We start from the raw sequence: 230,686 nt of genomic DNA, 5'->3' as shown, positions 1-230,686 counted from the left end.
ACGCATTCGTTCCAGTTCAACCAGATCGAAGGACTTGTCATCGGACCCAACATCCGCATGAGCGATCTCAAAGGCACGCTGCTTCAATTCGTTCAGCTGATGTTCGGCAAACAAGCGCAAATCCGTCTTCGTCCGAGCTTCTTCCCGTTCACGGAGCCAAGCGCAGAGGTTGACGTAACTTGCGTACAGTGCGGCGGCCATGGCTGCCGGATGTGTAAGCAAACCGGCTGGCTCGAGATTTTGGGCTGCGGCATGGTTCACCCGCGCGTGCTTGAGATGGGCGGCTACGATCCGAATGAAGTGAGCGGCTTCGCATTCGGCATGGGCGTAGAACGTATTGCGCTGCTGAAATACGGCATTGACGACATCCGTCATTTTTATACGAACGATCTGCGCTTCCTGAGCCAGTTTGTCCGAATGTGAGAAGGAGGCAATAACGATGAACGTATCTTATAAATGGTTGAGCGAATATATCGAGTTAAACGGCTATACCGGCGATCAGCTGGCAGAGCTTATGACAAGCGGAGGCATTGAAATCGATGTCGTCGAATCCCGCAACAAAGGTGTTACAGGCGTAGTTGTCGGTCATGTGCTGACACGCGAGAAACATCCCGATGCGGATAAACTGAGCGTTTGTACGCTTGACGTGGGCGGACCGGAAGTACTGCAAATCGTGTGCGGCGCCAAGAACGTAGCTGCAGGACAGCTGGTTCCGGTTGCGACAATCGGCGCAGTATTGCTGGGGGATTTTGCGATTAAACGGGCAAAGCTGCGCGGCGTAGAATCCCAAGGCATGATCTGTTCCGCGAAGGAGCTTGGTCTTAACGAGAAGCTTCTGCCTAAAGAACAGCAAGAAGGGATCCTTGTCCTGCCGGAAGGCACGCCGATCGGCGCATCGATTCTGGATGTGCTCGGTATCGACGATGAGGTGCTGGAGCTTGATTTGACGCCAAACCGTTCGGATTGCCTGAGCATGCTTGGCGTTGCCTATGAAATCGGTGCATTGACAGGCCGCAGCGTGAAGCTGCCGGACAATCACGTGAACGATTCGGTGGAGCAAGCTTCCGCCCATGTATCGGTTCGCATCGAAGCGAAGGAACAATGCTCGCACTACTCGGCGCGTTATATTAAAGGCGTTCAAATCGGCCCTTCGCCGCAGTGGATGCAGAATCGTCTGATGGCTGCCGGCATTCGTCCGATCAGCAACGTAGTCGATATCACGAACTTTGTCATGCTGGAGTACGGCCAACCGCTGCACGCTTTCGACGCGGATAAAGTCGAAGGCGGACGCATTGTTGTCCGTATGGCCAACGAAGGCGAAGTGTTGACTACGCTTGATGGTCAGGACCGCAAGCTGGAGCCGCATATGCTGGTCATCACGAACGGTCAAGAGCCGCTGGCCCTTGCAGGCGTTATGGGCGGCGCAAACTCGGAAGTAACCGCTTCGACGGTAAATATTTTGCTGGAATCGGCTCGTTTCGATGGCGGAACGATTCGCAAAACCTCGCGTCAAGTCGGCTTGCGTTCGGAATCGAGCGTTCGTTTCGAGAAAGGCGTTGACCCGGCTCGTGTTGTACCTGCGCTGGATCGCGCTGCTTCGCTAATGGCGAAATATGCAAGCGGCCACGTGCTTGAAGGCATCGTGGAAGAGCTGACCGAACAACCGAAAGAAGCCGTAATCAGCGTATCGATCGACAAAATCAACCGTTACCTCGGGACAGAGCTCGCGAAGCTCGAAATCGAAACGATTTTCGGCCGTCTGCAATTCCCGTTTGAATTGTCGACTGATGGGGTATTTACTGTAAGTGTTCCATCCAGACGCGGCGACATTACACGCGATGTGGATTTGATTGAAGAGGTTGCGCGGTTGTTCGGTTATGACAATATCCCGACGACGGCAATCGAAGGCGCTGCAACGCCGGGAGCATTGACGAAGCCGCAGGCGATTCGCCGCGAGCTGCGCAAACGTCTGACGGATGCCGGCCTTCACGAGGTAATCAGCTACTCCTTCACTCATCCGGATCGCACGAAGCTGTTCCCGGCTCTGGCCGGAGCGGATTTGTTCCCTGTTCGACTCGCGCTTCCAATGAGCGAGGACCGCAGTGTACTGCGTACCAGCCTGCTTCCGCAATTGCTGGAAACAGCCGCGTACAACCGCAATCGTAAAAACGACGACGTAGCGATTTTTGAGATCGGCAGCGTCTTCCATACGGATGAAGAGGCACTTACTCGTTTGCCTCATGAGAAGCACCGTCTTGCCGTTCTGCTTACCGGCAACAAGAATGTAACGGAGTGGAACCGTAAAGCGGAAGCTTACGATTTCTACGATCTGAAAGGCATTCTCGAAACGCTCGCGGAAGTGCTTGGCGTTAGCGGCTCCATTAGCTATGAAGCCGCTCACCCGGAGCATATGCACCCGGGCCGTACGGCAGCGGTTGTATTCCAAAGCGAGCGCGGTGCGCAAACCATTGGCTACTTGGGCCAATTGCACCCGACTACTCAGATCGATCATGATCTGGCGGATACGTATGTTCTCGAAATCGAGCTGGCGCCGCTTTACGCTGCGGCTGATTTTGACATCGTATATAAGGCGTTGCCTCGTTATCCGGCTATGGAACGTGATATCGCAGTTGTGCTCAGCCGGGATGTGGCAGCAGGCAAGTTGATCGATGCCGTTCAAGAGACAGCCGGCGCATTGCTGGAGTCGGTTCGCATCTTTGATATCTTTACCGGAGAGAAGCTTGGCGCTGATAAAAAGAGCGTCGCCCTATCACTCGTCTACCGTCATGCAGAGCGTACTTTGACGGATGAAGAAGTAACGGAGCGTCATGCAGAGGTTGTAACAAAATTGGAACAATCTTTTGCAGCGGAATTGCGTAAATAGGCAGGAGTTGACCTTTGCCGCATCGAATTAGTTCCTTGCGAACAAATCTCGGTGCGGCTTTATTCTATTTTGCCGGATTATCGGCATGGAGAAGCATGTACAGTAAGGCTTGCCCGGAATGCTTTAGAAGTGGAAGAAGGCAACGATTGTCGCATTGAACTCATTTTTCACCCTTGAACCTATAGGAGGACATGCCCTCATGAACGCTGCCGATCGGACACGTGTAACTGTTGATATATATGGAAATCAGTTTAAATTAACCGGTCACAATAACCCCGACTATATCAAGCGCATTGCCGCGCTTGTTGACGAGAATATGAATAAGCTGGCGAAGGGGTATCCGCGACTGGATATGCCTAAGATCGCTATGCTTGCCGCAGTACATATGGCTGAAGATGTGTTTAGATTGCGTGTCGAAAATGAGCGGATGCACGAGACCGAGGAGCGCCGCAAAGCGGCTGTAGCGGAGCTGGAGCAGGTGAAGCTGATTGTGGACACGCTGCACGGCCAGCTCGAGGCTGAACGCGTGAGCGCGGAAGCGGCACTGGCGAGTGCGGAGGCGGCGCTAGTCGCGGAGCGGTCGAATGCGAAAGCGGCGCTTGCTGCGGCGCAGGCAAGTGCGGAAGCGACGCTGGCTGCGGAGCGGTCGAGTGCGGAAGCGACGCTGGCTGCGGAGCGGTCGAATGCGGAAGCGGTGCTTGCTGCGGAGCGATTGAGAGCGGAGGAAGCGCTGTTCGCGGAGCTGGAGAGATCGGAGGCGGCGCTGGCCGCGGAGCGGGAGGAAGCGGAAGCGGCGATTGAAGATGCGCGCGAGGAGCTGGAGCGGACAAGCGCGATGCTGCAAGGGCGCTTGGAGCAAGCGGTTGGCGCAGCGGAAGCGAAGCTGGCGAGCGAGCAGGAGGCCGCGCTTGCGGAGCAACTGCGCGTACAGGCGGAGCGCGAGATCGAGCAAGAGGGTTCGCGAGCAGAGATCGAGCGATTGAAAGCGGAGCTTGCGCGTGAGCAAGCGGAAGCGCGGGCTGAGCTTGAGCGGTTAAGAGCGGAGCTGATCGCGGAACGTGAGGAAGCACAAGAGACAGCGCGTTTAGAGCTGGCTCTGTTGCAAGAAGAACGCGCGAACGAGAATGCTGCAGCCCAAGCGGAACTGGCTCGAGTACAGCAGGAGCTGAATGCGAAGCTGGAAAGCGAGCAAATCGCAGCCCAAGCGGAACTGGCTCGAGTACAGCAGGAACTGAATGCGAAGCTGGAAAGCGAGCAAATAGCTTCCAATGAGCAGCTCGAGCGAACAAAAGCAGAGCTTCTGGCAGAGATATCATTCGAGCAGGAAGCAGCGCAAGTGGAACTTGCGCGTGTGAGTGCGGAGTGGGCGGCGAAACTAACAAGCGAACTGGAATCAGCTCGTGCTGCGTTTACGCAGGCGAGAACAGAGCTGGAAGCGAAACATGCAAGTGAATTGGATGCTTCGCAAGCAGAGCTTGAGCGGGTATGGGTGGAGTTGACTGCTGAACGTGAAAGTGAGCAGTCCGCTTCGCAAGCAGAGCTGGAGCGTGTACGCACGGAGTTCGTCGCGGAACTGGAAGAGGTAAGAGAAGCTTCGCGTAAAGCACTCGAGCAATTGCAGGAAGAGTTCGATCGCGAGCAAGAAGCGGCCCATGAAGAGCTGGAGCTGGTTAGCTCGACCCTGCAAGGCCGGATGGAGCAAACGATTCAAGCGGCTGAAGAGAAGCTGGCCAGCGAGCGCGAGGCCGCGGAAGCGAATCTGCAAGCTGAACGTGAAGCGGCAGCGGCTAAGCTGTCAAGAGAACTCGAAGCTATGGAAGCTAAGCTGGTTAGCGAACTCGAAGCAATGGAAGCGAAGCTGGCAATTGAACGCGAGGCCGCGGAAGCGAATCTGCAGGCTGAACGTGAAGCGGCAGCGGCAAAACTGGCCAGCGAGCTTGAAGCGATGGAAGCAGTGCTGACCAGTGAGCTCGAAACAGTGGAGGCGAAGCTGGCAAGCGAACGTGCAGCCGCAGAAGCGCAGCTGCATGCTGAACGTGAAGAAGCCGCAGTTAAGCTGGCTAGCGAACTTGAAGCTGTGGAAGCGCAGCTGGCTAGCGAGCGCGCAGCCGCAGAAGTTCAACTGCATGCCGAACGTGAAGCAGCCGTTGCCAAGCTGACAGGCGAGCTCGAAGCAGTGGAAGCGCAGCTGGCAAGTGAACGCGAAGCCGCTGAAGCTAAGCTTACACAGCTGCGCGACGCTCATCGCGCAGAGCTTGAGGAGCTGCAGCTGACGCTGGAGCTGGAAGTGGAATCGCAGTCGCTTGCAGTTATTGAGGCGCGCGAGGAGCTGGAGCGCACGAAATTCGCAATGGAAGCGCAGCTGGAGCAAGTGCGTGAAGCTGCGCAAGCAGAGCTTGCTCAGGAGCGAGAATATACAGCAGTCGAACTGAAGCAGCTGCATGCGATCCATCAAGAAGAGCTGCAGAAGGAACGGTCACTGCAGGAAGCAACCGCGGAAGCGGCAGCCGGGCAGCTGGAAGAGACGAGATTGGAGATGCAATCTCGGATCGAGCAGGTGCGTATCGCAGCCGAGGCGGATGTGGAACGGATTCGCCAGGTAGCTCGCGAGCGTTTAGAACGGATGCGAGGCGAGGCCGAGCGCGCTGCGGAGCATGCCGCTATCGCCGAGGCGAAGCTGGCACAGCAAAGCCAAGCTGCTCTCGAAGAGCTCCAACAGGTGCAAACGGATGCAGCTGCCCTACTTGAGCGGGAGCAAGCAGCAGCAGCCGCATTGCTGGAGCAGGAGCGGGCGACCGCGCAATTCCTGCTTGATCAGGCGCTACAAGAAGGCGAAGCGGAAGCAGCTTCCATTACAGCCGCCTACAAGCGGGAGCTTGAAGCCAGCCGTGCGGAAGCCGAAAGCCGTTATCTCACGCTCACTGCGGAGCAACAGAACCGCGAGAACGCCTGGCAGCAAGAGCGCGATCAGCTCGCTGCGCAGCTTGATGAAATGCGCAAGGAACTGCGTGCCATGCAAGATCAGCTTGCCGAGGAACAAGAGAAGGCTGAGCTGCTCGAGCTGGAAGCGGCAGAAGAGGGCGAGGCACTTCGTTCCAAGGTGGCACGTCTTGAACAGGAACTGCGTGAACATGAGAGCAGAGCGGAACAAGCGGAGCAATGGCTCGCCGATCAGGAACAGAAGGAAAACCGTCGCAGCGCGGCCATTCAGCAGCAAGAAGAGCAGCTGAATGAACTGCGCGGCGAGTTGAAGGCAGCGCAGAAGGCAGTGGAAGAAAGCCAGCTGGGACAGTTGATGCTTGAAGAACAGCATGAGCGCATTATGCGCGAAGCGAAACAGCTTGAGGAGCGGAACGAACAGCTGGCAGATCGTTTGCGAGCGGCAGAAGATCGCGCGGCTGACTTGATGCGCGAGGCGCGGCAGCAAATGGCCGAAGCGGAACGGATCGCGGACGAAGCCCACGTGAAGCTGATGGATCAAGTGCATGCAGCGGACTCGGAGATTACGCTGGCCAAGCAGCAAGCTGCGGCGCATGCCGAAGCGGAAGCAGGCTTGCTGGAGCAGCTCCTCTTGAGCGAGGAAGAAGCGGAGAAAGCGAAGGCGCAAGCCAAGCAGATCAGCTTAAGACTCGAAGAGCTGGAAGCCTCACTTGTCTCAGTCAACGAGCTGCGAGCAACCCATGATCAGCTTCAAATCGAACATGGCAAGCTCAAGATTGAATACTCGAAGCTTCAGACGGAGTACAATGAATGGATTGAGCTTCTCGCTGACAGCTAGTCGAATAGAGAAGAGGGCTGTGCGGTACGCCGGTTTCGATATCGAAACTCGCGTGCAGCACAGCCCTCTTTTCATTTAATAAGCAACAATGGCCCCTGTCGTCCCATCGGATGGCAACGCCGCCAAACGAAGCAAATCACCGGTCACTTGATGAGGATCCTTGCCGGTAGCATGCATCTCGGAACGGATCGTCCCGGGATTAAAAGCATTCACGAGAATGCCGTATTCATGCTCCTCGTCCGCCGTTGTCCGTGTGAGCGACTCCAAGCCTGCCTTGGACGCGCTGTAAGCGGCATATCCGCCGGCTCCGTTAGACGCCAATCCAGAAGTGATATTAATGATACGACCATATCGTGCTTCTCGCATGGAAGGCAGCACGGCATTGGTCATGAGAAAAGGTCCTGTTAGGTTTATGCTGATTTGAGTGGCCCATTCCTCGGAAGTAAGTTCAATGACACGTCCGGGCTCAAATGCGGCAGCATTATTAATGAGGATATCTACGCGACCGTATGCGGCTATCGCTTGAGTGACAGCAGCCTGTACAGCCTCGTCGCTTGCAATATCGCAGGCGATAACCAGAGCATTGCTGCCCGGACGGACTTCCTCGATGAGAGCCGCTGTTTCATCCAGCTTCCCTTGGCGCCGACCCAGGAGTACGACTTGAGCGCCATCACGCGCAAAATCGATCGCTGTCGCTCGGCCAAGACCTGTGCCCGCACCTGTTATCATTACTACTCGTCCATCCACTGTACTCATGTAGTCCACCCTCTTCGTTATCGTTGCAAACATCGTAGCAAACAACATAAGTCGGTGGAATAGCGGAGCTATAAGTCTTTCTTATACGATGCTGCCAGTGAAATGGATATATGTCGTTGAGTCGCTCCAAAAACGACCTTCATCAGGATTCCTGATGGACTGTATTAAATATCGGAATATAAAATAACCCGTCCAGAACATGCTGAACGGGTTATTGCTATTCATGCGAAAAGCTGAGCACGCTGGTCTACTCGACGACAATTTTGGCAATCATTTTGGAATGGCCCGTGCCGCACATAATATCGCAATGGAATTCGTATTCCCCTGCATCATTAAGCGTGACGACTTTCGGTTTGCCGCTGTTAACCGTAAGGTTCAGGTCAGGTGCTTCCATGTTATGAACGCCGTCTTCGGATTCCAGCGTAATTTCAGTCGGTTCACCTTTCTTGATCTTGTAAACCGGCTGATCGAACTCGAACCGCGATGCTTTGATTACGATGCTTGCAGAAGCAGCTGTGCCGGTTTCTTCCACGCCGGAACCTGCATTGTTAGTGTCGGAACTTTTCGAACCGCATGCGGCTAAGACAAGTACGGCTGCAACAAGCACAAAGGACATGAGCAGTAATTTTTTCACTAGAGAACGCTCCTTCATGAATCGGATAGTTATGAACTCCTCTAGTATACCGTTACCGGAATAAAATTACTGTGACGATCTGTTGAATGCTTTTCTGCTGCTGCTTAGTGATCTCGTCCAGCTTCATACGGCGTGCTGACAGGAATAAACAAGTCGATGATCCCAATCACGAGCGCGGCCAGAATAGCTCCCAGCCACGTGACGGAAACGCCGCCAACAATGAACTGCGCCACCCAGATGACCAAGGCGCTGCACAAGAAGCCGACAATGCCTCGACCAAACGGCGAGACGCGTTTGCCGAAGATACCTTCGATGATCCAACCTAATGCCGCGATGACAAGCGCCAGGAAGAGCGCGCTCCAGAAACCGCCGACGCTAAATTGAGGTACAATATAGCCGACAATCATTAACACGATCGCTGATACAATGAATCTGACCACGTGACCCAGGAAATGCATAGTGAAAAACCTCCTACAAAGTTTTTTGACAAAAGCCTCCTGACCACACTTGAGCGCGATTTTGGCGCATGGATCAAAAGCATTGGCCAGTGTTCGGAGAAGCTTACCTTCTCGTGTACAAGTATTGTTTCCTTTTTTGCTTCTGCCATTCATGGAAGCGCAGGATCGTGGCATACACCGCGTTGTTCGGCTATAATAGGAAACGAGAGGGGTGTTCTCGCTTGGACAACAAAATATTACAAACACTGGATTATGCCAAAATTGTATATAAATTAGGACAGCATGCCGCAACCGCGCTTGGAAAATCAGTCGTGGAGGCGCTTCATCCGAGCTCCGACTTAGAAGATGTGAAGCATGCGCTGCAAGTGACGGATGAAGCTTACAAAGCGGATCGTCTCAAAGGAAGCGCTCCTTTCGGAGGCATTGCCGACATCAAACCTTCGCTTCTTCGCTCACGGATCGGCGGTACGCTGAATCCGGCGGAGCTGCTCGAAATCGCGGAGACGGTAAGAGGCTCGCGCCGTCTGAAGCGGCATATTCAAGCTTTGCATGATGATCATCCGATCCCGCTGCTTGCCGCTACGGCTGAACAGCTAACGGAACATAAAGCACTGGAAGATGCCATCTTGCAGTGCATTGACGATCAAGCTGAAGTGATGGACAGCGCGAGTCCGGAGCTGGCATCCATTCGCAGAGAGCTTCGCAGCGGTGAAGGACGCGTGAGGGAGAAGCTTGAAAGCATGATTCGCTCGTCATCTGTACAGAAGATGCTGCAGGAATCGATCATTACAATCCGTAATGACCGTTACGTTATTCCCGTCAAACAAGAATACCGCGGCAGCTTCGGCGGCATTATTCACGATCAATCCGGTTCCGGGGCAACGTTGTTTATTGAGCCGGAAGCGATCGTTGTGCTTAACAACAAGCTGCGTGAGCTGCGTTTGGCCGAAGAGCGCGAAATTGAGAAAATCCTTCAGAAATTAACGGCGTTGACGGCTGAATACGCCGACGATTTGCTGCTTGATTTGGACCTGTTAGGTCTCCTTGATTTTGCTTTTGCCAAAGCACGACTTGCCCACTTGATGGGGGCTACGCTGCCTCGGATGAATGATCGGGGCTACTTCAAGCTGCGCCGCGGCCGCCACCCGCTGATTGATCGCGAGCATGTCGTTCCGATCGATGTAGAACTTGGCAATGATTACACGACGATCATCGTAACCGGTCCGAATACAGGCGGTAAGACGGTGTCGTTGAAAACAATCGGCCTGCTCAGCCTGATGGCGATGTCCGGCTTGTTTGTGCCGGCTGAAGACGGCAGTCAGCTATGCGTGTTTGACGCGCTGTACGCGGATATCGGGGATGAACAAAGCATCGAGCAAAATCTGAGTACGTTCTCCAGTCATCTCACGAATATCATCCGCATTCTAAAAAACATGACGCCGAAAAGTCTTGTCCTGCTCGACGAGCTTGGCGCAGGTACCGATCCCGCGGAAGGCTCGGCGCTGGCTATCGCTATCCTGGAGCACATGCATAAGCTCGGCTGCCGTATCGTGGCAACGACGCACTACAGCGAATTGAAAGCCTATGCTTATAATCGCAAAGGCGTCATCAATGCAAGCATGGAATTCGATATTGCGACGCTCAGCCCGACTTATCGCTTGCTGATCGGGGTTCCGGGACGAAGCAATGCTTTTGCAATTGCCGAGCGTCTTGGCCTGCAGCGCGGCATCATCGATCATGCGCGCGGCGAGGTCAGCGAAGAAGATATACGTGTTGAAACGATGATTGCTTCATTAGAAGAGAATCGTATCGGCGCCGAAGCAGAGCGTAATACGGCCGAGGCCCTTCGCAAAGAGCTAGAGATGGAACGCGCTCGCCACGAGAGTGAACGTCAGAAGTTCGACGAGCAGCGCGAGAAGCTGCTGGCGAAGGCGCAAGACGAAGCGCGTGAAGTGATGTTGAAGGCGAAACGCGAAGCAGAGCAAATCATTGCCGATCTGCGCAAATTAGCGCAGGAGGAAGGCGCTGCGGTTAAGGATCATAAACTGACCGAAGCTCGCCGTAAGCTTGATGAAGCAACACCTGAGAAGAGCAAGTCGGCGAAAGGCCAACAGACCAAAGTGAACAAGCCGCAGCGGATTGAAAGCGGCGATGAGGTTACGGTCTACAGTCTGGGCCAGCGCGGTCACGTCGTGGAAGTTAACGGCAACGAAGCGCTTGTGCAGCTCGGCATCCTTAAGATGAAAGTAGCGTTAAGCGACTTGGAGCTTATGAAGCGGGCGGAATCCGGCAAGACGCAGCAGCCTAAGATTGCCGCGAGTCTCAAGCGGACGCGCGATGAGAATGTTCGCTCCGAGCTTGATTTGCGCGGTGCGAATTTGGAAGAAGCCATGCTCGAGGTTGACCGCTTCCTCGATGAATCGTTTTTGGCCGGATTCGGACAGGTGTACATTATTCATGGTAACGGAACGGGTATCTTGCGTTCGGGAATCAGCGACTTCCTTCGCAGACATAAGCATGTGAAGAGCTATCGCCTTGGTAAATACGGTGAAGGCGGCTCTGGCGTGACGGTAGCGGAACTTAAGTAAAGCGGGTGGGACTTCGAGATGGAACAAGAAATCGACGAATTGCTCAGCAATCATTTTGCAGCCTCGCTTGCTTATGTTTCGGTGACGGTGCTGGCTCTGCTTGTTTTCCTCTATTTCTTTGAATTTGTTACTCGCTATAAATGCTGGCAAGAAATTAAACGCGGCAATCTTGCAGTGGCGATGGCGACAGGGGGCAAAATCTTCGGGATATGCAACCTGTTCCGCTTCTCCATTGAAGCCAATGAAGGCGTATATCATAGCTTGGTGTGGGCGACGTATGGGTTCGCTCTGCTGATTGCCGCTTATTTATTATTTGAATTTCTGACTCCTGTTTTTCGTATTGATGAAGAAATCGAGAAGGACAATCGGGCGGTTGGTTTCATTGCCATGATTATTTCGGTCTCGCTTTCTTACGTTATTGGTGCCACGGTTGCTTAACAAGGAGCAGGATTATCTGGATCGAAAACGATAAAGCACTCGGAGGCTCGACCGATGAAATATTTATGGGGAACTTTATTTGCATTAGCGGCGTTATTTGTTATTTTTGGCGTCTTTTATCTACTCCAATAATCGTGAAATAGAAAGAAGGAATCGGCATGAACGATAAACATGATGAGCAGCCAATATGTCCATGGTGCCACACTGAAATTGTATGGGACGAAGAGATCGGCCCGGAGCGTAATTGTCCACACTGCGATAATGAATTGTCAGGTTACCGGACGCTGACGCTTGGCGGGGCAGAGCCGGACGACGAACTGGACGATGAGATCGAAGGGGAATCGGATTTGGAAGATGACACCTGGGATGAAGATGAAACCCGTGACCTGTCTGATCTAAGGCCGTATAACCGCGACCAGCTTGCGCTGGAAGAAACGATGGCGCGTATTCTGGATGAACAGCTGGAAGCGCCGGAATGTCCGTCCTGCCGGGAGTTCATGCTTGAGGCCGGCACTCAGATTATTACGCAAGAGCAATTTAAGCCAAGAACGCCTGCGGCGCTGGGAGAAACGATCGTTTCGACACCGTTCCAGCTGCAGCTCTATGTATGCCCGTCTTGCTTCCATACGCAGAATCGGCTTTCGGTACAAGATCAAGAGCGTTTGGTTCAACTGCTGACCAAAGCCGTCGATCTGGAAGACTAGAACGACATGGCAGCAACTAATGGAAACTTCTTGTAATTCAGCCTTTTTCGGCATGTTAGGTCTCTAATGGGGGCAACTTACGCCTAGAAAGCTGCAGCTTCATGCAGCAGGCGGGAGGGATTCTGTTGGAGCAAGGCAAACATACCGTGCAATCACGCTGGTTCGCGGGAAAATCCCGGGAGAAGCTGAGGACTGTGTCGGGCGGTGGCAGCAACCGTGATTATAGCAGCAGCGCATTGGACAGCCAAGCGATTTTACTGCTCGCCGTTCAGGCGCTGCTTGGCACAGCGAATGCGTTATCCGGTACGTTTCTGCCGGTTTATCTATGGAAAGCAAGTCAATCCTTTGCTTTGATCGGCTGGTTTAATTTTACGCAGTTTATTGTAAGCGGACTGACGTTCTGGCTGGCCGGCAAATGGGTGAAGGAGCATAACAAAATGAACAGCCTCCGGCTCGGCGTCGCGCTGTCCGGGGTTTTCTATTTTGTCGTATTAATGCTGGGGAAGTCTGCAATATCGTATGTCGTCCCGCTGGGCGTGTTAATCGGCATCGGGAATGGCTGCTTCTGGCTGGCCTTTAATGTTGTCTACTTCGAAATTACGGAGCCTGGCAATCGGGACCGATTCAATGGTTGGGCAGGCTTACTTGGCTCAGGTGCCGGCATCATTGCGCCGTGGATTTCGGGCTGGCTGATTACGACTAACAGCGGGGAACGGGGCTACAGCATTATTTTCACCGTATCCTCGATTATCTTCGCCGTTGCGGTTGTACTTAGCTTCTGGCTGAAGAAACGTGAGACCAGTGGGAAATATGAATGGTTCCAAGGACTGCGAGTGCTCAAGGAGCGAGGTAATCCTTGGCGTTATGCGGTTCCCTCGATTGTTTCGCAAGGAGTGCGCGAAGGCGTATTCATGTTCTTGATTGGCCTGCTTGTCTACATCGCTACCAAGAATGAAGGGAAACTCGGCAACTTCTCGCTGATTACTTCTCTCGTTGCCTTAGTGAGCTTCTGGCTGATCGGGCGTATGATGAAGCCGAATCGAAGAAGCATGGCGATGCTAATCGGAGCTGTAGCCATTACAGCGGTAGTTGGCGTGCTTTTCTGGCCGATCAGTTATCGAACGCTGCTCCTTTTCGGTTTAGGTACAGCGCTGTTCATGCCGCTTTACATTATCCCGATGACCTCGGCTGTTTTTGACCTCATTGGCAGTGACGAGGACAGCGCGCGGCAGCGGGAGGAGTATGTCATTCTTCGTGAGGCCGGTTTAACCGTTGGCCGGATCATCGGAGTAACCTCTTATTTGCTTATCTTACCGTATATAAACCGTTCCCCTTATATTGTTCCAACACTAATGCTGATCGTAGGTGCCTTTCCGGTTGTGGGCTGGTGGCTGATGCGTTCTGTGCTGAGGAGGGTGAACGCCAATCATGAGCGAGCCTCTTCGCGAGGCTGACAATGGAAGGTAGTGCTGTGTATGCCCCGTATTGTAAATAATGTGACTGAGCTGATTGGCAGCACGCCGGTCGTTGCGCTCCGCAGGCTGAAGGAGCCGGGAGCAGCGGAAGTGCTGGTGAAGCTGGAGCGGTTCAATCCGAGCGGAAGCGTGAAGGATCGAGCGGCTTTTGCGCTGATCGAAGCGGGAGAAGCGAACGGCATTTTAAAGCCCGGTGCCACGATTATCGAGCCGACCAGCGGAAATACCGGTATCGGGCTCGCTATGAATGCAGCGGCGCGAGGCTATAAGCTGATTCTCGTCATGCCGGATAATATGACGAAGGAACGCATCGGCCTGCTGAAGGCCTATGGCGCCGAGGTTGTCCTAACGCCGGCAGCAGAACGTATGCCGGGTGCGATCAAACGAGCATTCGAGCTGCAGGCAGAACGGCCGGGAAGCTATATTCCCAATCAGTTCGAGAATCCGGCCAATCCGGCGATTCATCGCGCCACCACCGCTCAGGAAATCATCCGCCAAACCGATGGACGTCTCGACGTTTTCGTTGCAACGGCGGGAACCGGCGGCACGATTACGGGAACCGGGGAGGCGCTGAAAGCTGCGATTCCGGGGCTTTATATAGCCGTAGTGGAACCGCTCGGGTCGCCCGTACTGTCGGGCGGCAAGCCGGGGCCGCATAAGCTTGTCGGCACCAGCCCTGGATTTGTGCCGGCCATTCTGAATACATCCATCTATGATAAAATCGTTCAGGTGTCCGATGAGGACGCCATCGGGACGATGCGTCTGCTGGCCCGACAAGAAGGGCTGCTCCTGGGTCCTTCCTCGGGAGCTGCCGTCTGGACGGCAATGGCGGAGGCCCGCCGAATCGGAGATGGCGGGCGTGTACTTTGCATCGCCCCGGACAGCGGCGAACGATACTTAAGTATGGGATTGTTCTAGAAGCAGCATGTTGCATTCGAGGCGACGCATCGTTCGAATGCAAGTCAATCTGTCAGCAGAATGATCGCGTTCGGATAACGTAAACGAACATTCAGCTTAATCCACCCAATTATTAAGCTCATCCTGCACAATGGCCCTGCGTTCTTCGATATAGCTGATAAACAATTGCGGCTCATCATCGAAAGCGTATAAGGGCCATTTTCGCGTGAAATCATCTCGAATGGCGGGTCTTAAATTCTCGTACATGTCGGCGATAATCGGTTCAATGGTTTTGACCGTAAATTTGCTGGCGAGTAAATTGGTTAGAATTTTACGGTAGATTTGTCTGTGCGATTTGTAAGACAATACCTTCTTCGTCAGCGTATTATATCCTCTAACGTCCACTAAGTCGCTGCCGCACAGTCTCCCGTAGCAGTTGCGGCCCCATGTCCCCTCATAATCCCACGGAATGATGCGGTACTTGCCGGTTTTCGTATGCTCATAGAGAGCGTAGTTCTGATCAAACCCGTCATAATTGCCCGTTAACACGGCACCGGCCAGCCACTTCAAATATAAGTAGATATCAAGCCGATACGCCAGATAGCTCTTCAAAGAGCTGTTCGCGGGGTTGTTGATCCGTTTCACGAACTTTACCAGCTTCGTCTTCGTTTCATCGGAGCCTTTCATCACGCGGTAGCCGTCGAAGAGCGATTCTTTCAGCTCACCGGTTTCCGAATCGTAGAGGCCGAAGTTCGCTTTATCGTTGACCGCGTAGATGAGGGCTTGCGAGCCGATGTTTCTTCTTCGAAAGAACGTATCATCCACCGATTCGATTTCTAAATAAACGCCGTGCGGGTAGCCGTTCCATTCCAGCCACATATGTCTGGTTCTTGGCGATGGCACGTTGATCATATTGAAGAAATGGAACGAGAGCGCATTACGGATCATGGAAGGATCGTCGAACTCTGCATTCCAGTGCAGGATTTGATTATCGCCATAACGGATTTCATAGGATTTCTTCGGATAATTGCGAGTATGGCCGCCGCGGAACCGCAGCTGCGCATCTATCGTCTTTCCGTTCATCTCCAGCTTGACGGGAGCAAACTCATTGCTCCATACGTTGGATTCGAGCCGCTGCAAGTCCTCGTTGTTTATCGTTATTTTTCGAGTAGGCAGTCCTTCCCCGGACATTAGACCATCTCCTTAGGCAAAAGATAAAGCCTATCGCATTCGATAGGCTTCAGCTTATTTACACTATGCGGGTAGATGTCTATTGGTCACAGATTATCTGCCGCGGGAGCCGTTGGAACCGCGCGAGCCGTGAGAGCCGCCGGTACCGCGGGAACCTTGGGAACCGCGGGAGCCTTGGGAGCCGCCGGTACCGCGGGAGCCTTGGGAACCGCGCGAGCCTTGGGAGCCGCCGGTACCGCGGGAGCCTTGGGAACCGCGCGAGCCTTGGGAGCCGCCGGTACCGCGGGAACCTTGGGAACCGCCAGTGCCACGGGAGCCTTGGGAACCGTTCGAGTTACGCGAGCTGGCTGCTACCGGGCCAAGCAGCAACGCGTAAGAATAACCCCAAGAGCCGTTTGTATCTTGGGTTGGCTCAACGCCGGGCCAACCGCATGATCCGTTGGAGCCTTGAGTACCGCCGGTACCGCGCGAACCGTTAGTACCGCGAGATCCCTGAGTACCGCCGGTACCTTGGGAGCCATGAGAACCTTTAGAGCCACGAGATCCTTGCGTACCGCCGGTACCTTGGGAGCCATGAGAACCTTTAGAGCCACGAGATCCCTGCGTACCGCCGGTACCTTGGGAGCCATGAGAACCTTTAGAGCCACGAGATCCCTGCGTACCGCCGGTACCTTGGGAGCCATGAGAACCTTTAGAGCCACGAGATCCTTGCGTACCGCCGGTGCCTTGGGAGCCACGAGTGCCGTTGCTTTTATTTTTGTTGTTGGACAATTGTAAATTCATCTCCTTTTAATAGATTCTATACAAGCTATGTAGCGAATCTAGTAATCGCACTGGGTCATATGCTTAATCTTATAGAAAATAGATATCAATCTAGTACCGCTCACATATGGGATACATATAAATACATTATAAATTGTCTCCCATGATAGATTTCACCGGGGCAAGTAATGGAGGGATGAATGTCGAAGCGAGATGGATGAACCGGTATTTTGGTAGTCGTGATCGTAACGTATTTGCGCCGGTGGTCTACGTGGTACAGGTCAAAATCTATTAATTACGGAGGGATTTTGGTATGGATGTCAGAAACAATGCAGTCAGCTACAAACCGTTTGGAGCGCTAGCGAACCAAGGGGCAGGAACAAACTCATGCTGCAACAACAACAAAAGTCACAAAAGCCACAAGAGTCACAAAAGTCATCATTCGGGAGGTCACAATTTCTTGGAATCTCAAGTAGGTATGGTGGTTCGCATCAACCGCGGCGGACCTGAGTCGTTAGAAGGAAGAATGCTCGCTGTAAAACCAGGTTATCTTGTTGTAAAAACTAAAGAAGGTGTCGTATACGTTAACTCTTCCCACGTGAAAAGCGTAACGGATCTTCCTGGTCAAACTAGCCGTTTCTCGCATGCGAAATTTGTTGAAGCTGATAGCTTTCCAGGCGTACTGCGCAACTTGACTCGTAAATTCGTGCAAATCAACTGGGGTGGCCCTGAGCGCATCGAAGGTTTCGTAGCAGGCGTTGGCAACGAAGCATTGCTGCTCGTAGTCGGACCTGAATTGGTTCAAATCCCGCTCTACCACATCAAAACAGTTAAAACTGCAGGCGCATATGCAAGCGGCGGCAGCAGAGGCAGCAAAGGCAGCAATGGCAGTAAAGGCAGCAGCGGCAGCAGCGGCGGCAGCGGTGGAACTGGCGGCAGCGGCGGCAGCGGCGGAACTGGCGGTAGCGGTGGAAGCGGCGGCAGCGGCGGCAGCGGCGGTAATCGTTCCGGACGCAACAACGCAACGAAGAAAACGAATAAAAAAGGAAACAAAAAAACCGGCTACTATGGTGGTAAATAAGGCTGATTGCAAGCCGGGGCTAACGAAGTCTGCCAGCCCCGGCAGCAGCCTTGCTTTACCTCTCATCGACATGCAGCACTAGACTTACGCATGCCATTCATCTGTTCATCTATCTATCTTTATGCACACTCTATCGGGGCTGCTGTATCTTAATTACCGCACACAAATACCTAGACGTATCTCGACCTATCGCACGGTTTAAGTCTACGAGACACGTCGGCAGCAGAGAACGTATCTATGTACTAACTGATTAAGCCTGCAGCATGAAATGGCATTGTTACACGAATCAATTGTCGAATGGCAGCTGGTAACGATTTGGCATTAAGGTTGTCGTCGCAGCCCGGGCTGGGTTCTTCTTACGGATCCGGCCTAGGGGTGCCGATCGAATGGATGTCTGCAGCCGGTGTTTAGTACGGCCGAAGTTCGTGAGATTTGGCAGCGAAGACTCCCCGGAATATCCTCTTGTTTGCGTTCGGTATGGATAGGTTGTGGACGGCTTACAGCGATCATACTCCCGAACATGTGGAAGAATCCGCCTTCTGTTACGTTGTCATCCCGGCAGGACTGCTTGCCAGTCTACTCTGTCTATATGCATGAACGCAATTAATAGGATGAAAGGAGGTCGATTTTCATGAAACATCGTCACCCTTTATTAGACCGTTATGTCGAGCTTGATATTTCGGGAAAAACAATTCCTATTCGCGGCAAATTGATTGATATAGGTCAAGATATTCTCGTGCTTCATAACGGTACGCAATTTCTCTATGTTCCTTTAATCCATTTGCAGCAGCTCCGTCTTGCCAAAAGTGAGGCTCAAGAAATAGACGTGCCGGAATTACCTTTCGAACCGCAAAATGATCCCATCTCCTATCGCAAAGTGCTGATGAATGCCAAAGGGATGTTCTCCGAGCTCTATATCACCGGCAATCAATCCATCCATGGCTATCTCACGAGCGTGATGAATGATTTCTTCGTCTTTTATTCACCGGTCTACCATTCCGTCATTATTTCACTGCATCATCTCAAATATTTAATTCCTTACAATCCTAACGTGACACCGTACACTTTAACTCCGGAGCAGTTTCCGCTAAAACCATCACCTATTACACTTGCGCGCACCTTTGATCAGCAGCTGAGAAAACTCATAGGTGAATTCGTTATACTGGATCTCGGCGAGAATCCGAACAAGATCGGTGTCCTCAAAGGCCTCGACCAAAATATGATCGAACTATCGACAGCGGGCGGGAATGCGGTATATTTGCACTTCGATCACGTAAAGACAGTCCATCTTCCTTAACAAGAACCGTCACCGGCTTCTTCCCCGCATGCGGAGAGGCCGGCTACATAAGAAATACCGATTGCGGGAATGGTAATCAAGTAATGAATGAAATGGAAATACAGGAGGGACACAATGCTACAACCGATAACTGCCAAAGAAATGGAGTATGTGGTGGATTCGTTGTCAAACGAAGATTTGCTCATCAAACAAAATGCGGTCATGGCTGCTTCGGCTACTACGCCTGCATTAAAGCAAGCGAGTATGCAAATGATTCAAACTCACCAGCAGCATACCCAGATGCTGCTTCAAGCGCTCAGCCAGCACCAGCCACTGTCGCCGACCCAGCCACAGAATTAACTTTTCAGGAGGAACAGCATGTTTCAACAACAAGGACAAGCCCAGCCGATATTGTCAGACGAAGACCTGGCCTACACGGTCTTAGCAGATCTCAAGCGTGTTGTTCGCGAGTATGCAACAGCAGCCACCGAATCAAGCTGTCAAGAAATTCGTCAGCTGTTCACCAATCTAATGAACAGTACGCTGCAGATGCAGGGACATCTCTATAAAATAATGGAGCAAAACAATATGTACAGCGCCTCATCAGCCGCGCTGCGCCAAGAGATAGATAAACAGCTGAAGCAAAATCAACAAACCGCGCAGAAGACGCAGCAGTTCCTGCAGCAATTGAATTTGGGGTATGGCGGTTACCGCAGCGCTCCGGTTTACGGACAGTACCATCCGCCTCAGCCCGCCCATCAAAGCCAAACGCCGGTAAACTCCAACTCGTATTATATGTAAACCAAGCACCACAATAGCTGTCCAATCCAAGAGCTGCCGCGAAATGCGACAGCTCTTGCATTATTTTCCGGTTGACGGCCAGAAACGTTGTCCAAAGCAGGCGGGCTGCCGCGCTTTTCTGCTTTGCAGGATGCTTGGATTCGTTGTAATATAGTCTTTATAGCTATTTCACATCGCGGGCTTGTAAGCTTTGCGGGACGATTTGAAGAATCAGGAGGGTTTGACGATGAATGAACGGAAAATGCAAATACTTGAACTGCTGAAAGAAGATGCAAGACGCAGCGCGGAACTGATCGCGACAATGCTGGACGCGCCAGCGGCGGAGGTGAAGCAAGCGATTGCGGAGATGGAGCAGGATCACGTCATCGTCAAATATGCGACCGTTGTCAATTGGAGCAAGGTTGAAGATGAGAAAGTAACCGCACTTATTGAAGTCCAAATTACGCCAGAGCGCGGCCGCGGGTTTGAAGGCATTGCGGAACGCATTTATTTATATCCGGAAGTGAAATCGGTTTATCTCATGTCGGGTGCCTATGATCTGCTCGTTGAGGTGCAAGGGAAAACGCTTAAAGACGTTGCTTCCTTCGTATCCAATAAGCTGTCTCCGATCGATGCCGTACTTTCCACCAAGACCTTTTTTATACTTAAAAAATATAAGCAAGACGGCATTATATTCGAAGAGCATGAGGACGACCACCGTCTTCTCGTCTCGCCGTAAAGGGTGATTGCTTATGATAAAAGATGAAGAGAAGCAAAGCGGCACGCTGACGCGCCGCACGTCGATGGCAGATTACTTGTCTCCGCAAGTTAGAGGAATCAAACCTTCCGGTATTCGTCGGTTTTTTGACTTAGCAAGCGGTCGTAAAGATATTATTACACTTGGTGTCGGCGAGCCTGATTTTGTAACGCCGTGGCATGTGCGCGAAGCATGCGTCTATGCGCTTGAAATGGGCAAGACACAATATACCTCGAATGCGGGAACACCTGAGCTTCGTGAAGAGATCGGGATCTACATGGACCGGGAATTCGATGTGGCTTATAATCCGGCGAACGAGATTCTCGTAACCGTCGGCGGCAGCGAAGCGATCGACTTGGCACTGCGTGCCTTGATTTCGCCGGGCGACGAAATCCTGGTTCCTGAACCTTGTTACATTTCCTACTCTCCGATTACCGCGCTGAGCGGCGGGGTGCCTGTCGGGGTAGAAACCTTTGCGAAGGATCAATTCAAGCTGACAGCTGAATCGCTCAAAGCAGCGATAACACCTCGTTCGAAAGTGCTCATTCTCTGTTATCCAAGCAATCCGACAGGCGGTATTATGACGTATGAGGATTGGCTGCCGATTGCTAAAGTCGTGGAGGAGAACGATCTTATCGTCATTTCCGATGAGATTTATGCAGAGCTTACGTATGGCTCGAAGCATGTCAGCTTCCCTTCGATGCCGGGCATGAAGGATCGCACCATTCTGGTGAGCGGCTTCTCGAAGTCGTTTGCGATGACGGGCTGGCGGATCGGTTATGCTTGCGGTCACAGCGAGCTCATCTCGGCAATGCTGAAGATTCATCAATACACGGTCATGTGCGCATCGAACATGTCTCAGGTGGCTGCTCTTGAAGCGCTGCGTAACGGCATGGATGAAAAGAATCGTATGGTGGAATCTTACAACCAACGTCGTCGGCTCGTCGTGCAAGGATTCCGTGATATTGGATTGCAATGCCATGAGCCGCAAGGCGCTTTCTATGCATTCCCATCCATTGCCGGACTTGGCTTAACCTCAGAGGAATTTGCCACGGGATTGCTGAACGATCAGAAAGTTGCTGCAGTGCCCGGTGATGTATTCGGACTTGGCGGAGAAGGTCATCTGCGCTGCTCCTATGCGACTTCCGTGAATCAAATTACGGAAGCGATTGAGCGGATTGGCAATTACGTGAGGAAACTTAAGGGAAATTAAAATAGGTATACTCATTTTTGTCAGACTTTGTTATAATTTAATAAAACTTTATAAACGCATTGCACAAGCGTCGTTAAGTTTTGTTGAGTGATGACAGGAGGGATGGCCATGACTTGTGCGAAAACGGGTCTTAAGCTTTTGTCCTCATCATCTATACGCCGATTGGAAGACGAAATATATGCGCTGCGCATGAAGATGGAACAGTCTTATGTCGAAGAAGCGACATTCGGCTCTGAGAAAGTGATCGACTTAAGCCGCCGTCTGGATAAGAAGATAAATGAATATATGCAATTTCGAAGAAGCTGGGCGCAGCAGTCGTAAAGACTCGTGCCGATGATTCTTCACCTGAGAAGGGGTCCTTAACAGGACTTCTTTTCTTTTTTGCAACTTGAAGAGGAGTTTAGAATTACCATGAAATCACCTGCCAACTTACGAATATTCAATTTTTTGTATTTTGCATTGCTGGCGATGTTTATTTCGTTTCTGCCTGTCTATCTGGATGCTCAGGGACTTACCGCAACGAAGATCGGATTTATTATTGGCACCGGCGGCTTTGTTTCGCTCTTCGCTTCTCCGCTCTGGGGGATGATTAGCGATCGGAGCAAAACCATTCGAAAAGTATTGCTGGTGCTGATTTTCTGTTCCACTATAGTTGGGTACATGCTCTATGCCTCGGGCAGCTTTATTCTGCTTGTTGTCTTTACGATGCTGCTCTATTTCTTCCTACTGTCGATGGATCCACTAACGGAAAGCTTGAATTTCCAGACGGCCGAAGCCAGAGGCGTCAGCTATGGTTCGATCCGGACGTTCGGCGCATTGGGTTATGCGGTGATGTCGCTGGCTGTTGGGTATGTGATGAAGTATTTCGGTGTTGACGGCATGGCTCCGCTCTTCGCTGTCATCGGGGTAATCAGCTTCATCGTATGCTTCACGCTAGCGGATGCACCTGCTGCCGGCAAACCGGTTAAGCTCAAGAAGCTCGGTCAATTTCTAACGCATCGCGAAACGCTGATGTTCCTCATCCTGATCTTCATTGCGGCTGTCCCATCGCGGATCAATGATACTTACCTTGGTGTCTACCTGCGTGAGCTGGGCGGCGGCCCGGAGCTGATCGGACAAGCATGGTTCCTTGCGGCAGGGACCGAAATTCTTGTGTTTGCGCTAAGCTTCTGGTGGATGCGCAAGGGCAGGGAGCTGGCGCTGATCGCCTTCGCCAGCCTATTCTACTTCGTGCGTTTCTTCCTCTCGGCTTGGATTACCGATCCGCACTTGCTGGCTTACTTGCAAGTGCTGCAGATCTTCACGTTCCCGATTTTCTATACAGCGGCCATTCAATATCTGTACCGCATCGTTCCCGAGGAGTGGCGCGCAACAGGCCAAACCGTACTGGCGCTGCTGTTCTTCGGAGTATCCGGCATCGTCGCATCTTACGCAGGCGGATGGCTGTATGAGTCGGTAACCGGTCATACCTATTATTTGATCATAGCGGGCCTGTCATTCTGCGCTTTGCTGTTCAGCCTCGTTCTTCTTTCTATCTATGGGAAGAAGGAACATGGCGGCAGACAGGGAATCCCCGCCAGTTCAGCGGAATGATGTCTGCTGTGCGGGCATATGTGCTATAGTGGAGCTAAATGTGCTGAACGGAAGAGTCTTGTGCCGAGCACGGTAGCGGAGCGGGCGGAATCGTTGTGCAGAAGCGTCAGCGTTCGCCTTTGTCAGCCGGATTTCTACCGATAGATCAGTCATATAATCAAAGAAATCTGGGGGACAACAGCGATCGGAACAATGATCCGCACGCGCACGACTGAGCTTATAGGCACTTCGCATCAATTTGGATGGATGAGAAAAGGATGGTGGTGAGCACCTTGAAACTATATACACGTACCGGAGATAGCGGAGATACATCGGTCAAAGGCGGCCGTGTTCGCAAGGATGACAGCCGGGTTGAAGCTTATGGCACGGTTGACGAACTGAACAGCTTTGTCGGTCAGGCGGCTGCGATTGCCGTTCGTGATGGCTTGAGCGAGCTCGCCGCGGAGCTGACGGAAATCCAGCAGGAGCTGTTTGATTGCGGCTCGGACCTGGCTTTCGCCGACCCGAGCGGGCGCGATCTGAAGCTGACCGACGCTTCGGCTCTCCGATTGGAGAGCTGGATCGATGTGCATACGGCGGCTTCGCCGGAGATTAAGCGATTTATTTTGCCCGGTGGCAGTGAGGTGTCTGCTATGCTTCATGTGTGCAGAACGGTATGCCGAAGAGCGGAACGGCGCATCGTGACCTTGGCTGCAGAAGTGCCGGTGCACCCGCCGGTGAGTACGTATATGAACCGGTTGTCCGACTATTTCTTCGCGGCCGCACGATTCGCGAATGTGAAACTCGGCATACCGGATACCGAATATATTAGGAGCGCGGACGTGTTTCGCACAAAGAGCAATGACTAATTCCGTTTATTATGAACCACTCACCATAGTTATCGAAGAAGAGGACAATGGAAAGATCGTCCGCAAAGTACTGGAGCGCCGTCTTGGCGTTTCTCGTAAACTGCTGTCGCGCCTGAAACAGACCGATCATGGAATCATGATTAACGGAGAACGCGTCTATACGAATGACCGTGTGGCCAGCGGTGACTTATTAGAGCTTCGAATGGAGCAAGAAGAGTCGAATGATATTTTGCCGCAGCCGATGGAGCTCGATATTGTCTATGAGGATCGGGACTTGCTGATCGTGAATAAGCCTCCCGGCATTGTGGTTCATCCCACTCAGGGGCATTACACCGGAACGCTTGCCAACGGGGTTGTCTATCATTGGAAGCAGCTCGGGGAGCGGGTGCGGTTTCGCCCGATTCATCGGTTGGATGAGGAAACATCAGGTCTTGTCGCGATTGCGAAGACCCCTTATATTCACCAGCAGCTCTCCGATCAGCTTCAGGCAGGCGAAGTGGATAAACGGTATCGAACTTATGTGTACGGCAGTCCGGCAGAGGCAGCGGGAACGGTAAATGAACCGATTGACCGGGATACGGGCAATCCTCATTTGCGCGTCGTAACGCCCGATGGCTATGATTCGATCACGCATTACGAGGTGGAGTCGGTCTACGGCAACGCTGCGGCAACGAAGCTGAATATTAAGCTGGAAACAGGCCGCACGCATCAAATTCGGGTGCATATGAAACATCTCGGCTGCCCGCTGCTTGGGGACAAGCTGTATGGCTATGCAGGCGAAGGCAAGGATGCTGAGGCTCCTGAGGTGTCGGCTTCACTGGAAGCCTTATTGCAGCGGCAAGCGCTGCATGCTGCGATATTGTCGTTTACGCATCCGATTACGAAGGAGCGAATGACGTTCGAGGCGGCATTGCCGGAGGATTTGCGGCAGCTGGAGGCCGAACTGCGGAAGCTTTAATTACGAAATTATGAAATGGACTGGAGATAGAGGTAAGCCATGAAGAAACTGACAATCTACGAATATCCGAAATGCGGCACCTGCCGCAGTGCAATTAAGACGCTCAAAGCAATGGGCTATGAGCTGGAAACACATAACGTGTTTGAGACTGCGCCTTCCGTAGAGACGCTCCAAACGCTTATTGCCAATAGCGGTTTGGAAGTGAAGAAGTTCTTTAATACTTCGGGCGAGGTGTATAAGGAGCTGGGTTTAAAAGATAAGCTGCCGGGGATGACGGAGCAGGAGAAAATCGAGCTTCTCGCCTCGAACGGCAGATTGATAAAGCGGCCGGTCGTTACGAATGGCAGCACGGTAACGGTAGGCTTCAAGGATGAGGAATACGATCGGGTTTGGGGCAACTAGCGCAGAAGCTAAGGAGGTACTCGTCAGGTGACAACTACGAAAGAATGGCGTGCGGATCGATTGTCGGAGCTTGGCTCGTCTATATTCGCCGAGGTAGCAGAGTGGAAGCGAGAGGCCATGCGCCTTGGGATGAATGTCATTGACCTTAGCATCGGCAGCCCGGATTTGCCGCCTTCGCTGCCCATTCGGCAAGCATTAAGCGAAGCCGTACTGCGCGACGATGTTTATGGCTATCCGGGCTCCAAGGGGAGCGTAAGATTTCTGCGTCAGGCCGCCGATTGGCTCGCGTATCGTTTCGGCATCGAGGTTGATCCGGAGCATGAGCTGCTCTCATTAATGGGGTCGCAGGATGGACTGGGACATTTGGCTTTATCGCTTTGCAATCCGGGCGATATTGCGCTGGTTCCCGATCCGGGTTATCCGGTCTATATGGCGGGTCTCGCGGTGGCGGGCGTGGAACCTTACCATATGCCCTTGCTCGCAGAAAATCAGTTTCTGCCTGATTTCGACGCGATCCCCGAAGAAGTATGGCAGAGAGCCAAGTTTATGCTGCTCAATTATCCGAGCAATCCGGTATCGGCGGTTGCGGATATTCCATTCTTCGAGCAAGCTGTTGCGTATGCCAAGCGCCACGGCGTATTGATCGTGCATGATTTGGCATATTCGGAGATGGCTTTTGACGGGTACAGACCTCCTAGTATTTTGCAAGTCTCAAAGGCAAGTGAAGTAGCGGTAGAGTTTCATTCGCTATCGAAGAGTTTCAATATGGCAGGCTGCAGAATCGGCTTTCTGGCAGGGAATCGGAAGGCGATAGCTGCGCTGCGCGAGCTGAAAGCGAATATCGATTATGGCGTATTTCTGCCTGTTCAAGAAGCGGGCATTGTTGCTTTGCAGCAGGATATGCTGGGGGATCAACCATCTGTAGGAGCTCTCTATGAGACGAGGCGTGACCGATTCATTGAAGCGCTTCGAGAGCAGGGTTGGGAGATTGCATCGCCGAAAGCGACGATGTTTATTTGGGCGAAGCTGCCTCCTATGCAGTGGCAATTGTCAGAGTCTTGGACATCGCGTCGCATTTCCCGGGAAATGCTCGAACGCACCGGAGTTGCTGTTATTCCGGGAGATGCCTTCGGCGAACAAGGGGAAGGTTATGTCCGCATTGCTTTAGTAGAGAAGGAAGAGCGACTTATTGAGGCCGCTGAGCGAATCGGGAGATTCATCAGAGGCGAGTAGATGAAATTGGGGAGAGATATGGGGATGCAAGAAACGAACAACCGGAGAGTGCTGCTCGTTGACGGAATGGCGATCTTGTTTAGAGCTTTCTATGCCACGTCTTACACGGGCTATATTCGTAAAACCAGTGCCGGCTTGCCAACAAATGCGGTATATGGCTTTATTCAATATTTCTTTGATGCGATCAATACGTTTAAACCGACGCATGTTATTTGTTGTTGGGATATGGGCAGCAAGACGTTCCGTACCGAACAGTTTGCTGACTACAAGGGAAATCGGGGCGAGGCGCCGCTAGAACTTATTCCTCAATTTGATTTGGTAAAAGAAGTCGTAGAGCAAATGGGCATTCAGAACGTCGGTGTCGTCGGCTTTGAAGCGGATGATTGCATCGGTACGTTAGCGACACAGCTGAGCGGAGAGGCGGAAGTTTATGTCCTGACCGGTGACCACGATATGCTGCAGCTGGTAAGTGAAACGGTGAAAGTAGTCATCATGAAGAAGGGCAAACTGAACTACGCAGTCTACGATTTGGCTTTGCTTCTGGAAGAGAAGCAGCTTTCGCCAAGCCAGGTTATTGACCTGAAGGGCTTCATGGGCGACACAAGCGACAATTACCCCGGCGTTAAAGGCATTGGCGAGAAAACAGCGCTCAAGCTGATACTTGAATATCAATCGATTGAAGGCGTTCTGCTCAACCTTGATAAGCTGCCAAAAGGGGTGCGGAGCAAAATCGAAGCCGATCTCGACATGCTTCACCTGTCACGAGACTTGGCGACAATTCGCTTGAACGCGCCGGTTCGCTGCGACCTGTCAGCTTGTACTTGGCAGATCCAAGTGGAAGCTGCAACACGCAAGTTTGAAGAGCTTGAGTTTGGCGGTCTGGTTAAACTATTAGAGGGTCATCCGACCTTTAATTTGGATTTATTTTCGGTATAGCTATCACTAGAGAAGCCGCGGAGCGTCAGGAATTTGGACGCTGCGCGGCTTTTTTGCGCGCAAACGGAATGGAAATGCCTGCTTGACAGACAAAAATCTCCCATGCTAGTCTGTAACCGCTACCAACATGGGGGCACTCTGGTATACGGAAGGGGACGAAGGAACAAAGAGAGTGGATCTGTTTATCAGCTTTACGTAGGATCATCGAGGTCGAAAGGGTGAGGTATTCATGCTGCAGCAATCGGTAAGATTGACGGAAAACTGGAAGCTGTTATTTGATTTTGACCATCGCTACGATAGTGCTGCTGAGGCGCTTGGAGCAGGCGAATGGCAGGAAGCGCAAGTGCCCGGCTGTTGGGATGTGCTGACGGATAACAAGCTGTCGGACGGAGCCGTGTGGTATAAGCTGTCGTTTGAGGCGCCTGCCGGCTGGCAGGGACAACGGACGGCTTTTGACTTTGAAGGTGTGAATTACTTCTGTGAGCTATGGCTGAATGGGCAACGGATCGGAGAACATGAAGGCGGATGGAGCGGCTTTCGCATTGAACCGGGTAAAGCATTAAACGTTGGCGGAACGAATGAGCTGGTACTCCGCGTTTACAAGCAAGGCGATAAGTATCCGCTGCGGCAATGTTTGGCCGGTTTTCTGCCGGATGTAGGCGTCATCTTCGGCGGGATATGGAAGCCGGTTCAATTGGGCATGGTACCGGAAGGCGAGCTTGCGGACGTGTTCGTTCAAACGCCGCCGGGTACGGAAGCTGTTACCGTCAGCTATCGCTTGGAAGGCGTTTCCTCCGAGGGTGCATGGACGATTCATGCCGTTCTTCATGCGCCGGACGGATCGATCTCCACCGAGGTTACGCTGCCGGTATCCGTCGCAGCGGGTAACATCGGCGCCGTGGAGATTCCGGCCGGAGCGAACATCAAGCTATGGTCGCCGGAAAGCCCGGACCTGTACAAGCTTGCTTTAACGCTCGAGCGGAACGGGCAAGCGGTAGATCATTATGAGCATCGATTCGGAATGAAGCACTGGTCCATTGCAGGCGAACAGCTGCTGTTAAACGGTCAGCGCATTCATCTGAGAGGGATTTTGCATTGGGGCTGGTATGGCGATCTGGTCGCACCGATACCGGATCGTGAAGCGATCCGCACGGAATTGCTTCGTCTTAAAGATGGCGGCTTTAACATGGTGAAGCATTGCTTATACGTACCGGTCCGCGATTATTTCGAGCTTGCCGATGAGCTTGGTTTCGTCATTTGGCAGGAGCTGCCGATGTGGCTGCCGGAGGTGAACGAAGAATTCAAAGCTCGTGCGTTCTCGCAGTATGAGGCGATCATTAAGGAGATTCGCAGCTACACCTCGATTGGCGTTTGGACACTTGGCTGTGAGCTGAATCATGAGGCGGACGCCGAGTTTCTGAAAGACTTGTACGAGCAGGCGAAGCGGCTGACGGGCGGGGCAATCATACGCGACAACAGCGGTTCAGGCGAATGCTACGGAGGGTTGCTGAAGGAATATGCCGATTTCTACGACTATCACTTCTATACGGACGTTCACTTCTACCCGGATTTGCTAAGCCGGTTCGCGTCGCCTTGGCGGGAGAAGAAGCCGTGGGTCTTCGGGGAATTTTGCGATTACGATGAATTCAGGCCGCTTGCACAAGTGATCGAACAAAAAGGGGAAAGGCCATGGTGGCTGAAATCGGATCCTACCGTCAACCCTGTAGCACGAGACGCGCGCTGGCAATATCACCGCCAGGATGAGAAATTAGCGCTGCTTCCACTGCCGTTTACGGAAGAAGAGCTGACGGCAAATGCACGCGAGAGCGCATATGTATACCGCAAATCCGTGCTCGAGCAAGTTCGTGCGTATCCGCACATCAATGGTTACACGCTGACGTCCATTCAGGATTCCGGTCTCGCATCAAGCGCCGTGTTCGATGATTTTGGCGAGTGGAAGCAGCCTCCGGAGCGTTTCCGGCAAATTAATGGCGCCACTATGATCACGGTCACCTGGGATGCCCGGAGAAATTGGATCAACGGCGGCGATCGTTTGACGACGTGGGACCCGAACAATTACGCCCCCGGCGAGGCGGTCAGACCTCATTTAGCGGTATCGCATTATGGTGCGGATTCGATTCGTGCGGCAACGCTGCGCTGGAAATGGACGATTGACGGACAAGCTGCAAACGAAGGTGCACGTGAGGTCGAAGGGCTTCAAGTTGGGGACTTCAAGGAAGTGGCTGTGGCAGAGTGGACCTTTCCCGAAACGCGAATCCCTATTCAAGTTCTGCTGCAAGTAGAGTTGGAGTCGGAAGGACGAATTGTCGCAACCAACTCGTGGCCGATCTGGGTACTGCCGAAGTCAGCGCGATCCGAGAACGAGTTTGCCGCAATTGCAGTCGATGACGCTAACGGAATGTTCCATAGCTGGGCAAGTCAGCATCCGGGCATTCGCGCATGGTCCGAAAGCGGCGAGAACAATACCGATCATGTCCAAGTGCTGCTTACGACAAGATGGACGGAGAAAATGGAGCGTTTCGTCGAGGCAGGAGGCAAGGCGCTGTATATCGAGCGAGGATACGGACCGCTTGCCGTTAAGCGCGCGCCGTTCTGGCGGGAATCGCTGCAGCTGTTTCATAAACATGCCATTATGAACGATTTCCCGCATCAGGATCATACCTCTATGCTGTTGTTTGGACTCGCGACCGATTTGGTGCTCGATCGTTTGAAGCTTGGCGAGCATAAACCAATTATGGACCGTTTGGACGCCAGAATATTTGAGCTTGACCGTTATATGATCGAGGAGCGTATTGGAGAAGGCGCTCGAATTGCGACTACATTGCGTTTGGAAGGCGGTCTCGGCAGCCAGCCTGACGGTCTTGAACGTAATCCGGCGGCAGTCTGCTTACTCGATAGCATCTTGAATTATCTGCTTTCGATGAACGAATAATCGCAATAGGAGGGCATCAGCATGGAAGGACATGGAAGGTTTACGGCAATCGGTCGCCGGTTCGGTATCGGCATTGTCGGCCTCGGCGAAGGCAAAGGACTCGTAAAGGGATTGGCCGGTCATCCGGAGCTGGAGGTAGTCGCAGTATGTGATTCGAACGAACAGCTTGCAGAATCAATCGCACGCCAATATGCCGTTCCTCACTTTTACAGTTCGCTTGAAGCTATGCTGGCTCGAGAGGATATTGATTTCGTCGCGATTTATACGCCGGATCAAATGCATTTCACGCATATTCGCCAATCGTTCGAAGCGGGCAAACATGTGCTTTGCACGAAACCGCTCGTCAATTCGCTCGACGAAGCGAGAGAGGTGCTTGCTTATGTGCGGTCCAATCCGCAGGGCCAGCTTATGGTCGGACAAAGCTCGCGTTTCTTCGGTCCGATGCAGCATCAGCGCGAGGCATTCGAGGCTGGCAAGCTTGGAACGCTGAGCTTCGCGGAAACGCAGTATGTACACGATATGCGCTGGTTTTACAACGAACGGGCTTGGGCGCGTGAAGGCGGCTTTGACCTTCTCTTCGCTTGCTGCTCGCATCCGGTTGACCTCATCCGCTGGTACATGGGTGACGTGGAAGAGGTCTCAGCCTATAGCAGTCAATCGGACATTGCGATTGCAAACGGGTTTGACGGCCATGACACGTTCGTCATTAATTTGAAATTCGTAAACGGCAAGATCGGACGCGTGCTGGGACTTTACGGCTTAGAGCACCTGCACCAGACACGTCCTTGGATCGAGGTCGCCTTGTACGGAACGAAGGGAACTTTCATCGGCAAATACCCACAGCTGGAAGCGCAGATCAAGTATGAGGGCGAGAAAGAACGGACGGAGCATTACTTCGAGGATATTTATCATTATTTTCAGTTTGAAGGCGTCAACCATCATGCCGGCGAGTTTGTTAATTACACCGAGCATTTTGCAAGGTGCTTGCATCAAGGGAAGCGAGCGATGCCGGATGCGGAGGACGGTTTCAAGACGATCGCGACGTTGGAATCCATTCGTCAATCCATTCGTACGGGCAGCCCGGTTCGAGTTGCAGGGCTGTAATCCCGCTCTTTAATTTACTTTGCAATCGATTGCAAAAAAACCGTTGCAGGAATGAATGCAATCGATTACAATAACTTCAAGAATAGGAAGTGTAAATGTTTGCAGGTGAACTTGCGAGCTTTTGCAATCGATTGCAAAGATTGGGGTAAATGGAATCCAGATGAGAGGGGTGAAGCCGGTGGTAAGCATATACGATATTGCCAAAGCGGCAGGGATGTCCGCGGCTACGGTCTCGCGGGCACTTGCTGACAATGACAAGATAAGCCGCAGCTCCCGGGATCGCATTCAGCGGATTGCCGAGGAGATGGGCTATCGTCCGAATTTGCTGGCACGTAATTTCAGACAGAAGTCCTCCTCGATGATCGGGTTGATTACGGATGACGTATCGGACGAATTGAGCGGCATGATTGCCAAAGGTGTCGAACAGGCGCTCCGTGAGAGCGGATTCAGCATGCTGGTCTGGAACGTGCATCATGATTCGGAGAATGAGCAGTCGGCTATCGATTATTTCGCGGATATGCAGATGGATGGCGTAATACTGGCGGATTCAACGCTTGATGCACTTGCCGAAGTGCCCACAACGAAGCTGCCCTTCGTCCTTATTAATCGCTACAGCAGCGCCGAAGAGCCGGTTAGCATCGTGTGTACGGATGATTTCGCAGGGGGACTTGATGCGACCGACTATTTGATCAAGTTGAACCACCGTAAGATCGCTTATATAAACGGACCAGAGGATTGGTATTCCAGTATCCGCCGATTGAATGGCTATACGGAAGCGCTGAATCAGCATCATATCCCGTTCCGCTCCGAATATGTGAAGCACGGCGATTGGTTCGAGGATAGCGGTTACCGATTGGCGCTTGAGCTGTTCCGCTCCGAAGATCCGCCGACTGCCGTATTTGCAGCGAATGACATGATGGCCATCGGCATCATCGATGCCGCAAGGGAATGCGGACTTCGCGTGCCGGAAGATGTTTCGGTCATGGGCTATGATGATCGGACGATTGCAAGGTATGCCCGGCCTCGGCTGACTACCATTTCGCTGCCGATGCTCGAAGTCGGGTTCATAGCCGGAAAAGTGCTTTGCGAGATGATCACGACAGGCCATATGCCGGAGGGAAAAACGGCGAAGCAGCTTGTGCGAGGAAACGTAATCGAGCGAGAAACGACGGCTCCTCTAAAAGGGTAGCAAGAGTCTTTCGATCGAAACGCTAGAGAGTATTCCACTCCAGAAACGGGGGGCAACTTACAAGATGACGAAAGTAGTTCAGCCATATGCTGGCATGATTATTACCGAAGACGTTGTTTTCGAGCCGGGCGAATATAGCTTTCCTAACAGCAAGGGCTTGATTATAGCAGCAAACGGGATCACGGTTGACGGCAGCGGAGCCATCATTCGCGGACGCGGCAAGATCGGCAACATCCATTCCTACGACGGTACAGGGCTTTATTCCAACGGATACGATGGCGTAACCGTCAAAGGGTTGGCACTGCACGGATTCAAGACCGGCATGAAGGTAACGAACGGATCCGGCTGGGTGATTGAGAACAATGATCTCTCCGATAATTATACCGACCCTGACTACGGGTGGGGCGACGGGGACTCTGTCGGTGCATTGATGCTGGAGCGTGTCTCGGACAGCGTCATTGCCGGAAATGCAGGCAACCGAGTGTGGAACGGCTTGGATTTAAAGTATGCCGATCGCAATCGAATTACGGGGAATAATTTCTCGCATTGCACGAATGTTTGCCTGAAGCTGTGGGGCTCGTCTAACAACGAAATTGACGGCAATGTCATGAGCTACGGAATCCGAATCGCCCCCGGCGAAGTACATGCACGGGACTCGACCTCGGTGCTGATCGAAAGCGGATCCAACGATAACCGAATTTTGAATAATGACTTTACATATGGCGGTGACGGCGTATTCATCCGTTCCTTGAACGGCTTCGTCAGCACAGGCAACTACTTCGAAGGCAATGACGCTTCCTATGCCCACAATAACGCTTGGGAAGTATGGGATCCGGGCAACGTATTCGTCCGAAACTTGGGCAATCACTCCAGCTATGGATTCTGGCTTGGCGGCTCCTGCCACGCCGTACTCATTGAGAACGAGGCTGCTTATAACGGTTTAAGGATCGCGAACGCACCGGAGAAATTCGGCAATGCAGGCATTGCGGTCGTGAATGGCTCCAGCAGCCACTTCACGATGCGGCGTAATCGGATTCACCACAATAAGAGCGTCGGCCTTGCTATCGGGTATAAAGAAGGCTACGAAGCCTGTCACTGGATTATCGAGCAGAATGAAATAACCGACAACGACGCTTATGGCATCTATATGAAACATGCGAAGCAGCTGTATATAGCCGGGAATCGAATCACCGGCAACGGCAGCGGCGACATCTATCAGGACATCAACGTGTCCGATGTGATCGTAAGTGAAGCGGAAGGCGAGCCGCCTATTGCCAAGGCAGCTCTGATAACGGATCGGCCGCGGGCCAGATATGCCGTCCAATTCGATGCCTCCGCAAGCCGGGATGCTTCCGGCGGCGACCAATTGACCTATCGCTGGGATATGGGAGACGGCACAGTAAGCGAAACCGCGAAAGTGGAGCACATCTACGAGCAGGCGGGCTTCTATCGTGTAGGCTTGACTGTCATTGGACCAAGCGGCACGGCGGATCTGGATTGGATCGATTTGAATGTGCTGCATGCAAAAGAACAAATCAAGCATCGCGTACAGGTGAACCAAGCGTTGCTGGCCGGAGTAGTTCCGAATCATTCGGCCGTCATGATGATGAACGACGATCCGACCTCCGTCGGCGATGGACAGGCTTTGCAACTGCAAGCATCCTCTTCGCTCGTGAAGCTTCAGCTCCCGGTGCCGGCCGAAATCGCCGCGCAAGCACTGACGAAGTCCAACCGCGGCGAGCTTAGCTTCTGGATCAAGTTCTCGCATGAAACCTGGGGCGGTTTTCCGTCATCGGCATTCACCGTAAGGTTGAAACAGGATGACGGCCGATACGTGCAATGGGTGTCCGCGCGCCCGCTCTTTGAATGGACGCAGATCGCTTCTGAAGCCAGAAACGGCTGGTCCAATATCCGTATCCCGCTTAGCGGCGAGCAAACGGGCTGGGTGCTAAGCGACGCCGGCAATCCCGATCGGAATGAGTTAAGCCAACTTGAGCTACAGATCGCTTCTTGCGGAGGGAACTTTACGGTTCTGTTCGACGAGATCGTGTTTGTATAAAACAGAATTTCATTATACAAGGGGAGTGAAAGTAGATGGAGAAGTGGAAAGGTTATATGTTGGCATCGGTAGTAGGGGCTGCGACGCTGCTTGCAGGCTGTGGAAGCAACAGTGCTGAGAACACAAATACGTCCGGCACAGATTCAAATGCGGCGGCAACGAATGCAAATGCAACAAATGCGGATTCGCAAGAGAAATTCGAGCTGCGTGTTTCATCCGGTGCGGCTGTAGAAGAAGCAAAAGCCGAGCAAGCAGCGATCGATGCGTTTATGAAGAAATATCCGAATATTACCGTCAAATATGAACCGATTCCAGGCGATGATGCGACGCAGAAGCTGTTGTCTTCCATCGCGGCCGGCAATGCGCCGGACGTTTTCCTGATTGACTCTGTATTACTGCCGCAATTTATCGACAATAATGCATTGCTTGACCTGGCTCCATTTACGAAAACCGATGCCGAATTCAACAAAGATGTCTGGTTCGAGAACGTGTATAATATCGGCGTTCGCGGCGACAAGCTGTACGAATTCCCGCGCGGCTTCACACCAATGGTCGTGTACTACAACAAAGAGGTATTTGATAAAGCAGGCGTGCCTTATCCGAAGGATAACTGGACCTGGCAGGACTTCCTGGATACGTCTAAGAAGCTGACTAAGGATGAAGACGGCGATGGCAAAACCGATATTTACGGGATGTCCGCTGACCCTTATTTCTACAAATCCGTTCCTTTCGTATGGCAAAACGGCTCTGACGTGCTCGATAAGGACGGTACCACTGCTGATGGGTATCTGAACAGCCCGGCTACGGTTGAAGCTTGGCAGATGTACACGGATCTCGTGAAGCAGCAAGTTTCTCCGACACCGTCGGTGAAGAAAGCGTTTGGCGATCTGTGGTTCCAATCCGGCAAAGTGGCGATGCAGATTTCCGGACACTGGACGCTTCTCGGGATCAACGACACGGTGGAATCCGGCAAATTTGATATCAGCAAGCTTGGCGTTGTCGGTTTGCCTCGCAATAAAGAGCGTGTTTCCGTAATGTACGAAGCAGGCTGGGGTGTAGCATCTTCTACGAAACATCAAGAAGCAGCTTACAAGCTTGCGAAGTTCATGTCCGAATCGGTTGAAGGCCAGAAAGGCCGCGTAGAATCCGGTCTGGAACTGTCGGCCGTGAAATCGGTGCAAGAGGAATATGCCAAAGACAAGCCGATTGAGCAAGTGTTCGTAGACGAAGTGCAATATGCGCGTCAACCATGGGGCTCGATCCATCCGAAATGGGCCGAAATCGAAACACAAATCGACAAGGCGCTGGAGCAGGTCGTCGTAAACGGCATCTCCGTGAAAGAAGCCATGGATTCAGCTGTACCGAAGATCGATGCCATCATTAAAGACGAATAACTTATAAGCTGCGCAGGTCGGGGGATTGGAGAAATTCCGCTCCCCCGATTTCTGTTATGCGGCCAAGAAGGAGGAAACAGCAGTGGAATCGGCCTCCCAATCGTACGTGGCTAAGCCAAGCTTTTGGAAGAAACTGAGAGGACATGCAGTAGGCGACGATAAGCCCATCGGTTATTTATTCATTTTGCCTGCCTTTATTCATCTCGCCGTATTTACGTTAATTCCGATTCTATTTTCTCTTTATCTGAGCTTCCATAAGTGGAGCATTCTCAAGCCGGCGAAGCCATTCGTCGGGCTCAAAAACTATATCAAGATGGCGCACGATACCGATTTCTGGCATGCGATGGTCAATACGTTTTATTTTGTATTCGGAAGCGTTCCTACGGGGATTGCGGTTTCCCTGCTCGTCGCGCTTGTGTTGAATCGTAAAATGAAGGGCGTGTATTGGTTTCGCTCGTTCTTCTTCCTGCCGGTTGTATCCTCGACGGTAGCGATCGCGATGGTATGGCAATGGATATTACAGCCGGAGTTCGGGCTGTTTAATTATTTGCTGGGCAAGGTAGGCATTGAAGGTCCCAAGTGGTTAATGGATCCCAAATGGGCGATGATCGCCGTCATTATTGTTACCGTCTGGAAAGGGATCGGCTATCAAATGATCATCTTCCTGGCCGGGCTGCAGGGCATACCGGAGCATCTGTATGAAGCGGCTCGTATTGACGGGGCGAATAAATGGCGGATCTTCTGGTCCATTACGCTTCCGCTGCTCATGCCGACGGTATTCTTCCTCACGGTTACGACCATAATCGGCTCGTTCCAGGCGTTTACGGTCATCTACATGCTGACAGAAGGCGGGCCTGTCGGCTCGACGGATGTCGTCGTCTATCATATTTATGAGCAAGCCTTCCGGGTGTTCAATATGGGGTATGCGTCCGCGCAATCATGGCTCTTGTTCTCGATTATCTTCGTCATTACGATCATTCAAGTGAAATTCATGAAGAAATTCAATTACGAGCATTAAGCCGGAAGGGAGGAAAAACCGATGGCCACGATGACAAGCACGGGCGATAGCAGCAGAAAAACAGCAAAACCGGGACAACTGTTCGCAGATATCTTCACCTATGCCGTACTGGGGATCGTCAGTCTAACGATGCTGGTACCGTTTCTGTGGATGATTTCCACGTCGCTGAAGCCGGAATATTCCGTGTTCGAATTTCCGCCAAAATTCATTCCGAGCAGCTGGCTGTTCGAGAATTACATGAGTATTTTCAAAGCGGCTCCGTTTCTGCGGTTTCTGTACAATACCGTGTTCGTGACGATGAGTGTCGTTATCGGACAGGTGATATTCTGTTCGCTCGCCGCATACGCCTTCGCAAGGCTGCCGTTTAAAGGAAGCAATGCCATCTTTGTTCTGTTCCTCGCGACCATGATGATTCCGTCGCAGGTCACGACGATCCCGACGTACGTCATGATCTATAAATTCCACTGGCTGGACACCTACGCAGCTCAGATTATTCCTTTCCTCAGCAGCGCATATGGAATCTTCCTGCTCAAGCAGTTCTTCCACAGCCTGCCCAAAGAAACCGAGGATGCGGCGCGAATCGACGGCTGCAGCGAGTTCCGGATCTACTGGAACATCATTCTTCCCTTGTCGCAGCCTGCGATTGCCACTTTATCTGTCTTTACATTCATGGGCGTCTGGACCGACTTCTTATGGCCGATGCTCGTGACGAATACGGTGGAAATGCGTACGCTCGAGGTCGGCTTGTCGGTATTCCGCAACCAATATACGACGAATTGGCCGCTTCAGATGGGCGCGTCGCTGCTAGTTATTTTTCCGGTGCTGCTCGTGTTTCTATTCACGCAGCGTTACTTTGTACAAGGGATCTCACTGACGGGGATGAAGGGCTAATCGAACAGCCGGCATGAACCGATCGCTAACCCAATCCACTACCTGAATCGAAGGAGTCGTAGCCGGTATGACACTATTGAAAGAGTTAGCGTTACCATACCAAACGTTGACAGCAATTCCGTTCACGAACGTTTCCATCGAGGATCGTTTCTGGAGCAATCGGATAAAGGCGACACAGAAATCGACGATTGCAGCCTGTCTGGCGCAGTGCGAAGCTACAGGCAGAATATCGAATTTTGCCAAAGCCGGTGGGCTTCAAGAAGGCGGGTTCGAAGGCATTTTCTATAATGATTCCGATGTCTACAAGGTGTTGGAGGGGATCGCTTATTCCCTGCTGATTGAGCCTGATGAGGAGATGGAAGCGCAAGCTGACCGGATTATCGAGCTCATCGCGGCGGCGCAGCAGGAGGATGGTTATTTACAAACCTACTTCACGCTGGCCGAGCCCGAGAAGAAATGGACGGACATGAATAAGCATGAGGAGTACTGTGCAGGTCATATGATCGAAGCAGCGATTGCTTATAAACAGGCGACAGGCAAAAGATTGTTCCTTGATGTTGCCATTCGCGTAGCGGATCATATCGATTCCTTGTTTGGTCCGGGCAAGCGCCACTGGGTGCCGGGTCACCAGGAAATCGAGCTGGCCCTTGTGAAGCTGTACGTCGAAACGGGAGAAGAACGTTACTGGAAGCTGGCTTTCTGGCTGCTGGAGGAGCGCGGTCACGGCCATGGCGTTGGCTATAGCTGGGATCGTTCGGATTGGGGCGCGGCCTATTCGCAGGACGATGTACCGGTTCGGGATATAACCAGCGTAACCGGTCATGCCGTACGTGCGATGTACATGTATGCCGGGATGACGGACGCTGCCATGCTAAACGGCGATCAAGGTTATATCGACGCGCTGGATCGGATTTGGTCTAACGTGGTCGACCGGAATATGTACATAACCGGGGGTATTGGTCCTTCTCGTCACAATGAAGGCTTCACTGCGGATTACGATTTGCCTAATGATAGCGCCTATTGCGAAACCTGCGCTTCGATCGGGATGGTGCTCTGGAATCACCGCATGAATTTGCTGCATGGCGATTCGAAATACGCGGACATCGTCGAGCGGGCCATGTACAACGGTTCGATTGCCGGCGTTTCCTTGTCCGGCGACAAGTTCTTCTATGTCAATCCGCTGGAATCGGACGGGACCCATCATCGTGTGCCATGGTATGACTGCTCTTGCTGTCCAACGCAGATTGCCCGTTTTATTCCATCCATCGGCGGTTATGTCTATGCCACCAGAGGCAATGATATCATTGTCAATCAATTCGTGGAGGGAGCCGGCCGATTAAGCTTGCAGGCTGGCGATATTACGCTGCGTCAAGTGACGGAGTATCCATGGAATGGACGCATTACGCTGCGTGTAGAAGAAGGGGAAGCAGGAGAATACGGCGTTCAATTGCGTATCCCGTCGTGGTGTAAATCCTACCGCTTGTCGGTTGGAGACCTGGAAATCGCCGATGCGCAAACGGATAAGGGCTATGTTCGTTTGCAGCGGACATGGAAGCCGGGCGATGAAATCACACTAGAGCTGACCATGCAGGTAGAGCGGGTTTACTCGCATCCGCTGGTTTTGGTCAATGAGGGGAAAGTCGCGCTTCAACGCGGACCGCTGGTGTATTGTATGGAAGAGATCGATAATGCAAAATATGACGTGTTAAATGTAACGGCTGCTACCCGGTTCCGCACCGTCTACGAGCCTGAACTGCTGCAAGGTGTCGTAGCTGTATATGCGGAGGAGCCGAGCGCTGATCAAAGGTTCAAGGCGATTCCTTACTATGCGTGGGATAATCGGGCTGCCGGACAAATGAAAGTGTGGCTGCCGGAGCAGAGAGACGAATCAAGGCTTTATCGTTCATAGTGTAGGTGAATTGAAGCAATCCTGCCGGGGCTAAGATAGCCGAGAGGGTTGCTTTTTTGCTTGCTGAATAGTGATGGTGGAATGTTTATGGTCCCCTGGTTGTTGCATAACATGCAACATTTATTGAGCAAAGCGGTTGAAAAGGTAGTGTTGTTGCGATTTATGGAACATTTGACCTTCCAACTCAACCGTATCCCCGGCCGAGAGTCTCAAATGCGAACTCTCAGCATCAAGCCCACCGGAAAAAGATGTCGAGCGTTTCAGATGCGAACTCTCAGCTTTAGATTTCAGTTTCATGCGGTCATTAGTGACCGTTAACGTCAATTCATCGTGATTTTAGTTTTCTTGCGGTCATTCGTGTCCATAAGCGAGGGAAAAGACAGAGAAAACCGTGAAGAACTCATTCTAATGGTCATGGGTGTCCATAAATATAGCGAATGTGCGTTTTTTTTGTTTTAATGGACAAGATTGACCACATGATAGATCCGATGACGCTTATGTGCAACATTTTCTTTGATTTCCGTTTACTGTTGACCACGTCTCATCTGTCTAGCGGATCGATTCAGGTACAAGGAAATTTCCGCACCAAACCAATCGGAACAAGCAGCCGAGAGTCACAAATGCGAACTCTCGGCTCCCAATTTAGCCCTGCGATGACATTGCCCGAACGGACGATATCTTGGCAAGCAGCATGAGAGGATTTGGATATTGACAGACTATCTACTAAAAGATAGAATGGATGACATGAGCTAGCGCACAACTGAACTAGCATAAAAGTTTAGAAGAGTTACTTCCGACGTTAATCCAGTGAATTGCAGGGGAAATAGAAATCATCGTAACGCGGCTCATTTATTTTTTACCATTTAATAGATAGAATTAGACAAAAGGAGATGGACAACTTCATGAAAACTTTAATTATTGTTACGCATCCGAACATAGAGTCGTCCAACTGGAACAAAGCTTGGCTGGAGGCCGTTCGAGACGAAGGAAATATTACGATTCATGAGCTTTATAAGGAATATCCTGACGAAATCATCGACGTTCCCAGAGAGCAAAGGTTGATTGAAGAGCATGACCGGATTATTTTTCAATATCCCCTATATTGGTACAGCTCGCCGCCGTTACTCAAGAAATGGTTCGATAAAGTATTGCTGTATAACTGGGCTTACGGACCCAATGCCACTAAAACGGCCGGTAAAGAAATCGGCGTAGCCATCTCGACTTACGGCACTGCAGAGTCTTTTCAGCCAACCGGGTTCAATCGCTTTACCCTGGAAGAAATACTGCGTCCGATAGAGGCGCTTACCGGGTTTATCAGTGCCACTTATCTGCCTCACTTCTCGCTCAATGATACCTCTGACGTTACGAATGAACGATTAGTTCAGAGCAGCAAAGATTACGTGAATTATCTTAAAACAGTGAAGCCGGCTGAGAAATAATCGCGACGGCGTATACAATGAAGAGCAAGCAATCTTACTTGGGTGATTTTAGCCGTAGGATTGCTTTTTTTGTTATATACAACTTCGCCATTGTGAGGTATCGTAAGTTTGAAAGGAACATAATTTGTTCTTAACAAACATCGGTATGATCGATCTGGGAGGATGAACGATGGCCAAGCTTCACTTGCTAAGCAACGCGCATTTGGATCCCGTATGGCAGTGGGAATGGGAAGAAGGGGCTGCTGCTGCAGTTTCTACGTTCCGCGCCGCCGCTGAATTTTGCAGGGAGTACGACGGCTATGTTTTCAATCATAATGAAGTTATTCTCTACAAATGGATTGAAGAGTATGTGCCTGAATTGTTCGAGGAAATTCAAGAGCTCGTGCGACTGGGCAAGTGGAACATCATGGGCGGCTGGTACCTGCAGCCGGACTGCAATATGCCGTCAGGGGAATCCATCGTGAGACAGATGCTGCATGGCAGAGTCTATTTCTCCGAGAAATTTGGAGCAAAGCCGACAACGGCGATCAACTTCGATTCGTTCGGGCATTCCCGCGGTTTAGTGCAGCTTATGCGAAAGGCAGGCTACGACTCTTATCTGTTTATGCGACCCGATGATCATACGGTTGGCCCGGAGCGCGAGTTCCGGTGGATCGGATTTGACGGCTCCGAGGTGATGGCTCACCAGACTTATTTCTATAATACCCTTATGGGCCAAGCCCGTAAGTCGATCGAGCATTGGCTTAGCAGCCACGAGGGCAAACCTCTTGGCCTTATGTTATGGGGGGTCGGCAATCATGGCGGCGGCCCATCACGTGTGGATTTAGATGAAATCGGCAAGCTGATGGAAGCGCGGAGTGATGTTCAAATCGTACATTCATCGCCGGAGCAGTATTTTGCGGAGCTGACTTCGCAGGCGGCGGATTTGCCGGGACATGCCAATGATTTGAATCCGCGTTTTGTCGGCTGTTATACCTCCATCATTCGAATCAAGCAGAAGCATCGTTTGCTCGAGAATGAGCTCTATGTAACCGAGAAAATGCTCTCTGCCGCCGCTATTGCCGGCAAACTTACTTATCCAAGAGAGGAATTGCAGCAGTCAGCCTATGATCTCCTCACTGCGCAATTTCATGATATATTGCCGGGCTCGTCGGTTCAGCCTGCTGAGGACGCATCGCTGCGTCTGCTCGGACATGGACTCGAAATTGTCTCGAGACTGAAGGCGAGAGCCTTCTTCGCACTTGCATCCGGACAACCGAAGGCAGAGGAAGGCGAATATCCGATCCTTATCTATAACCCGCATCCATTCCCGGTATCCGGCGTATTTGCTTGCGAGTTTATGCTGGCGGATCAGAACTGGAAGGACGAATTCTCGATGCCGGTTGTTTATCGGGACGGGAAGCGAATTCCTTCTCAGCCTGAGAAGGAGCACAGCAATATTAATCTGGATTGGCGCAAACGCGCTGTGTTCTATGCGGAGCTCGCGCCTTCCTCCATGAATCGGTTTGACTGTCGAATCGAGATGCTCCCGGCCAAGCCGCAGCCGCAGCTTGAGATCGATAAGCAAGCGATTCGTTTCTCGAACGGTCGTATGGAAGCGGTTATTAATACCGGTACAGGGTTGCTGGATGCATACCTCGTGGATGGTTTTTCGTATGTGAAGGAACGGGCATTCCAGCCGGTTGTTGTCGCCGATAACGAGGATCCATGGCGGATGGATACGAATCGTTTTGAGCCGGATATTGGTTCGTTTCAGCTGATGGATAAGGGAGCAGGCTCTGATTTCTCCGGATTACGTCATGCTCTGCTGCCGTCCGTTCGGGTAGTCGAAGATGGAGCTGTGCGAACCGTAGTTGAGGCTGTTCTGGCTTATCAGCATTCAAGGCTGGTGCTAACGTATAAACTCCCTAAACAGGGCAGCGAGCTCGAAGTGCATGTGCGGGTGTTCTGGAACGAGAAGGACAAGATGCTGAAGCTATCCATTCCAACGACGTTCTCGGATGCTTCTTATCTCGGTCAAACGGTGTATGGTGTACAAACGCTGGATACGACAGGGCAAGAAGCGGTGGCGCAGAAATGGACCGCTGCTCATTCGGCAGAGCAGCAGGCTGCCTTGACCTTAATTAATAACGGAACTTACGGTTCGGACTTTAAGGATGGCGCGATCCGTCCAACGCTGCTTCGCAGTCCCGGCTACACGACTCACCCGATTATGGAACGGCCGCTAATTGTACAGGACCGTTTCTCCCCGCGCATCGATCAAGGGGAACGCGAGTTTACGTATTGGCTGAACGGCGGTGCAGCGGATGAGCGCCTTAACGCCATTGACCGTGAAGCGGTACAGCGTAACGAAACCCCGTATGCGTTGTCCTTCTTCCCTTCCGGCCGCGGAGAGAAAGTGAAGCCGCTTGTAATTCTTAAGGATGAGGTCGTTCAACTGGGAGCCTTCAAGCAAATGGAACGCAGCGATGATTACGTGCTTCGCCTGTTTGAGCCAACCGGAAGTGCTCGGGAGACGGAAGTGGACATTCCGATGCTCGGCATCAGTTGCGCGGTTGCGCTTGCGCCGTTTGAGGTGAAGACCTTCCGTGTTTCCGTCCGTGAAGGAACGATTTCAGAAGCTCCCCTTATGGAAGAGGATTGAAGCTGAAAGGTGAGAAAACCCGCTAGAGAAGGAGAGTGCCTCCTTCTTTAGCGGGTTTTCTGTGGGAGAGTGATTAAGGCTCATCCATTGCATCCGGATAAACGTCCTCACCGGGGTAATCACGGTATATGCCTGCATGCAGCTCACGGTTCTCGTAATCAAATCGATTCGGCGGCCGCTGATCGACTCGCCAAGGTTTGCTCGTGCTAAGCGATTCGGACACGATCCTGGAGCCATACGGGCCATCGGGAAACTCTTGTGCGTTCATATCGTTGCGCTGAGATTCGACCGTCTTCACATCGGTATAGGGCTGACGATTTTCTTTCATAAACATGCAGATTCCTCCTGCGGCGGCTATTGGTCTATATATAAGTAAGTATAAGTGATTCTTCATACTCCGCTTATATATCGAAGTGAAGAAACTACCTTCGCCACTTGAGGCGGCGGCAGCCGTTTCTTCATGACCGTTACAGTGTACCCGAGGTTAATCCGTAAAATGCACCGTTCCCACCACAAATTCTAAAAATTGTTTAAGATCGACGGCCTCTTCTTCCGTCAATTTAAACGTAAATTCCAGGTAGCCCTCTTCGTCCAAATCGTCTTGGCCGACGATTGCGGTACGGCCGCTCTGCAGGTCTGTGATCAGCTTCTTGCCGTAGAAACGGTTGGTAGTCATAATAGCCAGATCGAACCGTTTCAGGTTCGGTGTTATAAAAGTGACGAAGCGGGTTGTCGTTTGCTCCGTCGTATCGGACATAAAATCATAATCAGGCAGCAGCATTTCGAGTTCCTCCTTTATTCTGCATCTATCATAGCATTCCTTTCTGCGACGGGGCAATCAGGCGCTCAGCCATGAATTGGAAAATTACTCTTGTCACGCATAGTTGGCTATGCTATGATGTGAGCAATCAAATCGTTGCATCGTGAGGAAGCACCTCTTTCGCCATAACTATGGCGTTAGAGGTGCTTTTTTTTTGTGTGAATTTAAGAAAGTATAAGTCTCACCTTATACCACGCTTATATTTCACCTTGCTTACGCTGCTTCGGAGTTTGATTAATCTAATCATTCGGGTGGAGGTGGGCCTGCATGCAGGTCGTATTTTTGAACACATTTGAGAAAGTAGGACAAGACAGCCGTGCCGAACAAGCGCAGCTGTCCATTTGCGAGCAGAACGGTGTATGGTCGGTTATTTGGACGGAATCGTACGTAAACGGGCTGGATGAGCAGCAAGCGGTTTGGTTCGAAGGCAGCTCGTGGGAAGAAATGATGACGGCGTTTCGCCATGGCATTGCCGTTCAGATGGGGGAAGGCTATTCGCCGTTGATTGACGGCATGCTGGAGGAACGCCGCGGTCACGACGGGCTGGGCAGTTTGTATTCGATGATCCAGTGTTATGGGGAAATGAACACCGATCCTGTTCTGTTCGAAGCGCTGCGCGAATGGCGCCGCTCGAAAGCGGTGGAGGGGAAGAAATCGGCTTATCTGATCGCATCCAACCGGATGCTCTGGATGCTCAGCAGCTTTGTGCCGCATCAGCCTGAAGAGCTGATGCAAATACCGGGATGGGGCGAGACGAAGCAGGCCGCATATGCCGAGGAAGTGCTTGCCATAACGCGGAACTTTCAGCGCGAAAGAAGTTTTCCGCTAGACTGGGTATCTACCGCAATCGATCCTAAGGTGTACATCAAATGGGTATATAAGCAGAAGGAAAATAAGTATAAATCGCAGATGGATCGCCAGCAGGAGAAGCAGAAGCTGCTTCGCGGAATAGCGGAGGGCAACTCCTTGGAAGGGCTGATCGCTCAGACCGATCTGCCTCGCAGAGACCTCATGGAACGGATCGAGAAGCTCGAGACAGAAGGGTACGATATGGAGCCGCTTATCGAGAGAGAGCTGGAGTCAATGCCGGAGTCGGAGCAGCAGCTGGTCTGGGATGCGTATATTGCCGTCGGTGACCGCTACCTGAAGCCGGTGCTGCAGCGCGTGTATGGTGAAGAAGCTGTCCAAGGCAAGGGGAAGTCGATTGATCTGATCTATGACCGGCTAAGATTGATTCGCCTGCGTTATCGCCGGATGAAGATCAATCAAGTTTCTTAACATCAAATCGTCGACCAGATCGGATCTTCGAATTGAATGGATGCCCCGCAGTCGCAAGAAAGCCCTGTTTCGTAGGAGCGGTTGCCGATCAATTGCGCGACCGCTTCGCGAAGCTGATGTTTGGAGGGGGAAGGAATTTCACTGCTGCCAAGAATCGGCTGCAGCGGGTCTTTCTCCCGAAGCCATACCAGGATGGCACTTATGACCGTTGTCGCTTCTGCCATCGCGATATCCCACAATTCCCACACGCTTTCAGTATGCAGCGTTTGCCCATCGACCGGGTCGAGCCATGGCGCATGGGACTCGTTTAATATATCCAGCTGAAGCGGATCGCGTTTATAGACGAACGGTTCGATTTTGCCAAACGTAAGCAGACGTCTGATCCCGGTAGGATCATAGAATAAGCGCTGCGCCGCAATCATGTCGCGCATCGCACCTGTCCAGTGCTCTCGGCGAATCAGCGGAGCGTGATTCGGATAATGGACAGCGGCAATCTGCTCGAACGCATCTATAACGGAAGCGGGCAGCTCCCCTCTATTGTTAATTTCGCGCCATACCTCTGTCTTCCACGTCTCCGTTCCAAGCAGCTTGCGAACAATGAGCGTATCCATAATGACTTCAAAGCGTTGATGATCCCATTTGCGAGAGCCGGAGCGGCTGAAAACATAAGGATGCATGACACGGTCCAATAAATGATGCAGCACAAAACCCAGCGTATAGACGAGCGCATCGTCTCTCGCCGCATCTGCATCTGATGTACTATCCAGCGCATCCAATAAGTCCAGAAGAACGGGGCCGCAGTGAAATTGATGCATTTCGCTCCCGAGCTGACTCATCGTTTTTCCTTTCTGCCAAGGCAGGAAGCGATGATAGAATAGAAAATCCGGGCCCTGACAGCCCATATTAAACATATATTTTCGGTGCGGCGAAGCAATCAGATGCTGTTCGCCGAGCACTTGCAGGCATTGCTGCCCGAATAGAAAATGAGTCCATACATTCGGCACGGTTATCCTCCCAAAGACTCTTGTTCGACGCATTTCTACAAATCTTTAAACTATTGCTCTAATTGAGTAGTATACTTGACCTAACAATTCTTGTATAATCATTGATAAAGACGAATGCCATCGAATCAAGTCGAAAAGGGGCGCTACCTCACGATGAAGGCTGAATATATTAATCCCTTCTTAGAGTCCGCTAAAATTGTCATCGAACAAGTCATCCAAATTCGGCCGTCCACGGGTCAACTCGGTGTGAAAGAAGTTAAATTCACTCAAGATTACATTTGGATACAAATTGGTATAAACGGTCAAATGAACGGTGATATTGTATTTGGATTAAGTGAAGAAGTAGCATTGAAAATGGTGTCGGCTATGATGGGCGGATATATCATTTCGGAAATGGATGAGATGGGCAAGAGCGCAATATCGGAGCTTGGCAACATGATTAGCGGTAATGCCAGCACGATGCTCTTCAATCAAGGCGTTCGCGTTGATATTACCCCTCCGAAGCTGGTACTTTCATCACAGGCGGCTGATTTTAAGGCTGCGAAAGCGTTAACCATTCCGCTGATTATGGATGGGATCGGAGAGCTGGACATCCAAGTACTAATTGCATCGTAACACGATTCGAGCTCCCAGTGGAGCTTTTTTTCGTGTTTAGGGCCATAAGTAGCGGTCCTATTTTGCCTATTTGTACCTGTTGCAGTAAACTGAAAGTCAGGTGATCACGATGTTGCGTGGGAAAATTGTACTTATAACCGGTGCCGCGAGCGGGATTGGCGCGGAAACGGCAAAATTGCTGGCGGCAGCCGGGGCTATTCCGATCCTTACCGGACGCAGGCTCGATAAGCTCCGGGAGGTTGCGGATGCTATCGGAGGCACGAATGGCTGCTATAAGATGGACGTAACCGACAATGATGAGGTTGAGCGCGCGGTGCAGCTCATCGCGAAGGACTTTGGCCGGATCGATATCTTGCTGAACAACGCGGGTTATGGGGTATTTGAGCTGTTCGCGGATGCTCCGATCGAGCGATTCCAAGAGATGATGGATACGAACTATATGGGCATCATCCGGTGTACCAAAGCCGTGCTGCCTATTATGCAAAAGCAAGGCGGAGGCCATATTATTAATGTGGCTTCTATGGCTGGGAAGCTTAGCACATCCAAGTCTTCGGGTTACGCGGCAACCAAACATGCCGTTCTTGGATTGACCAATGCGATGCGATCGGAATTTGCTTCGATGAATATTTATGTATCGGCGATTAATCCGGGGCCAATTGATACCCCTTTTCTACATATAGCAGACCCGCAAGGTCACTATGCGAGCAAAGTACAAGGTTTTATGCTGAAGCCGGCGCGTGTGGCGGAAGTGATCGTGCAAGTGATGAAAAGGAGAAAGCCGGAAGTGGATTTGCCGAGGTCGGCATCCATCGGCATTCGGATTTACGGATTATTTCCGCGATTGGCAGACAGGCTCGCAGGGCGCTGGCTGAATCGGAAATAGGTAGGAAGCAAGCAGATGAGGAGTTTGATGAACGTGACATGGGAAACATTGCAGCTGCGTCCGCAGCTGGTAGAAACATTGCTTTCGAATCAAATTGAGAAACCGACCCCGGTACAATCGGCAACGATTCCCGTTCTGTTGGCAGGGCATGATGTATCTGCCAAATCGCAGACGGGAACAGGGAAGACGCTGGCGTACATGCTTCCGGCGCTCCAGCGTGTGGATGTGGCCAAGCAGGATGTGCAGGTTATGGTGATCGCACCGACGCAGGAGCTGGCGATGCAGATCTTCCGGGTAGCCGAAATTTACGGAGAAGCGATCGGCGTGAAGACGCAGCAGCTCATTGGAGGCGCCTCGATGCAGCGTCAGGTCGAGAAGCTACGGCAGCATCCGCATGTTGTCGTTGGCACGCCGGGACGTATCCATGAAATCGTGAAGTCCGGCAAGCTAAAGCTGCACCATATCCGGCTCGTCATTATCGATGAAGCGGATCAAGTGTTTAATCTGGGTTCGACCGTCGAGGTGGAAACGCTGCTGCGAGGCATGGTGCGCGATCGTCAGATTGCGTTCTTCTCCGCGACAAGGCCGCAGGCGATGGTTGAAGTGGAAGCGCGCTGGATGCAGGACCCGCAGCGCGTGGATGTGACGGCAGATCAGAATGCCGGCAAGCAAGTGAAGCATTATTTTGTCGTATGTGAACGCCGCGATAAAGCCGATACCGCGAGGAAGCTCATTCGGATGCTGAAGCCGGCCTCAGCGCTGCTGTTCATCAATGAGACCGATGAAATTGCCAATTATGAAGCAAAGCTGAGCTATGAAGGGTTTAGCGTGGAGACGCTGTACGGCGATGCCGATAAACAGAAGCGCGCTTCCACGCTGGCTCGATTCCGCGAGGGCCGTCTGCAATTGCTGGTGGCCACGGATGTTGCGGCTCGCGGACTCGATATCGCGGATTTGCCGATGGTCGTGCACCTAGATCCGGCATTGGATGCGGATCATTATGTCCATCGCTCCGGCCGTACCGGCCGGATGGGCAAGCCGGGCACGGTTATCTCCATAGTGACGCGCAACCAGCTGTTCATTATGGATAAATTCCGCAAGCAGCTGGGTATTGAGCTGCAGGAGAAAACGATGTCTCACGGGAAGCTGTGGAATCCCGGTGAGGAACAGGCCGGCCGCGGAGCAGGTTTCGGCGGCGAGGCGCGAGGCGCGCGAGCGGGAGCTGGCGAAGGCGCGGGGAAAGCCGGCGTTGGCGCAGCTCGCCCGGCTCCGGCGGCCGATTCGCGGCCGGCTGCGGCGGGCGTTCGCGGCAGCGCGGAGGCAAGCGGCTCCGGCGGCGAGAGAATCGGCGCTTCGGCGGGCCGACCGCAAGCAGCTGCGAAGCCGGCATCGAAGCAGCCGGTGAAGCCGACGAAGTCGAAGCGCGACCAAGAGCGCGAGCGTAAGAACAAAGGCGCGCCGAAGTGGCTGAAAGCGAAGCGCGACGGCGAGCAGCAATAGGTTGAAGGAAGGCCGTCTCTTCAGTAGGATTGCGCTACTGTTGAGACGGCCTTTTTTTGTGTGCGCAAGGGGAATCGGATTAGCTGGACAAACGCTGCAGATCGCGGAAGCTTACAAACGATTTGCTGTTTTCGTCCCACAAGTGGAATCGAAGCGACTTCAAACTTGATCCAATCGTAATCGTTGTCGCCTTTTGCAAGGGAGGAGAGGCTTGATGGGCTTTCTCCAGGTAATAGTTCGGCACTTTCGGACTTAGATGGTGAACGTGATGGAACCCGATGTTGCCCGTCATCCATTGTAACAGCTTCGGCAGTTTGTAATAGGAGCTTCCTTCGACAGCAGCTTGGACAAAGTTCCACTCCACGTCGTTTTCGAAATAAGAATGCTCGAATTGATGTTGAACATAGAACAGCCATACGCCGAGCAAGCCGGATACGAGAAATACGGGACCTTGAATCATGACGAATGCTTGCCACCCAACCGCCCACGTCAGTAACGCGTATAGAGCAATTACGGAAGCATTAGTCAAATACGTGTTCATGCGTTCCTTGCGTTTAGCGCCTTTGCGGTTGAATCTGTATGTAAAGAGGAAAACGAAGATCGGCCCGATAACGAACGTTACGAAGGGATGCCTGTAAGCGCGGTAGGCCAGTTTTGTTCGCAGCGGAGCGGCGTTATATTCGTTTACAGTGAGTACCCACATATCGCCGGTTCCTCGCTTATCCAAGTTTCCGCTCGTGGCATGATGAATGGAGTGGCTTTGCTTCCATTGATGGTAAGGAAACAAGGTCATCACGCCTAAGACGGTGCCGAGAATATCGTTGGCTTTTCGGTTTTTAAAGAAAGATTGATGGCAGCAATCGTGAAAAATAATGAACGTTCGGACTAGAAATCCGGCAGCGACAAATGTCAGCGGAAGAGCGATCCAGTAGGATATAGAAAGGCTCACATAGGCTGCGTACCAAAGGAGAAGAAGCGGACCAATAGTATTGGCAAGCTGAATAAAGCTCGATTTAGCATGAGGTTTCTCGTATGGCGCGATCGATTGTTTCAATTGTGAGATTTTGACGTTGTTCATTATTTGCTGCCTCCTAGGTTGCGGTGAGCGGTGGTAAAGCGTTCCTGGCCCTAATCTTATTACGTAACGATTCTCGGGGAATCCGCCGCAGGTCCATTATTCACCACGACCCGGGGCGGGGACGATGTTTAGTAAGGGTTGTCACATGTATGGGAGTTAGAAGTGTGGTCGGCTGTGTGTAGGGTGACGAAGGTAAGGCGTGACTGTGAAATGAGGCGGTTGATGTGAGGGAGGGGGAATTTGGCCACAGCAATAGTGTCGGGGGGAGCTGGGGAAAAGGAATGCTGCATAACATGCAGCATTTGGTCCGAAAACGGGAGTTGAAGCGGATTATGTTGCGCAATATGCAACATTCGATTGTGTTAGGAGCTTTAAACGGTTAGTTTGGCCGATAATGTTGCCATTCGTGCAACATTATCGTGTAGGGTACCATTTAACATTGGAGAATGTTGCATATATTGCAGGATATTGAGAACACGAGGCAATATTGGCCATGGTGAGTCCGCGGCGGAGGCCGGACTAATCCAATGATGTATTCCGTCGCTGCATCGCCCGGTATTCTTGCGGCGAGACGCCTTCCTTGCCTTTGAACGTGCGGCTGAAATGCGCGCCGTCGTAGAATCCCGCGGCGTGCGCGATGGCCGTGATCGGCATCGAAGTCGTTTCGAGCAGCCGCTTGGCTTGCTCGAGGCGGATCGCATTCATATAGATGCCGATCGTGACGCCGGTCTCTTGCTTGAACAGCTGATTGAGGTAGCGCTCGTTCAGCGAGTATCGCGCTGCAATTTCGCTTAGCAGCAGGCGTTCGCCTGTATTCCCGACTCGTTCATGCAAGTCATTCATGACCGCATGAATGAGTTTGCGATGCGCGCTCTGCGAGGTTTGGGCCGCACCGTGATAAATCCGCACGAGCAGATGCAGGAAATGCTGCTTCACAAGGACCGAATCCTGCCGTCCTAAGTTCAGATCGGCCATGATCGCCTGATAATCCTGCTGCAATCCTTGAATCGCCATCGGCCGAGTGTCCAGCTTGAGTTTGGCGAACGACTCGCGGAAAGCCGTATTGATCTCCGCTTTGTCCGAGTAGAAACCGATATAATAAAGCCGAAACTGCCCGCCTGTGCAGGAGCTGTTCCGAAGCGTGTCTTGTACGGCAAGCAGGTCGCTTTGCTTCAATTGAACGGGCTGGCCGTCTTGAATGACAAGCTGGCTCCCGCCGGTCAAGTAATTGAGCTCGAACCATCGGCCGGGGCCATCCCAGCCTAAGTTCTCCCAGAACCCGCAGGAATGGATGCGAATATGGCTCCAGTTCTGATCGACCAGCTTGATCAGCGCCTCCACACCGATGCGAGGCTGATTGTCGGCATGCATGCTACCCCCTCCAATTCATCTTACAATTATACAAATGGAGAAGTAGACATACAATACATAACGAGTTTCCGACTGTATATTCTAGGTATGGATATACAAATTGATGAAGTAAAGGGGACGGCGATAGCAATGAAACCAATCACTGCGGAGCAAGCGAAGCTGGATCAACAATTTTATGAGGAAAACGGCTACTGGATCAGTCCGGTTGTCTTTGATGCGGAAGAGGTAGAAGCGCTGCGCAAAGCGCATGATCGCATTTGGAATCAAGATTTCGACGGTGACGCATTCCCGCTTACGGAATGGTTCCCGAGTGACAATCCGACCCGTCTGCGCAAGATCGACAATGCTTGGTGGATCAACGACGAGGTATACAAAACGGTAACCGCTCGTAAACTCGGCAAATTGGCGGCAAACTTGATGAATACGGACGAAGTCCGCGTCTGGTATGACCAAGCGATCTACAAGCCGGGTACGGGAAAAGGCCAAGAAACATCCGTGGGTAATGTAGGCTGGCATCAGGATTATGTGTACTGGCAATGCACCAATACGACAAACCTGGTAACGGCGTGGATTGCGCTGCAGGATACGGATCTCACCAACGGCTGCATGCAAGTTATCCCGGGTTCTCACAAATGGGGACTGCTGAATTCCGACGGCTTCTTCAACACGGAACTGGAAGCAGTGAAGAAACAAATGGAAGTCGATGAGAAGCCATGGCGCGAAGAGCCGCTTATTCTGAAAGCCGGCCAAGTCAGCTTCCACCATTCGTATACGATCCACGGATCGAGACAAAATTATTCCAACGATCCGCGCCTTAGCATCGTTGCCCATTATATCCCGCAAGGCACGGCGTATAAGAAAATCCAGAACGTCGATAACATTCGTCTGCTCGGCCCGCGTCCGAAGGAAGGCGACCTGTACGACAATCAATATTTCCCATTGGCTTACTCGGCTTCCGAAGAAAAATAAGACTGATTTTTCCGCGTCAAACCTCGGTTTTTGACGAACGGACGAACTTTATTTTGACCATGACCCCCTTAAATGTCGTGCCACTCCCCGAACGATATGAGCGAAAGTAAAAAAGCGGCACGGACCGCATTCGCGAGGAGAGTGGCAGCACCATGAAAAAAGCCATTTTGAAAAAGGCGGCAATTACATCAGTGGCGTTACTAACCCTGGCAGGTGGCGCAGGCAGCGCTTTTGCTAACGGTAACGACAAAGGACATGACGATAAAGGCAATCATCAAAGCAGCAACGGAAATAAGAAGAACGATAAACACGGCATTAACCTTCAGTTCAAGGATGAGAAAGAGCTGAAATGGGCGCTTGAGTACATTATCCGTCTGGCATCCAAAGGCGTGTTCAACGGCTATGATGACGGCACGTTCAAGCCTCAGCAGAAGATTACGCGCATCGAATCCATCGTAGCGGCTGTTCGTTTGATGGGCTTGAAAGAGCAAGCGGAATCGCAAGCTGAGATGAGCACGAAGCTGAACTTCAAAGACGCAGACTTGCTGGCCAAAAAATACCCATGGGCTGTTGGATACGTGGCTGTAGCGCTTGAGAAAGACTTGTTCAGCGAGACAGACGATTCGATTCAACCGGACAAGCCGGCAACTCGTTTGTTCGCGGCAACATTGCTTGTGAAAGCATTGGGCCTGGAAGCAGAAGCGAAAGCGAAAGTAAACTCTGAGCTTAACTTCCGCGACGAGAATAAAATTCCTGCAGGTTCCGTTGGTTATGTTCAAGTAGCCATCGAGAAAGGTCTTATCACTGGTTACGAGGATAACACTTTCCGTCCAAACCAACCGGTAACACGCGCAGAGCTTGCTGCCCTGCTTGACCGTACGGATGATCAGCTTCCGGATCAAGACGCACAAGCCATCACAGGTAAGCTGAAAGCGGATCCTGCAAGCAATGCAATCGTAGTTGTGAAACCAAACAACACCGAAGTGGCACTTGCGCTTGACCCGAACGTCTTCATTTTCCGTAATAACGTGAAGGTTGCGGTATCGGCACTGAAAGCCGGCGACGAAGTTCTTGTTCGTACGTACCAAAACAAAGTCGTGTTCATCGAAGTGACGAAGCTGGCTTCCGAGCAGCCTGCCGTTACAACTCAAGTTGGCTTGTTCAACTCCTATTCCTTGAATGCGCAAGGTAAAATCGCAACGATTTCGATCACGCGCACAGAGAACGGCACTACACAAGCGTATGTGTTTAACACGTCTCCTGACGTAGCGATCGTTGGCAACGCAGCATTGCTGGTAGCCGGTCATGCGGTTGAACTGACCGTCCTTAATAACCTCGTTTATTCCATCAAAGTACTATAATATTCGAGCACTTAGAGGGCCCCATGTCCTGCATTGCTGCAGGCATGGGGCCTTTTTGCTTGCGATTTTTCATTTCGCCGAAAATTTGGTAGTATCAGGGTGAGAATGTAGAGGTGATTGCGATGAAGCCAGTCTTAGAGGTAAAAGGGTTAACAGGCGGATACAGCCCCCGCCGGCCGGTGCTGCACGACTTGTCTTTTGAAGTTGGAGCGGGTGAAATGGTTGGACTTATCGGACTGAACGGTGCGGGCAAAAGTACGGCCATCAAGCATATTCTCGGGCTAATGCAGCCGCATAGCGGGGAGATTCGCATTAGCGGACATACGCTGGCTGAGAATTCGGAAGCGTATCGCAGCTCGCTGGCCTATGTGCCGGAATCGCCGCTGCTCTTCGATGAGCTGACGGTTGAGGAGCATTTGGCATTGACGGGCATGGCCTACAATGTGGACGAAACCTTATATAGGCAGCGGACGGAGAGTTTGCTCGATGAGTTCTATATGACGCCGAAGCGAAGCGCTTTCGCGGCCCACTTGTCCAAAGGAATGCGGCAAAAGGTCATGATCATGAATGCGCTGCTTGCCAGGCCCACGCTGTATGTCATTGATGAGCCGTTCCTAGGCCTCGATCCGCTCGGCATTCGTTCCCTGCTGGATAAACTGGTCGAGGTAACGAAAGAGGGCTCCTCCGTGTTTATGAGCTCCCATATCTTATCGACGGTAGAATCGTATTGCAGCCGGTTTATCGTGCTGCATCAAGGCGCTGTTGTTGCGCAAGGCACGCTGCAGGATGTGTGCGAAGCAGCCGGGATGCCGCGTGAGAGCAGAGCCGGTTCGCTGGAAGAAGCCTTCTACCGGCTCGTGGCAGGTGGAGGGTCTAATGGAGCGATCGGTTGATTCCTTATGGCGTACGCGTTCAAGTACATTCTGGCGAGGAGCACTGCCTTATTTTCGCTATATTGTTCAGAGCGGACTGCCGGGTGTAACGATCATGCTGCTGCTGGCCGGTTTAGCCGGATACGGGATGCTGCTGCGGAATATGCCGGCCACCTTCCCGATCACGCTTGTTGGCGCAGCCGTGCTGACGCCGTTCATTTGCTGGAGTCCGCTGCGGACATGGCTGCGCGAGGCAGATGTGGTATTTCTGGTGCCGCGTGAAGCGCAGCTGCCGTCTTATCTGCGACGGTCCTTTCGTTATAATGGCATGGGCATCCTGGCTGCGGTTCTGTTGATCTGCGGCATCTATATACCGCTTTACATTGCGGCGCATGGTCAGACAAGCAGCATAGTAATCGTAGCTGCGGCGCTGCTGTTAAAGCTGCTGCACATGGGGGCAGCTTGGCGCGAGCGCCAGCTTGTCCATGCAGGAAGCAGGCGCAGCATTCGGCTTCTCCGCTGGTCCGCAACTGCGGTAGGCGTCGCGGCGCTGCTGCATACCGAGATATGGAAGACGGCGATTTATCTCGCTGTTGTTTGTTTCCTCTTCGGGCTGCTTTACCTGCGTATGCCGCGTTATCCGATTCCGTGGCTGCTGCTTATTGAAGAAGAGAAACGCACGCGGCGCAGGTATGATGTTTTCTTCGGGGCATTCACGGATGTACCCACTGAATCGGCTGCGGTCAAGTCGCGTCCTTATGCATCGTGGATTGCCGGGCGGATACGGTACCGGAGGGAAAATGCATTTGTCTATCTGTATTCCTATACACTGATACGTACCGAACTTGGCGGCATATTGCTGCGTTTAACGGGACTCGGTGTGTTTACGGGGATGTTATCTGCCTATTCCGGCCTGTGGTCAGGCTGGGGGTCGGCCGGTGTCTGTGTTCTGTTCGTCTGGCTGAGCGGCGTTCAATTGAGCGCGCTCACGCAGGCGCACCGGCATTCGGTCTGGCGGCATGTCTATCCGCTGCCGGAGCAGACTCGCCATGATGCGGTTGTGCGCGTCGATCGTCTGGCTGCGCTTCTGTGCGCCATTATTATCTGGCTTCCGCAGATACTGCTGCTGCCCGGGTTCACGGTACAGGCGGTAACCGCACTTGTGTTGTCGCTGCTCTATGTACTGGCGCTGAGGCCGGGTAGAGTGAAGCGCAAGCTCGTGTTTGATCCGGATGAAGATTAGTTCAACATAAGAAGCAATTTTGGTCCATTATCAATAGGACTAAGGTTGCTTCTTTTTCTATGAAAATTTACGACAAATCGTCCGGAAAGCGTCGTTAAAAGGAGAGCGGTATTAGTGGCAACGCTTCATCCGGACATTCAAGCGAAATTGCAGTGCGATCATGCAAATTCTTTTCGACAACGTACATGCTTGAAGGGATTTTCGGGAAAATGACAGTTTTATGGTAGAAGAAAAAGAAACAACAATTTTTATGGACGTTCTGTGAAAAAATGGACAGAAAAGAATAAATAATGCATTCGTACATAAATTATTTTATCCATTGAAAGAATGGGGCTATTGCGGTTCGACATTTCTTCGAAGCGGCACTGTCGAATCGTAGGGCACGAATGTGCTGGAAGTAGGATTCAAACTTTATGGCTGGAAGGTATACTGAATAACGAATTGAGAGCAATTCTCGAACCTATCAAATGACCAATTAGTCCTAGTTTAATAATTTAAAGCTGGATTTTAATGCAATTTTTCATTTTCAAATATATGGAAAATTGTATATGTAAATAAGGATATATTTTATTGTTGACTCTGAACCCTGTGGCGGCATTATCGGTGGTACGTAAGCTTGATTAGAGAAGGAGAAGATGTTGTTGATGAGCAAAAAAAGAATGGTGGCTATGCTTCTTGCTGGAGGCGAAGGAAAGCGATTAGGCGTACTTACACAGGAATTGGCGAAGCCTGCAGTTCATTTCGGAGGGAAGTATAGAATCATTGACTTCACGTTAAGCAACTGTGTGCATTCAGGCATTGACACAGTTGGTGTGCTGACGCAGTATCAGCCCCTTGTATTGAATGGTTATTTGGGCAACGGCAGCCCTTGGGGGCTTGACAGACGCGATGGCGGCATGTCTATTCTTCCTCCTTATATGAAACAAAAAGGCGGTAAATGGTATAAAGGCACGGCGAATGCAATCTATCAAAATATCGGATTTATCGAACAGTATGAGCCTGAATTTGTGCTCGTCATCTCAGGCGATCATATCTATAAAATGGATTACAATCGGATGCTGGAGCAGCATGAGAAGCGTGGAGCTGATGTTACCATCGCTTGTCTTCGGGTAGATCTGAAAGAGGCGAGTCGTTTCGGCATTATGCATGTCGACGATTCAGGGGCGATTACTTCGTTCGTTGAGAAGCCGAAAGTACCTACGAGCAATCTTGCTTCAATGGGCGTTTATATATTCTCGTGGCAGGCACTGAAGCAATATTTGATTCGCGATGAAGCGAATGAACTTTCGGGTAATGATTTTGGTAAAGACGTTATTCCGGCCATGCTCGATGACGGAATGAAGATGGACGCCTATACGTTTGACGGGTATTGGAAGGATGTCGGCACGCTTGAGAGCTTATGGGAAGCGAATATGGATCTGTTAGCGAAGACGCCTTCACTTAATTTGAACGATTATCAGTGGCCGATTTATTCGGTACAGCCGAATCGTCCGGCACAGTTCATGGCAGCTGGGGCGAAAATATCGAATTCGCTGGTTACGGAAGGCTGCATTGTGGAAGGGACCGTAGTTGGTTCCGTGCTCTTCTGTGACGTTCATGTTGGGCCGGACAGCCGAATCCACAATTCGGTCATTATGCCGGGCGTGCGAATTGGCAAGGGCGCCAGCATCTATAAGGCGATCGTGGCAGAGGGAACGATTATCCCTGATGGTGCTTCGATCGGAAGCCCGGAATTCAGTGAGGTAACGGTTGTGAATCAATCTATATCGGAGGTAGAGCAGCTGTGCAAGCAAATATTCTCGGCATAATCAATCTCATCCATGAACCGGATGAAATGGGGTCTCTTACGGCGAGTCGTTGCTTAGCGTCTGTTCCTTTCGGCGGCCAATATCGGCTGATCGATTTTGCACTATCGAGTATGGCCAACTCCGGCATTACGAAGGTCGGCATATTCGCCCATACGAAATATCGCGACTTGATGGATCATCTCGGCTCGGGTCAACACTGGGATCTTCAGCAGCGGGATAGCGGGTTATCCATTATTCCGCCGTTCATTATGGAGCATGCCCATGAAACGAAACGCGGCGACCTGTACCATTTTTATCAAAACCGGGATTACTTTATGCATCATTCATGCGAATATGTTGTGATTACACGCGGTTATATGATTTGCAACGTGGATTTTAAGCCGGCACTCGCTGAGCATCAGGCGAGCGGGGCGGATATTACAATCATTTGCAAACAGATGAGTGACCTGCTGGGCGGCAAAGCAAGGAAGGTCAAAACGGATACAAGCGGCCGCATCACCGCGATCGAGAAGATGGCGGACGAAGCGGACAATGATTTGATCTCTATGGAGATGTATATCATGCGCAAGGAGCTGCTGCTTGATTTGGTCGATACCTCGCTGGCGCAAGGGCAAGATCATCTCGTGGAGCATGCCATCATGGGCGGAGTCGATGAACTGCATATTCAAAGCTATGTGCATGAAGGCTGTTTAGGCGTGGTTAATACGCTGGCCAGTTATTATGAGAACAGCATGCAGCTGCTGCGTCCCGGTATTCGAAAAGGACTGTTTGCTCAGCGGGGGAACATCCTCACGAAGCTGAATGACGAGCCGCCTGCGAGGTATGTTGAAGGCTCAAGGGCAAGCAATTCGATTATTGCGAATGGCTGTATCATTGAGGGCACTGTGATCAACAGCATTTTGTTTGAAGGGGTTCACGTGCGTAAAGGTGCGGTCATCCGCGACAGTATTGTGATGAGCAACAGTGTTATCGAGGATGAAGGATTCGTGGATCATGTGATCCTGGATAAAGAAGTCCGTATGACGTCAGCGAAGCGGTATGCCTAAGAGGGCTGGCTGGCGCTGGAATGAAATAAAGGCAGTGAGGAAAAGGTCGTTATCATGACCTTCTCTCACTGCCTTTTCTGTTTATCGTAATCGAATAGGAGCTTCTATTTATTTGCTGGCAACCGCGACATCTTGTACGGCTTTGTAAATGGTATCGAACAGCTCCTCGAGATTCTCCTCTTCAATACAAGAGAAGGCTACACGAAGGTCGGTTTCGCCAAGTGCGATTGTGCCGATTTCGTAAGCGTCGAGCAGACGAGTGCGGACGGTTTCGGCTTCTGCGTTGTTCAGCTTGAGGCACATGAAGTAACCGGAGTTGAACGGATAGTAGGACCAGACATCGCCATAGCGGCCGCTGTCGAGCAGCTCCTTCACGCGGTTGGCACGACCTTTCATAATCGCGTACTTCTCTTCCTTCTGCGGTTCGAAGTCCTTCGATTGCAGCGCGTGAAGCACGAAGGTCTGGGAAGGATGCGGGCCGCTGGAAATCGTTGCACGGATAATGCCGAGTGTCTTCTGCTCAAGCGCAGCAAGCAAGGCATCGGATGCACCTGCATACGTAATGAAACCTACGCGGAAGCCCCATACGTATTCTTCCTTCGTCGCACCGTCGACTTTGATCGGCAGCACGCGAGGGTGCAGATCGGACAATTGACCAAACAGCGATTCGTGCATGGAGCCTTCGAAGAACAGACCGAAGTAAGCATCGTCGGTTACGACTACAACGTTGATGCCGGCTTCAGCCGCATCGCGGATGGCAGCTACGATTTCAATGCCTTCCTGCGCACCCGGCGTGTAGCCCGTCGGGTTATTCGGGAAGTTAAGCACCACGATTGCTTTGCCTTTGCTCTTCTGAGCAAGCAGTGCTTCGCGAAGTCCATCGCTGTTGAAGAGGTTCTCATCGTTGTAGAGCGGATATTGGACGATTTCGGCACCCCGGCGAATACCGAAGGTCAGCTCGTAATTTTCCCAGTTCTTGTTCGGAATAATAACGGCGTCTCCCGCATCTGCGAACAGATCCGCTACAATGCTGAGGCCATGCGTCAAGGCGTTCGTTACAACAGGATTGCCGTAATTTTTATTAGCAAGCGAAGGGTTCTCCTTCAGCATTTTGCTGCGCCATGCGGCACGCAGCTCCGGCTTACCGGCCGGCGGTGCATATTCATAGAGATCCTTCGGATTATAAGCGGAGAGCGTGTCTTGAATGACCTTCAAATGCATAGGCTGGCCGTTCTCAATGGCAATACCGATTGTTGCATTGTACTTCTTCGCCTTCGCTTTTGCTTCGGCAGATTGGCTCAAAATGCCTTCCTTCGGGAAATAAATAGCTTTACCGAGTGTTGACAACATGGCGAATACATGACCATTCTCTCGCTCAATCGTCGCGTTCAATTGCTGGGCAAGTGGGTTCATCGACTTCATTCATCCTTCCGGCGTTTCATTCTCGTTTGGTTTCCATTGGAAACCGTTTAGGAGATATTATATCACTGTTTGGGAGTGGAAGGCCATGTTGCAATCACATTTTTGCAACAATTATTTCATGAGGGACGTCCATCCTGCAGGGTGTCCATATTGGCAAAGGAATCGCAGTATTGTATGATGACAACGATATTGTTTTTTGCAAACGGAGGAAGCTGAGATGCTGCACTGTGCGCCGACATCTTTTCAATTAAAACCCGCGTTAGCCAAAATCGTCTGCGAGCCGGGCTGGAAGTGGCAAAAGCGCGAAAAACCGCTGGCGAATTACGATCTTTTCTATGTATGGAGCGGGAGCGGAGAAGTGAAATTAAACGGCGTCCCCTTCTCAGTCAGTAAAGGGAGCTGCTTTCTGTTTAAGCCGGGGGATTATACGAGTGCGACTCATAACCCGCAGAAGCCGCTTGTGCTGACATATATTCATTTTGACGTTTCAGAGAATGTCGGTATCGTGCCGCAATCTTATCGGATGCTTAAGGAAACGGTAGATTTCGAGCATCTGCTGTCCCGTTATGTACGTCTGTTTCTTGTGAAAACCTTCGCTGCGGAGGAAGAGGCGCAGTTGATCTTAAAGCAGCTTATGATCTACTTGCTGCGCGAGGATCTGGAAGGTCCCGTGGAGCGGAAAGTCAGCAACCAATTGACGGAAGCCATTCATGAGGTGGCCAACTATATTCGGCAAAACCCCGGGATCGCGCATCGGGTGGAGGATTTGGCACAGCGTGCGCAGCTGTCGCCGAGATATTTTTCGATTAAGTTTAAGGAACTGATCGGCTCGTCGGTGCAGAATTATATGATTCGCACGCGCATCGATCGGGCGCAGCATTTGCTCATGCATGCCGGCATGAATGTGACGGAAGTCGCCGATGCGCTCGGGTATCGCGATATCTTCTTCTTCAGCAGGCAGTTCAAGCAGTATACAGGGAAGAGCCCATCGGAAATCCGATAGGCTCTTTTCTTATTGGCGATTTAGTCGCCCGTAGCTTGCCGTGCATGAGGGCAGTAGCGATTCATCATGGCAATCGTCTCCGCATCCATCGGCAGGTCGCGTTTCGCCAGTTGGTCTGTAATGGTTGTTTTCTCGGCTGCCTTCAGATTCTGCCCGAATTTGAACTTACCCGTCATCCGGTCAGCATCAATGCGTACGACGGCTACACCTTTCAGGCGAGGGCTGTAGTCGGGGTCGCTTGCATCGATGGTTTTGTATCCGCCTTCCGGCTGCAGCTTGCGCATTAGCGCTTCAAGAGCCGCTGCCTTCTCGATGGGATCATCGACAACGGCGGCACAGCCATCCACGCGAACCGATTTGAAAAAAGCCGTTGCCGGACAAGCCATCAACGGATCGGTGAAATACGAAGGAATGATGGCATATTCTTTGGCGACCATGAAGCTGACGCGTTCGTTGGCCTTTAATTGTGTCATCTTCTCCCCGGCTCTGCTTCCGTGAAAATAAATGCTTCCATTCACAAAGACGAAATTCAGCGGAGTCATGCTTGGCTCGCCGCTTGCCGTCACGGTCCCCAGAAATCCGAAACTCATCTCGTTTAGAAAGCTTTCGATTTCCTCGTTATTCTCTTCTTCGTTCATCGCAAATTCTTTCCTGCGCATCGTGAATCCCCCTCCATAACGTTGTACCTTGCAAAAAATTGCCCGCGCGCCGGACTTAATAGGTATGAGCATACTGCGATTATTGACAATTAAAAAGATCCAATTTAGTCTATTTTAATTAGACCAATTATTGGCCGAACAAATAGATGGGGGCTGGCAGCGATGGACATGGATTTTCGGATTCCCTATGAACGGTACTACGAGGAACTCGGGCGCAAGACAGAAGCGTTGTTCAATGCGCTGCGTGAGGGGATCATGAGCGGAACCTTGGCGGGAGGAACGCGGCTGCCATCCAGCAGGAAGCTGGCTGAGCTGTATGGCGTGTCGCGCGGCTCCGTGAATCAAGCGTATGACATGCTGGTTGCGGAAGGTTATGCGTGGGCCGAAGGCGGGAGCGGCACGTTTGTGAGCGCAGCTTCTTCCGCTGCAGCTCTTGGAGATGGTATGGCCGGAGCCGGGACGTCTGTGAGTGCGAATATCGCATTATCGGATTGGGCGGCGCAGCTGATTTCATCGAAGAGGTTGTTCACGACCATCGAGAATCACCCTGTCGCGGAGGCAGCCGGCGCGGAGGTAATCAGCTTTCGGATTGGCCATGTGGATTCGTCACAATTTCCGGTGGAGGAATGGAAAGCAGCCATGCACGCCGAGATTCGCGAGATGATGGCTGCATTCCCGGAGATAAGCAGTGAAATCGAAGGTTATCTGCCTCTGCGCGAAGCGATTGCGAAGGATCTGCGGCGGGAACGCGGAATACGCGCGGACGCTTCGCAAATCTACATTACGAACGGTTCCATGCATGCGATAGCGTTGTTGTCCATGCTGCTCGTCCGTCCCGACTCACCTGTGGTGGTGGAGAATCCGAGCTTTAATGGCATTCGCAGAGCAGTTGCCGCTGCCGGCGGTACGATTCTTACGGCGCCCGTGGACAACGAAGGCATCGTGCCGCAGAATTGGCCGTCCAAGCTGCTTGTTGTGACGCCTACCCGTCAATTTCCTACAGGAGCGGTGCTATCGGCAAAACGAAGAGTGGAGCTGCTCAAATGGGCGGGGACGCAAGGCGCCGTCATTATTGAGGATGATTACGACAGTGAGCTGCGCTGGGGAGGCAGGCCGGTAGAGCCGCTGAAGGCGCTCGATCGGGAGGAGCGTGTCGTCTACATGGGAACCTTCTCGAAGACGATGTTCGTCGAGTTGCGCATTGGCTATGTAGTGCTGCCCGCGTCCTTGGCGGAGCCGTTTCGCCTCGCCAAAGCGCTGCTGGAGCCGCATCCATCCGCGCTTGTTGAACAGCGTGCGCTTGCCCATTTTATCCTGAGCGGCTGTTATTCCCGGCATCTGCGGCGGATGAAGCGGGTCATCGGACGTCGCCTGCTTGCTTTTCGCGAGCATTTTGAGCCGCGCCTGACCAGGTGGTTCAGGTTCGTTCCCGCGGATGCTGGACTTCATGTGTATGCCGAGTGGAGGGGCGGTGGGGCAAGCTATGCCCGCCTTAAAGCTGCGTGTGAGGCGGCTGGCATACTTTGGTCTGTCGGCGACTCGTCCTGGGAAGGCGATGAGCCTTATAAATCGGTGTTGTTTGGTTTCTCGCATTTGACCGAGGAGCAGATCGCAGCCGGAGCGCAGAGAATTGAGGAGATCGCCTTGTCGCTGTAAGTTTTGTTCATGAAGCATAAAAAATGGCTGTCGAGACCTTCTCGACAGCCTGACGACAGGAACAGGTCCTGTCGCTTTGTTTCTATGAAGTGGCAAGGGTGCCAAGCTTCTCGCCCATGCGGACTTTAAGACCTGTCTTGAGATCCGGACGCGGGGTGAAGCTATCATCCTCGGTCAGCAGCACGACGGTGGAACCGAACTCGAAGTAAGCGAGATCTGCGCCTTTGTCCATTCGTTCCTGAAGGGGCAGCACATATTTGATACTGCTGACATTCATTGCGCCAACCTTAACGATGGCGGTCTCTGCATTGGCATGACGCATGTAGGTGATGAGCCTTTCATTGCGGCTCAGCACGCGGCGCATATGACGGAGGCCGAAATCGTTGACGGGATAGACTTTGCCGAGCACATGCTCGCGTTCTACAATCGTGCCTGCAATTGGCGTATGTATGCGGTGATAATCGGTTGGACTGAGGTAGAGCACCATGTAGTAGCCATTCTTGTAATTCTCCATACGGGGAGAGCGGTTGAGCAGTTCTTCGATGGTATAATCCTGACCTTTAACATTAAGGATCGTGCCTTGCTCTATCGGGCCGCAGCCTGTAATAAGTGCATCAACCGGGCTGACAAGCGCAGCTGGTTCAGCATCAATTACACGCGCGCCGGGCTTCAAGCGCCTTGTGAAAAACTCATTTAACGTAGAATAGTCATGCAGCTGTTTCTCGGCTTCCTCTATAGCGATCCCGTACATGCGGGCGAATCTTGGAATAAAGCGCCGGCTTGCGGGCGACTGTGCAAATCGACCGGTTATTCGCGAAATCCATTTGCGCGAGCTAAGCTCAGTCATGGATCGGAGCAGCCAATTGGTCATGCCGGTAGTTCACGTCCTCTCTGGAATAAACGGGGGTTTATCATGGTGGTCTTCGACTAGTTTGACATATCGCGACTCATTTATCAATAGAGTTCACTGGAAGCATGTTTAGGAGCGGGATAGGTATGCAAATACTGTCATATGAGGTGATCGTATGACAGGACTGGTGCTCGTTGGAGCGATTATTGGTGGGTTTATATTTGCTGTACTGCGGGTCAAGAACGATGTTCTTCGTAAAATCATTGATGGGCTGGCGGTCTTAGCCTATCTGGGCTTCTTCAGCGTTGCAGCGAACAGTGTGGCGCGAACACTGCTTGACGATACCGTATTCATGACGCAGGTGCATGAGGTGCTGCTGAGTCCGATTTTTCTGGTGAGCGGTGCTTATTTGGGGCCGTATGGATTATGTATGCTGCTTCAGCAGGCGTGGAGCAGACGACGTTAAGTTGGATGCAGCGGAATCGTTGGAATGGGGCCTCTGTCGGAGTCAGCGAGCGAACCTTGTACGTATGATAGGAGAAGCAAGCTGTTGAAAGAGAGGCGGGCTTCGTTCATGGCCAAAGCTAGAGCCAAAATCGCATTTGTGACACCGGGTACGTATGTGCTGCCTTCTCAGAGCAGCAGCTCCGTGGAGCGTGTTGTAGAGAAGCTTGTGCCGCTGCTTGTTCCTCGTGTGGAAGCCTGTATCTATGGGAGATCAAGCCGGACGCTGGAGAATAGGACGATGCTGGGCGGCGCGTCCGTGGTTCGATACCCGGCTCACAATAAACGGCTGTATTTGAAGCGGGTTGGGAAATCCATTCTGACTCAACAACCGGATTTGCTGCAAATCGAGAATAGGCCGCATTATGCCTTAAAGCTAAGAAGACTGCGGCCGCACAGCAAAATATGGCTGAACCTGCATTCCTCGACTTTTATCCGAAAACAGGCCATTAGCAGTGTGCTTCTTACTCGGAGTTTCCGAGCTGCTGATCGGATTATCGTGAATAGCGAGTATTTGAAAGAGGACGTTGCCGCTCGCGTGCCGGAGTGCGCGGATAAGCTGCATGTCGTTTATCCCGGCGTCGATACGGAGCGTTTTCCATCGCAGTATTCCGTGATAGGGGCTTCTCGAAGGGCTCAGTTGCGGAATGAACGCGGTTGGTCGGGCAGAAGTGTCATCGTGTTTATGGGCAGGCTGCTTGCAATCAAAGGGGTTCACCACTTGCTGAAGCTGATGCCGAAGCTTGTGCAGGAGCATCCTTCAGCACTTCTTGTTATTGTAGGCGGTGCGTTCTACGGTTCGAAGCGTACAACTGCTTATGTGAAACAACTCCGACAGCTTGGCCGGAGGCTGAAGGGTCATGTGAAATTCGTGCCTTATGTACCTTATTCCGAAGTGCCGAGCTGGTTCCTCGCCGCCGATGTCGCGGTAGTGCCGTCCGGGAAGCGGGAGGCATTCGGCCTTGTGAACGTGGAGGCAATGTCCTGCGGATTGCCCGTCGTCGCGACGCGGGCAGGCGGAATGAAGGAAATTATCGAGGATGGCGTAACCGGCTATCTCGTCAATCCGGATGATGTGGTGGATGAAATGCGGGAGCGGTTGCTGGAGCTCCTGCGCGATGATCAACTGCGTATTCGGATGGGGCGTAAGAGCCGGGAGCGGGTGGAGCAGCATTTTACGTGGCAGCACTCGGCGGAGCGCTGGTTGGAGCTGTTCCGAGATTCACAGATGGAAAGCGATGCTGAGGGGCGATCGGAGTAAATTTTAAGCAATGAGAATAAAACTGTAAAATTAAGGTTGAAAAATGTCGAACTCCCCAGTAAGATAGGAAGTAGCAAAAGATAGATTTTGGTTGGCAGCAACGAAGTATGTAGCGTACCAAAAGTATAGAGACGACATGCAGGAAGCACCTGCTTGCGGCTGATTATTCAGCTTGCGAGCAGGTGTTTTTTTGCGTAATAGGCTGGATGAAATGGTAGATAATGATAGATTTTTATCGTCGAATTAGGATGAATAGTGGTAGAATATGTTAGTTCCAATAAAGCAGCGTAGTCAAATTCAACTTAGAGGAGTGTTTGGAATGAAGATGTTTTATTCGCTCGTAGTGCTAATTATGTTGATGGTTATTTCTTTGGGCGTGATGGGGATTGTGCAGGCCAGTAATGAAAGTACGCGGATATCGCGGGAGGATAGAGCAGGACATAGCTTTGAGAGCGAATAACTGAGATTCACTAGAGCCTAAAGGAGATGTTAATAGATGAAAAAGCTAGTTGTCGTATTCGTAATGGTGTTATCGATGGTTTTGCCAATCGGTGCCGCGAGTGGAAGTGCAAAATCGGCGGTGAAGATCGTGACGCCGGACCTGCCCATTGAGGTGCTGTACAACGCCAGAAAAATAGGTTTTGATGTGCCGCCCAAAATGATAGAGGGTACAGTGGTGATTCCAGTGCGGTATGTTTCGGAGAAGCTTCAGGCGAACGTATCCGTACAAGGGAAAACGATTTACATAAGCAAAGGCGACAGAGAGATTCAACTCACAACTGGATCGAAAGCAGCGGTTATTAATGGGAAGAGCGTAACATTAGCGCAGCCGGCCATTGTTGAGAAGGGGAGGACCCTGGTGCCGATTAGGGTTGTTAGTGAGGGGCTTGGGGTTGTGGTGGAGTGGGATGCGGTTTCGCAATTCGTATGGATTGGGAATAAGGATGTTCCATTACTTAGCGATGTAGTTAAACCAGTTGATTTTAAGCTTTTTAGAGACTACTACGAAGATGCACCTGAATATCTTCTGAATGGCGGCTTTGGCACTTACACAAATGTTACTGTCGTGAGTGTTAATGATTTCCCTTTCAAAAACGGGATGAATACGTATTTCAGGTTCGATTTTGTTTATGATCAAAACAAAAAAATGTATTTTCAAACTATTAAAGAGACTGGTGCTACTTTGAATTCTAATTATTATTTTCTGAGCAAAGGTTCAAAGCCTGTTACTAGCTACGGACTAACTTATCTTACAAAGATCCCCATTAAAGGTACTCATATTTATTATAACGATACGTCAAAATTAGGTGAAAAAATAGACTTTAAAACAAGCAAAATCGATTTTATCGACCTAAGGGATGTAATTCAAATTGGTAATGGCAAAAGCAGCTCTATTCTCATCAAAAACCCTTGGAGGTAAATCGTATTGAAAAAACGTCTAAAACAAGCAATTGCATTAGTGGGGATCATTTCTCTCCTAGTGGTATTAATTCCAATCAACTTCATTCAACAAGCCTCTGCTGATAATGGTAATTCGAGTATTACGCCAGTCAGGGAGAAGGAGAGCTATCCAATCGGTAATTATCTCAATTCGAATAAACGTTATGCTGTAGGTTTTGTTTATGAAGATATCTGGTCCGACTCTACAGGTGGGAACTGGAAACCAGATGCGAAAGATGCGGTCGGAGTTACGATAACCAATTCTTACTCCTTTTCTTTTCCTGGTAGAACGGTTAAATCTGTGAATGTTACTAGATTTTCAGGATCAACCAGAGAGCAGAATTTTTTCACAGAATCTAGAGCTGGTGGATTATGGGCGACATACAGTGAGTGGGTTGGAAATAACTCGTCAAATCCAATAACTTCCTCTATGTCTCCAATGGGAACTAGCGGGGTTTCATTTTCGGTTACCTTAACTGGTGATTTAACGAGTACCGACCCGTATGATATCAAAATTCAGGATAATGTTTGTTCTAGCTGCTCAGAGAACGTGAAGGGTTACCGGTATTTTTTTCCTGTGCTGTTTACATTCGAACTTAATGGCCGTCTGGAAGTTCATCACTATACAACAGATGGCACCAATATCGACAGTTCTTTCCCTGATCAATCAACTAATTTGTCAAGCAGCTCGAACACAACCATTCCTGCAACCAATCTGGATTATTCTTATGTTGGTTACAAGAAAAGTACTGAGGCACCACCATCCGGGGGAACAATTACTGCTACCAACCCTCCGACAATCGTCTATGATGCTACCTACGATACTTATTACCTCAACCTGTATTATACAAAAAAGTCCGAAGGTCAAGGACAAGCTATCATTAAACACTATTCTACTGAAGGACAAAGTCTGGACTCCGTCTTTCATGATCGTACCGATACGCTTACCAAGAACTCGAACTATACACCAGCCCATCCAACTGCAACGGGATTTAATTTTGCAGGCTATAAGAAAACGACCGGCGGAACGGCGCCGGATCTGAATCCACCTTTCACAAGCGGCGATTATTCGATTAGTCCGTTCCTTGGCAATTTTGATACGCTCCATCTCTACTACTTCTATGATGTTGTGAGCGCCGGCAAAATCCATGTGAGGCATATGGTCCGTAACGGTCCTACTGGGGCTTATGCGCTGCAGGGGGAGGCGGAGTTGATCCCGATTACCACTCTGCCGCACTCGCGGGCTATAGGAGCTAATTCCGACTATGGCATCGTACAAGGTAGAAACACCTCCTATGTTGCTTTCTCCAACACGGTTACGTCTGGAACGAGCGTTGGTGTGTCGCTTACTGCAGCTTTACCGGAAGCGTTTGTCAGCTTCTTCTACGAGAAGCCGATCGTTCGGCCTCCAGGGGATAATCGCCCGCCGGAATTCAAAATCGGATTCGTTGATCCGAGCAATCGGAAAGTACCGCTAAATAAGGTGGTAGAAGGTAAAACGCTCGATCTCATCTATATTGATGATCCATCGGTACCTACCCCGAACGATCCGGATGGTGACCTGCTTACATTTATGGGGTTTGATTATGATGCCGGGGATGCCTTTGTCCAATCCATCCCATCCAAGAGCGTCGAATACCTGGATGGACAGCACGGTCTGCCAATGGATTCACTCGGTTACCATTTTGTCTGCGGGCAAATGAGAGATGATTATGGGGAAACGACAAAAGCTTGTACCTATATTGAGGTCGTACCGAGAAATCCGATACCCGTCATCGAGTGCCCGCCATTTGTCATTGCAAATCATCCACTGGCTGCCGGTGCGATAAACAGTACGGGGAGTAACAGTCCAATGGGCCGCGCCATTAATCACGCGAGAGACGAGTGGACCAATAAGCAGACAAGCTATACGAACCCCACTGCATCGGATATAACGATTACGGTTTCCTTGCATGTCTACGATAGTGAGGGGCTAAAGTCTCAGTCCCCGGCAACCTGCACGATCATCGTAAAACCGGATCTGCCGCCAATCGCGAAGCTTATCGTGCCGCCGCTATCGGTCCGTGGAACGCAGCTAGATATCGTCAACAAATCGACGAGCCAGGACGGCGATGCGATTACGGCCACAGCTTATAAATATAAGTATGATGCCAACAATAACGGATTTTCAGATGAGGCTTGGATGGAATCCACCGGTACGATGGCCAAAATGCAGCTTACGCCTACAAAGGTTGGCAAATACCTGTTTTATCTGAAAGTTACGGAAGAGTACGGTGCATGGGACGATACTTTATCCGATGCACAATCCACAGTGATGCTCGACGTCGTCAATAATGCGCCGGAAGTGTCATTTGAGATGGAAGGGAATAACCCGCAGCCAGACCTTGACCCCTATACGCGACTAAACCTGACTGACATGCTGAATTGGCCGATCTATGTGCCAGGCACGAATACCCTTGTAAACAATAAGAAAAACCTGTGGAGAGCTGAGGGAGCCGATCTCGTGAGCGGGGAAGGACGAAACTTCGGAAATCAAAAGGCGGATACCTACGTTTACGATGTCACTCGCTTCAGCACTCGTATGTTAAGGTGGGATGCATATCCATTACAAGACAACGGATACGGATCGAACGAATTGTCTCCTTGGCGTTCTACTTTAAAGTCCAATGTGGTAGCCAATTTGCTAGATGAAAAGAATAATATGTTGAGTTGGTATAATTATGAGTTTCCAACCATTCGGTCGTCCAAGAAGCTCATTTATTTTGATCATCATAATACAACCTATTATTACGATTATGATAGACAAATTGGGACCTACACGTACGATGACCGTATTTACGCACTTGATCCATCGAAATTATCCAATATCAATGATGTCATAGATAATGGATCAGTTAAACAAAAATATGCGAGCGGTCAGCACCCTTATCAGTTTATCCTGAAGGCAGATAAGTCCAGAACTGCAGATGTCGTGTATAATGATGTACCTTATAAGGATGTGACTTTGTCTTTATCCCAATTGGCAGATTATGAAATGTCAGATGGATATTTGTTTGTGAAGCGATATTGGAAAGGGTACGTTGGCGGTAAAACAAGGGACTTTTATGATATTGGGGTCTACGATGCCCAAACAGGTGAAGAACGTTACAGTTCATTTGATTTCCCTGAGTTTAAACAAGCCTTGTCGGATAGCGGGATATATAACGTTCCATCTATACAAATCATCAGCTCAGAGGGGCGGAATTTACTTGTAGCGAATCATAGTGATTCGTATGCGGGTTATTCCGCAACACTTAAAATCGGCGAGTCCTATCAAAGTATGTACTACTTATCGCCAGACTTTAAGTTGACGAAGATACCATCTACCTTTATTATGCCGGCACCACATTCGCAGTATTACAAGGATAGGTACGCGAGTGCAACAGAAGCAGAGAAGAAGCAATGGGGTTACGGATTTCTTGAAGAAATGAGAGATGCAACAGGTGCTATCTATCGATATGAAGCGCTAACCTATAGCGGGAGTGTCTACGAACTAAACGTAACCAAATATAATGCGGACTACTCGCTTGCTTGGAGGAGGTATATCGGAGATACATTGTCTGGCAGCAACCTGGGGATTACGAACGCGAAATCGTTCTCATCCGCCTATTATTATCCTGAAATTAAAGGCGGGTTCTTTTTTAATCCGACGAAGAAGGAGCTCTACGCAAAGGTGTATTATGATCACGTGGCTGAAGGCAATGTTTGGCCGAATACATATGAAGCTGTTTACGTGCTGAATTCCGGGACCGGAACGCTTAAGAAATTGGTTGATGCACAAGCAGGCGATGACTTAACCCTCTATCACTATGGCGATTTTGGCTATTCCGGTTCAATGACGCAGTTTTCGACCGATTTTGGAGGTAACATCATTCCGAAGGGCAGGCAATCGTTTACGATTGACGGCTATCGGACAAGTAATTCACTCGGCGACGGTTCAACATGTGATGATTATCCGTTGTATTACACCAGATTTGGTACGAATACGGTATATGATGCCACAGGTAATCCAGTGGGAAGCATTCAAAAGGGATGTAACTATTCTGATGCGGAATACGGAGAATATGTGGGAGATGGCGTCTACTTATCGCTGTCTCAGGCTGTCCCTAACTACGATGGCAACTCGAATGCCGGTACAATGCGCATGACAGTCTCTGTCGGCACGCCGACGACCAATCCGGCGGTAATCCGATCGTTCACGAACGGGCAGTTTTACTCGCCAACCTCTCAATCTGATACGGAATATAAATTCACCTTCAAGATGGATGATGTTGATTATGATCAGGAGTGGCTTGGATTCTCATTCCGCATGCAGGATCGGCAAAATGGTTACGCGCTGGAAACGGACGCTAACAAAGTCGAGCTTGCCATGTATAAGAATGGCGTTCGGACGGTGCTCCGCTCACAGAACTATTCCTTGCTTAGCCGGAAGTCGTACGCGGTCAAGCTTCAGGCCAGCGGCGAGCATATTGCGGTATTTTTAGATAATACACCGCTGTTTGAAGTGGATGACGCTACTTATTCCAGCGGGCGTTACGGGTATTTCTCGAACAAGGCATACACCACCTTCGGCACACTCGCCTATAAGCCCATCGCCACAAATGACGTATGGTCAGACCAATATGCGATTTGGGACGAAGGAGAAGCCAAGGCTCAGGTCCAGTACAACAACATTCAGTTCACCGATCCCGAGAATGATCCTGCCGCAGGAGGTCTCTACGATTGGACGGTGCAGCATACACCGCGTTTTATTCAGCACCAAGGTGCATCTGTCTTGAATAATAAGACTTTCCACAATGCGCAGCTGACCTTTGATAAGGTAGGGGACTATCTGGTGAGGCTGAAAGCGAAGGATGATCCGAATCCAAGCTATCTCTACCCGGATCATACGTTTGATTCGTATCGGAAGTCTTCGAATGAATTCACCCAGAAGATTACCGTTCATCGGCGGCCAATAGCAAATTATGCACTCGCAGTAGCATCGACAGACGGTAAAGTGATTTGGACCGATAAGAGTTATGATCCGGATCGTTACTTGAGCAGCACGGACTATTCCACGGAAGCAACCGGTATCGATTACAAAACGACTAAAGGCGTGATGGAGAAGAAGTTTTATTACATTTCGCCGAGCGGTATCTACACCGCTGCGAAGCTTGTATCGCCTCTGGAGATCGGCACTTACGAAGTCGGGATGGCCGTGCGCGACGAATACGATGCTTGGTCGGAATGGACCATCGTTGCGCTGCCGATATCCAAACCTGCTTCGCCGAACTCTCCGCCGAACCCCGGTTTCACAAGTAGTCATATCAATACCTTTCGTGGGGTAGCCGTTAACTTCGATTCGTATGCAAGCGATGCGGAGGATGGCGATCGAACGGAGCTGCTCCATGAGTATTATTTGAAGAATGTGACTACAGGCAGTGCCGAAACCTTAGTTAGCGGCTCCCGTACGAATTGGAATAAGTCGTTCAGCAGCTTAGGAACGTTCATGATTCGCCAATTGGTAGAGGATACTGCCGGAGCTGCAGCACAGTTCAGTTTGCAGGTGAACATCTTAAATCAGTTGCCTAGTGCGAATGTGGCAAATCCGACGAGCAGCGATCAGAACACGCCAACGAAGCTGGAAGACTTGCGGCCGAATTTGACTTGGACGTATTTCGATGCAGACTCCGACGGGCAAACCCAGTTTCAGATGAAGATCTACCGATATGGCGGAATATTGGTTCAAGATTCAGGAGTGATCCCAAGTTCGGGCGTAATCTGGACTCCATCGTCGAATCTTCCGGAGAAGGTCAATCTGTACGTAATGGTCCGTGTGTTCGATGGCTATGATTGGAGCACGTACAGCTCGCCTAAGTATTTCTATATCGAAACGAACAAGCCTCCTACCGGGGATTTTGACTGGCAGCCTAAACCTGTCTTTGAAGGAGACAGCATGACACTTACGCTTGTGATTGCGGATCCGGACAAGGATCATTTGGACGTACAGTACACAATAACGGATCCAGCGGGAGTTAGTCAGACGTACAATTACAACGGAGACCATCCTTACTCCACTGTAGGTCCGAGCGTCAGCGGTGTACTGCCAGGCGTTTATACCATTCAGCTTACCGTTGCCGATGGCAAAGCTCCTCCTATTATCGTCCGCAAATCTATCACCGTGCTGCCGCTGTCAGTTAGCGGGCAAGTGAAGCATACAGAGCTATGGGAGGAGCGTCGCAAGGCGAGCAATCGCGAAACCAGCGGGAATGAGAACAGTCCCCGCGCTTATTCGGTCTATTGGGCAGGGGAGAAATTCATGTTGTCCGCGACAACGACGGCTACCGGAACCGCGACGATCGCCGATCAAGTGAAGGTTACGATGAACGGGATGACGGTTACTCTTAGTCCGACCAATGCAGCAAAGACGTCTTGGACAGGGGAGATGTGGGAGGAGAGCTTCGAGGAACTGGGCGATGGGCCGCTGACATTCACGTTCAAAGCCTTCTACAATAATGGTACAGTCAAGACCGCGAATGCGACAATCACGATTGCCGGTGACGTGCAGCAAACGATAGGCGTTCATCGCGTGCAATAAGTGTAAGCATGCAGCAAGTGCTTTTATGCAATAAGTGCAAAGAATGTGGACAAGGCTGCTCCTTCATGGGAGCAGCTTTTTCGCGTGTGCCATCCACGCTGGACGACATGTGGACCCTACCCGCCAACCATGTCCCAGCGATTCTGAACAACGAATTAATCCGAACGTTATCAAGGCATTCGTGGTCGTTTACAAATAATTTGACCTTCCTTCGTGTGACCAGCCCATGGGTGAATGCATATGATACCTATGACATTGAGGTGGAAGAAGGAGAGGGCTATGGCGAAGAGCAGCAAAGGAAAAGGCCCCAAAGGGCGGAAGCCGTTATTTTATGTGGATAATCCGAACGCTTCGGAGTTGAAGTGGCTCGAAGAATTGAAGAAGAAAAAGCCGGCTTCACCGACGAAACCGGAAGAGAAAACGGTTCAAGTGAATGCAGCGACACCTGTACTGGAATCCCCAGAAGCGGATACGCTGCAAGTGGAGCCGGAACAACAGCCTCAGCAAGAGGTTGAAGTGACCATCGCGCAGGAAGCTTCGGAAACGGTGGAGCAACAAACTCCGCAGCAGGAGCTGATTGTGGCTGTCTCGGAAGAGCCGGTCGCACTAATCCCACTTACACAGACGGATGAGGAATTACAGGCATTAGCAGAGGAAATCGAGCGGCTGGCCCGCGAGAATGAAGAAGCAGAACGACTCCATATGGAGCAGATGGAAGAGCTGTTGAAACAAGAACTCTTGCGCAAAGAGGCGATTGTGGCAGAGAAACGTATGCCGGATTCACCGCTCCCTTTTATACACACCGACGACATTGCAGACAATGCGATCACTTCGCATAAATTGGCATTCGGCGCTGTTGACTCCGACCGGATTAAACAGAGCGCAGTCATTACGAACACGATTGCCGATTTCGCGGTGGAAAGTATCAAAATCGCCAATGGTGCCATCATTTCGTCCAAAATCGCATCGGAGTCCATTACGGGCGACCATTTAACGAAGAATGCCATCTCAGGCACGAAAATACGCGACCGCTCCATTACAGGCGACAAGCTGCGCGACAACAGCATTACGTCGGAGAAGCTGGCTGACCGGACAATTAGCGCCGATAAGCTCGCGGAAGGATCCATTGAAGCGAAACATTTGAAGCCGCTCATTGTGACATCGGAGCTGCTCGAGGATCAAACCATTACTTCCAGCAAAATCAAAAGTGCGGCGATCCGCACCGAAAATATTGCGAACGAAGCCATCTCAACCTCCAAGCTTGCGGAAGGCTCCATCACCCGCTCGAAGCTGCGAGACGCTTCGATCACAGGCGAGAAGATCAGCATTGGAGCAATCGACTCCTCGCATCTTCAGCCCGGTCTGCTGCTTGCGGAGCATGTGGCGCCAGGCGTTCTGCTGGGCAAACACTTGGCATTGGGCGAAATTACAGCGAACCATTTGGTTGAAGGGGCAGTCGGCACCAGAGAGCTGAAGGCCGGTTCCGTAACGTCTGAATCCATTGCACAAGGAGCTGTCAGCTCGAAGGAGCTGCAAGACGGCGCTGTGAAGTCGCAGCATATCGCTCCCGCCGAAATCGGCACGGAGCATGTGCAGGATTATTCGATCTCATCTCCCAAAATCGCAGACCTGTCGATTTCCACGATCAAACTCGTCGATCATGCGGTTACGGCATCCAAGATCGCGGATCACAGCATTACGGCCAGCAAGCTGACTGATGATGCGGTTCACGGCAAACACCTAAGCAGACTCAGCATCAGCGGCGACAAAATGTTATCCGACACGATTGAAGAACGCCATCTGGCGGAGAACTCGGTGGGTTCGAAGCAATTGATTGATGACAGCGTGGCAACCGGACATCTGACCAACGGTTCCGTAACGGATAAGAAGCTGGCGGCGCAGTCGGTGAAGCAGGTTCACGTCAGCGCAGCTGCTGTCGGTCAAGTGCAGCTGCAGGATGCATCGGTCAGCGAGCAGAAGCTCATCGATGGCAGCGTAAGCAGCGCTAAGCTCGCAGAGCTGTCTATTCAGACGAAGCATCTGGCGGATGAGTCCGTGACGTTTGACAAAATCGGCCCTGAAGCGGTTCGCGCCTTCCATCTCTCGCCGGGAACGGTAACGGAAGATGCCATCTCGCAGGAAGCGGTCTCCTCGCTGCATTTGCAGCCGGGGCTTATCGAAGCGTATCACATCAGCGAAGGCGCAATCGAAACAAACGCGATACAAGATGGTGCGGTGAAATCCATCAAGCTGGCAACCGGCTCCGTATCGGAGCGGCATTTGGCAGCGGGCTCGATTCACTCGCATCATTTGGCAGATCATATCGTCAATTCCCTCAAGCTGTCGCCGGAGAGTGTCTCGACCGATAAGCTGACGGACTGCGCGGTAACTTCAAGCAAGCTGGCTGACAGCAGCGTAACGACAGCTAAGCTGGTGAACGGTTCGGTAACAAGCGAGCAGTTGGCTTTTGGCTCCGTCACACGTAAGCATCTGGCCAAAGGCGCGATTGATACCGAGCATCTGGCGAAGGACATTATCAGCGAACGTCATCTGTCGGCAGGCGTAGTCGGCAGCGAAGCGCTGGCACAAGGGGCGGTTACGGGCGATAAGCTTGCTCTGGGCTCGATAAACGGCGGTCATCTAGGCAGCGAGTCGGTCGGCAGCAAGCACTTGGCGGAGCAATCCGTATACGGCGCGCATCTTGCACCGGAGAGCGTTCGCGATATTCATTTGAGCAATGATTCGGTTACAGCGGCGAAGCTGAGTGAAGGAAGCGTAGCGGGCTATCATTTGCAAAATGAGGCCGTAAGCTCCCGTGCCATTGAGCCTTCCGCGATTCATGGCCAGCACGTAGCGGCATCGGCGATTGATTCCAACCATATCGCAGAATCCTCGGTAGGCAGCACGCATCTGAAGATCGACAGCGTCCTGCAGCTTCATTTGTCCGAAGAATCCGTCGGCACCGATCAGCTGTGCGACGAAGCGGTAACAAGCTCGAAGCTGTCGTCGCTTTCTGTGCATGGCGATCACATCCAACTGGAGACCATTGCGGGCAAACACTTGAAGGCAGAAGCCATTCAAGGGTATCACATCCGCAAAGGGTCGATCTCCCAGGCGCATTTGGCATCGGAGTTTTATACGTTTGATAAAGCACCGGATGGCATCATCCATGGGATCAAAATCAAACGAGGCACCATCAGCAACGATACGTTGAGCGATGGAGCAGTTAGCGGCTCGAAGATTGCAAGCGGAGCGGTCGGATCGGAAGCGATCGGCACTTCGGCGGTTGGCGAAGCGCATTTGCAGCCAGGCGCGGTGACGCTTAGCAAAATTGCACCGAAATCGGTCGCAAGTGCGCATCTGACGGCAGGGGCTGTCGGAAGCGAAGCGCTCGGCGAAGGTGCAGTCATCAGCTCGAAGCTGGCAAACGGCGCAGTCGGTTCGGATGCGTTAAGCGAAGGAGCGATCGAAAGCTCGCACCTTGCAAGCGGAGCGGTTGGAACGGAAGCGCTGAGCGACAGCTCGGTTACGAGCGAAAAGCTGGCGAAAGGAGCGGTCGGTGCGAAAGCGCTGAGCGACGGAGCGGTAACAAGCGTGAAGCTTGCGTTTGGCGCAGTGAATACAGACGCGATTGGCAACAGCGTTGTGACGAGCGAGAAGCTTGCGCTCGGAGCTGTAGGATCGAAAGCTCTCGGTGACGGAGTAGTAACCAGCGCGAAATTATCGAGCGGTGCCGTCGGCACAGATGCGATCGGCGATGGCGTGGTCACAAGCGCGAAGCTCTCGAGCGGAGCGGTGAGCACGGAAGCGCTCATCGACAGCTCGGTGACGGGTGTGAAGCTGGCGAAAGGTGCGGTAGGCACGAAGGTGCTGAGTGACGGGGCGGTTACAACCGCGAAGCTGGCACTGGGAGCAGTGAGCACGGATGCGCTCAGCGATAGCTCAGTGACCGGCGAGAAGCTGGCGATCAGTGCGGTTAGCGCGAAAGCACTCAGCGACGGAGCGGTAACCAGTGCGAAGCTGGCGCTCGGCTCGGTCGGCACGGAAGCGCTGATCGATGGCTCGGTGACGAGCGAGAAGCTGGCAAGCGGAGCGGTAGACGCGGAAGCGCTTGGCGACAACGCGGTAACAAGCACGAAGCTGGCAGCCGGTGCGGTCGGCACGGATGTGCTCGCCGATAACGCGGTAACAGGTGCGAAGCTGGCAAAAGGAGCCGTTAGCGCCGAAGCGCTGGGCAACAACGCGGTAACGAGCGCGAAGCTGTCGAGCGGCTCAGTAGGTACGGAAGCACTGGGCGACAACGCGGTGACAAACGCGAAGCTGGCAAGCGACTCGGTCGGTACGGATGCGCTGATTGACGGCACAGTGACAAGTGCGAAGCTGGCAAGCGGATCAGTTGGCACGGAAGCGCTCAGCGACAGCTCGGTGACGAGAGCGAAGCTCGCAAGCGGATCAGTCGGCACGGATGCACTCGGCGATAACGCGATAACAAGCGCGAAATTGTCCGGCGGTTCGGTCGGCACGGCAGCACTCGGCGATAGCGCGGTAACAAGTGCGAAGCTGTCGAACGGAGCAGTCGGCACACAAGCGCTCAGCGACAGCGCGGTAACAAGCGCGAAGCTGGCAAGCGGAGCAGTCGACACAGAAGCGCTGAGCGACGGTTCGGTGACAAGTGAGAAGCTCTCGAGCGGCGCGGTTGGTACGGAAGCGCTGATCGACAGCGCGGTAACAAGCGCGAAGCTGGCGCTCGGATCGGTTAGCACAGCAGCACTTAGAGACAGCGCAGTCACAGGTGATAAGCTGGCAGGCGGTGCGGTAAGCACGAAAGTGCTGTGCGACGGAGCAGTAACGAGTGAGAAGCTCTCGAGCGGAGCAGTCGGCTCGGAAGCGCTTAGCGACCACGCCGTAACAAGCGTGAAACTGGCGAGTAACGCAGTAGGCACGGAAGCACTGAGCGACAGCGCGGTAACAAGTGAGAAGCTGGCAAGCGGAGCGGTCGGCACGGAAGCGATCGTCGACGCAGCCGTAACAAGCGAGAAACTAGCCGGCGGAGCAGTCGTTACGGAAACGCTCGGCGAGCATGCGGTAACAAGGGAGAAGCTGGCGCTCGGGTCGGTAAGCACGGAAGTACTCAGCGACAGCTCAGTTACGAGCACGAAACTCGCACACGGCGTAGTGAGCGAAAACCACTTGCAACATGGTGCCGTGACAGCGAACATTATTGCGCACAATGCCATAGGTTCAGCGCATTATGCCGTAGGTTCCGTAGGCAGCGAGGCAATCAGCGACGGCGCTGTCAGCGGCACGAAGCTGGCGAACGGCGCAGTCGGCGAGAACCAGCTGCAAGCCGGTTCGGTTACGCTGAGCAAGATCGCAGCTCGCTCCATTACGACCTCCCATCTCATCCCGGGCTCCATCGAAAGTGTTGCGTTGTGCAACGGTTCGGTGACGACGGAGAAGCTGGCCGTCGGCGCGGTTGGCACAGAAGCGATCGCTGAAGGGGCAATTACGGCCGATAAGCTTGCACCCGGCGTGCTTGCGCCGACTGAGCAGACATTGTCAAACGGCTGCATCGAGGAAGGCCACATTGCTCTTGGCGCAGTAAGTGCAGCTAAATTGGCGGATGGATCCGTAACAACTGAGAAGCTGGCTGAAGGCGCAGTGAACTCGGAGCAGCTGGCAGACGGCGCCGTAACAGGTGTCAAGATCGCCCTCGGCAGCATCACGGCAGCTCATTTTGCTGAAGATGCATTCCCGGTTCAGGCAGCTCCGGCTCCGGAAGCCGCTGTGGAAGGCAACCTGCTGCAAGACGGCAGCATTAGCAGCGATAAGCTGGATTTCACGCCGGTTACGACGGTCAAACGGCAAACGGCCGTTGTCCAGCAGTTCGGGCTTGCGCCGTATAGTTTCCAAGGCCAAGGCGAGCAGCTTGACATCACCATTGGCTTCGACCAGCCGTTCAGCAATGACTCCTACGTGTTCGTTGCGACCACGGATCAGCCTTCCTGCTACGCCGTCATCAAGGAAAAAATAGCTGAAGCGGTTCAACTGACAATCGTTCGGACCCGAATCAGCCCAGAGCCAATCGGTCTGGTGAACTGGATCGCAATCGGCCAATAAAATACGCGGAAATCATAGCCGGAGCCTCCTTAGGGAGCTCCGGCTATTTGGCCGTAAAAGTATATTCCAGTTGACAGCGCTCTCAATTCTCGCGTACGATGTACCTATCAGATAGGTAGCAAGGTGAAAGGGCGAACAGCGAGCGATGAAGAAAATTCAAAAAATATTAGTCCATGAACAAGTATCGCAGGAGATTCAGAACTTCATAGAAGAGAAGGAACTCTCCGAAGGAGATAAGCTACCCTCTGTAGAAGAAATGACGCAAATGTTCGGTGTCGGCCGCTCCTCACTGCGCGAAGCGCTTCGTTATTTGGAAGCCATGGATATTATCCAGGTTCACAATGGCAAAGGTATTTTTGTTAAAGACGTTAACACGTTCCGCTTTACCGGGAAAGTGAAGATCGAACGGGAGAAGAATTTTCTGCTTTCCATTCTGGAAGTGCGCAGAGCGCTGGAAGGACAGGCTGTTGCGCTGGCATCCAAACGGATTACCAGCAAAAAAATTGCCGAAGTAGAAGAGTGCCTGGAAGAATACCGCATTTTGAAAGAAGGCAATAAAGACACTTCGCAGGTCGATTTAGCCTTTCATCATCACATTATTAAAGCTGCGAATAATCCGGTTCTGGAGACCGTGCTAGATTCCATTTCAGGTTTATATGAGAAGTTTTTCAACGATCCGCTTGGCGACAAACAGCTCTTTGATGAGACGTATCCGTTTCATATTACAATGTTTAAAGGCATTGCGGAACATGATACGAGGACGGCATTGGAAGAGTTCAGTAAGCTGATGGACTGCATTGAGGAGAAAATAAAAAGCGCCAAGTAAGCGCAATTTTTTCCTTGACAACGTTTAAGCGCTTTCACTATAATCAACCTATCAGACAGGATGACTGTATGACGGTCTGACACATGAAATTAAATAGGGGGATGACATCAATGACAAGTCGCAACAAGCTTCTTACGACACTGCTTTGTGGTGTTGTATCAGTTGGTCTTTTGGCAGGATGCGGTAACAACTCGAATGATGGCACGGCTAGTAACTCAAACGCAAATGCAAACGCAGGTGCAAGTGACGAGAAAGTAAAGCTACGCATGATCGAAAGTTTAACAAGTCCGAACAGAACGAAACTGATTCAAGCTTCGATCGACAAGTTTGAAGCTGCGAATCCGAACATTGAAGTCGAATTCATTTCCCCTCCATTCGACCAAGCCGACAACAAGATCAGAACGATGCTCGGCGCCAAAGAGGATATCGACATCCTTGAGGTTCGTGACCTGAACGTTGCCGAAATGGTGAATAACGGCTTCGTTGAGCCGCTGAATGCTTACACGGATAAATGGGCTGATTTCGGAACATTGACAGCGGTATCCAAGTCCGTTGGTTCCGTAGGCGATAAATTATACTTCATTCCAAACGGTCTATACGAGAGACAATTGTTCTACCGTGCGGATTGGTTCAAAGAAATGGGCCTAACGCCGCCAAAAACATGGGATGAGCTCTACGAAACAGCGAAGAAGCTGACAGATCCCGCTAAGAACCGTTTCGGTTTCTCTTTCCGCGGAGGTTCAGGTTCGACAGGTACAACAGATGCCATGATTCAAGCTTTTAACGGTGCGAAAGTAAATGTTGAAGACTCGATGTTCACAACAGACGGCGCAACCATCTACTCGACGCCTGAAGCGAAAGCAGCAATGGAGCTTTACCTGAAGCTTTACAAGGATGCATCGCCACCGGATTCCGTTAACTGGGGCTTCCAAGAGCAAGTACAGGCGTTTACTTCCGGCGTAACGGGCATGCTGCTTCAAGATCCGGACGTTATTCAATCGCTTGCCGAGAAAATGGAAGAAGGCACATGGGCAACAGCGCCATTGCAAACAGGACCAACAGGCAAAGCATTGTTCGCAGCAGGTGGAGCAGGCTGGGGTATCGCAGCTAACTCCGAGCACAAAGAAGCAGCTTGGAAGCTGATTGAATTCTTGTCGAGCCCGGCTGAGAACACGCAATTCTCGAAAGACTTCGGACTTATTCCGGTTCATTCCAGCGCTACAGAAGATGAATTCTTCAAAACAGGCCCTTACAAAACATTGCTCGACATGTCCAACCAACCGGATACTTTCGTAAACTTCAAACCGGCATTCCAGTACGCAGGTAATGCACAATGGGGACAAGTTGCAATGGAAACTACGCAAGCGCTTCTGCTTGGTCAAGCGAATCTGGATGATACGCTGAAGAAGTGGGACAAGTATTGGGTAGACGAAAAGGCTAAAATGACAAAATAATGCTTATCAGGAGGGCGGCGACAAGCCGCCCTTACTAAATTCAAAGAGCAAGGCGGTGTCTTATGAAAAATCAACGCATCTTTATACTATCGGGGCTGCTTCCCGCTTTGTGTCTCGTGTTAGTGTTTACGTATTATCCGTTTCTTAAAGGGATTTTAATGGCTTTCCAGGATTACAAGCTGTTTGATTTACGTAATGTGCATTTCGTCGGTTTATCGAACTTCAAAGCGGCTTTCAAAGATCCAAAATTTCTGATGGCCATGAAGAACAGCGCCTACTGGGTATTCTGTTCCCTGATTTTGCAATTTATCTTAGGACTCCTTCTAGCTCTGGCGATGAAGAAACAATTCAGAGGCAGAGGGATTTATCAAGGTTTTGCTTTCTACTCCTGGGCATTATCCGGCTTCCTGATCGGCTTAATTTGGAAATGGATGTTCAACTCCCAAATCGGTGTTGTCAACGATTTGCTCCTCAAATTCGGAATTATTCATGAACGCATTGGTTTTCTATCCGATCCCAAATGGGCGATGGTATCCGTTATTGTCGCCAACGTCTGGTACGGCGTAGCTTTCTTCGCAATCATGCTGCTGGCTGCCCTGCAATCCGTTCCCGGCGAACTTTACGAAGCCGCGGATATGGACGGCGCTACCGGTATGCGGAAGCTGCTGAACGTAACTTTGCCTTACATTATGCCGACAATTATCGCGACAACGCTGCTGCGTGCGATTTGGATATTTAATGATCCGACGATTATTTACGGTTTAACCAACGGTGGTCCTGCAGGAACTACACATATTCTGTCCTCGCTTATGCTGGACAAAATTCTCTATGGCGGAGACTACGGTGCCGCATCGGCGATCGGTATTATTATGATAATTATTCTGTTGCTTTACACAATCTTCTTCCTAACAGTCACAAAGGCTGAGAAAGTAGGTGATTTCTAATGAAGCAGCGCCTTCTGAGCCTATTCCGATTCGTCTATTTATCCCTTTACTTAATCGCGATGGTTTTCCCGCTTTATTGGATCGTCATCACGTCACTCAAACCGCAGAAGGATATTTTCTCTTATCCGATTAAATATTGGCCGACTACATTCACGCTGGATAACTTTATCAATATTTTTAAAATATCCAAGTTCCATATCTACATCGGCAACAGCTTTCTGATTGCGATCTCGGCTGCATTAATCGTCTTGGTCATTGCGGTATTGAGTGCGTATGTCCTTGCCCGTTTTACCTTCAGAGGACATCGCCAAATCATGTTGGCGTTCTTCGTGACCCAGATGCTGCCCGGGTTTATCGCGCTTGCGCCGCTTTATCTGATGATGAGCCAGATGGACCTGCTCAACCACCGGATTGCGCTGGTCTTGATGTATACGGTCGGGCTAATCCCGTTCTCGACCATTATGCTGCGCGGCTTCTTCCAACGTATTCCCGGCAGTCTTGAAGAAGCGGCTATGATTGATGGCTGCTCGCGCTGGTCGGCATTGATTCGGATTATTATTCCCGTCATGCTGCCGGGGATTGCATCTACATTTATTTTCGCCTTCGTACAGAACTGGAACGAGTTGTTCCTGGCTGCTTTGTTTATTGATAACGATTCACTCAAGACGATTCCGGTCGCCATGAATTCATTTATTCTTAAATTCGACGTGGATTGGGGCTCAATGTCCGCAGGAGTGGTGTTGTCGATCATTCCAACGATTTTGATTTTCGCCTTTGCACAGCGGTTCATCGTTGAAGGTTTAACACAAGGAGCAGAAAAAGGATGAGTAAACCGGGGCAAGATGCCGTTACAGCGAGAGAAAAACAATTTACTCAAGTCTCTTACGATCAACTCGATTCGAGGCATCATGGCGCGATCCATATGCCGATTTATCAGAACAGCTTGTTTGCATTCGAGACATACGAAGAATTCGATAATGCTTTTCAAGCACTGCTCGACAATCATATCTATTCACGAGGCAACAATCCGACGGTAACGTACCTGGAGCAAAAGCTTGCGGAACTCGAAGGCGCGGACAAAGCGAAATGCTTCGCATCCGGCATGGCTGCCATTTCATCGGCCATCTTGTCTTCGGTACAGCAAGGTGATCACGTCATCTGTGTGGATCAAGCTTACGGCCCAACCAGGGAGTTTCTGGGCAGCTACATGGTGAAATTCGGCGTGGAAACGACGTTTGTGGATGGAACCTCCATTGACAGCTTCAGAGCGGCGGTTCGTCCGAATACGAAGCTGCTTTATCTGGAGAGTCCAACCTCAGGACTGTTCGAGCTGCAAAATCTGCGTGAATGCGCGGCTTATGCCAAGCTCATTGGTGCATTGACCATTATTGATAATACGTGGGCCTCACCTTGCTTCCAGAACCCCCTTGACCTCGGGGTGGATCTGGTCGTCCATTCCATTACGAAATACATTAGCGGTCATAGCGACTGTGTCGGCGGCGTCATACTTGGTTCGAATGAGCTGATCGACAAAGTCGGTTATGCCGAATATATGCTGCTTGGCGGTCTTATGACGCCGCAGACGGCTGCGCTCGTTTCCAAGGGGCTGCGCACCCTTCCGCTGCGTATGCAAAGGCACGAAGAGAGCGGATTGCTGCTGGCGGAGTATATGAGCCGCAAAGCGTATGTAAACCGCGTCAATCATCCGGGCTTGTCATCGCATCCGCAATATGAGCTGGGAAAAAGCCAGATGAAGGGCTACAGCAGCTTATTCTCCTTCGTGACGGATGAGCCGCTTGCGAAGATGAGAGCATGGGCTACCAAGCTGCAATATTTCAAGATCGCAGTCAGCTGGGGCGGTTTCGAAAGCCTCGTGACGGTGAATCCACTACCACCGGGCAGTGATGGACAATCCGCTACAGTAGTTAGACTGTATGTGGGGATGGAAGATCCGAAGGATCTGATGGCGGATATCGATCTCGCTTGGAATTCCCTATAGGCGTTGGCAATGCTGCAAAAAAGGACTGAGTATCGGAGTTTCCGATGCTCAGTCCTTTTTTACGACTTCGCCACCACAACAACCAACAACCGCACCAGCTCACGTTTCTCGCCAAAGGCGCACTGCCAACGCTACCCGCCAACCGACAAGTGCTAACCCCGCTACGAACCGCCTCAGCTCACTTGCCTCACCAAACGCGAACAAACCACTGCGGCTCTTGAGTCTCACCAATCGCCAACGATCCAGCCCGGCTCACGCGCCTGCCAATCGCCAACGATCCAAGCCGGCTCACGCGCCTCGCCAATCGCCAACGAACCAAGCCGGCTCACGCGCCTCGCCAATCGCCAACGAACCAAGCCGGCTCACGCGCCTGCCAATCGCCAACGAACTAACCCGGCTTATGCGCCTCATCAACCGCTTACGAATCACTTCGGCTCAAGCACCTCTCCTCCAACCAACCGCCCCAGCTCTCAAGTCTCGGTGACCGCAAACCAACCAACCAACCCAGCTCTCGAGTCTCACCAACCGCCAACAACCTACCCGGCTCTTAAGTCTCGCCAATCGCCAACCAACCATCCCGGCCCTCGAGTCTCGCGTCTCGCCAATCGCCAACGAGCCAACCTAGCCCCAAGTTCCGCCAACTGATAACCAACTGACCCGGCTCAAGTACATCGCCAACCGCTAACGAATTGTAGAGGTCTTATTTGAACCAATTCACGGGTTTTGAAAATCTAACGAATCGTACAGGCCTTATTTTGTGTCAGACTGCCATTTTCGGCTTAATTTACTCTAAATAAGGCTTCTACGATTCGTTAGAATTGAAAAGCGGCTGTTTTCGCTTAAATAAGACCTCCACGATTCGTTAGAACAAAATGGCGACAGCAAGGCTGTCTCGGACCTGAAGTCCGGCTAGCTAAGAGCAAACGGTTCACCAAGAGCGGTGGCTCGCCAGCATACGGCTCGCCAAGAGCGGGCGGTTCGCCAAGAGCGGGCGGTTCGCCAAGAGCGGGCGGTTCGCCAAGAGCATACGGTTCGCCAAGAGCGGCGGTTCGCCAAGAGCAATCGGCTCGCCAAGAACCGCGTACTCGCGTCAGACTATGCTGCGACTCACAGCAAAAAGGGCTATCCCGTCATCAACCGATGACTAGCGGACAGTCCCTTTTTTTTGTGCGTCTGCCTAGCGACCGATTACAGCTTGCCGATTGTGAACCGGTAATCGTAGCGTTTTCCGGAACGGCTGATGATTTTGTACCCGTAAGAAGTACGGGCAATGGTGTAGTAAATTGGCACATTGCCGTCAGGATCACCGGATAACATGGCACGGACCCGGATCCTTGTCTTCGTAATGCTCAGAATGCGCACGGATTCGACGAAGTCCGGGATGGGACCGGGATCGCCCAATATAACATAAACCCTTCCGTTATGGACGATGGACTTCAAGCTGCGCAGCTGAATGCGGCTGAAGGTTATGCCCCAATACTTGCGAAAATAAGCGTAAATTTTGGCCCTGGTACTGTAGCGTAGGGGCAGCTGGATATATTCAGTTCCGCCAACATTAATCTCTCTTCTATCAAAACTGGAGCCGTACACATCAAACCAAGCCGCTTCGGCCTTGTTTAGGAAGACACGAAGCGCTTGTCGAAGCTGTAGGCTTTCTACCATTGGCATCACCTCCTCTATGCCAACAGCATATGTAATTAGGTAGATTCAGTGACGTGAAAAACGCGAAAAATCAGCGCGGCTCCTGCCTTAACGTACAACAGCCGTTCCTCTTGCACTCTATCGTCCATAAACTAACTGGTAAAAAGACGGATATGGAGGTGAACGAGTTCATGAAGCCTAGCAGCGGAAGAGTCGTCCAGCAGATTCGGAAGCAGCCGCTCCTAAATGATAGAGTTTATGCCGGGTTATCGAAGGCAGCCGCGAGCCGCGCCAATCGCACAGTGTGGAGCGAGACCTCCGCCGCACCTCCAATCGCAGCGGCATCACCTCCAAGCCAACCGGCACCTTCCCGAAAAAGAAAACCAGCCATCGAAGCGAAATCCGTCCCGCGAGCAAGCAGGAAGGCAAGTGCGAAGAAAGCCGTGTCTAATAAACGGGCAGCGAAACAGCGGGTGATCGTTCAACATGCGGCCCCTGCGAAAGTCACGGCGTTGACGACTAAGTCCAGAATGATCGTATCCAAAGCTGCCCCGCAGAAGCAGAAACAGAAGCAGAAGCAGACTCCGGCAGTTGAAACCATCAGGGAGCAGGCATTCCGAATAACCGAGCCGCAGCCAATGCCGATTCTACAGCCACAGCCGCAACTGCACGCACACTCGCAGCCACAAACGCAATCCTATCCACCCCCACTGCCTCAACCAAAGCTCGATCCAATAGTGACGGTATCTGCAACACCGGCGAATCCGGTCGTGTCGGTCATCATCCCCGTCATGAATGAGCGTCGTACCATTGGCAAAGTGATTCAAGAAGCGAAGAAGGTACATTCCAGCGTGGAAGTGATCGTCGTCATCAACGGATCAACTGACGGCTCGGCAGCCATCGCAAGGCGCAAGGGGGCTAAAGTTATTCCGTTCGCGGAGCCGCTTGGCCATGACGTCGGACGAAGTGTCGGGGCTGCTGCCGCCAGCGGACAGGTGCTGCTCTTTCTGGACGGGGATATGATCATCAAGGCGTCGGGTCTGAAAGCCTTCGTTCAATCGGTCCTGCACGGCGGAGTGGATGTAGCGCTAAACGATTACTCCGGTCCCACGAACAAATCATCCGTCCACAGTGTCGTCCTTGCGAAGCATGCATTGAATACGATTCTGAGGCGGCCGGATTTGAAAGGCACCTCGATGACAGCCGTCCCCCATGCCATAAGCCGCGCCGCCCTAATGAGAATTGGGGCCGATGCACTCGCCATACCGCCGCTTGCGCATGCCAAGGCGGTCCAGCGCGGACTAATCGTGCAAGCAGTAAAACGCATTAATGTGGGGAAGCTCAACTTGCCCCGCAAACAGAGAGAACGGACGAATCCGCTTGAGCTGCTTATTGTAGGCGATCACTTGGAGGCCATCGATTGGCTGACGAAGCAGACCAACGATCGCGGCGGATACATGGATTTGGAGCGAAAACGTTATTTGGCGAGGTGAACGTATGCAATCCAGGAAGTCAGGCCGCTCAGGCAAAAGAGCGACTACTAGGACCCGCACGCATCGCTCGCGTGCGGCGCGAACAAATCAAGAGCGCGCTGCCGGAAGCTATACCGGCAAGCTGAGGAACGCTTTTAATGCCGGCTATGCCGAAGCTGCGCTTCTCCGTAAGAACGGGCATATCACGCAGGCCGGCACCACGGAAGCGAAGCTGCGAATGAATGAGCGTTGGACGATGCGCTGCGCAGGCCGAAACCACACCGATGCGCTGCGAGTTAAACTGCTGGCCGAAGGCAGAGCGTATGCCGACGGTTTCGCCGCCGCCCTGGATTTGCCGCGGGGCATGTGGCAGCCGATCGCAATGAGCAAGTCAGTCGCGGCCGTCGTCCTCGCCGTCCCGGGCATGAATCCGTCCGCGATCAAGCAGCTGCTGCGGCTGCCGCTGCAGGAAGTGATCGTCGTGCTGGAGGGGGGCAGCGAAGGCGAGTTTGCCGAGCTTCGCGCGGTACCGGAGATTACGATTATGCAAATCGGAGAGACGCTCGGCTCGGATGTCGGGCGGGCGATCGGAGCGCGAATGACAAGGTCCGATATTGTCCTGTTTGCTGACGGACAATCGTTAATCGCAGCAGAGCAGCTTGCGCTCATGCTCTCGATTGCTGAGACCGGCGCGGACATTGTAGTGGAGGATCAGACGCCTTCACTTGGGGTTTTCAAGACTTGGGAAGAAGCTGCGCGGGTTCGGGCGTTCATGAACTGGTCGCTCGGCCGTTCTGAGCTGCTGGCAAACTCGGTTGAACTGCTGCCGCATGCTTGGTCGCGGCATGGAATGGAAACCGTCGGCGTATCGAAGCTTGCGGTCCCGCCAATGGCGCACATGGCCGCCATTCAGCACAAGCTGTTATTCCGAAGCTGCTCGCTGAGCAAGGCGCGCAAGAACAAAACGGTCGCCAGAAGACCGGTTTCGGTAGTCTCCAAGGAGCTGTCCGTTGGCGACCACATCGAAGCACTGCAGACAGCAATGAGAGCGAAAGGTCCAAGACTGACATTTCCAGATCAGGTTCGGCGGCGTGCCGCTGCGGGAGGAACAGCTACATGAAGGGCATGACGAGCATTATTATACCGAGCTATAACGGCCTATCGCTTCTGCAGGATGCCATCGGAGCCATACGCCGGTATACCGACTCGAATGAGACGCCTTATGAAATCATTGTCGTCGACAACGGCTCTGCGGACGGCACTTGCAAATGGTGCATCCGCGAAGGGATTCCCTGCCTGTCACTGGCCAGAAACACCGGATTTCCCTTTGCCTGCAATCGTGGATTGCGTATGGCACGCGGCGAATATCTGATGCTGCTAAACAACGATGTGACCGTCTCAGCCGGATGGCTGCCTGCATTGATCAGGGCGCTGACGGCACGCGCAGATATCGGCATGGTTGGCCCGGTGACGAATTACGTCAGCGGCAGACAGCAGGTTGATTATCCGTTCAGCTCCATGGAAGAGTTCCACGGGCAAGCTGCAACAGCACTCGTGCAGGAAGCGAAGCGCAGTGAGCCCATAATGCGGCTGGTCGGCTTCTGTATGCTGTTCAAGCGTTCGCTCTATGAACGGATCGGCGAGCTTGACGAGAGGTTCACGCCGGGTCACTACGAGGACGATGATTATTGCTTCCGGGCTCGCATGCACGGGTACTGTCTGCTTATGTGCAGGGATGTGTTCGTTCATCATCGCGGGAGCGCGAGCTTCAAACGCAGCAATCCGCAGGAGGTGCAGCAGCTCGTCGAGCGCAATCGGCAGCATTTTATCTCCAAGTGGAAGGTAGACCCCGCTAAGTTCATGTATTGAGCGCAAAGGCAAAGCAAAGGAGGTTATTTATTTGAAAGCTGTTATCTTGGCCGGCGGTACGGGAACGCGCCTTATGCCGCTGACGAAGCTCTTAAACAAACATTTGCTGCCGGTCGGGAGGCTCCCGATGATTTGCTATAGCATTAACAGTCTGCAAAAAGCCGGAATTACGGACATTTTGCTCATTACAAGCCGAGCCTCTGCCGGGATGTTTACGTCTTTTCTCGGAAGCGGTGTAGAGTACGGGGTGTCGCTTACTTACCGCATCCAGGAAGAAGCCGGAGGCATTGCCCAGGCGCTTGAGCTGGCGCGCTCCTACGTAGGCGAGGATGCCAAATTTATCGTGCTGCTCGGTGACAATTTGTTCGAAGAGTCGCTGGCCCCTCATCTGGAAGCGTTCATGCTGCAGCCTGAAGGTGCGATGGTGCTGCTCAAGCAAGTGCCTGACCCCGAACGCTACGGAGTCCCGGTATTCGATGAGGATGGGCGGATTATTCACATCGATGAGAAGCCGAAGCAGCCTTTAACCGACAGCTGCGTAACCGGGATCTATATGTTTGACGGCGAGGTCTTTCATTTCATTGCGGCACAGACGCCATCGCTGCGCGGGGAACTGGAAATTACCGATGTGAACAACGTTTACGCGAGCATGGGGAAGCTGGCGCACCGGTATATTACCGGTTGGTGGACAGATGCCGGTACCTTTCAATCGCTTCTTGAGGCTTCGATAAAGTTCAGCGAGGATGATGGGCCATGAAGGTGTTGCTGCGCAAGGTGGAGGGTACCCACAAGAGCGTGATGCTCACAGGCAGCAGTCGGCAAGAGCAGGGGCAGGCCGCCGCCAAACGGAACGTGCCGGCACAGAAGCCGCAACCACAGGCGCATGCTCCTGCAGCGGCTAAGACATCGGGTGGCGTTGCGCCGTCGAAGAGTGTGAAGAAACGGGCGCTTCCGGCGGTAACCGGAGGCAGGGGCGGATCCGCAAATGCCGGGCAATCGAGAAAATCAAGCGCGAGCGGACCGAAGAAAAGGACAAGAGGGCGGAAGTCGTCCTTGGTCAAGAAGCGGGGTCGCCGCCGGAGACAGCGAGACAGCGGCGCACTACAGCCTGGCATGGAGCATGGGCAATTCCATGACAATGCATTTACGGCGGGCTATGAGCTTGGCAAGTACGAGGGAGGGGAGCTGCTGCTGGAGCAGGTGCTCCCGATGAATCTGCTTCTCCCCGAGGTACGGCTCCAAGACGTCATTGCCCTCGGTGCCGAGCATTTGCGGCCGAGATGTCTGCCTCTCATGGATGTTCACGAGGTGTATGCCGAGATGGAACAGGCCATTCATGAGCGCAGACCGTGCGCGGTCGTCAGGCTTGGTGACGGGGAACTGCTGACGCTGGCGCAAGATGCCGTCTACGACACCGCTACGATCCAGCGGGAAGGCACCTTTCTGCCTTACGCCGGCGTGAATCCGCCGGATCTGCTGGCGCGTGATCAGCTCTTGCACGCCATACGCCATGCGCATGTCGTCGGTGTGCCGCTGGCGCGCAGGAAACATTTTCACCCGCTGCTGCATCCGGTGTTTCGCGCGCATCATCTTGACCCTGCGACGCTTCGGATGACGAACTCGACGGTCAATTACGGGCTTTCCCAAACCGGTCTGCTCGGCAGCCTGCTCGCCGGCAAGCAGCTGCTCGTCATCGGCAATGCGGCTCCGGCGCTGGCGCATATGCTCTCGGAACGGGGATTCATCGTGTCGGGGCTCATCAGCCCGGTACGGGGAGTGCGCGATGTGGAACGCGTCATCTTGGAGAGCAGACATGTGGAATTTGATTTGGCGCTCGTATCCGCGGGAATTGCAGCCGTTATGATTTGCACTCGGATCGCGCACGAGCGGGGCAAGACAGCGCTTGATTTTGGCCATATGGCAGATGCCATCGTGAAGGGTCAGGTTGCGCTTACGCATTAAAGACAGGAGAGGGCAGAGCGAATGAGAAGGCAAGCGCATGGACATCGCAAGCGGAAGAAATCGACGGCGGCTACGAGTACCTCTGCGGCTCGCAAGACGAAGAAATCCAGCCGGTTTCCAATCGGAATGGAAGCCGGCTATCAGGAAGGCGTCCGCACGGGGTACTTTGGCTTCGGTACTTATTTTGAAGGCACCAGCATCATCATTCCAAGCTACAACAAAGTGGATTTCTTGAAGAAATGCATTGCCAGCATCGAGCGGCACACGGGCAGCGCCTATGAAATCATTATCGTGGACAATGCGTCAACGGACGGCACGGCTGCTTATCTGCGCGGGCTCGGCAACCGGGTGCGGTATCGGCTGCTGGAGAGCAATCGCGGGTTCGCCGGTGCGACAAATATCGGTATGATGATGGCAAAGGGCTCTTATTTGATGATGCTCAACAACGATACGATCGTGACGGAGCGTTGGCTCGATAATATGATGGCTTGCTTAAACAGTGATCCCGCAATCGGCATGGTTGGCCCCGTGACGAACTATATCAGCGGTGACCAGCGCATTGAAGTTCCCTACAAGAGCGTGAAGGGGATTGCTCCGTTCGCAAGACTATATAATATTCCAAACCCGGCTAAATGGCAGCGAACCGACCGATTAACGGGCTTCTGTCTGCTGTTTCGACGCGAGCTGTGGGATCGAACCGGCTATCTGGACGAGGGCTACCGAATCGGCAACTATGAGGATGACGATTACAATATCCGCGTTCGCTTGCAGGGGTATGGGCTCGCGATCGCGCGCGATTCGTTCATTCATCATTTCGGCAGCGTCAGCATGAAGGCGCTTGGAGAAAAGATTGTTGAGGTTAACGACCATAATCTGCAGGTATATGTGGAGAAATGGGGCAACCCTCACGATCTTGTCCATCAAGTTCAGGCTGTGCATGCTTCGTTGGATATGGCGCAAGGGGAGTCGGCTTTCTTTCCTCAATACGTCGTCGTTCGCGGTGTGTCAGGAGCGCTCTACTGGGTGGAAGGCGGGATGCGTCGTCCAATTGCAGGCCAAGTTGCCCTGCCTATTGTTCGGCTCTCGCAAGTGGATTTGCGCCGCTGGCCGATTGGGGAGAGCATTGCGGCCGAAGCGGTGGAAGCAGGCTGGCTCGGAAGAAGCCTCGATGGCTCACCGACGTTGCAAGGGGTTACGGCTGCTGGCGCGGACGGCAGCTTCTATGTGGTCGAGAACGGCGTTCGGCGCCGCGTGGCCAGCGCGAAAGCAGCAGAGGCGTGGTGCTTGCAGTGGAAGCCCGCAGGACTGGTGACGGAGGAGCAGCTCGGCATGCTGCCTGAGGGCCTGCCGATTATCGCGCCCGTTCAGGTTGCCGAACAGTTGTAGCGCCTTGGCTGTCTTGGCTGTGCCAAGCGGAGAGGGCGTCGCATATGTTAACAAAGAGACCGATTCCTGATATTGCGATGGGTAAAGGAGGGACTGCGCCTTGCAGCATATCGTAACGGAAATGATTGAGCATATGTCACATTCCCATGAGCAGCTGGCGCGCGTCTTGGAGGCGAAGCGTCATGTCGCAGTCCGGATGGCACAAATCGTGCACGCATTGCCGGACACGCACCCAAGCTTCGGCGGGGTCAGCGAGCTGATGGATAATTCCCAAGTGATGACTAGGAGTGTAGTGGCTTATTTGAACAGCATTGCAGAGCTGCAGGAGTCGCTTGCCCTGACGATTTCGGTCGTGATGAAAGAGATGGACGTCGAGGACGAAGAATAGGCGGAGGAAAGGAAGCGTGCTGGTTATGAGTCGTGAAACCGCATATATCCGAATGCTGGATGCCTCCGCTAAGCTGCAATGGAATGTGGCGATGATTCTGGAGGCAAAGGCCGTCGAAGCGGAGAAGGTTCGCGCTTGGTTGTGCAATCATATCACGCCGGACGCATTTACAGAGCATCAAGACCAATGGAAATCCTCGATGATGGTCCACGATCAGCTTGTGGAAGTGATTGACGGACTCGCGAAGCTCAATCATGGGATGACCAATGTACTGAAAGCGGCACTGCGCCAGGTGGATGATATGGGAATGGGGGCGGGACCGATGAACGGCATCGAAAATATGCTGGGCGGACCGTTCGATATGGGAGATAAACAGCGATGAATTGGAGCTTGAAGGAGCGGGAGGTACGGATTGAGCTGCTCGCGTCACTCTCCCGCAGCCAGCAAGCCGTCGCTCGCATTCTGAACAGCGTCGCCGCTGAGGCCGAGCGGGCGCCGGGGCTGGCGGAAGCCATACAGCGCAACATGAAGCGGCTCGAGGCGATGCAGCTGACGCTTACGACGATGGTAAGCGCCATGGAGAGCAGTCAAAGCCAAAGACGATGCAGAGTCAGCCGCTCTGCCAAGCCATGGCTGAGTGCAGTCGTACAGGTTGGTTCGCATCCAATACGGAAAGGTAAAGGAGGAACCGGAAAGTGATTGCAGCGGGAATAAGCGGGAAGAAAAGCAGCAAGTTGCCAATCGCACCACGGGTCACACCGAACAAGACTACAAGCAAGGCAGCAGACAGCCTGAAGAAGGCCGCCTCTACAACGAAGCGTAAACGGACAAAGTCAGGCACCGGCAAATCTTCCGTGCGCAAGCAGAAGCGCGGAAGGAAGCGGGGCTTGAGCAGTCCCGGTTATAATCGAGCTTTCGATAATGCTTACAATCAAGGCTATAATCTCGGCTTTGCCAAAGGTTTCGAGGATGGCCATCAGCTTGCCTATGAACAGCAAACCTAATGGCGATCAGCAGCTTGGAGGGAGTTCTGGCCATCATAGGAACGGGCTTGTACTCCCCTACGAATTGCTAAACGCATGGGCCGGAGCAAGCAGCGGCTCTACTTCGGATGCCCCAACGGGATAGCCGATGAGATAGCCTTGTGCACCGTCGCAGCGCTGTTCCTTCAAGAGGGCCAGCTGGGTCTCGTTCTCAACCCCTTCAGCGAGCACTTGAAGCTTGAGACTATGCGCCATGCCGATAATCGCCGTGACGATTGCCAAATCATCTTGATTGTGGTCGATGTTGCGAATGAAGCATTTGTCCATCTTAAGGGTATCAACAGGAAAAAGGCGCAGATAGCTAAGCGACGAGTACCCGGTCCCGAAATCGTCAATGGAAATGGAAACACCGAGCGCCTTCATTACGTGCAGCTTGTCTATAAGCGGGGCTTCGAAATTCGATGAAGCAACGCTTTCTGTAATTTCAAGATCAATGAGGCGCGGTTCGATCCCGGTGGAAAGCAGGATCGTCTTCAGCATCTCAATCAGGTTGTCCTGCTTGAATTGGCGCACCGATAGGTTGACGGACACCGGCAAGGGGGACAAGCCCGCTTGCTTCCAAGAATTGATTTGATCGCACACCTGCCGTATGACCCACTCGCCTATCGGAACGATAAGCCCGGTTTCTTCGGCAAGCGGTATGAATTCCGCCGGAGAAACGGCACCGAACTTCGGATGCGTCCAACGCAGGAGAGCCTCGAAGCCGCTCAAGCGGTCGGCTGACAAATCCTTCTTGCCCTGATAGACCAAATGCAGCTCGCCCTGCTGCAGCGCTTTGCGCAAGTCCTGCTCCAGCATCATTTTCCGCAAATTAACCTCGTTCATCTCCGTGCTGTAGAAGGCGTAATTATTTCTCCCCTGCCTCTTAGCCGCATACATAGCCGCATCCGCGTGAATCAGAAGCGTATCGGCATCCTGACCGTCTTTGGGATATATCGCAATCCCGATGCTCGTCGTAACGCTAATCTCTTGCCCTTTGAGGATGAAAGGCTCGGAGAGCCGTTCCAGCAGGGGCTCAATCAGAATCCCCAACGTTTCTGCGTTGCTATTCGGGAGCAGGATGACAAACTCGTCACCGGCAAGTCTGGCCGCAAAGGAGGATGGCTCCAGCGATCCCTGAAGCCGTTTCGCGAAGTTCTTAAGCAGACGGTCCCCAAGCGGATGCCCGAACGTATCGTTTATCGATTTGAACCTGTCCATATCAAGGAATAAGAGTGCAAAGCTAGCTGGCCTATGTACCGCATACCGGAGCTCTGCTTCGAGCTTCGTTATGAATTGATAGCGGTTCGGCAGGTCAGTCAATTGATCGTGATAAGCCATATAATTAATGGTTTCACGGGCGCTCTTCGTTTCCGAGATGTTACGGAAGTTCGAGAGGATGGCTGGGCGATTATTGAATAAAGTCGAAATTGAATTGGTTTCCACCTCGATCACTTCTCCATTGACCTTGTAAATACGAAGCTCCGTATAATCCAAGATGGTTTTGCCTGCAATAAGGTCGGCCGCTTTCGCGCGGATCAGGTCGTGATATTCCGGCAGAGCCAAGTCAAATACATCAACGCCGATTAATTCATCCAGGTGCTGCGCGCCGAGCATCGTCAGCCCCGATCGATTCATGTGAACAATTTTATTATCGATTTGGACGATATTGGCTTCGGGAGACAGCTCGAAAATTTGCCGGTAGCGATTCTCATTATCAAGCGCTTTCTTCTCGCTTCGCTGTGCATGCGCGATGATTCGGCGTCCGATGATGCATACGCTGACGCAAGTGATACAGCACATGGCGAACAGGGTGAACTGTACGACTCGGGAGAGCAGGTCCATTTCGAGCGTATAGGGGTTAAACAATTGATGGATGATGAGTACCACAATGCCATATCCACTTGCCAGCAGCGTCACATAGCGGTCCAGATAGATGAGGGAGAGAAGCGCGAAGAGGAAGACCACGATGCCGGAATTTGGCGTGGGTATAAACCACATGACGATGGAGCAGAGCAGGAATGAATAGGCGGAAATAATTAATTTCCCCTTCAGCGTCTTATAGGATTGCCGGTAAACGAAATAGAGCACAAGGCCAAGCGGAATGACGGAAGAGACGAATCGTGTGAAAACTTGAAAGGTTATCAGCTCAAGCGAGAGAACGGTTACATAGATAGGGAGCGAGGACAGGATAAGAAACATTAACGTGTAGGTCAGTAGTTTCGAACTAAACTGCTCGTATGAGGTTGCCAAGCCGATCACATCCTTTCTATGTCTATATTGGTATACAAAAAAACCTCGGCCCTTCAGAGCAAGATGGCGGCAATAGACCGATACGCATCTTCCCGCTTGGAGGCACCAAGGTCAGCAGATTAACTTCGGCAGTCTAGCTGTCGTATCCCATTCCTTGGTAGGATAAAAGACTTAGACCCAATGACTTTACGCCCCCTGTTTTCGAAGGGTTTGCCTATGAGAAACGATTCAAATTTGGCGAAAAATGTAGGAATATAGTTCTATTCCTATTTTCCATAATATCTCAGTCGCGTGAATGAGTCTCTGGAACCTATTTAAAAGGATAGAGTTGGTATTTATGAGCATGCACGGTGGCCGGCGTCATCAAACAAAGGACTAAAGGCGTATAAAATTAGGACTATGCTCATGGCCTTGTTCGAAAATAGACTATGGATTGACACAGATGATACACATGTCATATAGTCAAGCTAATCTAGCAGAGATGAAGGTGAATTGGTTGCCTACCTACCCGTATCACCGTATTAAGGAAGATATTCGAAAGCGCATACATATAGGCGAGTGGCAGGGATCTTCGCGATTGCCGTCCAGCCGCAATTTGGCGGAGTCCTATCAATCCAGCGTCAATACGATCGAGAAGGCGATTAAGGAGCTGTGCGGGGAAGGACTTCTCACACGGGACAACCGCCGAGGTACCTATCTCGCAGCTGGCGGGCTGAGTTCCGTGTCTCCATCGAGGAGCGGGAGCGGGCTAATCGCTGCATCCGTTATCGGCATCGGCAACCCGTTATGGGGAGCCGCCCTGCGCGGGATCGAGGAAGTGCTGCAGCCTAAAGGGTATCAGCTGATGAGCAGCAGCGATAACAGCAGCCTTGATAAGCTGGAGTCGTTCGTTGCGAGTGCGATTGCAAGGCAAGTGGAGGGGATTATTCTAAGTCCGATCCACGGGGGGCAGGACGAGCTGCGCAGTCGGCAGCTTTACGAGCGGTTATCGGCAAGCGGGATCCCGGTTATTTTCTTAGATCGGCGCGTTTGGGACAGCGATATCCCTTTTGTGACGAGCGATAACGCTTCCGGCGCTTATTCGCTCACGAAGTTGCTGCTTGCCAAGGGGCATCGACGGATTGCGTTCGTACGCAATTCGGATCTCAGCACGTTCTATGAACGGCTGCTTGGCATGAGACAAGCTTTTATTGAAGCGGGCGTTCCTTTTGAAACGGATTACGACTTGTGCATCCCGACCCGGTTCGAGAATTTCGAGTGCGAATTCGAAGGGTTTGTTTCCCGGCTTGCGAATGCGCTGGGTACGATGCGGTATACGGCTGTTTTTGCAGCGAATGATCAGATTGCCGAAGCTGCGCTCGCTGCGCTTGAGCGGCTTGGCCGGCGCGTCCCGGACGAGATGTCCCTTGTTACCTATGATGCGCAGGGGGTGAACGGGAAACTTCGACTGGATATCACAGGTGCGAACCAGCCTTTCTATGATATGGGACGCAGCGCTGCCCTTCAATTAATGCATGCGGCAGAAGGCAAGCAGCCGATCGCGGTTGCCGGACATATTTGCAAAGCGGACATTCATTACGGCAGCTCGGTTAGGGAAGCAAAGATTGAATAACAAGGGTGGTACTTGCTTATGAGCCTCATTCGTCTGTTTCAAGAGAAGAAATATTTGCTGCGCATATTCTTATGGATTACCGGCGTTATTTTGCTAATTGTCGTTTCATTCTCCGCCCTTGTCTATGTGAATGTAGAGAAGAAGGTGTTCAAGAGCGAATACGAGAACAGCCAGAAGGTACTCTCGCAGATGAAATACAACATCGATTATCTCGATACGATGATTCGCAATATTACCCTCTCCACCTATGGCAGCAATGACGTGAAGGCGCTTATGTATTTGAACGATGAGGAAACGTACGAGCATTTGAATGTCATCAATAAACTAAACGCGACGATTGTGGCGAACAATCCGTTCATTCAGTCCATCTACATCTATAACAATCATAAGAAGCTCTATTACTCGACATATGGCGATTTGTATCATAAGGACGCAGAGCTCGATAAGGTGCTGCAAAGCTATACGAACATTCCGGTGCTCCGTGCAATTGTGCGCCGCAGTGCGGAAGCCGATGACCAAGGCGCAGGAGGAGCTGCTGCGAATACGGTATTAAGCTATGTGATGTATGAGACGACGGATCGCGATAACCGCATGGATGGCGCCATCATTCTGAACATTAAGCTGGACTGGCTCGTCGATAACATTCGTGCCATTAACCGGATTGAGGCCGGCGCGCGAAGCGAGCTCTACATCCTGGACAGCGGCAATGGGCTGATGGAGACCGATCCGGGTAATCCGGTGCAAGGCTCAACCTTCGCGAATACGATCAGGCAAGCTTATGTGGACCAGGCGAGCGGCGCAGAAGCCCGGTCTGCGCAGCCGTCGGGTTTCTTCAATCGGAGCATTGGCGGCGAGAAATATATCATCTCCTTTATTCGTCTGGAGAAGACCGGCTGGACGCTGCTGGATGCGAAACCGTACAAAGAGGCATACGCGAACTTGAAGCAGCTGCTGGATACGATTCTGCTCATTACGTTGGCGATCTTTGCCGGCGCGCTGCTGCTGACCTTGTCTGTTTCAAGAGGGATTTACAAGCCGGTCAGAAGGCTGATGGAACAGACCTCCCACGGCGGCTCGGTCACTCCGGGGGCCAAGGATGAATTCTCCTATTTAACCGAGGTGTATCGGAAATCAAGAGAGCAGCTGTACGAGTACCATTTGGAGAAAAACAATAATACCGGCATTATGAAGCTTTATTTCCTCAAGCGATTGCTTGTCGACAGCTTCAGTATGAGCGGCACGGCATTCGGGGAGGCGCTTCATTCCCTCCATCCCGCGTTATCGCAGGAGAAGCCGTTTGTAATCTGCGTGCTGCGTATCGACAACTATAAACTCTTCATGACGAAGAGCTTGGTGGAGCGGGAGCTTCTGCGTTTTGCGATAGCCAATATAACGACGGAGGTCATTAGCCGTTCATTCGCACATCAAACGGTAGACATGAAGGATGATTCATTTACGATCCTGCTCAATATCGATTCTGCCTTGCAGGCTGCCTTAGTCGAGGAGCTGTTGGTGGAAGCACAGCGCTATATTAAGGAACATTACAAAATTTCCTTCTCCGTCGCCATCAGCGAGCCGATTGAGCACTATCAAGCGATCGCGGCGGCGTACAGCCATACGTTCACGAACAGCTCCTATCGTTATGTGCAAGGCCATATGGCAGTCATCACGCAAGCGGAAATCGATGAACAGACGAGCAGTATGGATATGGAGCAGGTGATGGAGCTTACGGGCAAGTTCATCGAGGTCGTCAAGAAAGGCGATCCCGTGCGATCGGAAGAGAAATTCCGCGAGCTGTTCCGGAATATCCGCAAGCTGGAGTACAGCGACATTATGCTTGCCAGCATGCAGGTCGTGCATCATTTGAAGAAGGCTGTGTACGAAATGAACCGCACGCTCAAGGAGCCGATTCATATCCATGCGAAGCTGCTGAACAGGGAGCTGTACGAGGAGGAGACGGCGGAGCAGTTCGAGGAACAGCTGCTCGAAGCGGTTCAGACGATGACTAGTGAGCGCAAATCGGCTGCTGAGCAAGGCAATCAAGTGGCGGCAGATACGATCAAAGCTTTCATCGATTCGAATTATTTTGACTCCTCCCTCTCGGCGACCGATATTTCGGGCATGATGCGGCTCTCCGCTTATAAGCTGAGCAAGATATCGAAGGAGCATTTCGGCATGTCGATACCGGAGTACATCAATCAGGTCCGGTTGACGAAAGCGGTGGAGTGGATGGAGAACTCGAAGCTGAGCATTCAAGAAATTATGCGCCGAGTGGGAATCGAGAATGAAAGCTATTTCTATAAATTGTTCAAAGCGAAGTTTGGCTTGACGCCGCGGGAGTATATTGCCGGACGAGGGAAAGGGTGAAACCATTTCCCCGCTGTCTGTGATGCTGAGAGTAGGGAAATCCTACTCTCAGAGACTAAACCATCACATTTCCCCCGGTATGGGATGCAGAGAGTCGAGAAATCCGTCTCTCAGATCCAATTCCACGTTGGCATGTTGCTGAGAGTAGGGAAATCCTACTCTCGTTGATTAAATCACCCCATTTCCCCCGGAATGGGATGCAGAGAGTCGAGAAATCCGTCTCTCAGATCCAATTCCACGTTGAAATGTTGCTGAGAGTAGGGAAATCCTACTCTCGTTGATTAAATCACCCCATTTCCCCCGGAATGGGATGCAGAGAGTCGAGAAATCCGTCTCTCAGATCCAATCCCACGTTGAAATGTTGCTGAGAGTAGGGAAATCCTACTCCCAGAGATTAACCCACCTCATTTCCCCCGCCGTTGTGGAAGTTGAGATGCAAAAGGCCGCCGATCCCAGTATCGGCGGCCTTTTTTTGTTTTTGTACAGTGGATTTTCGGCGCATTTTAATATGGTACAGTGCTTTTTTGACGCTGCAAAAATGAGCAGTTTCGCCGATGACCCATTGCGCCGTATGCTCAGAATCGTAAACAACGAAATCGCAAAACGGCACAAAGGAGGAGCACATGAGCAGAGGAATCACTTCGGCATTTAGGAAGGAATGGAAGCATTTCACGAAAGGCAGAAGCTTATTAATGATCAGCCTGCCCGCGATCATCGTCGTCTTTATTTTCTATTACCTGCCGCTCTTTGGCATCGTGATCGCATTTAAAGACATCAATTATGCCGACGGCATTTGGGGCAGCGCCTGGTCGGGCTTAAACAATTTTAAGTTCTTCTTTAACTCCCAGGATGCGCTGCGGATCACGCGTAACACGCTCCTGTTGAATGGGGTATTCATCATCGTCGGGACGATCTGCTCCGTTATTGTAGGTCTGTTGATGGCGGAAATGGGCAGAAGGCTCGTGAAAATTTTCCAAACGATCCTGTTCTTCCCTTACTTTCTCTCGTGGGTCGTCGTCGGGTTTGTCACCTACATTCTGCTTAACCCAACCTACGGCGTCATCAATAAGGCAGTGGAGCAATTCCATGGCACGGCCATTGATTGGTATGGCAATCCGTCTTATTGGCCGCTCATTCTGACGCTGACTTACCTGTGGAAGAACGTCGGCTACACCGCGATTATTTTCTTCACCGGATTGCTCGCGATTGATTCGAGTTATTATGAAGCCGCTTCGATCGACGGAGCGTCCCGCTTTCAGCAGATTCGCAACATCTCGATTCCATTAATTACGCCGCTCATCACGATGCTGACCATGTTGAACATCGGCCGTATTTTCTACTCTGACTTCGGCTTGTTCTACTTCATACCGAGGGACGCAGGGATGCTCTACTCGACCACGGATGTGATGGACACGTACGTGTATCGGTCGCTGCGCGTCGTCGGGGATCTCGGAATGGCCTCGGCAGCAAGTTTGTATCAAGCGGTTGTCGGACTCCTCTTAGTGCTGACAACGAATCTGCTCGTTCGAAAATACAGCAAGGACAACGCGTTGTTCTAATGGAGGTGAGCGCAAATGCACGCAGCTAGAGCGGGCAGGCCGGGCGGCAATCATGTACTGATCGTATTGGTTCTGACCCTGCTGTCGATTCTGATTATTTTTCCATTGCTGTACGTGGTATCGGTCTCGCTCTCCTATGACGCAGACATTGCCAGGTACGGTTACCAGCTCATTCCGAAGCGGCTGACGTTTACCGCCTACTCTTATTTGCTTCAGAATCCGAAGCTGCTGCTGCAATCGTATTTCATTACGGTGGTTGTCACGGTGGTCGGAACCGCAATCGCCCTTCTCCTTACGTCCTCGATTGCATACGTCATGACGCGTAAGGATTACAGGTACGGCAAGGCAACGACCTTCTTCGTGTTCTTCACGCTGCTCTTCAATGCGGGACTTGTTCCCTCATACATGATCATGACGAATGTGCTGCATCTGCAGGATACGATCTGGGCTTTGATTCTTCCGTATGGCGTCAGTGCTTGGTTCGCGATGCTGATGAAGGGGTTTATGCAGGGACTGCCGTTTGAAATCATCGAATCCGCGAAGATCGACGGCGCAACGGAGCCGAGCATTTTCGTGCGAATCATTCTTCCGCTATCGAAGCCGGCTCTGGCGACGATCGGGTTGTTCTACGCGCTGGCGTTCTGGAACGATTGGTGGCTGGCCATGCTCTACATTCAGAACGAGAAGCTGATCCCGCTGCAGTTCTTCTTGAACCGCATCATGACCAATATCGAGTTCCTGACTAAGAATGTGCAAGCCGGCATCAGCGTTGATCTGAGCGCGATTCCGACGGAATCATCTCGTATGGCCATTGCGATTCTCGCGGCTGGGCCGATGTTGTTCGCGTTCCCGTTCTTCCAGAAATATTTGGTCAAAGGGTTAACGGTCGGTGCAGTGAAAGGCTAAAAGCTGATGAAGGGTGCAGGCTCGGCTTGAAAAGTTGTACTGGATTATCGGTCCGTTCTCGGATGATAATAAATAGTAATCATAGGAGGGTTATTTCAATGAGAAGAAGAGGGTTCAAGTTCGTTACGGCAACACTGACAGCGGTTCTTTCCGTTAGCATGCTGCTCAGCGGCTGCGGCAACAGTAACACAGAGAACGAGGCGAACTCGTCCGCGAATACCGGAAATACCAAGGCAGAAAACACCGCAGCGGCGAACAATGCGGCGGAGAACACGGGTGCAACGGATGCATCCAAGCTCGATCCCTACGAAATTACATGGTATTTGCCGCAAAGCGTTTTCCCGGATGCAAAGCTCGTCCAGGATGAGATGAGCAAGATTACGCAGGAGAAAATCAATGCGACGCTGAACATTCAGCTTGTCGATTGGGGTACTTATGATCAGAAAATGCAGGCGATTGCCGCTTCCGGTGAGAAAGCCGATCTGATCTTCACCTCCAACTGGACGAATGATTATTTGCAAAATGTGAATAAAGGCGCTTTCCTCGACATTACGGATCTGCTTCCACAGTACGGACCGGACATTCTGAAGCAGGTGCCGGAAGCTGCATGGGATGCGGCCAAAGTGAAAGGCAAGCTTTATGCCATCATCAATACACAAGTACTGGCAAGAACACCGGGCGTCCTAATTAACAAGACGTTCCTCGATAAATATGGCTTTACAGCGGATCAATTCAAAACCCTTCAGGACTTTACACCGTTCTTCGAGAAGGTCAAAGCAGGCGAGCCGGATAAATTCCCGTTCAGCTTGAAAGGCGACACCGATGTCATGGGTAACTACGGCAGCGCGCTTGGCATTGAATATTTCTCGCAGAAAAACCCGGGCGTCGTCTATATCAACGATGACAGCACCAAAGTGGTGAACCTATATGAAACGCCTGAGTTCACGAACTTCTTGAAGCTCATGCATGAATGGTTTGATAAAGGCATCATCCGTAAAGATGCGTCCACATTGAAAGATACGAACTCCGATGAGTTGGCCGGCAAATATGTGACGTCCACATTCACCGTTATCAACCCGGATACAGCGGCTAACCAAGCGGCCAAATTCGGCGGCGGGGATGCGGCGAACGTGGCGGCTGTGGAATTCTCCAAGCCTTATATGAGCACAGGCTCCATCATTGCAACGATGACGGCAATCTCCCGTACGTCCAAGGATCCGGCCAGAGCGATGATGTTCTACAACCTGCTTTATTCCGATCCGCAGCTGTTCAATTTGATGAGCTTCGGTATCGAAGGCAAACATTATACGAAGGTCGAGGATGATCTGATTCAGAAGATCGACAATACCGGCTATTGGATGGATTCCGGCTGGGAGTACGGCAATATGTTCAACTCTTACCGCACGAGCCCGACACAGCCGAAGTGGTTCCCTGCCGGCCCGGACAAGAATGCAGCCGCGATTCCTTCCAAGCTGCTCGGCTTCTCCTTTGACCCGAGCAATGTGAAGAGCGAGCTTGCGCAAACGGCTTCCGTAGTGGATGAATTCTATGCCGGACTCATTACCGGTATTGCTGATCCGGATACGACGCTTACGAAGATGAACGAGAAGCTGAAGAAGGCGGGTTTGGATAAGATTTTGGCGGAGATGCAAACCCAGATCGATGCCTGGAAAGCATCGAAATAATTGATGGAGCCGGCGGTTCTTTCCTGAAGGGAAGGAATCGGCGGCTCTTTATTTTTCTTCGAAACGGAATGCGTAACTTTGCTGACAGCATGGAAAATCCGGCCAACTTTATGGGAAATTTACGCAGTTTAGTGTCGAAATGAGAAGGTGAATGATGAATTTTGTCGAAAATGTTATCGTGCAAATGAAGTGCTTGCTTGGGATGACTACGATTAACGGGGAGGAAACACCATGATTACCACTATCTTTAATCCTGCTATTAAACTGATGAATCGGTTGAACTACGCGCAGAAATTCATCATTATTGGCGTCGTTCTCATCATCCCTGTCGCATTATTGATGTACTTCTACATTTCGGAGAAGAAAGTCGGCATTGAATTTGGCAAGAAGGAGTTAATCGGGAATCAGTACAATGCAGGAATGAAGAACATGCTTCGGATTGCACTGAGCTTACGCGAGCAGACGACTGCCCTGCAATTAGGCGAAATCGGCAGTGAGGCGGCGCTTGCGGAGAGTCAGAACTTGATGACGATGGCGATGAAGCAGCAGCAGACGCTCGAAGACAAATATGGGTCGAAGCTGGGGACGGAAACGAGCTGGAAGAAGCTTCTGGCCGACTGGCAGAATTTCAAGAGCACCTTGCCTAAAGCGGGTGTCTTGGATGACAAGTATAAGCAATATGACGTGCTGGTACAGGATCATTTGGAGTTAATTACGCTGGTAGGCGATCATTCGAATTTGGTCTTGGACCCGGATTTGGATTCCTACTATATCATGGATATTAGCTTAGTGAAGCTTCCGTATATGACCGATTTGCTTAGCTCTTCGGCTGTCATTGCAAACCGGGCAATTTATGACGGTGTGATGTCGCAAGCGACAAAGCGGCGATTGGATCGCAATTTGACTCAAATCGAGAGCAATCTGGCGGAAATCGAGAAAAATTTGCAGACGGTTTACGCCTACAATCCCGGCTTGAGAGAGGATATGAGCCGCGTTGCAACGGAATCGGCAGCCTCTTTCAACAAATTCGTGGAGCAGATGAATGAACGGTTTATGGAGGCGGATCGGGTACCCGTAGGTGCCGGCAGTAAGGACGATCTGAGCGATGAAGCGATTTCGGCGGCTTTCTCCCTGTACGAGACCTCCTCGGCAGTGCTTGATGACTTGCTCCACAAGCGGGTGGACGGATTCACCTCCGAACGGTTGCAGAGCACGCTCTTTATTTCGCTGCTCCTGCTGCTTGCGACGTATCTGACCATCGGATTCTGTATTTCCACACGCAGCTCGCTTCGTCAGTTGGCGGATATTTCAGCTAAGGTGGCTAGAGGGGATTTGACCGTAAACAGTGAGTTTAATTCGAGGGACGAGGTTGGCCAGTTCTCCCGTTCGTTTAACGATATGGTAGCGAGCCTGCGCAGCGTCATTGCACATATGAAGGAGTCAGCGAATTCCGTTTCCGTTGCTTCCATCGATATTACGAAAAGCACGGATGAGATCGCCAGAGGCAGCAACGAACAGGCAAAATCGGCCCAATCGATTAACGAGCTGATGCAGGAGCTGTCGGTTGCAATCGATACCGTTGCCATTAGTGCCGAGGGTGCAGCGAATCTGTGCGGCGATACGCGAAATGTAGCGGAGGAGAGCGATCGAATCGTGCAGCTCTCGATTCAAAGCATGGATGTGCTCAGCGACAAAATGAGCACCTTGCAGGAAGCGTCGTCGAAGATCGGTGAAATTATCGGCGTTATTGATGAAATTGCGCAGCAAACTAATCTGCTCGCCTTGAATGCGGCGATCGAAGCAGCCAGAGCCGGAGAGAACGGTAGAGGGTTCTCCGTTGTGGCGGAGGAAGTTCGCAAGCTGGCCGAGCGCAGCAGCGAGGCAGCGAAGCAAATTACCGGCATTATCGAAGAGATGCAAACCTTCGCCTCGGAGAGCTCGCAAGCGGCGCTCGATTCGGTTCTGTTCGCGAAACAAACCGGCGAGTCCCTGGTGCACATCACGCAGAAAGTAGGCGAGGTCACATCGCAGGTTACCGATATCGCCGCTGCCAGCGAGGAGCAGTCGCGCCAAACAAGAGAAGTGCTGGAAGCCATCGAGAACATCGCGGCAGTCAGCGAAGAAGCTTCGGCCAGCTCCGAGCAGACGGCCATGAGCTCGCAAAGCCTTTCCGGTCTGTCGCAGCAGTTATCCAAGTCGGCGGCGAGGTTTACGGTTTAGGATGGAGAGTGCCAATAAAGTCCCGTGGGGGCTTTATTGGCACTTTTTTATTATGAGGGGGCTGACTGGGGCCGAAATCGTGCCGAAATGAAGCTGAGAGTTCTGAAATCGAACTCTCAGCCATCCAACTAACCTCCTTTCCTGCTGCGTCGGACGCTGAGAGTAGGGAAATCCGACTCTCAACGCCGAAACCGCGCCGAAATGAAGCTGAGAGTCGGGAAAACCGACTGTCAGCGGTCAAACTACCTCCTTTCCTGCTGCATCGGACGCTGAGAGTAGGGAAATCCGTCTCTCAACGCCGAAACCGCGCCGAAATGAAACTGAGAGTAGGAAAAACCGACTCTCACTGGTGTTTCGGCGATGGAGCGAATTCGTTGACGGTGTACCCCCATATGAGCATCTAGTCAACCCCAGAACCCCAGTCCCGTCTCCATGCCGATGGCCACTGCTCCACCGTGCATCCGTCGAAAAGGCAGCATGAAGAGGCTGACCTTTAATCATCGTGGATGATTAAGAGTCAGCCTCTTCATGCTGTTTATCTGTTACTGCCCCATAGGTCCAGCAGCTTTCTGTATGAGATGAATACGGAGTTGACCAGAGGTCACCTCAGACCATTCATCTACTGGAAGCTGCGCTTCGTGCCGTTGGTGAGGACGGGCAAGCATTTGATTTCGCTGGTCATGCTGGAGTGACAGATGGGGCAGCTGGGAAATTCGCCGAATGAGAAATCATTTCGCATCCAGCAGCTGCAGTCTTCGTTACTGCATGTCCAAATGGACGTTTGCTCTTCCGGAATCGGTTCAACCACTTTCTTTGAGAAATGAATAATCAAGCCCTCCTTCATTGTTCATGCCGTAACCTCTTTTAATATGTGACTGTACTGGCAGAAATATACTACTTTTTTCAAGACAATCTGCCTTAGGGGTCAAACGCCAATTTTGTAAGCCAAGCGGACAAGTGACCAAGAGCCTTGCCTGTCATTCGCATATATATGGAGACAGAATACTCGAAAATCAGGGGTGGAGCGCGTGCAGGCGAAGCGAAAAATTTACGCCCAAGCAGCAAGAAAAGGATTCGCCGCTGGATACGGCAATGGCCAGCGGGATGGCGCTTGCGACTTCATTTACAAGCGACTGCATCCGGCCGCAGCATTCCCCAAACGGAATGTCTGTGTGCTGTATATTCCGCAGGGTTTCGAGGCAATCGACCAGGGCATCGTTGAAGCGCTTCGCCAAACTGTGCGCGAGGTGCATGTGGCGGATGCCAAGCACATGGCGGAGCAAGCCTCCTTCATTAGGCCGGATTGGATGCTGGTGCTGAACGGCCTGCATGTGTTCCCGGACGATCATTTGCAACAGGTCGATGCGGTGCGGGCAATGGGCATTCGTACGGCCATTTGGTTCGCGGATGATCCCTATGTGACGGCAGATACGGTGACGATCGCGCCTCATTACGATGTTGTCCTTACGCATGAGCTGAGCACGGTGGAGTTGTACAGAGGACTTGGCTGCGCCGAGGTGGCTTACATGCCGCTGGCTGTCGATCCCAATTGGTTTAAGCCTATGAAAGTGGAGTCGGCACATCGCAGCGATATTTGTTTTATCGGGCAAGCATTCTGGAACCGCGTGGAGCTCTTCGATGCCATCGCTCCCTACTTGAAGAACCGCAAAGTGTTTATTGCAGGCGGCCTATGGGATAGGCTGCGCCACTATAAGCAGCTGCAGAAATTCATCCGCATGGGCTGGCTGCCGGTCGATGAATCGATCCGCTACTACAACGGCGCCAAGATTGTCATTAATTTGCACCGGACTACGGAGCGGGGCAAGGACAATAAGAACGAGCTGAACTTGCCGGGAAGATCCATTAATCCGCGCACGTATGAGATTGCGGCATGCGGGACGCTGCAGCTGACGGATGTACGGGAAGACTTGCCTAACTACTATGTGCCCGGCGTAGAACTCGACACCTTCAGCTCACCGGAGGAGCTGATTATGAAGCTGGACTACTACTTAAAACATGAAGAGCAGCGCAGGCAAATGGCGATACGAGGACTGTACCGGACCTTGAAGGACCATACCTTCGTTCAGCGTTTGCAGCGGGTTGCCGAGGTGTTGACGTGGTGATACGGAGCAGAAGAAGGCAGAGAGGAGTGAATGAAATGGCGACCAAAAGACGAAGACGCCGAATTCGCAAAGGGAAAGTGGCTCGGAGCCTTAGGGGTGAAGCGCGAGGCAGAGTAGACGGGTTCCGGCTTGGCTGGCAGCATGGCCATTGGTACGGTCAATGCGAGTCGGTCTTGCAAAATACGGCACAAACTCAGACCTTCGCGGTCAGACAGGCGCATGTGCTGTTTGTCGCGACCGGCAAAGGTTTTCCTTATTCGCCGCTTGATGAAGCGATTGCGAATGCACTTCGTGCGCAGGTGACCCAACTGACGATCACCGACACCCTGCAGCCGGTAGCAGAAATTGCAATGCGGATCAGACCGGATATTGTCATTGTCCTCGATGGTCTGCAATTCAATGTCGCGCAAGCCGATGCCATGAGGGCAGCCGGCATTCGTACCGCCATTTGGTTCACGGACGATCCGTACTACACGGACATCACCTCAGGCATTGCGCCTCATTATGATGAAATATTCACGCTGGAGCTGGTTTGCGTCGACTATTACCGCCGCTTAGGCTGTCCGAATGTCTATTATTTGCCGCTCGGAGCGGATCCGGCATCATTCAGACCGCGCAATCCCTTGAGGTCGCAGCGTCATGACATTTGCTTCATCGGCTCGGCATATTGGCGGCGCGTTGAGTTTTTTAACGAAGTGACGAAATTTCTTGCTACGAAGGATACGCATATTTCCGGCATCTGGTGGGAGCGGCTAAAGGATTTTCAACTGATGAAGAGCAAGATTGAGCTTGGCCGCTGGATGGGTCCCGATGAAACCGCAAATATGTACAACGGCGCCAAAATCGTCATCAACATGCACCGTGCCCACGATGATGAAACGTTCAACAACAACAGTGCAGGCATCGGCGCGATTTCCCCGAACCCGCGGACCTTCGAGATTTCGGCCTGTGCAGCGCTGCAGCTGACGGATGTGCGCAGCGATCTCGTATCCTTTTATACCCCCGATGTAGACATCGTCACCTACTCTTCGCCGCAAGAGTTGATAGACAAAATTCAATATTATTTGGCGCACGAGGAAGAACGGAAAGCGATCGCCATGCGCGGCATGTACCGGACGATGCGAGAGCATACGTATGGCAAAAGAATTGAGAGGCTGCTTGCGATATTGTTTCCAGGTTAAGAGGGGGACAGCTGTCCATCACAGTAAGCAGCGGAGATAGAATTGACGTTTTTTGTGCGTTTGGAAAGGTCCAAATGTCGTGCCGCGCAAGTAGCCGTCACAATATATTGTACAACTAGGGTTTTGAAAGATGCGATGAAACAGGTGGAGGGGAGTCAACCAATTGAAGCTTAGCAAACCGAAAATGCTAGTATTCTCGCATATTTGCAGCCCTCAATATGTCACAGGCGCTGAGAAACTGCTGCTGTTCATGGTCAGGGAGCTGTTGCCCTCCTTCGCCTGCACGCTCGTCGTTCCCAATGAGGGCATTATTGCCGTAAATGCCCGCAAGCTCGGAATTACGGTCATCGTGCATCAAATTCCGCTGGTCGTGCCTCTGTATCTAGGACTCTCTCATATGACCAATGAGATAGGCGCACACCAACAGGACCCGCTTTGGCTGCAGCTGATCCAGCTCATCCATCATGAACGGCCGAGTATCATCATTGCCAATACGTGCGTTCATCCGATGCCTGCAATCGCCGGCAAGATGCTGGGTATTCCGGTCGTCTGGACGGTGATGGAAGCCATTCGAGAAACGCCTCACACAGCGCTCGCAGCTTCCATAATCGAGCAGTATTCCGACTACATCGTCGGCATCTCTGAGACGACGCTGGCACCGCTTCGAACCCCTGGCATGATTCCCAAATCATCGCTGATTCCGCCTTCCTGGCACCAAAGCGAGCTGAATCCGGAGAGCTGGCAGCAGCATCGGATCAATCGGCGCAGGCAGCTGGCGATTGCGGACGAACAGCGATTGGTCGGCTACATTTCATCGTCGATCTTCGAAGCGAAGGGACTTGAACATTTCATGCAAATGGCTGTCAACTCGGCCGAGCAGCATCCGCATGCGATGTATCTTATCGTGGGCAACCCCGTGGATCAAGGCTATTTTGAAAAATGTATCGGGATTGCCAGAGACCGCGGACTAATGGAGCGATTTCGCTGGATTCGGTTCGAGGAGCAGGTAGAGACGGTGTATCCGGCCATGGATGTACTCGTTGTACCCAGTTTAACGGTGGAAGGCTTCGGCATGACGGCGCTCGAGGGCATGGTGTTCGGAAAGCCGGTCGTCGTGTACGGCTCCGGCGGACTCTCTGAAATAGGCCGAGCTACCGGAAATGAAGCCTATGTTGTGCCGATGGGGGATACGGAAGGGCTGACGCTCCGTGTGTCATCGCTGCTTGCGAATGAAGCCATGATGCAAGCGATCGGCGCACGCAATGCACAAGCCGCACATGAAGTGTACGGGGTTAACGCGTATCGAGACCGGCTGCGCAGGTTTATTGCTACGCTGGCCATTCGCGGATATTACCCGCCAACAGTGCTTAAAGGGAGTGCCCCGACGATCTACAAGTTTGACAATGGCGTTCTCCGGCCTCTTCGATCGGCGCGCTCCTTCCGCAGAGCAGGTCATCGACTGGAAGAGATTCGCGAGGTTCCGGATGTTTACATTGCCGCATGGCCGAAAGGCGCGCCGATTGGCACGGCGTACAGAAGCAGAAGAAAGGGCCGCAAACGGCTGGCCGGCCGAGCCGGGAAGATCGGGCGCCGCCGCAACGGCGTTCGAAAGCAAGGCAGCTTGAAGCGCCGAAGGCAGCCGGGGCGCCAGAGGAACCGGGCAAGAGGAGCTAAGAAGAAACGGTAGCCGCTCGCCCGAAGTTGAACGACGAAGGAGGGACGTTTCATGCGCGTTGTAACGATTTTGGGCACGCGCCCGGAAATTATACGACTGAGTCTTATCATTCAGAAGCTGGATGCGCTGGCCGAGAAGCATGTGCTCGTGCATACAAGACAGAACTTTTCGCCGTCGCTTAGCGATGTGTTCTTTCAGGAAATGGGACTCAGGCAGCCGGACTATCTGTTCACGGAGACACGGCAGACGCTCGGCGGGCAATTGTCCGTCATGTTTGCGGAGGTGGAACGCATTCTGATCGCCCATGAGCCGGATGTGGTGCTGCTGCTTGGCGATACGAACAGCGCACTCTGCGCAATCATCGCGGAACGGATGGGCATTCCGGTTGTACACATGGAAGCGGGCAACCGCTGTTACGATCTGTCGGTTCCAGAGGAGAAGAATCGCCGGATTATCGATGCCATCGCAAGTATTAACATGCCGTACACGTCGTACAGCAAGAACAACTTGCTGAGAGAAGGTTTTCCCAGCAATCGGATCGTGCTGACAGGCAATCCGATCCATGAAGTGATTGAGCACTATAAGCCGCAGATTGATGCCAGCGATGTGCTGGAACGCTTCGGTCTGCAGGCTGGCAGTTACGTGCTCGTGACAGCGCACCGCGCGGAGAACGTCGATGTGCCGGAGCGGCTGACCGGCATATTGGAGGGGCTTAATCGCGTAGCGGAGCGCTTTGACAAGCGTGTTATCTGCAGTGTTCATCCACGGACGAGATCGCGGATCGACAGCGGTTCGGTGAGCGTGGAGATGGATGAGCGGGTCGTGTTCTATGAGCCGCTGGGGTTCTTCGACTTTGTTCGGCTGGAGCAGCATGCCTTCTGCGCCATCACGGACAGCGGTACCGTGCAGGAAGAATGCTGCCTGTTCGGAGTGCCAACCATCACCATCCGGCAGACGACGGAGCGTCCGGAAACCGTTGATTGCGGCAGCAACGTGGTGTGCGGCTTAAAGGCGGAGCGAATCGAAGAGGCTGCGGTCATCATGACTTCGCTGCCTGCGGCCTGGGAGTGTCCGGACGGGTATTTGGCCAAAGATGTGTCGGATAAAGTGGTTAAATTTGTGCTTGGAGGGAAATGGAATGTTTACTAATCAGCGCATACTGGTCACCGGGGGAACAGGGTCCTGGGGCTACGAACTGATCCGCCAGCTGCTGCCTCAGCAGCCCAAACAAATTATTGTGTTTTCCCGTAACGAGTCCAGCCAGGTGGCGATGAGCCGCGCGTTTGAGGATTCGCGTCTGTCCTTCTGCATCGGAGATATTCGGGATAAAGAAGCGTTGATGCGTGCGTGCGAGCGGGTCGATTATGTGTTTCATTTGGCAGCGCTGAAGCATGTGCCCGTTTGTGAGGATCAGCCGTATGAAGCGCTCAAAACGAACGTGATCGGAACGCAGAATGTTATCGAAGCCGCAATCGCAAACGGGGTAAAACGAGTGGTCTACATTTCCACAGACAAGGCGGCGAACCCGTCGAATTTCTACGGAATGACCAAAGCGATTGGCGAGAAGCTGATCGTGTACGCGAATCTGCTGCATTCCAAGACGACATTTGTCTGCGTACGCGGCGGGAATGTACTTGGCACGAACGGAAGCGTTGTGCATCTGTTTATGAATCAGATCAGAGAAAAGGGGCAAGTGCGGATTACGGATATGAACATGACGCGTTTCTTCTTGACGCTGCAGGATGCCATCACGCTGTTGTTCAAAGCATCCGAAGAGAGCATTGGCGGGGAAATCTTCGTGATGACGATGCCAACCTGCCGGATTGTAGACTTGGCTGCCGTACTGATCGAGGATTTGGGTATTCCCGCGACGATGGTGACAACGGGGATTCGGCCAGGGGAGAAAATACATGAGATTCTGCTGACAGACCATGAAAGCACGACTACGGTCGTGTACGATGAAGAGTATTTGGTCATTCTGCCAACGCTTGATATTCCGGGGCTTCGTCAGCATTACAGCAGCTATCCGAGCGTCGATTTCGAGAGCTACAGCTCCAGCCAGTCCTTGCTGACCAAGGAAGAAATTCGTTCCATGCTGAACCGGGGCGGGTTTCTGTCATGAAGCTGCTCATTATCGGAGGAAGCGGCATGGCAGGTCATGTTCTGATTCGGTATTTTGCACAGCTGCATCCTGAAATGGATGTAGTGTACACGACTCGAGCGGCAGAGGAGGGAGCTAACGGGCTGCGCCTTGACGCCTCGGACAGTGAGGCTGTTGCTGCACTTGTGCATACCGTTCAGCCGGATGTTATCGTCAATGCGGTAGGCGTGCTGAATCAGGATGCGGAGCAGCATCCGCTTGCGGCTTATCAGGTGAATGGTTTTTTGCCTCACTGGCTGCGGCATCTGGCGGATCATCTGGACACACCCGCACGCGTCATTCATATTAGCTCGGATTGCGTGTTCAGCGGAATGAGAGGCGGTTATACGGAGCAGGATGTGCCGGACGGCACCTCCGTGTATGGGAGATCCAAGGCGCTCGGCGAAGCGCCTGGCTCCCGCCATCTCACGATTCGGACTTCCATTATTGGGCCTGAGATCAGGCCGAACGGGATCGGACTGCTCAAATGGTTTTTCGAGCAAAAGGGAACCGTCAGCGGCTATGCGAGAGTGTGGTGGAACGGGGTCACCACGCTTGAGCTGGCCAAAGCAGTGGATTATGCCATTGCAAATCCGACGATTGGGGGATTGGTTCATTTGACAGCTGCCGAAACGGTAAGCAAGCTCACGCTGCTGCATTTGATTCAATCCACTTTCCAGGTAAGCGGGATCAAAATCGTACCGGATGACCGGCTGTATATAGACCGGACGCTTGCAGCCACGCGCAGTGATTGGGGTTACCTTGCTCCCGGCTATGTACCGATGCTGGAGGAGCTTGCGAACTGGATGAATGAAGGTTGAGCCGCCCGCGCCTGCTGGTAACAGGGGCCGGCGGCTTCTGCGGCGAGCATGCATGCCGGTACTTCAGCGCGGCGGGCTGGGAGGTGACGGCGGTTGTTCGCCGTCTGCCGCAGCAAGATGCAGAAGAATGGGCGTGGCTGAACGCCGTCCATGCGACTCTGGCTTGTGATCTGGCAGCGCAATCCGAGGTGCTGGCGCTTATTGAGCAAGCCAAACCGGAATATGTGCTGCATTTGGCAGGCGCCAATGCGGTTGGTGCCTCATGGAATGACCCCGCAGCCGTGCTGCAAAGCAATGTGATGGGCACCGTACATGTGCTTGAAGGCGTGCGGCGGGCAGGGGCTCCTTGCCGGGTCGTAGTGGCCGGCTCGATGCTGCGGTTCCCGCTCGTTGCAGCGGGCCAAGGTGGTGCGGAGCGGCCGCAGCCGCAGCACCCGTACAGCTTGAGCAAGACGATGCAGGTGCTGATTGCGCAGAGCTGGACATCGCTCTACGGCATGGAGGTCGTGATCGCCGAGCCGTCGAATCTGATCGGTCCCGGCCGATCCGGCGGCTTGTGCGCACTGCTTGCGCGCTACGCGGCGAAGGCGGAGCAGGCAGCAGCGAGCGGCGCTGCAGCGCCGGCGCCGTTCCGGCTATCATCGCGCAGCGAGCTGCGCGATCTGTTGGATGTGCGCGATGCGATTCGCGCGTATGAGCTGCTGCTGCGCGCCGGAGAGAGCGGCCGCATCTACCCGGTTGCGTCCGGCGTGATGCGCACGCTCGGCGAGATCGCGGATGCCTTCGATGCGCTGGCGCGGCATCCGCTGCAGTGGGAGATTGGCGAGTCGCAAGCCGCCTCGCCGGATCCCGCGAATTGCGAAGGCGTCATCGCCCTTGGCTGGACGCCGCTTATCACGATGGAGCAGTCGCTGCGCGAAACGCTGGAGGCGGCGCGGCAGCGCTGAAGCAGCCGGAGCCGAAGCTTGAACTGAAGCTGAGGCTTAGGCTGGAGCTGGAATACAACATTAGAGAAGAAGCAGCAGGAGGCAGGTAGGATGGGAAACCCGAGGGTGAGTATCGTCATCCCCTTTTATAACGACCCCTATGTGACGGAAGCCATCGAGAGTGCACTCGCGCAGACCTATGACAATATCGAAATTATTGTCGTGGATGACGGCTCAACGAAACATGCAGAGAAGCTGCGTCCGTATGAGGGACGAATTCATTATGCCGGTAAGGTGAACGGCGGCACTGCGAGCGCGCTGAACGCGGGGTTCCGCCTTGCCAGCGGTAAATATGTGGCCTGGCTGAGCTCCGACGACCGCTTCTATCCGGACAAAATCAGACGCCAAGTCGAGGCGATGGAGGAGCAAGAAGCGCTCATCAGTCACACCGGCTTCGACATCATCGACGGCCGCGGCAAGATGACGGAGCTCGACCTCATCCCGCCGGGCTATGAGAAAGGCGCGTTCTATCGCGCGCTTCAAACGAGCAACCCCATCAACGGCTGCACGGTCATGATGAGCAAGGCGCTCTATCGGATTACCGGCCCGTTTCATGAGGGGCTGAAGTATACGCATGATCTGGATTACTGGTACCGCGTGCTGCTGACCGGTATTCCGTTTCTGCTCATCCCGGAACCGCTTAGCGCCTACCGCCGTCACGAGGAAATGGGAACCGTCCGCCACCGTGATGCGATCGCGGTAGAGGTGAAGTCAACGTTCGCCCAATACGAGAAACGTTGGCGCGCGTATATTACGCAGCTCGGCTTCGGCCCTCCTCGGAAGGCGAACACGCCGACCGCGGTCAATCGTACACGGCCGAATCAGAAGCGAAAGTCGGCTCGCGGCTAGAGCGTATCGTCCAGTGGACACTGGCAGATTCACAATCTTAATGAAACTGCCGTGATCCACACTCGTTGTGACTCAGCCGCCGCCGAATGATTCCGCAGCAGATTGGTTTTCACTCTAACGAATCCCAGAGGTCTTATTTGAGCGAAATGAAACGATTTGAAAATCTAACGAATCCTACAGGTCTTATTTCATGTTTTCATGCCTTTATTCGCTCCAATTACCCTCAATAGCGCCTCTACGATTCGTTAGAATAAATTTCGGGCTATATTTCGCTAAATAAGCCCTCTACGATTTGTTAGCGTGTTTAGTCGAAAACAGCGATGAAGCCAAAGTGGTGACGGCCCGTCGGTATTTCAACGGGCTAGTCGCTCCAGCTCGGCGTCGCCGTTCATCCTTCCACGTGTCCGAACCGAGCAAATGTTGCCGTAAATGCAACATTTGCTAGCCAAACAGGGCGTTACCGCCTCTTGCGGGGAGAAATGCTGCATACCGCGCAACATTTCTCCAAGAATGAGGGCCAAATCTAGCAAATGTTGCAGATGCAGCAACATTCTCTTCAGCAGCCCAAAAACAGAGGCAGCGATGAAGTCAGAAGCGTGACTTCCTCGCTGCCTCTGTTTTTTTGTTATAAAGGGAAAGAACTGCTGCCTATTGAAATTAGCCCAATTCTATTCATTGTGATTTCATATCTTATAGCGGTCTTCATTTCATTGGCGATATGCTTCAGTGTGTTTCTGATTTATCGCAAGAGCAAAGCTATATTCTGGTGCCAGTGTATGGTACATGTTGGTGTGACGTTGTGGCTCATTCAGCTGGTAGATCATGCTGGCGCGACAGTTGCGAGGGTTTCGAGTTAATTCTGTGCCAACTAATGTTATAATCACCTAAGACTGACGGAATCAGAAGGGTGATAGTCATGAGCGTAATACGACTGGAAAATGTAACGAAGAAATATGAAGAGACGCTGATCTTTCGCAATATTTATTTTAAAGTCGCGCAAGGAGAACGAATCGGCCTAATTGGGCGTAATGGAGCGGGGAAGTCGACGGTTTTCAAGCTTATTATGGGACAAGAGGAGCCTACATCCGGAAATGTGGAAATAGATCCGCAGGTGCGAATCGGCTACTTCTCGCAATTCTCCGAAATGCACGGCAGCTTGTCCGTTCAACAGGAGCTGGAAAATTGCTTCGAGCAGGTCGCGCTGATCGAGCGCGAGCTGCAGGAGGTCGGGGAGAAGCTTGGTTTTGTCACCGATGATGGCGAAATGGAGCGGCTGCTTGCGAGACAGGCGGAGCTGTTCGAACAAATGGAGCATCTGGACGGCTGGAATGTGTCTGTTGAAATTAACACGGTGCTGACGAAGCTTGGCTTCAACGACAGGTCGCGCCATCAGCCGGTTGATGAACTGTCCGGAGGCTGGCGCAACCGTGCGGCACTTGCCAAGATGCTCATAGAGCAGCCCGATGTCGTATTGCTCGACGAACCGACAAACTACTTGGATATAGAAGGAATTGCGTGGCTGGAACAGTGGTTGTATCGCTTCAAAGGCGCCATGATCCTCATCTCGCATGATCGGCAATTTATCGATAAAGTGGTAACGCGCATGATTGAGATCGAAAACTATCATTTTCAAGAATACGAGGGCAACTACACGGATTATATTCGCAAGAAAAAGATGCGCAAGAAGGAGCTCGACCGGCAGTTCGAGTGGGAGGAAGAGCTGCTCCTGATGGAATCCGAAGCGATCGACAGCCGGGCAAGCCGCAAATCGTCGAAGGACCGCCTCTCCCGTCAGCTTGCTGATAATAAGAAACGGATCGAGCCGCATCCGGTTAACGTGCTGATTACGGATATTTACGAGAAGCTGCGTTTCCCGGACAAGCTGTGCGAAGTGAAAAATATTGGCCAATCCTATGAGGGACGGCAAATTTTCGAGCATGTCAGCTTTGATATACAGAAAGAAGATCGGCTGGTCATCGTTGGTCCTAACGGCAGCGGGAAGTCCACGATGATTAAGGTGCTCACAGGTCAGGAGAAACCTGAATCCGGCGAGGTAACGTGGGAGAAGGGCGTCAGCTACGCGTACTTCAACCGAATGTGGGAAGAACTCGATCCGAAGGATACGGTCAGCCATGCCGTGAACACTTACGGATTGGGCTTGGATGCTCCGCGCAAGAAGGTCAACAAATTCCTCTCGATGCTGCAGTTCTCGGAGATGGATTTAAGCAAGTTCATCGGCAATCTATCCGGCGGACAGAAAGCCCGCGTCGCACTGGCCAAATGCCTACTCTCCGGAGCAGCCGTCATTATCTTGGATGAGCCGACCAACCATCTGGACCTCACGAGCATTCAGGTGATGGAACAGGCATTGATCCATTTCCCGGGGGCGGTCATAACAGTCAGCCATGACCGGTTCTTTATCGATAAGATCGGTACGAAAATGCTGACGTTCAATCCGGCGGCAGGAATCAGCGTGCAGAATCTATAACCATAGGATAGGGCCGGACACTCCATGAAGCGATTCCGGCCTTCAGCTTAAGGGGGGATCGCAACGCAATGGAATTATTCATCTCAACAGCATCGGCTCATGCAGATGACAAAAGCTATGTTAGAAACAATATGTACGCCTTTAACAGAAATCATTTTCCCGAGGAGCTAAGAAGCAGGTATCAAGAGGTGAACGTGTTCTTGAAGGATGCTGACGGTCATATCTATGGCGGCTTAGTCGGTGAGATATGCTGGAATTGGCTGGAGATCCACTACCTGTATGTGGATGAGCAGCTGCGCCATGGCGGCTACGGAACGAAACTGCTTGATGAAGCAGAGCGGATTGCGAGGGAGAAAAAGTGTGATTTCAGCAAACTGGATACACTCAGCTTCCAAGCGCTGGACTTCTATAAGAAACAAGGCTACGAAACCTATGGGGTGATCCCGAATGCCGGCGGCTTCGAGCATTATTATTTAAAGAAGGACTTAAGCTAGCTAATAGCTAAGACCCGACATACAGAAACCAAGAAGACCGGGTACTCCTTAAGAGGAGCGCCCGGTCTTCTTCTTTGTATACAGTGTCACCATCAAGCGGCTATCCCTGGCTCCGCACCAAATCGGCTGCGACATATCAGATCCTGGCGAAATTCAGCGGAAAAGCAACTTGTCCAAACCAAATCGAATATTTACCATATATATACATTATCTACACGAAAGAGGAGGTCGAAATTTGACTGACACAAACAAAATCACAATTAAAGCAAACTCGTTTGAATTAGAGGTTGCTAGATTAACGAACTTAGAACGGACGCGAAGAGGGATACCTGCATTAACGCTGAGCTCCATTCTGTTCACTGCTGCAAGAGCTAAGTCGCAAGATATGAAAAACAATAGATTGCTTAGCCATAACTCGCCCCGATATGGCATGTTCCCGGGGATACTGAAATCTTATAGAATCAATCTAAATGCATATTTAGGAGAGAATATTTATGGCACGGTGAGCGGAGCAACATCTGCGCCACAAAGGGCAGTCGCATGGTGGATGGCCAGCCCAAGGCATAGAGAGGCTATTTTGAGTCGCGATTATACTCATTTAGGTGTCGGCTATGTATCAGGGAATGGGACTTGGTGGACGCAAGAGTTTTGGGGTCCAAATAGAGGATGAATTAACGCTAGAAGTAAGACCGCGCAAGGCGGTCTCTTTTTTTGTCTTCGATAGAAAGTTAATAATTTGCTAATAACATGTTAAAAAATTGCTTAGTCCACTATGGTACCTTTAAGATGCTGGGCTTCAATTGCCCAGATTTCCTCTCGCAGTTTCAAGAAAGCGCTTCAGTTGTACAGTCATCGACATCCAGATTCATCTTGCCTAATCTCTTTGAGATGGAGGTGGTGTGGAGAAGTGTGATCGGCTTTGATGAACGTAACGAAACGTTGGCTTATGAAAACATGTGAAAAGGAGACATGCAGCGATGTTCAGAAGAAAGTTGAGGCAAGGCATCCATGGTGCCATGGCATTTGCGCTCATTGCCGGCGGTTTGCTCGTGAATGAGGGGAAGTCCGAAGCGGCCCCGATTCCCGAAACGGTTGCATACAGCGCTTTTTCCTCCTTTGGTACAACGCAAGGAGCGGGAAATTGGTTCAATATGAAGAAGACAGGAAGCACGTATTCCTATCTCAGCGTCTATGATGCGACGGCCCCGGCCAAGTGGAAGGAAACTTCCGGTTATCCGTATGTAAGGGATTCCTTCTTTCACCCGGAGAACACCTATGATGCGGTGAAGAAATGGGTTGCGCCGCAGGCAGGCAACGTTGATATTACGGGCAATGTGCTCAAAGTGAATGCCAGCAGTAACGGCGTTGTCGCTAAGATTTTCAAGAATACGACGCAGCTCTGGAGCGCTACTGTGACGCCGTCAGCCGATGTCACGCCAAGCGGGGTATCGAATATTCATGTCGAGGCTGGGGATGCGCTGTATTTTGTCATCAATGCGAATGGCAATATGAACTTTGATGAAACGAATTGGTCGCCGGTCGTGACGATGACAACGGCCATAAAGATCGAGGCGGAGAGCTATAATTCGATGTCCGGGGTAACGGCGGCAACAACGACGGATACCGGAGGCGGCCAGCAGGTTGGCGGCTTTGATACGAACGATTATATGGTGTATAACAATGTGAATTTAAGCGGCGGCTACAAGACGCTTGAAGCCCGCGTTGCGGCAATAGCGACGGGCAATAAGTTCGAGGTTCGTCTCGACAGCCTGACGGGTCCGGTAATCAGCACATTTACAGTGGCCAATACGGACAGCTGGAATACGTTCGAGACGCAAACCTGGCCGATCACGGGCTCAGCAACGGGCACGCATAATCTATACGTGAAAGGGGTTTCGGGCTCCGGCATCGCGAATATCAATTGGATCCGGTTGACGAACAACAATTCGCGCGGTGCAACGATGCCTTTTACAACCTACGAGGCGGAAAACGGCACACTTGGCGGCGGCGCGACAACGAATAATGATGCGACGATGAAGAAGGAAGCCGCTTCCGGCAAAAGCTATGTGCACCTCGATGCAACGGGCGAGTCTGTCCAGTGGACGAATGTTCGCGATGCGAATCGGATGATCTTGCGGTACAGCATTCCGCAGAATACGAGCGGGACGCTGGCTCTCTATGTCAACGGCGTGAAACGTCAAGACTTATCGCTCACCTCTACGTTCAATTATGATACGGCGCCGGGAAATTCGTATGTACGAAGCTTTGACGATAAGGATTTTACGATTGATATCAATGCCGGGGATACGATCAAGCTGCAAAAGGATTCCGGCAACGGCCTCGCTTGGTACGGGATCGATCTGATTGATCTGGAGACGGCGGCGGCTCCGATTGCGATGCCGGCGAATTATATCTCCGTCAAATCGGCGCCATACAATGCGGCCGGCAATGGGATCGCGGATGATACGGCAGCCATACAAAGCGCGGTTAACGCCGCAGCTTCGGCTGGCAAGAACGTTTGGTTCCCTCCCGGAACCTATAACCAAAGCGATAAAATCGTTGTTCCGTCAGGCGTAAGCTTGAAGGGTGCCGGCATCTGGTATTCCCATTTGCATAGCACGGTTACCAATGGAATTTGGGGCGGCGAGGTAGGATTCACGCTTAACAATAATACGACGATCTCCGATCTTCGTATCAGCAGCGTGGATACGCAGCGGGATGCGCATTATGGCATTATCGTGCTCACTAATCCGGGTACGGGTTCTAACAATGTGCTGCAAAATCTGTGGGCAGAGCATATGGGCTGCTTGGAGGGCTGGACGGATTGGTCGAACTCGACCATTCAGAATGTACGGCTTTACAATACGTACTTCGACGGGATCCATTGGGGCGATGACGGGAACGCGGGTAACATCGCGCAGAACAACTTCATGCGTGGACTTGGCGATGATGGAGTTGCGCAGGTGAACCTGATGAACTTCCCGGGCGTCGCAAACAACAACATCGCGCAGTTCAACACGATTATCGCCAGCTACTGGGGACGCGGTATGTCCGACGTTGGCGGCAACAGCTTGATCTATCGCGATAACTACATCGACAGCACGTTCAACGCAGGCATGATCGTCACGACGGAGCCGGTTGAACCGACGAAACCTTCGTATACGATCAACGGCCTCAAATTCCAACGGAATACGATTAACAAAGCGGGTCATACCGGCCACAACCATGCAGGGATTCAGTTCTGGCTCTACGTGAACCCGATGCTTAATGTGCGAATCGAGCTCAACAATATAACCAATGGTGAGACCGAAGGCATTCATATCGACAACACGTCCTATGGGGACAGCGGCGGTCGAACGCAATTCAACTTCAACGTTGCTTCCGGCAATGCGCTGGCGAACTACACGAACGCAAATCCGTTGGTCGTGCCGGTGTTAAACGGGAATACAGGGTTCTAGCAATCCGAGGACATTGCAATGATATGTAAAGCGAAGGCAGTCGATCAACACCGATCGACTGCCTTTCCTTTGCCGTTGACTATCCGAAATAAGCGGAAGCGTTCAAGTTCTCCGGACCGACGCGAGCGATTCCTTCCGAGCGAGCGATTGCGAATAACGTGTAGGGTTGCAGCCCTGATACAGGAGCAGGAATATTATAATCGGAAGCAGAGAATCCAACCGTGTGTAGGCCGGAATCGAACGAGTGCTGGGATTTGTAGATAAGCGAATCGTCGATCGTAAGACCTCGTACCATGTAAAGCTCCAGCAGGAACCCTTGCGGAAAATCCGTTGGAAGCGCGACGCCTGCCATCCCCGTCAATTGAACCCGGATAATTCCCGGGGTATTGTGTGGAATATTCAGCCCTACCTGCCCAACGATGACGGGGGTATCGAGCGGGAAAGTATCAAACTCCGTGAGAACGACGGGAATATTGCTGGATGTTCGTGCATCGATAAGTTGTCCCACAGTATCACCTATTCCTTTTATACTAAACTATGCGGCATTGCTAGAAAAGGGTCGGGACGCATGCCTGCAGGAGCGTTAAAAGGATTCATTTTATCGTTGCTCGAATATCGTTGCTCGAATATAGTTGAGATGATTATGGCGGTGATAGAATCGTAATCCTCAGAAAAGGCGGGTAACCAAACCTATGGACGACATTCGCTTCCCAATCGGACCGTTTCAAGCGGCGCCGATTGCTACGCATGAAGAACGAGCAGCCCTCATCAAGGAGATTCCCAATATTGCCAAGGCATTGAGGAAGCTGGTTCGAAGCCTCGGCTCGGAACAACTGGACATTCCATACCGCGAAGACGGCTGGTCCGCAAGGCAAATCGTGCATCATCTGGCAGACAACGATATGAATGCATATTTGAGGTTCAAGCGCGCACTAACGGAGGAAGAGCCGCTCGGCGCGACGTATCGGGAGGATTTATGGGCGGAGCTGCATGATTATAGAGAGGTGCCGATTGAGGATGCGCTAGATTTACTGGAGTTGCTGCATCGGCGGTTTATGACGTTGCTCCAAGGATTGAAACCAGAGCAATTCAGCAGAAAACTACGCACGCTGGCGCTTGGGAGCATCACGCTGGATACAGCGCTGCAGCGGTTTGTTTGGCATAACCGCCATCATGCGGCGCAGATCGAATCGCTGTGGTTCCGCTTGAGCTGGAGCGGGTCAGCCGCGATCTGTTTCAACGCATCCGGCGAGCTACTCATGGTGATGCAAGGGAAGCCGCACGAGGAGAAAAGATGGTCTGTGCCGTCAGGAGGACGGGAAACGAACGAATCTTATGAGGACTGCTGCATCCGCGAGGTTTTCGAGGAGACTGGCTATCGCATTCAATTGGGGGCACAACTCCTATTGAAACACGATAGAATCGCCTATTTCCGTGGTGAGATAGTTGGAGGCGATCGGTGTATCCAAGATCCCGACGGACTGATCTATGATATCGCTTGGAAGTCGGCAGATGAGATCAGGGAGCTGGCGTTGTCTTTTGAAGAAGATCGCGAGCTGCTTATTCGATTCATAGAGGAACGCAGCGATGCAGGAAACGAGACCTAGAAACGGACTACCCTAATATTAGGTAAATAGAATGGGAGTACACTGCGAAAACCGGGATATTTTGTTGCCGCTTTCATTCGTGTAAGGTATGCTGATAGTGGGTTGAATGCTAGCAAATGAGGGTGGAATCCTATGCCATTTTGGCAATCCGTTCGTTTCAAGATCGTATTCGGCTTTCTCCTCATGACCGCACCGATGGTGCTCTTCCTTGTCTACAATAATATCTATGCGACAAAAGTCGTGCGTGATCAAATCTCGCTGCACTACAATAATTTGATGGAGCAGCAGGTGCAAAATAACGACGCGATCCTGCAGGAAACGATGCGCTATTTGTATCGCATGCAGGGCGACCCCAACATTCAATCGCTGCAGGAGCTGTCTCTGGCCGAAGAAGACTCGGACTATACGATGGTGAAGATGGAGCTGACGAGACGGTTCCTGCTCGATACCGGCTACTACAATAAAGTGGACACGTTCTTCGTTTATTCTCGGAAGGACGACGATATGTTCTTCGCTACGCAATACAGCTTCCATTTCGCGGAAGTGCAGTCCGCCCTGCAGGACTATACCACGAAACTAGCCTCCAAGGATTTACCGGAAGAGACGCAGCGCTGGGAGCGTTTCTCCATTCCGAACGACACCAATTATCTCATCAAAACCGTCGATCTGGGCTCGGGCGTTTACATTGGCGCACTTGTGCAGGTCGATCGATTAAATGAGGTCTTAAGCAAATTTGACGTTGGACCCGACGGCGCCGCGTTCGTCGTCGATCCGGCGGGCAACCCTTTAACGAACTCCCCGTTGCCTGTAGTAAAGGAATCCATCGTGCAGATGGATATTGTGGAGATGACCAAGCAAAACAGAACGACTTGGAATCAGAATCATTTTCTCGTCATCACGCAGCCTTCGGCCATATCGGATATCCACTACATGATCGTAATTCCGGAAACGTATATTTTGAAAAACCTCCCCTATTTCCAAAAGATGCTCTATATCTGGATTCCGCTAACCGTGGCCATCGTCTTATCCTTCTATTTGCTATTCCTCCAGCGCGTCATGTTTAAGCCGCTCGTTGCGCTCGTACGGGGCATGCGGAAGCTGGGTCAAGGCCAGTTCAACGTAAGGATGCCGGTTAACACCGATAACAGTGAATTCGCCTTTATGTCAGGGACATTCAACCAGATGGCCGAGCAAATCGAGAAGCTTAAGATTGACGTCTACGAGGAGCAGATTCGTGTCCAGAAGGCGGAGTACAAGCATCTGCAGATCCAGATTAATCCTCATTTCTACATGAACAGCTTGAACATTATTTATAATTTGGCCGCTTTGAAGGATTACAAGCTGGTTCAGAAAATGAGCCTGCACCTAGCGGACTACTTCCGTTTCGTCATGCTCGGCCATCGCGCCGTAGTTTCGCTTGAAGATGAGATTCGGCATATCGAGCATTATCTGGAGATCCAGAAAATCCGCTATGTGGCGAAGCTGGAATACGAAATCCAAATGATTCCGGAGCATGCGCCGGTGCCGATTGCGCCTTTATTGCTGCAGCCTTTTGTCGAGAACTCGGTCATTCACGGGTTTAATAAGAAGGTTCAAGACGGCATGCCTTTCCGCATCGGCATTTACTCGGAGCAGGATGAAGAGGACGCGGGCAGATTTATTAAACTAACTATCATTGACAATGGTCCGGGGTTTCCGGAAGCCGTTCTCGAGGGGCTGCAAACCGGCGTTGAGCTAGAAGGCTCCGGCGAGCATCACTTGGGAATCTGGAACATTCTGCGCCGCTTCCGAATGTTATACGGCCATGAAGGCGGCATTACATTCATGAACGGGAAGCCCGGAGGGGCTATCGTGCAAATGCGTCTCCCCCTAGAGAGGCCTAATACGTTCGAAGGCCATGAATAACGGTCAGACTTACGAAGGAGGGCGAAAATAATGGTCAGCATGCTTGTTGTGGATGATGAAATCTATGCGCTGAAAGGAATCGCACAAGGGATCGACTGGAGTGACTTGCCTATCCAGTCCATATGGGAAGCAGAGGATGTGTTTCAATCCATTCGGGTGCTGGAGGAGCATCCCGTGGATTTGGTGATATCCGATATCGAAATGCCCGGGATGAATGGACTGGAGCTTCTCCGCTGGATTCGGGACAACAAGCCGCAGACGCTGACGATATTCCTCACGGGACATGCCAGATTCGATTATGCGCAGGAGGCCATGCATAACGGCTGCTTTGACTACATCTTGAAGCCGGTCGATCACGATGATCTGAAGTCGATTGTGAAACGGGCGATCACCGAGATCGGGATGCGAAGAGAGAGACAGCAAATCGAACAATTGGTGGATGCGAACCGCAGACAGTGGACGAGCCAGCTTCCGATATTGGTGGAGCGCTTCTGGCAAGAGCTGCTGGCAGGCCGAGTGAGGCTGTCCCCGGAGCGGCTCCATCGGCAAATGGAATCCTATCAAATCCCGCTGACTGCAAGCAGCAAGGTTCTGCCGGTCCTGCTCAGCATCGAGCAATGGGACATTGAGCTGGATGCGCGGGATGAGAGCATCATGGAGTATGCGCTGCGCAAATCTGCCGCGGAGATCATCTTAGGGAACTGGCCGGGCACGGTGCTGCAGGACCGAAACGAACTCAATATGGCCCTTCTCTATTTGGACGAAAGCGAAATCGCCGATCGCGATCTGTTGCTTCGGCGATGCGCCGAGTACGTGCAGGCATGCCAGATCTATTTTCACTGCAGAGTTTCCTGTTATGTGGGAGAGGCGGCAGCTATCGGCGGACTGGCAGGCGCGCTTGAACGGTTGCAGCACTTGGAACGAGCCAATGTATCCGCGCCCCAATCCGTGCAGGATGCGGCAACACAAGCGGGAATTGAAACTGTCGGTACGGATACGGGGATTCCCATTCCTTCTTTCACCGATTGGGGGGCACTCCTCGATAATGGCGGACATGAACAGCTCGTCATCCAATTGGAAGAGACGTTAAAGCGCTGGCAGGTTGAGCAAGCAAGCCGCGAAGCGCTGGAGCTGTTTCACTATGGGTTCCTGAACATGCTGTATCGCGCAGCTTATCTCAAAGGGTTCTCGATCTACGATGTGTATACGGTTCAAGAACTGAAGGACATTCAAGCCGCGCGGAATTCGCAGCAGCTGATGATATGGGCCGGGAGAATGGTAACCAAGATGGGACAAGCGCTGGCAGAGCGTCCTCGCGATGCATCAGCCGTCATTGCGAAGGTGAAGGCATTCATTCAAGAGCATGTCCATACCGAACTGACGCGTGACGGCATCGCCGCGCATGTCTATCGCAATCCGGCTTATTTGTCACGCTTGTTCCGCAAGGAGACGGGGCTCTCCCTGTCGGACTATATGACGGAGCTGCGCATCGAACGAGCGAAGCATTTCCTGGTCGAGACGAATGATAAAGTCAGCAATATCGCAGAGGAAGTCGGCTATGTACACTTTTCTTATTTTGCCAAGCTGTTCAAGAAGATGACCGGATTATCCCCTCAAGATTATCGCAAGAAGCATCAAAACCTCCGCTAGTTCCCCACCTCGCCATTCTATTCCCCAAATGTCACTTGAGTGCTATGTGCGTCATCTCAGTAGATAGATGGAGTCGGTTCCCAACCTTTACAATGAATGTACAAGAGAACGAAAGGATGGTTATGGGGATGACTCCTTCAACGGAAGCCGCGGAAGTCGTAGCGAAGGCGAAGGCGCCTAAAACACGATCCAAGCAAAATATTGGCTACTGGAAAAGATTCGGAGCCTTCTATATTATGATGGCTCCCGCGCTGCTCGTGCTGTTGATGAACAATTACCTTCCGATGATCGGCTCTTTAATCGCTTTTAAACAAATCGAGTATACGTCGACCAGCTTCATTCGAAGTTTTCTGGAGAGCAAGTGGGTAGGGTGGGAGAACTTCAATTATCTGTTTAGTACGACCGATGCTTGGACGATCACCCGAAACACCCTTGCCTATAACGCGGTCTTTATCGTCTTGAACCTGGTAATCGGCGTTACGCTCGCTCTCCTCTTTAACGCCATGCGAAACCGAAGGTTGGCGAAGCTCCACCAAACGGCGATGTTTCTGCCTTATTTTCTGTCGATGGTTGTTATTTCCTATCTTGTATACGCTTTCTTAAATCCGGATATCGGGATCTTTAACAAAATCGTGCTTCCTGCGCTTGGGATTGAGCCAATCGATTGGTATACGGAGTCCAAGTGGTGGCCGTTCATTCTGCCCATCATTAATACTTGGAAAGGGATCGGTTATTATGCGGTCATCTTCCTCGCGGCCATTATAGGGATCGACAACGAGTATTATGAAGCGGCGACGATCGATGGGGCTTCCAGATGGCGCCAAATTTTCAGTATTACGCTGCCGCTGATCCGGCCGGTCATTATCATCCTTACCTTTCTCCAGATCGGTCGTATTTTCTACTCGGATTTCGGGTTGTTCTTCCAAGTTACTCGGAATTCAGGCATTCTCTACGACACGACGCTCGTCATTGATACTTACGTGTATCAAGGCTTTATCGTAAGCGGGGATATCGGGATGTCCTCTGCGGCGGGCTTGTACCAAGCAGTGGTCGGATTCGTACTGGTGCTGCTATCAAATCTGGTCATTCGTCGGATCAGCAGAGACGATGCCTTGTTCTAAGGAGGATTCATACGCATGGCGATGACGATGGTGACCAAACGGAAAAAGGGACTTCATGAAATATCCAACCTTTCGAATTTCTTTATCAACGGATTCTTCTGGATTTACACGCTGTTATGCGTGCTGCCGCTTCTGCTCGTCATTGCCGTTTCCTTCTCCGACGAGAACCTGGTTCTCGTTAACGGCTATAAGTTCTGGCCGGAGAAGTTCAGTGCATCCGCCTATGATTTTCTGCTGAGCGATTGGCAGAGCATCGTAAGATCGTATGGCACTTCGTTATTCGTTACGGTGGTCGGCACATTAATTGCGCTCACGATGATGTCGCTGTTCGCGTATCCGATTTCCAGACCGGACTTCAAGCATAGAAAAGTATTTTCCTTCATCATGTTCTTCACGCTGCTCTTCAATAGCGGATTGGTGCCTTTCTATTTACTGTACGCACAAGGGCTTCACATGCGGGATAACATCTGGGCGCTCATGATTCCGATGTTCGTTCAGCCGTTCTTCGTACTCGTGCTGCGCACCTTCTTTACGAACTCAGTTCCGCCTGCCCTGCTCGAATCAGCGAAGATTGACGGTTCAGGCGAATGGCGGATTTTCGCTCAAATCGTGCTCCCGCTCTCCTTGCCTGTATTGGCGACGGTTGGTTTGTTCTGTACGCTGAGCTATTGGAATGATTGGTTCCTTAGCTTATTGTTCATCAATCATGACACGTTGTACACGATTCAGTTCCGTATGTATCAGGCGCTGCTTGATATCACCTTCTTGAGTGCCAACTCGTCGGCGTACTCGGCGATTTTGGCTCAGAATCCGGATTACCAATTGCCCACAGAAACGGTGACGATGGCGATGGCGGTTGTCGGTATCGGTCCGATCGTGTTTGCTTACCCGTTCTTCCAGCGTTACTTCATCAAGGGATTGACCGTTGGTGCGATTAAGGGTTGAGGGAATGGAAGCAGGCGAGACGGCGGGCCGAGATGAAAACAGAGGTGCAGGCAGCAGACAGGCGGTTCTATTATTTTGGCTCGTTCCGGTTCAACCGGTTGAGTATACAGCGCACATCATCTTATAAAGGGAGGCACTACCGCATGTTCAAAGAAAAAAGCAAGCTGGGAAAAAGCATCTCTCTGATTTTGGGCGGAAGCCTTGTTTTATCCGTGGTACCGGTTGCCAGCGCCGCTGGTAGCAGCACGCTGGCACCTTACAAGCTTACCTTGTATTATCCGGGTTCCCCTGCCAAGGATGAAGCTCAGATCGAAGCAAAAATGAGCAGGTATCTGACTGGCAAAATCAATGCGACGATTGACCTCATTCCGATCGACTGGGGCCAATGGGACAGCAAGATGAACCTGCTGAAAGCAAGCCGCGAGCCGATGGACGTCATCTTCACGGCACAATGGAACGGCCATGCTAACGATGTGGCGAAGAAAGTGTTCCTTGCGCTCGACGATGCGAAAGGCCCGGCCGGCAATTTGCTTAGCAAATACGGAAAAGACATCACGAAGTCGCTCGATCCGGCATTCCTGGCAGGAGCCAAAGTGAACGGGCATAACTACGGCGTGCCGACTAACAAAGAGTTGGCCGCGCAAGGCGGCGTTATCTACCGCAAAGATATTGCCAGCAAGCTCGGCTTGACCGCTCAGCTGAATGCAGTGAAAACGGTAAATGACCTTGCTCCGATCTTGGCTAAAGTGAAAGCGAAAATGCCAAGCATGACGCCGCTGTTCCTGCGTGACGGCGAAACCTTCAACTCGCACTATTTCATTCAGCAGGATTACCTTGGCGATACGACGATTGAAGGTCTGATTCGCAAAGACGGCACGAGCACGAAGGTTATTACGCGCTTCGACGATAAGAAGTATATGGATCAATTGAGCGTGACCCGCAGCTTCTACAAGAAAGGCTACATCAACAGAGATGCGGCAACGACGCAATTGTCCGGGCAGGATGCGTTGAAGAAGGGCAATGTGTTCATGATCGTTGCTTCCTTGAAGCCGGGCAAAGATGCTGAGATGGCGATTGCAGCGAATTTGGCTGGTAAACTGCAGCAGATTAACATGACGGAGCGCACCGTATCGACGGGCGAAACCGCGGGCTCCATGCTGGGGATTTCCACTACTTCCAAGGATCCGGCACGCGCAATGATGTTCATCAACCTGCTCCACTCCGACAAATACTTGAATAACCTGCTTAACTTCGGTATTCAAGGCGAGCATTACGAGAAAGTATCGACCGAAATCATTAAGCCAGGTCCGAATGCAGCGAACTACAATCCGGGTGCGACTTGGATGTTCGGTAACCAATTCTTGAACTATGTTTGGAATACGGAAGCTCCGGACAAATGGGCACAGTTCAAAAAGTTCAACAAAGGCGCGAAACTGTCGCCGGCGCTAGGATTCACCTTTAATGCACAGCCGGTGAAATCGCAAGTAGCGGCCCTCGTTACCGTACGCAGCAAATACATCGCCGGTCTGGAAACAGGCGCAATCGACCCTTCCAAAGCGGCCGAGTTTCAGAAGAAAGAGAAAGCGAACGGGCTCGATAAAGTGCTCAAAGAGAAGCAAAAGCAATTGAACGCATTCCTTGCTGCGAAGTAATGTAGCAGGCGGAGTTGCTGGATTTGGAAACCCGCTGGGCCCTTCGGCCTGGCGGGTTTTCTTGTTGGGCAGGCATTAAGCGGATATGCCGCTTACAGCCTGCAGCCGAGGTCGATTGTTGCACCATAAGCGGATATATCGCTTAAGAAGTGGAACAACCGCCGAACCCCCCAGTAAACTCGTCTTTTCGGGGTGCTAAGAGTTCGAATATGAAACTCTCAGCACCGGGCGTTGGAGGAAATGAGGAGATTGGTTAGTTGATAGTACGATTTTGGAACTTTCAGCATCACATTTGCGCGTTTTCGCGTCTGAGAGTTCGAATATGAAACTCTCATCCCCAGGCGCAGGCGGAATGAGGGAGAAGGTTAGTTGAGAGTGCGATTTTCGATCTCTCAGCATCAATATTACGCGTTTCCGCGTCTGAGAGTTCGAATATGAAACTCTCAGCCTGAAACTCTCAGCCCCGGTTGTCGGTGGAAATGAGTGAGGCGGTTAGTTGAAAGTAGGCTTTTCCGACTCTCAGGCACCGCACGCAGGCAGAAATGGTAGTGGAGGATGGCCGAGAGTCGGTTTTCCCGACTCTCGGCTCCGTATATGAGTGTTTTCGCGGGTGAGAGTAGGCTTTTCCGACTCTCAGCATCACACGCAAGCGGAAATGGTAGAGGAGGAGAGGCGAGAGTCGGATTTCACCACTCTCGGCTCCATATATGAGTGTTTTCGCGGGTGAGAGTAGGCTTTTCCGACTCTCAGGCACTGCGCGCACACGCAACCATGGGAAACAGCCGAGGAGTCGCAACAAAAAAAAGGCCAGAGAACACGAAGCAGTGCTTCTGTTCAGTGGCCTTCTCTACAAAGAGCACTAAGTCGATCCGGCTGAAGCGATGCCGTTGAAGACGGCAGGGCCGATCAGGACGAGATCGAAGAAACCGTCTCTTGCAATAAACAGCGTGTAACGGATCTGTCCGGTTAACACATCGGCCGCAGGTGGGAAGTCGGCGGCAGTGATGCTGATTGGAAACAAAGCGCTCCAGAAGTGGATGTTAAATTGCTCACTTAGAATGGTGACGCCTGTTCCCGGAGTGCCATCGCCGCCTCGTTCGACGAAGAGAGAAACAACGGTTGGTTCCAGTGGGAGCTCCAATGTCGGCTCCACGGATGGCGCAAAATCAATAACAGCTGTTCCGGTCAAGGAAACGCGGACATTGTTCGTATTCAAGGGGACTGCAGCTCCAACTTGCAAGCCGATGTCTCCGATCAAGATTGCCAAATTGTCTAACGGCTCGTCTCCCCCAAAGTCGTTACGATGGATGGAAATACGAGAATCCAGAAATTGATTGGGCATATAATCACCTCCATTCAATACTATCATTCTATGAATATGCGGCAAAAATGGACTAGTCTCTGGCACATTTATTACGTTCGCAGGTCCTAACTTTCGCGGGAACTGGGAATGCCAGGAAGGGATTCCAAACGATCGTGCAGAAGAAGGGATTGAAGCGATAAACCCGATGAGAAGCGAAAAGGAGAGTTACAATGGTTGGAGCGATTATATTATGGATCATTATGATAGCCTTTTTATTTTTCATCCTACACGCGGTCATTCAGTCCGCACTGGATTCGTCGAACATGGCGAAGAACATTCAGGATATTCGAGACTACTTATATGATACGAAAAGAGAAGGGAGAACAGACAAGCGCGCTGTTGCCGAGCAGCTTCTATCGACTCAGCCGGGCGCACCGCAAGACCTTTACGAGGAATGCCCCGCCTGCGGCGAGAAGATCATCCAGCATGAGCCGGAATGTCCAAGCTGCGGCTTGAGACTGAAGGATTAACGGCTAATCATCATCCCGTGGAAGGAGCAAACGACATGAACAAAGTACTGTTAACCGGCTTTGATCCGTTCGGAGGAGAAACGATCAATCCAGCTTGGGAAGTGGTCAGCCGCGTTCACCGACGCAAGACTTTTCCCGAACTCCAAGTGGAGGCCAGACAGATTCCGACGGTGTTCACCACATCCATAGAAGTGCTAAGGCAGGCGATCCTAGAGGTGCAGCCGGATGTGGTCATCTGTGTCGGGCAAGCCGGCGGCCGCAGCGACATCGCATTAGAGCGCGTGGCGATTAACTTGAACGATGCCCGTATCCCGGATAATGAGGGAAACCAGCCAATAGATGAGCCGATCTCCGAACAGGGTCCGGCAGCGTATTGGACCTCTCTGCCGATTAAGAGCATTACCGCGCGACTGCGAAAAGGAGGCATTCCGGCCTCTTTATCCCAAACCGCGGGGACATTTGTATGCAATCATCTCTTCTATGGGCTTCAGCATATGATCGCGACGGAATTTCCGGGGATAAGAGGCGGCTTCATTCATATACCATACCTACCCATACAAACCGCACAGAAACCACAGATACCGAGCATGAGCCTGGAAACCATGGTAGAAGCGATCGAAATCGCCGTGATTGCCAGCGTTCAGCATGATCGCGATATTATCGCTTCCGAGGGTCAGCTGCACTGACGAAATGATCAAGATTTCTATAGCAAAATCGAAAAATCGGTCGTTTTTTTATATTGTTCACTTATGATCAAAATTCTAGAATACAGACGAAAGGGAAGAACAACGTACGGAGAAAGGCAGCAGTCTACTTCCCGGTTGCAGGAAGCTGAGCTGGCGATTGATGAGCCGAGCCGCTACAGCTTCTATTGGTTAAATCCTCGTACGGGTGAGCGATCGAAGCCGGCGAGCTGCGATACGTTTTATTTTGCAACGCCTGCTGTGGATGCGGAGAATACGAGTGATGAGCACGAATGTGATTGGGTGCTGTGTTTGAAGAAGCAAGTCTAACAACGGGGGAGCGCGAGTTATGGTAAGTCAGGCAAGGGATATAGCAATTTTGCGGTACGGCTCTGCCGAACCGCTGCCGGAGCGGCGGCTGCTCAAGGCAGGTCCGCTGACCGCTGTGCTGGAAGAAGGCGGACTGCGTTATATTCGCTATGGTGAGCAGGAAGTCGTGCGCGGCATCTATGCCGCTGTCCGGGATCAGAATTGGGGGACGATTAAGCCGGTTTTTCGGGAGTTTCATGTGGTTACGGATCGCATCCATGAGTTTGAGGTGCGTTTCGTGGCAGAGCATCGGCAGGGCGAGATCGATTTTGTATGGGAGGGGGCCATCACCGGCTCGGAGGATGGAACCATTCGCTTTACGTTCGACGGTGAGGCGCGTTCGAATTTCTTGCGCAACCGGATTGGCTTCTGTATCTTGCATCCTTCCGACCTGGCGGGCTGTAAGGTGGAGGTAGAGACGGAAGATGGGACGGGGACGCGAACCATTTCAGGCGTGTTCCCGGAGCGGATTTCGCCGCACCAGCCATTCCTCGGCATGACGGCGATTCGCCATGAGCTAACGCCGAAGCTGGTCGCAGAGCTGCAATTTAGCGGCGATTTGTTCGAAATGGAGGATCAGCGCAATTGGACGGATGCTTCATACAAAACATACTGCACACCGCTTAGCATCCCCTACCCCGTGGAAGTGGCAAGCGGAGAGCGGGTTCAGCAAGCTGTGACGCTTAGGTTGGTTGGTGAGAGAGAGGACGAGGTTGGCGGGAATTTGGTAGAGGACTCGAAGGAAACTTCAGCGGAGATTTCAGATGTACAAGCGATTCGAGTGGAGCTCCGTGACCATGTGGTCGGGCAGGTTCCCGGTATCGGTTTAGGGATGACGCCGGGCCGCCCGCTTGCGATGTCTGAGCTCGAGGCGCTTCGCCCGCTTGCGCTCACTTTCCTGCGGGCAGTTATTCGATTGGCCGATCCGGGTTGGGAGCGGGAGCTCGCGAATACGGCGGCGGCTGCAAGCGCGCTTGGTGCAGGAGTAGAGCTTGAAGTGATTGTACCGGGAGAATGGGAAGGCCGAAGCGAAGTTGGAAGCGAAGGGCAAGAGCAAAGCCAAGGGCAAGAGCAAAGCCAAGGGCAAGGCGAAATTGATAGCCGAGGCCAAGGCCATAGCCATGTCCAGGGGCAGCGTTTGCTGGAGGTGCTGGTTCAAGCGATCGTCCAAGCGGGGACTGTCGTGGATACGGTATTTGTATTCCCCGAGGCTGGATTCGTGAGCCAGCATGAGCTGTCCGCTGAGCTTATGAAGCTGCGCGATTCGGCGGGGCTGTCCTTTCGCGTGGGGGGAGGCACCCGTGCTTACTTTACGGAGCTGAACCGCGCGGAGCTGCCGCTTGCTCCGATGGATGCGGCCATGTACACGATTAATCCGCAGGTGCACGCCTTCGATATCGCTTCGCTCGCCGAAACGGTTTCCGCGCAGGCGGATACGGTTCGCAGTGCGCGAAGCATTGTACCCGATGTACCGCTTAGCATCGGACCCATTACATTTAAGCCGCGTTTGAATCCGAACACGACGAGTGAGGAAGGCAGGCGGAGGTCGGAGGACCGCGCTAATCATACCGATGCGCGCCAATGGTCGTTGTTCGGCGCGGCGTGGACGCTCGGCAGTTTGCGGAGCTTATCGGAAGCGGGAGCAGAGCGTGTCTGCTACCTGGAGACGGCTGGCCCGCTTGGGGTTATGCGCGATGGCGGGGAAGAGAAGTATCCCCTCTATCACGTATTGGCAGCTGCGGCCAAGCTGCAAGGAGCAGAAGTGCTGGATTGCCGAGTAGCTGACCGATTAAGCTTCGACGCACTCGCAGTAAGAGCCAATGACGGCGCCGTGATGCTGCTCGCAGCGAATTATACGAACGAAACCATACGCGTACGTGTGGAGTCGGCTGTTACTTTACAACCGTCGGAATTGCTCGCGCTGGATGAGCGAGCGGTCCGTCCGCTTGCACCGGTAGTGTATCCGGCGCCGGCGGTGCAAGATGGCGGCGCTTTGGAGCTTGAACTTCCGCCGTTCGCGGTTGTCGTGGTGCGGTAAGGTTGAATGAGAACAAGGATGCAAGCCATGGGCTGCATCCTTGTTTTTGCTATATAGACGAACACATGCTGCCAACGCTAATCGGACACAGGCTTTAACTCGAAATACTCGGAATGAGTGCTCCATTTGACCAGCAGCTTGGCGGTTGTATTTGGTGCGAACGCTGCCGTTCCCATTGAAGGAAGCAGCACATAAATCCCCTTCTCCGGTGCCTCGGAGATGATTGTCCCGGAGCCGCCGACAGCATCACCAAAGGTATATTCAGTAGATAGCTGGCCGGTAGGTCTCGGATCTTCTCCGTCATACACGAGTACCTCTTTCATCTTGAATTTATCTGCGCCTTTCAGCTTGTAAACAAACAGCACAGCACTCCAATTATCGGCATGCCCTCTATACGCATGGACATATTCGAGATTGGGATCGGTCAATTCGGGGAAGTCTGTTTTGCTGATGCCTCCATAAATATCTGAAGGCTTTGTACATCCACTTAGAACGACAACGCTGCACAAAATGAGAAGTGCGCTCATGAACCAACGCGCGATTTCCCTCACCCCTTTAATTTCCAGTTATAACCATTATAACCGTTGATTGCTTGTTCTTGAGTAACGCTGTGTAAGTGAATAAAACAATCGGAATTTACAACAAAAGAGAGCCCTTTTACAATGCTTCCTCACCGGCTTCGTACTACAATGTGAAGTAGAAGGGAGCGATAATAGTGAATTCATTTGTATATGAGGACGAACGACTGAATGCGATTTCATTTCCGATAGGCGGCATTGGTACAGGCTGCATCGGTTTAGCAGGTAATGGTAGATTGCTGGATTGGGAGATTCTCAATCGGCCTAACAAACGCAGTATGAATGCGCTGAGCCATTTTGCAATCAAAGCGGAGGACGGCGAGCGTGTGCTTGACGCTCGGATTTTACAAGGAGAGCTTAGCCCTCCCTATATGGGGGAGCCGGTTCGCGGAGGCGCGCTGCATTCCGGATATGGATTTGGTCCGCATGCAGGGACTCTGGGGGGTATGCCGCATTTTGAGAAGACTGTTTTCACGGGTACGTTCCCGATGGCGGATATCGAGTTTCAGGATCCGGCTTTCCCAGGGCAGGTGCGAATGAGTGCTTATAATCCGTTCATTCCTTCGAACGAAGATGACTCTAGCTTACCTGCGGCGTTCTTTACAATTACCGTATCGAATACGACCGAGCAGGCATTAACCTATACCGTCAACTTATCGTCGGCCAATATGATGAAAACCTCGCCAAGTCTACATCGTTATGTGAACGACAAAGGCTTAAGGCGAATACATATGGCTACACAAACGGAGAAGCACGACAATCCGGAGTATGGCGAACTGACATTGGCTACGGATCAAGCGGAGGGCAGCTATCAACTGTACTGGTATCGCGGCGGATGGTGCGACTCGCTGGAGATGTTTTGGCGGGACTTCACTGCATTCGGACCTTTCAACAACCGCGAATATGAGCCGGATGAGAAATTCCGCAATCAAGATATGGCTTCGTTGGCAGCTTCGATCCACGTTCCGGCAGGCGAGTCGCGCAGTGTGAGGTTCATGCTCGCGTGGAGCAGCCCGTTCATGTTCAACCATTGGAATCCGGAGAAAGACGGCAAACGCACGATCTGGAAAAATCACTACGCCGTTCGATTCGAAGACTCGCTCGCCAGCAGCGCATACGCGTTCGCAGAGTGGGATCGTCTGGAGCGGGAAACGCGGCTTTTCCGTGATGCGCTGTATGGATCCACACTTCCGCAGGCTGTAATGGATGCGGTCGCGGCGAATTTATCCGTGCTGAAATCGCCTACCTGTCTGCGGCTTGAAGACGGTTCTTTCTACGGCTTCGAGGGCTGCATCGAGGATGTCGGCTGTTGCGAAGGCTCGTGTACGCATGTTTGGAATTACGCTTACGCGCTGCCGTATTTGTTCCCGCAGCTGGAGCGGAGCATGCGCGATCTGGACTTTATCTATAATCGCCGCGAGGACGGCCGGATGCAGTTCCGGCTTATGCTGCCGGTGGGACGCGAGCGTTCGAATTTTCACGCTTGCGCTGACGGACAATTCGGCGGGATCATCAAACTTTACCGGGATTGGAAGATCAGTGGGGACGACGAGTGGCTGAGAGGCCATTGGGAAGCGGCGAAAACGATGATTTCGTTCGCGTGGTCCGACTCCAACGAGGACAAATGGGATGCCAATCAAGATGGCGTACTCGAAGGACGGCAGCATCATACGCTCGATATGGAGCTGTTCGGGCCGAATTCATGGCTGAACGGATTCTATCTGGCCGCATTGAAGGCGGGAGCGGAGATCGCGGAGTATCTGGGCGAGCCGGAAACGGCGGAGCTCTACCGCGGGCTGTTCGAACGCGGAAAAGCGTATACCGACCGCGAGCTGTTCAACGGAGAATATTATACGCAGCAGGTCCAATTACAAGATTTGTCGCTCCTTACCCGCTATTCCGAAGGGAAATCGCAGTCCGGCGTAGAGAATGCCTACTGGAATGCAGAGGCAGGCGAGATCAAATACCAAATCGGCGAAGGCTGCAGCATCGATCAGGTTGTTGCGCAGTGGCATGCCAACTTGTGCGGACTAGGCGAGATCTTTGATGCGGCGCAGACACGAACAGCGCTGGAATCGCTCTATCGCTATAACTTCAAGAGCGAGATGAGAAAAGAAGCCAATCCGTGGCGCTTGTATTCACTTGGTGATGAGGGTGGATTGCTCATTTGCACCTGGCCGGAGGGGAGGCTGAAACCAGCCGTTCCGCTTACTTATAATTCGGAGACGATGACCGGCTTCGAATATCAAGCTGCGGTGCACATGATTCAAGAGGGCTTGTACGAGGAAGGCTTATCCATAGTCGAAGCCATTCGCCGCCGCTACGACGGGAATCGCCGCAATCCGTGGAACGAAATCGAATGCGGCAGCAACTACGCCCGCTCGATGGCCAGCTACTCGCTGCTGCATGCGTACAGCGGCTTCCGCTACCACAAAGGGCAGGGGCTGCTAGGATTCGAGCCGAAGGTTTCGGCTGGAGCGGGAACCGGTGAGGTTGCAGGCTTGAGTGTGGAAAATTATCAAGCGTTCTGGGCGCTCGACGGCGCATGGGGAACGGTAAAACTCGGCAAAGATGCGCTTGAAATCAACGTGCTCTACGGAGAGTTCGCATTGCTGCAACTGCAGCTGGGCGAAACACTCATAAGCCGAGTCCAAAGCGCTCATCTCGGCAACGAAGAACTGCAATTCGAGCGCAGCGGAGGCCAGCTTAGCCTAATTAACGGCAGCGCAGTGCTCTCGCCTGATCGCTCGATCCGAGTGGTATTAAGCAAAGTAGATTAAGTGGTGCTGGGAACACATTGGCTGGAAACAACCGGTGGGTTTCGCGGATGAGTAGCTCAGGGAGCAACACGTTGGTGGGAAACAGTTGATTTCGTCGCAAAAGTAGCTCTGGGAGTAACAAATTAGTTGGAAACTGATGACTTCAGCGCGAGAGTAGCTCTCGGGCAACACATTGGTGGAAAACAGTTGAATTCAGCGCAAGAGTGGCTCAGGGTGTAACACATTGGTGGAAAACAGTTGAATTCAGCGCAAGAGTGGCTCCCAGGGATCTACATGTGCAGGAATCGGGTGGATTCCGCGAAAGAAGAGTACCTAGGGATCTTCATGAGCGGAATTCCGGTGGAATCCGCCAAAGAAGAGTCCCCAGGAATCTACATGTGCAGGAATCGGGTGGATTCCGCGAAAGAAGAGTACCCAGGGATCTACATGTGCGGGATCCGGAGGAATTCGCCAAAGAAGAGTCCCCAGGGATCTACATGAGCGGGAATCCGGTGGAATTCGCCAAAGAGGAGTACCCAGGGATCTACATGAGCGGGAATCCGGTGGAATCCGCCAAAGAAGAGTACCCAGGGAACTACATGTGCGGCATAACGGTCAAAACGGCAAAAGAGAGGTACGAAGTACCTCTCTTTTGCCGTTTCTTGGCGCATCTCAATGCGCCTCACCTCAGCCGTCGACACTCTAGCCGCCTACCCTACTCGCTCTCGTTCATCCCGGCCCGGTATTGGCCGGGAGTTACTCCCGTCGTGCGCTTGAACGTATTGGCAAAATGGTGATTGTCCGTAAAGCCGCAATAATCGGCGATTTCGTGCATAGTCAGCATGCTGGTGCGAAGCAGCTCCTTCGCGTGCTTGAGCCGGAGCGTTAGAAAATAGTGATAGGGCGAAACGCCGAATGTCTCGCGGAATACGACGTTGAAGCGCGGCACGGATAGGTTCGCCCTTTTAGCCATGTCGGCTACACGCAGCGGCTCAGAAATATGCAGCGCAAAATAGGATGTCACCCAGCCGAGCAGCGAATGGCTCTTGTTCGGCGCCCGCTCCTCCTCGACATAAGGCTCAAGCAGCTGAAAAATCAATTGTAAGGCAGCGCCATGCGCCTTCATCCGATTATGCAGGCCGCAAGCTCCGTCATCCCAAGCTTCGATGAGCGCAAGCATCGTTTCGACAAACGCCGTTTTATTTTTGGGAGCGAAGAGGGGTGGCACCTGCTGAAAGCCTTCCAATTCGGAAATTCGCGGCTGCATCAGCTCCTCTTGTCCAGCCAACTGAATTTGACCGGGCAACGTCACGAAGCTGCGCTCGCGATGCGGATTATAGAACAGGTCCATGTGGACATAGGGGGAAATGGTATCCGTCGTCCCTTCGAGAATATGAAGATCACCGGGCTGCAGCATGCAGAACTGCCCGCTTGTTATCGTATACACCTTCTTCTCACGTGTAAGAGTAACGCGCATCGTTCCTTCTTGCACATAAAGAATCGCGTAGTCCAGCAAGGTGCGCTCGCCGAGGAGGAAAGGCTTGCGAATGGCATTCGACGCAGAGCGAATATAAGGAACAAGATCAAGCTGAGTTGAATTCATAGGAAACCTGCCTAATGTAAGATAGTCCGTCCGCTCTATCATAGCAGTTCCGGCAGACAGAATCTTCTTCATTGGGTTTAGTTTCTTGATAAGTAAAAATTTTCTTGACGACCACGTGATACAGAGATTACACTGAGATAAATTTGTAAGAGGATGGAGCGTGCAAAGATGACCCAGTTCTTGACAGCAGTTATCGGTTAATCGATATCTGAATAGGCATGATAGCTCCCACACGCGAACGTACAGCTGCTCGTCAGCGGTCTGTTTGTGTTGCCGGCCCAGCTGCCATGCACCCTGTCATGAACATTCATCATAAACGCTTGGCCTTATCGGACGCGCAGCCCCTGCTGCGTACTCGTGCTGCCTGAAGCCGTAGATGGACATTCGTTCATCTGCGGCTTTTTTGCGTGCATTTTACTCCATACCTACAAATAATCCATGATGAAAGCAGGAAACCATTATGAAACCAACTCAATCGTATACGATCTTTTTCTCCCAACGAACCGGAAGTACTCTGCTTGCAAAAGCGCTGGAATCGACAGGAGTAGCGGGAGTCCCCAGAGAATGGATGCATGTTAACGATCCCGATACGACAGGCCTGCAAGAGATCGAGCAGAAGCTGAAGGAAGGGACCACCCCAAACGGTATCTTCGGTATCAAAGATTCCATTTGCTTCCCTCAATTCGACAAGTGGATGACGTGTTTCAGGAAAGCCTATGATCTGGCGGACGATGTACCGCGGCCGGCAGTGTGGGAGAGCGCTTTTCCAAATTGCAAATATATCTACATGACAAGGCGAAACAAAGTGCGCCTTGCCGTATCCTGGTGGCGTGCGATCGTTTCGGATGAATGGCACCGCGGGCAGGGGCAGAAACCTAGCGATGTCGACATTTCCAACGAGTATAACTTCGATGCAATTAATCATTTGGTAGCGGAATCGGTTCTGCGCGAAGCTGCGATGGAAGAGTTCTTCGTCGAAGGCGGAATTACGCCGATGACCATCGTCTACGAGGATTTTATCCGCAATTACGAGGGAACAGTGTTGGATATTCTGACCTATCTCGGCATTGCAACGGAAGGTGTTGTTGTAGCACCGCCACATTTCGATCCGATTGCAGATGACATTGCCGAGCAGTGGGTGCAGCGCTTCCGTGAGGAAAGACAGAATGGTTGGACGAATCGCGCTTGGTAAGTAGGAGAACGTCAGAAAAAAGAGAATGCCCAGGCGCCGACAACAGGATCAGCAGGCATTCTCTTTTTGCGCGAAGTCGGTTAGCCGGGCAGCGTGGCGAGCAATTGATCGAGCAAATGGGCGTATTTGGCATTGACACCGTTGGCTTCGTGCATGACCGTATTGAAGTTTCGGACGGTTCCCATCTGGGAATGGCGGCGGTACAGCGTAAGCGGCTCATTCAGATAATGGAAATCAACGCGAGAAAGCAGTACGCGGATCCACATGTCGTAGTCATGGGTATATGGCAGACCCTCGTTAAAGCCTCCTAACCCGATGAACAGCTCCTTGGTCATCATAATCGTACATCCGTTGACCGGACAACCATGCCGAATGCCGTTAATAAACGCTTTGGCTGATGCATATTTGGCTGCTGCCGTATATTCCGTTATCGTGCCGTGTTCATTAATGACATGGTAATCCGTATGGCAGATGCGCGCCTGCGTTTGTTCCATGTAGGCCACTTGCCGCTCTACTTTATCGGGTGTGAATCGATCGTCGGAACTGAGCCACGCGACGTATTTACCGGTGGCCATCGTAATGCCGTAGTTCAGCGCACTGCCTGTTCCACCGTTTCTTTTGCCAAGATAATGAATGCGGCTGCGATAGGGGGCTATCATGTTCTGATGCCGGGTCGAGCCGTCATCAACGACGATGATTTCGAGATTCGGATAGGTTTGATAGAGCGCACTGACGATGGCTTGATCAACATAAGGATCGTTATAGAAGGGGATGATGATCGACACTTTTGGCAGCATGTTCTTTCTTTCACCTCGACAGTTTCATATCTATCCTTACTATATGGGGACAGGGCGAATGCAGACACAGCAGGTGTTCTTAGGTAGAAAACCATTTTTGCGGATCAGGCATGCAGCATTAACCGGAGCGCAATAAAGATGTTGATCAAATCAGCCACATATCGGTTTGGGGAGAAGGCAGTTTGGATATGGCCCTGAGCGTTCCCGATGATGAGCTCCCTGAGCGGCCTGTTGTCCATCAGATCCTTTGCTTCGTGAACAGCCTCTTCTACGGTATGGCTTTTGAAAAACTTTCCTGTCTGATTATGCGTAATGAAGCAGCGCACGCCGTCGGAATCGGTGGAAAGCACGGGACAGCGGCAGCTCATCGCTTCTGCGACAGCATAACCGAAGCCCTCGGTAGTGGAGGTGGAAAGCAGCATGCCGCCGGAATCTCCGATTGCGGATAAGTAATGGGGCATGTGGCTGTGCGGCATGTTGGAGCGTATCGTAATATTGTTCTGCAGATTGAGTTCATACAGCTTGGCATAAAATTTTTCCCGCTCGCCGGGCTCCGAAATCGTAGCATCCTCAAACATCCATAGCTGCACATTCGGTCGTTGCTTGACCAATTCGCCGCAGATGGACAGGTAAAGCGGCCAGTTCTTGTTGTGCTCCAGACGCCCGATCCAGCCGAGAATCGGCGCACCGGTAGGATTCAATAGAGGCACATGATGGTGGATGAAGCTGTTCGTGTCGATCATATTTTGCACATAGAATCGGGGAAGGTCGCCAAGGTAGGTTTGAAAAAGCCCCATTAGATGCGAAGTCGGCGGGCTGATGGCCGCTCTGGCATAAGTGCGAATGTACCCCGAGGCAAAAGCGAACGTAGCCAGCGCCTGCTCCTTCGTGCCAAGTCCTTGCGCTTCGTAGATCATGGTACCTCGGTAACCAAGTCCGTAAAGGCGCTCCAGCATCAGATGGTCGCAGGTTACAATAATGGCATCAAACTGTTGTGCAGCCAGAATCGCTTGAATTTCCTCATTACTGTTGGTTATATAATGAGGGATACCTATCATATTCTGCTTACCTGCGCCATCCCACAAATAGAGTGCGTGCGCTTCGATGCCAACCGCGCGAAGCGCATGATAGCGCAGCCGATTCAGCGTTTCGATTCCGCCGCTTGGAATAAAATACGTGAACAGCAGCTTCATTACTTGCGAACCTCCCCATCTAGCAAACACTTATGAATACTATATGTGGAAGAGTAGAGGCGCGTGTGGGTAGTTGTTGCACAGCGAGAACCTTTTGGCGCGTTTCGTGCGCAACGATGTATACTGAAAAGGACGAAGTTTCAAAGCAGATGCAGGAAAGAATGCGAGAGGAACGGTGAGTATGAATATCCAATTGGCCTTAGATGAAGTAAACGCGGCAGCTAAAGTGAAATCGGAAGGGGTTGTGTTTGCCCCGATCGTGATGGAAAGTGTGCTGGATTCGGGCGCTTTGCGGCAAGTGGCTCCTTTTGTGCGGGAGCGAGGATATGGCGAGGTTGTACTTGTCGTCGATGCGAATACGTGGGAAGCAGCGGGACAAACGCTTGCTGCGCATCTTAAGGAAGCAGGGGCGGCCTATCGGGTTTGCGTGCTGAAGTTGAATGTCCAAGGGGATTTGATTGCGGATGAGCGGACCATAGTGCAATTGATGCTGGAAACACCGGCTCATGTGCAGGCGATTCTAGCTGTTGGCTCAGGCACGATCCATGATATCGTGCGGTTCGTGTGTTATCAGACGGGGCGCGATTTCGTGTCGGTTCCAACGGCGGCGTCGGTGGATGGGTTTACCTCCGTTGGCTCGCCGATCATTGTCGATGGCGTGAAAATAACGGTTCCGGCAGTTGCGCCATGCGCCGTCTTCGCGGATTTGGACGTCCTTGCCGCTGCGCCGCAGCGTCTTACGGCAGCGGGCTTCGCCGATATGCTCGGCAAGTTTACTTCGCTTGCCGATTGGCGATTCTCGCATGAGTTGGCGGGCGAGCCGTTCTGCCCGCTGGCTTATGAGCTCACCGAGCAAGCGCTCATGAAGTGCATCGAGAACGTGAAGGAGATCGCGACGGGTTCGCTCAAAGGCGTTGGCGTGCTGATGGAGGCGCTGCTGCTGTCCGGCTGGTCGATGCTGCTTGTAGGTCATTCCCGCCCGGCTTCCGGGGGCGAGCATCATTTGTCGCATCATTTTGAGATGGCGTACATACGCGAGGGCCGCAGACAGCTGCTGCACGGGGCCAAAGTCGGCGTAGCGTCGGTGCTGCTCGCCGAGCTGTACCGCGAGCAGCTGACCGCGGAGTACCCCGCCATCTATGGCGCGCTCCCGCATGCCGACCAGCTGCGGGACTGGCTTCGCGCAGCCGGCGGACCCGCCGATCCGGACGAGATCGGCCTGTCCGATTCTCTCATCGCCGAAGCGATGCAGGAAGCGCACAAGCTGCGTGATCGCTACACGGGCTTGAAGCATCTGGTGCTGCGGGCGGGAGCTGAGAGTCGCTAAATCCGACTCTCAGCTGCAGAAATCCGTGGAAATGATGCTGAGAGTCGCGAAAACCGATCTCAGCACGCAAACTAACCTGATAGCGGTGTCTGCGGGAGCTGAGAGTCGCTAAATCCGACTCTCAGTTGCAGAAATCCGCCGAAATGGTGTTGAGAGTCGCGAAAACCGACTCTCAGCACGGATACTAACCTGATAGCGGTGTCTGCGGGAGCTGAGAGTCGCAAAATCCGACTCTCAGCTGCAGAAATCCACCGAAATAATGCTGAGAGTCGCGAAAACCGACTCTCAGCACGGAAACTAACCTGATAGCGGAGTCTGCAGGAGCTGAGAGTAGCAAAATCCGACTCTCAGCTGCAGAAATCCACCGAAATAATGCTGAGAGTCGCGAAAACCGATTCTCAGCACGGAAACTAACTTCAATTGTTGTCGGCGTTGGCGCTACAAGCGACTATACCGCTAATGGTGTGTCAGTTGGTCGGTTTCGCGAAGTTGTAAGCGGCTATGCCGCTTACAACACTCTCCTCCGCGTCTACGCGCCTTCAACGCGCCAAGCAACAACAAAAAGGGCCGTACCCAAGTCAACAAAGTTGACCCCAGGTACGGCCCTTCCCATTACTTCGCAGCAGCGGGCTGCAAATAATTCGCGATAAACTTGAACGCGTTGTCGCGTTTCTCGCCGTTGATTCGGATGCCGGCAATGTACTCTTTGCCGATGACCGGAAGTCCTTCCATCAGCGGGCTGCCCGAGATATCGACGCCGTACACATGTTGTTCCGGCACGTCTTCCGTCACGGTTTTCAAAGCCAGCTCCGGCTTGTAGCCCGATCCCAGCTTGCTTTGATTCTCGCCGTCAAGCGGGAGCAACGAACCGTCTTGAGCGAGCTTGATGAAATTATCCCGATCCATGATGTAGACATCGGCCTTGTTCATCATAAGATCGATCATGCTTTTCTGAATCATGGCGGAGTCCTGCTGGCTGTTCATTTGGGAAGGCACGTAAGTGAAGAACACGGTGACGCGCTTCCAATCCGGGAACTGCGACAGGAATCGGTTCTCGAGAGGCTTAAGGTCGGACATCGGATAAGTGCCGTCTTCGCTAAAATATTCGCCAAAGAAGGAAACGCTCACATCAACAGGCGGAAGCTTCGCGAGTTCAGCCATCTCATGGCGATGATCGATATAAGCGCGCGTTCCGAATATAATAATAAGAATGACAGCGATTACACCAAGAACATGAAACTTATAGTAATTAATGAAATGCTCCGTTTTCTGAACGAAAGGCCCCATCGCCTTATATTTACCGTAATTCGCTTGATTAAACTGTTCCGTCGTCTTCTGATCTTCCATCTCCAGGATCAGCTTGTACGCCCGGTTAATCTCTTCCAAACTGATACCTTGCTCATCGGTATGCTCGGATGCTTCACGTTGCTTTGTTACACGGTCACGGCGGATCAGAATAAAATAACGTTTCTCCACATCTTCCTTCGCTGCGCCTTCCGGCAGGCCAAGCAGCTCATAAGCCTGTTTCAGATCATTCATAAGCGGGCTACCTACACTTTCTCTTAAACTTATACTCGTATTTCTATTAGTATACTTCCTTTGCCCCCATTCGACAAAATAAAACAAAACAGCCCCGCCATGTACATTATGGCAAAGGGCTGTCAGCCTACTCTTATAGCGTCCAGCGAAGCAGCAATGCGGACTCCGTCAAGCCGCCGCCGAAGCCGTAAAGCAAGACCAGATCGCCGGTTTTGATCCGATCGTCTTTGATCGCAAGATCGAGAGCGAGGGGAATCGACGCAGCCGAAGTATTGCCGTATTGTGCCATGCTCGTCAGCGTATGTTCCAGCGGAATGCCGGTTCGCTCGCAGACCGATTCAACGATCCGCATATTGGCGCTGTGAGGTACGAACCAGTTAATATCCTCCAGCGTCAGGCTGTTCTGCTCCATCAACGTTTGAATCCCTTTTGGCACGGTCGTTACCGCCCAGCGGTACACCTCGCGTCCGTTCTGAACGATCATACCGTTCGTCTGAATCGGTACGCCATCAATGGCAGAAGCTAGCGAAGAGCGGTAGAGGTGCTGGCCGTCGTTGCCTTTGGTATTGTTATACGAAGCGAGGAAAGCCCCGTCTTCGCTTCGTTCTATGAGCATCGCTCCCGCACCGTCGCCGAACAGAATACAGGTAGAGCGGTCGGAGTAATCCGTTGCTTTGGAAAGCGTCTCCGCGCCGATAACGAGAATTTTGTGGTAGGCGCCCGAGAGCAGCAGCCCATTGGCGAGCTGCAATGCCGAGACAAAACCAGCGCAAGCCGCTTGTATATCTGCCGCTCCGCAAGAAGCAATACCAAACTCCGCTTGCACGCGAGCGGCCATACTGGGGAAAAAGGTATCCGGCGTAGTCGTTGCGACCAGAATATAATCGACATCTTCGAGCACAACTCCATAGCGGAGCTGCAGGTCCCGAACCGCGCCGAAACAAAGGTCGCTGCAGAACTGATCGTCTGCCGCAATCCGTCTTTCTTTGATGCCGGTACGCTGGAAAATCCACTCGTCCGTTGTCTCAACCATCTGTTCCAGGTCGTGATTCGTTAACACGCGTTCAGGGACATAAGCGCCGAAAGCAGTTATAGAAGCCAGTGATCGTAAAGGATGTTGCAGCATGTTCTCCATCTCCTTAGTACCAGGTACTATGATCTGATATTAATAAATCCAGCGTACACCTTTTTATTGCACATGTCTATAGAGAATTGATCGATTTCGTTCATGGAAAGGGTTCCTTAAAACGGTATTTTGCTCATTTAGCCTAAGATTAATCCCATTGCGTTGCATGCATGTGAAGTACATAATAAGGAAAGCCTATACTGTTACTCGGGTGCATATCGAAGTAAGGAGTCGGCATACATGAGCGTTATACATAATTACCCATTAGTCGCGGGTTTGACGGCCATCATCATCGCACAATTTATTAAGGTTCCTATATATTTGATTACGCATCGGACCATGGACCTCAAGCTCGCTTTCGGCACAGGCGGAATGCCCAGTTCCCATTCTGCGGCAGTAACCGCGTTATCGACTGCAGTCGGTATCAAGGAGGGGTTCGCATCGAGTATGTTCGCGATCGCCTGTATGGTTGCGGTTATTACGATGTATGACGCGGCGGGCATTCGCAGACATGCGGGGGAGCATGCTTCTATCCTGAATCGGATCGCCAAGAAGCTCTCCATGCAGCGGCATGAGAAGGTCGATCCGATGTTAAAAGAGATGCTTGGCCATCGCCCCATCGAAGTGTTTGTAGGTGCGCTTTTTGGCATTGGGATCAGTATTTTGCTCCAGTATGCTTATTCGTGAAGCCTGCAAGTTCTAAAGTTTTATAAGTAAAATCAATACTTTACCCAATGAAGAGAGGTGAAAACATTTCTATAATAGAATGAAAGCGATTACGAAATAGAGAAGGAGCGTTTAAATGAATACAAAAGCAAGAGTTGCCGCACCTAATGAGCCAATTGTTACGCATATATACACGGCAGATCCTTCTGCGCATGTCTTTGAAGGGAAGCTTTATATTTATCCTTCGCATGACATCGACCATGACGGTCCGACTAACGATAACGGCGATCAGTATGCGATGGAAGATTACCACGTACTGTCGATGGACACTATGGAGTCACCTTGTGTGGATAACGGAGAAGCGCTTCACGTGAAAGACGTGCCTTGGGCGTCGAAGCAAATGTGGGCACCGGATGCCGCTTATCGCAATAATCTGTATTACTTATTTTTCCCGGCTAGAGACAAGGATGGTATTTTCCGTATTGGTGTCGCAACAAGTGCTTCTCCTATCGGGCCGTTCAAAGCAGAGGAAAACTATATTCCCGGAAGCTTCAGCATCGATCCTGCGGTCTACGTGAATGAGGATGGCAAAGCTTATTTGTATTTCGGCGGACTTTGGGGCGGGCAATTGGAGAAATGGCAGACCGGTACCTACTTGCCTGAAGCCGCCGGACCGGACGCACACGCTCCGGCACTTGGCCCTCAAGTGGCAGAGCTGAGCGACGATATGCTGACGTTCAAACAAGCGCCGAAGGAAATTTCGATTGTCGATGAGGATGGGAACCCGATTCAGGCAGGTGACGAGGATCGCCGCTATTTTGAAGGACCATGGATGCACAACTATAAAGGCACTTATTATCTCTCTTATTCCACGGGAACCACGCATAAGCTCGTATACGCCGTGAGCGACAATCCGGAAGGTCCGTTCGTCTTCAAAGGCACGATCCTGACGCCGGTTCTCGGCTGGACGACGCATCACTCCATTGTAGAGTTTCAAGACAAATGGTATCTCTTCTACCATGACGCCTCCCTATCCGGCGGAGTCGATCATAAACGCAGCGTGAAATTCACGGAGCTGCATTACAACGAAGATGGTACGATCCAACCGATCGATCCCTATAAGGAATAGGTTTGGAAAGGGAACGCAGCCTTGGGGCTGGGTTCTTTTTTTTATGTGAGTAACAGATGACGCATAGAACAACTGGTGGAACGGAGCAAAGAGTAGCTCCAGGAGCAACGCACTGGCGGAAAAGTGGTTGAATGAGTAAAGAGTAGCTCTAGGAGCAACACACTGGCGGGAAATTGGCTGAAATGAGCAAAGAGTAGCTCTAGGAGCAACACAATAGCGGAAAAGTGGCGGAAATGAGTTAAGAGTAGCCCAAGGGGCAACACACTGGCGGGAACGTGGTGGAAATGAGTAAAGAGTAGCTCTAGGAGCAACACAAGAAGCACACCAAGAAGTCTACATATGAGCGAAAGCAGAGGAAATCGAGCAAGAAGCACACCAAGAGGTCTACATATCAGCGAGAGCAGCGAAAATCGAGCAAGAAGCACTCCAAGAGGTCTACATGCCAGCAAAAGCAGCGAATCTCGAGCAAGAAGCTCGTCCAGAGAGCTACTTCTTCAACTCCCCATAATTATTCAACTACAATCCAATATATTTTCGATACTTCCGATTCGGAGAGTTGAAGTATAATGGCGTTGTGAGAAAGCGTTTTCATGATGAGAGGGGAATCGTTGATGAATCGCAAAACCAGATGGAAGTCTATGATGACCGTTATGGCGATGACGATGACACTGATTGCGCTGTTTGCACCGGTGAAAATGAATATCGCCCATGCAGCGAATGGCAACTTGGCGTTAACGGGCACGGCAACAGCTTCTTCAGCGCAAAGCTCCACCTTTGCCGCAGGCAAAGCGGTAGACGGAAACCTTGCTACATACTGGAATGCAAGCAGCACCTCGATGCCGCAGTGGTTACAGATTGATCTTGGAGGACTGTATACCTTAAGCAAGATCGACCAGACTTTCACGAATGACGACGTATGGAAATACAAGATTGAAGGATCGTTAGATAACGCCAACTGGGCGACGTTGGTGGACAAGTCGACCAGCGCTTCCGGACGGACCTTCAGCGACAGCGTGAACGGCACCTTCAGGTACGTGAAGCTGACGGTTCTAAGCTCAGCCTCCGGCTACACGGCCTCCAGCCAAGAGCTTACGATTATTGGCTCCGATGAGGGGTACGTGATATCAGATGGGAAGACGTACACCGCTTCCTCGAACTTAGCCAAATACGAGCCGGGCAAAGCAGGTGACGGAAATACGTCAACCTACTGGGCGGCCGGAAATGGAAGTTTGCCGCAGTGGTTGAAGGTAGACCTAGGCAGCCCAAGCATCGTGACGGCTGTGGAGCAGCATTTTAAAGATTTCGACACGTTCGGTTTTAAGATCGAAGGCTCTCTCGATAATACTAGCTGGACGATGCTGCTGGATCGAACGACGCCGGCGGCGGGACAAGCTTTCAAACAAGCTGTGAACGGACAATATCGTTATGTCCGATTGACAATCAACTCCTCCGCTTCAGGCTTCTGGGCAGGCAGCACGGAGTTCAAGGTGTATGGCTTCGCCAACCTCGCTCTGGGGAAATCGACTTCGGCTTCCACAACGGAGCCGGGCTGGGATACCTTCAAAGCAGTCGATGGTGACCCCAACACCTACTGGCTCGCGACGGATGCCGCGATGCCTCAGTCGCTGACCGTCGATCTCGGCGGTATCGGTTCACTTAAGCGGGTGGAGCAGAATTTCTTTGATCCGGATAGTTGGAAATTTAAGATTGAAGCGTCCACGGATAACGTGAACTGGACGATGCTTGCGGATAAGACGGGAGCAGGGATCAACGGAACGTTCCTGGGACAAGACGTAAGCGGGAATTATCGTTATGTCCGATTGACCGTAACCTTCTCGCAGAACAGTCACTGGGCTTGCAGCGGGGAACTGAAAGTATTCGGAACGCCGCTCGAACGTAATCTGGCAGTGGGCACTTCCGTTACTTCATCCTCCTTGGCGCCGGGATATGAGCCATGGATTGCGGTCGACGGGAATCCAAACAGCTACTGGATTGCCTCCGACGCGACAATGCCGCAATGGATTATAGTCGATTTAGGCGTTAACAGCATCGTGACTAGGCTGGAACAGAATTTCTTCGACGCTGATATTTGGAAGTTTAAGATCGAGGGCTCGACGGATAAGACCAATTGGACGATGCTCGTGGATAAGACGGGGACCGGCATTAACGGTACGAGCTCGGTAACCAATGTAAGCGGGACATACCGTTATATCAAACTGTCCGTCCTATACTCGCAGGCCGCACACTGGGCATGCAGCGGGGAATTGAAAGTGTTCGGCTACGGCTCCCCGGTCACGACGAAATGGTGGGAAAGCACCTCCGGCGTTATGCGCTATTACGCGAAATACTATAATCAGACCTTCAATTACCTGACCAGTCAGCTGGATACGTTAAAGTCGCAGGGGTATGGGGCAATCGAGCTAGTTGCTCCTTATCCGGGGGCACCGGATGTATGGGCAGGGCTTGGAGCGACAGATAATTACGGCGTGGACACGAGTCTGGGCACGATGGCGGAAATGGAAAATCTAATTAGTCAGGCGCATGCCAAAGGAATTCGTATCGTGGTCATGCTGAATCCGGGCTATGCTCGCGATACGGCGGCGATGTTCCTGAAAGCGGCTGACGACTACCGCAATAATGTGTACAGCAAGGAACGTTACTGGTTCCACTTCAGCCCTACGCCGAGTCCATATGAGCGCTGGACGTGGAGCGCAAGGGCTAATGCCTACTACTGGGCGTATTGGGGCGATAATCCGGCAACGCCGCAGTGGGATTCCAACATTCCTTCTTATAACTTTGCCAACCAGGAATGGCGGGATGAAGCGAAGAAGTATCTCCGTTTCTGGATGGACAAAGGCTTTGACGGCATTGTTTTGGACGCTCCCGTTGTCTATGACGGCATCAATGTTTCGATCAACAATTCGAGCATTACGGATGTTTTGCGCAATTATGATATCTCCAGCAATGCCGAAGGCGCAGGCGGACAAGAGATGATCACCGATTGGCACTATAACCTGCTGCAGGATTACGATATTACCAATTGGGGCGGTTCCGGTTACAGTACGATTATACCGGCCATCAATAACCAGAATCCGAATGCGATTGACGGTATCTTGAAAAACAACCGCGATGCGATCAATGCGGTGAATGGCATTACGCAAACGCCGCCAAGCTGGGAGATTGCAGGCGTTTCCTCAACGAAGAGACTGCTTGAAATCGCTACTTTAACGACAATGGGCACGTTTTTCTACCTGCATAACGGGCAGCATACGATTGATCCGACGACATCGATCATTCCGACCTGGCCGGCCGCGGATCAGGCGATGTTAAGCAAGTTGATCAAGGCGCAGAACAGCTATAAGGCGCTGTCTCCGAATGGTGCAAGGGTGAAGCTGAATACGAATGATAATAACAAGTATTACGCGTTCAAACGTACGAACAAGACCGGCACCAGTAAGGCGCTGGTCATCCTAAACTATCAGAACGCCTCGCAGACGATCACCGTAAATCTGGCGAACACGGATATCGGCACCTCACAGACTCCGATTGACCTCTTAAACGGGGGAGGAGCAGCTGCTATCACGTCATCCAGCTACACGGTAACACTGCCTGCTTATGGTTTTACCGTTCTCGGCGTAAATTAGTTCAAGGCTGCCGCTTCATTTCCAAGTTGGAAACGGAGCGGTTTTTTCGCGTTCCTGCTTAAAACAGATATTTACTTTCTTCAAATTTCAAGCATACTTGAATTAACGCGAAATTTGTCTAATCAAGGAGACGATCATGATTCGGAAACCCCTTTCCTTCCAGCATCGGTTAATGCTCGTTATCCTCTTGACCGTGCTGCTGCCGTCGGTCCTCATCAATTTCCTTACCTTCTCTACCATAAAAACACAGATGCAGAAGGATGCCATTACATGGCTCAAAGGCATTACGAATAACTCGGGGCGAACGATGGATAGCTATATTCAGCTTGTTACCGGAATCACCAAAAACCCGGAGTATGATAGCACGCTCATGAGCATTTTCGAGAGGCATCGGTTTAATAAGCATGGCCTGTACGGTTATCCCTACGATGAACGCGTACAGATCAATGGCTGGCTGTCGATGCTCCGAGAAATGGATGATAACATCTATGCCGTTAATTTTGTCGACTTAAATGGTAACCGCTTTCATCTGGGCAAGGATTACGTGGAAGCGAATAAAGATTGGATAGATCGCACAAGCGAACTGAACGGGGGAAGCCTCGTTTGGCCGCCTGTTAAGTTAGCGGATGGGGAAACGGTTTTCTCGGTCACGCGAACGATTATTAACCCGAATACCTTTCACGTTACGGCAACGATTCAGCTCGCTTTTCAATTGAATTTCCTTACGCAGGAGGATAACGAGAACTTCTTGCAGGAAGGTGATTTATTGATTCTGGATAAAACAGATCGCGTCATCTTCGATCTCAACGGAAAAAGAACCGGCGAGCGGATGGATTGGAACAACCGAGAGCAGCAATTCCACGTCAGCTATGATTCGGCATTAACCGGCTGGAAGCTTGTCGGCATGGTTCCGGAGCATCTCTTATTTCAGAAGGTGGATCAGCTTCGCAAATGGATTTTACTTGCTAATATCGTTTTTATCCTATTAACCATGGTCATCGTCTATCTGCTCAGCTATCGCATTACGCGGCCGCTCTGGAAATTGAGCAAGATTATGCAGCAGGCTTCGAAAACAAACTTCATTATCGATACGATCAGCTTCAAGCGCAAGGATGAAATCGGCATGATATCCAACAGCTTTAATCTCATGGTCCGAAGAATACACAATCTCATCGATACGGTTACGGACACGGAGCGAAGGCGCAAGAAATCGGAAATCGAGGCATTGCAATCGCAGATCAATCCCCATTTTCTATACAACACCTTAAGCGCGATCACGATGCAGGCGGAGCTGGATGAGAACTATAAAATTTCGGACATGTCCTCCCTGCTCGGCAAGCTGCTGCGCTACTCGATCGGCAGCCAGGAGGAGTGGGTCGAGGTTAGGCAAGAATGCGACTATATTCGGACCTATATTCGAATTATGCAATTCCGTTTCCCGCTCATTCAGTTCGACCTGCAAATCGACGAAAGCGTTAATAATTGGCTGGTCATTCGTCTATTGATTCAGCCTATCGTGGAGAATGCCATTATCCATGGCATTGTTCCGAAGGGCAAAGAAGGTCTGGTCAACATTCATGTGGGAGAGAAGCTAACGGAATCGGGGGACAGCAGGCTGTTTATTTCTGTCAAGGACTCCGGCGTGGGGATGGATCAACAAACGGTCGACGCCACCATGGTGAAGCTGAGGGAATATGAGGATCAGTCAGGCGGCATCGGTCTGCAAAATGTGTATAATCGCATCGCGCTTTCGTACGAAGGGGATTTCGAATTTACTTTGGAAAGCAAAGAAGGCATAGGAACTTCGTTTTATATTGAAATCCCTAGGAGGCTGCGCAATGAGAATCATGATCGTTGAAGATGAAGATCTGCTCCGCGAGGGGCTTGTTAAGATGATCGGGCGAATGGGCTTGAACGGCTCGGTCGTAGCGGTGGCCGGCAATGGGGAAGAGGCATTGGAGCAGCTCTCTCATATTGGTGTCGATCTCATTATAACGGACATTCGCATGCCCAAGAAGGACGGACTTCAGCTCTTGGAGGAAGTCATGCAATCGAACCCCGCAATTCGTTCCATCGTGCTGAGCGGCTACGATGATTTTGAATATGCGAAGCGAGCGCTGCAATTGAACTGTAAGGATTATATCTTAAAGCCGATCATGTACCACGATCTACGGGAGCTGCTGGGGAAGATAGAGGTCGAGTTCACGGCCATGCAGAAGAAAATGCTCGAAGAAGTGAAGCTGAAGGGGATTTTGAATCAGAATCAGTATCTCATCCGGCATGAATTTCTGAGAACGTTTATTCAGCTCGACAAGGTACAGCAGGTAGAAACCATCCTAACCGAAGCTGAGAATATCGGCATTCATCTGAAGGCGTCCGGTTACTCGCTATTTGCCATTCAAATTGAAGAGAAGCTGGAGACGAAGAGCAAATATGGCAAAAGCGATTGGACCTTAATGAAATATGCCCTTCACAACATCGTAGAGGAATTAACAGGCTATGCCCCTTGCTATTATGACGAGCAGGAGGTGCTGGTCGTGCTGTACGGAGGCGCTATGGATGAAGAACAGATACATGCGTTATGCAGTCGGATTGTGTCTAAAAGCAGAGAACTCTTGAAAATCGCGGTCTCCATTGGCATATCGGATACGCATGACCTGCGCCAGCTGTCGAACGGTTATCAAGAAGCGACGCGGGTTCTGAAGGTCCGTCTCATCTCCGACAGTCACGTCATCCACTTCTATTCGCACGCAAGCCGGAATACGAACCACGCGATAAAGCCCTATATGGACCAACTGGCTGAGCTGTTCGATCTTGAACAAGCCGACACCGTCATCGAGCGTCTGAAACAATGGTACGAAGGGCTGAAGCAAGCAGAGTTGACGCTCGAAGCTATTGCTGCAATGGAGAAAGAGGTCATCATTGTATTCCATTCCTTGCTGCGGCATTTCGTGAAGGAGCTGGGCGACCAGGAGTATGATCTGGGCGGAGAATTCGGCATCATGGCGTCGGCGGATTCCTTCTATGCGAGAATGAATCCTCTGATCAAGGTGCTGAAGGAGATCAGCTCGGACAGCAAGAAGGGGAAAATCGAGAATCGGACGTCGGAGCAAGTGATGAAATACATCCGGGAGCATTATAGCGAGAATATTACACTCACTTCAATCTCGGAATATATTTACATGAATTCGGCTTATTTGAGCGTGATGTTCAAGAAGAAGACGGGGAAAAGCATCATTGAATACTTAACCGAAGTGCGAATGGGCGAAGCTAAGAAGCAATTGCTCCACACCGATTTGAAAACCTATCAGATCGCGGAAATGGTCGGATATAACGATGCCGCTTATTTCTCCACGCTGTTCAAGAAATATTGCGGCGCGTCTCCTCAAGAATACAGAACTATAAATACTCCAAGATAATCTATATTTCCTAGATGGGAACCGAACCGTTCCCCCTTTACAATGAAACAGTAGACAATTCATGGTCCAGTCAAAACAAATGGGGGGAACCAAAGAATGAAGAAGAAAAATGTGTTGCTCGGTAGTTTGGCAGCGCTGTCAAGCTTATCGCTTGTCGTAGCGGGTTGCTCAAGCAACAATAATTCAGGGTCGAACAATACGGCAGCGACAGAAACCAATACAGCTGCAGCTACAAACAATACGACGAATAATGCACCGGCAGCTGAAGAGGCCAATCCGATTAAAGCGCAATTCTATTATGATTTCGCGCCACTCACCGATTACATAAAAGAAATCAATCCTATCGTTCAAACATCCGATAACGTAACCTTTGAAGGTGTTCCGTACACGGACACAACGGCCTATCAAACCGCGGTGCGTATTGGATTTACTACACAAGAAGCACCTGATCTGTTCAAATGGTGGAACGGCTATAAATTAAAGGAGCTCGCGGACAGCGGCAACCTGGCCGATATGACGGAGCAATGGAAAGAACTTAGCGCGGACGGCAATGGCATTCTGCCTTCACTCGCAGGTCCGTTGACGGTCGATGGCAAAGTTTACGGAATTCCGGCTTCCGCTCATTACTGGACGATCTTCTACAACAAGAAGGTATTCGCAGATAATGGCTTAACACCGCCGACAACATGGGACGAATTGATGAAGATCAGCGATACGCTGAAAGCAAAGAACATTACGCCATTCGGTACTTCGATTAAAGATACTTGGAACGGTTTTATCTGGTTCGAGGATCTGCTCATTCATTCCTATCCTGATTTCTACAATAAGCTTGTGATCGGCCAAGCGAAATACACGGATCCTGAAATGGTTGAAGTAATGGAGCTGTGGAAATCGATGTACGACAAAGGCTACTTCTCCAAACCGATGACGATGGATGCCGAAATTCCGCAGGCATTCGTAAAAGGCGAAATCGGCATGTACTTGGTTGGGACTTGGTACGAGAGCTTCCTGAACGGCGTAGGTATGAAACCTGAAGAAGGATATGGCTCGTTCATCATGCCTGCCATTAAGCCGGAAGCCGGCAATACCGTCATTTCCGAGATCACGCCTTTCCTGGTCTCCCAAAATGCTAAAAATCGCGATGACGCCATTAAAGCTGCCATCTCCTTAACGAAAAAAGATACCAACGAGAAGCTGCTCAAGGTGTTCGGCGGCGTGCCTACTCGCAAGGACGTAGAAGCAAGCAGCCCAACGATTAAGGCGCTTGTAGACAACATTTCCAAAGGCAACTACACAGCCATCACGCGTTACTGGGAAGCAACGCCATCCGAGCTGTCCGAGTACGGCGCAAGTGAATTCATTCGCTTCATGCTCAATCCGGACCAATACATGGATGTCCTGAACAACATCGAGAAGAAGGCAGAGAAGTACTGGGCAGAACATAAATAATAGACGATAGGGTTAAGGGGCGTTAGCGGCCTCTTAACCCTGCTTATTATCGGGACACATGGGAGTGTGACAAAATGAACTACTTCAAGAAACATGGGGAAGCATTGCTGTACGTATTACCGGCCGCCTTGATGATCACTGTTTTTTTTGTTTCCTCCGTTATCTACACCTTCTATATCAGCTTCACGGACTGGGATGGATTAACGAGATCTCACTGGGTCGGTTTGAGTAACTACATAGAAGTGTTTAGCGATGTAACGTATATTACTTCGCTGAAGAATACGTTTATGTGGGTTGCACTGTCATTGGTGCTGCCGGTTGGACTTGGGCTTCTGCTCAGCATTCTGCTGCAGCAAATGAAAGGGCAACGGTTTTTCAAAAATCTATTCTATATGCCTTACGCGATGTCGCTTACGGTAGTCGGCGTCATATGGATCTTTCTGTTCTCCTCAAGCGGAATTAACTACCTGCTTACGCACATGGGGCTTGAATCCTGGGTCAAGGATTGGCTGCGCACGCCTTACTATAATACATTCGCGATGCTCGTTGCTTCCATATGGCAGGGAGCCGGTACGAATATGCTGCTGTTCCTCGTCGGATTAGGTTCATTGCCGAAGGATCCGTTCGAGGCTGCCGCGATCGACGGCGCGAACCGATTCCAAATGTTCTGGAAAATAACGCTGCCTCTCTTAAACCCGGTTACAATCGTTGTGATGGGGCTGGCGCTGGTGAATAGCTTTAAGACGTTCGATATTATCTGGGTCATGACGCAAGGCGGGCCGTACCGTTCTTCGGAAACGCTGGCTGTAACCATGTATCGCGAATCCTTCATGCTGTTCCACTTTGGTCAAGGCGCGGCGATCTCTATTCTCTTAACGGTATTGTCCATTGTTGCATCTTGGTTTTATTTGAAGAAAACGATAGTGGAGGAGTGAGGGCATGAAACGTCTTGCAAATGCGATCAAGTATATCATTGTCATCACGTTAGCGATCCTGTGGATTGCACCTGTCATATTGGTTCTGATGAATTCGACGAAATCAATAGGCGATTTTATGAATGGAAGTATGTGGGCCTGGCCGAAGAGTTTTCATTTCTTCCAGAACGTAGAGGAAGCGCTGAACGCAGGCAAGCTCACCAAATATGTGAAGAATAGCTTTACCTATGGGATAGTGGGGGCATCGGCCAGCATTCTGATCTCGGCTTTTGCGGCATACGGCTTGGTTGTCCTTCGCTTGAAAGGATCGTTCTACTGGTTCCTGCTGATTTATAGCGGCACCATTTTTCCTTTCCAAATGTATCTGGTTCCTTTGTTCTCGGGGTTTCAGAAGGCGGGCATCTATGATACGTTCTTCGGCATGTGCCTGTTCTATACCGCCATCTGTATTCCGTTCTGCGTGTTCTTGCTGCGCAACTTTATGACGACGATCTCGCGGGAATATGTGGAGGCTGCGCAATTGGACGGCTATTCCACATTGGCGATTCTGTTTCGGATCATTTTCCCATTCTTGGTGCCGCCGATCTCCGTCTTGTTCTTATTCCAATTCACGTTTATATGGAACGATCTGATCTTTGGATTAATCTTAACGCGAAGCGATGATATACGTCCGATCATGTCTGGACTTGCGGCTATGCAGGGCACCTACATCTCAACGGGGATTACAACGCTGATGGCCGGTATCTTGGTAACGTCTATTCCGACGCTAATTCTGTTCTTTGCGCTTCAGAAGAACTTTATTAAAGGGATGCAGATTACAGTGAAGTCTTAGAGGACTGTAAAGGTATCGCTAACTAGAAAGGAGGAGCAAGAATAACTCTTGCTCCTCCTTTATCATGTTCGGCTTATTTATTTGGCTGCAACCAAGTCTTTCGCATAATCCGTTAGGACGATCGTCTTCCCGCCATTCAGGCGGGATTCCTCTGCTGCAAACGCCATTAAGTGACTGAGAACAGATGCGGCAGCGGACGTTAAACCTTCCTGTCCGTTGTAGTGCCGCACTTCATTTATGAAGCTGCGAACGATCCCGGCATCACCGCCGCCGTGCCCCGTTGTTTGGGGAGGGATCGTAATCTCCGTTTTCTGACGGGTCAGAAAATCGTACAGCGTAATTATATCCCCTTCCGCCCGAAGCTCGCCTCGAGTGCCCATAATTTGAATTCTCCGCTCCTGCTCGAACGTAAAACCGCACATGCTGAACATCGCCGTGGCACCGCCTTCGAATTCCATGTTCACGACCTGGTGGTCAACGACATTGTTATCGCTTCGATAAACGCAGCGGCCATAGTCGGTCTCCCGCATACCTTGAACGATATTTTCCTTTACCAGATCCGGGGTGAAATGCCGTGCCCAGCCTTTGAACTGGTTGCTCAAATAGAATCGAGGTGCCGAATACGGACAAGTAGATTCAACCGAGCAGTCAAGGCAGCGCTCCGCAGAGCCTTCAGGAGCGTGGTCTGCGTTGAAATGCATCAAGGAACCAAAGGAGCTGACTCGGGTGCACGGCTTGTCCATGAGCCAGGAGAGTACGTCCATATCATGACAGGATTTGGCCAATATCATCGGACTGGATTTGTCCGAATTGTTCCAGTTGCCGCGAACGAAGCTGTGCGCGATGTGCCAATAACCTACATTCTCGTTCAACTGAATGGAGGCTACCTCCCCGATTCGTCCATCCGTAATCGCCTGTTTGATTGTTAACCAGAAGGGCGTATAGCGCAGCACATGACAGATGGATAACAGACGATCATTGTCTCTGGCCGCTTGTTCCATATCCAGACACTCAAGAGGGTCCGGCGACATCGGCTTCTCTAGAAGGACGTGATATTTCTTATTCAACGCCTGCATAGTGGGCTCATAATGCATCCGATCCTGCGTGCAAATGACGGCAATGTTAGCAAGCTGAGGCCGTGCCAACAGACCCTCCCAGGATTCGTAGCAGTGCTCGGGCGGGATGCCATGCGCCTGCGCCATTTTATCACGACGCACCGGATCGGCTTCCGCTACTGCAACAAACTTCAGCTCATGCGGATAATCCAGTGCAAAAGGCGCGTAGCCCCCTGCACCTCTAGAGCCGGCACCAATCAATACAGCAGTTAATTGACTCATTAGCTTCGTGCTCCTTCTCCATATGTCATTCTCTCGCAGTAAAGAAGCTTCGCACCGCGTGGTTCATTTATTGAGATGTGAAACGATCCAGTGCAGCTTGGTAGATTGCGATATAACGATCAAGTCCCATTTTGTTAAGTGTTGCAACATAATTGTCCCATTCATCGAATGAAGCGTTGCCTACGATGAATTTATCTCTCATCTCATCTACGTAAGTTTGAATATCGGTAGCAAGTGTCGTAAGCTCGGTCTGCTCTTCGCTAGTGAAATTGAATGCCGGCCAAATTTGATCCTGCTTAAGTGTAAGTGCTTCGGATTTCTTCGCATTCTCGACCGACGTTGGAAGTCCTTCTGCGCCTTTAAAGAACTGCTGTTTTACAAATCCCGGATAGTAGCCGCCGGGCCATACTAAATATTGGCTGACAGCTTGATCGAGCGAGAGGCCATTTGGATTGCTCTTGATCTCATCGGTGTAGTCGACCGTACCGTCTGCTTGCTCCTTGTACGTTTGATCTTTCCAGCCCATGAAGAACAATTTGATGCCTTCCTCGCTGTAGAAATAATCCATCCAACGCATCATTGCCTCTTGATTCTTAGCTTTATCCGTCAGTACGAACATCCCGATGTTTCCTAGCGGGGAACCGATATACGTATAGGTCTGATCGCCGTGAGGGCCTTTCAGCACCGGAAGACCGACATAACCTTGTTGATTGTAAATGGCCACAGGATCTACGTTGTCGATGACTGCAAGAAGACCGCCTGTTCCTTTGGCGTCAATTTCTTCACTCTGCACGGAAACGATATCTTTCTCCAACAGACCATCCTTGTACAGCTTGTTTACATATTGGAGCAGCTCCTTGTAGTTGGGGTCCGTTGCAACGAAACGAAGCTTGCCTGTTGCAGGATCCGTATCGACATAAGCATTGGAGTTGCCGTGATTATTAAGACCGAAGGAGCCCTTCAAGTATCCAAGCAGACCGGTTGTACCTACACCGCCCCAAGCAATCTCATCTTGCTTGCTGTTGCCGTTAGGATCCTTCTCCTTGAAGGCTTTCAGCATGTTATAGAATTCATCCAGATTTTGCGGCTCTGCAATGCCTAGCTTGTCTAGCCAATCTTTCTTGACCCATGGCGTGTTATAGAAAACAGATTTGAATGCAGGATCATAGATAGTTGGAAGACCGTAGATATTACCGTCCGGCATCGTAATGCCTTTTCCGATGATTGGGTATTTATCCATGAGTGCTTTGAAATTAGGTGCATAATTATCGATCAGGTCGTTGAGCGGTACGAATACGCCTTGCTTCCCGTATTTGAACAGATCGGAGCGGGAAAAGGCGGACGCATAAAACAATTCTGGATATTCGCCGCCTGCGAGCAATATATTCCGTTTTTCCTTGAGACTGTCTTTCTGTGTGGTGTCCCAAACCATATGAACGTTGGTCATCTTCTCGTATTCCTGCCACAGCTTCAGATTGTTCCAGTCCGCATTGGCAAATAGCTTCGCTGCGAACCCTTTCACTGTAATTTTGTCATTCACGATCGGGAAGCCAGCGGTGTTCAGCCCGGCTACTTCTTCTTTGCTTGCAGGTGCGCTCGTTGCATGGTTCGTCGCGGAGCCAGTGCCATTGTTGTTCCCGTTATTGCTGCTGCAGGCAGAGACCATGGATACCGATAGTGCGCAGGACAACAGAATACTCCCCATTTTTGCAACCTTCATTGTTTCTTCCTCCCTTAGCCATCCAATTTATATCCACGCAAAGGAATTATCCTTTTATGGCGCCTATCATAATGCCTTTTACAAAATAACGTTGAAGGAATGGATAGAGGATAAGCATCGGAATGTTAGCAACGACGAGAACGGCGTACTTGATGCCTTCAACGGCACGCTGCTGCTTAATTGCGGATTCCGTAGACGCTTTGATCATGTCATCCGTTTGACCTTGTATAAGGATTTCGCGCAGAATGAGCTGCAGCGGGAACTTGCTTTTATCAGATAAGTAGAGGAGGGCATTGAAGAACGCATTCCAATGACCAACCGCATAGAAGAGAATCGTTACTGCAATGATGGGCATGGACAAAGGAAGGACTACCTTGCGTAAAATTTGAAAATTGGAGCAGCCATCGATTGTCGCTGCTTCCTGCAGCTCACCGGGAATGGTCTGCTGGAAGAATGTACGCATGATGATAATATTCCAGATCGATACCGCGCTTGGAATGACCATAACCCACAGGGTATTCAGCATGCCGAGCTTTTTGACAAGAATAAAGGTCGGGATGAGGCCGCCGCTGAAAAACATCGTGAATACGAGCAGGGCCATGATCACATTGCGTCCGACAAAATCACGCCGCGACAAAGGATAAGCACCGCATATCGTCATCAGCAGGTTAATGAACGTACCAAGCGAGGTGTACAGAAGCGTGTTGCCGAAACTTCTGACAATGTCGCTGTTGAGGAAGATTTTACTGTAGGAATCCAGCGTCAATCCTTTCGGCCAAAGCAGAATCTCGCCGCTCATTATGTATTGGGGATCGCTAAATGAGGCACTTAGGACAAATACAAGCGGATAAAGCACGGCAATCACGACAAGGATTAACAAGGAATACGTTATGAAGCTAAAGAAGCGGTCACCTCGGGTCTGATCAGCCATTCATACACCTCCTTACCATAAGCTGGTTTTACTAAGTCGTTTGGATATCGAGTTGACACTGACCAGAAGGGCGAAATTAATGATGGAGCTGAATAGTCCGACTGCGGTTGAGAAGCTGAAATCTGCCTCCTGAATGCCGCTTCTGTAGACGTAGGTATCAATAATGTCCGAGCTACCCATATTTAACGTATTTTGCATAAGCAGTACCTTCTCGAAGCCGATCGACATCACGTTTCCGAGCTCCAAAATGAACAGAATGATAATTGTCGGCAGGATGCTGGGGATGTTAATATGCCAAATGCGCTGCAGCCGAGTTGCACCGTCTACGCGAGCCGCTTCATGCAATTGATGATCTACGCCAGCGAGCGCGGCCAGATAGATGATAGAGCTCCAACCTGTCGTCTGCCAGACAGAGGACATCACATATAAGGTTTTAAACCAGGAGGGCTCGGTGAGGAAGTTAATCGGATTGCCCCCAAACAGTTCGATCATGGTGTTAACTAGACCGTACCGTGGATTCAGGAACATCATCATCATGCCAACCACTACAACGGTGGATAAGAAGTGTGGTGCATAGGTAACGGTTTGAACAAATTTCTTGAACTTCTCTGCTCGAACTTCGTTCATCAGAAGAGCGAGGAGGATCGGAATGGGGAATCCTACTGCGAGTGAATAAAGGCCGAGACCGACCGTATTGCTGATTAAGCGTTTGAAGAAGTAGCTATTGAATAACCGATGAAAATGATCAAAGCCAACCCAAGGGCTTCCCCAAATCCCTTTGTTCGCGATGAAATCCTTGAATGCAATCTGAACACCATACATGGGGATGTACTTGAACACGATGAAGTAGGCGAGAACAGGTGAAATGAGCAGATAGAGCTGCCAATTTCGAAAGATACGATTCCAGAAGGCTTTTCTCTTTCCCGTTTTGGTAGTCGTCCGAATGGGAGTTTGCAGAGCCTGGGCAGTTCGGATAGCCATTTCTTATCACCTCGTCTGTAATTTAATCCTTGTGTGCCTCTCCGATCGATCTCTATGTTATGTTTAATGACATGCACCTATCATAGGGGGTTTGGGAATAAACTGTCAATCGTTTTATCCAAAAAACATTGAAATTTTGGAAAATCTTGCGGATTGTTTGGATGTGTGATTAATCCGCTGAAAAAGCTGTATTTTCTCCTTGATATCGGTTTGTGTTTCAATATTCTATCATAAAATTAAGCGCTTTCAATGTGTTTGATGGTCAATTCTCATAAAGTTTTGCTTAATTTTATCCAAATAATCCGATTATTTATCCAAAAATATAACTGAATTCGCGTAAATTCACATCGATTTTTTTGGATATATTCATGGCTGAATTTGGCGTTTGTGCAAATTAAAAAGCCCAACGGCGCAAACCGTCGGGCTTTCTATAGTGAACAACTCAATTGGACAAACAAATTAGTTCGCATTTCGATGATAGTCTGATGACTCTCTGACGATCAAGGAGCACGGAAGCAATATTTTGGGCGGAATCGAATAGTGACCATCTAAGTAATCCACCATCGCCTTCGCCGCTATTCTGCCGATTTCGAATTTGGGAACATCAATAGATGAAAGTGGAGGAGATGTATATTGAGCGAAGGCAATATTGTCCATTCCAACAAAGGCAATGTCCTCCGGAACACGGCATTCCTTCTCCAGAGCGGCTCGCATGGCAGGGATAGCAAGCATATCGCTCGCACAGAAAATCGCGGTTGGCCAATCGGACTTCGGTACACGCAGGAGCATTTGGGTCATTCGGGTATAGCTGTCGTTCACGTTCCAGTTGGTGTCGATGACCCAATCCGGATTGATGGTGAGATTGGACTGCAGCATAGAGAATTGATAGCCGATATACCGCTCATCGTTCTCCATCTTTCGGTAGAAGGCAGGTCCGCCTATGTAACCGATTCTCGTATGCCCCTGCTCCACAAGATGGCGAATAACCATTCGGGCTGCAGCTACGCGATCGCAGTCGACTACCGGCACAGACAAGGATTCATCATTTAAGCTCACGCCAAGAAGGACGATACCTTCCTTATGCATCAGCTTGAATAATTCTTCGTCGTACCAGCTGACAGCGAGAACTCCCTTCACGCTTGCTTCTCCAAGCATGGCTGCAAGACGCTGCATATCCTTTAATTCCTCAACGGTACGAACGATGACCGGGGGCTGCCCAAGTTCATTCATTTTCCTGTGGAAGCCTTCCAGTACTTGCGAGAAATAAGGATGATCTCCCATAAGGGACTGGGGGATGATACATACGACTTGCTTCAATGGAGTACTGCTCTGAGCCTCGGGATGGTCTGAATCAGCAAGCTTGTATCCCAGTTCGACAGCGACACCTCTTATTTTACGTTTCGTTTCCTCACTCACAGGTCGGCTCGTGTCGTCACTAATGGCCCGAGAAACTGTCGAAATAGAAACGCCTACGCGTTCAGCGATATCTTTCAATGTAGGCACAACGATATCCTCCTTGCTAGGCTGACTGCGAGCAATTGACGCAATCCTCTCACAACGTATTGTAACTTGTGTTTGATGACAAATCCATCCCATTCGGATAGAAGAGGATGCGTATTCAGAGCGGGAAAAACTTATTTAGACTGAATTGGATTTTTCTCCTTGTATAATGAATAGACCTCATTTAAAATGAACATATAAATTACCAAATGAACTTATATGAACATAAAAGGAGAATGTGTCCGCATGGAAATCCGTTATGCCTCCCATCCCAACGAAGTTAAGGCATTTGATACGACTCGTCTTCGCGAAGAGTTTCTGATTGAACAACTATTCGTTGCTGACGAACTCAAGCTTAGTTATTCGCATGTGGATCGTTTCATTATCGGCGGTGCCGTTCCGGTGAATGGTTCCGTGAGTCTCGCTGTAGATCCGGCAACGATCGGTGCGGCTACGTTTCTGGAGCGCCGGGAAGTTGGAATTATTAACGTCGGCGGCAAGGGTACGGTTACGGTGGATGGAGAAGTCTATTCCATGGACAGCAAGGACTGCCTTTACATTGGCCGCGGCGCGAAGGATGTCAGCTTCGCAAGTGAAGATGGCTCACGGCCTGCCAAATATTATTTGAATTCCGCTCCCGCGCACCAGACGTATCCAACAGTCAAAGCTGCGATTAGCGAAGCGTCCCCTAATCATCTGGGGAGTATGGAGAACTCCAATGAGCGAACCATCTACCGCTACATTCATACAGGCGGCATTCAAAGCTGCCAGCTCGTGATGGGCATGACATTGCTGAAGCCGGGAAGCATGTGGAATACGATGCCTTGCCATACGCATAACCGCAGGTCGGAAGTGTATTTCTACTTCGACATGCCTGAGAACGGTGCGGTGTTTCATCTCATGGGAGAAGCGGCCGAAACGCGTCACCTGGTCGTACGCAATGAGCAAGCGGTCATCTCCCCGAGCTGGTCGATTCATAGCGGCGTCGGCACGAACAGCTACACGTTCATTTGGGGGATGGCGGGAGAGAACCAAACCTTCGAGGACATGGACGCCGTCGCGATGAAGGACTTAAAATAAAGCTGCAACTAAGCATGAAAGTGATGGTTTCCGATGAACCCTTTGCGCAGATATGAGAAAATTATGGAAATGCTGCTCGCCTCCGGAGAAGTGATGGTCACTGATCTCAGCGAGCAGCTGCAGGTAACAGGCAAGACGATTCGCGAGGACTTGGCGAAGCTGGAACAGAAGGGGCTGCTGCAGCGCATTCACGGCGGAGCGGTCCTGGCGCAGGAGAATCAGCTCGGCATCCTGTCGCTGAAGCAAGAAGAAGCGCCATATGCCGCAGAACATCAAGAGATTGCGGAGCTGGCGGTTTCGCTCATTGAAGCCAACGAGGTTATCGCGCTTGATGGCGGGCGTACAACGCTTGCGATCGCTAAGCTGCTGCCGGATGAGCCGCTTACGGTCGTCACGAATGATCTTCATATTATTGCGGAGCTGGCCCGCCGGACATCGATTCGCTTGGTCGTCCCGGGCGGCTATCAAATTCGCAATATGCTGATCAGTGCTGAGGCAGCTGCCTACATTCGAAGACTAAACATTGCGAAGGCATTCCTGTCTGCAACGGCGATCCATCCGCAGTCAGGCTTTACGATCTACTCGGGTGAATCGGCAGATATTAAGCGGGCATGGCTGGAGACAGCCAAGACGTCTTATGTCGTTGCGGATCATTACAAATTCGGTCAGGGCGCGCTCTTCACATTCGCGAAATTGAACGAGGTTAGCGCGATCATAACGGATACCGGCATTCCGCAGGAGACTGCAGAGCAGTTCCGGCAAGAAGGAGCGTCGCTTCTTATAGGAGAGAAGGGAGCATAAGGATGAGCTTTGACTTAACAGGCAAAACAGCGCTGGTTACCGGCACATCAGGCGGGATCGGCCAAGCCATTGCGGTCGGCCTGGCTGAAGCAGGTGCGTCCGTCGTGGCGGTATCCGCTTCGAACAGCGATGAGACGGTTCGAATGATTCGGGAAAAAGGCGGATTTGCTGCCCAAATTTCCGCGGATTTAAGTCAGATCGATAACTTGGAGCCGGTGTTTAATGAAGCGCTGGCTTATTACGGGAGCATCGATATTCTGGTCAACAACGCCGGAACGATTCGACGTGCGCCTGCTGCCGAGCATTCCCGTTCGGATTGGTTCGATGTGATCGATCTGAATATGAATGCCGTCTTCTTCCTCAGCCAATTGGCCGGCAATCATATGATTGCAAGAGGCAGCGGCAAAATCATCAATATTGCCTCGATGCTCAGCTTCCAAGGCGGCATCAATGTACCGGGTTACACGGCAAGCAAACATGCCGTAACGGGAATTACGAAGGCGCTCGCCAATGAATGGGGCGGCAAAGGCATTCAGGTGAATGCGATCGCTCCCGGTTATATCGATACGCGCAATACAGCTCCGCTCATGGCGGATGAGAAGCGAAGCCAAGCGATTCTGGAGCGGATCCCCGCTGGCCGGTGGGGGTTGCCGAAGGATTTGCAGGGACCGGCGGTGTTCCTCGCTTCGGCAGCATCCGACTATATGAACGGCCACATCCTATGCGTGGATGGCGGATGGCTCGCACGCTAGCTTACTAGTTCGAATCGGCCGGAGGCGAGATTGTGGCGGAAGCGTTAGGTTGGACGAAGGATAATTTGTTGAGCTGGCTGGCGGAGCGGGATCCGGCCGAACAGAATAGGTACGGAGAAGAAGCGAGCAGTGCTGCCAAGTGGGAGGAGATCGCAGGTTCCCCTCATTATGCGGATATGGTGCGAGAAGTTGAGAAGGAAGGAAAGCTTTTGGAGCAAACGCCGATACCGGAGCTTACGTCTGAGCTATATGGACACTTTGAGAGAACCGGGAATCGGTTGATGTACGAGGGTGTCTACTTTCAGCGGAGAAGGCGGCTCGCAGCCTTTGCGATACGCCACTTCCTGTATCCGAGTGAGAAAAGCTATATCGATGCGCTGGAAGAAATCATTGCGGCTATTCTAGTGGAACCGACTTGGTGCTTGCCCGCTCATATGAGAGGTCAAGCGATCGATCGCCATATCGATTTGTTTGCTGCGGAGACAGGTTTCGCGCTGGCAGAGATTATCATGATATCCGGTGAGGGGCATCTTTCTATGCCGCTTCAGGATGCAATCCGTCTTGAAGTGGATCGGCGTTTGTTCGCACCCTACTTGAATCTTGGGCCGTACCACTGGGAAACGGCGGATCATAACTGGGCTTCGGTATGTGCCGGAGCCATCGCTTCCGCTGCACTTCTTCTCGAATCGGATACCGATCGATTGGCGGCTATCCTCGAGAAAGCGATCGGCACGATGGGGCATTATCTGTCCGGCTTCGGCGAAGATGGGGCATGCCTCGAAGGACCGGGATATTGGAATTATGGCTTTGGCTATTTCGTTGCTTTCGCCGATCTCCTGCATCGCGGTACCTGCGGCAAAGCGAACCTGCTTGCCGATAACAAGGTGCGGTCGATTGCGCAGTTCCAGCAGCGCTGCTATCTCGCCGGCAACCGCCCGGCTAATTTCTCGGACGCGGTTCCTGATGTTAACGTTCATATCGGACTCTCCGATTATTTGGCCTCCTATTATAAAGAAGTAGAATATCCTCCGCTAGCTGTACGGGCAAGCTTCAGCGATGATCATTGCTGGCGGTTCGCCCATGCGCTGCGCAATTTCATCTGGCATAAGCCGCATGCGCCAAGGGCGGAAAGCTGGCAGTCCGGAAGCTGGTTTCTGCCGGATGCGGAGTGGCTTGTTTCGCGCTGCACTTCAGCTGCCGGCAGCTTCGGGTTTGCTGCCAAGGGCGGCACGAACCAAGAGCCGCATAACCATATCGATGTTGGCCATTTTATACTGCTCGCTGATGAGGACCCGGCCTTCGCGGCTGATCTTGGCAGCGGCGAATATACAGCCGACTACTTCGGAGAAGGTCGTTACGGCTATGATTGCAACGGGGCGCAAGGCCATTCGCTCCCAATCATCGGCGGACACCTTCAAGCGGTTGGCGCGCAAAGTGCAGCAGTTGTGCTGGATTCATACATCGGTGCTGAAGAGGATCGTTTCGAATTGGAGCTTGCCTCGTGTTATCCGAGCAGCGGGCTGACCTCATACCGGCGTCTGTTCAGTTGGCATAAGGGATCCGAGAGGCCGATGCTCGAGCTGCGGGATGCGATTCGTTTTGCAGGGAAGCCCTCTTCGATTACGGAAACGTTCATTACCCGCGCCAAACCGGTATTGCTGGCAGATGGGCAAATGCTGCTGCAAGGGGAGCGCCATGCCGTCCGGCTTGACTATGATCCGGGCTGCTACGAGGTTCGGATCGAGGAGCGGATGTATTCGAACCACTACGGTCAGGAAGAAAGCTATTCTCGCATTTATTTGGATCGAAGAGAAGAAATGATAGAAGGCGATGCTGCAATACAGCTTGGTTTTCAATTCAAATTTTCGGAATAGGCAGGTGGGCTCGGCATGGTGCAAGCGGCAAACTCGGACACAACATCGAAGCAGTGGGTGGATGAAGCATGGGAGCGGACGATTCTGAAAGTGAAGCGTACCAGTGCCCGAATCGGAGCGAACTTTCCTCATGCAAGCCAAGGCGGTCGTTATGGATTGGAGCAGCCGCAATGGTGGACGGCGGGATTCTGGCCGGGGATGCTGTGGCTGCTGCAAGAAGGCAATCCGGGATTTCGAGAGCTCGCCGAGCAATGTGAGCTTAAGCTGGATGAGGTGCTGGACGGATACGATCATCTTGATCATGATCTTGGGTTCATGTGGACGCTGACCAGCATATTCAATTACAAGCTGACCGGCGGCGAAACGTCCCGCAGACGAGCCTTCAAGGCAGCGAGTCATTTGGCAGGCCGCTTTAATGTGAAGGGCAATTACATCCGCGCGTGGAATCCTTGGCGGGAAGGCGATAACAATGCAGGCTTGGCCATCATTGACTGTGCGATGAACCTGCCCTTGCTTTACTTTGCTTCGCGGGAAAGCGGCGATCCGCGTTACGCCCATATTGCGGAAGCGCATATGAGCACAGTGCTCGCGCATTTCATTCGCCCGGATGGGTCGGTTCGGCATATCGTACGCTTCGACCCGCAGACCGGCGAGGTTGCCGAATATATCGGCGGCCAAGGTCATGCTCCGGAATCTGCGTGGTCACGCGGGACAGCATGGGCGATCTATGGGCTTGCCCTGGCTGCTAAGCATACGGGCCGTCAAGAATACGTAAATGCCGCCAAACGTGTGTCGCAATTCTTCCTCTCTCAGCTGCCTGGGGATCATGTGCCGGCCTGGGATTTCCGCGCGCCGCTCGAGACGAAGGCGATCCGCGATTCTTCTGCAGGCGCATGTGCAGCAAGCGGCTTGCTGCTCATCTCTGAACTTGTTCCCGCCGAGGAGTCGGACAGTTATAGGCAAGCAGGCGAGCGGATATTGGAGTCGCTCTATCGGAATTACGGAGCCTATGACGACGAGAAAGAAGAAGGACTTATTTTGCACGGTACGAGTCATTATCCGGAGCGGAAAAATGTCGATGTGCCGCTGATTTACGGCGATTACTTCTTCGTAGAAGGACTGGCGAGGCTTAGAGGAGACACCGTAATTCCTTGGGAGTAATGGAAATGGCTATAAGGGCTGTCCCTCTGGGACAGCCCTTACTCATTCCTCTTGCTCTAAATTTCCGAAATTGTTGATGACTACTTTTACCTTATAATTCACTTTCAGCTTCGGATAAAAGTCGCTTCGCCAACGCTTCAGATCATCGAGCGGAAGCTTGCTTCTAAAGTGATTGCCTAAACCAAGGGGATCGCTCTTGTATTTCTGCAGCTTGGCAGTTAGCCGTGTCAGCTGCTCGGTCATATACGATTCCATTTCCTTGGTTAATTCACCTTCGGAGGCATCCTTTCTGCTTTCAGTGACGGCAGCTTTTACGAAGAGCTTACCGTCTAAAACAGGCCCTTCTTTAGTTAATCGAGCTTTCCATTTCGTTTTAGCGCTTAGAATCATCAGATTTGCACTCTTTAGAACCTCGATCGCAGCACCATGATAACGGTTTGTAACCACGTTAGCGAACAGGGTCTCTTCCTTCCCAAGGCGCCCCACCATCTTTCCTTCTCGCATAACGGCAGATCCGGGAAAGACAAGCACCGTTTCCTTACCTGGACGAATAATGGGGATAATCACGTCTTCTGTATAGGATTTCGTTGATTCATAGGCTTCCCATAGTTTGGTTTTGGCTGTTTTAGGTGTCCAGCCGGCCGCTTTATTGGAGTATTTAAAAAAAGTCGTCACGTCGGATTGAATGGCATGATTCGTATTGGTAAACAGCTCCTTCATGTTTGCGTCTGTAATGGCTACTAATGATCGTGGCGGAATTCCTCTCGTTCTGATGGCATTATTGAATTGATCCTCCAGCCCTTCAACAGCAACCGATTCATGAAAGACGACCATCTCGATATCTAACATATCGATGTAATTCTCGATATTGATTCTCATATTATCGAAGGCTGAACTGACCGAACTGGATTCTTGCGAGATCGTCTTGATCGAAAATGCTTTTTCGGCAGGAATAGGAATCTGCAAGGTGATTTCGAATGCTTGAGACTCGCCTTTCGCAACACCAACGATAATGGGCATGGTTCGAAGATTGATATCATGGCTGTCCCAACATCCGCTCAGCAGCAGTACGCAGGAGAGGCATACGAGAATATTTGCTGTTTTACAACGACGTAACATCATCGAGTCGGGTCATCTCCTATGCCGCGCTTGTCTTCGGTAGTAAGCTCCGGCTATCGCTATCGCCAGCACTAGCCCAAATCGGGCAGGGGCTCCCCATTCTGACAATTTTTCCAGATCCCCCATATTAACGATTAGCAGTGCCAATATAAGGACCAGCACGGATACCGTGATTGGATTCGTCATCCATTTGGTTAACCTCGATGAACGACTGGCCATTGCCCGGGTGAGCCAGAGAAGCCCCGTGACGTTCATAAGTGTGCTAAGTAAGACAGCCATCACATAGAACAAGGAGAGCCGGTCAAAGAAAAACCAATTTACCCTGATGGAATCCAAGACAATAATCAGCGGATATCGCAGCGGCGCTGCGCCTTCATGCCCGAACATGCCAAGCGGGATATAAACGATAATCAAATAAAAGAACAACGAAACGCTCCAAGCTCCCCAGAGCCAGCGCTTGGAGACGTTGGAGAGCGGACCAAAAAAACCGATTACACCGATCGTATGAGAGAAGATAAAGAACAAAGGCAATATTTTCGCTTCCCCCAAGAACGAGAATGTCGGTACGAGCGGACTAATCATGTTTAGCGATAGATTGCCATACGTACTCGCGAGGCTAATGATGATGAGTGGAAGTCCAAATATTCCTACAAGAATGGAGAGACGCAATAACGAATTTCGCCCGGCATACGAAATACACAACGACGAGAAGAGCAGGAGCGCCATTAACACCCAGATCGGCGTATTCGGAAGAAATAACATTTTGAGCAATTGGGAGTGGCCGCGAATGATGATCGTGATGACCAGAACGTTGCTGATGGTTATCAGCCATAGCCAGATGAATCGGGATATTGCTTTCGTTTGTAAGAAACACAGCAGCAGATCCTCTTTGCTTTCCTTAAATCCCCCTATGAGCAAGCGAAGCAAGACGCCTTGGAGCAGCCATCCAAGCACGACTGTCAACCAATGACCGGAGGGTTGGGACTGGATAATGCTCTGGGGGAAAATAAACATGAGCAGACCATATTGAAGCACGATAAATAAAGCGGCGATCGAGATGCCTTGCTTCATCGATTCGTTTTCCCTCCCCTCGGAGCTGTGGTAGGCATAAACGGCTTGCTGAGTATCGTGACATTGCTTATTAGGGAGAGCAGTAAAAATAAACCGCAAACGATGCCGAGAGGGCCGAACAAGGCGGCAAAAAACAGCATGATATATCGCCACAGTCGAACCGTCAGCGCAAATTGATAGCCAATGATCGTGAAGTTGGCGATTGTAGAGGCGGCAAGCACGATGATCAGCAAGTTGCTGACCAGCTGCGCTTCGACAACCGCTTGTCCGAGGATGATCCCGCCTACCATCGTCATGGCCGGGCCGATGCTCTTGGGCAATCGGACGATAGCTTCGAGGAGCATCTCAATAATAAAGAGCAGGATGAGCGCTTCCGTTAACGATGGATAAGGAACGCCTACACGGCTTCGGGCAATGGAATAAATCAATTCCAGCTTCATGACGTCCGGATTGATGGAAACTAATGCGACATAAGCGGCAGGAGCGATTATGGCGATGAGCGCGCCGAGGACGCGGAAGAAAATGATCATGACGGAAAGAGCGGAAGGCAAGTCCAGATCTGTATCTAAGATAAACAAGTCGGCAAGATGTACGGGAATGATGATCGCTTCCGGGTAACCCTCGATCAGCAGCGCAATCCGGCCTTGTTTGAGATAGTGGCAGGCTTCATGAGGCGACTCCGTTCTGTTATAGCATGGGAGCGGGCTCCATAACGGCTGCTGGCGAAGCCATTTTGCTACTTGGCGAGTAGAGGTGAAGTCTTCGTTTGCATGAGCACGAATGGCTGCCTCGCAATCCGCGAGCAGAGCGGCATCGACTGTATTATCTAGCGATAGAATGAGCATGCGCTGCTTATGTGTAGAGCCGACGAGCACAAGCGATTGCTTCAGATGTGCGGAACGAAGCTCATTTCGGATCAAGCCCACGTTCGTCATCATATCTTCGATGAAGCCGGTTTGCGATGAGATAAGGATATTTTGATTGTTCGGCGAATTAATCGATCGGTTCAAATTCTGAGATAAGGGCTGTACCCAAATGGCCTCCGAGCGGTTGGCGGTAAAGAGAAGGGCACGTCCTTCCAAAAGACCTTGAACATGGTCCCCTGCCTTCGCCGCTTCTTCACCGCCAAGCGTCCACTTCAGCTGTTCCCATGTATAGGACTCGGCAGAAGCGGTTTCCTTGATCCGCCAGACGGTTGCCGCGACATCAACGAGGCTCGAAAGTGCGAAGAGTTCAACATGCTTGCCGCCGAGCACAATATGCTGATGTTGAAAATCGGGACTCTTCCCGAGTTTTTCGATGACATGTTCCACCATAACCCACCACCTGTGGGTAGTATTGGCAATGCATATCGAAATTATGAGAGGACTTGGTCTGAGCATTCAGCAAGGCTGGCATTCGTTGAAAGGGCTCGACCTGCGAATCGGTCATCATCATGGGCAGGCGGTAACGGTTGGCATGAACGGTGAAATGATTATTTTAGCGCAGACAGCCCCCTAAAAACTTGCCAGCATAGCTCATCCACGTTCGGCTAACCCTATAAACGGGCCGCATCAATTCGGTTCAGACGAAACGGAGGATGAGATGGAATGCAGCGAAAATTGGCAGTGCTCGCAGCCGGCGCGATGTTGACGACGATACTGACAGGCTGTATGGATAACCAAGGTGACCTTGGTAACCGCAACATCCGAAATAACAGTATCGCTTATGACATGAATGGCAACCGAATCATCAATTCCCGGTTTGCAAACGATCAAATGAATGAAATGAATCGTGTGGACGGACACCGATTAAACAGCAATAATATTATCGGTCTTCACAAAAACTACAGGCTGGAAATGAGCCAGGACATTTCCGATCGGCTCGAACGTCTGCCTGAAGTGAATAAAGCATATGTGATGCTGACGGAGGACAACGCCTATGTTGGCGTTTCGCTGAACGATAAGTCGGAGATGAAGGGGACTGGCACTCGTGCGATGAATATTCCTTCTGCACCGACTCCACTCAGCCGTACGCAGCGAGCGTATCAGCGTCCAAACCTTAATACAGGAACTATGGATACGAAGATCAGCGCGATTGCTACCGGTCCGAACATGCTGAGGGTGTATAATTCAAACCCGGCTCCAACGGTACCTAGTGCTCCGAGTCGGACGACGCGGGATGCGGACGTGGCGGGCAGCCTGAAAGACCGGATTGCCAATGAAGTGAAACAGATGGCGCCGCAAATCAAGAATGTCTACGTCTCGGCGAATCCGGATTTCTTCGACCGCATGGACGCGTACATGAGTGATGTGAAGCTCGGCCATCCGATTCAAGGCTTCATCGCTGAATTTAATGCGATGGTGGACCGCGTTTTCCCGCATCGGTCCGGATCTTAAGTCTTAGTTACTTTGAGCTTTTAGGGGCAGCCGATTCACGTTCTCCGACGTGAATTGGCTGTTCTTCATGAAGCTGATTAAGTCACGATGGAGGAGCAGAATTGGCTGAAGCTTGTGCCCATCTTGCTCTTGAACATCCGTCCGAATGTATGCACATCCGCATAACCTACGGCATTGGCGATTTCGCCAATCGACATGTTCGTTTGAATGGCGAGCTCCTTGGCTCGTTCAATGCGAACGCGCGTTAAATACTCGAACGGCGTTATGCCAAAAGCATGACGGAATTTAATGATGATGTAATTGCGGCTGAGTCCTGACATGGCCTCCAGTTCGCTGTGTTGAATGTTCTCATTGAATCGATTGGCAATGTAATTTCGAATGAGCACCATTTTGGTTTTAATCTTCTGCTGGCCCTCCGTCTTCGTCTCCTGCTCCTGCTTGATTCCCGACAAATCGGCCAGAATGCTCATCAGCAGTCCTTGACATTGCGTATGATGCGCCAAGCCGGGCTGATGGTAATGGGTGATCAGCTGCGTGAGCTTCTTCTCAATATCATGCCCTGCGAAATTGCCCAAATACCGTTCCTCGCCGAGCATTCGCTCAACCGGGTAGTTCGTCTCTCCGAAGTCGAAGAGAATGGAGATGCAAATATACTTTTCCCCTGGGATGGTATGGACTTCATGAGCCTGCGACGGGGAGTGGTAGATCAGATCGCCGCGACGAGTAATGTACGTTCGATCCTCAATCCGATATTCGGCGGCACCTTCGACCACATATTGAAACTGATAATTGTTCAGCATTCGTCTTGCGATATTCCAATGCTGCGGCGCGTGAAACAGATGGGCAAGCGTGATATAAGGGGGATGAAAATACAAACCCGCAACGTGTTCGGGCAGTGCGTGATGGTAGAAGGGAATTTTAGGCGGCGGCACATTCATCATACGGGTCAGGGTCACCTCGTTGGCGTTAGAGTAGATGCAGTTGCTGACTATTCCAGTTTACTATCGCAATTTCGTGTGATTTCTGCAACCACTTTGTTACTTTCAACTACATACACCTTCCGTCCATATCCCTTATACTTAGCTCAGAAGCACTCATTAACTATAAGGGAGTGGAATAAGAATGGGCACGATAAATGTGGAAATTCCTTTCGTCGATGCAGCGGCGCAGAACAGTATAACGGAGGAACAGGCGCAGTTTTTCCTGGATAATGGTTTTCTGGTCATTCGGAATGTAATCGTGGGGGAAGAATTGAAACTGGTGCAGTCCGAAATGCAAGCGCTTTATGAGAAAGGGGCTGCAGGCGTAGATGACAACCCGGACTTTATGTATGGGGTTGGTGTGAAATCGGGCCAATCGATCTTTAAGCGTGTCGAATATGTCATCGATAAAAGCGACCCGATGAAGGTGCTGCTCGGTCATCCGTTTATCCTTCGCTCCGTCGAGAAGCTGCAAGGCCGCAACTTCATCGCAACCTGGGATTCCATGGTTCTGAAAGCGCCGAATGAAGGCATTATCGTCCCATGGCATCGCGATGCGGCAGTGCCTGAAGGCTGTACGGATACGCGGCCGATCTTTAACGTGGATTTCTACTTGGATGAAGCGGATTTGCAAACCTGTTTGTGGGTCATCCCGGGAAGCAATAAGTGGAGCAAAGAAGATGCGGACAAACGCTGCAAGCAGCCCGGCTTCACAACGGAGGATGCGATCCCGGTTCCGATGCAGCCTGGCGATGTGATCTTCCACAACATCGAGGTGCTGCATGGCTCACCTGCCGGCGATGGCAATCCGCTGCGCCGCACGGTCTACTACGAATTCCGCCCCGGCGAAATCGAAGCCGAGTTCGGCCCGCACACGCTGGAGTATCTGTCGCTCAAGCAGCATCTGCTGCAGGACTGCATCGAGCGCCGCAAAAACGCATCCTATGCGCAAGGCGAAACGCCTTTTAACTATGAGCCGAACGGCGCATTCGCGATCCGCGCGCCGAAGCCGCCGGCGCAGTATCGTTACGCGCACGAAGTGTACTGGCGCCGATAGGCGCTTGTTATCGGGCCTGCGGCCCGGTCGCGTTTTTCGCGGCCGGGCCGCGATTTTTTTGTTTTGGGTAGTAGCGTGGCGAGTGAGAGTCGGGAAATCCGTCTCTCGCCAACGAAACCGCTGCAATGAGAAGCTGAGAATCGGAAAATCCGCTTCTCACCACTAAAAACGCTGCAAAAGAAGTTGAGAGTCGGGAAAACGTCTCTCAACCCCTACACTAACCCAATTAGCCCCTACACTAGCCTTCGCCGGTGAGCATTCCAAAATGGAACTCTCACCGGCGAAATCACATAAAAAAGCAGTTGAGAGTTCGGAAACGGAACTCTCAGGACCCACCAGCCCTCAACTAACCTTCGCCCATTCGCTGAGCGTTCCAAAATGGAACTATCAGCGTCGAAACCACACAAAAATGCGGTTGAGAGTTAGGAAACACAGCTCTCAGCAATGCATATACCTCCTGCTAAGCAGGTAATTTAACCATATTTCCTTCGAGATTATAGGCATCCGTCATGGAGCGACAAATACCCGCCCATTTTTTCAATATACCGCACCACTACAGGCGCCTGATCATATTATACTTTGACTGTATCCCTTAACCTTGTTAAACCATAAAAACCCGAGCAAGGAGGGGTGACAAACATCAATGGGTAGCGACCAGAAGAGCAAGTTCTTATTAACTCATCGTGAACGCGAGGTTTTCGAGCTGCTTGTGCAGGATAAAACCACAAGGGATATCGCACAGCAACTGTTTATCAGCGAGAAAACTGTTCGAAACCACATCTCCAACGTCATGCAGAAGTTGAACGTTAAAGGTCGTTCACAAGCGGTTGTCGAGCTTATAAAGCTTGGGGAATTAAAGATTTGACGAAAATCACCGCATACCTTGCTCAGCCTTCTGGCAATGCTTCCGAATTTATTCGGAAACGTTTGCGAGAAGGTTTTTTGACGTTTATGACGGGGTTTACCTTACATAAGGAGGCAGGCGCTTATCGTCGAAGCACCATAAATAGCCAAATATATATTGTGTACTAATAAACCAATATGATACATTAATTATCAAATAAGGACGCATGAATGAGGTGGTTGGCATCACGTTAACGGCAAGGCAAGTCGAAATTTTAAAGCTCGTCAAGCTGCATGCGCCGATTACGGGCGATCAGCTGGCGGAGATGCTGGGGACGGGGAAACCGACGCTTCGCGCGGATTTATCGCTGCTTGTGATGCTACGACTCCTGGAGGCCAAGCCGAGAGTGGGGTATTTCCCGGGGACGGCGGCGCAGGGAAGAGAGCAAGTGCTCAAACGGTGGGAAGATGCGTGCGTGAAGGATGTGCAGGGATTGCCGATCAGTGTGGCGGAGACCGCGTCCGTCCATGATGCTGTCATTACTTTATTCATGGGCAATGCCGAGGTGCTCACCGTCGTGGATGAGAATCGTCATTTTGTAGGCGTCGTGACGCCGAAGGATTTGCTCAAAATCACACTGGGCAGCAGCAATGCCGCCTCGATTCCGGTAAGTATGGCGATGTCGCGTCTGCCGGCGATCGCAGCGGTGCAAGCCGATCAACCGTTGATGGACGCGGTGAAGAAGATGCTCGTGCAGGAGCTGGACGGTTTACCGGTCGTTTCAGGTGAAGAACAGCCTGCGAATCGCTATGAGGTCGTTGGGTGGATCAGCAAAACGAATATCCTCCGCTGGATGATGGAGCTGGAATCGGACAGGCAGGGATAAGGAGGCAGGACGTGGGAAGCTCGGGGAAACGTGTGCAGCCGATATATATTTGCTCGGATGCGGTTGGGGAAACGGCGGAAGCGGTCGTGAAGGCGGCGATGCGGCAGTTCGTTTTTGAAGATGTGAAATTAATACGATGCGGCCACATCAAGTCGGAGGACGAAATTGTCCAAATTGCCTTGGAAGCAGCCGGGGCTGGCGGGTTCATCGCCTATACGCTGGTGCAGCCGGAGCTCCGCGAAACGATGAGAGAGGAAGCGCTGCTGAAAGGCGTACGCGCCATTGATGTACTGGGACCGATGATGCAAGCTTTTATCGATACGTTCAATGATTCGCCGAAACGTCAACCGGGCCTGCTCCACACGCTCGATGATGATTATTACCGCCGCATTGAAGCGATTGAATTCGCCGTAAAATATGACGACGGCAAGGATACGAAAGGGCTGCTGCTTGCAGAAGTCGTCATCATCGGCGTATCCCGCACCTCAAAAACGCCGCTTAGCATCTATCTCGCTCATAAAGGCATTCGAGTCGCGAATTTGCCGCTCGTGCCGGAAGTGAAAGCACCGCAGGAGCTCTATCAAGGTAAACGTCTTATCGTCGGGTTAACGATGCAGCCGAAGAAGCTTTCAGGAATAAGAACCGAACGGCTTAAAGCAATGGGACTTCCCTTCTCCGCGAAATACGCATCCGCAGAACGCATAGATGCAGAGCTCGTCTACGCGCATTCCATCATGAAATCGTTAAATTGTCCGGTCATCGATGTTACGGAGAAAGCGATTGAAGAAACAGCGGGCATCATTATTGGTTGGCTGCAGCAGGCAAACTGAGGAGGCAGATGTACGATGGAACGGGAACTGGCGCTTGAAATTGTACGGGTAACGGAGCTGGCAGCCCTTGCTGCAGCTCCTTGGATGGGCAGAGGAGATAAGCACCGCGCCGATGAAGCAGCGACGAATGCGATGCGGGGCATGCTGGATTCCGTCTCGATTCGAGGGACGGTTGTCATCGGAGAAGGAGAGATGGACGAGGCCCCGATGCTCTACATCGGTGAAGTCGTCGGCAGCCTCCAAGGACCGGAGGTAGATGTGGCGGTCGATCCGCTGGAAGGAACGGAGCTTGTCGCGAGAGGACTCAACAATGCGATGGCCGTCATCGCGGTAGCGCCGAAAGGTCGGCTGCTGCACGCACCGGATATGTACATGGAGAAGCTTGCCGTTGGACCGGCGTTAGCCGGGAAACTGCGGCTGGAGGATCCGATCCGCACGACCGTGGAGAAAGCGGCGCTTGCCCTTCACAAACAAGTATCGGATCTAACCGTTATGCTCCTGGATCGCGCGCGCCACGCGGAGCTGATTCGCTCGCTTCGAGAAGTCGGCGTACGCATCAAATTTCTGTCCGACGGCGACGTTGCGGGAGCGATTGCCCCGGCTTTCCCTGAAGCCGGCATTGACCTCTATGTCGGCTCCGGAGGCGCGCCGGAAGGCGTGCTTGCCGCAGCCGCGCTGAAATGTCTCGGCGGCGAAATTCAAGGCCGGCTCATGCCCCTGAACGAGGAGCAGGAGCAGCGGTGCAGGGCGATGGGACTCTCCGACCCGCGCAAGCTGCTGCGGATGGAAGATATGATCGGCAATGACGATGTTATTTTCGCAGCAACGGGTGTTACGCCCGGTGAGTTTCTCGGCGGTGTCTCCATGCTGCCGGATCAACGCGCCGAAACCCATTCCATCGTGATGCGAGTGAAAACACGCACCATTCGCTACATCAAGTCCCAGCATTATTTGCCGAACAAGCCGATATTAGGCCAGCTTTAGCTGGGAACCATGCAACCAAATAAAGGACGCCGACGAGCAAACCCTTTACCTACAAGGGATTGGCTCATCAGCGTCCTTTTTGGCGCCTGCATTATCGTCCGAGAAATAGGCTACTGTAATAAGAAATATACTTCGCCTTCATTTGTTCCGTTGTCTGTCCGCGATCGTCGGTAAAGAAGAGGAACGCAATCGGACTCATGGAAATCGTGATATGGAAGGCTGCGAATTCGGTATCCACGTTGGGTGCCAAGCCTGCCGCAACAGCCTCATCAAGTAAATTCTTTAGAACGCCTGTCACAAATTGAAAAGGCGGTGAGTTGAGCATGTTTTCCCGATCGTCGGAACACCATGCATCCGGTTGAATGGCATTAAACCATTGCATTTCCGTTGCGATAAAATCAATCCAGCGCGATAAGAACGTTTCCATTCGCTCCCGTACAGGCAGCTGCGCCTCCAGCGCAAGATAAGCGGAAATATTGGCTGCAAATCGCTCGAAGCGATCCGTGAGAAGTTCCATGCAAAGCTCGGCCTTAGAAGAATATCGTCTATACAATGTACCTTGCCCGACGCCTGCGCACTTGGCAATCTGATGCATGCTGACGCTTTCCACACCATGTTCATGAAACAGCTGGGAGGCTGTATCGAGTATAAGCTCGCGATGTCTGGCGGCGTCCTTGCGTTCGCTCCGTTGCTGCATATGCCATGAACCTCCTGAAATTGAAAAAAGTTCACATTGTCTTTCATTGACAATGCGCGTAGCGTTAGGTAAGCTGTATTTAAAGCGGACAATTGTCCATTTATAAAAAACCGAGATGTTCCGATGCAGGTTCGATGCCTTTATTGTACTCCTCTCCCTAGGAAGGGTCAATGCAAGTGCAAGGATCAGAAGGAGCATAGGGCGGGTAAAGGGAGCTGGAGAGTACGATGTCTGCACAAGCAACATCTGCTGCAAAGAGCGAAGAGCCGTTTTCCATTCGGAAAATATTAGGGCCGCTGGCAGCAATTATTATCGGTATTTTCATGGTCGTGCTGGACGGAACAGCCGTTAACGTGGCGCTTCCGGGTTTGCTTCAAGAGTTTAACACGACGTACCAGGTTGTATCCTGGACAGTTACGGGGTATGCACTGGCACAAGCAGCGGTCATCCCGCTTGCGGGTTGGTTGTCTGACCGTTTCGGAGCGAAGCAAGTATTTCTTATTTCCGTATTTCTGTTTACGGTAGGATCACTGCTTTGCGCATTGGCAACATCCGTTGAAACCTTGATTATTTTCCGTATCGTTCAAGGTGTCGGCGGAGGTATGGTGCTTCCGGTCGCGATGGCGTTCATTTATCGCCTTAGCCCGCCGGAGAAGGTTGGCGCAGTAATGGGCATGATGGGGATTCCGATCCTTCTTGCTCCGGCGCTTGGACCCGTACTTGCAGGGTACCTGGTTGACTATGTCAGCTGGAAATGGTTGTTCCTGATTAACATTCCAATCGGTGCATTTGGCGTCTACCTGGGTATTCGCTCCTTGCCGCGCATCGAGCGTCAAGCTGTAGCTGCACTGGATAAGCTTGGCTTCCTATTGGCGCCGATCGCTTTCGCCGGTCTTTCGTACGGTGTTAGCGAAGGCGCAACAAGCTGGACGGCATCGAAGACGATTATCGGCATTGTCGTTGGGGCAGTAGCACTTATCTTGTTCGTTATCGTTGAACTTCGTCGTAAAGATCCGCTTCTCGAGCTTCGTGTCTTCCGTTCGATGGACTTCACGAAAGGGATTGTCGTGCAATGGATTTCCCAAATCGCCTTGTTTGGCACGATGTTCCTAGTTCCGTTGTTCTTGCAGCAAGCACAGCATTACACCGCATTCGATACAGGACTCATTATGCTTCCGCAAGCCATCGCCGCGGGTTTGTTCATGCCAATCGGCGGTATGCTCTACGATAAGATTGGCGCGAGACCGCTTGTATTCGTAGGCATGCTGATCGTTACGATCGCTGCTTACATTCTCTCTCATGTTGATGCGTCTTCAGGCAAAATGATGATTATGGGGCCGCTGGCCTTGCTCGGAGCAGGCATGGGGATGTCGATGATGCCGCTTAACACGCATCTGATGCAATCCGCGCCGCGTGATCTCGTCAGCCGCGTAACTTCCCTGACGAATGCAGCGCAGCAAGTCATGACCTCGTTCGCAGTGGCAGGCTTGGCAACGATTCTTGCGAAACGCATGGTGTTCTACGGACCGACAGCGAAGAGCGAGCTTGAAGCTTATTCGCTCTCCTTCGGCGATACGTTCCTCATCTTGACGTTCATTGCAGTCTTCGGCGCTATCCTGGGCTTGATGCTTCGCAAACCGGCACCGATTGCCGGTGAAGAAGGCGGCAAACAACCGGAAATGATGATGCACGTAGGTTAAATTGCATCACTCATCACATTTGCTACAATTAGAAAGAGGCTGAACCGGTGGGAACCCACCAAGTTCAGCCTCTTCTTTTATTCCAACGGATCAGAAAATTCGCCAATCGAGCGCCGTCGACATCGTTTCCAGCAAATGGACACCGGCCGTGCTGTTTCCTTTGGCGCCAAGAGCCGGTCCGATGACACCGATGCCATACCGGCCGGGAACTAAGGCGAGTATGCCGCCCGAAACGCCGCTCTTCGCCGGAATGCCGACTTTTATCGCGAATTCGCCGGATGCGTTGTACATGCCGCACATAATCATGAATGTTTTGGCGATTTGAACATAACGTTTCGGCACGAGCTGTCGGCCGACCAGCGGGTCGAAGCCGTCGAATGCGAGCAGCAGCGCCATTCGTGCGAGCTGATTGCAGCTGACCTCGACGGAGCAATGCCGGAAGTAGACGCGGAGCACATCTTCGACATCAATTTCTTCGCCAAGCACTTCGTTATCCTTGAGGAAATAAGCGAGTGAGCGATTCCGATGTGCGGTTGCGGATTCGGAACGGAAGACATCTTCGTTAACGGACAATGTCGCACCGCCTGCCGCTTCATTAAAGAAGGACAGGATGCGCTCTGTCTTCGCTGCCGGGGTATCTCCGTGAATCAATGAACTGATCGCGATTGCCCCGGCATTAATAAGCGGATTAAACGGCTTGCCCGGTTCCACAAGCTCAAGCTTGAGCATCGAATTGAAGTCGTCGCCGGTCGGCTCCATGCCAACCTTGGCAAACACGCCGTCCTCTCCGTTATCCATAAGAGCCAGGAGAAGGGTGAACACCTTCGAAATACTCTGCATCGTAAAAGGAAAATCAGTCTCTCCGGCGCTAAAGGTCTCCCCGCCGGCACCCATAATCGTAACTCCGAGCGCATCCGCAGGTGCCTTGGCGAGCTCCGGAATATAGGAGGCCACTTGTCCTTCACTTGCATGCAGCCGGCTTGCCTGTACCCATAACGGCAGCGTTTCTCGCAATTGCTCCATCATCATAGTCGCCTCATCCTATTTGCTGTCCTTTTCTACTTCATAGTGTACGGCTCTCCGGAGTTGCTCTGCAAGAGGAAAAAGAATTCCCACTATCTGAGAGCCACGCCAATCGTGTACAATGATGACAGCAATCATCCTTATTATAGGTAGCAGGAGGCATTATGGTTAAAATCCTACTTTTCGGCTTATTATGGTGGCTGACGGGCAGTCCGTTTCTTGCTGTTCTTGTCCTTCTGGCCCTGCTTTATGTACTGGATCGCAGATTTATCGGACTCACGCCGAGTTTCGTGAAGCCGCTGCGCAGATTCGGTACCATCAGACGACTGCGTCAGCAAATCCTCATGAATCCAAACGATATACCGGCCAAACACGAGCTCGCGCGACTGCTAATAGAACGCAAGCGATATAAAGAAGCGAAGGAATGGCTCATGCCGCTGCAGGATGCACTGGAGCATTCCGCGGAATTCTGGGATGATCTGGGCGCCTGTCTAAGTCATCTCGGTGAAACGGATGCGGCGGAAGCCGCAATCGGGAATGCACTTTCGATCAATCCGAGAGTCAAATACGGAACTCCGTATTTGCGGTTAGCCGGAATTTATGCCAAAACAAATCCGGAGAAGGCAATCGGGCATTTGCAATCCTTCCGCGCCATTCATTCTTCTTCCATCGAAGCCTACTATAAGCTGGCTCTGCTCTATTCCCAGCTGGGTAGAGCGGAGGATGCGAAGCAAACGCTGGTGGAATGCGGGACACTGTACCGAGCTTTGCCCCGATATAAGAAACGCCAAGAGCGCAAATGGGCGCTTCTGGCCTTTTTTAAAAGACTTTCATCCTAGAAAAGAAGCGGTTTCAGCATTGGTTAATAGGTGCTGAGTCGCTTTTTTTCGTCAAAAACCCCCAAAATTAGCACGTTACACCCATTAATGTTCAATTCTTTCATTGTCACTCTCTATGAAATCGTACATAATTGAGAGAAATATCGAAATTGATCGGAGAGTCTGTCGAAATGCGGCGTAATGCGTGGCTTCTTGCCATCTTGTTGATCGCACTATTACTTGGTGTCAATAATACAATTTACTATTTTACAACCAAGGATTCACTGGAAGACAGCCTCGAGCATGAAATGGAATCGGTTGCAAAACAGATTGAAATCTCCATTGAGCTATCCCGGGGCGGCGCAGAGAAATATCAAGAGCAAATCGGACGCGAGCTTCGTGCTGTCTCGATTGCGACTCAATTCGCTCTTAGTCCGGATGTCGAGAAAGTATCCAACTCGCAGTTGGCAGAGCTTTCCAAGAAGCTTGATATGGTTGGCATTACGCTGCTCAAACGAACCAAAGACAATATCATCTTGTATAAATCGTCCAGCCCGAAACAACTCGGCTACAAGACGAATACATGGAAACCTTGGTATCAGGCGTTTAACCAACTGTTCGACGAACACAAGGTTACGATTGACTGGGGCCAGCACTTGACGAATTTCTGGACGGGGCCGTTTGAGTTTGCCACGACGGATACGAGCTCCATTCAAAAATGGGGTTACTATTACGACGGAACAACCAACTATATGATCGATCCTTATATCAGCTATGACAGCAGGCAGCATGCTTATGATGATGCAACCGGTGTCGATAAACTGATCTCGCAAACGCTCAAAGAGAATAAATCGCTAAGCGAAATTACGATCATTAATCCGGAAACCTTCGGCGACGGTGAGAGAACGACCATTACCGATAATGGCGAGGTTCTTCAGCATATGACGCAAAATCCGATCATTAATGGAACTTATAAGTATGAGGATCCTGATGATTTGGCAAACGTCAAGCTGGCGAATGAGAAGAACATCAAGGTCTATCAGAATGATGTCATCAACGGTAAGCATGTGATCAAGCTGTTTATACCGGTCGATATCACGAATAAAGTAGCCAGCATGCTGGATGAGAATGGCGAACCGCTAAACCGTTATGTCATCTCGCTTGTATCGGATTACGCGACCATTCAGCGTACATTGGACAAGCAATTTGTGAATATTGCGATTATTATCGGCGTTGTAACGGCAATTAGCTTGATCTTGGTTTACCTGTTCGTCACTGCTTATCGGAAGTCGCAGGACAAATTGGTTCGCAAAGCGCAAGAAACGTATTTGGATGAAATTAACGGACTGTTCCAGTCGATTCGCTCCCAGCGGCATGATTTCGCCAACCATGTACAGACCATTCATGCGCTTGCAAAGCTTGGCAAGACGGACGAATTGAAGTCTTACACGGCAGAATTGACCGGCGAGATTCGGGAATTAAACGATATTATCGATATCGGCAATCCGGCGATCGCTGCGCTGATTCGAGCGAAAGGCTTGCAGGCTGAGGTGCTCAAGGTGGCATTCAAGGCGGATTTCAAAGACATCAATAAGCTGGAGCTTGGGATGAAGTCACTGGATATGACAAGGCTGCTTGGCAATCTTATCGATAATGCGTTTGATGAGGTGCTCAATTATGCGGAGGATCAACGTTCGGTCCACATCGCGGCTTGTCAGAAGACCGGATATTATGAGTTTGCCGTAAGCAATACCTGTCTGCGAGCAGCCGAGCTTGAGAATAAACCGTTATTCCAAGCGGGTTACACGTCCAAGAAGGGCAGCCATTCCGGACTTGGCTTACACATCGTGAAGTCCATCGTGGAGAAGTACAAAGGTGGCATCAATCTAGCCATTAATGAACCGAATACGGTGACTTTTATCGTGAAAGTGCCTTATTAAGATCGATGCTTTTGAACATGATACAAAGCCTCTTGCTCGGACTTGCCGGTCCGGACAAGGGGCTTTTATTATTATCTCTTCCGGTCTGTCCCGGTTCAAAGCGAAATCGTTTGCGAATGTGGTATAATGGTTGGAATGGTTATTGAGGAACGGGGGACGCATCGTGAGCACGTTTTTTCAACTGGATGAACAGCGGCTGCAGGCTTTGGAAACAGCTGTCGCAAGCAGCATCCCCCTTGAGGTGATGCAGCTTGGCTTTGATTATTACCGCCGGGAGAAGGTGCTTTCCGTTCAAGTGATGGAAGGTACCTCTGTATATGGAACCGTCAGGGATGCTGCAATTTTTGCCGTTACGCTCGACTGCGATGAGTTTGGCTTTAGCACATGTACATGTCCGGTAAAAGGGTATTGCAAGCATATGGCTGCTGTTTTCTATGCTTATTATGAATATGCGGGAAGAAGTGCGGATGAGGTGCACAACCGCTTGTTATACGGCCGCGATCCGATGTTTTCGGAAGGTCAGGCATCCGGTGGGACGGCCACGGCGGCGGCGGTCGTTGCTGCGGCCAAGACCGGTCTCGAAGGAGATCCGCGTTTATGGCAGCAAGATATGGAAGCCAAGCACGGCGAAGTATGGCGGCAATGCAGACATTCTCTGCACCCGCTGCAGCCTGTGTTGCAGGCGATTAAGGCGGTATCGAAGAATTGGGACGAAGGGCTGAGAAGGCTCCATTGGATGCACGGCATTATTTTTGTCGTAGAGCAATCCGAACGGGCTTATTCTCATACCGACAGCTACAGCCGCTACTATTATGAGATGGCTTTCGCGCGGATGACGGAGCCTTGGATTAATCATTACCATGAGCTCGCAGGGGAGCTAAAGCCGGATACCATGACAGACCTTGAACGTGTCGGGGTCGAGCAATTGCTTGAACGGTTTCACGAACGGGAAATGGATCGGGATCAGCAGCTTCACAGATGGGAGGCCCTTTATTTCTCGATCTGGGGGCAGCTTGTCCATGATTCCGCTTGGACCGGCAAGGAGAAAGAATGGCTGGAGCATAAGCTGGCAGAGGAGAAAGGCGCGGGACATGCGAGCTTCTTCGCACCGATGGCTCTCGCGTATCTGGCTTATGCGGAAGAAAACGACGATTATGCAATGGAGCTGCTTGCGAGAACGCAATTTAATCGGACGGCGCTGCTTGCTTGCGATTGTGCGCTGCAGCGGCTGGAGGAGCGGAATTGGGCGAAGCTGGAGAAGTGGATCCGGTATTTGTATGGCGGCTTATCGATTGAGCGCAAGTCCAAGGCGTTTGGACCGTTCTTGTCCATGTGCCGTTTAGCGGATCTTCAGCAGCCGGATAATCCGAGCTGGCAGCAGTATTTGGTGTCGTTCCTGCCGTATTCGTATTCGGCTTTGACCGAGCATTGGCTGGATCGCAAGCATTACGAGAAATGGGCGGATTTGCAGCTTCTATTCGGCATCGAGCCTGACGAGATGGATATTCAATTGGTGCGGGAGATCAGCAAAGCCTCACCGCGCGTGCTGTACCCGTTGTATCACCAAGCCATTGACGGCGCGATTCGTTCGCGCAATCGGCAGGGCTATAAGCAAGCCGTTAAGCTGATGAAGAAGCTGGAGAAGCTGTATAAAGCGGAAGAGCACGGCGATAAATGGATCCGTTATGTGGATGGTATCGTACGAAAGCATTGGCGCCTGCGCGCGCTGCAGGAAGAGCTTTGGAGGGGTAAAATCATCACATGAGAGGGTACACAGGTACTGAAACGGTCGTCGTTGACGGATTTTGGAAAGAGGGCGAGGGCCTGGTGCTTGCAGCCGGGCATGTCGCTGGTATAACGCTTCGTCTGCGCCGCCTTCTCTTCGCTTGGCACGAGGCATCTTGGTTCGGTGCAGAGATCGAAGAACGTACGGATGAGCGGCTCAAACGTACGGAGCTGCCGTTGTCACCGGCGATTGCGATGGATTATTTGTCCTCCCCGAAGCCGGTTAGGCTGCTGCAGGTGGAATGGACGGATAGGCTGCACGTCCTGGCCAAGCTGGCAGAGATGATGCGCGAAGCGCTGCTCTACGGCTGGTTCTCGCCGGATTGGTCGCGCTGGCGGGCCGAGGCGAGAGCTTGGCGCCTCGATGTGCCGCGCGATGAGGAGAGCAAGCGCGTGGAATGGAAGCAGCTTGCGGCACAGCTTGAGGAGCAGGGAGATATCGGTGCGCTGCAAGGGTGGTTGACCGGTATCGTGGAAGAGCTGATCGCTTCCGATGATTACGTAGGCGCGGCTTGGCGAAATGCCGCATCGCAGGCCGGCGAAGGAGCGCTCATGATGAAAGCGGCCGATGAGGACGATTGGCTTGTCTCCATCGGCATGAAGCAAGATAATGCGCCGTTCCGTACCGCTTTGCAGCTGCTTGAACCAAGCGACGGACATGGCTGGCGGCTGCGTCCGGCAGTTCGTGACCGCGAAGATGGCGGCTGCTGGATGACGCTTGCGCTGAATGAAGCGGGTAAGGCGCGTGGCGAAGAGCGGTTTATGCTGCCGCCGGATGCACCGGAAGCGTGGCGGGAGCATTTTGCCGAGCGTATGCGCAAGGAAGAAATGAAATGGGCTGCGGCGCTGCCGGAATGGACGCGATCGGAAGGTGGGACGGATGGCGGCGATGCTGATGCTGATGCTGGACACATCCGGATTGAGCTGAACGATGCGCAGGCATACGCATTTCTGGAGCAGGAGAGCGTGAAGCTGCTAGCCGCAGGTTGTTCCGTGCTGCTGCCATCCTGGTGGGAAGCGGCGCGTAACCGCCGGATGAAGCTGAAAGCCAAAGTGAAATCGTCGGTCGGCTCAGCCGAGCAATCGATGTTCGGCCTTCAGCAAATCGTGGATTTTGACTGGAAGCTTGCCGTTGGCAACGTCGATATGACGGAAGCGGAATTTATGAAATTGGCTTCCGAGAACCGCAGGCTGATGCAAGTCGGCGGCGAATGGGTGCATCTGGACCCGGGCGATATGGAACGGCTTCGCAAGTGGCTGAAGAAGAATGGCGGTAAGCGCGGCCTAACGATGCGCGATGTGATGGAGATGCATCTGCGCGGCGGGGCTGAGCTTGAACCGGAGGATGAGCTTCAAGAAGCGCTGACGGCCGAAATCGAGCTGAATGAGCACTTGGCTGCTTGGATCGGTCAGCTTAATGAATCGGCAGACTTACCGCTTGTTGATACGCCGGATGCTTTTCAAGGCGAGCTTCGCCATTATCAGCTGCAAGGGGTATCATGGCTCGCGTTTCTGCGTAAGTTCGGACTTGGCGGCTGTTTAGCCGATGATATGGGTCTTGGCAAAACGATTCAGTTTACCGCGTATTTGCAGCATGTGCTGGAGCAAGGGAGCCTCGGGCCATCGCTGCTCATCTGCCCGACGTCGGTTATCGGCAACTGGGAGAAGGAGCTGGAGCGATTCGCGCCGGAGCTGCGCGTGATGGTGCATTATGGACCGAAACGTCTGCGCGGGGAGGACTTCGCGGCGGAAGCGGCAGAGGTGGACCTTGTCATCACCTCATATACACTGGCTCCAATCGATGAAGAAGAGCTGGGTGCTGTTTCGTGGGATGTCCTTTGTTTGGACGAAGCGCAGAATATTAAGAACTATTATACGAAGCAATCCTCCGCGATACGGGGATTCTCCGCGCATCACCGGGTCGCATTGACGGGTACGCCGATGGAGAATCGGTTGACGGAGCTTTGGTCGCTGTATGATTTTACGAATCCGGGCTATCTGGGGACGTTGACAGAATTCCGTAAAGCGGTCGTGCTTCCGATTGAGAAGGAACGCGATGAAGCGCTTATTGCAGAGCTGCAGCGGTGGGTGAAACCCTTCATGCTGCGCCGGCTTAAGAAAGATCCTGCCATCGCGCTCTCGCTGCCGGAGAAGAACGAGATGCGCACGTATTTGTCGCTGACGGTGGAGCAAGGCGCGCTGTACGAGAATATTGTGTCTGAACTGATGAATCAGCTGGAGGCGGTCGGCGCTCTGCAGCGGCGGGGGATCATCCTCTCCGCGCTGACTCGCTTGAAGCAGGTATGCGATCATCCAAGCTTGTTATTGAAGGAAGATCGGGCGCTGTTCCCTTCGGCCTGGGATATCGAGCGCTCCAACAAGGTGCTTCGCGTGCTTGAGATGGTGGAGGAGATTGCGGCGGAAGGCGAGCGCTGTTTGATTTTCACGCAGTATGTGGAGATGGGCGCTACGCTTAAGCGGCTCATTGAAGAGCGGCTGGGCATTCCGACGCCGTATCTGTACGGGGCAGTGCCGAAGGCGGAGCGGGATCAGATGATCGAGCGCTTCCAGAACGAAGCGGAGCCCGGCTGCGCGTTCGTTCTGTCGCTGAAAGCAGGCGGCACGGGACTTAACTTGACGGCGGCCAACCATGTTATTCATTTCGACAGATGGTGGAATCCCGCAGTCGAGAATCAAGCGACAGACCGCGCGTTCCGAATCGGTCAGAAGCGAAATGTGCAGGTGCACAAATACGTGACACTGGGCACGCTGGAAGAGCGGATCGACGACATGATTACGCGGAAGCAGATGCTTAACGACCAAGTCGTGAGCCAATCGGAGAACTGGATTACCGAGATGTCGACTGACGAGCTGCGCGAGCTGTTCTCGCTCCGCAAGCATCGGCTGAAGGGGTAAGCGAAACGCTATTGAGTGAGCAACCGATGGAGCTAAACGCAACAGTGAGCAACTGATGAAGCAAAGCGTAACAGTGAGCAACCATGAAGCAAAGCGCGATCGTGTGTGAGGTACAGAGCAACCGATGGAGCTATGCGATAGTGAGTGAGGTGCAAGGCAATCGATGGAACAATGGACGGGTAATCAAGTGCATGAAGATGAAGCAGTGGCCGAGGATCGTGAAGCGGCTTCGTCGGCTGATGCTGCGTCACGAGAGATTGGTGCCGAGTTGGACGCAGCTGACGATGCGGTGCATGTGGGTGAATCCAAGGTGAAGGCAACTGACGAAACGGTGTATGTGAGTAGTGTCGGTGCGGGCGGCGGGGCTATGAAGGCTACTTCGACTGCGGTTGATATGTCGCAGCGATCGAGCCGCCTCCATTTGAGCGGCAAACTGACTGAAGCTGCGGAGCAGTTGGCCGGCCACCAGAGCAAGCCGCAAAACGCAATCGGGCCAGCCGAGGCCGCGCCTCACTGGCGCGATTTTTACGGCGCAATCCGCGCCGCGGTTCAAGGGATGCGCGGTGGTGAGTAACCTCGCCACTTACTATAGTTTATTGGAAAGGCGGCGATGATGGTTATCGCCGTCTTTTTTGTTCTCCATTCAATGAAGGGTACTGGCTACCTCTCATTTGCATATTTCGGCCTGAATGGGCTCAAGAGCGGTGACCGCTCTTGAGCCCATTGTAGTGGTTTTTGCCGCAAGTGAGGTAGCGGCTACCTCTCTTGCTAGCGAAGTAGGTCGGATTCGTACGCATGTGTAGCTCTGAGAGCAACACATGCGCCGAAATCGCGGAATTCGTTTGAATGTGTTGCTCTGGGAGCAACATATTCACCGAAATCACCGGATTCGAGCAAAAGTGTTGCTCTGGGAGCCACTCCTGCGCCGGAAATCAGGTCAAGTCGCAAAAAGAAGCTCACATGGAAACCTACATTGGCGGGCATGTGGGGGAATGGGATAAAAGTAGCTCATCCAGCGATCTACATTTGTGGGAATGCGGGGAAACGGGAGAAAGTAGCTTGTCTAGGAATCTACATTTGCGGGAATGCGGGGAAACGGGAGAAAGTAGCTTGTCTAGGAATCTACATTTGCGGGAATGCGGGGAAACGCGAGAAAGTAGCTCACCTTGGGATCTACATTGGCAGAAATGTGGGGGAATCCGAGAAAGAAGCTCACCTGGGGATCTACATTAGTCGAAGCTCGGAAGAGCGGACAATCGCCACAGCACAGCTCGCCTAGGGATCTACATTGTCGGAAAGTTGGGGGGACGGGAGAAAGTAGCTTGTCTAGGGATCTACATTTGCGGGAATGTGGGAAAACGCGAGAAAGTAGCTCACCTAGAGATCTACATTGGCAGAAATGTGGGGGAATCCGAGAAAGACTCACCTGGGGATCTACATTAGTCGAAGCTCGGAGGAGCGGACAATCGCCACAGCAACTAGATAGACAACTAGCTCGCCTAGGGATCTACATTGGCAGAAATGTGGGGGAATCCGAGAAAGAAGCTCACCTGGGGATCTACAGTGACTGAAACTCGGAGCAGCAAAGTAGTCGCAGAAGTGTGGACTCAATGAGCACTATACGCACTGCATTCGCGCGCAGAAGCGCAGCTCTCTGCAAGCCCCACATGGCTTCGATCGCCGGTAGGCGCGTAGGCGCCGTATAAACTAAACAGCAACTTCATTTTTCTTTCCCCTTCAATTTCTTTATAATAGGAAAGGGACTTATTTCCTTATCTCATTCATACATGGAAGAGGAGCTGTGAAATCAAGATGAAGTATACCTATTTGGGACGTTCTGGTTTGAAGGTTAGCCGCTTGTGTTTGGGAACGATGAATTTCGGAGTCGATACGGACGAGCAGGAAGCGTTTCGGATTATGGATGCGGCGCTGGATGCGGGCATCAACTTCTTTGACACGGCGAATATTTACGGCTGGGGCGAGAATGCCGGCCGCACAGAGGAAATTATCGGTCGCTGGTTCGCGCAAGGCGGCGGACGCCGCGAGCGTACCGTGCTGGCTACGAAATTTTACGGCGACATGAGTAACAAGAACGATGGACCAAACCGCGATGGCGGCTTGTCTGCTTATAAGCTTCGCCGTCACCTGGAAGCATCGCTTCAACGCTTGCAAACGGATCATATCGAGCTGTACCAAATGCATCACGTTGACCGCAACGTGAGCTGGGACGAGCTATGGCCTGCATTCCAAGCGGCACAAACACAAGGCCAAATCGGCTATGTCGGCGCAAGCAACTTCGCCGGCTGGGATCTTGCCGTAGCACAAGGCGAAGCGAAAGCTCGCGGAATACTCGGTCTGGTGTCGGAGCAACATAAATATAACCTGCTTTGCCGCTTACCGGAGCTGGAAGTACTGCCGGCTGCCCAAGGACTCGGCATCGGCGTCATTCCATGGAGCCCGCTTGATGGCGGCTTGCTCGCCGGTAACGTTCGCCGCGGCGGCGCGGGCAAACGCAGCGGTGACCTCAAGCGCATCGAGCAGCACGCGGCTCAGCTTGAAGCTTACGGCGCGCTTTGCGACGAGCTTGGCGAACGCGAGGATGTCGTTTCGCTGGCGTGGCTGCTTTCGAATCCGGCCGTAACCGCACCAATCATCGGCGTACGGACAGCCGAGCAATTCGAGAGCTCCCTGCGTGCAGTGGAGCTTGAACTGGACGAGTCGACACTCAAGCGGATCGACGAGATCTTCCCGGGACCCGGCGGAGAAGCGCCGCGCGCGTATGCTTGGTAGTCCATAAGTCAATCACACGCTCCAATGTCATGGAACCCAACAACAAGGATACTATTCTCTGATTGAACACGATACCCACAGGATTATTACCTCCTGTGGGTCGTTTATTATTATCCCTCCCTCCTATCCCAGCCCAAAAGTATCCCGAACTCGTTGTATTTTCGACCTCCTACGTTCTCGCTGCTCCCTCTATAATTCAAAGTGTAAGGAAGAGCGGTACACAAATATACGATTAACATTTGGAGGTCTTGAAATGAAAAAAGGATTTACAGTGGCAGCCGTAACGCTAATGTCGACATCCCTTGTACTTTCTGCATGCGGTTCCAAAGACGATACCAACACAACAAACACTTCAAATACGACGACGAACGAAGGCTCAACCAACGAAACGCCGGTGGCGAAAGACGTTACGCTTTCCCTGCGTCATACGCAAATTAAAGAAACAAGCAAAGTACGTCTGAAAATTTTGCAAGATGTTGTTGCGAAAACCGAACAAGACAACGCAGGCCTCAAATTCAACCTTGAAGGCATCGACGAGGTCGTTAACCGCGATCAGAAGCTGAAAGCGGAAATGGCAGCAGGCAACCCGCCGGATATCTTCGAAGTATTCGGCGGCGCGGACTTGAACCTGTATGTAAAAGCAGGGCGCATGCTCGATCTGACGCCAATTATTGAAGAGCTTGGCATCAAAGACAAGTTTGCAAGCTTGGATGAGTTTACAATCGACGGGAAAGTATACGGCCTTCCATTCGGCGGTTACAGCGAAGGCGTGTTCTATAACAAGAAGATGTTCTCTGAATATGGCTTGGAAGTTCCGAAAACATTCGCAGACCTGCTAACAGTAGCTGACGCTGTAAAAGCAAAAGGCAAAACGCCATTCGCACTTGCGGCAAAAGACGGCTGGGTTAACGGGATGCTGTGGAACACGGTGATGGAGCGTCACGTAGGCATCGATGCATTCAGCAAATTGCTGACCGGCGAAGCAAAATGGACGGATTCGGATTTCGTGGCAGGTTTCTCGGACTACGCAACATTGGTGAACAACGATTACTTCACTAAAGGTGCACTTGGTTTGCCATACGCGGAGCAAGGCGCGCAATTCCTGAAAGGCGACGCAGCGATGGTCTTCACGGGAAGCTGGGATGCGAACCGCTTTACAGGCGACGAAGCAGGCGAATTGAAAGGCAACATCGGTTACTTCTCCTTCCCGTCCATCGACGACGGTAAAGGCGACCAAACTTCGATCAACGCGAGCTATTCCAACGGTTTCGGCTTCTCGTCGAACCTGAACGACGACCAGAAAGAAGCCGTGAAGAAATTCATCGCGAACTTCTTTAACGAAGAAATCCAGAAACGTACGCTTCTTGAAGACAAAGTTCTTCCTTCCATGAAGCTGTCCGATCTGTCCGGCGTAGATCCGCTGATCTCCGATGTTCTGAACGTAATGGGCGGCGCATCGACTTCTTGGAAAGCTTTCGACGCGATCGTTCAACCAAGCGTTGGCGCCGATGTGGGCGTAGGTCTGCAAGAGCTGATCGGCAAGGTGAAGAAGCCGGAAGAAGTAGCGGCGAAAATCCAGGCGTCCCAAGAGAAAGCGAACGCAGCACAAAAATAAGAGCAATCACAACTTGGATGATGGATGGAGGGTGTCCTGCCGTAACAGGCACCCTCTTTTTATACGCCTAACCTGCTAGGAGGATTCCCGATGTATCAAGCGCTGAGAAACCCATGGATCTATATGGCTTTTATCGTTCCAACTCTTTTGCTCTACGGTCTGTTCTTTTTATATCCGGTCGTGGTGTCTTTCATTTATGGTTTTTATCAATGGGATGGCATTTCCGAGAAAGTATTTATCGGCGTCGATAACTTTACAAGATTGATTCATGACGAAGTATTCTTGAAATCGCTCGGCAACAACTTCTATTTCATGGCTTTTTCCCTTATCGTCAATATTCCGCTCGTGTTTCTGATTGCCATAATGGTCAGTAAAGCAAGACGCATGCGCGGCTTCTATAAATCAGCAGTTTTCGTACCCGTTGTGATCTCCACGGCAACAGTCGCTATTCTGTTCGGCGTCTTGTACAACTATGAATCCGGTATGATCAACCAAGTTTTGCGCGCGATCGGCGGCGAAAGCTGGGCGAAAGAATGGCTATCCGATCCTCATCTGGCTATGCTCTCGATTCTCATTGCGAACGCTTGGCAGAACATCGGGTTCTTCATCGTCCTTTGTCTGGCTGCCATTCTGAACATCCCGAAGGAAATCGGCGAAGCGGCGAAGATCGATGGTGTCAACGCATGGAGCGAAACGTGGAAAATCACGCTGCCGCTCGTACGTCCAATTTTGTTCGTCATGCTGCTGCTAACGGTGTCCGGTACGTTAAAGGTGCTTGATATTGTGCAAATTATGACCAATGGCGGACCATTCCAGTCTACCGAAGTTATGTCTACTTATGCGCTTAAAGTCGGCTTCCGTTCCTTGGAGCTTGGATACGGCAGCGCAATCGGCGTAGCGATGTTCATTCTAATTCTGGCGATGACGGCCATATTGCAGCGTGTATCGAAATCAGAGGAGGTGCAGTACTAATGGAACGTGTCCTTACAAAAGGCAACCTTACACCATCGCAAGATACGGCCAATCCGAAGCTGCACCGTTCCGTCAAAGTACGCAACAGCCAGTGGCCGCTTCATTTGTCGCTTTGGGTGTATGTCATCGTGATCCTTTTCCCACTGCTGTGGCTGCTCTTGTCATCGTTCAAAACAAATCGGGAAATCACGGTCAACACATGGGCATTCCCGTCCAAGTTTAACTTCGACAACTACAAGGCTGCGTGGCAAAGCGCGCACATTGGGGAGTATGCGTTTAACAGTCTCTATGTAACGGTCGCCGCCTGTTTGCTCACGATTCTGCTTTCGGCTGCAACTGCATTCGCTTTGTCCCGGATGAAATATAAAGTGCTAAGCAAGCGGATCTACGGCCTTATTCTGATGGGATTGCTCGTGCCTCCCGGCGCGCTGTTCATCCCGCTGTACCGCTTGGTGAATGATCTTCATCTCTACGATACGCATCAGGCGCTCATTTTGGTATACTGCACATATGCATTGCCAATTACGATCTTCATTCTGCATGCGTTCATGCAATCCGTTCCGTCCGAGCTGGAAGAAGCCGGCATTATGGACGGGCTTAGCGCGGCGGGATTGTTCGTCAGAGTGATCATACCGGTGTCGATGCCGGCACTGGTTACCGTCTTCATTCTTGCGTTCATTGGCAACTGGAACGAATATATACTCTCACAGCTACTCGTCACGACCGAATCGCTGCGTACGCTGCCAACGGGTATGGCTACCTTCAATGACGGCTATCGGACGAATTTTGCATCCCTCTCTGCGGCGGTCATTATCAGCATCATTCCGGTGCTGCTCGTGTACATGTTCCTGCAGCGTCAAATTATTGACGGGATGACAGCGGGCAGCGTGAAGGGCTAGACGTTAGACTTCGCACACAGACCGGCGCGATTTCGCTCGCATGTGGCAATAGCTGTAATGATAAAGGAGCCGTCCTATGAATTTGCGTCCGAAGCTGCTGCTGGCATTTATAGGTTTGATCGTTGCTCCGCTTATTTTTCTAGGCATCGTATCCTTTCTTAATTCGGAGCAGCTGCTGGAGAAGAAGTATAGCGAGCAAACCGAAATTACGCTCAAGGCGGTGGGCGGCAATATCCGCTATTTCTTCCGAGAGCTCGATCAACTCTCCGATACGAGCGTCACGAACGCAACCGTTCAAGATGCGCTGCGCAGCTCCCGCAATTCGGTTAATGATGCAAGCAGGCTGATCGCAATCAGCCAGTATGAGAAGTCGCTCGGGAAGCTGTTATGGCAAAATCCGGCGCTCAGCATGGTGATGCTTTACGGAGAGGACGGGACGATGTTCCGTTCTTATCGTAATGATCCGACCACGTTTAAGAACATTACGTACGATATGCTGAAGAACCACTCGATCTATCCGCAGATCAAGCAGTACGGAGGTCGGCCGATGTGGATCGGTCCCTTTGAGCAGCCCGGCTTAACCGGTACCGGCGCGGCTTTATTTACGCAGCTGCGCATTGTGCGCGATATGGAATCGTTCAACGAATCCGGCATTATGGTGACGCAGGTAAAGACCGACGACGTGGACAATATGCTGCGTGATTTTACGCTGACAGGCGAACAAGAGACGCAGACGCGTTATTTGATCATCAACGACGGCGGTCTGGTCATGCTGGATAGCAAGCACCAATTAGAGGGAAAATACGCTCAAAATCAAACGCAGCTTCAATTGCAGCACACGCAGCGCTACGTAAGCTCCCGCACCATGTTCAATCATGAGGATTCTCTCGTATCGGCGTATAACCTCGACCGCAGCGGGTGGATCCTTATTTCCGTAAAATCATGGGAGTCTTTAACGAGCGAGAATATTCGTTTCGTGCAGTGGATTGGCGGGATTACGCTGCTTTGTTTGATTTTCGCGATTCTCTTTAATATCTTCTTCGTCAGCCGGGTAGCCAAAGCCATTATCCGGGTAGTTCGCAAAATGCGCCTCGTGGAGCAAGGCATGATGGACACCCGCGTTCCGGCGAAAGGCAAGGATGAAACCGTACTTCTGGCGCGCAGCTTTAACAGCATGGTGGAGACAATCGGACGTCTGCTGAACGAGGTGCGCACCGAGCAGGAACGGAAGCAGCGCGCCGAGATGATGCTGATGCAAGCGCAGATCAAGCCGCATTTTCTGTTTAATACGCTGGAGTCGATCAATGCACTGGCAGCCCAGAACGAAGGCGGCAAAATCATGCAGATGGTACGCAGACTGAGCATTCTCCTGCGAACGAGCATGCATCACTCGGAGATTATTACGGTGCAGCAGGAGATTGAGCATGTACGCAGCTACCTGGAAATTCAGAAATACCGCTTCGAGGACGTGTTCACCTACGAGCTGTTGATCTCGGAGGAGACGCTCGATTATACGATTCTGAAGCTGACCCTTCAGCCGCTTGTCGAGAACAGCATTCAACACGGATTCGAAGGACTTGGACATGTCGGCATGATTACCGTATCGGTTCATCTGGAAGAAGGCTTGGTCATCTTGACCGTTACCGATAATGGAATCGGCATGAACGAAGCGGCCTTGAAACGCATTAACGGACTGAGCCGCGAGCAAGAGCGGGATCTCGACCTGAACGTGGCTGAGCAAGGGGAGAGACGCGGACTTGGGCTGCGCAGCGTCGCAGATCGGCTGCGTATTCATTATGGATCGCCTTATGGATTGCTCCTATGCAGCCAGGAGGGTTACGGCACCATTATCCGAATTAAGATTCCACGGAACCGAGGTGAACGGGTATGAACGGAAGAGTGCTGCTTGTCGATGACGAACAACATATTACTCGCAACCTAGAGAAGGTTATCCCTTGGAGTATGCTTGGACTTGAAGTTACGGGCACCGCGAAGAACGGTGTAGAAGCATTGGAACTTCTGCGGGCGGAGCCGGCGGATTTGATTCTATGCGACATCCGGATGCCGGTCATGGATGGACTCGAGCTGGTCCGTCAAATCCGGGAGCGGGGAATGGCTTGCGACGTTATTATGCTGTCGGGCTACCAGGACTTCTCGTATACGAGGTCTGCGATTCAGTATGGGGTGAAGGATTATATCCTTAAACCGATTCCTTATGACGAGCTGACAGGGGTCATTGCAAGGGTCATGTCGGAGCAGCGCAATAAACGGCAGCAGATCAAGGAAGAGCAGCGCAAGCTGGATCGGATGATTGATTTGGCGAACGAGAAGATCCTGTATGACGTGCTGATGGATTATACGGATATCACGCCGGACAATTGGCTGATGGCCGGACAGGAGCAGCTGCTCGGGGAGCCCCAATATACGCTGCTCGTGCTGGATATCGATGCCGGTTCTGCCGATGCGCGGGACTGGCGCGAATGGCCGGACAAAGAGCGGAAGATCTGGAACTTCGCCGTGTGCAACGTGCTGCGCGAGACGCTGCGGCTGGCCGGACTGCATCATGCGGTCATCCAAATGCGCGACGGCGAGTGGTGCGTCTTGATTCGCGGCCAGAAGGCCGCGGATAGCGGAGACGGTTCGCCGGAGGCGCGCGAGCTGCAGGTGAATCAATGGGCGGAAATGCTGCTGGCCTCCGTTCGCAAGAATGCCAAATTGCAGCTGCATGCGGGCATATATGATAAAATGACAGCGATGAACAAGCTATCCTCCGCATACAAAACCGTGCAGCGCGGCATGCAGCTGTCTACGGAATCGGTGCCCATCGCGGTATACGGCAGCGAGTTTGCGGGCGGATTTGATCCCGGGCGGACGCTGTGGGATATTGCGGAGCGGCTGATCGGAGCCATGAAGCGCGGCGATGCGGCCGGCGTGGATGCGGAACAAAGGCGACTGGCGGAGCAGCTGCATAAGGCGGGCGGCAGCGCGGAAGGCCGGCTGAAGCCGATGCTGCATTTTCTGGCGCTGCATCTGATGCGGGAGCTGAAGGAAGCGGATTTGCTGCAGCGCGAGCAGGAAGAAGCGATGTGGCGCAAGATGGATTTGCATTTTGGCGTGAAGGATTTGTTTGCCGCGATTCGGCAAGCTTCCAGCGAAGGCGTCGCGCGTTCGACGGACAAACGCAAGCATTCCGAGCGGCAGTTGACCGATGCGAAGCAGTTCATGGACCGTCATCTGTTCCGTGATCTCAGCGTGGAGGAGGCAGCTACGTATGTCGGACTGTCGACCTCGCATTTCAGCCTGCTGTTTAAGCAAACGTATGGCGAAACGTTCATCGAATATATTACGCGTCAGCGGATGGAAAAAGCCAAAGCGCTGCTGCTTGAAACGTCGAAGAGCGTCGCGCTGATTGCCAAGGAAGTCGGGTATGCGGAGCGGCGGTATTTTACAAAAGTGTTTATGAAGTATGCGGGGCAGAATCCGACGGACTACCGAATGGCAGTTCAGGGGGGCGGATCGCTGTTAACCGTCCCCGAGGAATCAGAGGATGAGCATTAACGGGAGAGGTGCGTTCGAGTCATGGGAGAGCAAGTACAAGCAGGTTGGAGACAATTTAGTTTGCGGGAGAAAATCGGGCAGCTCTTTGTGTTTGGGTTCCATGGACATGAACCGTCTGCGGAGATTGAAGCGCTAATTGAAGACTACGGTGTCGGCGGCATCATCTATTTCACACGGAATATCGTGGATGCGAAACAGGTGCATGCGCTGTCCGCAGGTTTAATGGCTTCGGCAAAACGTTCGGGGAGATCGCCGATGTTTATTGCGGTGGATCAGGAAGGCGGCATGGTGTCGCGCCTTGTGAAAGGCGTTACGCTGATGCCGGGGAACATGGCCCTTGGCGCGGCAGGATCTGCCGGCGGCGTGTTCGAATCGGCGGCGATGTGCGGCGAGCAGCTTCGCGCGCTCGGCATTAATTTGAACTATGCGCCTTGCATCGACGTGAACAATAACCCGGACAATCCGGTTATTAACGTTCGCTCGTACAGCGACCGGCCGGAGGTTGTCGGTGAGCTTGGTTTGGCGGCCGTGCGCGGCTATCAGCGCTCGCGCGTGTCGGCGACAGTGAAGCATTTTCCGGGACATGGCGATACAAGCGTCGATTCGCACCGGGATTTGCCTGTATTGACGCATGATCGCGAGCGGCTGGATGCGATTGAGCTGGTGCCGTTCAAGATGGCTGCCGGCGTGACGGACATGATTATGACGGCACATGTGTGTTTGCCTGCACTTGACCCGTCCGGCGTGCCTTCGACATTGTCGCAGCCCGTATTGACGGGGTTGCTGCGCGGCGAGCTGGGGTATGAAGGCGTCATCGTGACGGACTGCTTGGAGATGAATGCCATCGACAAGTTCTATGGCCCGGCGCGCGGCGCGGTTATGGCGCTGCAGGCAGGCGCGGATATGGTGTTGATTTGCCACACGGCTTCGAAGCAGCGTGCGGCCATTGAAGCGGTAGTTGCCGCGGTGGAGAGCGGCGAGCTGACCGAAGCGCGCATCGATGCTTCGCTGGCGCGCATCATGCGCTTGAAGGAGAAGCGCGCCGTTGGCGAGGCGCTTGCGCCATGGGCGGAGGTCGAGCCGACGCTGGATACGCCGGACCAACAGGCGGCTGCCCGCCACTGGAGCGAGGCTTCGGCGACGCTTGTGAAGAACGAGCGCGGCTTGCTGCCGCTTAGGCGCGAAGCGAAGACGCTCGTGCTCTGGCCCGAGATCGTGACCGTGTCGGAAGCGGATGAGCTGCTCACCGACGACGGTACACTCGGGGGCCGACTCGCGGCGCGCATGCCGCATGTTACGGAGCGGCGCGTAGGCGATGCCGATGCGCTGCATGATCTTGCGGCGTTCGAGCAGATCGTGTTCGTGAGCTACGACGCGGCGAAGCACGCGAATGAACGCGAACTCGCGGCGCGGCTGCTCGCGGAAGCGGGAGATCGCACGGTTGCGGTATCTGTCCGCAACCCGCTCGATCTGCTCGTGTACCCGGACGTATCGGCGTTCCTCGCCGTATACGAATGCCGTCCACTCGCGCTGGAATCCGCCGCGGGTGCGCTGCTTGGCGAGTTCACGCCAACAGGCCGTCTGCCGCTGAACCTGTCGGCGGAGTACCCGTTCGGCTGGCGCTGGGGCGAGTAGAGATGATAGAGTTGCACGGGCCATGGGCTTGTGCAGCTCTTTTTTTGTGCGTTGCTGAGGAGCAACGCTCTGTCGGAATAGTAGCCAAAGGAGAGAAAGAGTGGCTCTGGGAGCAACACATTGGTGGGAAAAGTAGCCAATGGAGAGAAAGAGTGGCTCTCTGAGCAACACATTGGCGGGAAAAAGCCGAATCCGGTGAAAGAGCGGCTCTGGGAGTAACACATCATCGGCAAAGTAGCCAAACGAGAGAAAGAGAGGTAACAGGTACCGTACAAGTGCGGGAAAGCGGCGAAAAAACTTTTTTCACCACATCTGTCACAAATCATCCTCCTGGCCCGCCTTAACTTATGAAAGCAAACAGGGAGGGTGACGCTAATGAAAACAAACTATGATACAGCCGTGATTGGCGGGGGCTTGGCCGGTTTAATTGCAGCGATAAAGGTGGCGCAGAGCGGCCGCTCTGTCGTACTGCTGGAGAAGTCGAGCCGACTCGGAGGCCGAGCGATGACGAACCACAACAACGGCGTCTATCTCAATTTAGGCGGACATGCGCTATATAAGGCAGGCCGTGCGAATAGTGTTCTGCAGGAGCTTGGGATTCGAGTCGAAGGCGGCAAGCCGTCCACCCAAATGAATGTGATCTGGAACAAACAGCTCGTCCCCATGGGAGCTGATCCGATCGGCATGCTGAAGACGAAGCTGCTCACCTGGTCGAGCAAGATGCAGCTGATGCGTCTGATGGTCAAATTATCGCGGTTAAACGCCGATACCATTCCTGCATCGAGCATCCGGGAATGGGCGGAGCGCGAGGTGCAAGATCCGATGGTCAGGCATGTTTTCTATGCGCTGTGCAGGACAGCGACGTATGCTTTTGATCCGGATCACCAGCTTGCCGGACCGGCACTGGGTCAAATTCAGCGCTCGCTCAAGGGTGTAATCTACTTGCATAAAGGCTGGCAGACGATCGTGGATCAACTGCGATCCAAAGCGCAGCAGATCGGTGTGCACATCGAATCGGGCAAGTCGGTAAAGGAAATCACTCATAAGGGAAACAAGGTTACAGGGCTCGAACTTGGGGATGGCACATCGATTTCCGTTACGAATGTGATCAGTACAGCTTCCCCATCGGAAACGTATAAGCTTGTACCCGGTGCCGAAGCGACGGTATTAAAACAGTGGAAGACAGAAGCTGTAGCTTCTATGGCTGCCTGCTTGGACATTGGACTGAAGAAGCTGCCGGTCAAAGAGCATGAATTTGCGCTTGGCCTCGATCAGCCGATCTTCTTCTCCAATCATTCGGCGCATGCCACGATGAGCGATAACGGTGCGGTTGTGGTCCATTTGATTAAATATAACGGTCCCGGTGAGAGCGATCCGAAGGCGGATGAGCAGCAGCTGCTGCAAACCATGAACTGGCTGCAGCCGGGCTGGGAGAACGAAGTGCTCGCAAAGCAGTTTCTGCCTAATATTACGGTAACGCAAGGTTATCCGCATACCGGGCAGAAGTCCAAGAACATCGGGCCGAACGTTCCCGGAATTCAAGGCTTATATGTGGCAGGAGACTGGGCCGGCCATGGCGAATTGCTTGCTGACGCATCGGTCGCAAGCGCCGTCAGGGCAGCGGAAGCTATCGCGAAGCATTCACCGAGCTTGGCTGCTGCAAGGTAACAACTTGGAGGTGGGGACATGAACACGGAATCTAGCCAAGGAGCGTCGTCGACGGAGGAGGAATATCTCTCTTATCGGCCTCTCCTGTTTTCATTAGCTTACCGCATGTTGGGCAGCGTGATGGATGCGGAGGATGTGGTGCAGGAGGCTTTTCTGTACATGAGCACGAAGAAGCCGGAGCATGTTAGCAGCATGAAGGCTTACTTGTGCAAAATCGTCACGAACCGCTGCATCGATCTGCTCCGTTCGTCTCGCAAGCAGCGGGAGATCTATGTAGGGTCGTGGCTGCCGGAGCCGCTTGTCCGAGAAGCATCGCAATCATCCGCAGAACCCGATGACCGTTATCTGCAGAAGGAGTCGATATCTACCGCCTACTTGCTCCTGCTGCAGCAGCTGTCTTGGGTGGAACGTGCCGTATTTCTGCTGCGCGAGGTGCTGCAGTACGAGTACGACGAGATTGCGGAGATCGTGGGCAAGAGCAGCACGAATTGCCGCCAAATTTTCCGCAGAGCCAAGCTGGCAATCAGTCGTATACCGGAGCAGGACGATGCGTTGAAGTCATCCCTGCAAGTGTCTCCAATCGAGCAGCAGCAGTCACTGCCACCGGTCGTCGAGAGAACTTCGACGATCGTGGAACAGTTCGTGCAAGCCATCATGTCCGGTAATATGGGGCAATTGCTCAGCGTTGTGCGAGCGGATGCGGTTCTCTACTCGGATGGCGGCGGCAAGGTGAAAGCGGCGATTCGTCCGATTATGGGCGCCGAGCGCATCGCGGCATATTTCTTCGGGCTGCTTGCCAAGCTGCCGCAGGATTATACCTACGTCTTATCCGAGGTGAACGGAGAAACCGGCATTGTCGGATACGATGGGGATGGACAGCCGAACAACGTGCATTCCTTTGAGATTATAGATGGCCAAATCTCAACGTTTTATATTGTCGTCAACCCCGACAAGCTCAGACACATCGCTCAGGCGAATGACCGATAGCCCGGAAGTGCCCTATCCGTTCACCGTCTTCTCTTACTGATTCTAGACTCAATTGCCGCTACAAGCTGGTACATGAACGTTGCGAAGGCCGCAATGATGAATAGGCTCGCTAGGACGAGCGTAAAGTTAAACACTTGAAAGCCATAAATGATCAAGTAGCCCAGCCCTTCCTTCGCTACCAGGAATTCGCCAACGATAACCCCGACCCAAGCCAAGCCGACATTCACCTTAAGCGTCGACACGATAGCGGGGAAGGAAGCGGGCAAAATCACTTTGCTGTACGATTGCGTTTTTGTCGCGCCGAATACTTTTACTACCTTCACATAATTGGCATCAACCTCATGAAAGGCGTTGTAGATGACGAGCGTGGTGATGATGACGGTAATAGAGAGTATAGTCGCGATAATGGAAAGTATGCCGGAGCCTAACGCGACGATGAACAGAGGTCCGAGCGCTACCTTAGGCAAGGAGTTCAGCACGACAAGATACGGATCAAGCACGCGTGCCAGAAAAGGGCTCCACCAAATGATCGTTGCAATCAGCAACCCGCATAGCGTACCCAGTGCAAAACCTGCCGCGGTTTCCGCTACCGTAACACCGATATGAGGCAGCAGCGAGCCATCCATTGCTTTTGTATACAGCAGATTGAAGATCTTGCTTGGATAACTGAACAGGAAGACGTCGATCAACCGCGCTCTCCCCGCATACTCCCAGGAGCCGAGGAAGAGGGCAAGCAGCAATACCTGAGTGATATGAACAATCAGTTTCTCTTTATTTCTTGCCCGTTTGAACGCCTTATAGATGAGCTGCGGATCGACAGTGCTCCGCGGTTCTTTGTTTTGTCCGATTTCAGACGGTTCGTTCCCCAACTTGTCGTTCCCCATAGGTGTCTTCATCTCCTTCTCTCCGTCGATTCGAACTCCTTCCGGACGATTCGAAACCACTCCTGAAACCCGTCTTGCTCTCGCGCGGCAATCGGCGTCATATCCGCCAGATACGCGGGGATGGTTATTTCGCTCTTGATCCGGCCCGGATTAGGCGCAAGCACAATCACTCTGTCGCTCATCGCGATGGCCTCGGCGATATCATGGGTAACGAGCAGCGAGGTTTTGCGGCGGGCTTTAAGTGTGTGGGAGATTAAGTTCTCGAGCTGCAGCTTGGTTTGAAAATCAAGCGACGAGAACGGCTCATCCAGGAACAAAATATCCGGTTCGGTGGCCAGTGTACGCGCAAGCGCTGCCCGCTGCCGCATGCCGCCTGACAGCTCACCGGGATATTTGGCCGCAGACTGGCCAAGTCCCAGCTCTTCCAACAGATGAAGCGCGAACTCTTTCTTCTCGCGTGTGAGCTTGCCCATGATTTCCAGACCGATCGTCACATTCTCGCGAATGGACCGCCACGGAAACAGAAAATCCTGCTGCAGCATATAGCCGATCTTCGACGTCGGGCCGGTAACGGGTTGGCCGAGTATCGAAACTTCTCCTTCGGTTGGCGGAATTAAGCCTGCGATGATGGATAACAGCGTCGTTTTGCCGCAGCCGCTTGGACCGACGAGGGATACGAATTCACCGCTCCTGACCGATAACGCAATCTGATCCAGGGCAAGCGTTGCCCCTTTCTCATTGACGTACACATGCGTAACATCCTTTACTTCCACGACAGGAATCACAGCGTTCACCCCTTCCATACGCTTGAAGAGGCCGCACGCAGGCGGCCCAATTCAAGTCCATCAAGTGCTCGTTACTTCACATTCTCTATCGCTTGTTCCGCGAACGTATTGTTGACCAGCTTCGCGTAATCTGCCGGGCCATCCAGCTCGCCGGCTGATTTCATTACATCCTGCAAGTTCGCCCACTCGGTTTCGTCAATGACCGGATCTGTTGCAAAAGAGCCTTGATCTTTGTACCGTTTCACAACGCCGCGGATCAGCTCGATGTCCGTGTCCGGGAAGAATGGCGCAACCGCATCGGCGATTTCATTTACACTATGCTCTTGCACCCATTTTTGCCCTTTGTGGACCGCATTCGTAAACTTCTGTACCGTACCCGGATTGTCATCGATATAGCTTTGTTTGGTCATGAACACGGTATAAGGCAGATGGCCGCTCTCCGTGCCGAATGACGCTACGACATACCCTTTGCCTTGCTGCTCGATCATAGTTGCCGATGGCTCGAAGAGCTGTACGTAATCGCCCGTGCCCGAAGTGAAGGCAGGAACGATGTTGGCAAACTCGACATTTTGAATGAGCTCGAGGTCTTGCTGTGGATCGATGCCGTGTTTCTTGAGCGTAAACTCGCCGGCCATTTGCGGCATGCCGCCTTTGCGCTGTCCAAGGAATTTGGATCCCTTCAGCATATTCCAATCGAAATTGTCGACTTTGGCGCGGGATATAAGGAAGGTACCGTCGGTTTGCGTTAATTGAGCGAAGTTAATGACCGGATCTTCGGAGCCTTGAAGCGAGACATAAATGGAGGTTTCCGATCCAACCAATGCCACATCAATGTTGTTGCTAAGCAGCGCGGTCATCGTTTTATCTCCGCCCGGCGTAGTGGTCAATTCTACGTCCAGACCTTCTTCTTTGAAAAAACCGTTCGTAATCGCGACATACTGCGGTGCATAGAAAATAGAACGCGTTACTTCGCCGATTCGAACCTTGGTCGGTTCCGACTTTTTCCCGCCGCAGCCCGCCAGCAGAAGCGCTAAGCTGATGACGATGAACGAAAGTCTCATCATACTTCTTTTCAAGTAAACCCCTCCATAGACTTTCTGCAATTCATGCCTGGGGGCAGCCTGTCGTGCAGAAAAAAATAAGTATGTTCACATGGTATGCGGGCGCCCAGAATCGGTGCTAATAATTGGGATTGATTGGATGTTTTATGGAAGGGATTGGACGGTTACTGTCGAATTATGGGATACGGGTTGTGATTATGTTTAAGGGGATGAATGGATAAATGAGAAGTCAGAATCAAGCCGGAAGAGTATCGGTGGTCGCGATGGTGTTGGCCGCGCTATTCCTTCTGGCAGCCGTAATACAATCGCCGGCCAGCGCAGCGGCAGCTCCGGCAGCCAAGAAGAATGCAGCGCCGCCTATTATGGTGGTCATTGACGGGAAGCCGCTTACTCCAACAACAGCCGCGCCGCAAATGTACAAAGGCAATTTATTGCTGCCGATGAAATGGATCTTTGACGGTCTGGGCGTCAAAGCGGTGGTACAGCAGGGAAGCATTGAAATGACGCGGGGATTGACCAAATGGAGCGCGCGCGTGAACGACACGATGCTCCAAACAGCCAACCAGAACATCCGCCTAAGCCAAGCGCCGGTTATCATAAACGGACGTGTTTACGTTTCGGCAAGACTGGTTTCGATTGTGAGCGGGAAAAACGTAACCTACGATGCAAAGCAGCAGCAGGTAGTCATCGGGTATAGCGAGGCCGATTTGAAAATCTACCAGCGCACGCTGTTCGAAGCCGCAATGAGCGGCGATGCAGCGACGATCAGGCGGATGCTGGATCGAGGCGTCGACCCGAACCTGAAGCTGATTAACATGTTCGGGAATATTGTTCCGATCGAATATACGGTGATGAAGAGCAGTACGGAGGGGACGCGAGCGTTGCTGGAGTATGGCGCGGATGTCAAGCTGTCGTCGAGGGATTTGGTTTCGGAGGCGATATTGAATCAAAATGCCGAACTGTTGGACCTGCTATTGTCGCAAGGTTATGACGTGAATAAAACGAACCGAGATGGCTGGACCTATCTGGAATCCGCTTCAGGCGTAATTGGCCGCTCCAGCAATGGGAGCATGTATGTCAATCAATATCCGAAAGCGGAAATCGTTCAGACGCTTCTCGCACATGGCGCTGATCCGGGACTCGACAGCTCCCTGTATACAGCTGTTCAGTGGTCCAGCTACCCGATTGTTCAGCTGCTGCTCAAGGCAGGCGCCGATCCTTACAAGAAAAATCGGTTTCAAGATACCCCATACAGCATGGCTGTCTCTCGCGGCACGACCAAATGGTTAACGGTTCAGGATAAACAGCCGGTTATTCCGGAGCTTCATATCAAGGATGCACAGGGCGTTCCGGTTGAGAGCGGCACAATCTTTATTCAGTCTGCAGAAGGCAGATATGACCTGGATCGCTGGGTGAACTGGGAAGGACTCACAGCCTATGTGGAAATACCTGATGGGCTCTATAACATTGTGAGCGTTCGTACTTATCGCACGACAAATGTACTGAACAAGCCGATTCGTGTGCAGAACGGCCGGTTTGAGAACGAGACGCTGCAGCTGCAGAAGCCTAATGTGACCGGCACCGCTCTATTCGAGAACGCAACCGTCAATCGGTCAGGCCAGGTGAACATCTTTAATGACCGCAACAGTTATATCTGCGACGTCGTTCTGAACAATGGGAAGTTCGAGCTTTACCTGCCGCCCGGAACGTACAGCTTCGGCCAGTATTTTGAATTTACCGGCAACACCTATTCAGCCAAAGGAACAATAACCGTTCCCGCGGAGGGTTCGACTACAGCTACTGTCACTGTGTCTGCGAGCAAGTACGTCTATCAGCAGAACTAGTTCATCATCCTATCGAAAATGAGGCTGTCTATGAAAATATTCGCGGTGAGGCACGGTCAAACCGAATGGAATGTGGAGCGGCGCATCTGCAAGCGTACTACGGCTTTCACACCGGCAATTGTGAGCTTAGATCATACGAAGTGAAATCGAGCGAAATTTAGCTGAATACTAGCAAAATGAGCCGCATTACGCAAAGAGAGACACTCTTATGCCGATGCGGCTATTTCTTTGGGAGAATTTTAACAACATTGCCCTATGAAATGGGATACAATACCAATTACAATGCCTTAGTGAGGTGCCGCAATATGAAAGCTGGCAAACTGATTGGGAGAGGCCATACAGCGGATGTGTATGAATGGGGCGAGCATGAGGTGATTAAGATCTTTCACCATGCCCATGAAGCACCGAATGAAGCTAAGAATGCAGAGATTATTTCTCGGTTGGCTATACGGACACCGCGTTTCGGAGGACTTATTGAGCATGAAGGCCGCACCGGCATCGTATATGAGCGAATCAATGCTCCTTCCATGCTGAGCAGGATCGAACCCAATCGTGAGAGCATTACTCATTATGCGAAATTGATGGCGGAGCTTCAATTTCAGCTTCATGAACTGAAGGTTGATTTTACCCCGAATCTGAAGCAAGAGATGATCAAACATACGCTGGCTGCCCCGGGGATTAACGATCGCCAGAAGGAACTGATTATGGCAGTCATTCAGCAATTGCCGGACGGACAAGCACTGTGTCACTACGATTTTCACCCGGGTAACATTCTTATGGCAGCGGATGGGCCTGTCATTATCGACTGGATGAATGTTCTAATCGGCAATCAAGCTGCGGATGTGAGCCGAACCTCGATGATGTTGGATTCGCATGCTTTACCACCGGATGCGCCTAGCTGGCTGCAGGATGGCCGGAAGCTTTTTCACGATGTATATCTGGATGTTTACATAGATTTAAGCGGTGTTAAGAAAGCTGAGCTGGAGGCATGGATGCTGCCTACATTAGCCGTACGCATCCATGAAATGAAAGGCAAGGAACAGGAAGAAATCTTTGAACGATTGCAAGCAGCATGGAAGAACACATTCGACCAAGAGAGGGGCTGAATATTATATTGCGGCCGCGTTATCTCGTATTTCCCATTCTTGTACTCATCGGAGGACTGTGTTGGTATTTCAACTCACCTAAATCCGCGGAGGAATCCATCATCAAACTGTCAGGCGATATCCAAACCATCTATTATGACGATTTGAACGATGGCGTTGTCAAGCATAACTGGATCGAGTTGCAGACCAAGGATCAGCAAGAGCTGATGGATATTTTGGAAAGCGTATCCTACTATCGCAGGTTAGGTTCAACCAATATACGAAATGATGGAAAAGCGCTGGTGCTCACCATCGTGACGAAGGATAAGCGTAATGTCCAAATCGATATTAATGAACACGGTTACGTCGTTCGGGATAATAAGAAATATCAAGCGAATTCATTGCTTTATGATCGTTTATATGATTGGTTAGGAGAAGCAGCATGACGGCAAAGAAGCTTACGGTGCTAATAGGATTGATGTGCATGATGGGATGTTCATCCCCCAAGCTTGTTCAGCCCGATTCTCCGGAAAATGTGGCTATGCTCGTGAAGCAAGCGATCGATCATCAGAATTTGCAGCAATTGAATTTGTACTTTACGGATGCTTTGAAGGGAAGCCTTTCCATGGGTGATTGGGGTCAATTAAAGGCCATCTCAGCGACCGGAGCCGAGCTCCGAACCTATAGCTATCTAAGGATGGAGGATGAGATTCTATTGCTGGATATCGTGAAAGACCCTGATTCGGACATGTATAAGGTGCAAGATATCATTCAAGTACCGGAAGCGAGCAAGGCGATGTTTGATCAAACGCTGGTTTCGGAATAAATAGGGATTGATATATAGAGTGATGCTGGTTGAGCAAGGCAGCCGGTATCACTCTATTCTTGTGCCCAAACAATAAAAAAGTGTAAATTCTAAAAATAGTTGTTCCAATATTCGAAAATGATGGTAAATTAGAAATATACGTTTCTGGTATCGATACCAGAAACGAAACAGACAACATGATACGATGATGACTTACTACGACCGCGGAGGTAGAAATGGACCATTCTATGTTTAACGGAAGTATCAGCCGGGATGTTCTGGAAGGTTATCTGTCCAGGGCGGTTACGGCGGCAGACTTGGTCAACAGTACTACGGTAGACGATGACTTGAGGATGATCAAGAACATCGGGGCTAAGTTTCTGGGACGCGCATCCGGCGTTTGGCTGCTGGAAGCGGATGACGGCGAGCATTTCCGCAAGTCCGCGACGCTGGCGGAACGGGTACATGAAGTCGACCCGGACATTATGCTGCAAACTTGCATTTTCGAAGCGGTTTTCGAAGGCGTAGAGAAGATTAAGATTCCGGAATGGGTGTTCACAGCCTTCCAATTACCGGCTGAGAACCGCAATTTCCGTTTCGCCGATATGCTGTTTGACGGCAAGCCGAAAGGCTTTGTCTGGGACGATAACGGCGGCATTCCCAATATGAATAAGCCGGAGACGCAGTTCTGGTTCTATTATCGGGCGGTAAACTATATCAATGCCGGCTATGAAGCCATTCATATGGGGCAGATTCACCTCTATACCGCAGAAGACATCGGGCTCAAGAAGACGGTTTCTTTATTCCAAAAGATACGGGACTATGCGAGAGAACATGCAAGACGAGGCATTGTGCTGCTTGACGCGCATACGCACGGCGTGAATATTGACGGCCGGCTGCTCTTCGATATTCATTCCATGCCCTATTCGCGGATGCCGCTCCTCGATAGAACGGGCGACAAGCTCGCGCTGGTACAAGAGGGTTTTAGCGAAGGCGGCGTCACGCCGAGCGGCTGGAGCTGCGATTCTTTACCGATGCTGATGGAGCTCGATAATTGGGGCGGCAAATTCTTCGATGAGCAGGATAACATCCCATTTGAACGCCGAGCATGGAAGGAATGGTGGGGGTACGACCAGATTGCCTGGTTTGCATCGCAGGATGAAGAAAGCCGCAATCAATTTCTTGAATACGCCTTCAAATGGACGGCCGTAAACAATGCCAACGCTTATCTGCAGATGCCGATTCGAAGAACGTTGGGCAGCTATCACCGTCCACTGCCAACCGGCGGCGAGGGAGAAGCGCGTTCAAACTGCTACCAGGCGAATCGAGCAAGCGAAGGCTGTCCACTTGGATTCGGACAAGAAGATAAGATCAGATCGCTGTGGCAATCCGAACAGGATCTTAGGCAGAGAGCAGGCAATCCGCTGCCGAACACCTCCTTCGGGGCAGATGACAGCTACGATCCCGAGACAGGAATCAAACTTCCGGCCCGTGTCATCTTATACGGAAGCTTCCAGCATCATGTCGGCGCATTCAATAATGACTCCAACAGCGAAATAACGCGGATGTATTACAGCGGCAATGGCATCTATCGACGGAGCTTTGTTATGCCGTTCAAGGGTTCCTACACCTATGCCGTTGCACCATACGGAACGTTATCTCAGACGTATTCGATTGACGAATATCCGCGGAGCGGGTCGTCGACGAAAGCGACAATGGACATTGAACGAGATAATACGGTCATAGAATTTGTTTTTGATTTCATGAAGCGGAGCCTCACGGTTAAAGTGATCGAAGGATTGTAACCGGCCCGCAATGGCAGGATTCTCCAAAAATAGTTATTGAGATTATCAATCATTTTTCGTAAAATAAGTTAAGCGCTTAATCTACTGTGGAATAGTAAGAAGAGCGTTATTTTTATGCCACAAGGTATAGCGCTTAACCTTATTTAACTAAGGAGGAGTAAAGCATAATGAACACGGTTCGGCTTACGATGGCGCAAGCGCTTCTGCGATTTCTGGATCAGCAATATATCTCGGTAGACGGCGAGGAAACGAAGTTTGTTAAGGGCGTAATGGGCATCTTCGGTCATGGCAATGTGACCGGGATCGGTGAAGCTTTGGAGCATAGCGCAGGTGAGCTTGTCTACATACAAGGAAAGAATGAACAGGGCATGGTTCATGCCGCAGCCGCATTCGCGAAGCAAAGCAATCGCAAGCAGATTTATGCCTGTACGTCCTCAATCGGACCGGGTGCTTTGAATATGATTACGGCGGCGGCAACGGCAACTGTTAACCGCATCCCGGTGCTGCTGCTGCCGGGCGATAATTTCGCCAGCAGACAGCCGGATCCCGTGCTGCAGCAACTTGAAGTTGTAAGCGATTACACCGTCTCCGCCAATGAACCTTTCAAATCGGTCAGCAAGTACTGGGATCGAATCGTACGGCCGGAGCAATTGATGACGGCTGCCGTGCAGGCGATGCGCGTATTAACGGATCCGGCAGAGACCGGTGCAGTAACGCTTGCTCTCCCGCAGGATGTGCAGGCGGAAGCCTACGATTATCCGGTTCATTTCTTTGACCGTAAGGTGCATTATTTGGATCGCCGTCCTCCGGTGCCGGATGCGATCAAACGCGCGGTGAAGCTCATGGCAGAGAAGAAGAAGCCTCTGCTTATCGCCGGCGGCGGAGTATTGTACGCCTCCGCTTCGAGTGAGCTTGCGGCATTCGCCGAAGCTTTCCGCATCCCGGTTGCCGAAACACAAGCTGGGAAAAGCGCTATCGCTTGGAACCATCCGCTTAACGTAGGTGCGATCGGGGTCACCGGTGCTTTAGCGGCAAACAAGATCGCACAAGAGGCCGATCTCATCATCGGCATTGGCACGCGGTATTCCGATTTCACGACGGCGTCTAAATCCGCCTTCGGCAATCCGGACGTGCAATTCATCAATGTGAATGTCAGCGGATTCGATTCCTCGAAGCTGAACGGGGTGGCCATTACGGCGGATGCCAAAGAAGGCTTGATCGCGCTGCAAGCTGCACTCGAGGATGTACGCTATCAGAGCGGGCATGATCTGCAGGACATTGGAGCGATTAAGCAAGTGTGGGATGACGAGGTGGATCGCCTTTTTGCCATGGAGCATGAGCTTGGCATAGCACAGACCCGAGCGCTGGGCATAATCCAGGAGACAATCTCATCCGACTCGGTTATTGTATGCGCGGCAGGAAGTCTGCCCGGCGACCTTCACCGGCTTTGGCGTCCGACAGAGCCCAAAACCTATCACATGGAATATGGCTTCTCCTGCATGGGGTATGAGATCGCCGGCGCATTCGGGGTCGCGCTGGCAGAACCGCGTCGCGAGGTCTATGCGATTGTGGGAGACGGCGGCTACTTGATGCTGCATTCCGAGCTGGTGACCAGCCTGCAGGAAGGACGCAAAATCACGGTGCTGCTGTTCGACAACCACGGATTCCAGTGTATCCACAATTTGCAGAAGAGCCAGGGCAGTGACGGCTTCGGGAATGAGTTCCGTTTCCGCTCGGAGGAGACCGGCAAGCTGACGGGTTCGTTCATGCCAATCGACTTCGCGGCACATGCGCGCAGTCTCGGTGCGAAAGCCTACAAGGCGAACAGCGAGCAAGATTTGAAGGAAGCGCTGCGGCTCGCGAAGCAAGAAACGGTGACTACGCTTATCGAGATACCTGTTGTGCCGGGCACCAACACGGGCGGCTACGAGTCCTGGTGGAACGTCGCTGTTCCCGAGGTTTCCGAGAGCGATAACGTTATTAAAGCAGGCAAAGAGATGAATGCCAGAATTAGATCCATCCAACTCCTATAAGAGAGGGGCTATCCGCCTATGAAACAGTTGCCATTCCGATTAGGGATTCATCCGATTAATTGGGTTGGAGAGGATGTGAAAGAGCACGGTGACGATACTTCGTTCGAACGAATCATGGATGACATCGTAGCGCTTGGTTTGACCGGGACTGAGATGGGACGGAAATTCCCGAGCGATCCGCAAGTGCTGAAGAGCGAGCTGTCGCGCAGAGGAATCAGCTTGACGTCGCAGTGGAAGTCGGTGCTCTTCTCCGATCCGGCGTACCGCGAAGCAGAACTGGACGCCTATCGCTCGCATGCGGAGTTTCTGAAGGAAATGGGAAGCACCGTTATTAGCACCTGCGAGGCTGGAGGTTCTTTGCACTTTGATCCGCGGCGTTCTCCAAGCGAGCAAGAGGTGCAGCGTTTAAGCGAGGAACAGTGGAAGTCGCTGGCTGAAGGCTTGAATGCTGCCGGCGCAATCGCCAAGGAATATGGGCTGAAATTGACCTACCACCATCATGGAGGAACGGTTGTAGAGCGGCCGGAAGAGATCGATCGCCTCATGGAGCTGACCGATCCGGAGCTTGTCTACCTGCTCTTCGACACCGGTCATGCCTATTACGGGGGAGCAGATCCGCTGACTGTGCTGCAGAAGCATTACGATCGGATCGCATATGTTCACCTGAAGGATATCAGGCCTCAGATATTGGAGGAAGCAAGAGCCGAACAGGCGGACTTTATCACTTGCATTCGCAAGGGCGTGTTCACCGTGCCCGGTGATGGCTGCATCGATTTTGGACCCATTCTATCTGAACTGGTCAAACGTAATTATAAGGGATGGGCACTGCTGGAAGGGGAACAAGATCCCGCGCTGCATCCGGCCTATGAATATGCACGGAATGCGCTGCTATATATCGATTCTTTGATTTCGGAAGAAAGAAGGTAATCAACGCCATGACCTATGTTTCCTTCAAGGCAGACAGAGCGCATGATTTCACGGCGATTGGGCGGCTCTGCATCGATTTGAACGCGAATGAGATTAATCGTCCGATGGAGCAGACCATGACGTTTACCAAATATGTCGGCGGTTCGCCTGCGAACATTGCAATCGGTATGGCAAGACTAGGACGTCACACGGCGTTTATCGGAAAAATCGCAAATGATCAAATGGGGCGCTTCATTCTCGATTATTTGCAGCGAACCGGCATTGAAACGGAGAACGTCGTGACCGATCGATCCGGTGCGGTGACGGGGCTGGCTTTTACGGAGATTAAGAGCCCTTCGGATTGCAGCATTCTCATGTATCGCGACAACGTGGCTGATCTGCTGCTTGAGGCAGGGGAAGTCAGTGAGGATCTGATCGCCCAATCGAAGCTGCTGTTAATCTCGGGTACGGCGCTTGCGCAGAGTCCTTCGCGAGAAGCGGTGTTCCAAGCGCTGCAGTACGCGAAGAAACACGGAACCGTAATCGCCTTCGATCTGGATTACCGCCCTTATACATGGACCTCCAAGCAGGAGACGGCGGTTTACTATAATTTGGCCGCCGAGTACTGCGATATCATTCTGGGGACGCGCGAGGAGTTCGACATGATGGAGGTGTTCGAGCAAAATCCGGAGCACAGCGACAGCGTGACTGCCTCCAAGTGGTTCGACTATAACGCGAAGATCGTCATTATCAAGCATGGCAAAGAGGGCTCCATCGCCTATACGGCCGACAATAAGAGTCATCGAGCGAAGAGCTTCCCGGCGAAGGTCATCAAAACCTTCGGCGCGGGCGACTCCTATGCTGCTGGTTTCCTGCATGGCATCATGCAGGGCTGGACGCTGGAGCAGTGCATGGAATTCGGCAGCGCGGCAGCCTGCATTGTGATATCGAGCCACAGCTGCTCCGACGCCATGCCAACGGAGAGCCAGGTGCTCCGCTATATCGAAGACTGCAATAACGGCAAAATAACGGCCTCATAGTCGCCGCAGCCGCACTGTTGATTACGAAAGGGGAATTCGAGTATGAGCAAAGTGTTGAACAACTGGATCGGAGGCAATTGGGTCCCATCTGCCTCTGCCGCGCACGAGAACGTGTATAACCCGGCAACGGAGGAAGTGTTGGCGTTGGTTCCGCTCTCGACGAAAGTAGACGTAGACCTGGCCGTTCGAACGGCTAAGGAAGCTTTCGGGGCATGGAGCCGGACCCCGGTACCTCGCCGGGCGCGTATTTTATTCAAATATCAGCAGCTGTTAGTCGACAACTGGGAAGCGCTCGCCCGCCTAGTTACGCTCGAGAACGGCAAAAGCTACAGTGAAGCTTACGGCGAGGTGCAGCGCGGAATCGAATGCGTCGAATTCGCCGCAGGTGCACCGACGCTCATGATGGGCAAGCAATTGCCCGATATAGCATCGAACCTCGAATCCGGTATGTACCGCTATCCGGTTGGGGTGGTTGCCGGCATTACGCCTTTTAACTTCCCGATGATGGTGCCTTGCTGGATGTTCCCGCTCGCCATTGCTTGCGGCAACACGTTTGTCATGAAACCGTCGGAGCGTACGCCGCTTCTGGCGAACCGTCTGGCAGAGCTGTTCAAGGAAGCGGGCTTGCCGGATGGCGTCCTCAATATTGTGCATGGCGCGCATGATGTCGTGAATGGAATTCTGGAGCATCCGGATGTCACAGCCGTGTCGTTTGTCGGCTCCCAGCCGGTAGCTGAATATGTCTACAAAACGGCATCCGCGAACGGGAAGCGGGTTCAAGCGCTTGCCGGAGCGAAGAACCATTCCATCGTTATGCCGGATGCGGATCTGGAGCTGACCGTCAAGGAGATTGTCAATGCGGCCTTCGGTTCCGCCGGCGAGCGCTGCATGGCTTGCTCCGTCGTAGTAGCCGTAGGCGATGTTGCCGATACTCTCGTGAACAAGCTGGTAGAAGCAGCGGATCGCATTACGATCGGAAACGGCATGGAAGAGGGGATTTTCCTCGGCCCCGTTATTCGCGGACCGCATAAAGAACGCACGTTGAAGTACATCGAGCTGGGCGAGAAAGAAGGCGCGCTCTTAGTGCGGGACGGACGCAAGGATGCGGCAACGGCAGGTGAAGGTTATTTTGTTGGACCGACGCTGTTCGATGACGTGCAGTGCGGCATGAAAATTTGGGAAGACGAGATCTTCGCGCCGGTGCTGTCCATCGTACGCGTGCAAACGCTGGACGAAGCCATCGAGGCGGCCAATCGTTCGGACTTCGCCAACGGCGCATGTTTGTTTACGAAGAGCGGCGCCAACGTCCGTCAGTTCCGTGAAACGATCGATGCCGGTATGCTCGGCGTGAATCTCGGCGTACCGGCACCGATGGCATTCTTCCCGTTCTCCGGGTGGAAGAAGTCGTTCTACGGCGACTTGCACGCAAACGGCAGCGACGGCGTAGAGTTCTATACGCGCAAGAAAATGATCACTACCCGCTGGTAAGAGAGGGGGCATAGCGCAATGGAAAAAATCAAAATCGGCATTATCGGAGCCGGCCGAATCGGCAAAATTCATGCCGATAACCTGCTGCAGATGCCGCAAGTGGAAGTCGTCGCAGTGAGCGATTTATTCGCCGGACCTGAGCTGGAGGAATGGGCCTCGCAGCGGAACATCCCGCTTGTGACGAAGGACAGCGGAGCCGTCATTGCCCATCCGGATATCGATGCCGTATTCATCTGCTCCTCGACGGATACGCATGTGCCTCTCATCAAACAAGCTGCACAGGCGGGCAAACATATCTTCTGCGAGAAACCGGTCAGCATGGATATCAGGCAGACTCGGGAAGCCGTTGAGACCGCGAAGCAAGCAGGCGTTAAGCTGCAAATCGGCTTTAACCGGCGTTTCGATCATAACTTCAAGCGGATCAGCGAGCATGTGCAGGGCGGCACGATAGGAACACCGCATATCGTCAAAATCACCTCGCGTGATCCGAACCCGCCGCATAAAGACTACATTCGCGTATCGGGCGGAATTTTCATGGATATGATGATCCATGATTTCGATATGGCGCGTTACGTGAGCGGCAGCGAAATCGATGAAGTGTACGCACATGGCGGCGTGTTAATCGATCCGGTATTCGCCGAATATGGCGACATCGATACGGCGATCGTAACGCTGAAATTCGCGTGCGGGGCGATGGGCGTCATTGATAACAGCCGTCAAGCCGTTTATGGATACGATCAGCGGGTGGAGGTATTCGGCTCGAAAGGTGCGGTAGCCGTAACGAATGATTATCCGAATTCAGCGGAGATCAGTACGGCTGAAGGCGTGTTCCGCGATAAGCCGCTGCACTTCTTCCTGGAGCGGTACCAAGAGGCGTATCGAGCAGAGACGCGGATCTTTATAGCCTGTATCCGGGAAGATCAGCCTGTTCCGGTCAACGGCATCGATGGGCTGCAGGCCGAGCTGGCAGCGCTGGCAGCAAAGTTATCGTTTATGCTGCAGCGTCCCGTAAAAGTCACAGAAGCGATGGAGCTCGCGGAGCAGCATGCGGTCTTTATCTAGGAGGGGGATAGGCGACGATGTCGAATTTAATTATTGCACCGGCTGATCAACCGGATCGCGAAGGTAGTATAATGAACATTACGCCGGAATCGGCAGGCTGGAAGTATGTTGGATTTCAAGTGATCAGGCTGGAAGCAGGTCAAGCCTTCCGCCGCGATACCGGAGATCGGGAAGTATGCCTTGTCCTGCTAAGCGGGAAAGCGGATGTGGCAACTCGGTCGCAAGAATGGCTCGCGATCGGCAGCAGAATGAATATTTTCGAACGAACAGCGCCCTATTCGGTTTATATACCGAATGACGATAAATATGAGATTCGCGCCGTAACGGATTTGGAAGTGGCCATTTGCTCCGCTCCGGGCAATGGCAATTATGAAGCGCGGCTAATAAAGCCGGAGCAGGTCGGCGTGGAAACACGCGGCTATGGGAATTTGGAGCGTCAAATTCACAACATTCTTCCTGAGCAGCAGACGGCTGACAGCCTGCTTGTTGTGGAGGTGTTCACGCCTAACGGACATTGGTCCAGCTATCCGCCGCATAAGCATGACCAAGATGCGCTGCCGGCGGAGTCGCTGCTTGAGGAAACCTATTATTTCCGGATTCAGCAGGAGAGAGGGTTCGCGATTCAGCGCGTGTACACGGACGATCGCTCCTTGGATGAGACGCTGGTCGTCAACGACGGTCAAGCGGTGCTTGTACCGAAAGGCTATCATCCGGTTTCCGCGCCGCCGGGCTATGATTGTTATTATTTGAATGTGATGGCCGGTCCGATTCGCACCTGGAAGTTCCACAACGATCCGGATCATGAATGGATTATGGTTAACCCGAATCGCCGTTAAACGGTAAGCGGTTTAGAAGCAGGAGGAGTTACAAGAGTGAAAGCAACGATTTACGACGTAGCACGAGAAGCCGGGGTTTCCATTGCGGCCGTCTCCCAAGTCATCAACGGGAAAGGGAAAATCAGCGAAGAGCGCCGAGCCTCCATCATCAGCGTCATGGAGCAGCTGAATTATAAGCCGAGCCTCATCGCCTCCGCATTGACCGGCAAGAAAACGTATACGCTGGGGCTGCTCATTCCGGATATCTCCAACCCCTTCTTCGCCGAAATCGCCCGGGCTGTGGAAGACCAGGGAGATGTGCACGGCTACAGCTTGGTGATCTGCAGCACGGATAATAAAGACGAACGGGTCGAACGGTATTTGACTTTGCTTGGCCAGAAGAGTGTGGACGGCATCATTATCGGCACGGGGATGGATAGCGGGGAGCTCTTGGACCTGCTACTTAAGAAGTCCATCCCATTGGCAGTGATCGCGAGGGAGATGCCGGGTCATGATCTGGCTACAGTCGTCGTTGACGATTATGAAGGCGGCCGCATGGCGGCACGTCATCTGCTCGGTCTGGGGCATACCCGAATGGCTGTTCTTGCCGAGCATCGGAAAGTCATCAGCTCGCGGGAGCGGATTCGCGGCTTCCAAGACGAAGTCGTCGAAGCGGGTTTGCAGTTGCCGGAATATATGGTGAAAATGAACGGCCGCGACTTGGTTAACGATGGCAGGCGCAGCGCATCAGAGCTGCTTCGTTATGCGGATCGCCCTACTGCCGTGTTCTGCTGCAACGACCTGCTTGCGATCGGCGCGCTGCAAGCGGCCAAGGAGATGGGGGTTCGCGTTCCGGAAGAACTGTCGATTGTCGGCTTTGACAATACGATATTGGCGACGGTTACGGATCCCCCGTTGACGACGGTATCGCAGCCAACGGAGCAGATGGGACAGCTTGTGGTAGACCTGGTTCTGAGCAAGAATGATGCAGCGAAACCGGGAGAATCCAAGCGTGTCATGCTGAAGCCGGAGCTTGTTGTCCGGCAGTCGACAGGGAAGCCGATTTCCATCTAAGTGATGCGGCTGTCGGTCGGGTGCTTAGTTTAGCGAACATATTCAGTCGTAGCCCCATTCGAGGGGCAAACGTCTTTGTTTTCTGGTATCGGTACCAGAAGTAACAGCACAAGGAGGGCCTGATCAATGAAGTTCATGGAAATCAATGGCGTTCGTCTGTCCCGGCTCATTATGGGAACCGGCGACTTAAGCAAGCTAAATGGAACGGACATGTTGGACACGTACGTGGCCGCAGGTGGAACAACAATAGATACAGCACATCAATATCGTCGTGCCGAGACCATCATCGGGCAATGGATGACGGAGAAGGGAAACCGAAATCAAATGGTCATTATGACCAAAGGGGCTCATCACAATGACGGCAGCCCCGGGCCTCGCGTGAATGCGGAAGCCATACGCAAGGATTTGTTCGAAAGCCTGGATCGATTGGAAACGAATTATATCGATTTGTATGCCCTCCATCGAGACGAACCGGGAACGCCGGTCGGGCCGATTATGGAGGAGTTGAACCTGCATCTGAGCGAAGGACGCGTTCGGGCGATCGGCGCTTCCAACTGGACGCATCAGCGCATTCAGGAAGCGAACGACTACGCGCAAGCGCATGGACTATCCGGTTTTATGTTCAGCAGTACGAATCTTGCTCTGGCTGTGGCCAATGAGCCGAGATGGGAAGGCTGCGTGTCGGCGGATGAACAAGCCAGCCAGTGGCATGAACGTCGTCAATTGCCGCTGCTGGCATGGTCTGCACAGGCAGGTGGGTTCTTTACAGGTTTATTTTCGCCTGAGGATCGAACCAATTCGGACATGGTACGCGTCTATTATAACGAGGACAACTGGAAGCGTTATGAGCGAGCGAAGAAGCTGGCGGAAAGCAAAGGCGTCACCGCTCTGCACATCGCCTTGTCGTTCGTGCTCAATCGACCGTTTCCAACCGGGGCTATCATTGGTCCGCGCAGCGATGCGGAGCTGATGGATTCCGTGAAAGCGATGGAAATTGAGCTTACTGAATCCGAGCAGGAATGGCTGGATCTAAAGCGAGAGGAGCTTGCGGTATGAGAGAGAAGCTGGCTGCTCAGCTGTACACGTTAAGGAATGAATTGAAGAAAGACTTCCCCGGCACGCTGCGCGAGCTGAAGAAGATGGGCTGGCAGGCGGTGCAAATCGATGGCTTGCATGGAAATGATCCGCGCGAAATCGCATCGGTAATGGATGAGCTAGGTCTGCAAACCGCCGGGATGCATGTCGGCCTGGAGCGTATGAAGCATGATTTGCCGGCCGTATTGGAAGAAGCGAGATTGTTCAAAACGAGAGATTTCATCTGCCACTCGCTGCCGGATGAACTCATGAACCCGGAAGGCTATCGAAGTGTGCGCGAAGCGCTGCGTCAAGTTGCGGGTCAAGTAACTTCGCTCGGCTTTAGAGCCGGCTACCATAACCATGACTTTGAATTCCATACGTCCATGAACGGGCAATACGCGCTGGATTATGTGCTGGAGCTGGATGCGGAGAACCCGGTCTATGCGGAAATCGATACGTACTGGGTCAAGAAAGCGAATGTGGATCCGCTCGCGTACATCCAACAATACGCCGGGCGCATGCCGATTCTCCATTTGAAAGATATGACTGCGGACGAGCGAAGATATTTTGCCGAGGTTGGCAGCGGCATTATCGACTTTATACCGATTATCCGGTGGGGAGAAGCCAGCGGCGTAGAATGGTATGCCGTGGAGCAGGATTATTGTCCGGGCAGTCCGATGGACAGCCTGGCATTAAGCTTCGAGAATTTGCTTCGCATGGAGCCGGAAATCAAACGGAAATAAGAGAGTCCGAGTTCAATCAGGAGAAGGAGCCGATCAAGATGCGTAAACCATTAACCGCAGCCCATACGGGCTGCGGCGTACACCCGGATAATACGTTAGCTTCGTTCTTCGAGGCGATGGAGAGCGGCGCCCATATCGCAGAAGTAGACGTACATGTGACACTTGGCGATACGTGCGTACTGCTGCACGATCATTCCCCCGCTCTGCACAAGTATACCTATGTGGAATTGAATGCTCCCGAGGTAAGGGAATCAATCTCGCCTGACTATGCGGAGCATGAGATCGCAACGCTGGAGCAAATTTTGCGGATATCGGGTACTCGCTCCATGCTGCTCAATTTGGATCTCAAATCAACCGATGCCATTGATCCGACAGCTAAACTGATCTACCGGTTCGCTGCACAGAAACGCGTCTTTATTACGGGGGCATCTGATGCGATGGCTGCGAAGTACCCCGATATAAAAGTGATGTACAACACCCCTCATTCGTGGTTTGAAGGGAAAGGCGAGCGCTATGTCGAGTTTGCGGATTCCGTATGCCGGACAGCGCGATTAGGCGGTTATGCAGGATTGAACATGGAGAGCTCCACGTGCCGCCAAGAAGTAGTGGATCGTGCTCATGCAGAAGGACTGCTCGTATGGGTGTATACCGTGAATGATCCTCAAGAGATGAAACGACTGATCGGACTCGGCGTAGATGCCATTACAACGAGGGTTCCGAGACTACTGTTAAGTATTAATGAAGAGTATAAAAACGTATAGCCATAATTGAAATTTGTTGTTATAATTAAACCAATGGTTGCGCTTACTTTCCGATTCACTGGAAAGTAAATTTTTTAACCGTTTCTGGTATCGCTACCAGAAAATCAATCAGAACCGATTCAGAAGCAACAGAGCACAACATGAATTAGCCATTTCTCCGAAAAGAAGGTGATTCCCGACTCATGGCAAATGTCTCGACAACTTCGCAAGTGAAGCTGAGAAAACCCAGAGCCGCTTTGTGGAAAAACATTATGCAGCATCGGTATTTGTATTTCATGCTACTGCCTTGTCTCGTGTTCTTCATCGTTTTTTCGTATATTCCGATGGGCGGCCTGTTGTTAGCCTTTAAGGAATATAAGTTCAACAAAGGCATCCTCGGAAGCCCATGGATCGGTTTTGACTATTTCGTCACCTTCTTCAACTCCTACCAAAGCAAGAGTCTAATCCAAAACACACTGATTATCAGCAGTATGAAGCTGTTTCTGTACCTGCCTTTTCCGATTATACTGGCACTTATGTTTAATGAAGTTCGCAACAAATGGTTCAAGAACATTTCGCAGAGCGTGCTCTATCTGCCTCACTTCCTGTCCTGGGTTGTCGTTGTCGGGTTGATTCAGCGGATTCTCGCGCCGGACACCGGCTTGCTCAACCAATTTATTGCCAATGTTGGCGGTGATGGAAGCACCTTCTACATGATGGATCCTAAGTATTTCTACCAAATCATGTTCGGCAGCCAC

The 230,686-nt window shown here is 51.8% G+C and carries 184 protein-coding genes, 1 pseudogene and 1 riboswitch (2 of these 186 running past the window's edge); of the genes and pseudogenes, 146 read left to right on the top strand and 39 right to left on the bottom strand.

All coding sequences use genetic code 11. The features are described from left to right. The 3 genes from pheS to I8J30_RS05115 form a co-directional block, all read left to right on the top strand. Window positions 1-423, top strand: partial view of a phenylalanine--tRNA ligase subunit alpha gene (gene pheS, locus I8J30_RS05125; protein ID WP_091213012.1) — the 3' end only. 609 nt of this gene lie to the left of the window's left edge; 423 of the gene's 1,032 nt are visible here — the last part of the coding sequence; its start codon lies off the left edge, out of view; it ends in the stop codon at window positions 421-423. 16 nt (window positions 424-439) lie between these two features. After that, a complete protein-coding gene (gene pheT / locus I8J30_RS05120) occupies window positions 440-2,884 on the top strand; it encodes a phenylalanine--tRNA ligase subunit beta (RefSeq protein WP_210655946.1) in 2,445 nt (814 codons plus the stop codon). 199 nt (window positions 2,885-3,083) lie between these two features. Next, entirely contained in the window at window positions 3,084-6,662 is a 3,579-nt protein-coding gene (locus I8J30_RS05115) for a cell division protein ZapA (protein ID WP_210655944.1), read from the top strand. Between the two features lie 75 nt (window positions 6,663-6,737). On the opposite strand, the gene I8J30_RS05110 is transcribed toward I8J30_RS05115, so the two are convergent. The 3 genes from I8J30_RS05110 to I8J30_RS05100 form a co-directional block, all read right to left on the bottom strand. Next, entirely contained in the window at window positions 6,738-7,418 is a 681-nt protein-coding gene (locus tag I8J30_RS05110) for an SDR family NAD(P)-dependent oxidoreductase (protein WP_210655943.1), read from the bottom strand. 247 nt (window positions 7,419-7,665) lie between these two features. Further along, the gene (locus tag I8J30_RS05105; RefSeq protein ID WP_210655941.1) at window positions 7,666-8,052 is read right to left on the bottom strand and encodes a cupredoxin domain-containing protein; all 387 of its coding nucleotides are present in this window, start codon (window positions 8,050-8,052) and stop codon (window positions 7,666-7,668) included. Window positions 8,053-8,156: 104 nt separating this feature from the next. Continuing rightward, window positions 8,157-8,510 (bottom strand): phage holin family protein, encoded by a 354-nt coding sequence (locus I8J30_RS05100; protein WP_091213023.1) that lies wholly within the window; start codon window positions 8,508-8,510, stop codon window positions 8,157-8,159. 221 nt (window positions 8,511-8,731) lie between these two features. Between I8J30_RS05100 and I8J30_RS05095 the strand changes: the two genes are divergently transcribed. From I8J30_RS05095 to cysK, 5 genes are all read left to right on the top strand, one after another. After that, window positions 8,732-11,098, top strand: a complete 2,367-nt coding sequence (locus I8J30_RS05095) for an endonuclease MutS2 (protein ID WP_210655939.1) — start codon at window positions 8,732-8,734, stop codon at window positions 11,096-11,098. 18 nt (window positions 11,099-11,116) lie between these two features. Further along, window positions 11,117-11,536 (top strand): DUF350 domain-containing protein, encoded by a 420-nt coding sequence (locus I8J30_RS05090; protein WP_210655936.1) that lies wholly within the window; start codon window positions 11,117-11,119, stop codon window positions 11,534-11,536. A gap of 158 nt (window positions 11,537-11,694) precedes the next feature. Continuing rightward, complete coding sequence (locus tag I8J30_RS05085; RefSeq protein WP_210655934.1) at window positions 11,695-12,240, top strand: hypothetical protein; 546 nt, start codon at window positions 11,695-11,697, stop codon at window positions 12,238-12,240. A gap of 125 nt (window positions 12,241-12,365) precedes the next feature. Continuing rightward, window positions 12,366-13,694 (top strand): MFS transporter, encoded by a 1,329-nt coding sequence (locus I8J30_RS05080; RefSeq protein ID WP_240547783.1) that lies wholly within the window; start codon window positions 12,366-12,368, stop codon window positions 13,692-13,694. A gap of 21 nt (window positions 13,695-13,715) precedes the next feature. Next, window positions 13,716-14,633 (top strand): cysteine synthase A, encoded by a 918-nt coding sequence (cysK, locus tag I8J30_RS05075; protein ID WP_210655930.1) that lies wholly within the window; start codon window positions 13,716-13,718, stop codon window positions 14,631-14,633. A gap of 96 nt (window positions 14,634-14,729) precedes the next feature. Here cysK and I8J30_RS05070 read toward each other — a convergent pair whose 3' ends face one another. Both I8J30_RS05070 and I8J30_RS05065 read right to left on the bottom strand, forming a co-directional pair. Next, window positions 14,730-15,803, bottom strand: coding sequence for a CotH kinase family protein (locus I8J30_RS05070; protein WP_210655928.1), 1,074 nt, complete (start codon window positions 15,801-15,803; stop codon window positions 14,730-14,732). 93 nt (window positions 15,804-15,896) lie between these two features. Then, complete coding sequence (locus I8J30_RS05065; protein ID WP_210655926.1) at window positions 15,897-16,574, bottom strand: hypothetical protein; 678 nt, start codon at window positions 16,572-16,574, stop codon at window positions 15,897-15,899. A gap of 451 nt (window positions 16,575-17,025) precedes the next feature. Between I8J30_RS05065 and I8J30_RS05060 the strand changes: the two genes are divergently transcribed. The 23 genes from I8J30_RS05060 to I8J30_RS04950 all read left to right on the top strand — a co-directional run bounded on the left by I8J30_RS05060 (window position 17,026) and on the right by I8J30_RS04950 (window position 44,242). Beyond that, window positions 17,026-17,646 carry a hypothetical protein gene (locus I8J30_RS05060; RefSeq protein WP_210655924.1) on the top strand — a complete coding sequence of 207 codons (621 nt, stop codon included), beginning with the start codon at window positions 17,026-17,028 and terminating at the stop codon, window positions 17,644-17,646. Window positions 17,647-18,277: 631 nt separating this feature from the next. Further along, window positions 18,278-18,943, top strand: a complete 666-nt coding sequence (locus I8J30_RS05055) for a DUF2642 domain-containing protein (RefSeq protein ID WP_090977246.1) — start codon at window positions 18,278-18,280, stop codon at window positions 18,941-18,943. A gap of 114 nt (window positions 18,944-19,057) precedes the next feature. Then, complete coding sequence (locus I8J30_RS05050) at window positions 19,058-19,282, top strand: hypothetical protein (protein ID WP_210655922.1); 225 nt, start codon at window positions 19,058-19,060, stop codon at window positions 19,280-19,282. A gap of 18 nt (window positions 19,283-19,300) precedes the next feature. Then, window positions 19,301-19,723, top strand: coding sequence for a spore coat protein (locus I8J30_RS05045; protein WP_210655920.1), 423 nt, complete (start codon window positions 19,301-19,303; stop codon window positions 19,721-19,723). Window positions 19,724-19,949: 226 nt separating this feature from the next. Continuing rightward, complete coding sequence (locus I8J30_RS05040) at window positions 19,950-20,441, top strand: Lrp/AsnC family transcriptional regulator (protein ID WP_090977785.1); 492 nt, start codon at window positions 19,950-19,952, stop codon at window positions 20,439-20,441. 13 nt (window positions 20,442-20,454) lie between these two features. Next, entirely contained in the window at window positions 20,455-21,672 is a 1,218-nt protein-coding gene (locus I8J30_RS05035; RefSeq protein ID WP_091213055.1) for an aminotransferase class I/II-fold pyridoxal phosphate-dependent enzyme, read from the top strand. A 108-nt stretch (window positions 21,673-21,780) separates the two neighbouring features. Beyond that, the gene (locus tag I8J30_RS05030; protein WP_240547782.1) at window positions 21,781-21,993 is read left to right on the top strand and encodes an aspartyl-phosphate phosphatase Spo0E family protein; all 213 of its coding nucleotides are present in this window, start codon (window positions 21,781-21,783) and stop codon (window positions 21,991-21,993) included. Window positions 21,994-22,083: 90 nt separating this feature from the next. Continuing rightward, complete coding sequence (locus tag I8J30_RS05025) at window positions 22,084-23,265, top strand: MFS transporter (protein ID WP_210655918.1); 1,182 nt, start codon at window positions 22,084-22,086, stop codon at window positions 23,263-23,265. Between the two features lie 272 nt (window positions 23,266-23,537). Continuing rightward, window positions 23,538-24,113 carry a cob(I)yrinic acid a,c-diamide adenosyltransferase gene (locus I8J30_RS05020; RefSeq protein WP_210655915.1) on the top strand — a complete coding sequence of 192 codons (576 nt, stop codon included), beginning with the start codon at window positions 23,538-23,540 and terminating at the stop codon, window positions 24,111-24,113. Further along, complete coding sequence (locus I8J30_RS05015; protein WP_210655913.1) at window positions 24,106-25,071, top strand: RluA family pseudouridine synthase; 966 nt, start codon at window positions 24,106-24,108, stop codon at window positions 25,069-25,071. The genes I8J30_RS05020 and I8J30_RS05015 overlap by 8 nt, the downstream gene beginning before the upstream one ends. A gap of 39 nt (window positions 25,072-25,110) precedes the next feature. Then, window positions 25,111-25,473: an arsenate reductase family protein gene (locus I8J30_RS05010; RefSeq protein ID WP_210655911.1), complete on the top strand. Its 363-nt coding sequence runs from the start codon at window positions 25,111-25,113 to the stop codon at window positions 25,471-25,473. Between the two features lie 27 nt (window positions 25,474-25,500). After that, entirely contained in the window at window positions 25,501-26,706 is a 1,206-nt protein-coding gene (locus I8J30_RS05005; protein WP_338044803.1) for an aminotransferase class I/II-fold pyridoxal phosphate-dependent enzyme, read from the top strand. Continuing rightward, on the top strand, window positions 26,707-27,642 hold the full coding sequence (locus I8J30_RS05000) for a 5'-3' exonuclease (protein ID WP_240547781.1): 936 nt from the start codon (window positions 26,707-26,709) through the stop codon (window positions 27,640-27,642). A 229-nt stretch (window positions 27,643-27,871) separates the two neighbouring features. Next, window positions 27,872-30,595 carry a glycoside hydrolase family 2 protein gene (locus I8J30_RS04995; RefSeq protein ID WP_210655909.1) on the top strand — a complete coding sequence of 908 codons (2,724 nt, stop codon included), beginning with the start codon at window positions 27,872-27,874 and terminating at the stop codon, window positions 30,593-30,595. Between the two features lie 21 nt (window positions 30,596-30,616). Continuing rightward, window positions 30,617-31,699: a Gfo/Idh/MocA family protein gene (locus tag I8J30_RS04990; protein WP_210655907.1), complete on the top strand. Its 1,083-nt coding sequence runs from the start codon at window positions 30,617-30,619 to the stop codon at window positions 31,697-31,699. A gap of 178 nt (window positions 31,700-31,877) precedes the next feature. Next, window positions 31,878-32,888, top strand: coding sequence for a LacI family DNA-binding transcriptional regulator (locus I8J30_RS04985; RefSeq protein ID WP_210655905.1), 1,011 nt, complete (start codon window positions 31,878-31,880; stop codon window positions 32,886-32,888). A 64-nt stretch (window positions 32,889-32,952) separates the two neighbouring features. Then, complete coding sequence (locus I8J30_RS04980; protein ID WP_210655903.1) at window positions 32,953-34,947, top strand: right-handed parallel beta-helix repeat-containing protein; 1,995 nt, start codon at window positions 32,953-32,955, stop codon at window positions 34,945-34,947. A 35-nt stretch (window positions 34,948-34,982) separates the two neighbouring features. Then, window positions 34,983-36,341, top strand: a complete 1,359-nt coding sequence (locus I8J30_RS04975) for an ABC transporter substrate-binding protein (protein ID WP_210655901.1) — start codon at window positions 34,983-34,985, stop codon at window positions 36,339-36,341. Between the two features lie 82 nt (window positions 36,342-36,423). After that, window positions 36,424-37,359, top strand: coding sequence for a carbohydrate ABC transporter permease (locus tag I8J30_RS32840; protein ID WP_210655899.1), 936 nt, complete (start codon window positions 36,424-36,426; stop codon window positions 37,357-37,359). A gap of 21 nt (window positions 37,360-37,380) precedes the next feature. After that, the gene (locus I8J30_RS04965; RefSeq protein ID WP_240547780.1) at window positions 37,381-38,250 is read left to right on the top strand and encodes a carbohydrate ABC transporter permease; all 870 of its coding nucleotides are present in this window, start codon (window positions 37,381-37,383) and stop codon (window positions 38,248-38,250) included. A gap of 67 nt (window positions 38,251-38,317) precedes the next feature. Continuing rightward, a complete protein-coding gene (locus I8J30_RS04960) occupies window positions 38,318-40,159 on the top strand; it encodes a glycoside hydrolase family 127 protein (RefSeq protein WP_210655897.1) in 1,842 nt (613 codons plus the stop codon). Between the two features lie 902 nt (window positions 40,160-41,061). Then, entirely contained in the window at window positions 41,062-41,598 is a 537-nt protein-coding gene (locus tag I8J30_RS04955; RefSeq protein WP_210655895.1) for an NAD(P)H-dependent oxidoreductase, read from the top strand. Between the two features lie 169 nt (window positions 41,599-41,767). After that, a complete protein-coding gene (locus I8J30_RS04950) occupies window positions 41,768-44,242 on the top strand; it encodes a glycoside hydrolase family 38 N-terminal domain-containing protein (RefSeq protein WP_210655893.1) in 2,475 nt (824 codons plus the stop codon). A gap of 73 nt (window positions 44,243-44,315) precedes the next feature. Here the strand turns inward: I8J30_RS04950 and I8J30_RS04945 are convergent, their stop codons facing one another. Beyond that, a complete protein-coding gene (locus I8J30_RS04945; protein ID WP_210655891.1) occupies window positions 44,316-44,576 on the bottom strand; it encodes a hypothetical protein in 261 nt (86 codons plus the stop codon). A gap of 150 nt (window positions 44,577-44,726) precedes the next feature. After that, window positions 44,727-45,023: a DUF3055 domain-containing protein gene (locus I8J30_RS04940; protein ID WP_210655889.1), complete on the bottom strand. Its 297-nt coding sequence runs from the start codon at window positions 45,021-45,023 to the stop codon at window positions 44,727-44,729. A 306-nt stretch (window positions 45,024-45,329) separates the two neighbouring features. On the opposite strand from I8J30_RS04940, the gene I8J30_RS04935 reads away from it, so the two are divergent. After that, the gene (locus tag I8J30_RS04935) at window positions 45,330-46,340 is read left to right on the top strand and encodes an HRDC domain-containing protein (RefSeq protein WP_210655887.1); all 1,011 of its coding nucleotides are present in this window, start codon (window positions 45,330-45,332) and stop codon (window positions 46,338-46,340) included. A gap of 2 nt (window positions 46,341-46,342) precedes the next feature. On the opposite strand, the gene I8J30_RS04930 is transcribed toward I8J30_RS04935, so the two are convergent. Continuing rightward, window positions 46,343-47,344: a zinc dependent phospholipase C family protein gene (locus I8J30_RS04930; protein WP_210655885.1), complete on the bottom strand. Its 1,002-nt coding sequence runs from the start codon at window positions 47,342-47,344 to the stop codon at window positions 46,343-46,345. Between the two features lie 153 nt (window positions 47,345-47,497). On the opposite strand from I8J30_RS04930, the gene I8J30_RS04925 reads away from it, so the two are divergent. The 3 genes from I8J30_RS04925 (at window position 47,498) to I8J30_RS04915 (ending at window position 50,342) form a co-directional block, all read left to right on the top strand. Further along, window positions 47,498-47,959: a chemotaxis protein CheX gene (locus I8J30_RS04925; RefSeq protein ID WP_091213101.1), complete on the top strand. Its 462-nt coding sequence runs from the start codon at window positions 47,498-47,500 to the stop codon at window positions 47,957-47,959. A 109-nt stretch (window positions 47,960-48,068) separates the two neighbouring features. After that, the gene (locus I8J30_RS04920; protein ID WP_210655882.1) at window positions 48,069-48,842 is read left to right on the top strand and encodes an SDR family NAD(P)-dependent oxidoreductase; all 774 of its coding nucleotides are present in this window, start codon (window positions 48,069-48,071) and stop codon (window positions 48,840-48,842) included. Between the two features lie 27 nt (window positions 48,843-48,869). After that, the gene (locus I8J30_RS04915; RefSeq protein WP_240547779.1) at window positions 48,870-50,342 is read left to right on the top strand and encodes a DEAD/DEAH box helicase; all 1,473 of its coding nucleotides are present in this window, start codon (window positions 48,870-48,872) and stop codon (window positions 50,340-50,342) included. 79 nt (window positions 50,343-50,421) lie between these two features. Here I8J30_RS04915 and desA read toward each other — a convergent pair whose 3' ends face one another. After that, the gene (desA, locus tag I8J30_RS04910) at window positions 50,422-51,420 is read right to left on the bottom strand and encodes a Delta(5) desaturase DesA (RefSeq protein WP_210655879.1); all 999 of its coding nucleotides are present in this window, start codon (window positions 51,418-51,420) and stop codon (window positions 50,422-50,424) included. 519 nt (window positions 51,421-51,939) lie between these two features. Continuing rightward, the gene (locus I8J30_RS04905) at window positions 51,940-52,791 is read right to left on the bottom strand and encodes a helix-turn-helix domain-containing protein (protein ID WP_210655876.1); all 852 of its coding nucleotides are present in this window, start codon (window positions 52,789-52,791) and stop codon (window positions 51,940-51,942) included. A gap of 129 nt (window positions 52,792-52,920) precedes the next feature. Between I8J30_RS04905 and I8J30_RS04900 the strand changes: the two genes are divergently transcribed. The 6 genes from I8J30_RS04900 (at window position 52,921) to glgD (ending at window position 60,090) form a co-directional block, all read left to right on the top strand. Continuing rightward, on the top strand, window positions 52,921-53,760 hold the full coding sequence (locus I8J30_RS04900) for a phytanoyl-CoA dioxygenase family protein (protein WP_210655874.1): 840 nt from the start codon (window positions 52,921-52,923) through the stop codon (window positions 53,758-53,760). Between the two features lie 152 nt (window positions 53,761-53,912). Continuing rightward, window positions 53,913-55,121, top strand: coding sequence for an S-layer homology domain-containing protein (locus tag I8J30_RS04895; protein WP_210655872.1), 1,209 nt, complete (start codon window positions 53,913-53,915; stop codon window positions 55,119-55,121). Between the two features lie 116 nt (window positions 55,122-55,237). Further along, window positions 55,238-56,014 (top strand): ABC transporter ATP-binding protein, encoded by a 777-nt coding sequence (locus tag I8J30_RS04890; RefSeq protein WP_210656105.1) that lies wholly within the window; start codon window positions 55,238-55,240, stop codon window positions 56,012-56,014. Further along, window positions 55,998-57,236, top strand: a complete 1,239-nt coding sequence (locus I8J30_RS04885; protein ID WP_210655870.1) for an ABC transporter permease — start codon at window positions 55,998-56,000, stop codon at window positions 57,234-57,236. The genes I8J30_RS04890 and I8J30_RS04885 overlap by 17 nt, the downstream gene beginning before the upstream one ends. A gap of 644 nt (window positions 57,237-57,880) precedes the next feature. Continuing rightward, the gene (locus I8J30_RS04880; protein WP_276316070.1) at window positions 57,881-59,044 is read left to right on the top strand and encodes a glucose-1-phosphate adenylyltransferase; all 1,164 of its coding nucleotides are present in this window, start codon (window positions 57,881-57,883) and stop codon (window positions 59,042-59,044) included. Then, complete coding sequence (gene glgD / locus I8J30_RS04875) at window positions 59,020-60,090, top strand: glucose-1-phosphate adenylyltransferase subunit GlgD (RefSeq protein WP_210655866.1); 1,071 nt, start codon at window positions 59,020-59,022, stop codon at window positions 60,088-60,090. The genes I8J30_RS04880 and glgD overlap by 25 nt, the downstream gene beginning before the upstream one ends. A gap of 108 nt (window positions 60,091-60,198) precedes the next feature. Here glgD and I8J30_RS04870 read toward each other — a convergent pair whose 3' ends face one another. Next, window positions 60,199-61,503 carry an aminotransferase class I/II-fold pyridoxal phosphate-dependent enzyme gene (locus tag I8J30_RS04870; protein ID WP_210655864.1) on the bottom strand — a complete coding sequence of 435 codons (1,305 nt, stop codon included), beginning with the start codon at window positions 61,501-61,503 and terminating at the stop codon, window positions 60,199-60,201. A 226-nt stretch (window positions 61,504-61,729) separates the two neighbouring features. On the opposite strand from I8J30_RS04870, the gene I8J30_RS04865 reads away from it, so the two are divergent. Further along, complete coding sequence (locus tag I8J30_RS04865) at window positions 61,730-62,515, top strand: helix-turn-helix domain-containing protein (RefSeq protein ID WP_210655862.1); 786 nt, start codon at window positions 61,730-61,732, stop codon at window positions 62,513-62,515. Between the two features lie 20 nt (window positions 62,516-62,535). Here the strand turns inward: I8J30_RS04865 and I8J30_RS04860 are convergent, their stop codons facing one another. Further along, a complete protein-coding gene (locus I8J30_RS04860) occupies window positions 62,536-63,174 on the bottom strand; it encodes a pyridoxamine 5'-phosphate oxidase family protein (protein ID WP_210655860.1) in 639 nt (212 codons plus the stop codon). 162 nt (window positions 63,175-63,336) lie between these two features. Between I8J30_RS04860 and pdxR the strand changes: the two genes are divergently transcribed. Next, on the top strand, window positions 63,337-64,830 hold the full coding sequence (gene pdxR / locus I8J30_RS04855; RefSeq protein ID WP_210655858.1) for a MocR-like pyridoxine biosynthesis transcription factor PdxR: 1,494 nt from the start codon (window positions 63,337-63,339) through the stop codon (window positions 64,828-64,830). A gap of 82 nt (window positions 64,831-64,912) precedes the next feature. On the opposite strand, the gene asd is transcribed toward pdxR, so the two are convergent. Continuing rightward, window positions 64,913-65,701, bottom strand: a complete 789-nt coding sequence (gene asd / locus I8J30_RS04850; protein ID WP_210655855.1) for an archaetidylserine decarboxylase — start codon at window positions 65,699-65,701, stop codon at window positions 64,913-64,915. A gap of 154 nt (window positions 65,702-65,855) precedes the next feature. On the opposite strand from asd, the gene I8J30_RS04845 reads away from it, so the two are divergent. The 10 genes from I8J30_RS04845 (at window position 65,856) to I8J30_RS04800 (ending at window position 86,844) form a co-directional block, all read left to right on the top strand. After that, on the top strand, window positions 65,856-66,146 hold the full coding sequence (locus tag I8J30_RS04845; protein ID WP_210655853.1) for a hypothetical protein: 291 nt from the start codon (window positions 65,856-65,858) through the stop codon (window positions 66,144-66,146). 108 nt (window positions 66,147-66,254) lie between these two features. After that, entirely contained in the window at window positions 66,255-67,445 is a 1,191-nt protein-coding gene (locus I8J30_RS04840) for a glycosyltransferase family 4 protein (RefSeq protein WP_210655850.1), read from the top strand. Between the two features lie 496 nt (window positions 67,446-67,941). After that, a complete protein-coding gene (locus I8J30_RS04835) occupies window positions 67,942-68,865 on the top strand; it encodes a copper amine oxidase N-terminal domain-containing protein (RefSeq protein ID WP_210655848.1) in 924 nt (307 codons plus the stop codon). Window positions 68,866-69,435: 570 nt separating this feature from the next. Beyond that, complete coding sequence (locus I8J30_RS04830; RefSeq protein WP_210655846.1) at window positions 69,436-75,501, top strand: hypothetical protein; 6,066 nt, start codon at window positions 69,436-69,438, stop codon at window positions 75,499-75,501. Window positions 75,502-75,780: 279 nt separating this feature from the next. After that, window positions 75,781-81,621, top strand: a complete 5,841-nt coding sequence (locus I8J30_RS04825; RefSeq protein ID WP_210655844.1) for a WIAG-tail domain — start codon at window positions 75,781-75,783, stop codon at window positions 81,619-81,621. Between the two features lie 145 nt (window positions 81,622-81,766). Further along, entirely contained in the window at window positions 81,767-82,447 is a 681-nt protein-coding gene (locus I8J30_RS04820; RefSeq protein ID WP_210655843.1) for a FadR/GntR family transcriptional regulator, read from the top strand. A gap of 110 nt (window positions 82,448-82,557) precedes the next feature. Then, entirely contained in the window at window positions 82,558-83,901 is a 1,344-nt protein-coding gene (locus tag I8J30_RS04815) for an ABC transporter substrate-binding protein (protein ID WP_210655842.1), read from the top strand. A gap of 62 nt (window positions 83,902-83,963) precedes the next feature. After that, window positions 83,964-84,845: a carbohydrate ABC transporter permease gene (locus I8J30_RS04810; protein WP_091213158.1), complete on the top strand. Its 882-nt coding sequence runs from the start codon at window positions 83,964-83,966 to the stop codon at window positions 84,843-84,845. Continuing rightward, complete coding sequence (locus I8J30_RS04805; RefSeq protein ID WP_210655841.1) at window positions 84,845-85,672, top strand: carbohydrate ABC transporter permease; 828 nt, start codon at window positions 84,845-84,847, stop codon at window positions 85,670-85,672. The genes I8J30_RS04810 and I8J30_RS04805 overlap by 1 nt, the downstream gene beginning before the upstream one ends. Then, the gene (locus tag I8J30_RS04800; RefSeq protein WP_210655840.1) at window positions 85,669-86,844 is read left to right on the top strand and encodes a trans-sulfuration enzyme family protein; all 1,176 of its coding nucleotides are present in this window, start codon (window positions 85,669-85,671) and stop codon (window positions 86,842-86,844) included. The genes I8J30_RS04805 and I8J30_RS04800 overlap by 4 nt, the downstream gene beginning before the upstream one ends. A gap of 224 nt (window positions 86,845-87,068) precedes the next feature. Here the strand turns inward: I8J30_RS04800 and I8J30_RS33545 are convergent, their stop codons facing one another. Next, the gene (locus I8J30_RS33545) at window positions 87,069-87,200 is read right to left on the bottom strand and encodes a hypothetical protein (RefSeq protein WP_276316069.1); all 132 of its coding nucleotides are present in this window, start codon (window positions 87,198-87,200) and stop codon (window positions 87,069-87,071) included. A 584-nt stretch (window positions 87,201-87,784) separates the two neighbouring features. Between I8J30_RS33545 and I8J30_RS04795 the strand changes: the two genes are divergently transcribed. Next, a complete protein-coding gene (locus tag I8J30_RS04795; RefSeq protein WP_210655839.1) occupies window positions 87,785-87,988 on the top strand; it encodes a hypothetical protein in 204 nt (67 codons plus the stop codon). Between the two features lie 44 nt (window positions 87,989-88,032). On the opposite strand, the gene I8J30_RS04790 is transcribed toward I8J30_RS04795, so the two are convergent. Further along, window positions 88,033-88,506, bottom strand: coding sequence for a DL-endopeptidase inhibitor IseA family protein (locus tag I8J30_RS04790; protein ID WP_210655838.1), 474 nt, complete (start codon window positions 88,504-88,506; stop codon window positions 88,033-88,035). A gap of 170 nt (window positions 88,507-88,676) precedes the next feature. On the opposite strand from I8J30_RS04790, the gene I8J30_RS33895 reads away from it, so the two are divergent. From I8J30_RS33895 to I8J30_RS04740, 10 genes are all read left to right on the top strand, one after another. Further along, complete coding sequence (locus I8J30_RS33895; RefSeq protein WP_338044802.1) at window positions 88,677-89,978, top strand: glycosyltransferase; 1,302 nt, start codon at window positions 88,677-88,679, stop codon at window positions 89,976-89,978. Window positions 89,979-89,982: 4 nt separating this feature from the next. Beyond that, window positions 89,983-91,077 carry a glycosyltransferase family 2 protein gene (locus tag I8J30_RS04780; protein ID WP_210655837.1) on the top strand — a complete coding sequence of 365 codons (1,095 nt, stop codon included), beginning with the start codon at window positions 89,983-89,985 and terminating at the stop codon, window positions 91,075-91,077. Continuing rightward, on the top strand, window positions 91,074-91,826 hold the full coding sequence (locus I8J30_RS04775) for a glycosyltransferase family 2 protein (protein ID WP_210655835.1): 753 nt from the start codon (window positions 91,074-91,076) through the stop codon (window positions 91,824-91,826). Before I8J30_RS04780 ends, I8J30_RS04775 begins: the two co-directional genes overlap by 4 nt. Before the next feature lie 31 nt (window positions 91,827-91,857). Beyond that, entirely contained in the window at window positions 91,858-92,583 is a 726-nt protein-coding gene (locus tag I8J30_RS04770) for a sugar phosphate nucleotidyltransferase (protein WP_210655833.1), read from the top strand. Further along, entirely contained in the window at window positions 92,580-93,788 is a 1,209-nt protein-coding gene (locus tag I8J30_RS04765; RefSeq protein WP_240547777.1) for a GT-D fold domain-containing protein, read from the top strand. The genes I8J30_RS04770 and I8J30_RS04765 overlap by 4 nt, the downstream gene beginning before the upstream one ends. A gap of 21 nt (window positions 93,789-93,809) precedes the next feature. Beyond that, on the top strand, window positions 93,810-95,174 hold the full coding sequence (locus I8J30_RS04760) for a glycosyltransferase family 2 protein (protein WP_210655831.1): 1,365 nt from the start codon (window positions 93,810-93,812) through the stop codon (window positions 95,172-95,174). 100 nt (window positions 95,175-95,274) lie between these two features. Then, the gene (locus I8J30_RS04755; RefSeq protein ID WP_091213180.1) at window positions 95,275-95,562 is read left to right on the top strand and encodes a nucleoside-diphosphate sugar epimerase; all 288 of its coding nucleotides are present in this window, start codon (window positions 95,275-95,277) and stop codon (window positions 95,560-95,562) included. Between the two features lie 25 nt (window positions 95,563-95,587). After that, window positions 95,588-95,944, top strand: coding sequence for an alpha-helical endospore appendage domain-containing protein (locus tag I8J30_RS04750; protein WP_091220098.1), 357 nt, complete (start codon window positions 95,588-95,590; stop codon window positions 95,942-95,944). Beyond that, the gene (locus tag I8J30_RS04745; protein WP_210655829.1) at window positions 95,941-96,261 is read left to right on the top strand and encodes a hypothetical protein; all 321 of its coding nucleotides are present in this window, start codon (window positions 95,941-95,943) and stop codon (window positions 96,259-96,261) included. The genes I8J30_RS04750 and I8J30_RS04745 overlap by 4 nt, the downstream gene beginning before the upstream one ends. Continuing rightward, window positions 96,258-96,566: a hypothetical protein gene (locus tag I8J30_RS04740; protein ID WP_210655827.1), complete on the top strand. Its 309-nt coding sequence runs from the start codon at window positions 96,258-96,260 to the stop codon at window positions 96,564-96,566. Before I8J30_RS04745 ends, I8J30_RS04740 begins: the two co-directional genes overlap by 4 nt. A gap of 57 nt (window positions 96,567-96,623) precedes the next feature. On the opposite strand, the gene I8J30_RS04735 is transcribed toward I8J30_RS04740, so the two are convergent. Then, window positions 96,624-98,837 (bottom strand): putative bifunctional diguanylate cyclase/phosphodiesterase, encoded by a 2,214-nt coding sequence (locus I8J30_RS04735; protein ID WP_210655824.1) that lies wholly within the window; start codon window positions 98,835-98,837, stop codon window positions 96,624-96,626. Between the two features lie 124 nt (window positions 98,838-98,961). Beyond that, window positions 98,962-99,062, bottom strand: a riboswitch (cyclic di-GMP riboswitch). Between the two features lie 262 nt (window positions 99,063-99,324). Here I8J30_RS04735 and I8J30_RS04730 point away from each other — a divergent pair. The 6 genes from I8J30_RS04730 (at window position 99,325) to I8J30_RS04705 (ending at window position 109,186) form a co-directional block, all read left to right on the top strand. Further along, on the top strand, window positions 99,325-100,449 hold the full coding sequence (locus tag I8J30_RS04730; RefSeq protein ID WP_210655822.1) for a GntR family transcriptional regulator: 1,125 nt from the start codon (window positions 99,325-99,327) through the stop codon (window positions 100,447-100,449). An 18-nt stretch (window positions 100,450-100,467) separates the two neighbouring features. Continuing rightward, window positions 100,468-102,816: an AraC family transcriptional regulator gene (locus I8J30_RS04725; protein WP_210655820.1), complete on the top strand. Its 2,349-nt coding sequence runs from the start codon at window positions 100,468-100,470 to the stop codon at window positions 102,814-102,816. A gap of 623 nt (window positions 102,817-103,439) precedes the next feature. Continuing rightward, complete coding sequence (locus tag I8J30_RS04720) at window positions 103,440-104,375, top strand: ABC transporter permease (RefSeq protein ID WP_210655818.1); 936 nt, start codon at window positions 103,440-103,442, stop codon at window positions 104,373-104,375. Between the two features lie 15 nt (window positions 104,376-104,390). After that, a complete protein-coding gene (locus tag I8J30_RS04715) occupies window positions 104,391-105,281 on the top strand; it encodes a carbohydrate ABC transporter permease (RefSeq protein ID WP_210655816.1) in 891 nt (296 codons plus the stop codon). Window positions 105,282-105,379: 98 nt separating this feature from the next. Continuing rightward, a complete protein-coding gene (locus I8J30_RS04710; RefSeq protein ID WP_210655814.1) occupies window positions 105,380-106,966 on the top strand; it encodes a DUF3502 domain-containing protein in 1,587 nt (528 codons plus the stop codon). A gap of 231 nt (window positions 106,967-107,197) precedes the next feature. Then, on the top strand, window positions 107,198-109,186 hold the full coding sequence (locus tag I8J30_RS04705) for a methyl-accepting chemotaxis protein (protein WP_210655812.1): 1,989 nt from the start codon (window positions 107,198-107,200) through the stop codon (window positions 109,184-109,186). A 709-nt stretch (window positions 109,187-109,895) separates the two neighbouring features. Here the strand turns inward: I8J30_RS04705 and I8J30_RS33890 are convergent. Beyond that, a pseudogene (locus I8J30_RS33890) lies at window positions 109,896-110,030 on the bottom strand (cold-inducible protein YdjO-related protein); the annotation flags it as partial. Between the two features lie 184 nt (window positions 110,031-110,214). Between I8J30_RS33890 and I8J30_RS04695 the strand changes: the two are divergent. The 12 genes from I8J30_RS04695 (at window position 110,215) to I8J30_RS33540 (ending at window position 125,401) form a co-directional block, all read left to right on the top strand. Next, complete coding sequence (locus tag I8J30_RS04695; RefSeq protein ID WP_210655811.1) at window positions 110,215-111,309, top strand: CgeB family protein; 1,095 nt, start codon at window positions 110,215-110,217, stop codon at window positions 111,307-111,309. Between the two features lie 35 nt (window positions 111,310-111,344). Beyond that, the gene (locus tag I8J30_RS04690; protein WP_210655809.1) at window positions 111,345-112,490 is read left to right on the top strand and encodes a CgeB family protein; all 1,146 of its coding nucleotides are present in this window, start codon (window positions 111,345-111,347) and stop codon (window positions 112,488-112,490) included. Between the two features lie 163 nt (window positions 112,491-112,653). Further along, on the top strand, window positions 112,654-114,177 hold the full coding sequence (locus I8J30_RS04685; protein ID WP_210655807.1) for a glycosyltransferase family 4 protein: 1,524 nt from the start codon (window positions 112,654-112,656) through the stop codon (window positions 114,175-114,177). A 39-nt stretch (window positions 114,178-114,216) separates the two neighbouring features. Continuing rightward, window positions 114,217-115,314, top strand: coding sequence for a non-hydrolyzing UDP-N-acetylglucosamine 2-epimerase (wecB, locus tag I8J30_RS04680; protein ID WP_210655805.1), 1,098 nt, complete (start codon window positions 114,217-114,219; stop codon window positions 115,312-115,314). Continuing rightward, window positions 115,304-116,287 (top strand): polysaccharide biosynthesis protein, encoded by a 984-nt coding sequence (locus tag I8J30_RS04675; RefSeq protein WP_091213212.1) that lies wholly within the window; start codon window positions 115,304-115,306, stop codon window positions 116,285-116,287. The genes wecB and I8J30_RS04675 overlap by 11 nt, the downstream gene beginning before the upstream one ends. Next, on the top strand, window positions 116,284-117,126 hold the full coding sequence (locus tag I8J30_RS04670; RefSeq protein WP_210655804.1) for an SDR family oxidoreductase: 843 nt from the start codon (window positions 116,284-116,286) through the stop codon (window positions 117,124-117,126). Before I8J30_RS04675 ends, I8J30_RS04670 begins: the two co-directional genes overlap by 4 nt. Beyond that, complete coding sequence (locus I8J30_RS04665; protein ID WP_210655802.1) at window positions 117,123-118,073, top strand: NAD-dependent epimerase/dehydratase family protein; 951 nt, start codon at window positions 117,123-117,125, stop codon at window positions 118,071-118,073. Before I8J30_RS04670 ends, I8J30_RS04665 begins: the two co-directional genes overlap by 4 nt. 90 nt (window positions 118,074-118,163) lie before the next feature. Continuing rightward, window positions 118,164-118,961 carry a glycosyltransferase family 2 protein gene (locus tag I8J30_RS04660; RefSeq protein WP_210655801.1) on the top strand — a complete coding sequence of 266 codons (798 nt, stop codon included), beginning with the start codon at window positions 118,164-118,166 and terminating at the stop codon, window positions 118,959-118,961. 916 nt (window positions 118,962-119,877) lie between these two features. After that, a complete protein-coding gene (locus I8J30_RS04655) occupies window positions 119,878-121,449 on the top strand; it encodes an ABC-F family ATP-binding cassette domain-containing protein (RefSeq protein WP_210655799.1) in 1,572 nt (523 codons plus the stop codon). Window positions 121,450-121,517: 68 nt separating this feature from the next. Then, window positions 121,518-121,943: a GNAT family N-acetyltransferase gene (locus tag I8J30_RS04650; protein ID WP_210655797.1), complete on the top strand. Its 426-nt coding sequence runs from the start codon at window positions 121,518-121,520 to the stop codon at window positions 121,941-121,943. Between the two features lie 235 nt (window positions 121,944-122,178). Beyond that, entirely contained in the window at window positions 122,179-122,613 is a 435-nt protein-coding gene (locus I8J30_RS04645) for a CAP domain-containing protein (RefSeq protein ID WP_210655795.1), read from the top strand. A 307-nt stretch (window positions 122,614-122,920) separates the two neighbouring features. Then, entirely contained in the window at window positions 122,921-125,401 is a 2,481-nt protein-coding gene (locus tag I8J30_RS33540) for a carbohydrate-binding protein (RefSeq protein ID WP_210655793.1), read from the top strand. 79 nt (window positions 125,402-125,480) lie between these two features. Here the strand turns inward: I8J30_RS33540 and I8J30_RS04635 are convergent, their stop codons facing one another. Further along, window positions 125,481-125,909 (bottom strand): hypothetical protein, encoded by a 429-nt coding sequence (locus I8J30_RS04635; RefSeq protein ID WP_210655791.1) that lies wholly within the window; start codon window positions 125,907-125,909, stop codon window positions 125,481-125,483. A gap of 184 nt (window positions 125,910-126,093) precedes the next feature. Between I8J30_RS04635 and I8J30_RS33885 the strand changes: the two genes are divergently transcribed. The 6 genes from I8J30_RS33885 to I8J30_RS04605 all read left to right on the top strand — a co-directional run bounded on the left by I8J30_RS33885 (window position 126,094) and on the right by I8J30_RS04605 (window position 134,281). Next, on the top strand, window positions 126,094-127,008 hold the full coding sequence (locus I8J30_RS33885; RefSeq protein ID WP_210655789.1) for a YfiT family bacillithiol transferase: 915 nt from the start codon (window positions 126,094-126,096) through the stop codon (window positions 127,006-127,008). 132 nt (window positions 127,009-127,140) lie between these two features. Then, window positions 127,141-128,913, top strand: coding sequence for a cache domain-containing sensor histidine kinase (locus tag I8J30_RS04625; protein WP_210655787.1), 1,773 nt, complete (start codon window positions 127,141-127,143; stop codon window positions 128,911-128,913). A gap of 30 nt (window positions 128,914-128,943) precedes the next feature. Continuing rightward, window positions 128,944-130,563 carry a response regulator gene (locus tag I8J30_RS04620; protein WP_210655785.1) on the top strand — a complete coding sequence of 540 codons (1,620 nt, stop codon included), beginning with the start codon at window positions 128,944-128,946 and terminating at the stop codon, window positions 130,561-130,563. A gap of 128 nt (window positions 130,564-130,691) precedes the next feature. After that, window positions 130,692-131,684 (top strand): ABC transporter permease, encoded by a 993-nt coding sequence (locus I8J30_RS04615; RefSeq protein WP_240547775.1) that lies wholly within the window; start codon window positions 130,692-130,694, stop codon window positions 131,682-131,684. A 15-nt stretch (window positions 131,685-131,699) separates the two neighbouring features. After that, window positions 131,700-132,629: a carbohydrate ABC transporter permease gene (locus I8J30_RS04610; protein ID WP_240547774.1), complete on the top strand. Its 930-nt coding sequence runs from the start codon at window positions 131,700-131,702 to the stop codon at window positions 132,627-132,629. Window positions 132,630-132,772: 143 nt separating this feature from the next. Further along, window positions 132,773-134,281 (top strand): ABC transporter substrate-binding protein, encoded by a 1,509-nt coding sequence (locus tag I8J30_RS04605; protein ID WP_210655782.1) that lies wholly within the window; start codon window positions 132,773-132,775, stop codon window positions 134,279-134,281. An 859-nt stretch (window positions 134,282-135,140) separates the two neighbouring features. Here I8J30_RS04605 and I8J30_RS04600 read toward each other — a convergent pair. Beyond that, entirely contained in the window at window positions 135,141-135,623 is a 483-nt protein-coding gene (locus I8J30_RS04600; RefSeq protein ID WP_210655780.1) for a hypothetical protein, read from the bottom strand. 191 nt (window positions 135,624-135,814) lie between these two features. On the opposite strand from I8J30_RS04600, the gene I8J30_RS04595 reads away from it, so the two are divergent. The 4 genes from I8J30_RS04595 to I8J30_RS04580 all read left to right on the top strand — a co-directional run bounded on the left by I8J30_RS04595 (window position 135,815) and on the right by I8J30_RS04580 (window position 139,204). Beyond that, window positions 135,815-136,114: a hypothetical protein gene (locus I8J30_RS04595; protein ID WP_210655778.1), complete on the top strand. Its 300-nt coding sequence runs from the start codon at window positions 135,815-135,817 to the stop codon at window positions 136,112-136,114. A 35-nt stretch (window positions 136,115-136,149) separates the two neighbouring features. Next, window positions 136,150-136,800 carry a pyroglutamyl-peptidase I gene (pcp, locus tag I8J30_RS04590; RefSeq protein WP_210655776.1) on the top strand — a complete coding sequence of 217 codons (651 nt, stop codon included), beginning with the start codon at window positions 136,150-136,152 and terminating at the stop codon, window positions 136,798-136,800. A 135-nt stretch (window positions 136,801-136,935) separates the two neighbouring features. Continuing rightward, window positions 136,936-137,127 carry a hypothetical protein gene (locus I8J30_RS04585; protein ID WP_210655774.1) on the top strand — a complete coding sequence of 64 codons (192 nt, stop codon included), beginning with the start codon at window positions 136,936-136,938 and terminating at the stop codon, window positions 137,125-137,127. A gap of 19 nt (window positions 137,128-137,146) precedes the next feature. Continuing rightward, window positions 137,147-139,204, top strand: coding sequence for a D-apionate lactonase family protein (locus I8J30_RS04580; protein WP_210655772.1), 2,058 nt, complete (start codon window positions 137,147-137,149; stop codon window positions 139,202-139,204). A 77-nt stretch (window positions 139,205-139,281) separates the two neighbouring features. Here I8J30_RS04580 and I8J30_RS04575 read toward each other — a convergent pair whose 3' ends face one another. After that, window positions 139,282-139,755: a hypothetical protein gene (locus I8J30_RS04575; protein WP_210655771.1), complete on the bottom strand. Its 474-nt coding sequence runs from the start codon at window positions 139,753-139,755 to the stop codon at window positions 139,282-139,284. Window positions 139,756-139,919: 164 nt separating this feature from the next. Between I8J30_RS04575 and I8J30_RS04570 the strand changes: the two genes are divergently transcribed. Beyond that, the gene (locus tag I8J30_RS04570) at window positions 139,920-142,562 is read left to right on the top strand and encodes a GH116 family glycosyl-hydrolase (RefSeq protein ID WP_210655769.1); all 2,643 of its coding nucleotides are present in this window, start codon (window positions 139,920-139,922) and stop codon (window positions 142,560-142,562) included. Window positions 142,563-143,256: 694 nt separating this feature from the next. Here the strand turns inward: I8J30_RS04570 and I8J30_RS04565 are convergent. Then, window positions 143,257-144,144: a helix-turn-helix domain-containing protein gene (locus I8J30_RS04565; protein WP_210655768.1), complete on the bottom strand. Its 888-nt coding sequence runs from the start codon at window positions 144,142-144,144 to the stop codon at window positions 143,257-143,259. Window positions 144,145-144,604: 460 nt separating this feature from the next. On the opposite strand from I8J30_RS04565, the gene I8J30_RS04560 reads away from it, so the two are divergent. After that, window positions 144,605-145,336 carry a Stf0 family sulfotransferase gene (locus tag I8J30_RS04560; RefSeq protein ID WP_240547773.1) on the top strand — a complete coding sequence of 244 codons (732 nt, stop codon included), beginning with the start codon at window positions 144,605-144,607 and terminating at the stop codon, window positions 145,334-145,336. A gap of 80 nt (window positions 145,337-145,416) precedes the next feature. Here I8J30_RS04560 and I8J30_RS04555 read toward each other — a convergent pair whose 3' ends face one another. Continuing rightward, on the bottom strand, window positions 145,417-146,133 hold the full coding sequence (locus tag I8J30_RS04555) for a glycosyltransferase (protein WP_210655766.1): 717 nt from the start codon (window positions 146,131-146,133) through the stop codon (window positions 145,417-145,419). Between the two features lie 104 nt (window positions 146,134-146,237). Next, a complete protein-coding gene (locus I8J30_RS04550; RefSeq protein ID WP_210655764.1) occupies window positions 146,238-147,326 on the bottom strand; it encodes a glycosyltransferase family 4 protein in 1,089 nt (362 codons plus the stop codon). Window positions 147,327-147,507: 181 nt separating this feature from the next. Between I8J30_RS04550 and I8J30_RS04545 the strand changes: the two genes are divergently transcribed. Next, window positions 147,508-148,653: a sn-glycerol-1-phosphate dehydrogenase gene (locus I8J30_RS04545; protein WP_210655763.1), complete on the top strand. Its 1,146-nt coding sequence runs from the start codon at window positions 147,508-147,510 to the stop codon at window positions 148,651-148,653. A gap of 612 nt (window positions 148,654-149,265) precedes the next feature. On the opposite strand, the gene I8J30_RS04540 is transcribed toward I8J30_RS04545, so the two are convergent. Next, entirely contained in the window at window positions 149,266-150,192 is a 927-nt protein-coding gene (locus I8J30_RS04540; RefSeq protein WP_210655761.1) for a J domain-containing protein, read from the bottom strand. 133 nt (window positions 150,193-150,325) lie between these two features. Then, window positions 150,326-151,318 carry a ketoacyl-ACP synthase III gene (locus I8J30_RS04535; RefSeq protein WP_210655760.1) on the bottom strand — a complete coding sequence of 331 codons (993 nt, stop codon included), beginning with the start codon at window positions 151,316-151,318 and terminating at the stop codon, window positions 150,326-150,328. Window positions 151,319-151,558: 240 nt separating this feature from the next. Between I8J30_RS04535 and I8J30_RS04530 the strand changes: the two genes are divergently transcribed. From I8J30_RS04530 to I8J30_RS04495, 8 genes are all read left to right on the top strand, one after another. Continuing rightward, the gene (locus I8J30_RS04530) at window positions 151,559-152,005 is read left to right on the top strand and encodes a divergent PAP2 family protein (RefSeq protein WP_210655758.1); all 447 of its coding nucleotides are present in this window, start codon (window positions 151,559-151,561) and stop codon (window positions 152,003-152,005) included. 115 nt (window positions 152,006-152,120) lie between these two features. Continuing rightward, window positions 152,121-153,113, top strand: a complete 993-nt coding sequence (locus I8J30_RS04525) for a glycoside hydrolase family 43 protein (RefSeq protein WP_210655756.1) — start codon at window positions 152,121-152,123, stop codon at window positions 153,111-153,113. Window positions 153,114-153,724: 611 nt separating this feature from the next. Continuing rightward, entirely contained in the window at window positions 153,725-156,757 is a 3,033-nt protein-coding gene (locus I8J30_RS04520) for a discoidin domain-containing protein (protein ID WP_210655754.1), read from the top strand. A gap of 136 nt (window positions 156,758-156,893) precedes the next feature. Next, window positions 156,894-158,615 carry a cache domain-containing sensor histidine kinase gene (locus I8J30_RS04515; protein ID WP_210655752.1) on the top strand — a complete coding sequence of 574 codons (1,722 nt, stop codon included), beginning with the start codon at window positions 156,894-156,896 and terminating at the stop codon, window positions 158,613-158,615. Beyond that, complete coding sequence (locus tag I8J30_RS04510) at window positions 158,596-160,176, top strand: response regulator transcription factor (RefSeq protein WP_210655750.1); 1,581 nt, start codon at window positions 158,596-158,598, stop codon at window positions 160,174-160,176. The genes I8J30_RS04515 and I8J30_RS04510 overlap by 20 nt, the downstream gene beginning before the upstream one ends. A 96-nt stretch (window positions 160,177-160,272) precedes the next feature. Then, a complete protein-coding gene (locus I8J30_RS04505; protein ID WP_210655748.1) occupies window positions 160,273-161,625 on the top strand; it encodes an ABC transporter substrate-binding protein in 1,353 nt (450 codons plus the stop codon). A gap of 74 nt (window positions 161,626-161,699) precedes the next feature. Beyond that, a complete protein-coding gene (locus tag I8J30_RS04500; RefSeq protein ID WP_210655746.1) occupies window positions 161,700-162,560 on the top strand; it encodes a carbohydrate ABC transporter permease in 861 nt (286 codons plus the stop codon). Window positions 162,561-162,564: 4 nt separating this feature from the next. After that, window positions 162,565-163,392, top strand: a complete 828-nt coding sequence (locus I8J30_RS04495) for a carbohydrate ABC transporter permease (RefSeq protein WP_210655744.1) — start codon at window positions 162,565-162,567, stop codon at window positions 163,390-163,392. Between the two features lie 77 nt (window positions 163,393-163,469). Here I8J30_RS04495 and I8J30_RS04490 read toward each other — a convergent pair whose 3' ends face one another. The 5 genes from I8J30_RS04490 to I8J30_RS04470 form a co-directional block, all read right to left on the bottom strand. Then, complete coding sequence (locus tag I8J30_RS04490) at window positions 163,470-164,729, bottom strand: Gfo/Idh/MocA family protein (RefSeq protein ID WP_210655742.1); 1,260 nt, start codon at window positions 164,727-164,729, stop codon at window positions 163,470-163,472. Window positions 164,730-164,796: 67 nt separating this feature from the next. Next, a complete protein-coding gene (locus I8J30_RS04485; RefSeq protein ID WP_210655741.1) occupies window positions 164,797-166,449 on the bottom strand; it encodes a type 2 periplasmic-binding domain-containing protein in 1,653 nt (550 codons plus the stop codon). Window positions 166,450-166,495: 46 nt separating this feature from the next. Continuing rightward, the gene (locus I8J30_RS04480; RefSeq protein ID WP_210655739.1) at window positions 166,496-167,380 is read right to left on the bottom strand and encodes a carbohydrate ABC transporter permease; all 885 of its coding nucleotides are present in this window, start codon (window positions 167,378-167,380) and stop codon (window positions 166,496-166,498) included. A gap of 12 nt (window positions 167,381-167,392) precedes the next feature. Next, window positions 167,393-168,361, bottom strand: coding sequence for an ABC transporter permease (locus tag I8J30_RS04475; protein ID WP_210655737.1), 969 nt, complete (start codon window positions 168,359-168,361; stop codon window positions 167,393-167,395). A gap of 459 nt (window positions 168,362-168,820) precedes the next feature. Next, the gene (locus I8J30_RS04470; RefSeq protein ID WP_210655735.1) at window positions 168,821-169,864 is read right to left on the bottom strand and encodes a LacI family DNA-binding transcriptional regulator; all 1,044 of its coding nucleotides are present in this window, start codon (window positions 169,862-169,864) and stop codon (window positions 168,821-168,823) included. Window positions 169,865-170,107: 243 nt separating this feature from the next. Between I8J30_RS04470 and kduI the strand changes: the two genes are divergently transcribed. The 5 genes from kduI to I8J30_RS04445 are packed head-to-tail and all read left to right on the top strand — an operon-like array spanning window position 170,108 to window position 175,529. Then, a complete protein-coding gene (gene kduI / locus I8J30_RS04465; RefSeq protein ID WP_210655733.1) occupies window positions 170,108-170,941 on the top strand; it encodes a 5-dehydro-4-deoxy-D-glucuronate isomerase in 834 nt (277 codons plus the stop codon). A gap of 33 nt (window positions 170,942-170,974) precedes the next feature. Continuing rightward, window positions 170,975-171,742 carry a DeoR/GlpR family DNA-binding transcription regulator gene (locus tag I8J30_RS04460; RefSeq protein ID WP_210655731.1) on the top strand — a complete coding sequence of 256 codons (768 nt, stop codon included), beginning with the start codon at window positions 170,975-170,977 and terminating at the stop codon, window positions 171,740-171,742. Window positions 171,743-171,744: 2 nt separating this feature from the next. Then, window positions 171,745-172,494: a 2-dehydro-3-deoxy-D-gluconate 5-dehydrogenase KduD gene (gene kduD, locus I8J30_RS04455; RefSeq protein WP_240547772.1), complete on the top strand. Its 750-nt coding sequence runs from the start codon at window positions 171,745-171,747 to the stop codon at window positions 172,492-172,494. A 32-nt stretch (window positions 172,495-172,526) separates the two neighbouring features. Continuing rightward, window positions 172,527-174,368: a hypothetical protein gene (locus tag I8J30_RS04450; RefSeq protein WP_210655729.1), complete on the top strand. Its 1,842-nt coding sequence runs from the start codon at window positions 172,527-172,529 to the stop codon at window positions 174,366-174,368. A 15-nt stretch (window positions 174,369-174,383) separates the two neighbouring features. Continuing rightward, window positions 174,384-175,529 carry a glycoside hydrolase family protein gene (locus tag I8J30_RS04445; protein ID WP_210655727.1) on the top strand — a complete coding sequence of 382 codons (1,146 nt, stop codon included), beginning with the start codon at window positions 174,384-174,386 and terminating at the stop codon, window positions 175,527-175,529. A 42-nt stretch (window positions 175,530-175,571) separates the two neighbouring features. Here the strand turns inward: I8J30_RS04445 and I8J30_RS04440 are convergent, their stop codons facing one another. Genes I8J30_RS04440 through I8J30_RS04430 form a run of 3 tightly spaced genes read right to left on the bottom strand, consistent with a single transcriptional unit; the run spans window position 175,572 to window position 179,035 of the window. Beyond that, a complete protein-coding gene (locus tag I8J30_RS04440; protein ID WP_210655725.1) occupies window positions 175,572-176,651 on the bottom strand; it encodes a Ger(x)C family spore germination protein in 1,080 nt (359 codons plus the stop codon). Window positions 176,652-176,660: 9 nt separating this feature from the next. Beyond that, window positions 176,661-177,719, bottom strand: a complete 1,059-nt coding sequence (locus tag I8J30_RS04435; RefSeq protein WP_210655723.1) for a GerAB/ArcD/ProY family transporter — start codon at window positions 177,717-177,719, stop codon at window positions 176,661-176,663. Beyond that, window positions 177,716-179,035 carry a spore germination protein gene (locus tag I8J30_RS04430; RefSeq protein ID WP_210655721.1) on the bottom strand — a complete coding sequence of 440 codons (1,320 nt, stop codon included), beginning with the start codon at window positions 179,033-179,035 and terminating at the stop codon, window positions 177,716-177,718. Before I8J30_RS04430 ends, I8J30_RS04435 begins: the two co-directional genes overlap by 4 nt. Window positions 179,036-179,063: 28 nt before the next feature. Here I8J30_RS04430 and I8J30_RS04425 point away from each other — a divergent pair, with 28 nt between their 5' ends. Both I8J30_RS04425 and I8J30_RS04420 read left to right on the top strand, forming a co-directional pair. Then, window positions 179,064-179,219: a hypothetical protein gene (locus I8J30_RS04425; RefSeq protein WP_210655719.1), complete on the top strand. Its 156-nt coding sequence runs from the start codon at window positions 179,064-179,066 to the stop codon at window positions 179,217-179,219. Window positions 179,220-179,308: 89 nt separating this feature from the next. Continuing rightward, window positions 179,309-180,097, top strand: a complete 789-nt coding sequence (locus tag I8J30_RS04420; RefSeq protein ID WP_210655717.1) for a YhcN/YlaJ family sporulation lipoprotein — start codon at window positions 179,309-179,311, stop codon at window positions 180,095-180,097. A gap of 77 nt (window positions 180,098-180,174) precedes the next feature. Here I8J30_RS04420 and I8J30_RS04415 read toward each other — a convergent pair whose 3' ends face one another. After that, on the bottom strand, window positions 180,175-181,038 hold the full coding sequence (locus I8J30_RS04415) for a helix-turn-helix transcriptional regulator (protein WP_210655715.1): 864 nt from the start codon (window positions 181,036-181,038) through the stop codon (window positions 180,175-180,177). A 181-nt stretch (window positions 181,039-181,219) separates the two neighbouring features. Here I8J30_RS04415 and I8J30_RS04410 point away from each other — a divergent pair, with 181 nt between their 5' ends. The 5 genes from I8J30_RS04410 (at window position 181,220) to glpX (ending at window position 185,678) form a co-directional block, all read left to right on the top strand. Next, complete coding sequence (locus tag I8J30_RS04410; RefSeq protein ID WP_210655713.1) at window positions 181,220-182,134, top strand: phytanoyl-CoA dioxygenase family protein; 915 nt, start codon at window positions 181,220-181,222, stop codon at window positions 182,132-182,134. Between the two features lie 643 nt (window positions 182,135-182,777). Then, complete coding sequence (locus I8J30_RS04405; protein WP_090641524.1) at window positions 182,778-182,999, top strand: helix-turn-helix domain-containing protein; 222 nt, start codon at window positions 182,778-182,780, stop codon at window positions 182,997-182,999. 205 nt (window positions 183,000-183,204) lie between these two features. Next, complete coding sequence (locus tag I8J30_RS04400) at window positions 183,205-183,864, top strand: CBS domain-containing protein (protein ID WP_210655711.1); 660 nt, start codon at window positions 183,205-183,207, stop codon at window positions 183,862-183,864. Window positions 183,865-183,875: 11 nt separating this feature from the next. Beyond that, window positions 183,876-184,694 carry a pyruvate, water dikinase regulatory protein gene (locus I8J30_RS04395; protein WP_210655709.1) on the top strand — a complete coding sequence of 273 codons (819 nt, stop codon included), beginning with the start codon at window positions 183,876-183,878 and terminating at the stop codon, window positions 184,692-184,694. Between the two features lie 15 nt (window positions 184,695-184,709). After that, window positions 184,710-185,678 (top strand): class II fructose-bisphosphatase, encoded by a 969-nt coding sequence (glpX, locus tag I8J30_RS04390; RefSeq protein ID WP_210655706.1) that lies wholly within the window; start codon window positions 184,710-184,712, stop codon window positions 185,676-185,678. A 91-nt stretch (window positions 185,679-185,769) separates the two neighbouring features. On the opposite strand, the gene I8J30_RS04385 is transcribed toward glpX, so the two are convergent. Continuing rightward, on the bottom strand, window positions 185,770-186,375 hold the full coding sequence (locus I8J30_RS04385; RefSeq protein ID WP_210655704.1) for a TetR/AcrR family transcriptional regulator: 606 nt from the start codon (window positions 186,373-186,375) through the stop codon (window positions 185,770-185,772). Window positions 186,376-186,602: 227 nt separating this feature from the next. On the opposite strand from I8J30_RS04385, the gene I8J30_RS04380 reads away from it, so the two are divergent. After that, the gene (locus I8J30_RS04380; protein ID WP_210655702.1) at window positions 186,603-188,075 is read left to right on the top strand and encodes a DHA2 family efflux MFS transporter permease subunit; all 1,473 of its coding nucleotides are present in this window, start codon (window positions 186,603-186,605) and stop codon (window positions 188,073-188,075) included. 90 nt (window positions 188,076-188,165) lie between these two features. Here I8J30_RS04380 and glsA read toward each other — a convergent pair whose 3' ends face one another. Beyond that, on the bottom strand, window positions 188,166-189,104 hold the full coding sequence (glsA, locus tag I8J30_RS04375; protein WP_210655700.1) for a glutaminase A: 939 nt from the start codon (window positions 189,102-189,104) through the stop codon (window positions 188,166-188,168). A gap of 158 nt (window positions 189,105-189,262) precedes the next feature. Between glsA and I8J30_RS04370 the strand changes: the two genes are divergently transcribed. The 14 genes from I8J30_RS04370 (at window position 189,263) to I8J30_RS04305 (ending at window position 210,681) form a co-directional block, all read left to right on the top strand. Continuing rightward, window positions 189,263-189,937 (top strand): tetratricopeptide repeat protein, encoded by a 675-nt coding sequence (locus I8J30_RS04370; protein WP_210655698.1) that lies wholly within the window; start codon window positions 189,263-189,265, stop codon window positions 189,935-189,937. A gap of 170 nt (window positions 189,938-190,107) precedes the next feature. After that, window positions 190,108-191,856 carry a sensor histidine kinase gene (locus tag I8J30_RS04365; RefSeq protein WP_210655696.1) on the top strand — a complete coding sequence of 583 codons (1,749 nt, stop codon included), beginning with the start codon at window positions 190,108-190,110 and terminating at the stop codon, window positions 191,854-191,856. Between the two features lie 163 nt (window positions 191,857-192,019). After that, window positions 192,020-193,621, top strand: a complete 1,602-nt coding sequence (locus tag I8J30_RS04360; protein ID WP_210655694.1) for an SWIM zinc finger family protein — start codon at window positions 192,020-192,022, stop codon at window positions 193,619-193,621. After that, the gene (locus I8J30_RS04355; RefSeq protein WP_210655692.1) at window positions 193,618-196,557 is read left to right on the top strand and encodes a DEAD/DEAH box helicase; all 2,940 of its coding nucleotides are present in this window, start codon (window positions 193,618-193,620) and stop codon (window positions 196,555-196,557) included. The genes I8J30_RS04360 and I8J30_RS04355 overlap by 4 nt, the downstream gene beginning before the upstream one ends. 163 nt (window positions 196,558-196,720) lie before the next feature. Further along, window positions 196,721-197,131, top strand: a complete 411-nt coding sequence (locus I8J30_RS04350) for a hypothetical protein (protein ID WP_210655690.1) — start codon at window positions 196,721-196,723, stop codon at window positions 197,129-197,131. A gap of 1,238 nt (window positions 197,132-198,369) precedes the next feature. Next, complete coding sequence (locus tag I8J30_RS04345; RefSeq protein WP_210655688.1) at window positions 198,370-199,347, top strand: aldo/keto reductase; 978 nt, start codon at window positions 198,370-198,372, stop codon at window positions 199,345-199,347. 253 nt (window positions 199,348-199,600) lie between these two features. Further along, complete coding sequence (locus I8J30_RS04340) at window positions 199,601-200,962, top strand: ABC transporter substrate-binding protein (protein ID WP_210655686.1); 1,362 nt, start codon at window positions 199,601-199,603, stop codon at window positions 200,960-200,962. Window positions 200,963-201,052: 90 nt separating this feature from the next. Continuing rightward, a complete protein-coding gene (locus tag I8J30_RS04335) occupies window positions 201,053-201,934 on the top strand; it encodes a carbohydrate ABC transporter permease (protein ID WP_210655684.1) in 882 nt (293 codons plus the stop codon). Beyond that, a complete protein-coding gene (locus tag I8J30_RS04330) occupies window positions 201,934-202,833 on the top strand; it encodes a carbohydrate ABC transporter permease (protein WP_210655682.1) in 900 nt (299 codons plus the stop codon). The genes I8J30_RS04335 and I8J30_RS04330 overlap by 1 nt, the downstream gene beginning before the upstream one ends. Before the next feature lie 76 nt (window positions 202,834-202,909). Beyond that, window positions 202,910-204,724 (top strand): sensor histidine kinase, encoded by a 1,815-nt coding sequence (locus I8J30_RS04325; RefSeq protein ID WP_210655680.1) that lies wholly within the window; start codon window positions 202,910-202,912, stop codon window positions 204,722-204,724. Beyond that, window positions 204,721-206,391: a response regulator transcription factor gene (locus I8J30_RS04320; RefSeq protein ID WP_210655678.1), complete on the top strand. Its 1,671-nt coding sequence runs from the start codon at window positions 204,721-204,723 to the stop codon at window positions 206,389-206,391. The genes I8J30_RS04325 and I8J30_RS04320 overlap by 4 nt, the downstream gene beginning before the upstream one ends. Window positions 206,392-206,412: 21 nt before the next feature. Then, window positions 206,413-208,026 (top strand): glycoside hydrolase family 3 protein, encoded by a 1,614-nt coding sequence (locus I8J30_RS04315; protein WP_210655677.1) that lies wholly within the window; start codon window positions 206,413-206,415, stop codon window positions 208,024-208,026. Window positions 208,027-208,401: 375 nt separating this feature from the next. Next, window positions 208,402-209,694, top strand: coding sequence for a phytoene desaturase family protein (locus I8J30_RS04310; protein WP_210655675.1), 1,293 nt, complete (start codon window positions 208,402-208,404; stop codon window positions 209,692-209,694). Window positions 209,695-209,712: 18 nt separating this feature from the next. After that, window positions 209,713-210,681, top strand: a complete 969-nt coding sequence (locus tag I8J30_RS04305) for an RNA polymerase sigma-70 factor (protein WP_210655673.1) — start codon at window positions 209,713-209,715, stop codon at window positions 210,679-210,681. 20 nt (window positions 210,682-210,701) lie between these two features. Here I8J30_RS04305 and I8J30_RS04300 read toward each other — a convergent pair whose 3' ends face one another. From I8J30_RS04300 to I8J30_RS04290, 3 genes are all read right to left on the bottom strand, one after another. After that, window positions 210,702-211,565 (bottom strand): ABC transporter permease, encoded by an 864-nt coding sequence (locus tag I8J30_RS04300; RefSeq protein WP_210655671.1) that lies wholly within the window; start codon window positions 211,563-211,565, stop codon window positions 210,702-210,704. Between the two features lie 8 nt (window positions 211,566-211,573). Then, the gene (locus I8J30_RS04295; protein ID WP_256256086.1) at window positions 211,574-212,350 is read right to left on the bottom strand and encodes an ABC transporter ATP-binding protein; all 777 of its coding nucleotides are present in this window, start codon (window positions 212,348-212,350) and stop codon (window positions 211,574-211,576) included. Window positions 212,351-212,421: 71 nt separating this feature from the next. Beyond that, on the bottom strand, window positions 212,422-213,414 hold the full coding sequence (locus I8J30_RS04290) for an ABC transporter substrate-binding protein (RefSeq protein ID WP_210656089.1): 993 nt from the start codon (window positions 213,412-213,414) through the stop codon (window positions 212,422-212,424). A 218-nt stretch (window positions 213,415-213,632) separates the two neighbouring features. Between I8J30_RS04290 and I8J30_RS04285 the strand changes: the two genes are divergently transcribed. The 16 genes from I8J30_RS04285 to I8J30_RS04205 form a co-directional block, all read left to right on the top strand. Beyond that, window positions 213,633-215,255 carry a stalk domain-containing protein gene (locus I8J30_RS04285; protein WP_210655669.1) on the top strand — a complete coding sequence of 541 codons (1,623 nt, stop codon included), beginning with the start codon at window positions 213,633-213,635 and terminating at the stop codon, window positions 215,253-215,255. Window positions 215,256-215,560: 305 nt separating this feature from the next. Further along, on the top strand, window positions 215,561-216,361 hold the full coding sequence (locus tag I8J30_RS04275) for an aminoglycoside phosphotransferase family protein (RefSeq protein WP_210655665.1): 801 nt from the start codon (window positions 215,561-215,563) through the stop codon (window positions 216,359-216,361). Window positions 216,362-216,369: 8 nt separating this feature from the next. Continuing rightward, entirely contained in the window at window positions 216,370-216,786 is a 417-nt protein-coding gene (locus I8J30_RS04270; protein ID WP_210655663.1) for a hypothetical protein, read from the top strand. Continuing rightward, window positions 216,783-217,166 carry a hypothetical protein gene (locus I8J30_RS04265; RefSeq protein WP_210655661.1) on the top strand — a complete coding sequence of 128 codons (384 nt, stop codon included), beginning with the start codon at window positions 216,783-216,785 and terminating at the stop codon, window positions 217,164-217,166. The genes I8J30_RS04270 and I8J30_RS04265 overlap by 4 nt, the downstream gene beginning before the upstream one ends. Window positions 217,167-217,381: 215 nt before the next feature. Beyond that, window positions 217,382-218,950 (top strand): hypothetical protein, encoded by a 1,569-nt coding sequence (locus I8J30_RS04260; protein WP_210655659.1) that lies wholly within the window; start codon window positions 217,382-217,384, stop codon window positions 218,948-218,950. A 167-nt stretch (window positions 218,951-219,117) separates the two neighbouring features. After that, on the top strand, window positions 219,118-220,983 hold the full coding sequence (gene iolD / locus I8J30_RS04255; RefSeq protein ID WP_210655657.1) for a 3D-(3,5/4)-trihydroxycyclohexane-1,2-dione acylhydrolase (decyclizing): 1,866 nt from the start codon (window positions 219,118-219,120) through the stop codon (window positions 220,981-220,983). Window positions 220,984-221,001: 18 nt separating this feature from the next. Beyond that, the gene (iolE, locus tag I8J30_RS04250) at window positions 221,002-221,910 is read left to right on the top strand and encodes a myo-inosose-2 dehydratase (protein WP_210655655.1); all 909 of its coding nucleotides are present in this window, start codon (window positions 221,002-221,004) and stop codon (window positions 221,908-221,910) included. Window positions 221,911-221,918: 8 nt separating this feature from the next. Continuing rightward, on the top strand, window positions 221,919-222,929 hold the full coding sequence (gene iolC, locus I8J30_RS04245; protein ID WP_210655653.1) for a 5-dehydro-2-deoxygluconokinase: 1,011 nt from the start codon (window positions 221,919-221,921) through the stop codon (window positions 222,927-222,929). Between the two features lie 42 nt (window positions 222,930-222,971). Beyond that, window positions 222,972-224,417: a CoA-acylating methylmalonate-semialdehyde dehydrogenase gene (locus I8J30_RS04240; protein ID WP_210655651.1), complete on the top strand. Its 1,446-nt coding sequence runs from the start codon at window positions 222,972-222,974 to the stop codon at window positions 224,415-224,417. Between the two features lie 18 nt (window positions 224,418-224,435). Beyond that, complete coding sequence (gene iolG / locus I8J30_RS04235) at window positions 224,436-225,479, top strand: inositol 2-dehydrogenase (RefSeq protein ID WP_210655649.1); 1,044 nt, start codon at window positions 224,436-224,438, stop codon at window positions 225,477-225,479. Window positions 225,480-225,496: 17 nt separating this feature from the next. Next, window positions 225,497-226,315, top strand: coding sequence for a 5-deoxy-glucuronate isomerase (gene iolB, locus I8J30_RS04230; protein WP_210655647.1), 819 nt, complete (start codon window positions 225,497-225,499; stop codon window positions 226,313-226,315). Window positions 226,316-226,351: 36 nt separating this feature from the next. Further along, on the top strand, window positions 226,352-227,368 hold the full coding sequence (locus I8J30_RS04225; protein WP_210655645.1) for a LacI family DNA-binding transcriptional regulator: 1,017 nt from the start codon (window positions 226,352-226,354) through the stop codon (window positions 227,366-227,368). A 126-nt stretch (window positions 227,369-227,494) separates the two neighbouring features. Continuing rightward, a complete protein-coding gene (locus tag I8J30_RS04220) occupies window positions 227,495-228,424 on the top strand; it encodes an aldo/keto reductase (RefSeq protein ID WP_210655643.1) in 930 nt (309 codons plus the stop codon). After that, the gene (locus tag I8J30_RS04215; RefSeq protein ID WP_210655641.1) at window positions 228,421-229,188 is read left to right on the top strand and encodes a sugar phosphate isomerase/epimerase family protein; all 768 of its coding nucleotides are present in this window, start codon (window positions 228,421-228,423) and stop codon (window positions 229,186-229,188) included. The genes I8J30_RS04220 and I8J30_RS04215 overlap by 4 nt, the downstream gene beginning before the upstream one ends. 38 nt (window positions 229,189-229,226) lie before the next feature. Next, the gene (locus I8J30_RS04210) at window positions 229,227-229,949 is read left to right on the top strand and encodes a glycerophosphodiester phosphodiesterase (RefSeq protein WP_210655639.1); all 723 of its coding nucleotides are present in this window, start codon (window positions 229,227-229,229) and stop codon (window positions 229,947-229,949) included. A gap of 182 nt (window positions 229,950-230,131) precedes the next feature. Further along, on the top strand, window positions 230,132-230,686 hold the 5' portion of the coding sequence (locus I8J30_RS04205) for an ABC transporter permease (RefSeq protein WP_240547771.1). The gene runs 399 nt beyond the window's last position; only the first 555 of its 954 coding nucleotides appear in the window; the start codon lies at window positions 230,132-230,134; its stop codon lies off the right edge, out of view.

Origin of the sequence: Paenibacillus lignilyticus, assembly GCF_017942085.1 — a bacterium.
Lineage (GTDB): Bacteria > Bacillota > Bacilli > Paenibacillales > Paenibacillaceae > Paenibacillus_Z > Paenibacillus_Z lignilyticus.
This window is presented reverse-complemented; position numbering and strand designations above follow the sequence as displayed.

What these genes read in the sequence shown, in the direction of transcription:
- iolE (WP_210655655.1), top strand. Translation starts at nt 221,002, where the DNA reads ATGAAACAGTTGCCATTCCGATTAGGGATTCATCCGATTAATTGGGTT.
- I8J30_RS04660 (WP_210655801.1), top strand. Translation starts at nt 118,164, where the DNA reads ATGGGAAACCCGAGGGTGAGTATCGTCATCCCCTTTTATAACGACCCC.
- I8J30_RS04805 (WP_210655841.1), top strand. Translation starts at nt 84,845, where the DNA reads ATGAAGCAGCGCCTTCTGAGCCTATTCCGATTCGTCTATTTATCCCTT.
- I8J30_RS04385 (WP_210655704.1), bottom strand. Translation starts at nt 186,375, where the DNA reads ATGCAGCAACGGAGCGAACGCAAGGACGCCGCCAGACATCGCGAGCTT.
- I8J30_RS04220 (WP_210655643.1), top strand. Translation starts at nt 227,495, where the DNA reads ATGAAGTTCATGGAAATCAATGGCGTTCGTCTGTCCCGGCTCATTATG.
- I8J30_RS04370 (WP_210655698.1), top strand. Translation starts at nt 189,263, where the DNA reads ATGGTTAAAATCCTACTTTTCGGCTTATTATGGTGGCTGACGGGCAGT.
- I8J30_RS04860 (WP_210655860.1), bottom strand. Translation starts at nt 63,174, where the DNA reads ATGCGCAGGAAAGAATTTGCGATGAACGAAGAAGAGAATAACGAGGAA.
- I8J30_RS33885 (WP_210655789.1), top strand. Translation starts at nt 126,094, where the DNA reads ATGGACGACATTCGCTTCCCAATCGGACCGTTTCAAGCGGCGCCGATT.
- I8J30_RS04300 (WP_210655671.1), bottom strand. Translation starts at nt 211,565, where the DNA reads ATGGGGAACGACAAGTTGGGGAACGAACCGTCTGAAATCGGACAAAAC.
- I8J30_RS04765 (WP_240547777.1), top strand. Translation starts at nt 92,580, where the DNA reads ATGAAGGTGTTGCTGCGCAAGGTGGAGGGTACCCACAAGAGCGTGATG.
- I8J30_RS04410 (WP_210655713.1), top strand. Translation starts at nt 181,220, where the DNA reads ATGGGCACGATAAATGTGGAAATTCCTTTCGTCGATGCAGCGGCGCAG.
- I8J30_RS04520 (WP_210655754.1), top strand. Translation starts at nt 153,725, where the DNA reads ATGAATCGCAAAACCAGATGGAAGTCTATGATGACCGTTATGGCGATG.
- kduD (WP_240547772.1), top strand. Translation starts at nt 171,745, where the DNA reads ATGAGCTTTGACTTAACAGGCAAAACAGCGCTGGTTACCGGCACATCA.
- I8J30_RS04935 (WP_210655887.1), top strand. Translation starts at nt 45,330, where the DNA reads ATGCAGGTCGTATTTTTGAACACATTTGAGAAAGTAGGACAAGACAGC.
- I8J30_RS04310 (WP_210655675.1), top strand. Translation starts at nt 208,402, where the DNA reads ATGAAAACAAACTATGATACAGCCGTGATTGGCGGGGGCTTGGCCGGT.
- I8J30_RS04825 (WP_210655844.1), top strand. Translation starts at nt 75,781, where the DNA reads ATGGCGAAGAGCAGCAAAGGAAAAGGCCCCAAAGGGCGGAAGCCGTTA.
- I8J30_RS04260 (WP_210655659.1), top strand. Translation starts at nt 217,382, where the DNA reads ATGGACCATTCTATGTTTAACGGAAGTATCAGCCGGGATGTTCTGGAA.
- I8J30_RS04880 (WP_276316070.1), top strand. Translation starts at nt 57,881, where the DNA reads ATGAGCAAAAAAAGAATGGTGGCTATGCTTCTTGCTGGAGGCGAAGGA.
- I8J30_RS04705 (WP_210655812.1), top strand. Translation starts at nt 107,198, where the DNA reads ATGATTACCACTATCTTTAATCCTGCTATTAAACTGATGAATCGGTTG.
- I8J30_RS04335 (WP_210655684.1), top strand. Translation starts at nt 201,053, where the DNA reads ATGTATCAAGCGCTGAGAAACCCATGGATCTATATGGCTTTTATCGTT.
- I8J30_RS04525 (WP_210655756.1), top strand. Translation starts at nt 152,121, where the DNA reads ATGAATACAAAAGCAAGAGTTGCCGCACCTAATGAGCCAATTGTTACG.
- I8J30_RS04445 (WP_210655727.1), top strand. Translation starts at nt 174,384, where the DNA reads ATGGTGCAAGCGGCAAACTCGGACACAACATCGAAGCAGTGGGTGGAT.
- pheT (WP_210655946.1), top strand. Translation starts at nt 440, where the DNA reads ATGAACGTATCTTATAAATGGTTGAGCGAATATATCGAGTTAAACGGC.
- iolD (WP_210655657.1), top strand. Translation starts at nt 219,118, where the DNA reads ATGAACACGGTTCGGCTTACGATGGCGCAAGCGCTTCTGCGATTTCTG.
- I8J30_RS04835 (WP_210655848.1), top strand. Translation starts at nt 67,942, where the DNA reads ATGAAAAAGCTAGTTGTCGTATTCGTAATGGTGTTATCGATGGTTTTG.
- I8J30_RS04790 (WP_210655838.1), bottom strand. Translation starts at nt 88,506, where the DNA reads ATGGTAGAAAGCCTACAGCTTCGACAAGCGCTTCGTGTCTTCCTAAAC.
- I8J30_RS04350 (WP_210655690.1), top strand. Translation starts at nt 196,721, where the DNA reads ATGGAACAATGGACGGGTAATCAAGTGCATGAAGATGAAGCAGTGGCC.
- I8J30_RS04760 (WP_210655831.1), top strand. Translation starts at nt 93,810, where the DNA reads ATGAGAAGGCAAGCGCATGGACATCGCAAGCGGAAGAAATCGACGGCG.
- I8J30_RS04775 (WP_210655835.1), top strand. Translation starts at nt 91,074, where the DNA reads ATGAAGGGCATGACGAGCATTATTATACCGAGCTATAACGGCCTATCG.
- I8J30_RS04555 (WP_210655766.1), bottom strand. Translation starts at nt 146,133, where the DNA reads ATGCTGCCAAAAGTGTCGATCATCATCCCCTTCTATAACGATCCTTAT.
- I8J30_RS04780 (WP_210655837.1), top strand. Translation starts at nt 89,983, where the DNA reads ATGCAATCCAGGAAGTCAGGCCGCTCAGGCAAAAGAGCGACTACTAGG.
- I8J30_RS04530 (WP_210655758.1), top strand. Translation starts at nt 151,559, where the DNA reads ATGAGCGTTATACATAATTACCCATTAGTCGCGGGTTTGACGGCCATC.
- I8J30_RS04885 (WP_210655870.1), top strand. Translation starts at nt 55,998, where the DNA reads ATGGAGCGATCGGTTGATTCCTTATGGCGTACGCGTTCAAGTACATTC.
- I8J30_RS04510 (WP_210655750.1), top strand. Translation starts at nt 158,596, where the DNA reads ATGAGAATCATGATCGTTGAAGATGAAGATCTGCTCCGCGAGGGGCTT.
- I8J30_RS04750 (WP_091220098.1), top strand. Translation starts at nt 95,588, where the DNA reads ATGAGTCGTGAAACCGCATATATCCGAATGCTGGATGCCTCCGCTAAG.
- I8J30_RS04210 (WP_210655639.1), top strand. Translation starts at nt 229,227, where the DNA reads ATGCGTAAACCATTAACCGCAGCCCATACGGGCTGCGGCGTACACCCG.
- I8J30_RS04955 (WP_210655895.1), top strand. Translation starts at nt 41,062, where the DNA reads ATGAAAACTTTAATTATTGTTACGCATCCGAACATAGAGTCGTCCAAC.
- I8J30_RS04720 (WP_210655818.1), top strand. Translation starts at nt 103,440, where the DNA reads ATGAGCAGAGGAATCACTTCGGCATTTAGGAAGGAATGGAAGCATTTC.
- I8J30_RS04435 (WP_210655723.1), bottom strand. Translation starts at nt 177,719, where the DNA reads ATGAAGCAAGGCATCTCGATCGCCGCTTTATTTATCGTGCTTCAATAT.
- wecB (WP_210655805.1), top strand. Translation starts at nt 114,217, where the DNA reads ATGCGCGTTGTAACGATTTTGGGCACGCGCCCGGAAATTATACGACTG.
- iolG (WP_210655649.1), top strand. Translation starts at nt 224,436, where the DNA reads ATGGAAAAAATCAAAATCGGCATTATCGGAGCCGGCCGAATCGGCAAA.
- I8J30_RS04845 (WP_210655853.1), top strand. Translation starts at nt 65,856, where the DNA reads ATGACAGGACTGGTGCTCGTTGGAGCGATTATTGGTGGGTTTATATTT.
- I8J30_RS04420 (WP_210655717.1), top strand. Translation starts at nt 179,309, where the DNA reads ATGCAGCGAAAATTGGCAGTGCTCGCAGCCGGCGCGATGTTGACGACG.
- I8J30_RS04405 (WP_090641524.1), top strand. Translation starts at nt 182,778, where the DNA reads ATGGGTAGCGACCAGAAGAGCAAGTTCTTATTAACTCATCGTGAACGC.
- I8J30_RS33540 (WP_210655793.1), top strand. Translation starts at nt 122,921, where the DNA reads ATGTTCAGAAGAAAGTTGAGGCAAGGCATCCATGGTGCCATGGCATTT.
- I8J30_RS04605 (WP_210655782.1), top strand. Translation starts at nt 132,773, where the DNA reads ATGTTCAAAGAAAAAAGCAAGCTGGGAAAAAGCATCTCTCTGATTTTG.
- kduI (WP_210655733.1), top strand. Translation starts at nt 170,108, where the DNA reads ATGGAAATCCGTTATGCCTCCCATCCCAACGAAGTTAAGGCATTTGAT.
- I8J30_RS04595 (WP_210655778.1), top strand. Translation starts at nt 135,815, where the DNA reads ATGGTTGGAGCGATTATATTATGGATCATTATGATAGCCTTTTTATTT.
- I8J30_RS05085 (WP_210655934.1), top strand. Translation starts at nt 11,695, where the DNA reads ATGAACGATAAACATGATGAGCAGCCAATATGTCCATGGTGCCACACT.
- pdxR (WP_210655858.1), top strand. Translation starts at nt 63,337, where the DNA reads ATGGACATGGATTTTCGGATTCCCTATGAACGGTACTACGAGGAACTC.
- I8J30_RS04240 (WP_210655651.1), top strand. Translation starts at nt 222,972, where the DNA reads ATGAGCAAAGTGTTGAACAACTGGATCGGAGGCAATTGGGTCCCATCT.
- pcp (WP_210655776.1), top strand. Translation starts at nt 136,150, where the DNA reads ATGAACAAAGTACTGTTAACCGGCTTTGATCCGTTCGGAGGAGAAACG.
- I8J30_RS04915 (WP_240547779.1), top strand. Translation starts at nt 48,870, where the DNA reads ATGAACGTGACATGGGAAACATTGCAGCTGCGTCCGCAGCTGGTAGAA.
- I8J30_RS04415 (WP_210655715.1), bottom strand. Translation starts at nt 181,038, where the DNA reads ATGATGAATGTGCCGCCGCCTAAAATTCCCTTCTACCATCACGCACTG.
- I8J30_RS04265 (WP_210655661.1), top strand. Translation starts at nt 216,783, where the DNA reads ATGACGGCAAAGAAGCTTACGGTGCTAATAGGATTGATGTGCATGATG.
- I8J30_RS04215 (WP_210655641.1), top strand. Translation starts at nt 228,421, where the DNA reads ATGAGAGAGAAGCTGGCTGCTCAGCTGTACACGTTAAGGAATGAATTG.
- I8J30_RS05040 (WP_090977785.1), top strand. Translation starts at nt 19,950, where the DNA reads ATGAATGAACGGAAAATGCAAATACTTGAACTGCTGAAAGAAGATGCA.
- I8J30_RS04580 (WP_210655772.1), top strand. Translation starts at nt 137,147, where the DNA reads ATGGTAAGTCAGGCAAGGGATATAGCAATTTTGCGGTACGGCTCTGCC.
- I8J30_RS04490 (WP_210655742.1), bottom strand. Translation starts at nt 164,729, where the DNA reads ATGAGTCAATTAACTGCTGTATTGATTGGTGCCGGCTCTAGAGGTGCA.
- I8J30_RS05100 (WP_091213023.1), bottom strand. Translation starts at nt 8,510, where the DNA reads ATGCATTTCCTGGGTCACGTGGTCAGATTCATTGTATCAGCGATCGTG.
- I8J30_RS04810 (WP_091213158.1), top strand. Translation starts at nt 83,964, where the DNA reads ATGAAAAATCAACGCATCTTTATACTATCGGGGCTGCTTCCCGCTTTG.
- I8J30_RS04480 (WP_210655739.1), bottom strand. Translation starts at nt 167,380, where the DNA reads ATGGCTGATCAGACCCGAGGTGACCGCTTCTTTAGCTTCATAACGTAT.
- I8J30_RS04625 (WP_210655787.1), top strand. Translation starts at nt 127,141, where the DNA reads ATGCCATTTTGGCAATCCGTTCGTTTCAAGATCGTATTCGGCTTTCTC.
- I8J30_RS04475 (WP_210655737.1), bottom strand. Translation starts at nt 168,361, where the DNA reads ATGGCTATCCGAACTGCCCAGGCTCTGCAAACTCCCATTCGGACGACT.
- I8J30_RS04840 (WP_210655850.1), top strand. Translation starts at nt 66,255, where the DNA reads ATGGCCAAAGCTAGAGCCAAAATCGCATTTGTGACACCGGGTACGTAT.
- I8J30_RS04900 (WP_210655874.1), top strand. Translation starts at nt 52,921, where the DNA reads ATGAAACCAATCACTGCGGAGCAAGCGAAGCTGGATCAACAATTTTAT.
- I8J30_RS04865 (WP_210655862.1), top strand. Translation starts at nt 61,730, where the DNA reads ATGCTGCACTGTGCGCCGACATCTTTTCAATTAAAACCCGCGTTAGCC.
- I8J30_RS04675 (WP_091213212.1), top strand. Translation starts at nt 115,304, where the DNA reads ATGTTTACTAATCAGCGCATACTGGTCACCGGGGGAACAGGGTCCTGG.
- I8J30_RS05090 (WP_210655936.1), top strand. Translation starts at nt 11,117, where the DNA reads ATGGAACAAGAAATCGACGAATTGCTCAGCAATCATTTTGCAGCCTCG.
- I8J30_RS04670 (WP_210655804.1), top strand. Translation starts at nt 116,284, where the DNA reads ATGAAGCTGCTCATTATCGGAGGAAGCGGCATGGCAGGTCATGTTCTG.
- I8J30_RS04950 (WP_210655893.1), top strand. Translation starts at nt 41,768, where the DNA reads ATGGCCAAGCTTCACTTGCTAAGCAACGCGCATTTGGATCCCGTATGG.
- I8J30_RS04610 (WP_240547774.1), top strand. Translation starts at nt 131,700, where the DNA reads ATGGCGATGACGATGGTGACCAAACGGAAAAAGGGACTTCATGAAATA.
- I8J30_RS33895 (WP_338044802.1), top strand. Translation starts at nt 88,677, where the DNA reads ATGAAGCCTAGCAGCGGAAGAGTCGTCCAGCAGATTCGGAAGCAGCCG.
- I8J30_RS04380 (WP_210655702.1), top strand. Translation starts at nt 186,603, where the DNA reads ATGTCTGCACAAGCAACATCTGCTGCAAAGAGCGAAGAGCCGTTTTCC.
- I8J30_RS04500 (WP_210655746.1), top strand. Translation starts at nt 161,700, where the DNA reads ATGAACTACTTCAAGAAACATGGGGAAGCATTGCTGTACGTATTACCG.
- I8J30_RS04495 (WP_210655744.1), top strand. Translation starts at nt 162,565, where the DNA reads ATGAAACGTCTTGCAAATGCGATCAAGTATATCATTGTCATCACGTTA.
- I8J30_RS04560 (WP_240547773.1), top strand. Translation starts at nt 144,605, where the DNA reads ATGAAACCAACTCAATCGTATACGATCTTTTTCTCCCAACGAACCGGA.
- I8J30_RS05045 (WP_210655920.1), top strand. Translation starts at nt 19,301, where the DNA reads ATGTTTCAACAACAAGGACAAGCCCAGCCGATATTGTCAGACGAAGAC.
- I8J30_RS04745 (WP_210655829.1), top strand. Translation starts at nt 95,941, where the DNA reads ATGAATTGGAGCTTGAAGGAGCGGGAGGTACGGATTGAGCTGCTCGCG.
- I8J30_RS04895 (WP_210655872.1), top strand. Translation starts at nt 53,913, where the DNA reads ATGAAAAAAGCCATTTTGAAAAAGGCGGCAATTACATCAGTGGCGTTA.
- I8J30_RS04485 (WP_210655741.1), bottom strand. Translation starts at nt 166,449, where the DNA reads ATGAAGGTTGCAAAAATGGGGAGTATTCTGTTGTCCTGCGCACTATCG.
- I8J30_RS04940 (WP_210655889.1), bottom strand. Translation starts at nt 45,023, where the DNA reads ATGCTGCTGCCTGATTATGATTTTATGTCCGATACGACGGAGCAAACG.
- I8J30_RS04340 (WP_210655686.1), top strand. Translation starts at nt 199,601, where the DNA reads ATGAAAAAAGGATTTACAGTGGCAGCCGTAACGCTAATGTCGACATCC.
- I8J30_RS05030 (WP_240547782.1), top strand. Translation starts at nt 21,781, where the DNA reads ATGACTTGTGCGAAAACGGGTCTTAAGCTTTTGTCCTCATCATCTATA.
- I8J30_RS04620 (WP_210655785.1), top strand. Translation starts at nt 128,944, where the DNA reads ATGGTCAGCATGCTTGTTGTGGATGATGAAATCTATGCGCTGAAAGGA.
- I8J30_RS04690 (WP_210655809.1), top strand. Translation starts at nt 111,345, where the DNA reads ATGGCGACCAAAAGACGAAGACGCCGAATTCGCAAAGGGAAAGTGGCT.
- I8J30_RS04550 (WP_210655764.1), bottom strand. Translation starts at nt 147,326, where the DNA reads ATGAAGCTGCTGTTCACGTATTTTATTCCAAGCGGCGGAATCGAAACG.
- I8J30_RS04945 (WP_210655891.1), bottom strand. Translation starts at nt 44,576, where the DNA reads ATGTTTATGAAAGAAAATCGTCAGCCCTATACCGATGTGAAGACGGTC.
- I8J30_RS05035 (WP_091213055.1), top strand. Translation starts at nt 20,455, where the DNA reads ATGATAAAAGATGAAGAGAAGCAAAGCGGCACGCTGACGCGCCGCACG.
- I8J30_RS04305 (WP_210655673.1), top strand. Translation starts at nt 209,713, where the DNA reads ATGAACACGGAATCTAGCCAAGGAGCGTCGTCGACGGAGGAGGAATAT.
- I8J30_RS05010 (WP_210655911.1), top strand. Translation starts at nt 25,111, where the DNA reads ATGAAGAAACTGACAATCTACGAATATCCGAAATGCGGCACCTGCCGC.
- I8J30_RS04925 (WP_091213101.1), top strand. Translation starts at nt 47,498, where the DNA reads ATGAAGGCTGAATATATTAATCCCTTCTTAGAGTCCGCTAAAATTGTC.
- I8J30_RS04615 (WP_240547775.1), top strand. Translation starts at nt 130,692, where the DNA reads ATGACTCCTTCAACGGAAGCCGCGGAAGTCGTAGCGAAGGCGAAGGCG.
- I8J30_RS04275 (WP_210655665.1), top strand. Translation starts at nt 215,561, where the DNA reads ATGAAAGCTGGCAAACTGATTGGGAGAGGCCATACAGCGGATGTGTAT.
- I8J30_RS04285 (WP_210655669.1), top strand. Translation starts at nt 213,633, where the DNA reads ATGAGAAGTCAGAATCAAGCCGGAAGAGTATCGGTGGTCGCGATGGTG.
- I8J30_RS04920 (WP_210655882.1), top strand. Translation starts at nt 48,069, where the DNA reads ATGTTGCGTGGGAAAATTGTACTTATAACCGGTGCCGCGAGCGGGATT.
- desA (WP_210655879.1), bottom strand. Translation starts at nt 51,420, where the DNA reads ATGAACAACGTCAAAATCTCACAATTGAAACAATCGATCGCGCCATAC.
- I8J30_RS04460 (WP_210655731.1), top strand. Translation starts at nt 170,975, where the DNA reads ATGAACCCTTTGCGCAGATATGAGAAAATTATGGAAATGCTGCTCGCC.
- I8J30_RS04815 (WP_210655842.1), top strand. Translation starts at nt 82,558, where the DNA reads ATGACAAGTCGCAACAAGCTTCTTACGACACTGCTTTGTGGTGTTGTA.
- I8J30_RS04325 (WP_210655680.1), top strand. Translation starts at nt 202,910, where the DNA reads ATGAATTTGCGTCCGAAGCTGCTGCTGGCATTTATAGGTTTGATCGTT.
- asd (WP_210655855.1), bottom strand. Translation starts at nt 65,701, where the DNA reads ATGACCAATTGGCTGCTCCGATCCATGACTGAGCTTAGCTCGCGCAAA.
- I8J30_RS04870 (WP_210655864.1), bottom strand. Translation starts at nt 61,503, where the DNA reads ATGAACCCACTTGCCCAGCAATTGAACGCGACGATTGAGCGAGAGAAT.
- I8J30_RS04430 (WP_210655721.1), bottom strand. Translation starts at nt 179,035, where the DNA reads ATGGTGGAACATGTCATCGAAAAACTCGGGAAGAGTCCCGATTTTCAA.
- I8J30_RS04725 (WP_210655820.1), top strand. Translation starts at nt 100,468, where the DNA reads ATGAGCCTCATTCGTCTGTTTCAAGAGAAGAAATATTTGCTGCGCATA.
- I8J30_RS04960 (WP_210655897.1), top strand. Translation starts at nt 38,318, where the DNA reads ATGACACTATTGAAAGAGTTAGCGTTACCATACCAAACGTTGACAGCA.
- I8J30_RS05115 (WP_210655944.1), top strand. Translation starts at nt 3,084, where the DNA reads ATGAACGCTGCCGATCGGACACGTGTAACTGTTGATATATATGGAAAT.
- I8J30_RS05070 (WP_210655928.1), bottom strand. Translation starts at nt 15,803, where the DNA reads ATGTCCGGGGAAGGACTGCCTACTCGAAAAATAACGATAAACAACGAG.
- glsA (WP_210655700.1), bottom strand. Translation starts at nt 189,104, where the DNA reads ATGATGATGGAGCAATTGCGAGAAACGCTGCCGTTATGGGTACAGGCA.
- I8J30_RS04650 (WP_210655797.1), top strand. Translation starts at nt 121,518, where the DNA reads ATGGAATTATTCATCTCAACAGCATCGGCTCATGCAGATGACAAAAGC.
- cysK (WP_210655930.1), top strand. Translation starts at nt 13,716, where the DNA reads ATGCCCCGTATTGTAAATAATGTGACTGAGCTGATTGGCAGCACGCCG.
- I8J30_RS04905 (WP_210655876.1), bottom strand. Translation starts at nt 52,791, where the DNA reads ATGCATGCCGACAATCAGCCTCGCATCGGTGTGGAGGCGCTGATCAAG.
- I8J30_RS04315 (WP_210655677.1), top strand. Translation starts at nt 206,413, where the DNA reads ATGGGAGAGCAAGTACAAGCAGGTTGGAGACAATTTAGTTTGCGGGAG.
- I8J30_RS04365 (WP_210655696.1), top strand. Translation starts at nt 190,108, where the DNA reads ATGCGGCGTAATGCGTGGCTTCTTGCCATCTTGTTGATCGCACTATTA.
- I8J30_RS04505 (WP_210655748.1), top strand. Translation starts at nt 160,273, where the DNA reads ATGAAGAAGAAAAATGTGTTGCTCGGTAGTTTGGCAGCGCTGTCAAGC.
- glpX (WP_210655706.1), top strand. Translation starts at nt 184,710, where the DNA reads ATGGAACGGGAACTGGCGCTTGAAATTGTACGGGTAACGGAGCTGGCA.
- I8J30_RS04800 (WP_210655840.1), top strand. Translation starts at nt 85,669, where the DNA reads ATGAGTAAACCGGGGCAAGATGCCGTTACAGCGAGAGAAAAACAATTT.
- I8J30_RS04535 (WP_210655760.1), bottom strand. Translation starts at nt 151,318, where the DNA reads ATGCTGCAACATCCTTTACGATCACTGGCTTCTATAACTGCTTTCGGC.
- iolC (WP_210655653.1), top strand. Translation starts at nt 221,919, where the DNA reads ATGACCTATGTTTCCTTCAAGGCAGACAGAGCGCATGATTTCACGGCG.
- I8J30_RS04545 (WP_210655763.1), top strand. Translation starts at nt 147,508, where the DNA reads ATGAATATCCAATTGGCCTTAGATGAAGTAAACGCGGCAGCTAAAGTG.
- I8J30_RS04330 (WP_210655682.1), top strand. Translation starts at nt 201,934, where the DNA reads ATGGAACGTGTCCTTACAAAAGGCAACCTTACACCATCGCAAGATACG.
- I8J30_RS04975 (WP_210655901.1), top strand. Translation starts at nt 34,983, where the DNA reads ATGGAGAAGTGGAAAGGTTATATGTTGGCATCGGTAGTAGGGGCTGCG.
- I8J30_RS05025 (WP_210655918.1), top strand. Translation starts at nt 22,084, where the DNA reads ATGAAATCACCTGCCAACTTACGAATATTCAATTTTTTGTATTTTGCA.
- I8J30_RS04355 (WP_210655692.1), top strand. Translation starts at nt 193,618, where the DNA reads ATGAGAGGGTACACAGGTACTGAAACGGTCGTCGTTGACGGATTTTGG.
- I8J30_RS05110 (WP_210655943.1), bottom strand. Translation starts at nt 7,418, where the DNA reads ATGAGTACAGTGGATGGACGAGTAGTAATGATAACAGGTGCGGGCACA.
- I8J30_RS04345 (WP_210655688.1), top strand. Translation starts at nt 198,370, where the DNA reads ATGAAGTATACCTATTTGGGACGTTCTGGTTTGAAGGTTAGCCGCTTG.
- I8J30_RS05000 (WP_240547781.1), top strand. Translation starts at nt 26,707, where the DNA reads ATGAAATTGGGGAGAGATATGGGGATGCAAGAAACGAACAACCGGAGA.
- I8J30_RS04320 (WP_210655678.1), top strand. Translation starts at nt 204,721, where the DNA reads ATGAACGGAAGAGTGCTGCTTGTCGATGACGAACAACATATTACTCGC.
- I8J30_RS04710 (WP_210655814.1), top strand. Translation starts at nt 105,380, where the DNA reads ATGAGAAGAAGAGGGTTCAAGTTCGTTACGGCAACACTGACAGCGGTT.
- I8J30_RS04995 (WP_210655909.1), top strand. Translation starts at nt 27,872, where the DNA reads ATGCTGCAGCAATCGGTAAGATTGACGGAAAACTGGAAGCTGTTATTT.
- I8J30_RS04990 (WP_210655907.1), top strand. Translation starts at nt 30,617, where the DNA reads ATGGAAGGACATGGAAGGTTTACGGCAATCGGTCGCCGGTTCGGTATC.
- I8J30_RS04515 (WP_210655752.1), top strand. Translation starts at nt 156,894, where the DNA reads ATGATTCGGAAACCCCTTTCCTTCCAGCATCGGTTAATGCTCGTTATC.
- I8J30_RS05050 (WP_210655922.1), top strand. Translation starts at nt 19,058, where the DNA reads ATGCTACAACCGATAACTGCCAAAGAAATGGAGTATGTGGTGGATTCG.
- I8J30_RS04425 (WP_210655719.1), top strand. Translation starts at nt 179,064, where the DNA reads ATGCATATCGAAATTATGAGAGGACTTGGTCTGAGCATTCAGCAAGGC.
- I8J30_RS04540 (WP_210655761.1), bottom strand. Translation starts at nt 150,192, where the DNA reads ATGAATGATCTGAAACAGGCTTATGAGCTGCTTGGCCTGCCGGAAGGC.
- I8J30_RS04565 (WP_210655768.1), bottom strand. Translation starts at nt 144,144, where the DNA reads ATGAATTCAACTCAGCTTGATCTTGTTCCTTATATTCGCTCTGCGTCG.
- I8J30_RS04965 (WP_240547780.1), top strand. Translation starts at nt 37,381, where the DNA reads ATGGCCACGATGACAAGCACGGGCGATAGCAGCAGAAAAACAGCAAAA.
- I8J30_RS04290 (WP_210656089.1), bottom strand. Translation starts at nt 213,414, where the DNA reads ATGATGAGACTTTCGTTCATCGTCATCAGCTTAGCGCTTCTGCTGGCG.
- I8J30_RS04655 (WP_210655799.1), top strand. Translation starts at nt 119,878, where the DNA reads ATGAGCGTAATACGACTGGAAAATGTAACGAAGAAATATGAAGAGACG.
- I8J30_RS04715 (WP_210655816.1), top strand. Translation starts at nt 104,391, where the DNA reads ATGCACGCAGCTAGAGCGGGCAGGCCGGGCGGCAATCATGTACTGATC.
- I8J30_RS04820 (WP_210655843.1), top strand. Translation starts at nt 81,767, where the DNA reads ATGAAGAAAATTCAAAAAATATTAGTCCATGAACAAGTATCGCAGGAG.
- I8J30_RS05015 (WP_210655913.1), top strand. Translation starts at nt 24,106, where the DNA reads ATGACTAATTCCGTTTATTATGAACCACTCACCATAGTTATCGAAGAA.
- I8J30_RS05055 (WP_090977246.1), top strand. Translation starts at nt 18,278, where the DNA reads ATGAAACATCGTCACCCTTTATTAGACCGTTATGTCGAGCTTGATATT.
- iolB (WP_210655647.1), top strand. Translation starts at nt 225,497, where the DNA reads ATGTCGAATTTAATTATTGCACCGGCTGATCAACCGGATCGCGAAGGT.
- I8J30_RS04400 (WP_210655711.1), top strand. Translation starts at nt 183,205, where the DNA reads ATGAATGAGGTGGTTGGCATCACGTTAACGGCAAGGCAAGTCGAAATT.
- I8J30_RS04980 (WP_210655903.1), top strand. Translation starts at nt 32,953, where the DNA reads ATGACGAAAGTAGTTCAGCCATATGCTGGCATGATTATTACCGAAGAC.
- I8J30_RS04600 (WP_210655780.1), bottom strand. Translation starts at nt 135,623, where the DNA reads ATGCCCAATCAATTTCTGGATTCTCGTATTTCCATCCATCGTAACGAC.
- I8J30_RS04440 (WP_210655725.1), bottom strand. Translation starts at nt 176,651, where the DNA reads ATGATGTTACGTCGTTGTAAAACAGCAAATATTCTCGTATGCCTCTCC.